The 226,917-nt window shown below is 69.2% G+C and carries 210 protein-coding genes, 5 tRNA genes and 5 pseudogenes (1 of these 220 only partly in view); 136 read left to right on the top strand and 84 right to left on the bottom strand.

Annotation, left to right across the window (positions count from 1 at the left end):
- Positions 1 to 1,791: the 5' portion of a polyphosphate kinase 1 gene (gene ppk1, locus HS104_01100; GenBank protein MBE7478574.1), read on the bottom strand. Its footprint begins 459 nt before the window's first position; 1,791 of the gene's 2,250 nt are visible here — the first part of the coding sequence; its start codon is at positions 1,789 to 1,791; the stop codon falls past the left edge of the window.
- Between the two features lie 66 nt (positions 1,792 to 1,857).
- Here ppk1 and HS104_01095 point away from each other — a divergent pair, with 66 nt between their 5' ends.
- Positions 1,858 to 3,111 carry a hypothetical protein gene (locus HS104_01095; GenBank protein MBE7478573.1) on the top strand — a complete coding sequence of 418 codons (1,254 nt, stop codon included), beginning with the start codon at positions 1,858 to 1,860 and terminating at the stop codon, positions 3,109 to 3,111.
- A gap of 69 nt (positions 3,112 to 3,180) precedes the next feature.
- Positions 3,181 to 5,280, top strand: coding sequence for a serine protein kinase (locus HS104_01090; GenBank protein ID MBE7478572.1), 2,100 nt, complete (start codon positions 3,181 to 3,183; stop codon positions 5,278 to 5,280).
- Position 5,281: 1 nt separating this feature from the next.
- Here HS104_01090 and HS104_01085 read toward each other — a convergent pair whose 3' ends face one another.
- From HS104_01085 to HS104_01075, 3 genes are read right to left on the bottom strand one after another with little or no spacing between them, the layout of a single operon-like run.
- Positions 5,282 to 6,454 (bottom strand): PAS domain-containing protein, encoded by a 1,173-nt coding sequence (locus HS104_01085; GenBank protein MBE7478571.1) that lies wholly within the window; start codon positions 6,452 to 6,454, stop codon positions 5,282 to 5,284.
- Positions 6,451 to 9,636: an efflux RND transporter permease subunit gene (locus tag HS104_01080; GenBank protein MBE7478570.1), complete on the bottom strand. Its 3,186-nt coding sequence runs from the start codon at positions 9,634 to 9,636 to the stop codon at positions 6,451 to 6,453. The genes HS104_01085 and HS104_01080 overlap by 4 nt, the downstream gene beginning before the upstream one ends.
- Positions 9,637 to 9,649: 13 nt before the next feature.
- Complete coding sequence (locus tag HS104_01075; protein ID MBE7478569.1) at positions 9,650 to 10,711, bottom strand: efflux RND transporter periplasmic adaptor subunit; 1,062 nt, start codon at positions 10,709 to 10,711, stop codon at positions 9,650 to 9,652.
- Between the two features lie 218 nt (positions 10,712 to 10,929).
- On the opposite strand from HS104_01075, the gene HS104_01070 reads away from it, so the two are divergent.
- From HS104_01070 to HS104_01060, 3 genes are all read left to right on the top strand, one after another.
- Positions 10,930 to 12,330 (top strand): sigma-54-dependent Fis family transcriptional regulator, encoded by a 1,401-nt coding sequence (locus tag HS104_01070; GenBank protein ID MBE7478568.1) that lies wholly within the window; start codon positions 10,930 to 10,932, stop codon positions 12,328 to 12,330.
- Positions 12,331 to 12,429: 99 nt separating this feature from the next.
- Positions 12,430 to 14,067: an FAD-dependent oxidoreductase gene (locus HS104_01065; protein MBE7478567.1), complete on the top strand. Its 1,638-nt coding sequence runs from the start codon at positions 12,430 to 12,432 to the stop codon at positions 14,065 to 14,067.
- Positions 14,068 to 14,346: 279 nt separating this feature from the next.
- On the top strand, positions 14,347 to 15,180 hold the full coding sequence (locus HS104_01060) for a hypothetical protein (GenBank protein MBE7478566.1): 834 nt from the start codon (positions 14,347 to 14,349) through the stop codon (positions 15,178 to 15,180).
- 6 nt (positions 15,181 to 15,186) lie between these two features.
- On the opposite strand, the gene msrB is transcribed toward HS104_01060, so the two are convergent.
- On the bottom strand, positions 15,187 to 15,582 hold the full coding sequence (msrB, locus tag HS104_01055) for a peptide-methionine (R)-S-oxide reductase MsrB (protein ID MBE7478565.1): 396 nt from the start codon (positions 15,580 to 15,582) through the stop codon (positions 15,187 to 15,189).
- Positions 15,583 to 15,623: 41 nt separating this feature from the next.
- On the bottom strand, positions 15,624 to 16,094 hold the full coding sequence (locus HS104_01050) for a hypothetical protein (protein ID MBE7478564.1): 471 nt from the start codon (positions 16,092 to 16,094) through the stop codon (positions 15,624 to 15,626).
- A gap of 99 nt (positions 16,095 to 16,193) precedes the next feature.
- Here HS104_01050 and HS104_01045 point away from each other — a divergent pair, with 99 nt between their 5' ends.
- Positions 16,194 to 16,466, top strand: a complete 273-nt coding sequence (locus tag HS104_01045) for a hypothetical protein (protein ID MBE7478563.1) — start codon at positions 16,194 to 16,196, stop codon at positions 16,464 to 16,466.
- Here HS104_01045 and HS104_01040 read toward each other — a convergent pair.
- Positions 16,460 to 17,557 (bottom strand): alpha/beta hydrolase, encoded by a 1,098-nt coding sequence (locus tag HS104_01040; GenBank protein ID MBE7478562.1) that lies wholly within the window; start codon positions 17,555 to 17,557, stop codon positions 16,460 to 16,462. The genes HS104_01045 and HS104_01040 overlap by 7 nt on opposite strands.
- 175 nt (positions 17,558 to 17,732) lie before the next feature.
- Here HS104_01040 and HS104_01035 point away from each other — a divergent pair, with 175 nt between their 5' ends.
- From HS104_01035 to HS104_01015, 5 genes are read left to right on the top strand one after another with little or no spacing between them, the layout of a single operon-like run.
- Positions 17,733 to 18,638, top strand: a complete 906-nt coding sequence (locus HS104_01035) for a hypothetical protein (GenBank protein ID MBE7478561.1) — start codon at positions 17,733 to 17,735, stop codon at positions 18,636 to 18,638.
- A gap of 6 nt (positions 18,639 to 18,644) precedes the next feature.
- Positions 18,645 to 23,087 carry a sigma 54-interacting transcriptional regulator gene (locus HS104_01030; GenBank protein MBE7478560.1) on the top strand — a complete coding sequence of 1,481 codons (4,443 nt, stop codon included), beginning with the start codon at positions 18,645 to 18,647 and terminating at the stop codon, positions 23,085 to 23,087.
- 41 nt (positions 23,088 to 23,128) lie between these two features.
- Entirely contained in the window at positions 23,129 to 23,680 is a 552-nt protein-coding gene (locus tag HS104_01025; protein ID MBE7478559.1) for a peroxiredoxin, read from the top strand.
- A 16-nt stretch (positions 23,681 to 23,696) separates the two neighbouring features.
- Positions 23,697 to 24,230, top strand: a complete 534-nt coding sequence (locus tag HS104_01020) for a hypothetical protein (GenBank protein MBE7478558.1) — start codon at positions 23,697 to 23,699, stop codon at positions 24,228 to 24,230.
- Positions 24,227 to 25,792, top strand: a complete 1,566-nt coding sequence (locus HS104_01015; GenBank protein ID MBE7478557.1) for a GMC family oxidoreductase — start codon at positions 24,227 to 24,229, stop codon at positions 25,790 to 25,792. The genes HS104_01020 and HS104_01015 overlap by 4 nt, the downstream gene beginning before the upstream one ends.
- On the opposite strand, the gene HS104_01010 is transcribed toward HS104_01015, so the two are convergent.
- The 11 genes from HS104_01010 to HS104_00960 all read right to left on the bottom strand — a co-directional run bounded on the left by HS104_01010 (position 25,753) and on the right by HS104_00960 (position 37,819).
- On the bottom strand, positions 25,753 to 26,343 hold the full coding sequence (locus HS104_01010) for a thioredoxin domain-containing protein (GenBank protein ID MBE7478556.1): 591 nt from the start codon (positions 26,341 to 26,343) through the stop codon (positions 25,753 to 25,755). The genes HS104_01015 and HS104_01010 overlap by 40 nt on opposite strands.
- Positions 26,343 to 26,711, bottom strand: coding sequence for a hypothetical protein (locus HS104_01005; GenBank protein MBE7478555.1), 369 nt, complete (start codon positions 26,709 to 26,711; stop codon positions 26,343 to 26,345). The genes HS104_01010 and HS104_01005 overlap by 1 nt, the downstream gene beginning before the upstream one ends.
- 16 nt (positions 26,712 to 26,727) lie before the next feature.
- Positions 26,728 to 28,683 carry a sigma 54-interacting transcriptional regulator gene (locus tag HS104_01000; protein ID MBE7478554.1) on the bottom strand — a complete coding sequence of 652 codons (1,956 nt, stop codon included), beginning with the start codon at positions 28,681 to 28,683 and terminating at the stop codon, positions 26,728 to 26,730.
- A gap of 47 nt (positions 28,684 to 28,730) precedes the next feature.
- The gene (locus tag HS104_00995) at positions 28,731 to 30,518 is read right to left on the bottom strand and encodes a hypothetical protein (GenBank protein MBE7478553.1); all 1,788 of its coding nucleotides are present in this window, start codon (positions 30,516 to 30,518) and stop codon (positions 28,731 to 28,733) included.
- Between the two features lie 174 nt (positions 30,519 to 30,692).
- Positions 30,693 to 31,841 (bottom strand): FAD-binding oxidoreductase, encoded by a 1,149-nt coding sequence (locus HS104_00990; protein MBE7478552.1) that lies wholly within the window; start codon positions 31,839 to 31,841, stop codon positions 30,693 to 30,695.
- Between the two features lie 2 nt (positions 31,842 to 31,843).
- Positions 31,844 to 32,662 carry a 3'(2'),5'-bisphosphate nucleotidase CysQ gene (locus tag HS104_00985; protein ID MBE7478551.1) on the bottom strand — a complete coding sequence of 273 codons (819 nt, stop codon included), beginning with the start codon at positions 32,660 to 32,662 and terminating at the stop codon, positions 31,844 to 31,846.
- The gene (locus HS104_00980) at positions 32,659 to 33,603 is read right to left on the bottom strand and encodes an aldo/keto reductase (GenBank protein MBE7478550.1); all 945 of its coding nucleotides are present in this window, start codon (positions 33,601 to 33,603) and stop codon (positions 32,659 to 32,661) included. The genes HS104_00985 and HS104_00980 overlap by 4 nt, the downstream gene beginning before the upstream one ends.
- 10 nt (positions 33,604 to 33,613) lie before the next feature.
- Entirely contained in the window at positions 33,614 to 34,348 is a 735-nt protein-coding gene (locus tag HS104_00975) for an ABC transporter ATP-binding protein (GenBank protein ID MBE7478549.1), read from the bottom strand.
- Entirely contained in the window at positions 34,345 to 34,983 is a 639-nt protein-coding gene (locus tag HS104_00970) for a hypothetical protein (protein MBE7478548.1), read from the bottom strand. The genes HS104_00975 and HS104_00970 overlap by 4 nt, the downstream gene beginning before the upstream one ends.
- Positions 34,980 to 35,810, bottom strand: coding sequence for an energy-coupling factor ABC transporter permease (locus HS104_00965; GenBank protein ID MBE7478547.1), 831 nt, complete (start codon positions 35,808 to 35,810; stop codon positions 34,980 to 34,982). The genes HS104_00970 and HS104_00965 overlap by 4 nt, the downstream gene beginning before the upstream one ends.
- Positions 35,811 to 35,827: 17 nt before the next feature.
- Positions 35,828 to 37,819: a hypothetical protein gene (locus tag HS104_00960; GenBank protein MBE7478546.1), complete on the bottom strand. Its 1,992-nt coding sequence runs from the start codon at positions 37,817 to 37,819 to the stop codon at positions 35,828 to 35,830.
- A gap of 30 nt (positions 37,820 to 37,849) precedes the next feature.
- On the opposite strand from HS104_00960, the gene HS104_00955 reads away from it, so the two are divergent.
- Together HS104_00955 and HS104_00950 are read left to right on the top strand one after the other, a co-directional pair.
- Positions 37,850 to 38,482, top strand: a complete 633-nt coding sequence (locus tag HS104_00955; protein MBE7478545.1) for a tRNA (guanine-N7)-methyltransferase — start codon at positions 37,850 to 37,852, stop codon at positions 38,480 to 38,482.
- Between the two features lie 33 nt (positions 38,483 to 38,515).
- The gene (locus HS104_00950) at positions 38,516 to 39,028 is read left to right on the top strand and encodes a hypothetical protein (protein ID MBE7478544.1); all 513 of its coding nucleotides are present in this window, start codon (positions 38,516 to 38,518) and stop codon (positions 39,026 to 39,028) included.
- 68 nt (positions 39,029 to 39,096) lie between these two features.
- Here the strand turns inward: HS104_00950 and HS104_00945 are convergent, their stop codons facing one another.
- On the bottom strand, positions 39,097 to 39,285 hold the full coding sequence (locus HS104_00945) for a YdcH family protein (GenBank protein MBE7478543.1): 189 nt from the start codon (positions 39,283 to 39,285) through the stop codon (positions 39,097 to 39,099).
- A gap of 186 nt (positions 39,286 to 39,471) precedes the next feature.
- Here HS104_00945 and HS104_00940 point away from each other — a divergent pair, with 186 nt between their 5' ends.
- The gene (locus HS104_00940; GenBank protein MBE7478542.1) at positions 39,472 to 40,650 is read left to right on the top strand and encodes a hypothetical protein; all 1,179 of its coding nucleotides are present in this window, start codon (positions 39,472 to 39,474) and stop codon (positions 40,648 to 40,650) included.
- 8 nt (positions 40,651 to 40,658) lie between these two features.
- Here the strand turns inward: HS104_00940 and HS104_00935 are convergent, their stop codons facing one another.
- Both HS104_00935 and HS104_00930 read right to left on the bottom strand, forming a co-directional pair.
- On the bottom strand, positions 40,659 to 41,246 hold the full coding sequence (locus HS104_00935) for a hypothetical protein (protein MBE7478541.1): 588 nt from the start codon (positions 41,244 to 41,246) through the stop codon (positions 40,659 to 40,661).
- A gap of 81 nt (positions 41,247 to 41,327) precedes the next feature.
- The gene (locus tag HS104_00930; protein ID MBE7478540.1) at positions 41,328 to 42,179 is read right to left on the bottom strand and encodes a hypothetical protein; all 852 of its coding nucleotides are present in this window, start codon (positions 42,177 to 42,179) and stop codon (positions 41,328 to 41,330) included.
- Positions 42,180 to 42,428: 249 nt separating this feature from the next.
- Here HS104_00930 and HS104_00925 point away from each other — a divergent pair, with 249 nt between their 5' ends.
- The 5 genes from HS104_00925 to HS104_00905 all read left to right on the top strand — a co-directional run bounded on the left by HS104_00925 (position 42,429) and on the right by HS104_00905 (position 47,391).
- A complete protein-coding gene (locus HS104_00925) occupies positions 42,429 to 43,190 on the top strand; it encodes a hypothetical protein (protein ID MBE7478539.1) in 762 nt (253 codons plus the stop codon).
- A gap of 157 nt (positions 43,191 to 43,347) precedes the next feature.
- Positions 43,348 to 45,273 carry a hypothetical protein gene (locus HS104_00920; GenBank protein MBE7478538.1) on the top strand — a complete coding sequence of 642 codons (1,926 nt, stop codon included), beginning with the start codon at positions 43,348 to 43,350 and terminating at the stop codon, positions 45,271 to 45,273.
- 101 nt (positions 45,274 to 45,374) lie between these two features.
- Positions 45,375 to 46,838: a hypothetical protein gene (locus HS104_00915; protein MBE7478537.1), complete on the top strand. Its 1,464-nt coding sequence runs from the start codon at positions 45,375 to 45,377 to the stop codon at positions 46,836 to 46,838.
- Between the two features lie 8 nt (positions 46,839 to 46,846).
- On the top strand, positions 46,847 to 47,080 hold the full coding sequence (locus HS104_00910; protein MBE7478536.1) for a ribbon-helix-helix protein, CopG family: 234 nt from the start codon (positions 46,847 to 46,849) through the stop codon (positions 47,078 to 47,080).
- Entirely contained in the window at positions 47,065 to 47,391 is a 327-nt protein-coding gene (locus HS104_00905) for a type II toxin-antitoxin system PemK/MazF family toxin (protein ID MBE7478535.1), read from the top strand. The genes HS104_00910 and HS104_00905 overlap by 16 nt, the downstream gene beginning before the upstream one ends.
- A 33-nt stretch (positions 47,392 to 47,424) precedes the next feature.
- Here the strand turns inward: HS104_00905 and HS104_00900 are convergent, their stop codons facing one another.
- Together HS104_00900 and HS104_00895 are read right to left on the bottom strand one after the other, a co-directional pair.
- On the bottom strand, positions 47,425 to 47,808 hold the full coding sequence (locus tag HS104_00900) for a type II toxin-antitoxin system VapC family toxin (GenBank protein ID MBE7478534.1): 384 nt from the start codon (positions 47,806 to 47,808) through the stop codon (positions 47,425 to 47,427).
- On the bottom strand, positions 47,805 to 48,047 hold the full coding sequence (locus HS104_00895; GenBank protein MBE7478533.1) for a hypothetical protein: 243 nt from the start codon (positions 48,045 to 48,047) through the stop codon (positions 47,805 to 47,807). Before HS104_00895 ends, HS104_00900 begins: the two co-directional genes overlap by 4 nt.
- A gap of 381 nt (positions 48,048 to 48,428) precedes the next feature.
- Here HS104_00895 and HS104_00890 point away from each other — a divergent pair.
- From HS104_00890 to rpoC, 15 genes are all read left to right on the top strand, one after another.
- A tRNA-Thr gene (locus tag HS104_00890) sits at positions 48,429 to 48,501 on the top strand.
- A gap of 39 nt (positions 48,502 to 48,540) precedes the next feature.
- Positions 48,541 to 48,623: transfer RNA gene (locus tag HS104_00885), tRNA-Tyr, on the top strand.
- A 38-nt stretch (positions 48,624 to 48,661) separates the two neighbouring features.
- Positions 48,662 to 48,734: transfer RNA gene (locus tag HS104_00880), tRNA-Gly, on the top strand.
- Positions 48,735 to 48,759: 25 nt separating this feature from the next.
- A tRNA-Thr gene (locus HS104_00875) sits at positions 48,760 to 48,832 on the top strand.
- 49 nt (positions 48,833 to 48,881) lie between these two features.
- The gene (gene tuf, locus HS104_00870; GenBank protein MBE7478532.1) at positions 48,882 to 50,072 is read left to right on the top strand and encodes an elongation factor Tu; all 1,191 of its coding nucleotides are present in this window, start codon (positions 48,882 to 48,884) and stop codon (positions 50,070 to 50,072) included.
- A 10-nt stretch (positions 50,073 to 50,082) separates the two neighbouring features.
- Positions 50,083 to 50,262 carry a 50S ribosomal protein L33 gene (gene rpmG / locus HS104_00865; protein ID MBE7478531.1) on the top strand — a complete coding sequence of 60 codons (180 nt, stop codon included), beginning with the start codon at positions 50,083 to 50,085 and terminating at the stop codon, positions 50,260 to 50,262.
- A 50-nt stretch (positions 50,263 to 50,312) separates the two neighbouring features.
- Positions 50,313 to 50,388 (top strand) — tRNA-Trp (locus HS104_00860).
- A gap of 73 nt (positions 50,389 to 50,461) precedes the next feature.
- Positions 50,462 to 51,124, top strand: a complete 663-nt coding sequence (secE, locus tag HS104_00855) for a preprotein translocase subunit SecE (protein MBE7478530.1) — start codon at positions 50,462 to 50,464, stop codon at positions 51,122 to 51,124.
- A 20-nt stretch (positions 51,125 to 51,144) separates the two neighbouring features.
- Positions 51,145 to 51,717 (top strand): transcription termination/antitermination protein NusG, encoded by a 573-nt coding sequence (gene nusG / locus HS104_00850; protein ID MBE7478529.1) that lies wholly within the window; start codon positions 51,145 to 51,147, stop codon positions 51,715 to 51,717.
- A 6-nt stretch (positions 51,718 to 51,723) separates the two neighbouring features.
- A complete protein-coding gene (gene rplK / locus HS104_00845) occupies positions 51,724 to 52,176 on the top strand; it encodes a 50S ribosomal protein L11 (protein ID MBE7478528.1) in 453 nt (150 codons plus the stop codon).
- 89 nt (positions 52,177 to 52,265) lie between these two features.
- Positions 52,266 to 52,979 carry a 50S ribosomal protein L1 gene (locus HS104_00840; GenBank protein MBE7478527.1) on the top strand — a complete coding sequence of 238 codons (714 nt, stop codon included), beginning with the start codon at positions 52,266 to 52,268 and terminating at the stop codon, positions 52,977 to 52,979.
- Position 52,980: 1 nt separating this feature from the next.
- On the top strand, positions 52,981 to 53,505 hold the full coding sequence (locus tag HS104_00835) for a 50S ribosomal protein L10 (GenBank protein ID MBE7478526.1): 525 nt from the start codon (positions 52,981 to 52,983) through the stop codon (positions 53,503 to 53,505).
- A 103-nt stretch (positions 53,506 to 53,608) separates the two neighbouring features.
- Positions 53,609 to 53,992: a 50S ribosomal protein L7/L12 gene (gene rplL, locus HS104_00830; GenBank protein MBE7478525.1), complete on the top strand. Its 384-nt coding sequence runs from the start codon at positions 53,609 to 53,611 to the stop codon at positions 53,990 to 53,992.
- Positions 53,993 to 54,276: 284 nt separating this feature from the next.
- A complete protein-coding gene (rpoB, locus tag HS104_00825) occupies positions 54,277 to 58,416 on the top strand; it encodes a DNA-directed RNA polymerase subunit beta (protein ID MBE7478524.1) in 4,140 nt (1,379 codons plus the stop codon).
- Positions 58,417 to 58,431: 15 nt separating this feature from the next.
- Positions 58,432 to 62,694, top strand: a complete 4,263-nt coding sequence (gene rpoC, locus HS104_00820) for a DNA-directed RNA polymerase subunit beta' (GenBank protein ID MBE7478523.1) — start codon at positions 58,432 to 58,434, stop codon at positions 62,692 to 62,694.
- 745 nt (positions 62,695 to 63,439) lie between these two features.
- Here rpoC and HS104_00815 read toward each other — a convergent pair.
- Both HS104_00815 and HS104_00810 read right to left on the bottom strand, forming a co-directional pair.
- A pseudogene (locus HS104_00815) lies at positions 63,440 to 63,577 on the bottom strand (FmdB family transcriptional regulator).
- Positions 63,578 to 63,843: 266 nt separating this feature from the next.
- Positions 63,844 to 65,511, bottom strand: a complete 1,668-nt coding sequence (locus tag HS104_00810) for a protein kinase (protein ID MBE7478522.1) — start codon at positions 65,509 to 65,511, stop codon at positions 63,844 to 63,846.
- 156 nt (positions 65,512 to 65,667) lie between these two features.
- Between HS104_00810 and HS104_00805 the strand changes: the two genes are divergently transcribed.
- Complete coding sequence (locus tag HS104_00805; GenBank protein ID MBE7478521.1) at positions 65,668 to 66,150, top strand: hypothetical protein; 483 nt, start codon at positions 65,668 to 65,670, stop codon at positions 66,148 to 66,150.
- 16 nt (positions 66,151 to 66,166) lie between these two features.
- On the opposite strand, the gene HS104_00800 is transcribed toward HS104_00805, so the two are convergent.
- A complete protein-coding gene (locus HS104_00800; protein ID MBE7478520.1) occupies positions 66,167 to 67,468 on the bottom strand; it encodes an HlyC/CorC family transporter in 1,302 nt (433 codons plus the stop codon).
- Positions 67,469 to 67,713: 245 nt separating this feature from the next.
- Between HS104_00800 and HS104_00795 the strand changes: the two genes are divergently transcribed.
- From HS104_00795 to HS104_00640, 32 genes are all read left to right on the top strand, one after another.
- Positions 67,714 to 67,875, top strand: a complete 162-nt coding sequence (locus tag HS104_00795) for a hypothetical protein (protein MBE7478519.1) — start codon at positions 67,714 to 67,716, stop codon at positions 67,873 to 67,875.
- Positions 67,876 to 67,923: 48 nt separating this feature from the next.
- Complete coding sequence (locus tag HS104_00790) at positions 67,924 to 69,066, top strand: carboxypeptidase regulatory-like domain-containing protein (protein MBE7478518.1); 1,143 nt, start codon at positions 67,924 to 67,926, stop codon at positions 69,064 to 69,066.
- A 50-nt stretch (positions 69,067 to 69,116) separates the two neighbouring features.
- Positions 69,117 to 69,980: a CAP domain-containing protein gene (locus HS104_00785; protein ID MBE7478517.1), complete on the top strand. Its 864-nt coding sequence runs from the start codon at positions 69,117 to 69,119 to the stop codon at positions 69,978 to 69,980.
- 30 nt (positions 69,981 to 70,010) lie between these two features.
- Positions 70,011 to 71,855 (top strand): long-chain-acyl-CoA synthetase, encoded by a 1,845-nt coding sequence (locus tag HS104_00780; GenBank protein ID MBE7478516.1) that lies wholly within the window; start codon positions 70,011 to 70,013, stop codon positions 71,853 to 71,855.
- Positions 71,852 to 72,691 carry a hypothetical protein gene (locus HS104_00775; protein ID MBE7478515.1) on the top strand — a complete coding sequence of 280 codons (840 nt, stop codon included), beginning with the start codon at positions 71,852 to 71,854 and terminating at the stop codon, positions 72,689 to 72,691. The genes HS104_00780 and HS104_00775 overlap by 4 nt, the downstream gene beginning before the upstream one ends.
- Before the next feature lie 21 nt (positions 72,692 to 72,712).
- Entirely contained in the window at positions 72,713 to 73,378 is a 666-nt protein-coding gene (locus HS104_00770; protein MBE7478514.1) for a hypothetical protein, read from the top strand.
- Positions 73,379 to 73,615: 237 nt separating this feature from the next.
- On the top strand, positions 73,616 to 73,780 hold the full coding sequence (locus HS104_00765; protein MBE7478513.1) for a hypothetical protein: 165 nt from the start codon (positions 73,616 to 73,618) through the stop codon (positions 73,778 to 73,780).
- Positions 73,781 to 73,827: 47 nt separating this feature from the next.
- The gene (locus HS104_00760) at positions 73,828 to 73,995 is read left to right on the top strand and encodes a Flp family type IVb pilin (GenBank protein ID MBE7478512.1); all 168 of its coding nucleotides are present in this window, start codon (positions 73,828 to 73,830) and stop codon (positions 73,993 to 73,995) included.
- A 60-nt stretch (positions 73,996 to 74,055) separates the two neighbouring features.
- A complete protein-coding gene (locus HS104_00755) occupies positions 74,056 to 74,601 on the top strand; it encodes a prepilin peptidase (protein MBE7478511.1) in 546 nt (181 codons plus the stop codon).
- Between the two features lie 53 nt (positions 74,602 to 74,654).
- Entirely contained in the window at positions 74,655 to 75,176 is a 522-nt protein-coding gene (locus HS104_00750) for a hypothetical protein (protein ID MBE7478510.1), read from the top strand.
- Positions 75,163 to 76,812, top strand: coding sequence for a Tad domain-containing protein (locus HS104_00745; GenBank protein ID MBE7478509.1), 1,650 nt, complete (start codon positions 75,163 to 75,165; stop codon positions 76,810 to 76,812). Before HS104_00750 ends, HS104_00745 begins: the two co-directional genes overlap by 14 nt.
- 56 nt (positions 76,813 to 76,868) lie before the next feature.
- Positions 76,869 to 77,336 carry a hypothetical protein gene (locus tag HS104_00740; GenBank protein MBE7478508.1) on the top strand — a complete coding sequence of 156 codons (468 nt, stop codon included), beginning with the start codon at positions 76,869 to 76,871 and terminating at the stop codon, positions 77,334 to 77,336.
- Between the two features lie 10 nt (positions 77,337 to 77,346).
- Positions 77,347 to 78,321, top strand: a complete 975-nt coding sequence (locus tag HS104_00735; protein MBE7478507.1) for a hypothetical protein — start codon at positions 77,347 to 77,349, stop codon at positions 78,319 to 78,321.
- 153 nt (positions 78,322 to 78,474) lie between these two features.
- Entirely contained in the window at positions 78,475 to 79,251 is a 777-nt protein-coding gene (gene cpaB, locus HS104_00730; GenBank protein ID MBE7478506.1) for a Flp pilus assembly protein CpaB, read from the top strand.
- A gap of 2 nt (positions 79,252 to 79,253) precedes the next feature.
- The gene (locus HS104_00725; GenBank protein ID MBE7478505.1) at positions 79,254 to 80,573 is read left to right on the top strand and encodes a pilus assembly protein N-terminal domain-containing protein; all 1,320 of its coding nucleotides are present in this window, start codon (positions 79,254 to 79,256) and stop codon (positions 80,571 to 80,573) included.
- Between the two features lie 54 nt (positions 80,574 to 80,627).
- Positions 80,628 to 82,502: a Flp pilus assembly complex ATPase component TadA gene (gene tadA / locus HS104_00720; protein MBE7478504.1), complete on the top strand. Its 1,875-nt coding sequence runs from the start codon at positions 80,628 to 80,630 to the stop codon at positions 82,500 to 82,502.
- On the top strand, positions 82,499 to 83,380 hold the full coding sequence (locus HS104_00715; protein ID MBE7478503.1) for a type II secretion system F family protein: 882 nt from the start codon (positions 82,499 to 82,501) through the stop codon (positions 83,378 to 83,380). Before tadA ends, HS104_00715 begins: the two co-directional genes overlap by 4 nt.
- The gene (locus HS104_00710) at positions 83,377 to 84,288 is read left to right on the top strand and encodes a type II secretion system F family protein (GenBank protein MBE7478502.1); all 912 of its coding nucleotides are present in this window, start codon (positions 83,377 to 83,379) and stop codon (positions 84,286 to 84,288) included. Before HS104_00715 ends, HS104_00710 begins: the two co-directional genes overlap by 4 nt.
- Entirely contained in the window at positions 84,288 to 85,175 is an 888-nt protein-coding gene (locus HS104_00705) for a hypothetical protein (protein ID MBE7478501.1), read from the top strand. The genes HS104_00710 and HS104_00705 overlap by 1 nt, the downstream gene beginning before the upstream one ends.
- Positions 85,172 to 85,747, top strand: coding sequence for a tetratricopeptide repeat protein (locus HS104_00700; protein MBE7478500.1), 576 nt, complete (start codon positions 85,172 to 85,174; stop codon positions 85,745 to 85,747). Before HS104_00705 ends, HS104_00700 begins: the two co-directional genes overlap by 4 nt.
- On the top strand, positions 85,744 to 86,886 hold the full coding sequence (locus HS104_00695) for a CpaF family protein (GenBank protein ID MBE7478499.1): 1,143 nt from the start codon (positions 85,744 to 85,746) through the stop codon (positions 86,884 to 86,886). The genes HS104_00700 and HS104_00695 overlap by 4 nt, the downstream gene beginning before the upstream one ends.
- Complete coding sequence (locus tag HS104_00690) at positions 86,837 to 89,104, top strand: hypothetical protein (protein ID MBE7478498.1); 2,268 nt, start codon at positions 86,837 to 86,839, stop codon at positions 89,102 to 89,104. Before HS104_00695 ends, HS104_00690 begins: the two co-directional genes overlap by 50 nt.
- 100 nt (positions 89,105 to 89,204) lie before the next feature.
- Positions 89,205 to 89,603, top strand: coding sequence for a 30S ribosomal protein S12 (locus tag HS104_00685; GenBank protein MBE7478497.1), 399 nt, complete (start codon positions 89,205 to 89,207; stop codon positions 89,601 to 89,603).
- A 15-nt stretch (positions 89,604 to 89,618) separates the two neighbouring features.
- Positions 89,619 to 90,089: a 30S ribosomal protein S7 gene (gene rpsG / locus HS104_00680; protein ID MBE7478496.1), complete on the top strand. Its 471-nt coding sequence runs from the start codon at positions 89,619 to 89,621 to the stop codon at positions 90,087 to 90,089.
- Between the two features lie 474 nt (positions 90,090 to 90,563).
- Complete coding sequence (gene fusA / locus HS104_00675; protein MBE7478495.1) at positions 90,564 to 92,684, top strand: elongation factor G; 2,121 nt, start codon at positions 90,564 to 90,566, stop codon at positions 92,682 to 92,684.
- A 9-nt stretch (positions 92,685 to 92,693) separates the two neighbouring features.
- Positions 92,694 to 93,884, top strand: a complete 1,191-nt coding sequence (gene tuf, locus HS104_00670; GenBank protein MBE7478494.1) for an elongation factor Tu — start codon at positions 92,694 to 92,696, stop codon at positions 93,882 to 93,884.
- 80 nt (positions 93,885 to 93,964) lie between these two features.
- Positions 93,965 to 94,276, top strand: a complete 312-nt coding sequence (rpsJ, locus tag HS104_00665; protein MBE7478493.1) for a 30S ribosomal protein S10 — start codon at positions 93,965 to 93,967, stop codon at positions 94,274 to 94,276.
- A gap of 14 nt (positions 94,277 to 94,290) precedes the next feature.
- Positions 94,291 to 94,926 (top strand): 50S ribosomal protein L4, encoded by a 636-nt coding sequence (gene rplD / locus HS104_00660; protein ID MBE7478492.1) that lies wholly within the window; start codon positions 94,291 to 94,293, stop codon positions 94,924 to 94,926.
- On the top strand, positions 94,923 to 95,216 hold the full coding sequence (gene rplW, locus HS104_00655; GenBank protein MBE7478491.1) for a 50S ribosomal protein L23: 294 nt from the start codon (positions 94,923 to 94,925) through the stop codon (positions 95,214 to 95,216). The genes rplD and rplW overlap by 4 nt, the downstream gene beginning before the upstream one ends.
- A gap of 3 nt (positions 95,217 to 95,219) precedes the next feature.
- Complete coding sequence (rplB, locus tag HS104_00650; protein MBE7478490.1) at positions 95,220 to 96,050, top strand: 50S ribosomal protein L2; 831 nt, start codon at positions 95,220 to 95,222, stop codon at positions 96,048 to 96,050.
- Between the two features lie 3 nt (positions 96,051 to 96,053).
- A complete protein-coding gene (gene rpsS / locus HS104_00645; GenBank protein ID MBE7478489.1) occupies positions 96,054 to 96,359 on the top strand; it encodes a 30S ribosomal protein S19 in 306 nt (101 codons plus the stop codon).
- A gap of 88 nt (positions 96,360 to 96,447) precedes the next feature.
- Positions 96,448 to 97,104: a hypothetical protein gene (locus HS104_00640; protein MBE7478488.1), complete on the top strand. Its 657-nt coding sequence runs from the start codon at positions 96,448 to 96,450 to the stop codon at positions 97,102 to 97,104.
- On the opposite strand, the gene HS104_00635 is transcribed toward HS104_00640, so the two are convergent.
- The 4 genes from HS104_00635 to HS104_00620 form a co-directional block, all read right to left on the bottom strand.
- Entirely contained in the window at positions 97,101 to 97,922 is an 822-nt protein-coding gene (locus HS104_00635) for a serine hydrolase (protein MBE7478487.1), read from the bottom strand. The two genes, HS104_00640 and HS104_00635, sit on opposite strands and share 4 nt — an antisense overlap.
- Positions 97,909 to 98,844 (bottom strand): C40 family peptidase, encoded by a 936-nt coding sequence (locus tag HS104_00630; GenBank protein ID MBE7478486.1) that lies wholly within the window; start codon positions 98,842 to 98,844, stop codon positions 97,909 to 97,911. The genes HS104_00635 and HS104_00630 overlap by 14 nt, the downstream gene beginning before the upstream one ends.
- A complete protein-coding gene (murE, locus tag HS104_00625) occupies positions 98,841 to 100,064 on the bottom strand; it encodes a UDP-N-acetylmuramyl-tripeptide synthetase (GenBank protein MBE7478485.1) in 1,224 nt (407 codons plus the stop codon). The genes HS104_00630 and murE overlap by 4 nt, the downstream gene beginning before the upstream one ends.
- Before the next feature lie 79 nt (positions 100,065 to 100,143).
- On the bottom strand, positions 100,144 to 100,875 hold the full coding sequence (locus tag HS104_00620; protein ID MBE7478484.1) for a hypothetical protein: 732 nt from the start codon (positions 100,873 to 100,875) through the stop codon (positions 100,144 to 100,146).
- Between the two features lie 384 nt (positions 100,876 to 101,259).
- On the opposite strand from HS104_00620, the gene rplV reads away from it, so the two are divergent.
- The 26 genes and pseudogenes from rplV (at position 101,260) to HS104_00490 (ending at position 114,640) form a co-directional block, all read left to right on the top strand.
- A complete protein-coding gene (gene rplV / locus HS104_00615; protein ID MBE7478483.1) occupies positions 101,260 to 101,601 on the top strand; it encodes a 50S ribosomal protein L22 in 342 nt (113 codons plus the stop codon).
- A gap of 21 nt (positions 101,602 to 101,622) precedes the next feature.
- The gene (gene rpsC / locus HS104_00610) at positions 101,623 to 102,315 is read left to right on the top strand and encodes a 30S ribosomal protein S3 (protein ID MBE7478482.1); all 693 of its coding nucleotides are present in this window, start codon (positions 101,623 to 101,625) and stop codon (positions 102,313 to 102,315) included.
- Positions 102,316 to 102,321: 6 nt separating this feature from the next.
- A complete protein-coding gene (rplP, locus tag HS104_00605) occupies positions 102,322 to 102,735 on the top strand; it encodes a 50S ribosomal protein L16 (GenBank protein ID MBE7478481.1) in 414 nt (137 codons plus the stop codon).
- Complete coding sequence (gene rpmC / locus HS104_00600) at positions 102,735 to 102,935, top strand: 50S ribosomal protein L29 (GenBank protein ID MBE7478480.1); 201 nt, start codon at positions 102,735 to 102,737, stop codon at positions 102,933 to 102,935. Before rplP ends, rpmC begins: the two co-directional genes overlap by 1 nt.
- Positions 102,936 to 102,937: 2 nt before the next feature.
- Positions 102,938 to 103,243, top strand: coding sequence for a 30S ribosomal protein S17 (gene rpsQ, locus HS104_00595; protein ID MBE7478479.1), 306 nt, complete (start codon positions 102,938 to 102,940; stop codon positions 103,241 to 103,243).
- The gene (gene rplN / locus HS104_00590; protein MBE7478478.1) at positions 103,240 to 103,608 is read left to right on the top strand and encodes a 50S ribosomal protein L14; all 369 of its coding nucleotides are present in this window, start codon (positions 103,240 to 103,242) and stop codon (positions 103,606 to 103,608) included. Before rpsQ ends, rplN begins: the two co-directional genes overlap by 4 nt.
- On the top strand, positions 103,608 to 103,925 hold the full coding sequence (gene rplX, locus HS104_00585; GenBank protein ID MBE7478477.1) for a 50S ribosomal protein L24: 318 nt from the start codon (positions 103,608 to 103,610) through the stop codon (positions 103,923 to 103,925). Before rplN ends, rplX begins: the two co-directional genes overlap by 1 nt.
- Before the next feature lie 4 nt (positions 103,926 to 103,929).
- Positions 103,930 to 104,540, top strand: a pseudogene (rplE, locus tag HS104_00580) (50S ribosomal protein L5).
- Positions 104,541 to 104,547: 7 nt separating this feature from the next.
- Complete coding sequence (locus tag HS104_00575) at positions 104,548 to 104,733, top strand: type Z 30S ribosomal protein S14 (protein ID MBE7478476.1); 186 nt, start codon at positions 104,548 to 104,550, stop codon at positions 104,731 to 104,733.
- Positions 104,734 to 104,737: 4 nt separating this feature from the next.
- Positions 104,738 to 105,142: a 30S ribosomal protein S8 gene (gene rpsH / locus HS104_00570; protein MBE7478475.1), complete on the top strand. Its 405-nt coding sequence runs from the start codon at positions 104,738 to 104,740 to the stop codon at positions 105,140 to 105,142.
- A 29-nt stretch (positions 105,143 to 105,171) separates the two neighbouring features.
- On the top strand, positions 105,172 to 105,729 hold the full coding sequence (gene rplF, locus HS104_00565) for a 50S ribosomal protein L6 (protein ID MBE7478474.1): 558 nt from the start codon (positions 105,172 to 105,174) through the stop codon (positions 105,727 to 105,729).
- A gap of 13 nt (positions 105,730 to 105,742) precedes the next feature.
- The gene (locus tag HS104_00560; GenBank protein ID MBE7478473.1) at positions 105,743 to 106,102 is read left to right on the top strand and encodes a 50S ribosomal protein L18; all 360 of its coding nucleotides are present in this window, start codon (positions 105,743 to 105,745) and stop codon (positions 106,100 to 106,102) included.
- Between the two features lie 15 nt (positions 106,103 to 106,117).
- On the top strand, positions 106,118 to 106,711 hold the full coding sequence (rpsE, locus tag HS104_00555; protein MBE7478472.1) for a 30S ribosomal protein S5: 594 nt from the start codon (positions 106,118 to 106,120) through the stop codon (positions 106,709 to 106,711).
- Positions 106,708 to 106,896, top strand: coding sequence for a 50S ribosomal protein L30 (gene rpmD, locus HS104_00550; GenBank protein MBE7478471.1), 189 nt, complete (start codon positions 106,708 to 106,710; stop codon positions 106,894 to 106,896). The genes rpsE and rpmD overlap by 4 nt, the downstream gene beginning before the upstream one ends.
- Complete coding sequence (gene rplO, locus HS104_00545; protein ID MBE7478470.1) at positions 106,893 to 107,372, top strand: 50S ribosomal protein L15; 480 nt, start codon at positions 106,893 to 106,895, stop codon at positions 107,370 to 107,372. Before rpmD ends, rplO begins: the two co-directional genes overlap by 4 nt.
- 86 nt (positions 107,373 to 107,458) lie before the next feature.
- On the top strand, positions 107,459 to 108,790 hold the full coding sequence (gene secY / locus HS104_00540; protein ID MBE7478469.1) for a preprotein translocase subunit SecY: 1,332 nt from the start codon (positions 107,459 to 107,461) through the stop codon (positions 108,788 to 108,790).
- Positions 108,791 to 108,804: 14 nt separating this feature from the next.
- Positions 108,805 to 109,428: an adenylate kinase gene (locus tag HS104_00535; GenBank protein MBE7478468.1), complete on the top strand. Its 624-nt coding sequence runs from the start codon at positions 108,805 to 108,807 to the stop codon at positions 109,426 to 109,428.
- Between the two features lie 41 nt (positions 109,429 to 109,469).
- Positions 109,470 to 109,652, top strand: coding sequence for a translation initiation factor IF-1 (gene infA / locus HS104_00530; GenBank protein MBE7478467.1), 183 nt, complete (start codon positions 109,470 to 109,472; stop codon positions 109,650 to 109,652).
- A gap of 26 nt (positions 109,653 to 109,678) precedes the next feature.
- Positions 109,679 to 109,792: a 50S ribosomal protein L36 gene (gene rpmJ, locus HS104_00525; GenBank protein ID MBE7478466.1), complete on the top strand. Its 114-nt coding sequence runs from the start codon at positions 109,679 to 109,681 to the stop codon at positions 109,790 to 109,792.
- A 14-nt stretch (positions 109,793 to 109,806) separates the two neighbouring features.
- Entirely contained in the window at positions 109,807 to 110,181 is a 375-nt protein-coding gene (rpsM, locus tag HS104_00520; GenBank protein ID MBE7478465.1) for a 30S ribosomal protein S13, read from the top strand.
- A 17-nt stretch (positions 110,182 to 110,198) separates the two neighbouring features.
- Positions 110,199 to 110,599 (top strand): annotated as a pseudogene (gene rpsK, locus HS104_00515) (30S ribosomal protein S11).
- A gap of 7 nt (positions 110,600 to 110,606) precedes the next feature.
- Positions 110,607 to 111,236: a 30S ribosomal protein S4 gene (gene rpsD, locus HS104_00510; protein ID MBE7478464.1), complete on the top strand. Its 630-nt coding sequence runs from the start codon at positions 110,607 to 110,609 to the stop codon at positions 111,234 to 111,236.
- 114 nt (positions 111,237 to 111,350) lie between these two features.
- Positions 111,351 to 112,376: a DNA-directed RNA polymerase subunit alpha gene (locus tag HS104_00505; GenBank protein MBE7478463.1), complete on the top strand. Its 1,026-nt coding sequence runs from the start codon at positions 111,351 to 111,353 to the stop codon at positions 112,374 to 112,376.
- A gap of 12 nt (positions 112,377 to 112,388) precedes the next feature.
- Positions 112,389 to 113,030: a 50S ribosomal protein L17 gene (gene rplQ / locus HS104_00500; GenBank protein MBE7478462.1), complete on the top strand. Its 642-nt coding sequence runs from the start codon at positions 112,389 to 112,391 to the stop codon at positions 113,028 to 113,030.
- 372 nt (positions 113,031 to 113,402) lie between these two features.
- Positions 113,403 to 113,726 (top strand): four helix bundle protein, encoded by a 324-nt coding sequence (locus HS104_00495; protein MBE7478461.1) that lies wholly within the window; start codon positions 113,403 to 113,405, stop codon positions 113,724 to 113,726.
- A gap of 71 nt (positions 113,727 to 113,797) precedes the next feature.
- Complete coding sequence (locus HS104_00490) at positions 113,798 to 114,640, top strand: PhzF family phenazine biosynthesis protein (protein MBE7478460.1); 843 nt, start codon at positions 113,798 to 113,800, stop codon at positions 114,638 to 114,640.
- A gap of 6 nt (positions 114,641 to 114,646) precedes the next feature.
- Here the strand turns inward: HS104_00490 and HS104_00485 are convergent, their stop codons facing one another.
- The 3 genes from HS104_00485 to yccX all read right to left on the bottom strand — a co-directional run bounded on the left by HS104_00485 (position 114,647) and on the right by yccX (position 118,291).
- Positions 114,647 to 116,365: a cobalamin B12-binding domain-containing protein gene (locus HS104_00485; GenBank protein ID MBE7478459.1), complete on the bottom strand. Its 1,719-nt coding sequence runs from the start codon at positions 116,363 to 116,365 to the stop codon at positions 114,647 to 114,649.
- Positions 116,366 to 116,423: 58 nt separating this feature from the next.
- Positions 116,424 to 117,908 (bottom strand): hypothetical protein, encoded by a 1,485-nt coding sequence (locus HS104_00480; GenBank protein ID MBE7478458.1) that lies wholly within the window; start codon positions 117,906 to 117,908, stop codon positions 116,424 to 116,426.
- Positions 117,909 to 118,012: 104 nt separating this feature from the next.
- A complete protein-coding gene (gene yccX / locus HS104_00475; protein ID MBE7478457.1) occupies positions 118,013 to 118,291 on the bottom strand; it encodes an acylphosphatase in 279 nt (92 codons plus the stop codon).
- 113 nt (positions 118,292 to 118,404) lie between these two features.
- Here yccX and HS104_00470 point away from each other — a divergent pair, with 113 nt between their 5' ends.
- From HS104_00470 to HS104_00450, 5 genes are all read left to right on the top strand, one after another.
- Positions 118,405 to 120,273, top strand: coding sequence for a GAF domain-containing sensor histidine kinase (locus tag HS104_00470; GenBank protein ID MBE7478456.1), 1,869 nt, complete (start codon positions 118,405 to 118,407; stop codon positions 120,271 to 120,273).
- A complete protein-coding gene (locus HS104_00465; protein MBE7478455.1) occupies positions 120,270 to 121,349 on the top strand; it encodes a (Fe-S)-binding protein in 1,080 nt (359 codons plus the stop codon). Before HS104_00470 ends, HS104_00465 begins: the two co-directional genes overlap by 4 nt.
- Positions 121,342 to 122,904 carry a HAMP domain-containing protein gene (locus HS104_00460; protein MBE7478454.1) on the top strand — a complete coding sequence of 521 codons (1,563 nt, stop codon included), beginning with the start codon at positions 121,342 to 121,344 and terminating at the stop codon, positions 122,902 to 122,904. Before HS104_00465 ends, HS104_00460 begins: the two co-directional genes overlap by 8 nt.
- Before the next feature lie 101 nt (positions 122,905 to 123,005).
- A complete protein-coding gene (locus HS104_00455; GenBank protein ID MBE7478453.1) occupies positions 123,006 to 124,850 on the top strand; it encodes a GNAT family N-acetyltransferase in 1,845 nt (614 codons plus the stop codon).
- Between the two features lies 1 nt (position 124,851).
- Positions 124,852 to 125,943, top strand: a complete 1,092-nt coding sequence (locus HS104_00450) for a GNAT family N-acetyltransferase (GenBank protein MBE7478452.1) — start codon at positions 124,852 to 124,854, stop codon at positions 125,941 to 125,943.
- Positions 125,944 to 125,993: 50 nt separating this feature from the next.
- On the opposite strand, the gene HS104_00445 is transcribed toward HS104_00450, so the two are convergent.
- Entirely contained in the window at positions 125,994 to 126,293 is a 300-nt protein-coding gene (locus tag HS104_00445) for an STAS domain-containing protein (protein ID MBE7478451.1), read from the bottom strand.
- 91 nt (positions 126,294 to 126,384) lie between these two features.
- On the opposite strand from HS104_00445, the gene HS104_00440 reads away from it, so the two are divergent.
- Positions 126,385 to 127,404 (top strand): polysaccharide deacetylase family protein, encoded by a 1,020-nt coding sequence (locus tag HS104_00440; GenBank protein ID MBE7478450.1) that lies wholly within the window; start codon positions 126,385 to 126,387, stop codon positions 127,402 to 127,404.
- Here the strand turns inward: HS104_00440 and HS104_00435 are convergent.
- The 9 genes from HS104_00435 to HS104_00395 are packed head-to-tail and all read right to left on the bottom strand — an operon-like array spanning position 127,375 to position 136,877.
- Entirely contained in the window at positions 127,375 to 128,691 is a 1,317-nt protein-coding gene (locus HS104_00435) for a hypothetical protein (protein ID MBE7478449.1), read from the bottom strand. The genes HS104_00440 and HS104_00435 overlap by 30 nt on opposite strands.
- Entirely contained in the window at positions 128,688 to 130,061 is a 1,374-nt protein-coding gene (locus HS104_00430) for a phenylacetate--CoA ligase family protein (protein MBE7478448.1), read from the bottom strand. The genes HS104_00435 and HS104_00430 overlap by 4 nt, the downstream gene beginning before the upstream one ends.
- Positions 130,058 to 131,164 carry a hypothetical protein gene (locus HS104_00425; protein ID MBE7478447.1) on the bottom strand — a complete coding sequence of 369 codons (1,107 nt, stop codon included), beginning with the start codon at positions 131,162 to 131,164 and terminating at the stop codon, positions 130,058 to 130,060. The genes HS104_00430 and HS104_00425 overlap by 4 nt, the downstream gene beginning before the upstream one ends.
- Positions 131,165 to 131,172: 8 nt before the next feature.
- On the bottom strand, positions 131,173 to 131,880 hold the full coding sequence (locus HS104_00420; protein MBE7478446.1) for a hypothetical protein: 708 nt from the start codon (positions 131,878 to 131,880) through the stop codon (positions 131,173 to 131,175).
- Positions 131,873 to 133,348: a hypothetical protein gene (locus HS104_00415; GenBank protein MBE7478445.1), complete on the bottom strand. Its 1,476-nt coding sequence runs from the start codon at positions 133,346 to 133,348 to the stop codon at positions 131,873 to 131,875. The genes HS104_00420 and HS104_00415 overlap by 8 nt, the downstream gene beginning before the upstream one ends.
- Complete coding sequence (locus HS104_00410) at positions 133,345 to 134,325, bottom strand: hypothetical protein (GenBank protein ID MBE7478444.1); 981 nt, start codon at positions 134,323 to 134,325, stop codon at positions 133,345 to 133,347. Before HS104_00410 ends, HS104_00415 begins: the two co-directional genes overlap by 4 nt.
- Entirely contained in the window at positions 134,288 to 134,965 is a 678-nt protein-coding gene (locus HS104_00405) for a polysaccharide deacetylase family protein (GenBank protein MBE7478443.1), read from the bottom strand. The genes HS104_00410 and HS104_00405 overlap by 38 nt, the downstream gene beginning before the upstream one ends.
- Entirely contained in the window at positions 134,962 to 136,146 is a 1,185-nt protein-coding gene (locus tag HS104_00400; GenBank protein ID MBE7478442.1) for a glycosyltransferase family 4 protein, read from the bottom strand. The genes HS104_00405 and HS104_00400 overlap by 4 nt, the downstream gene beginning before the upstream one ends.
- A 2-nt stretch (positions 136,147 to 136,148) precedes the next feature.
- A complete protein-coding gene (locus HS104_00395; GenBank protein MBE7478441.1) occupies positions 136,149 to 136,877 on the bottom strand; it encodes a serine/threonine-protein phosphatase in 729 nt (242 codons plus the stop codon).
- 278 nt (positions 136,878 to 137,155) lie between these two features.
- Here HS104_00395 and HS104_00390 point away from each other — a divergent pair, with 278 nt between their 5' ends.
- Positions 137,156 to 138,118 (top strand): SUMF1/EgtB/PvdO family nonheme iron enzyme, encoded by a 963-nt coding sequence (locus HS104_00390; protein MBE7478440.1) that lies wholly within the window; start codon positions 137,156 to 137,158, stop codon positions 138,116 to 138,118.
- Positions 138,119 to 138,122: 4 nt separating this feature from the next.
- Here HS104_00390 and HS104_00385 read toward each other — a convergent pair whose 3' ends face one another.
- Together HS104_00385 and HS104_00380 are read right to left on the bottom strand one after the other, a co-directional pair.
- Entirely contained in the window at positions 138,123 to 139,592 is a 1,470-nt protein-coding gene (locus tag HS104_00385; protein ID MBE7478439.1) for an oligosaccharide flippase family protein, read from the bottom strand.
- A 15-nt stretch (positions 139,593 to 139,607) separates the two neighbouring features.
- Positions 139,608 to 140,219 (bottom strand): polysaccharide biosynthesis/export family protein, encoded by a 612-nt coding sequence (locus tag HS104_00380; GenBank protein MBE7478438.1) that lies wholly within the window; start codon positions 140,217 to 140,219, stop codon positions 139,608 to 139,610.
- 39 nt (positions 140,220 to 140,258) lie between these two features.
- Here HS104_00380 and HS104_00375 point away from each other — a divergent pair, with 39 nt between their 5' ends.
- The 3 genes from HS104_00375 to HS104_00365 are packed head-to-tail and all read left to right on the top strand — an operon-like array spanning position 140,259 to position 145,292.
- Positions 140,259 to 141,659, top strand: coding sequence for an O-antigen ligase family protein (locus tag HS104_00375; GenBank protein ID MBE7478437.1), 1,401 nt, complete (start codon positions 140,259 to 140,261; stop codon positions 141,657 to 141,659).
- Between the two features lie 31 nt (positions 141,660 to 141,690).
- Positions 141,691 to 143,898, top strand: coding sequence for a heparinase II/III family protein (locus tag HS104_00370; GenBank protein MBE7478436.1), 2,208 nt, complete (start codon positions 141,691 to 141,693; stop codon positions 143,896 to 143,898).
- 5 nt (positions 143,899 to 143,903) lie between these two features.
- Complete coding sequence (locus HS104_00365; protein MBE7478435.1) at positions 143,904 to 145,292, top strand: glycosyltransferase; 1,389 nt, start codon at positions 143,904 to 143,906, stop codon at positions 145,290 to 145,292.
- 16 nt (positions 145,293 to 145,308) lie between these two features.
- Here HS104_00365 and HS104_00360 read toward each other — a convergent pair whose 3' ends face one another.
- The gene (locus HS104_00360) at positions 145,309 to 145,701 is read right to left on the bottom strand and encodes an ATP-binding protein (protein MBE7478434.1); all 393 of its coding nucleotides are present in this window, start codon (positions 145,699 to 145,701) and stop codon (positions 145,309 to 145,311) included.
- A 43-nt stretch (positions 145,702 to 145,744) separates the two neighbouring features.
- Here HS104_00360 and HS104_00355 point away from each other — a divergent pair, with 43 nt between their 5' ends.
- From HS104_00355 to rdgB, 4 genes are read left to right on the top strand one after another with little or no spacing between them, the layout of a single operon-like run.
- Positions 145,745 to 146,545: a sugar transferase gene (locus tag HS104_00355; protein ID MBE7478433.1), complete on the top strand. Its 801-nt coding sequence runs from the start codon at positions 145,745 to 145,747 to the stop codon at positions 146,543 to 146,545.
- Between the two features lie 13 nt (positions 146,546 to 146,558).
- Complete coding sequence (locus HS104_00350; GenBank protein MBE7478432.1) at positions 146,559 to 147,683, top strand: glycosyltransferase; 1,125 nt, start codon at positions 146,559 to 146,561, stop codon at positions 147,681 to 147,683.
- Between the two features lie 17 nt (positions 147,684 to 147,700).
- On the top strand, positions 147,701 to 148,798 hold the full coding sequence (locus HS104_00345; protein ID MBE7478431.1) for a glycosyltransferase family 2 protein: 1,098 nt from the start codon (positions 147,701 to 147,703) through the stop codon (positions 148,796 to 148,798).
- A gap of 45 nt (positions 148,799 to 148,843) precedes the next feature.
- Entirely contained in the window at positions 148,844 to 149,497 is a 654-nt protein-coding gene (rdgB, locus tag HS104_00340; protein ID MBE7478430.1) for an RdgB/HAM1 family non-canonical purine NTP pyrophosphatase, read from the top strand.
- Positions 149,498 to 149,500: 3 nt separating this feature from the next.
- On the opposite strand, the gene HS104_00335 is transcribed toward rdgB, so the two are convergent.
- The 3 genes and pseudogenes from HS104_00335 to HS104_00325 all read right to left on the bottom strand — a co-directional run bounded on the left by HS104_00335 (position 149,501) and on the right by HS104_00325 (position 152,570).
- Positions 149,501 to 150,601 carry a metallophosphoesterase gene (locus HS104_00335; protein MBE7478429.1) on the bottom strand — a complete coding sequence of 367 codons (1,101 nt, stop codon included), beginning with the start codon at positions 150,599 to 150,601 and terminating at the stop codon, positions 149,501 to 149,503.
- Positions 150,598 to 151,755 (bottom strand): hypothetical protein, encoded by a 1,158-nt coding sequence (locus HS104_00330; protein MBE7478428.1) that lies wholly within the window; start codon positions 151,753 to 151,755, stop codon positions 150,598 to 150,600. The genes HS104_00335 and HS104_00330 overlap by 4 nt, the downstream gene beginning before the upstream one ends.
- Before the next feature lie 719 nt (positions 151,756 to 152,474).
- Positions 152,475 to 152,570, bottom strand: a pseudogene (locus HS104_00325) (DUF4190 domain-containing protein).
- A gap of 299 nt (positions 152,571 to 152,869) precedes the next feature.
- Between HS104_00325 and HS104_00320 the strand changes: the two are divergent.
- The 4 genes from HS104_00320 (at position 152,870) to HS104_00305 (ending at position 154,678) form a co-directional block, all read left to right on the top strand.
- Complete coding sequence (locus HS104_00320) at positions 152,870 to 153,142, top strand: AtpZ/AtpI family protein (GenBank protein MBE7478427.1); 273 nt, start codon at positions 152,870 to 152,872, stop codon at positions 153,140 to 153,142.
- On the top strand, positions 153,117 to 153,509 hold the full coding sequence (locus HS104_00315) for a hypothetical protein (GenBank protein MBE7478426.1): 393 nt from the start codon (positions 153,117 to 153,119) through the stop codon (positions 153,507 to 153,509). Before HS104_00320 ends, HS104_00315 begins: the two co-directional genes overlap by 26 nt.
- A gap of 4 nt (positions 153,510 to 153,513) precedes the next feature.
- Positions 153,514 to 154,284, top strand: a complete 771-nt coding sequence (gene atpB / locus HS104_00310) for a F0F1 ATP synthase subunit A (protein MBE7478425.1) — start codon at positions 153,514 to 153,516, stop codon at positions 154,282 to 154,284.
- 64 nt (positions 154,285 to 154,348) lie between these two features.
- Entirely contained in the window at positions 154,349 to 154,678 is a 330-nt protein-coding gene (locus tag HS104_00305) for an ATP synthase F0 subunit C (protein ID MBE7478424.1), read from the top strand.
- Positions 154,679 to 154,901: 223 nt separating this feature from the next.
- On the opposite strand, the gene HS104_00300 is transcribed toward HS104_00305, so the two are convergent.
- The 6 genes from HS104_00300 to HS104_00275 all read right to left on the bottom strand — a co-directional run bounded on the left by HS104_00300 (position 154,902) and on the right by HS104_00275 (position 161,740).
- Positions 154,902 to 156,596: a hypothetical protein gene (locus tag HS104_00300; GenBank protein ID MBE7478423.1), complete on the bottom strand. Its 1,695-nt coding sequence runs from the start codon at positions 156,594 to 156,596 to the stop codon at positions 154,902 to 154,904.
- Positions 156,597 to 156,598: 2 nt separating this feature from the next.
- Entirely contained in the window at positions 156,599 to 157,054 is a 456-nt protein-coding gene (locus HS104_00295) for a TerB family tellurite resistance protein (GenBank protein MBE7478422.1), read from the bottom strand.
- Between the two features lie 28 nt (positions 157,055 to 157,082).
- On the bottom strand, positions 157,083 to 158,327 hold the full coding sequence (locus HS104_00290) for a L,D-transpeptidase (GenBank protein ID MBE7478421.1): 1,245 nt from the start codon (positions 158,325 to 158,327) through the stop codon (positions 157,083 to 157,085).
- 43 nt (positions 158,328 to 158,370) lie between these two features.
- Positions 158,371 to 159,273, bottom strand: a complete 903-nt coding sequence (locus HS104_00285) for an NAD(P)-binding domain-containing protein (protein MBE7478420.1) — start codon at positions 159,271 to 159,273, stop codon at positions 158,371 to 158,373.
- A 14-nt stretch (positions 159,274 to 159,287) separates the two neighbouring features.
- Positions 159,288 to 159,698, bottom strand: a complete 411-nt coding sequence (locus HS104_00280; protein ID MBE7478419.1) for an FHA domain-containing protein — start codon at positions 159,696 to 159,698, stop codon at positions 159,288 to 159,290.
- A 503-nt stretch (positions 159,699 to 160,201) separates the two neighbouring features.
- Entirely contained in the window at positions 160,202 to 161,740 is a 1,539-nt protein-coding gene (locus HS104_00275; GenBank protein MBE7478418.1) for a hypothetical protein, read from the bottom strand.
- Between the two features lie 257 nt (positions 161,741 to 161,997).
- Between HS104_00275 and HS104_00270 the strand changes: the two genes are divergently transcribed.
- Together HS104_00270 and HS104_00265 are read left to right on the top strand one after the other, a co-directional pair.
- A complete protein-coding gene (locus HS104_00270) occupies positions 161,998 to 164,607 on the top strand; it encodes a DNA translocase FtsK (GenBank protein ID MBE7478417.1) in 2,610 nt (869 codons plus the stop codon).
- 56 nt (positions 164,608 to 164,663) lie between these two features.
- The gene (locus HS104_00265; GenBank protein ID MBE7478416.1) at positions 164,664 to 166,235 is read left to right on the top strand and encodes a hypothetical protein; all 1,572 of its coding nucleotides are present in this window, start codon (positions 164,664 to 164,666) and stop codon (positions 166,233 to 166,235) included.
- Here HS104_00265 and HS104_00260 read toward each other — a convergent pair.
- The 4 genes from HS104_00260 to HS104_00245 form a co-directional block, all read right to left on the bottom strand.
- Positions 166,198 to 166,914 carry a hypothetical protein gene (locus HS104_00260; protein MBE7478415.1) on the bottom strand — a complete coding sequence of 239 codons (717 nt, stop codon included), beginning with the start codon at positions 166,912 to 166,914 and terminating at the stop codon, positions 166,198 to 166,200. The two genes, HS104_00265 and HS104_00260, sit on opposite strands and share 38 nt — an antisense overlap.
- 38 nt (positions 166,915 to 166,952) lie before the next feature.
- Positions 166,953 to 167,756, bottom strand: a complete 804-nt coding sequence (locus HS104_00255; GenBank protein ID MBE7478414.1) for a UDP-3-O-acyl-N-acetylglucosamine deacetylase — start codon at positions 167,754 to 167,756, stop codon at positions 166,953 to 166,955.
- Entirely contained in the window at positions 167,753 to 168,727 is a 975-nt protein-coding gene (locus HS104_00250; protein MBE7478413.1) for a site-2 protease family protein, read from the bottom strand. Before HS104_00250 ends, HS104_00255 begins: the two co-directional genes overlap by 4 nt.
- Positions 168,728 to 168,846: 119 nt before the next feature.
- Complete coding sequence (locus tag HS104_00245) at positions 168,847 to 169,362, bottom strand: hypothetical protein (protein ID MBE7478412.1); 516 nt, start codon at positions 169,360 to 169,362, stop codon at positions 168,847 to 168,849.
- A 155-nt stretch (positions 169,363 to 169,517) separates the two neighbouring features.
- Between HS104_00245 and HS104_00240 the strand changes: the two genes are divergently transcribed.
- The 5 genes from HS104_00240 to HS104_00220 all read left to right on the top strand — a co-directional run bounded on the left by HS104_00240 (position 169,518) and on the right by HS104_00220 (position 175,105).
- Positions 169,518 to 170,660 carry a hypothetical protein gene (locus HS104_00240; GenBank protein MBE7478411.1) on the top strand — a complete coding sequence of 381 codons (1,143 nt, stop codon included), beginning with the start codon at positions 169,518 to 169,520 and terminating at the stop codon, positions 170,658 to 170,660.
- Positions 170,661 to 170,741: 81 nt separating this feature from the next.
- Entirely contained in the window at positions 170,742 to 172,061 is a 1,320-nt protein-coding gene (locus HS104_00235; GenBank protein ID MBE7478410.1) for a protein kinase, read from the top strand.
- A 58-nt stretch (positions 172,062 to 172,119) separates the two neighbouring features.
- A complete protein-coding gene (locus HS104_00230) occupies positions 172,120 to 172,578 on the top strand; it encodes a hypothetical protein (protein ID MBE7478409.1) in 459 nt (152 codons plus the stop codon).
- 196 nt (positions 172,579 to 172,774) lie between these two features.
- Complete coding sequence (recA, locus tag HS104_00225) at positions 172,775 to 173,926, top strand: recombinase RecA (GenBank protein MBE7478408.1); 1,152 nt, start codon at positions 172,775 to 172,777, stop codon at positions 173,924 to 173,926.
- Positions 173,927 to 174,331: 405 nt separating this feature from the next.
- Complete coding sequence (locus HS104_00220) at positions 174,332 to 175,105, top strand: hypothetical protein (GenBank protein MBE7478407.1); 774 nt, start codon at positions 174,332 to 174,334, stop codon at positions 175,103 to 175,105.
- Positions 175,106 to 175,130: 25 nt separating this feature from the next.
- Here the strand turns inward: HS104_00220 and HS104_00215 are convergent, their stop codons facing one another.
- Complete coding sequence (locus HS104_00215; protein MBE7478406.1) at positions 175,131 to 175,892, bottom strand: hypothetical protein; 762 nt, start codon at positions 175,890 to 175,892, stop codon at positions 175,131 to 175,133.
- Positions 175,889 to 177,106, bottom strand: a complete 1,218-nt coding sequence (locus HS104_00210) for a hypothetical protein (GenBank protein ID MBE7478405.1) — start codon at positions 177,104 to 177,106, stop codon at positions 175,889 to 175,891. Before HS104_00210 ends, HS104_00215 begins: the two co-directional genes overlap by 4 nt.
- A gap of 148 nt (positions 177,107 to 177,254) precedes the next feature.
- Between HS104_00210 and HS104_00205 the strand changes: the two genes are divergently transcribed.
- Together HS104_00205 and HS104_00200 are read left to right on the top strand one after the other, a co-directional pair.
- Positions 177,255 to 179,726, top strand: coding sequence for a thioredoxin domain-containing protein (locus HS104_00205; GenBank protein ID MBE7478404.1), 2,472 nt, complete (start codon positions 177,255 to 177,257; stop codon positions 179,724 to 179,726).
- Positions 179,727 to 179,735: 9 nt separating this feature from the next.
- Positions 179,736 to 181,424, top strand: coding sequence for a serine/threonine protein kinase (locus tag HS104_00200; GenBank protein MBE7478403.1), 1,689 nt, complete (start codon positions 179,736 to 179,738; stop codon positions 181,422 to 181,424).
- A gap of 1 nt (position 181,425) precedes the next feature.
- Here HS104_00200 and HS104_00195 read toward each other — a convergent pair whose 3' ends face one another.
- The 13 genes from HS104_00195 to HS104_00135 form a co-directional block, all read right to left on the bottom strand.
- Positions 181,426 to 182,403: a peptidylprolyl isomerase gene (locus tag HS104_00195; protein MBE7478402.1), complete on the bottom strand. Its 978-nt coding sequence runs from the start codon at positions 182,401 to 182,403 to the stop codon at positions 181,426 to 181,428.
- A 257-nt stretch (positions 182,404 to 182,660) separates the two neighbouring features.
- Positions 182,661 to 183,281, bottom strand: a complete 621-nt coding sequence (locus tag HS104_00190) for a hypothetical protein (GenBank protein ID MBE7478401.1) — start codon at positions 183,279 to 183,281, stop codon at positions 182,661 to 182,663.
- Between the two features lie 236 nt (positions 183,282 to 183,517).
- Positions 183,518 to 184,669, bottom strand: coding sequence for an HNH endonuclease (locus HS104_00185; protein MBE7478400.1), 1,152 nt, complete (start codon positions 184,667 to 184,669; stop codon positions 183,518 to 183,520).
- Positions 184,670 to 185,530: 861 nt separating this feature from the next.
- On the bottom strand, positions 185,531 to 186,070 hold the full coding sequence (locus HS104_00180; GenBank protein ID MBE7478399.1) for a hypothetical protein: 540 nt from the start codon (positions 186,068 to 186,070) through the stop codon (positions 185,531 to 185,533).
- A 34-nt stretch (positions 186,071 to 186,104) separates the two neighbouring features.
- Positions 186,105 to 188,153 (bottom strand): VWA domain-containing protein, encoded by a 2,049-nt coding sequence (locus tag HS104_00175; GenBank protein MBE7478398.1) that lies wholly within the window; start codon positions 188,151 to 188,153, stop codon positions 186,105 to 186,107.
- Positions 188,150 to 189,049 (bottom strand): DUF58 domain-containing protein, encoded by a 900-nt coding sequence (locus HS104_00170; GenBank protein MBE7478397.1) that lies wholly within the window; start codon positions 189,047 to 189,049, stop codon positions 188,150 to 188,152. Before HS104_00170 ends, HS104_00175 begins: the two co-directional genes overlap by 4 nt.
- Before the next feature lie 13 nt (positions 189,050 to 189,062).
- The gene (locus tag HS104_00165) at positions 189,063 to 191,663 is read right to left on the bottom strand and encodes a hypothetical protein (protein ID MBE7478396.1); all 2,601 of its coding nucleotides are present in this window, start codon (positions 191,661 to 191,663) and stop codon (positions 189,063 to 189,065) included.
- On the bottom strand, positions 191,663 to 192,601 hold the full coding sequence (locus HS104_00160; protein MBE7478395.1) for a hypothetical protein: 939 nt from the start codon (positions 192,599 to 192,601) through the stop codon (positions 191,663 to 191,665). The genes HS104_00165 and HS104_00160 overlap by 1 nt, the downstream gene beginning before the upstream one ends.
- 28 nt (positions 192,602 to 192,629) lie before the next feature.
- Positions 192,630 to 194,132 carry a serine/threonine protein kinase gene (locus tag HS104_00155; protein MBE7478394.1) on the bottom strand — a complete coding sequence of 501 codons (1,503 nt, stop codon included), beginning with the start codon at positions 194,130 to 194,132 and terminating at the stop codon, positions 192,630 to 192,632.
- Positions 194,133 to 194,167: 35 nt separating this feature from the next.
- The gene (locus tag HS104_00150; protein ID MBE7478393.1) at positions 194,168 to 195,313 is read right to left on the bottom strand and encodes a serine/threonine protein kinase; all 1,146 of its coding nucleotides are present in this window, start codon (positions 195,311 to 195,313) and stop codon (positions 194,168 to 194,170) included.
- A 9-nt stretch (positions 195,314 to 195,322) separates the two neighbouring features.
- Positions 195,323 to 196,237: a LysM peptidoglycan-binding domain-containing protein gene (locus tag HS104_00145; protein ID MBE7478392.1), complete on the bottom strand. Its 915-nt coding sequence runs from the start codon at positions 196,235 to 196,237 to the stop codon at positions 195,323 to 195,325.
- 71 nt (positions 196,238 to 196,308) lie between these two features.
- Complete coding sequence (locus tag HS104_00140) at positions 196,309 to 198,024, bottom strand: serine/threonine protein kinase (GenBank protein MBE7478391.1); 1,716 nt, start codon at positions 198,022 to 198,024, stop codon at positions 196,309 to 196,311.
- A gap of 21 nt (positions 198,025 to 198,045) precedes the next feature.
- The gene (locus tag HS104_00135) at positions 198,046 to 198,579 is read right to left on the bottom strand and encodes a hypothetical protein (GenBank protein ID MBE7478390.1); all 534 of its coding nucleotides are present in this window, start codon (positions 198,577 to 198,579) and stop codon (positions 198,046 to 198,048) included.
- A gap of 163 nt (positions 198,580 to 198,742) precedes the next feature.
- Between HS104_00135 and HS104_00130 the strand changes: the two genes are divergently transcribed.
- The gene (locus tag HS104_00130) at positions 198,743 to 201,619 is read left to right on the top strand and encodes a D-alanyl-D-alanine carboxypeptidase family protein (GenBank protein MBE7478389.1); all 2,877 of its coding nucleotides are present in this window, start codon (positions 198,743 to 198,745) and stop codon (positions 201,617 to 201,619) included.
- Positions 201,620 to 201,690: 71 nt separating this feature from the next.
- Here the strand turns inward: HS104_00130 and HS104_00125 are convergent, their stop codons facing one another.
- The 4 genes from HS104_00125 to HS104_00110 form a co-directional block, all read right to left on the bottom strand.
- Complete coding sequence (locus tag HS104_00125) at positions 201,691 to 202,719, bottom strand: hypothetical protein (protein ID MBE7478388.1); 1,029 nt, start codon at positions 202,717 to 202,719, stop codon at positions 201,691 to 201,693.
- Positions 202,704 to 203,126 (bottom strand): hypothetical protein, encoded by a 423-nt coding sequence (locus HS104_00120; GenBank protein ID MBE7478387.1) that lies wholly within the window; start codon positions 203,124 to 203,126, stop codon positions 202,704 to 202,706. Before HS104_00120 ends, HS104_00125 begins: the two co-directional genes overlap by 16 nt.
- A gap of 5 nt (positions 203,127 to 203,131) precedes the next feature.
- Entirely contained in the window at positions 203,132 to 203,476 is a 345-nt protein-coding gene (locus HS104_00115) for a hypothetical protein (protein ID MBE7478386.1), read from the bottom strand.
- 372 nt (positions 203,477 to 203,848) lie between these two features.
- On the bottom strand, positions 203,849 to 206,134 hold the full coding sequence (locus tag HS104_00110) for a hypothetical protein (protein MBE7478385.1): 2,286 nt from the start codon (positions 206,132 to 206,134) through the stop codon (positions 203,849 to 203,851).
- 164 nt (positions 206,135 to 206,298) lie between these two features.
- Here HS104_00110 and HS104_00105 point away from each other — a divergent pair, with 164 nt between their 5' ends.
- The 3 genes from HS104_00105 to HS104_00095 are packed head-to-tail and all read left to right on the top strand — an operon-like array spanning position 206,299 to position 211,261.
- On the top strand, positions 206,299 to 208,260 hold the full coding sequence (locus tag HS104_00105) for a hypothetical protein (GenBank protein MBE7478384.1): 1,962 nt from the start codon (positions 206,299 to 206,301) through the stop codon (positions 208,258 to 208,260).
- Positions 208,261 to 208,296: 36 nt separating this feature from the next.
- Entirely contained in the window at positions 208,297 to 209,793 is a 1,497-nt protein-coding gene (locus tag HS104_00100; protein MBE7478383.1) for a hypothetical protein, read from the top strand.
- A gap of 22 nt (positions 209,794 to 209,815) precedes the next feature.
- Positions 209,816 to 211,261, top strand: a complete 1,446-nt coding sequence (locus HS104_00095) for an FHA domain-containing protein (protein ID MBE7478382.1) — start codon at positions 209,816 to 209,818, stop codon at positions 211,259 to 211,261.
- Between the two features lie 59 nt (positions 211,262 to 211,320).
- On the opposite strand, the gene HS104_00090 is transcribed toward HS104_00095, so the two are convergent.
- The gene (locus tag HS104_00090) at positions 211,321 to 211,536 is read right to left on the bottom strand and encodes a hypothetical protein (GenBank protein MBE7478381.1); all 216 of its coding nucleotides are present in this window, start codon (positions 211,534 to 211,536) and stop codon (positions 211,321 to 211,323) included.
- A gap of 216 nt (positions 211,537 to 211,752) precedes the next feature.
- Here HS104_00090 and HS104_00085 point away from each other — a divergent pair, with 216 nt between their 5' ends.
- From HS104_00085 to HS104_00075, 3 genes are all read left to right on the top strand, one after another.
- Positions 211,753 to 212,400, top strand: coding sequence for a sigma-70 family RNA polymerase sigma factor (locus HS104_00085; protein ID MBE7478380.1), 648 nt, complete (start codon positions 211,753 to 211,755; stop codon positions 212,398 to 212,400).
- Entirely contained in the window at positions 212,397 to 213,416 is a 1,020-nt protein-coding gene (locus HS104_00080; GenBank protein MBE7478379.1) for a tetratricopeptide repeat protein, read from the top strand. The genes HS104_00085 and HS104_00080 overlap by 4 nt, the downstream gene beginning before the upstream one ends.
- Before the next feature lie 64 nt (positions 213,417 to 213,480).
- Positions 213,481 to 214,383 carry a hypothetical protein gene (locus HS104_00075; GenBank protein MBE7478378.1) on the top strand — a complete coding sequence of 301 codons (903 nt, stop codon included), beginning with the start codon at positions 213,481 to 213,483 and terminating at the stop codon, positions 214,381 to 214,383.
- Between the two features lie 24 nt (positions 214,384 to 214,407).
- Here HS104_00075 and HS104_00070 read toward each other — a convergent pair whose 3' ends face one another.
- Positions 214,408 to 215,595 (bottom strand): VWA domain-containing protein, encoded by a 1,188-nt coding sequence (locus tag HS104_00070; protein ID MBE7478377.1) that lies wholly within the window; start codon positions 215,593 to 215,595, stop codon positions 214,408 to 214,410.
- Positions 215,596 to 215,772: 177 nt separating this feature from the next.
- On the opposite strand from HS104_00070, the gene HS104_00065 reads away from it, so the two are divergent.
- Positions 215,773 to 216,834 (top strand): hypothetical protein, encoded by a 1,062-nt coding sequence (locus tag HS104_00065; protein MBE7478376.1) that lies wholly within the window; start codon positions 215,773 to 215,775, stop codon positions 216,832 to 216,834.
- Here HS104_00065 and HS104_00060 read toward each other — a convergent pair.
- From HS104_00060 to smpB, 3 genes are read right to left on the bottom strand one after another with little or no spacing between them, the layout of a single operon-like run.
- On the bottom strand, positions 216,831 to 217,994 hold the full coding sequence (locus HS104_00060) for a pyridoxal phosphate-dependent aminotransferase (GenBank protein MBE7478375.1): 1,164 nt from the start codon (positions 217,992 to 217,994) through the stop codon (positions 216,831 to 216,833). The genes HS104_00065 and HS104_00060 overlap by 4 nt on opposite strands.
- Before the next feature lie 12 nt (positions 217,995 to 218,006).
- A complete protein-coding gene (locus HS104_00055; protein ID MBE7478374.1) occupies positions 218,007 to 218,258 on the bottom strand; it encodes a hypothetical protein in 252 nt (83 codons plus the stop codon).
- Complete coding sequence (gene smpB / locus HS104_00050; protein MBE7478373.1) at positions 218,258 to 218,743, bottom strand: SsrA-binding protein SmpB; 486 nt, start codon at positions 218,741 to 218,743, stop codon at positions 218,258 to 218,260. Before smpB ends, HS104_00055 begins: the two co-directional genes overlap by 1 nt.
- 62 nt (positions 218,744 to 218,805) lie before the next feature.
- Here smpB and HS104_00045 point away from each other — a divergent pair, with 62 nt between their 5' ends.
- From HS104_00045 to HS104_00030, 4 genes and pseudogenes are all read left to right on the top strand, one after another.
- Positions 218,806 to 220,662: an IgGFc-binding protein gene (locus tag HS104_00045; protein MBE7478372.1), complete on the top strand. Its 1,857-nt coding sequence runs from the start codon at positions 218,806 to 218,808 to the stop codon at positions 220,660 to 220,662.
- A 60-nt stretch (positions 220,663 to 220,722) separates the two neighbouring features.
- Positions 220,723 to 222,360: pseudogene (locus HS104_00040) on the top strand (excinuclease ABC subunit A).
- Positions 222,329 to 222,712 carry a metallophosphoesterase family protein gene (locus HS104_00035; GenBank protein ID MBE7478371.1) on the top strand — a complete coding sequence of 128 codons (384 nt, stop codon included), beginning with the start codon at positions 222,329 to 222,331 and terminating at the stop codon, positions 222,710 to 222,712. Before HS104_00040 ends, HS104_00035 begins: the two are co-directional and overlap by 32 nt.
- A gap of 448 nt (positions 222,713 to 223,160) precedes the next feature.
- Positions 223,161 to 223,298, top strand: coding sequence for a hypothetical protein (locus HS104_00030; GenBank protein ID MBE7478370.1), 138 nt, complete (start codon positions 223,161 to 223,163; stop codon positions 223,296 to 223,298).
- Between the two features lie 113 nt (positions 223,299 to 223,411).
- On the opposite strand, the gene HS104_00025 is transcribed toward HS104_00030, so the two are convergent.
- Positions 223,412 to 223,768 carry a hypothetical protein gene (locus HS104_00025; protein MBE7478369.1) on the bottom strand — a complete coding sequence of 119 codons (357 nt, stop codon included), beginning with the start codon at positions 223,766 to 223,768 and terminating at the stop codon, positions 223,412 to 223,414.
- A 438-nt stretch (positions 223,769 to 224,206) separates the two neighbouring features.
- Between HS104_00025 and HS104_00020 the strand changes: the two genes are divergently transcribed.
- The 4 genes from HS104_00020 to tnpB all read left to right on the top strand — a co-directional run bounded on the left by HS104_00020 (position 224,207) and on the right by tnpB (position 226,615).
- Positions 224,207 to 224,833, top strand: a complete 627-nt coding sequence (locus HS104_00020) for a hypothetical protein (protein MBE7478368.1) — start codon at positions 224,207 to 224,209, stop codon at positions 224,831 to 224,833.
- 25 nt (positions 224,834 to 224,858) lie between these two features.
- Complete coding sequence (locus tag HS104_00015; protein MBE7478367.1) at positions 224,859 to 225,506, top strand: hypothetical protein; 648 nt, start codon at positions 224,859 to 224,861, stop codon at positions 225,504 to 225,506.
- 402 nt (positions 225,507 to 225,908) lie between these two features.
- Complete coding sequence (locus tag HS104_00010; protein ID MBE7478366.1) at positions 225,909 to 226,250, top strand: hypothetical protein; 342 nt, start codon at positions 225,909 to 225,911, stop codon at positions 226,248 to 226,250.
- Complete coding sequence (gene tnpB / locus HS104_00005; protein MBE7478365.1) at positions 226,244 to 226,615, top strand: IS66 family insertion sequence element accessory protein TnpB; 372 nt, start codon at positions 226,244 to 226,246, stop codon at positions 226,613 to 226,615. Before HS104_00010 ends, tnpB begins: the two co-directional genes overlap by 7 nt.
- Positions 226,616 to 226,917 lie beyond the last annotated feature (302 nt).

Genomic DNA, 226,917 nt, shown 5'->3' with positions numbered 1-226,917 from the left:
GTTCTCGCTGGCGCCCTTCACGCCGGGACGCAGGCAGCAGATGCCGCGCACCAGGAGATCGACCTCGACGCCCGCCTGAGAGGCCGAGTAGAGGGCGGCGATCACGTCGGCGTCCACCAGCGAGTTCATCTTCGCGGTGATCTTGGCCGGCCGTCCCGAGCGCGCGTGCTCGGTCTCCCGGGCGATGAGCCCCAGCACGGCCTCGTGCAGGCCGAGCGGCGCGACGATCATGCGATTCCAGCGCGGCGGCGCGCTGTAGCCGGTGAGCAGGTTGAACAGCGCGCTGGCGTCTTCGCCGATCTCCTCGTTGGCGGTGAAGAGCGACAGATCGGTGTAGAGGCGGGCCGTCTGCTGGTTGTAGTTGCCCGTGGCCAGGTGCACGTAGCGCCGGATCCCGGTGCGCTCGCGGCGCACCACGAGCAACACCTTGGCGTGGGTCTTCATGCCCATCAGGCCGTACATCACGTTGACGCCCGAGCGCTCCAGCGCTCGCGCCCACTGCATGTTGCTGGCCTCGTCGAAGCGCGCCTTCAGCTCGACCACGGCGGTGACCTGCTTGCCGAGCTCGGCGGCGCGCTGCAACGCGCGGACCACCGGCGACTCGCCGCCGGTGCGGTACAGCGTCTGCTTGATGGCGAGCACCTGCGGGTCCTCGGCGGCCTGCGACACGAAATCGACGACCGCCTCGAAGGTCTCGTAGGGATGGTGCAGGAGCACGTCCCGCTCGCGGATGGTCTCGAACAGGTCGTCGCTGTCCCGGAGCGGCGGCACGTAGACGGGCGAGTAGGGCTCGTCGCGCAGGTCGCGCCGGTCGTCGCCGGCGGTCATCTCCATCATGTCCGCCAGGTAGAGCGGACCTCTGGCCTTGAAGACGTCGCGCTCGACGTCCAGGTCGAGCGAGCGACACAGGAACGCCTGCGAGTCCGGCGGCACCGAGCCGCTCACGCTCAGGCGCACGGCGTGCCCGCGCTCCCGGCGGCGGAGCTCGGCCTGAAGGGTGAGCAACAGGTCCTCGGCCTCGTCTTCGTCCAGCTCGATGTCGAAGTTGCGCGTCACGCGGAACGCGAAGCGACCCACGACCTTCATCTGCGGGAAGAGCATCGAGGCCTGGCGCAGGATCAGATCCTCGAGCAGCACGTAGGCGCGCCGGAGGCCCTCACGCGGCACGCGGATCATTCGGCCCAGCGGCATCGGTACCTGCACCACGCCGAAGCTCGGCTCGTCGCCCCGCACCGGTGCGTCGAACAGGAACCCCACGTTGATGCTCTTGTTGCGTACGTGGGGGAAGGGGTGCGCGGGATCGACGACGATGGGCGTCAGCACCGGAAAGATGTCCTTGCGGAAGTGCTCGTCCAAGAGCGCCTGGTCCTCCGCCGCGAGCTCGTCGGGGGAGATCAGCGCGATGCCGATCTCGCGCAGCTTGGGCTGCACGGTCTCCTCCCAGATGCGATAGCTCTCGTCCACCAGCTCGTGGGCGCGCACGCTGATGGCGGTGAGCTGCTCCACCGGCGTCAGGCCGTCTGGCGGCACCTCGTCGATCTCGCCCGAGAGCTGGGCCTGGAGCCCGGCCACCCGCACCATGAAGAACTCGTCGAGGTTGTTGGCGAAGATGGACAAGAACTTGAGCCGCTCGTAGAGCGGCACTCGCTCGTCGGCGGCCTCCGCCAGCACCCGCGCGTTGAACTCGAGCCAGGCGAGCTCGCGGTTGATGAACAAGCCGGGGTCGTCGAACCGCTTCTGGGCTCGCACGGACGCCGCGGGTCGGCTCGGGGCAGGGAGGTCCAAGCTCATGTGCGAAGGGGGCCAATCCTACCCCACGCCGCGTGACTTCCGTGAACAGTGGTAGTCTTCGCGACGATGGCTGCCCGAATCGGGAAGCTCCGCGCGCTCGCCGCCTCGGTGGCGGTCGTGCTCGCGCTGGGCTCGGCCTGCTCCGACGGCGGAAATCCCGAGGTCCAGAAGCCGAACGGCGACGCGGGCGGCAGCGGAGGTGGCGGCGGCGTCGGCGGGAAGCCGGACTCCGGCAGCGAAGACGGTCCGCCCGACGCGGGCAGCGACGCCGACGCCACGGACGCGCCGCCGTCACCGCTTCGTCTCGGGATCATCCCCGTCCCGCCATCGAAGGGGGACGCCGGACCGTCGGCGGCGGACGACAAGCTCGCGGAGCTCGACGTGCTCGCGCTCGGCTCCCGCGGCGTGAGCCACGTCGTCCGCTGGGACGCGTTGTTCTCGAGCCCGAGCGTCCCGTCGCCGACGGCGTGGCAGAAGCTCCAGGGCTCCGCCCAGCTCTACCAGAGCTCCGCGCGGGCGTTCCTCCTGTCCGTCGCCCTGGTGGATCGGACCCTGGACGCGAGGCCGAGCGGCTCCCCGGCGGGCTGGAACAGCGTCGCGACCCGCACCGCCCTCGACGCGCTGATCGACAAGGTGTTCGACAGCTTCGGCGACGAGCTCTACGCGCTCTCGTTCGGCAACGATCTCGACCGCTATCTCGCCGGCCAGAGCGCCACCACCGCCGACGATCTGACCGCCCTGGTCGAGCACGGTCTCGACTACGCCAAGCAGCACCCGTCGCGTCCGGCCGCGCTCCTGGTCGGCGCCACCTTCAGCTCCGACGCGCTGGCCAAGGGCCCCACGGCGTCGATGGCGAAGATCCTGATGAAGTCCGACGTGGTCGTCGCCAATTACTACGCGCTCGACGAGCAGTTCCAGGCGCGGCCGACCACCCAGGTCGCGCAGGATCTGGACGCGCTCTCTTCGGGCGGGACTGCCGACGCCGGCGAGGCAGGCGCCGCGCGTCCGGTGCTCTTGCAGGAGGTCGGCTACCCCAGCGCGGCGGAGAACGGCAGCTCGCCGGAGCAGCAACGGGCCTTCTACCAGGGTTTGTTCCAAGCGCTGACCACGCGCCGCGAACGCTTCCCCTTCGTGAGCGTGAACGGGCTCCACGACCCGCCACCTGCCCGTTGCGCGACCGAGGCCGCCGCGTTCGGCGCCGCGGCGAACGGCGCCGCCGTCGCGGCGCGCTGCTCGCTCGGACTGCGCGCCGCGGACCAGACCGCGAAGCCGGCGCTGTCGAGCGTGCTCGAGGCGCTCGCGGCTTTCGCGAATCCCTGACGATTCGGCCGAATCCTGCGGCGGGACGCGGACTGACGGAGGCCGCTTTTGGGGCTATGCTGCCTCACCATGAGCGATTCCGGTTACACCGCGAGCGACAAGGGCGCGAAGGGCGAGGCGAAGAGCATGGTCGCGGCCATCGCGGCCATGCAGGACTACGATCGCTACCGCGATCTCTCCTGGGACGGCAGCTTCGAGGAGTACCTCGCCATCATCCGCGAGCGGCCCCAGGTCACGCGCAACGCCTTCCAGCGCGTCTACGACATGGTCATCTCGCACGGCACGGAAGAGTACATCGACAACAAGAAGCGGCTCATTCGCTACAACTTCTTCCGCGACGAGGTGGACGGCGGGCGTGACGCGATCTTCGGCTTGGACATCCCGGTGATGCGCTTGATGAGCGTGCTCAAGGCCGCCGCCGAGAACTACGGCCCCGAGAAGCGCGTGATCTTGCTGCACGGGCCGGTGGGCTCCAGCAAGAGCACCATCGCGCGGCTGCTCAAGAAGGGCTTGGAGCGTTACTGCGCGAGCCCGGAGGGCGCGCTCTACACCTTCAGCTGGGTGAACCTCTCGGACACGGGCCTGGGCAGCGGCGGTGCCGACGTCTTCGACTCGCCCATGCACGAGGAGCCGCTCAAGCTCATCCCGCTCGAGTGGCGCGACAAGGCCATCGAGCGGCTTCACCTCTCGAACGAGAAGTACAAGGTCCGCGTCGAAGGCGAGCTCGATCCCGCGAGCCGCTTCATCTTCAAGGGCTTGCTCGAGAAGTACCACGGCGACTGGGGCAAGGTCGTCGAGAACCACGTGCGCGTGCGCCGGTTGGTGCTCTCCGAGAAGGACCGCATCGGCATCGGTACCTTCCAGCCCAAGGACGAGAAGAACCAGGACTCGACCGAGCTGACCGGCGACATCAACTACCGGAGGATCGCCGAATACGGCTCGGACAGTGACCCTCGCGCCTTCAACTTCGACGGCGAGTTCAACATCGCCAACCGCGGCATCGTCGAGTTCGTCGAGGTCTTGAAGCTGGACGTGGCGTTCCTCTACGACCTGCTCGGAGCGTCGCAGGAGCACCGCATCAAGCCCAAGAAGTTCGCGCAGACGGACATCGACGAGGTGATCGTCGGTCACACCAACGAGGCCGAGTACAAGCGCCTGTTGAACAACGAGTTCATGGAGGCCTTGCGCGACCGCACCATCAAGATCGACATCCCGTACATCACCAAGCTCTCCGACGAGATCAAGATCTACGAGAAAGACTTCTCGCAGGACCGCGTGCGAGGGAAACACGTGGCGCCGCACACGCTGGAGGTGGCGGCGATGTGGGCCGTGCTCACCCGGTTGGAGGAGCCGAAGAAGCACAACCTGCAGCTGATCCAGAAGATGAAGCTCTACGACGGCAAGGTGCTGCCGGGCTACACGCAGGACACGGTCAAGGAGCTGCGCAAGGAGAGCAAGCGCGAGGGCATGGAGGGCATCAGCCCGCGTTACGTGCAGGACAAGATCTCCAACGCGTTGGTGAGCGAGGCCGGCGAGGGCACCATCAACCCGTTCATGGTGCTGAACGAGCTGGAGAAGGGCCTGACCCACCACTCGCTGATCACCAACGAGGAACAGCGCAAGCGCTACCGTGAGACCATCGGTATCGTGAAGCGAGAGTACGAGGAGATCGTCAAGAACGAGGTGCAGCGTGCCATCAGCGCCGACGAAGAGGCGATCAGCAAGCTGGCGGCGAACTACATCGACAACATCAAGGCCTACGCGCTCAAAGAGAAGGTCAAGAACAAGTACACCGGCCAGGACGAGGAGCCCGACGAGCGCCTGATGCGGTCCATCGAGGAGAAGATCGAGGTCCCGGACAACCGCAAGGACGACTTCCGCCGCGAGATCATGAACTACATCGGCGCCCGGGCCGTGGAGGGCAAGAAGTTCGACTGGCAGTCGAACGACCGCCTGCGCCGGGCGCTGGAGCTCAAGCTGTTCGAGGACCAGAAGGACAGCATCAAGCTCAAGACCTTGGTCTCCGCCGTGGTGGACAAGGAGACGCAGGAGAAGATCGACATCATCAAGAGCCGGCTCATGCGCTACTTCGGCTACAACGAGGTCAGCGCCACCGACGTCTTGAACTACGTCGCGAGCATCTTCGCCCGCGGCGACGCGAAGAGCTGAGTCAGGTACGGGAGAGCGTGAGCCGGGTCCGCGACCTCTGCGTCGCGGCGTCCGGCTTCTTCTTCCCCGGCAGGAGCAACGTCACCACCGCGCCGCCGCCCTCGCGGTTGGCGAGGCTCAGGCTTCCGCCGTGGGCGTCCACGATCTCGCGGCAGATGGTCAGCCCGATGCCGGAGCCCTTCTCCTTGGTGGTGTAGAGCGGCAGGAGCGCGCTCTCCAGCGCCTCGCTCGAGAGGCCTCGCCCGCGGTCGGCCACCTCGAAGCGGGTGGTGCCGGAGGCGTCCACGCCGAGCGAGACCTCGATCGACTCGGCCGAGCTGCCCGCTTCGACGGCGTTCTTCACCACGTTGATGAGCACCTGCTCGATCTGGGCGGCGTCGAAGTACCCCGACTTCTCCGGAGCCTCCGGCCAGCGCACGCCGGGGTAGAGCGAGCGCAGGTGCTCGAGCAGCGGGCCGAAGCTCACGGCCGACGGGCGCGGCAGCGGCAGCCGCGCCAGCCCCGCGTAGCCCTCGAGGAAGCTCTGAAGGTGGCGCGCCCGCTCCTCGATGGTGTCCAAGGCGCTGCCGAGCTTCGGCAGGTGCTCGGGCCTGTCCAGCATCAGGCGCGCGGAGCTGACCAGTGAGGTGATGGGCGCCAGCGAGTTGTTCACCTCGTGGCTCACCACGCGCACGACGTTCTTCAGCGTGTCCACCTCGCGCCGCGACACCTCCTTGGTCAGGAGCTTCACGATCAGCATGGTGTGGGGCTCGCCTCGCATGGCGACGGGGCAACGGCACACATGGTAGGTCTCGCGCTGTCCCTCCAGGTCCACCGTGAACAGGCGCTCGGTCTCGCCGGAGAGCGCCTCGCGCAGCGGCTCCGGCGCCGAGGCGAGCAGGCGCAGAAAGTTCTTCCCCTCCGGCGCTTCGCCCTCGAAGAACAGCTCGCGGGCGGAGGGGTTCGCATAGAGGATGCCGCCGAGCTCGTCGAACAGCACCACTGCGTCCGGGTTGGCGTCGGCCGCGCGCTTCGCGATCTCCTCGTGCTCGGCGACGCCGGCGCGGAGCTGCGCGAGCTCGCTCTCCAGCGCTCGCTCGCGCACACGGGCGCGACGCGCGACGCCGAGCGCGGCCACGGCGCCGAGCACGGCTGTCACGACCGCGGGTAGAATCATCGTCAACGGCTCGCTCATGGCGTGGGGGAGGATAGGACGGGGGCGGTGCCGGTTTCCATCTCGCGCTCGAGCTCGGCGAGCTCGCGTTCGCGCTCCGCGCGCTCCGGCGAGGCGGCGAAGCGCCGGCGCAGCCAGGCCGAGAGGTCGTCCAGGAGCGAGTAGGCGACCGGCGTGGCGAGCAGCGTAAGCAGGAGCGAGAGCACCTGGCCGCCCACGATCACGCCGGCGGTCGCGCGGTTCATGCCGGCGCCGATGCCGGTCGAGAAGGCCAGAGGCAACATGCCCGCGACGAAGGCCAGGGTGGTCATCAGGATGGGCCTGAGGCGGTCGCGGTTGGCGACCAGGATGGCTTCGAGCCGATCTTTCCCCTCCCTGCGCAGCTGGTTCGTGTGGTCGATCTGGAGGATCGAGTTCTTCTTCACCACGCCGAACAGCACCAAGAGCCCCAACATCGAGTAGATGTCGAGGGCTTGCCGGAAGAGCAGGAGCGACACCAGCGCGAAGGGCAAGGTGAGCGGCAGCGCCAGGAGGATGGTGATGGGGTGGAGCCAGGACTCGAACTGTGCCGCCAACACCAGGTACATGAAGACGAACGAGAGCAGGAAGGCCACCAGGAAGCCCTGTGCCGTGCGCTGCATCTCGCGGGACTGACCCACCGCGGCGACCTTGTACTCGGGCGGCAGGTCGAGCGCAGCGATCTCGGCCTCCACGCCCGCCATCACCTCGCTCTGCGCGGCGCCCGGGGCCAGGTTCGCCAGGAACATCACCTGACGCTTGCGGTTCAGGCGCGTGATCGAGGCGGGGCCGGCGCCGTCGCTGCTCTCCACCACGTCGAGGAGCGGCACGTTGCCGAGCTTCGAGGAGGGCACGCCGAGCTGCGACAGCCCATCGAGGTCGGCACGCTGGATCGGGACGCCGCGCACGAAGACGCCGTAGGTCTGGCCATCCTCCTCGTAGCTGGAGACCTCCTGCCCGCCGACGAATAGCCGCAGCGTCGCGGCGACGTCCGCCACCGACACGCCCAGGTCCGCCGCCTTGCTGCGGTCCACGCGAAGCGCGAGCTCCGGCTTGCCGGTGACGTGGGTGCTGGTCACGTCCACCGCTCCAGGGACCTTCTTCACGCGTGCCACGATCTGCGCGCTCAGGCGCTCGAGCTCCGCCAGGTCCGGCCCGCTGATCTCGTACTGGATGGCTGCCCAAGCGCCGCCGCCGGCGAACATCGGCACGTCGGAGACGTCGATGCGCAGGTCCTTCGGCTGGTTCGGCACGATCTCGCGGCGGGCCATCGCCATCAGCTCGTCCTGCGACAGCTCGCGGGTCTCCGGGTCGGTCAGCTTGACGAAGACCTTGGCCAGGTTCGGAGTCTTGTCGTTGGAGTCGCCGATCGTCACCACAGTGGAGGTCACGTGGGGCAGCTCGCGCACCTGTCGCGCGATGCGCTCCGCGGTGAGAGCGGTGGCCTCCAGGCTCTGACCCTCGGGCGCGCGGACGTTCACCTCGAACTGTGCGTCGTCGCTGCGCGGCAAGAAGCCCTTCGGCACCTTGGCCAACAGCGGTACGGTGCTCGCGAGCGTCACGAGCGACGCTGCCACCACCACCCAGCGCCGGCGCATGACCCAGGACAAGAGCCGCACGTAGGCCCGCTCGACGGGAGCGTAGAGCGTGTCGACGATCCGCTCGAGCACGGGCTGCTTCGCCCCTCGGCCGGCGGCGTGGGGCCGCGCGCGGCCGAGCCAGCGCGACGACAGCATGGGCGTGAGCGTGAAGCTCACCAGCATGCTGACCATGATGGAGAAGGCCATGGTCAGGCCGAAGCTCTTCAGGAACCGCCCGACGATGCCGCTCATGAACGCCACCGGCAGGAAGACGGCGACCAGCGAGAGCGTGGTCGCCAGCACGGCCAGGCCGATCTCCTTGGTGGCGACCACCGCCGCCTTCACCGGCGAGAGCTGCTTCTCCTGGATGTGGCGGTGGATGTTCTCGAGCACGACGATGGCGTCGTCGATCACGATGCCCACCGCCAGGGCCAGCGCCAGGAGCGTGATGGTGTCCAGCGAGAAGCCCTGCCACCACATCAGCGCGAAGGTGCCGACGATGGACACCGGGATCGCCACCGCGGCGATCAGGGTGCTTCGCACGCTGCCCAGGAAGATCAACACCACCGCGCCGGCGAACAGCGCGCCGAGCAGGAGGTGCTCCTTGACCGCGCCGACGCTGGCCCGGATGGTGGCGGTGTTGTCGCGGATGACCTCCAGGCCGTAGCCGGCGGGCAGACCCGGGCGGATCTCGTCCAGCCGCGCGCGCACCTCGTCCGCCATCGCCACGCTGTTCTCGCCCGACTGCTTGCGGATCGACAGCAAGACGGCGGGCTTGCCGTCGCGGAGCGCCGCGGTCTCCGCGCTCTCGACGCCGTCCTCGACCTTGGCGACGTCACCGACCGTGACGCGCTGACCGCCTTGGTCGCGCAGCACCAGCTCAGCGACCTCCGCCGGGCTCTGCACTCGGCCGCGGACGCGCAGCACCTTCTGGTCCGGGCCGGCCTCGATGCGGCCGCCGGGCACGGTCAGGTTGCCGCCGGAGATGGCGCGTTGCACGTCGATTGCGGTGAGGCCGTGGGCGCGCAGCCGTTCGGCGTCCAGCACCACGTTGACCTGTCGCTTGGTGCCGCCGAGCACGTTCACCTGGCCCACGCCCCGTACGCTCTCGATGCGGCGGCGCACGGTCTTGTCAGCGACCTCGGTGATCTCGCCGAGCGGCGCCGGCGCGTTGACTGCGACGTAGAGCACGGGGGTCGCGTCGGCGTCGAACTTCATCACCACCGGGGCCTCGGTGCCGCTGGGCAGGTTCCCGAGCGCGGTGTTAACGCGCTCGCGGACCTCCTGCGCGGCGACGTCCACGTCCTTCTCCAGCACGAAGGTCACGATGACCTGCGAGACCCCTTCGCTCGAGATCGAGCGCAGCTCGTCGATGCCGCTGATGGTGTTCACGGCCTCTTCGAGCTTGTCGCTGACCTCGGTCTCGATCTCCGCGGGCGCCGCGCCGGGCAGGCGCGTCACCACCACCACCGTCGGGAAATCCACCTTGGGGAAGCGGTCCACGCCGAGCTGGAAGTAACCGGCGGTGCCCAGCACCGCGATCACCAATACCAGCACGGTGGCGAACACCGGGCGCCGCACGCTGACGTTCGAGAGCCACTGCATCGCGTCCTCCTCCTCACTCGACCCGCGTGCCGTCCGCCAGGCCCGGGACCGGCGCCGCCACGATGCGCTCGCCCCGCGCGAGGCCCTTCAGCACTGCCACCCGATCCCCGTCGCGCTCCCCGAGTTGCACCAAGCGTTCCTGGAGCTTCCCGTTCTGCACCACGAACACCCGGGGGCTTTCGCTCCTGCCGGTCACCGCCGTGGCCGGGATGCTCGCCCAGCGCTGCTCGCCCACCGGCAAGCGCGCCGTGGCGAACATGCCGGGCAAGAGCCGCGCGTCATCGCTCTCGACGAGGGCCTCGACGATCAGGTTTCGGCTCTTCTGATCGAGGACGGGGCCCACGTAGCGCACCTCGGCTCGAAAGCGCTCGGCCGGAAGCGGCGCGACGCTGAACCAGACGGCCTGTCCCTTTCCGATCTTGGTCACCGCGGCCTCCGGCACCGCCAGCTCCACCCGCAGCGGATCGCGCTGCACCAGCACGGCGATGCGCCTGCCGGGGACCACGAGCTCGCCGGCCGCGACCGAGCGCTCCACGACGATGCCGGCGAACGGCGCCCGGATGCTGGAGTCGCCCACCTCCTTTCCGGCGCGCGCGGCCCGCGCCTTGGCGGCCCGCGTGGCCGCCGCGCTCGAGTCGCAACTGGCTTTCTGCCGATCGTATTCGGCCCGGCTGATCACCTTCTGCGCCAGGAGCTTCTCGGAGCGCTGACACTCGAGCTTCTGGTGCTGCTCTTGGGTGAGGGCGGCCTCGGCGGCGGCGCTGGCCTCCGCCGCGTGCATCGCGTTCTCGCGCGAGTCGAGCCTGGCGAGCAGCGCACCCTTGGCCACGACGTCGCCGCGCTCGACGTAGGTCTTCAGCACCTTGCCCGCGGTATCGGCGGCGATCTCGGCGCGCTGGTTCGCGAGCAGCGAGCCAGACAGGAGCGTGGTCTTGGCGAAGCTCTGCTCGGTCACCAGGGTGGTGGTGACGGCCACGGCCTCTGGGCTCTCCCCGGCGGAGGGGGCCGCCTCGGCCCGGGCGCAGGCCACGGCGCTGAGCAAGAGGGCCAGGGCGATGGGACGTTCTCTCGTCATGCCGCGCGTAATTGCACGGGTTGGGCCAGCGCTGATTCAGCCAAAAACACCGCGTGTCCGCGCCACTCTCGCGGACGCTCGTCCGGCTCGCGGACACCTGTCCGGGGCGCCGCGCGGCGATCCCGCGGACTCTCGCTTGGCACGCCGCGTGTAGGTGCGTCGAGTATGCGCTTCGGCCTCGACGAGAAAGAAAGCGAGCCATGCTAGAAAGGACGCGGATGAAGGTCCTCGTCGTCGACGACCAGGAGCCAGTTCGCATCGCGCTCTCGCTCCTGTTCGAGCTCCACGGGCTCGGCGTGATCGCCGTGGCGTCAGCCGCGGACGCGCTCCGTGCGGTGCGCGAGGCGGACGTGGGAGTGGTCGTTCAGGACATGAACTTCTCGCTGAACACCACCAGCGGCGACGAGGGCATCGCGCTGTTCCGGGAGATCCACGCTCTCGACGCGGATCTGCCCGTCGTGCTGATGACGGCGTGGACCTCGCTGGAGACCGCCGTGAAGCTGGTCAAGGAGGGCGCTGCCGACTACGTCGCCAAGCCTTGGGACGACACCAAGCTGGTCGTGACCGTTCAGAACCTGCTTCGGCTGCGCGCCGCGCGGCAGGAGAACACCAGGCTCAGGCACCAGGCCGATCGACAGCGTACCGCGCTCTCGCAGCGCTACGACCTGTGCGGGCTCGTGTACCAGAGCGCGGGCATGCAGACGGCCGTCTCGCTCGCGACTCAGGTCGCGCGCGCCGACGTGCCGGTGCTGATCACCGGACCCAACGGCTCCGGCAAGGAGAAGCTCGCCGAGATCGTCCACGCCAACTCGTCCCGCCGCGGGCAGCCGCTCCTGAAGGTCAACGTCGGCGCGCTGCCTGACACGCTGCTCGAGGCCGAGCTGTTCGGCGCGGAAGCGGGCGCCTACACCGGTGCCCAGAAGGCGCGCACGGGCGTGTTCGAGGCGGCGCACGGCGGCACGCTGTTCCTGGACGAGATCGGCACGCTCTCGCTGGCCGGGCAAGCCAAGCTGCTCCGGGTGCTCCAGAACGGCGAGCTCCAGCGTCTGGGCAGCAGCACCACTCGCAAGGTGGACGTGCGCGTGATCAGCGCCACCAACACCGACATGGTCCGCGCCATCGCAGCCGGCAGCTTCCGCGAGGATCTGTACTTTCGCCTGAACGTAATCGAGGTGAGAGTGCCGCCGCTGTGCGAGCGCAGCGAGGACATCCGCCTGCTCGCGGAGCACTTCGTGCGGCTGCACCACGATGCCAAGGACGGACGCCCGCTGCCGGTGCTGAGCGAAGACGCTCTCGCGGCGCTGGAGGCCCACGATTTTCCCGGCAACGTCCGGGAGCTGGAGAATCGCGTGAAGCGCGCGCTCCTGGTGCGTAGCTCCGACCTGCTCCGCGCCGTGGATCTGGACCTCGGCGGTGGCAGGAGCAGCGAAACCCCGGCGCCCCCGAGCGCCGAGCGCGATCCGCTCTCCGAGGCGGAGCGTCAGGTCATCGAAACGGCGCTCGTGGCCGCCAGGGGCGTGGTCTCCAAGGCAGCGGCCGAGCTCGGGCTCAGCCGGCAGGCGCTCTACCGGCGCATGGAGCGACTGGGCATCGAGCTGGAGCGAAAGCCGAGAGCCTAGGGACACGCCCGCCTCACGGCGAGATCGGGCATGGCCGCCCTGACCGCCGTCACCTCCGACATGACAAGCGCCCCCGGCCGGGCTACGCCTGCGCCCGCCATGTCCCAGAGACGCATCCTGATCGTGGGGGGAGTGGCAGCGGGCGCGTCGTGCGCCGCGCGCGCGCGACGCCTGGACGAGTCCGCAGAGATCGTCGTGTTCGAGAAGGGGCCACACGTGTCCTTCGCGAACTGCGGGCTGCCCTACCACGTCGGCGACGTCATCCGCGACGAGAGCGCGCTGCTCTTGGTGACGCCGGAGCGTTTCAAGCAGCGCTTCGACATCGACGTGCGTGTGTTCAACGAGGTCGTGGCCATCGACGCGGCGGAGCGCACGCTCACCGTGCGTCACACGCGGACCGGGGAGGAGTACGTCGAGCGCTACGACGCGCTCGTGCTGGCGCCGGGCGCCAGGCCGCTCCGGCCGAACATCACCGGCATCGACCTGCCCGGCGTGTTCACGCTGCGCACCGTGCCGGACACGCGGCGCCTGCGCGAGTGGATCGACGAGCATCGGGCCCGCCGTGCGGTGGTGGTCGGCGCTGGCTTCGTCGGGCTCGAGGTGGCGGAGAACTTGGCGAAACGCGGGCTCGAGGTCGAGGTCGTCGAGCGCGACGAGCAGGTCTTGCCGCCGCTGGATCCCGAGATGGCGCGGCCGGTGGAGGACCACCTGCGCGAGAGCGGAGTGGGGCTGCTCCTCGGCCAGGCGCTCGAGCGCATCGAACAACGGGCAGACGGCCTGTGCGTGGTGACCTCCAGCGGCCAGGAGCTCTCGGCCGATCTGGTGATCCTGGGCCTGGGCGTGCGACCGGAGACGGACCTGGCGTCGCGCGCGGGTGTCGCGCTCGGAGCGCTCGGCGGCATCGCCGTGGACGCGCATATGCGCACCAACGTGCCCGGGATCTGGGCGGCGGGCGACGCGGTGGAGGACACCTGCTTCGTCACCCAGCGGCCGCGCCTGATCCCGCTGGCAGGTCCCGCCAATCGCCAAGGGCGCATCGCCGCCGACGACGTGTGCGGCCGCGAGGCTCGGTTTCGCGGCGTGCAGGGCACCGTGGTCTGCGGGCTGTTCGGTCTCACCGTGGCCGCGACGGGAGCCAGCGAGAAGTGGCTGGCGGGGCGCGAGGACACCGAGGTGGTGTGGCTCCATCCGAACAACCACGTCGCGTATTACCCCGGGGCCGAGCCCATCCACCTGAAGCTGGTGTTCTCTCGCAAAGAAGGGCGGGTGCTCGGCGCGCAGGCCGTCGGCAAGCGCGACGTGGAGAAGCGCATCGACGTGATCGCCATGGCGCTCCAGCTCGGTGCGAGCGTGTTCGATCTGGAAGAGGCGGAGCTCTGCTACGCGCCGCAGTTCGGCGCCGCGAAGGATCCGGTGAACCTGGCCGGGATGATCGCGGCCAACGTGCTCCGAGGCGACGTCGCGATGGCGCGCTGGAGCGACGTGGGTCGCGCGGACGTGACGTTGCTCGATGTGCGCGAGCCGGACGAGGTGGCGCGAGGGGCGGTGCCCGGCTCGGTCAACATCCCGCTCTCGGAGCTGCGCGGGCGCTTGGGCGAGATCCCGACGGAGCGCGAGCTGTGGGTGTATTGCCAGAGCGGCAAGCGCTCCTACGACGCCGCCCGCGCGCTGCTCCAGCGGGGCTATGTGGTCCGGAACCTCCCGGGCGGCTACGAGAGCTACCGGCACCAGGTCTGACTCGACTTCCGCTGTCTTGGCACGAGCAGACGACCGAAGGAAGCACCCTTGGGTGTCGCGATCCGCCACTGACACCAAGACCCACGAGAACACCGGCGAGGCCGGCGCACTCCCCCCGTCAGGAGGGGACTCTCGCGTGGCGCTCCCAGAGTGCGTCTCGACAACAACCTCGACGAAGGCGGGGCGTGGCGGAAAATCACGGGGCGCGAAAGGAAGAGACCCGAGTCTGAACTCCTGGCACGGAGGCTGCTAGTCTGGGGAGGCTAGGAGGAATTCGTCATGCGATCTCGCGCGCTCGTGGGCCTGGTGTTGACGGTGGTTCTCAGCGGCTGCCCCAAGAAGAAGGACGACGGGGAGAGCCTGACCCTGGCCGAGGCCCAGCAGGCGGTCGAGGAGTCCACGCTGTCTTCGCAGGCCGAGAGCCTTCAGGCGGCCTCCGTGGAGATCACGACGAGCTTCACCATCGGCCAGGCGGTGCAGAGCGCGGCCCAGGAAATCCGGGATTTCGTCGCTTCGCAGCTGCCCTGCGCCGAGATCACGCTGGCGGACGCCACCCTGACCGTCAGCTACGGTGCCAAGGCCGGCAGCTGCACCTACAAGGGCCACACCTTCAGCGGCTCGCACAGCATCCGCGTGGACAAGAACGAGCAGGCCCAGGTGCTGGTGCACCACGAGTGGACGGACCTGTCGAACGGCCGCGTGAAGCTCAACGGCACCGCCGACGTGACCTGGGACTTCCAGGCCAAGAGCCGCCAGGTCGTTCACAGCGTACAGTGGACCAGAGTTCTCGATGGCTTCACGGTGACGGGTGAAGGGGACCGCACCCAGACCCCCCTCGCCGGCGGCGTGCTCGAGGGTATCCAGGTGGACGGAACCCGCTCTTGGACGAGCCCCCGCGGAGCGTGGGACCTGACCATCGACGGCGTCCAGATGCGCTGGATCGATCCGGTGCCCCAGGCCGGCAGCTACACCCTGCTCACCCCCAAGAACAAGCAGCTGAAGCTCTCGTTCCAGCGGGTGGACGAGGACACGATCAAGGTGATCGTCGAGAACGGCAAGCGCGCGTTCGCCTTCGACGTCAGCAAGATCGGCAGCGTGCAGCCGGAGAGCTGAGGAGAATCACTTCTTCTCGAGCCGGAGCGACGCGCTGTTGATGCAGTAGCGCAGGCCCGTGGGCGCCGGGCCGTCCTCGAAGACGTGACCCAGGTGCGCGTCGCAGCGCGCGCACTTCACCTCGACGCGGCGCATGCCGTAGGAGGTGTCGCTCTCCTGGTCGATCGCGCCGTCGGTCGCGGGTCGCCAGAAGCTCGGCCAGCCGCTGCCCGAGTCGTACTTCGTCTCCGACGAGAACAGCTCCGCGCCGCAGCAGACGCACTTGTACGTGCCGGCTTCCTTGCAGTCGTAGTACTCACCCGTGAACGCGCGCTCGGTGCCCTTCTCGCGCGCGATCCGGTACTGCTCCTCGCTCAGCGCCGCGCGCCACTCCGCCTCGGACTTCCGCAGCTTGTCGGACATCGGCGGACTCATGGGGCAGCGGCCCGGATTCGGGAACCCCCTCAGCGCGGGACCAGCGTCCGCTCGTTCGCCGGCGGCACCGCGCGATCGGTAGGCGGAGGCGCCGGGTGCTCCGGGTGCCGGTGCGCCAGAGCGGTGTCGGTCCCCCGCGGGGTCGCCTCTAATTCGGCACGTTGCCGCTGGCCGAGCTCGAACCAACCGCGGTCCAGGAGGGCGCGCCGATCCGAGCGCAGCGCTCCAGGCGCCACGCGCTCGACCTCGTAGGCATAGGTCATCCAGCGGCGCGCGTTCTGAAGATCGCCGAGCACCAACAGCGTCATCCCACGGTAGACGCCGTATTCGGCGCGCTCCCGCGGCGTGTAGGCGGTCAGGCGGTACTCGGTGCGCTCGAACACCTCTGCCGCCTCGACGTAGCGACCGTCAGCGTAGAGTGTGGTGCCTCGACGCACGTGGGTCTCGCAGCCCGCGAGGAGCGGCACGGCCAGGGCCAGGGCGAGGGCGATCCGGCGCACGAGAGCAGAATACCCGCCTTCCATCGCGGGCGCCAAGGCCTCCGCAGCCAGCGCCAAATTCGGCCGCCAACCCACGCTCAGAAACGCTAGAACCGCCCCATGAGCATCAAGGACGAGGTCAAGAAACGGGGGCTCGCCCTCCTCGGCGATCCGCGCATGGCGAAGCTCATGCAAAACGAGCAGTTCATGCGCGCGATGATGACGGTGATCCAGGTGCCTGGAAAGGTGGAGCACTTCACCTCCGAGCAGACCGAGCGTTTCGCCAAGATGATGCGCGTCGCCACCGCCGACGAGGTCAAGGACCTGAAGCGCCAGGTCAAGACCTTGGAGTCCGAGGTCGCGAAGCTGAAGAAGAAGCTGGACGCTCAGTAGCTGGCGGCGGCCCGCGCTCGGTCGCGCACGCGCTTGGTGAGCCAGGACTCGAGCAGCGGCCAGGTGAGCTGCGGCGCTTCGCGGCCGATGAGCAGGTCCACGTGCCCGAAGGGCAGCTCGCGATAGGTGCGATCGCTCGAGCCGGAGTGTGACCAGGCGGGCTTCACCGACTCGGGGGCGGCGAGGTCGTCGTAGATGCCGGCGATCACCAAGAGCGGCAGGTCCAGCGACTCGAAGCGCTTGGCGTAGCCGAACAGGCCGTCGTCGCCGGCCTTGCGCTCGCGGGCCTCCTGGGCCCAGCTGAACATGGCGCGCATGGTGGCGACGCTGCCGCGGTCCATGGCCAGCGCCATGTGTTGCTCGAGCACCTCGGGCTCGATGGCGCCCCGATGAAATCCGCGGAACGGCAGCGGGTAGAACGGGCTGTCCACTACCCGCCGCGCGGTGCGCACGAACTTGCCGTAGGCCCGAGCCGGGACCGCGAAGTTCGGCAGGTTCATGCGCTGGTCGAGCGCCAGGAACGCGCTGGTGAGGCTCGTGAGCCAGCGCGAGCCCGCCGTGAAGTGGTACGGCGAGCCCAGCGTGGCCACGCCGGCGATGCGCGAGCGGTGATCGACCGCGACGCAGTAGCTGACCACGCCGCCGAGGGAGTGCCCGACCAGGAACACGGGTCGATCGCCGGAGAGCGCGCGGATCTCGTCGAGCGCCGCCGGTACGTCCTCATGGATGAACTCGAGCACCGAGCGGGGCCGGCGCGCGCCGAAGTGGCCGCTGCGGCCGCGCCCGCGCAGATCCACGTTGAACACGTCGAAGCCCGCCCGGGCCAGGTGGTTGGCCATGCTCCGGAGAGGCAGGTGAAAGGCGTAGCGGTTCTGCCCGTAGCCGTGGATCAGGAGCACCGGAGCGAGCGTCTCAGCGGCCGCGTCTTCCGGCGCGCCGCTCGCGAGCGGGCCTCCTTCGCGGGCGCGGAGCGCGCGCTTGCGGACCATCGCGATCGGCATCACGCCGCGGGCGAGCACCAGCTCCTTGACGAAGGGGAGACGCTCGTCGATGTCGACGGCCTGCTCGACGACCAGACTGTGGAGGATCATGCGAGCGCGCCGCCCGAGGCGGCGGAGCACCAATAGCATGGCCCCAGCGGTCGGGGAGCGCCGCGCACCCCCAGAATTCCTCGGCGAAACCAGGCTTTGCGATCTGGCACAGTGCCATGGCACAATCCGCGCCGCAGTGGCACGGGGCGTGCCAAGGCACACGGAGGGCTGGAACATGTTGGGTTGGCGGAAGTGGAGTTTGAGCAGCGCGCTCGGGGTGGTCGTGTTGGCTGCGGCGCCTGCCGTCGTGGCACAGGGTGAGGCAGAGGCGGAGGCCAAGCCGGCGGAGGGCGAAGCCGACGCGCCGCCGGTCGAGGCGAAACCCGCGGAGGGCGCGAAGCCCGCGGAGGCAGAGGGGGCGAAGCCCGCGGCCGGCGATCCGGCAGCGGACTCGCCGGCGGGTGACTCGCCGGTGGAGCTGCCCGGCCAGACCTATCGCTTCGTGGGCCTGCGCTACCGCGGCATCGTGATCCCGAAGTTCATGGTCAACCTGTTCGGCGACGGCGGCGACACGGTGCTCGTGCACGGCGTCGGGCCCGAGTTCGCGATCCGCAAGGACGGCTTCGAGTACATCTTCAGCCTCTGGTGGGCGGGCTACTACATGGACGAGACGCCCTTCAAGGCGAGTGACGATCCGGCCAGCGCCTGGGAAGTGGTCAAGAGCGATCTCAACGTCATCTACCTGACCGCCGACTTCCTTTGGAGCCAGGAGCTCGGACCGCAGTTCGCCGTCAACTACGGCATGGGCGCCGGCTTCGGCCTGGTGTTCGGCGATCTCTTCCGGACCCAGGCGTATCCGGAGAGCGGCAACCCGAACGAAGATCCGTACAAGTGGAAGAAGTGCACCGGCCCCAACGACCCAGCGGGAACCGGCGCGTTCTGCGGCAGCGACAACGACCACTACGGCGGCTACACGGAGCCGAGCTGGGCCGACGGTGGCAGCAAGCCCATCATCTTCCCCTGGCTCGTGCTTCAGACCGGCTTCCGCTACAAGCCCAGCAAGAGCTTCGTGGGGCGCCTGGATCTGGGCTTCGGCACCAGCGGCTTCTTCTTCGGGCTGGGAGCCGACTACGGGCTCTAGGCGGTCGTGGCCCGGCTCGAGCTGCCCAAGCGTTACCTCCCCGTCAACCGCCTCGGCAAGGGCGGCGGCGGGGAGGTGTGGTCGGTCCGTGACCGCCACAGCGGGCAGAGCCTCGCGCTGAAGGTGCTGGCCGAAGGCGCCAGCGAGCGCGAGATGGCGGCGCTGGTGCGCGAGGCCGTGGCGCTCTCCGGTCTCGAGGGCCTGGGCGTCCCGCGGGTGGTGCGCTTCGGTCGCCTGCCGGGCAGCCTGCGGCCGTTCATGGTGCGCGAGCTCGTCGAGGGAGACAGCTTGCAGGATCTGATCGAGCGCGGGCTCGAGACCCAGCGCACGCTCGACGCGCTGGCGCGCGCGGCAGAGCAGCTCACGCTGGTGCACCGCGCTGGGCTCCTGCACGGTGACATCAAGCCCGCGAACATCATCGTCGAGCGCGGTGGGCGCGCGACCTTGGTGGACCTTGGCCTGGCCGCTCCGTGGCGCGAGAAAGGCACCGCCGCCGAAGGGCTCACGCCGCGCTACGCCGCGCCGGAGCTCTTGGCGGGGGGACCGCTCACCGTGCGCGCGGAGGTGTACGCGCTCGGCGTAGCGCTGATGGAAGCGGTGGAGCAGGCGAAGAGCCTGCCGGCCGACGTCGCCCAGCGGCTGAACCAGGTGGCGGAGCGAGCAACCGGCGACGAGCCGAGCGAACGCTATCCCTCGGCCGACGAGTTCGCGAGCGCGTTGCGCCACGCGGCGGCGCTGCCCGCGCCCGAGCCGAGCGGCAGCGCGGTGGCGATCTGGCCCGTCGTGGGCATCGATGGCGTGGCGAACAAGCTTCTGGACGCCGTCAACGCGCTGCCCGCCGGCGGGCTGCTACGCCTGGCTGGGCCCGCCGGCTCGGGGCGCACTGCGTTGCTCAGGCGCGTCGCTTGGTCGCTCGGCGTACAGGGCGCGCCGGTCGCGTTGGTGGACTCGGGCTCCTTCGCCGCGGTGGAGGCCGAGCTCTCCGATCAGGCGGCGGAGCGGCTGATCGTGCTGATCGACGACGCCGATCGTCTGGACGAGCAGAGCCTGGGCGCGCTGAAGCGCGCGCAGGCCGCGGGCGCCCGCCTGGTGGTGGTCGGCGGCTCGGCGCTCGGCGCCGACGCTCCCGAGTGCGTGGTGCCGCCCCTGGACAAACCCGCGGCCATGGACCTGGTGCGGCGCGCCGTGCCGTCGCTCACGGACTCGATGATCGAGCGCATCGTGAGCGCCTGCGGCTGCCGCCCGGGCGAGCTGCGCCGGGTGGTGCGCGCAATCGCCTCGGAGGCGGTGGCTTCCGCGTCCGACATCGAGCGCGTGCTCTCCGAAGATCCAGCCAGCGCGGCGGCACTGCCCGCGGATGCCCTGGAGCGCGCGCAGCACTTCCTGGAGAAGGGGCGCTACGACGACGCTCGCACCGCCCTGGACGCGGTGCGCGACGCCGACCCGCTGACCATGGCGATCGCCCGGGCGCGCCTCGCGGTGGGTCTGGGCGAAGCCACGAGCGCGCTCGAGCAGCTGGAGTCGGTGCGCGCGCTGGCAGAAGAGCAGCTCGCGTCGCCCGCCGGCAAGGCCTGGCTCTTGTACCTGACGCGCGCCTACGTTGGCCTCGCGGACTACGCCAAGGCGCTGGAGACGGTCGCGCCCATCACTGACGAGCCGTCCGCGCTCGGCGTCGAAGCGCTGGCCTTCAAGGGCTCGTCGCTGTCCTTCCTGGGCCGCCACGACGAGGCTCGCGAGCTCTTGACGCGCGCCGTGATGCGCGCGCGCGAGCTCGACTCGCCCCGCGCCGAGTCCGTCGCGCTCACCTGCCTGGGCTTCGCGCTGCAGCGCCACGACCGCATGGACGAGGCGCGCAAGTTCTACGAAGAAGGGCTGGTCGCCGGGGAGAAGGCGGGGGACGCGGGCATGCTCGCCACGCTGCGGCTGAACCTGGCCGGCCTCTTGAAGATGCGTGGCGACATCGCGGGGGCCATTCAGCACTTCGAGGGCGCGGTGGACATGGGCAAGCGCTCCGGCCGTCGCTCGACGACGCGGCAGGCGCTCTTGAACCTCGCCAACACCGACCTCTACCTGGGCCGGCTGGCCCGCGCGCGCGCCAGCATCGCCGCGCTGGAAGAGCAGCGCGCGCAGCTGCCGCCGGTGATGCGCGCGCAGCTCTACGGGCTCCAGGCCGAGCTCCACGCGCTGTCCGGGCAAACGGCCGAGAGCGTGCGGGCCTACGAGGCGTGCGCCGCGGCGTACGAGGCGCTCGGACGCGGCATCGACGCGGCCGAGGCGCTGCTCGAGGCCGTGCTGATCGCGACGCGCTCGGGAACGGAGGACGTCTCGGAGCTCCGGGGTTGGCTCGATCGAGCGGAGCGCGAGATCGGGGACAGCCCCGCGCACCGCCCGCTGCGCAAGCTGGCCGAGGGCCGCGTGGCGATGCTGGCGGACGACGAGGGCGGCGCGCGCCAGGCCCTGGACGACGCGCTCGCTGCCTCGCGCGAGGCTGGGCAGCGCGAGTGGTCGTGGCGCGCGCTCGCCGCTCGCGCCGAGCTGGAGGAGGCGTCCGGGCAGAGCATGAACGCCCGGCGCGATCGCGAGGAGGCGCTCGCCCTGCTCGAGGACATCGGCGCGCGCTTGCCCCGGGACCTGCGCGAGGTCTACTGGAACGATCCGCGGCGCCGCGAGCTCAGATCCCTGGTGCAGCGCGAGATGGCCGTGGCCGTGACCGCGCACGCCGCGACCAAGCTCACTCCCCGCATCAGCCAGATCTCGCAGCTCTCGCCCATCTCGTCCCACGCGTCGACGCCGCTGGAGCAGCGCCTGGCGCGCATCCTCGAGGTGAACGCCGAGCTGGTGGGCGAGCTCGATCTCGAGCGGCTCACCTCGCGCGTGGTGAGCCACGCCGTGGAGCTCACCCGCGCCGAGCGCGGCTACGTGATCCTGCGCGAGCCGGACGGCACCCTCAGCGTGTTCAGCTCTCGCTCGCGCCTGGGCGACGAGCCCCACGCAGAGTTCTCGCGCTCCATCGCCGAGAGCGTGATCGCAAAGGGCGAGCCCATGGTCAGCGTGAGCGCCGGCGACGACAAGCGGTTGAAGAGCTTCTCGTCGGTGCACCAGATGCACCTGCAGTCGGTGGCCTGCGTGCCGATCCTGGCGCCTTCCGGCCGCCCCATCGGCGCCCTGTACGTGGAGACCCGCGTCCGTGCCGCCTCGCACTTCGAGGACGAGCTGCCGACGCTGCGCGCCTTCGCCGACCAGGTGGCCATCGCCATCGAGACGGCGCGTCTGGTCAACGAGAACCGCGAGCGCGCGGACGAGCTGGGCCGCACGAACCGGGAGCTCGAGGACGCTCAGGGGCGGCTGCGGGAGCTGCTCGGGGAGCGCACCCACAAGCTGAAGGAGGCCCGGAAGAAGCTCAGAGACGCGCGCGACACGCTGTACTCGCACTTCGGCTACCACGGCCTGGTCGGTACCTCGAGCGCCATGCGCCGCGTGTACGCGCTGATCGACCGCATCCGCGACACCGACGTGCCCGTGCTCATCACCGGTGAGAGTGGCACCGGTAAAGAGATGGTGGCCCGCGCGGTGCACGAGGCGTCGCCGCGTGGGAAGGCGAAGTTCCTGGGCGTCAACTGCGGCGCCATTCCCGAGCACCTGCTCGAGAGCGAGCTGTTCGGCAACGTGAAGGGCGCCTACACGGGGGCCGATCGAGATCGCAAGGGTCTGTTCCGCGAGGCCGAGGGCGGCAGCGTGCTGCTCGACGAGATCGGCGAGATGCCCGACAAGATGCAGGCGGGCCTCTTGCGCGTGCTCCAGGAGCGCAAGGTACGCCCGGTGGGCGGCGCAACCGAAGAACCGGTGGACGTGCGCCTGGTCTTCGCGACGAACAAAGAGCTGGAGGCGATGGTCAAGGACGGTCGCTTCCGGGAGGACCTCTACTACCGCATCCACGTCGTCGAGCTGCGGCTGCCGTCGCTGCGCGAACGCTCGGAGGACATCCCGCAGCTGGTCGATCACTTCCTGGGTCTGTTCTCCGCGCGCTACAAGCGCGACAAGGGCACGCTCTCGCGGGACGCCATGCGCCGGCTGATGGCCTACGACTGGCCGGGTAACGTGCGACAGCTCGAGCACGTGCTCCTGAACGCCTGGGTGCTCTCGGATCGGAGTGAGCTTCAGGTGGACGACCTCGACGTGCCGGACGGCCGGGTCTTCACCCCGCGCACGGACTCGTCGCACCACGGGCCCGCCACCGAGTCGCGCTCGACCACGACGACCAATCGGCCGCCCCGCTCCAGTCAGCGCCGGCCGCCCAAGAGCACCATCAGCCAGCACCGCTCGGACGAGCGGGAGAAGATCCTGAAGGCCCTCCAGGCCTGCAACTGGAACCGGGTCAAGGCCGCAGAGCTGTCCGGCATCCCGCGGCGCACCTTCTATCGCCGCCTGCGCGAGTACGGCATCCAGTGAGCCCTTGCGCTCGGTGCGCTTCTTCCCCAAACAAGAGCGTCATGAAGCTCCTCCTCGCGATCGGGCTCGGCCTCGCGCTGGTTGCCTGCAAGCAAGCCGAGCCCGCGCCCACCGCGTCGAGCTCGAGCCCCGCACCGCGCACCGGCCTGCTCGCGGTCGGCGATCCGGCGCCGGACGTCGCAGCAACGGCCCACAACGGCCAGACGGTGCGCCTGCGCGACTTCGGCGGCAAACCGGTGGTCGTCTACTTCTACCCGAAGGACGACACGCCCGGCTGTACGGTGGAGGCCCAGGGCCTCCGGGACGAGTGGGGCGCGCTGTCTGCCGCGGGCGCGGTCGTGATCGGCGTCTCCACCGACGACAACGAGTCGCACAAGGCGTTCGCGGAGAAACACGCGCTGCCGTTCCTGCTCTGGCCGGACGAGAAGGGCAGCATCGCCGCTGCCTTCGGCGTGCCGGTGAGCATGGGCCACGCCAAGCGCGTGACCTTCGTCATCGGCAAGGACGGCAAGATCAGCAAGGTGTTCCCGGAGGTGAAGCCCAAGGAGCACGCCCAGGAAGTTTTGGCAGCGATCCGCGCGACGGCGAGCTGAAGTACACTCCCGCCCGATGGCGGAGAGCTTCCGGTTCCTGACGCGGCGTCGCGTGCTGGCGCTCGGGCTCGCCGGGGCGTCGGTCCTGGTCGTGGGCGGCGGGGTGAGCTCGCTGCTCGGCGGCGCGCCACCCGTCGCGGGCCTCCGGGTGCTGAGCGCCCGCGAGTACCGCACGCTGGACGCGCTGGCCAAGACGCTCCTGCCGAGCGGCGGGGCCTTCGAGATCGGCGCGGAGCGCTTCGACCTCGGGCGGGCGTTCGACGCTTACCTGGCCGGGGAGCCGGCGGACAACGTGAAGAAACTCCAGCGCGCGCTGCTCTTGTTCGAGCTCGGGCCGCTGCTCTTCGAGCGCCGTTGGTCGAGCTTCTCGCGCCTCTCGGACGCCGAACGCCTCAGCCACTACGAGGCCTGGACCACCAGCGACAGGCTGGTGCGCCGCCAGGTCGCCACCGCGTTCCGGAAGTTCATGGCGCTGGTGTTCTACGACAACCCGGAGGTCTGGCCGCACATCGGCTATCCGGGGCCTTCGCTCGCGAGGTTCTCGAAATGAGCGGCAGCATCCGCGATCTGTCCAAAGAGCCGCCGCCCGCGGGGCTGACCTGTGAGGTGCTGGTCATCGGCTCGGGCCCCGGCGGCGCCACGGCCGCCCGCGTCCTCGCCGAGGCCGGTCGCGAGGTCGTGGTGCTCGAGGAGGGCGGCGACCGCACCGGAACCGACCTCACCCAGCGCGACGGTGCCATGTACGACCAGCTCTACATGGACCGCGGCGGGCGCGTCACCGAGGACCTGTCGGTGAGCGTGCTGCAAGGCCGCGCCCTGGGCGGCGGCGGGGTGATCAACGTCTCCGACGTCGTTCCCATCCCGGACGGCGTGCTCAGGCACTGGCAAAAGAAGCACGGGCTCAGCGACTTCTCGCCCGAGACTCTGGCGCCGTTCAAGGCCAAGGCGCTGGAAGATCTGTCCGCGAACCGCATCCCCGAGGCGGCGCTGAACGAGGCCAACCGCCGGTTGCGAGCGGGGGCGGAGAAGCTCGGCAAACGCGGCGAGGTCATGCTCCACAACCGCGTCGGCTGCGCGGGCCTCGGCACCTGTCTGCTCGGCTGCCCGCTCAACGCCAAGCGGAACCCGCGCTTCGTGTCCATCCCCAAGGCCATGGACAAGGGCGCGCGCTTCTTCTTGCGCGCGCGCGCGTTGCGCATCCACGACTTCCGCTCCGAGGTCAAACGGATCAGCGTGGCCACGCTCGACGAGCACGGCTATCACACCAAGGGCAACTTCGACATCCGGGCACGGGTGGTGATCGTGGCGGCGAACGCCATCGGCAGCGCGGAGCTGCTCCTTCGCTCGGAGATCGGCACACAACATGTCGGCAAGCACCTGACGCTGCAACCGCAGCTGCCCATCACCGCGCTGTTCGACGAGCGCATCCGGGCCTTCGACGGCATCCCGCAGGCCTACGCGGTCACCGAGTTCGAGAAGGACGACGATCCCGAGCACGGGCTCTGGGGCTTCCGCATCGAGGCAGTGATGGGCACCCCGGGCAACGTCGCCTCGCTCCTTCCGCTGGTCGGTCGAGCCGGCAAGGAGCTGATGGCCAACTACGACCGCATCGCCGCCTCACTGCTGCTGGTCCCAGACGGGCCCTCCGGCACGGTGCGCTTGGGCGCGAGCGCCGGTCACCCCATCGTCTTCTATCGCCAGGCCGAGAACCACAAGGCGCGCCTCCGGGAGGCCATCAAGGAGGCCGCGCGCATCTACTTCGCCGCCGGCGCACGCCGCGTGCTCGTGCCGACGATCCCGCCCTTGCTCTTCGACTCGGAGGCTGACATCGGCAAGGCGGACTCGTTGCCGTTTGCGCCCGCAACGGCGCCGCTGATCTCCGCTCACCAGCAAGGCAGCGTGCGCTTCGCGGGCTCGCCGGACCAAGGCGGCGCCGACCCCGACGGCCAGGTCTTCGGCACCCGCGGCGTGTACGTGTTCGACTCGTCGGGATTTCCCAGCAGCGCGTCGAGCCACACCATGACGCCGATCTTGACGGTGGCGCACTACCTGTCGGCGAAGCTGGCGCAGGATCAGAGCGCGTTCTCGACCAAACCCGCCAGCTCTTCGTAGCTGTAGTTGCCCACGAACAGGTCCGCGCCGATGATGAACGCCGGCGTGCCGAACCCGGGGAGCTTCAGCGCGTCGATCTCGCGCTTGTCGGACAGCACGCCGTCGCGGTGGATGCCGAGCTCGAGCGCCCGGCGCAAGCGCGTGCGATCGATGGCGAACGCCTCCGCGAAGCGCAACAGGTCCGCCGGCGCGAGGGTGCTCTGGTTCCTGAACAACACGTCGTGGTATTGCCAGAAGCCCTCGTCGCCGAGCTGGGCCTTTGCCTCCCGCGCGGCCTCGGCGGCGCCCATCGCGTGCTCGTGGCGCGCGATGGGGTAGTCACGCCAGACCAGCGCGACGCGCTCTCCGTAGGTCTGCATCACGCGCTTCACCGCCGGCTGGACCGCGGCGCAGAACGGGCACTGGTAATCGCCGATCTCCTGCACGACCAGCTCGGGCTTGTCGGCGCCCCGCCGCGGCAGCTGGGGCGGCACCGAAGCGGTCGCGACCGGAACGCAGGCACCCAGGGCGAGGGCGCCCACGCCGCCCAGGAGCTCGCGCCGGCTCGGCATCAGTCGCCCCGGCACACCGCCACGTCACCCGGCGCGTTGCGGCGACTGCGGTCGCGGCAGGCCCAGCCCGGACCGAAGCCGTCGCAGTCCGAGTTGCCACCGCAGAGCGCCGCGCAGATGCCGCCGGAGTCGTCGATGCACGCGGAGCCCGACGGGCAGTCGTGGTCGCTCCCGCACGAGACCGTGCACATACCCCCCGGGTAGTCTTTGCCTTCGACGCAGCGCTCCTTGCAGTCCGCGTGGTCGTTGCAGGCGCCACCGACCAGCCTGCTACCGGGGCCCACTCCCCCGCGGTCGTCGTCGTCGTCCCCGCAAGCCGAGAAGCTCAGCGCAAATCCCAGCAACACCAACGAACAGAGCGCGCGCATCCTTTTCTCCTCGTGCTCAGCCAATCCCCAGCTGCTTGAGCTTCTTGTGCAACCCCTCTCGGGTGATGCCCAGCGTCTTGGCCGCGCTGGTCTTGTTGTTGCCGTGCTCGCGCAGCGTCTCCAGGATGAAGTACTTCTCCACCCGCTCGACCATGTCCTTGAGGGAGCCCTTGACCGCGCCGGCCTGGGCGATCACGCCCTCCATCTGCCGCACGCGGGGGCTCAAGAGATCCGGCGTGATGAAGCCGTCCGGCTCGGCCTGGATCACCAGGCGCTGGATCTCGTTCTCCAGCTCGCGCACGTTGCCGGGCCAGTCGTACGCCATCAACAGCTCCATGGACCCCTGCGAGAATCCCGCTACGGGTTTGCCGACCTCCTTGGTGTAGCGCTCCAGGAAGTGGCCTGCCAGGAGCGGCACGTCGTCGCGCCGTTCGCGCAGCGGCGGAACGCGGATCGGGAACACCTTGAGCCGGTAGTACAGGTCCTCGCGGAAGCGCCCGGCCTGCACCTCCTTCTCCAGGTTCCGGTTGCAGGCGGCGACGATGCGCACGTCCACGATCTTGGTGTGGGTGGCGCCCACGGGACGAATCTCCCCCTCCTGGAGCACCCGGAGCAGCTTGGCCTGGAGCGCGAGGGGCATCTCGGTCACCTCGTCCAGGAACAAGGTGCCGCCGTCGGCCACGTCGAACAGGCCGCGCTTCTCCTCCGTGGCCCCGGTGAACGACCCGCGTTTGTGACCGAAGAGCTCGCTCTCCAGCAGGTTCTCCGGCAGGGCCGCGCAGTTCTGTGCGACGAAGAGCTTGGCGCGGCGACGTGAGCGGTAGTGCACCGCCGACGCGATCAGCTCCTTGCCCGTCCCGGTCTCGCCCTCGACCAGCACGGTGACGCGGGTGTCCACGACCTTGTCGAGCTGCTTCATCAGCTCGCGGATCGCCCGGCTCTGCCCGATGATCTCCACGGCGCCGCTGGTCTTGGCGCGCTCGCGGCTCTTGAGGAACGAGTTCTCCTTCTGGAGCTGCTCCTCGGCCGCCAAGAGGCGCCGCACCAGGCGCGCGTTGGCGACGGCCAGAGAGGCGCTCGCCGCCAGCACGCCCAGCGCCTCGAGGTCGGCCGAGTCGAACATCCCCGGCGAGGCGCGGTTGTCCACCTGCACCACGCCCAGGATCTCCTCGCCCTTCCACAGCGGCACGCCGATGGTGCTGCGGATGCTGGCCCCGAGCAACGACTCGGAGCTGAAAGACTCGGCCGGAGCGTCGGCGGCCAGGACCGCCGCGCGCTCGCGCACCACCTTGCGGAACACGCTGCGCGTCACCGCCACGGCGCCGCCCGGCGCCTCGCCCCGACCTTCGGCGCCGCGCACCCGGGTCAGCACGGGGACGTAGCCGGCGTCGCCGCGCTCCGCCTCGGTCTCGATGTCGTCGCGCAGGACCAGCGTGGCGTGGGTCGCGGCCGGCACCAGCTCGAGCGCGGCGTCCGCCACGGCTACCAGCACCGAGTCCAGGTCGGCTGCCCCGCCAATGGCCTTCTCGACTCGGTACAGCGTGGCGAGCACGCCGGTGTTCCGCTCGCTCGACGCGGTGAAACCCGGGAGCTCGCCGATGGGCCGGACGCTCACCACGTGGGAGGGCTCGCGCTCGGCGCCGAGCTCGACGCGCACGCCGGTGCTCTCTTCCGCCGCGCCGCCCAGCTCGACAACGTCACCGGACTCGAGCACCGTGCGGAGCGAGCTGGCCTCGCCGAGCAGAATGCGCTGCGTGCCGCGGAGGATGGCCGTCCCGTTCGTGCTGCGCAGATCCTCCAAGGTCACGCGCTCGGCGCCGATCACCAGCCGGGCGTGCTCGCCGGAGACGTGCGTCTCCTCGAGCTGCAGCTCGTTCGTGGCAGCGCGCCCGATGCGCACGACGTCCCCGTCGGGCTCGAGGACCCGGCCTTTTGCGCTGCCGTTCAGTACCTCGAGCCTGACGCTGGCCATCTCCTGGCTCTTCTCTCTGCCGCCCGGGCCGGCCGAGCGCCGCGCGCTCAGTCCGCGCGCGCTTCGATGCGGTACATCACCTGCTTGACGGGCGCGTCGCCGGCGATCTTGTCGCGGTCGCCGCTCTCCGCGTTCTTGTCGATGACCTTGCGCAGCTTGGCGGCGGCTTCCTTCGAGCCCTTGGGCGAGAGGTGGTCGATGGTCTGCGCTGCCACGAAGCGCACCGCCGCGTTCTCGAACGAGTCGATGCGAGTCACGAGCTCGTCGCGCTGCGCGTCGCCGCCCAGGATGGCGCCCATGTAGCCCGCCTTGATGGCGACGAACTGCGTGGCCTGCTCCTGGTTCGAGCTCTTCTCCATTTCGCCCAGGTAGCAGTCGGGCTTGTCGCCGCAGGTCTTCACCAGCTTCTCGGCCTGCGCGTACAGGTCCTTCTCGAGCTTGGTGCCGTATTTGTCCACCGCGGCCTTCACCTTGTCGAGCTGGCTGGCCTTGGCGAGCTTGATGGTGGTGACGAGGATCGCGCCTTGCAGGGCCTTCAGGTCCTCGCCGCTGCCCTTGGTCTTCTCGGCGCGCTCGAGCAGCCAGTCCACGAACTCGTCGGCGTTGTAGAACTGACCGGCGGCCTCCGCGAGCATCTGAAGCGCGTTCATGCCCGGTGGCACGTTGGCCTCGATCGAAATCTTCTCGAAGGTCTCCTTGAAGGCCTTCATCGTGTCCGGTGACTCCGGTAGCTTCACCAGCTCGCGCGCGATCAGCGCCCGAGTCACGTCCTTCTCGGCCTTCTGAAGCGCGTCGAGCATGGGCGCGACGCCCTCGCCGCGCCCGATGGTGCCCACCATGATGGCCGCCGTCTGCACGTGCGGCGCATCCTGGGGCTTCTCCTTCATCTTCTTCTCGTCTTCTTCCTTGATCTGCTTGAGCTCCTTCAGGCGCCGGTAGTGGAAGGCGATCATCTTCTCGTCTTCGCCCTTGAGCAGCTTGACGGCCGCTTCGGCGGCGGGCTTGCCGATCTTGACCATGGCCAGGATGGCCGTGGCTTGGCAGTCCACCTTGGACGGGTCGAGCATGATCTTGACCATGGGCTCCACGGCCTCGGGCGCGGCGAGCTCGCCGAGCACCTGCGCCGCCGTGGTCTGCCAGAACAGCTGGTCCCGGTAGGGATCGATCTTGTCCTTGTCCTTGTCGCCCGCGGGGCGCTCGATGGGGGCCTCCAGCGCCGAGATCAACGGGCCCGTCCAGCTCTTCGCCTTGATCTGCACCATGGCGTCGTTGAAGTCCTTGTAGGCGATGCCGCCGAGCATGGTGCTGGCGCGAAGCTTCAAGAACGCCTGCACCAACGGGTCGTTCAGCGACTCGATCTTCAGGTCGGACGAGGCGCGCACGGCCCACTTGATGTCGGCGTCGTCCTTGCTGGTGGCCGGCTTCTTGGCGAACTCCTCGAAGGCCTTCTTCAGCGCCGGCTCGGTGCGCTTGTCCCGGAACGAGGCCAGGAGCTTGATCAGCGCGACCCGGGTCTTGGTGTCCATCTCGCTGTACTTGTCCACGTAGGTCTTGGTCAGCGGATCGACGATCTTGTTGAGCAGGTTCTGGACCTCGGGGGCGTTGTTGTCCCCCTTGGCCTTGCTGCTGGCGTCTTCGAAGAACTGCCCCAGGCGGGTGACCGACCGAGCCCGCCAGGACGGGTCGTCCAGCTTCGAGACCCAGTAGTCGGGCTGACTCTCGTCCTTGCAGCCGACCAGAAGGACGCTGGACGCCGTGACCGCGAACGCGGTGGTGGCGGTGCCGAGGAGCAGGGAGCGGATGAGCGACGCACAAGCGCGCGAGGAGCGGAACATCTCGTAGTGCCTCCGGAGTCTGTCTGGATCGGGTTCGTTCGGGGGCCGGGGAGCCGTGAAGGGCGCGAAAGCCCCAGGGATCCGGCGGTCCAAAACCCCGCCGGACCGTACGTCGGCCTCAAAGCCCCTGTCAACGAAGGGTGGAGCGTGACGCGCTGCGTCAGCTCGGCGAGATCAGCCGATGATCATGCCCTCGCTGAGCAACGCACCCTGCTCGAAGCGGCGCAGGTTCCAGCGTTCGAAGACCTCCGGGACCGCGCCGCCGGCGACGACCTCGGCCATCAGCTTGCCGATCACGGGCGCCATCATGAAGCCGTGCCCCATGAACCCGCAGGCGAGGAAGAAGCCCGAGAGCTCGTCGATCTCGCCCACGATCGGGTTCGAGTCGGGGGTGATGTCGTAGAGACCGGCCCACTGCCTCAGGATCTTCACGGAGCCGAGGATGGGGCAGGCTCGGAGCAGCGAGCGCGAGTAGAGCGCCAGGAACCGGTACGAGGAGCCCTGGTCGGCGCCGTGCGGCACCTTCTCGTTGCTGATGCCGCCGACGATCTCGCCGCGAGTGGACTGCGAGAAGTAGAGGCCGTCGCTGAGATCCGCCACCAGCGGCTCGAGCCAGGGCTTGAGCGGCTCGCTCGAGCAGATCTCGTGGCGATGGGGCCGGTTCGGCAGCGTGATGCCGGCGAGCCGCGCCACCTCCGGGCTGAGCGCGCCTGCGGCGTTCACCACGCGGCTCGTCTTGATCGTGCCTTTGTCGGTCACGACCGCGCTCACGCGCTTGCCCGTCGTCTCGATGCCGGTGACGCGGGTGAAGGTCTCGACCTCCACGCCCCGGGTCCGCGCCCCGTCGGCGTAGCCCCAGACGAACGGCCAGGGAAAGACCACGGCGTCGTCGGGGTTGTAGCAGGCGGCGACCACGCCGTCGGTGGACAGCTCCGGCACGACCCCGCGGGCCTGCTTCGGCTCGAGCAGCCGCGTGGTCAGGCCGCACTCGTTCTGAAGCTTCACGCTCTCGGCCAGCGCCTTGGCCTTGGCGTCGCTCCGCACCAGGAAGAGGTACCCGCCCTGTCTGAACCAGGTGTTGATGCGGTGCTCGCGGGCGAAGTCCCGGCAGATGCGCAGCGACTCCTGCATCAGGCGCACGTTGGCCTCGCTGGACCACTGCGCCCGCACGCCGCCGCCGTTGCGCCCGCTGGCACCGCCGCACAGATACGACTGGTCCAGCACCACGATGTCGCGCAAGCCCTGGTGCTTTGCCAGGTTGTACGCGATGGCCAGGCCCATGATGCCCGCGCCGACGATCACGACTTCGGCTTCCTGTCGCATGCTCAGCCCTTCGCGCGAGCGTCCGCCAGACGCGCCAGGATCTCGGCGTGCAGACGGCCGTTGCTCGCGACGATTCCGCGCTCGTTCACCAAGCTCTCGCTCAGGTAGTCGATGGGCTCGCCGAAGGCGTCGGTGAACCGCCCGCCCGCCGCGTGGATGATGGCCTCGCCGGCGCACACGTCCCAGCGGCTGCCCGCGCGGGCCGGTGCCACGTAGGCGTCGGCCGTGCCGGCGGCGACCTCCGCGCACTTCAGCCCGGCGCTGCCCAGCGCGTCGAGTCGGCGGACTCCCAAGGCGGCCAGTGCTGCTTCGAGCGCCGGGCTCCGGTGCGACCGGGTCGAGAGCACCCGCGCCTCGGAGAGCCTCGCAGTGGCGCTGACGCCGAGCGGTCGTCGCGTCCCATCGACTTGGACGACCTCCGCGCCTTCACCCACGCGCCCTTGCCAGGTCGTGCCCGTGGCCGGCGCATGGACCAGCCCGCACACGGGGCGGCCGGCCTCGAGCAGGCCGATCATCACCACGAACTCGCCGTTCTTCTTCACGAACTCCCGCGTGCCGTCCAGCGGATCCACGAAGAACACGCGCTCCGCCCCGCGGTAACCCGCGAAGCTCTCGGGATCGCTCTCTTCGGCGACCACGGGCACGCCGGGAAACGCCGCGGCGAGGCGCCGGCAGATCAGCTCGTTGGCGCGGCGATCGGCCTCGGTCACCGGGTCCCGCGGCGCCTTGTAGTCCACGTCGAAGGGCTGCGAGTAGACCTCGTTGATGATGAGCGCCGCCTGCTCGGCGATCTCGCGCAGCGTGTTCAAAACAGCGCTCACGCGTCGACTCCCACGTCGCGCAGGCGGTTTCGGAGCGCGACCAGCACCCAGTCCTCCAGGTACGGCGGACCCTTGCCCGCCTCGCGCACCAGCTGATCGAGCTGGAGCGAGCTCTTGGGACCGAGCACGACCGCGCTCACTTTGCGGTTCTGGAGCGCGAAGCGCAGGGCCGCGGCGCGCATCGTCAGGATCGGGCCGCCGACCGTGGGCCTGAGCGCGTCGAGCTGGCGCACGCGGGTCCTGAGCTCGTCCGGCGTCCAGCGCTCGGCGCGGTGATCGCCCTCCGGGAACACCTTGTCGCCGCTCCAGTGCCCGCACAGGAGCCCGTAGGAGAGCGCGGAGTGGGCCAAGACGCCCACGTCGTTCTGCTCGATGTCCGAGATCAACGCGCCCAGGTCGCTGGTCGCGAACACGTTGTACGCGAGCGAGATCACGCCGGCCCCCTTGGCGACGCCTGCCCGCGCCACCTCGGCGTTACCCGCGCTGACACCCCACGCGCGGAGCTTGCCGGCGCTCACGAGCTCGGCCAAGAGCTCGCACGCCTCGCCCTTGGCGATGGCCTCGGTGGAAGGGTTGTGGAGCAGCACGACGTCCACGACCTCGCGCCCGAGCCGCTCCCGGGAGCGCTCGAAGGCCTCCTTCAAGTACGCGGCGTCGAAGCGCTTGCGCGGGACCGAGGCGTCGCGGTCCGTGCCGAGCTTGGTGACCACGCGCGCGCTCTCGTCGCCCTTCAGGCGCTCGCCCAGGCGTCGCTCCATGGCGCCGCCCGCGTAGCTGTCGGCGGTCTCGAACAGCGTGATGCCCAGGGCTCGGGCCCGGTCGATGACCTTGTCCTGCTCGCTCTCCGGCACCGGGCCGTAGCCGTCGCCCGACAGTCCCCAGGTGCCGAGCGCGAGCTCGCTCACGGAGAGGCCGGTCTTGCCGAGGGGTCTCCGGCGCATGGGCGTCTCCCTATGCCAGGCTGGCGGGCACGTCCAGGTTTGCTGCGTCCAGGAGCTCCGCGTCCGCGAGCACCTCGCGCGCCGGTCCGTGGCCGACCAGACGCCCGGCACCGATGACCAGGACGTCGGCGTCGAGCTCGAGCGCGGCCTCCAGATCGTGGGTGGCGAAGAGCGTGGTGGCTCTGGTGTCGCGAACGGCGCCGAGGACCGCCCGCCGCGCACGCGCGTCGAGGCTGGCCGTGGGCTCGTCCAGGAGCAGCACACCGGGCTCGGCGGACAGCACCGTCGCCAGCGCGAGCCGGCGCTGCTCGCCCAGGCTCAGCGACGAGGGAGCGCGCGCCTCCATCTCGGCGAGGCCCACCCGCCCGAGCGCCGCGCGCGCGAGCGAGAGCGGCTCCGGCAACGACCGCCGCTTGGGGGCGAAGGCCGCCTCCTCCAGCACGCTGGGCAAGAACAGCTGGTCCGCCGGCTCGGCGAACACGAAACCGATTCGGGCGCGGAACGCCGCCAGCGTCTTCTTCTCGAGCGAGAGGTCGTCCACCGCGATGCGACCCGAGAAGCGTACCGCGCCGACCAGCGCCAGGAGCAGCGAAGTCTTGCCAGCGCCGTTCGCGCCGACCAGAGCCACTCGCCGCCCCGCCTCGATGGTCGCGCTGATGCCGTGTACGACCTCTCTGGGCTCGCCGCCCAGACCGTCCTCTCGCCAGACGTGCAGGTCTTCGATGGCGACACGAGCGGCGATCACTGCACGCTCCAGTCGGAGAGGTGGAGCGCGAACGCGAGCGCGAGCGCGAGCGCGGTCACGGCCAGCCCGTCGAGGCCGAAGCGCGAGCGCTCGGCGCCGAACGCACCTCTGAGCCGCATCGCCAGATCGACGCGTTCGGCGCGCGCGGTGGTCCGTACCAGGAGCTGCGCCAAGACCTCGGGGCCGAAGCGTCTGGCGCCCCGGAGCTGCCGGGCCAGGACCAGGCGACGTCCCTCGCTGCCGACGTGCTCGAGCTGCCAGAGCAAGGTGTGTACGGTGCTGGCCAAGCTGCGGGGCACGCCGAGCGTGGCGAGCGCCGAGCCCAGCTCGGCGAGCGGGATGGTGCTGGCGATCGACGTCGCGACGAGCGCGGCGCCCAGCGCGCGCGCCAGGATCTCGGGCGCGCGCGCGCCGCCGCCGCCGACGAGGAGCGGCAGGAGCAGCGCGCCGAGGCCGAGCAGCACCGGCACGAGCCGGACCGCGAGCCAGCGCGGGCTCGGTCGAGTGACGAGCAGCACGCCGGCGAGGATCGCGGCCAGAAGAGCGCGACTCGTCGTGCCGGCGAGGGGCGCCGTGGCGATACCCGCCGCCAGCACGATCAAACCCGCGAGCCGCGCAGCGGGTCCGGGCGTCACGGCGACGGGCGCGCGTGCTCGACCACGCGCCCGAGGGCGTCGGGAGTCTCGGTGGCGAGCGGCAAGAGCGCGCAAGCGATGCCCACCGCCAGCGCGGCCCAGACGAAGCCCATGCGCCGGGAGCGCACCGGAACGCTGGGGCCCTCGAGCAGCGGAGGGAGCGCGCTCGCGCTCGGGCGGGTCGCCGCGAGCAGCCCCGGCGCCAACTTCACCAGGTGTCCGAGCGCGAGCGCGGTGAGCACTCCTTCGACGCAACCCGCCAGCGCCTGGATGCCGACCAGCCAACCGAACGCCAGACCGGCTGGCACGCCCGTGGCGGCGACCAAAGTGAAGGCGAGACTCACCGCGGAGAGCACGTTGCCGAGCAGCGTGCCCAGCACCGCCGAGAGCCCGAGTCGTCCGGGCCCGAGCAGACGGTGCACGCCGTGCACCGCGAGCACCGGCAGGACGGCGATGTTCAGCACGTTGATGCCCAGCGCCGTGATGCCGCCGTCGGCCAGGAGCAGGGCCTGCACCACCAGCACCGCCACGAGCGCGAGCACCGCGCGCGCGGGGCCGACCGCGAGCGTGAGCAGCCCGGCACCGATCACGTGCGCGCTGGCGCCGGGCACGAGCGGCACGTTGATCGCCTGCGCGGCCAGCACGAACGCCGCCAGAGTGCCGGTGAACGCCAGCCCCCGCTCGCCCCCGTCGCGCAAGTGCCGGCCGACCAGCACGGCGGCGGCCCCGCCCGCGGTGTTGACGCCGATGAGCCAGCCGGGGCTGGTGACGATGCCGTCTGCCAGGTGCACGCTCGGAACGTAGAGCCGGCCCCAGAGGCGTGCCACCTTTATTTCAGGTCGTGCTACCTGGGAACCACCGAGAAATAGTGGAGGCTGGTGAAGCTCTGGCTCTTCGGCGCCGCGAGCTCGAGCTTCACCGGGCCGGTTGGGACGTTCGCCGGCAGCTCCACGGCGACCTCCTGCCACTCGGCCTCGGGCTCGAGCGCCAGGCTGCCGGCTTTCGCGCCGCCCACGAACAGCTCGAGCTGCATGGCGCTGTCGGTCAGGAGGCGCGCGACCAGCTTGGCACCAGGACGGACGCTCAGCGAGAAGCGCTCCAGCGTGCGCCCGGCGCGTCCGCCGTCCGCGCGGCGGCGCTCCGACACCCAAGCCTCGTGGACTCGGTTCTCGACCTGGGTGGCCCAGAACAGGGAGTAGTCGTGCTCCGCCTCGCTCTCCAGATCGGCGACGTCGAGCCGGTCCAAGATCTCGCCGCGCACCTCACCGAGCGGCTCCTCGGCGGAGCCGAGCGTCTCGTAGTCGGCGACGTGGGCGACCATGGTCTTGCCGCCCAGGATGGTGGCGCTCACCGTGCGCGAGGTGAGCTCTGCGCCCATCAGCGGCGGAACCGCCATCCACTCCGGGTAGACGATGAAGTGGGTCGGCAGCGCGCTCCGCGGCAGACGCTCGTAGTGCTCGAAGCGCGAACCGGCGCCGGCGGCCCAGTAGCGCGGCTCGCTCTTGGTGGTGAGCCCGACCACGTCGAAGGTGCGCCGCTCGGAGAAGTACGCGATGGCTCCGGTGTCGTTCACGCCGATCAGCGCGTCGGCAGGCAGCGCGTCCCGTGCCCAGCGCCCCAGGCTGGTCTGCTGGCGCCGGATGGCGTCGGAGCTCTCCGCCAGATCGTCGATGGACCGCGACAGCTCGGAGGCGAACGCGCCCACCAGGCCGGCGGCCAGCGCCACCCCCACGTGGCGGGTGAAGCGCGCCAGCACCAGCCCCGCGCCCTCCGCCAAGGCCGCGAGCGCGATGAACCAGCCCGGCGCGAACGGCCACAGGTAGCGCAGCCGGTTGCACAGCATGCAGTCGAAGCTCGCGGGGATCAGCATGCCCAGCGCGACGGCCAGCACGAATGCTCCGCGAAAGCCCCGTTTCTCGCGCCAGGCCAAGGCGACCAGCGCCGGCAGCGCGAGCCAGGCGAGCCAGCGCCCGCCGGCGGGAATGAAGATGGCGCTCCAGATCTGACCGTCGAAGAGCGTGCCGAAGAGCAGCTCGACGTTGGCGCCGATCGCGCTCCAGAGTCGTTCGTCCTGGTGGTAGGGGTTGAGCGGCAGCCACTTGGCGAGCGCGGTCGTGCTGGTGGACTGGCCGGTGAGCGCGCGGTTCAGGAGCGCGGGCAGCGCGAGACCGCCGAGCGGGAGCAGCGCCCAACCCCGGCTCGTTCCGCGGGGCCTGAGCGCCAGACTGGCGCACGCACAGAGCAGCGCGATGGCGCCTTCGGGTCGCATCAGCTGCGCGGCGCACGCGGCCGCTACGAGCTCGACGCGCCGGGCCGGCTCGCTCCCCTCCGCGTGCTCGGCGGCCAGTCGCGCGGCGCGCACCAGGAGCCAGGCGAACGGTACGACCTCCATGCCGCTGCCCGCGCACCAGACCAGTCCGCCGAACGCCGGCACCATGGCGCCGGCCGCGATGGCGACGGGGCGGCTGGTCAGGCCCAGCGCCAACCGGTAGGTGTCCAGGGCGAGCAGCGACAGGCTGAGCCAGCCGAAGACCCAGGCCACCCAGATCACGCGCAGGCCGCCCAGGCCCAGCGCGTGGAACGGGCCGAGCAACAGCGGCCAGAGCAAGCTGGTCGCGCCGGGGGTGGGCGCCGAGCCCGGCGTGTAGACCAGCGGCTGGCCGCTCGCGAAGCTCTTGGCGTACTGGAAGTGGATGTAGCTGTCGTCGAGAGGCACCGCCGGTTCGCCGCCCGTCGCGGCGAGGATGCCGCGCGTCGCCACGACTCCCAAGACGAGGCAAACGAATCCCCAGGGCAGCCAGGGCTTGGCTCGCGCGACGAAGCTCGGGGCTGCCATCTCGGACCGCCGGCATGATATCCGGCGCCCATGCGGATCGACCCCTATGCCGACGCGCCGCGCCTGCCTGAGCGCGACACGGTCGATCCGCGCCTGCTGGTCGGGGCGGGCAGCGAGCCCATCGAGCTCGAGATCGGCCCTGGCCGGGGCTGGTTCCTGATCGAGCGCCTCGAGGCCGAGCCGAACGCTCGGATGATCGGGCTGGAGATCCGGCGCAAATGGGCGACCCTGGTCGATCGCCGGCTCGCCGCCCGGGGCTTCGGCGAGCGCGCGAGGGTCTTCGCCGAGGACGCCCGCGGCGCCTTGCCGCGTTTTCCGGCCGCGTGCGTGAGCATCGCGTACCTGCACTTCCCCGATCCCTGGTGGAAGAAGCGCCACCAGAAGCGGCTGGTGCTGACGCCCGAGCTCGCCCGCGAGCTCGGCCGGGTGATCGTAGCGGGTGGCGAGCTGTTCGTGCAGACCGACGTGGTCGAGCGCGCCCTGGCCTACGAGCAGGTGGTCGGCCTCGAGCCCGCCTTCGAGCCCTGGCCCGGCGGCCCGCGTCTCGAAGAGAACCCCTACGGCGCGCGGAGCCCGCGAGAACGCCGGGCGATCGAGGACCGGCTGCCGGTGGTCCGAATGCGCTGGCGGCGCCGATCCACGGCCGAAACGCCGCCGCCTTGATCCGGCCGGACCGGTAGGGCTAGGCTGCCGAGCGTGATTCGCACCTGGCTCGCCCTGGCCGCGCTGGCGCTTTCCGTCGTGGGTTGCGCCACCTACCGCGAAGATCTGAACCGCGGGCAGCGCTTCTACGAGGAGAACGAGTACGAGCGCTCACTGGCGATCTTCCGCGTGCTCGAGCCCGACATGGACTCCCTCGAGCTGTCGGATCAGGCGCGCTACGCCTACCTGCGTGGCATGACGGACTACCGCTTGGGCTTCCGCGCGGACGCGCGCCACTGGCTCGCCGTGGCGAAGGCCGTCGAGCAGGAGCACCCCGGTGGCCTCAGCCCGCAGTGGAAGCAGCGCCTCGAAGAAGCGCTGAACGATCTGAACCAAGAGGTGTACGGAGGCGGCGAGCGCTTCGACAAGAGCCGCTCCACCGCGACCGAGACCACCAAGGGTCCCGGCGAGCGCCCCGCCGCGCCGCTCGCACCCGGCAAGTGCAACGCCAACAAGGACTGCCCCGAAGGGCAGACCTGTCAGGCCAACGAGTGCGTCACGCTCTGAGCTGACGAAACACGAAGGAGCGCGGGGCTCTCGCCGGCGCTCCTCCGATTCACGTCGTCAGCTCTCTCTCAGACCTCGCGCTTCAGCGCGGCGATCTGATCCTTCGCCGCCAGCTTCTGCTTCTTCAGCTCCGTCATGTGGTGTTGCTCGGTGGGCGTCAGGAAGGCGCGCCGCTCGAGGCGTCGGACCATACCCTTCAGTTCGTGGTGCTCCTGCTCCAGGCTCGAGAGGCGGTTCTGTGCCGTGCTTTCACCCATGTGCTCTGACCTCCGGTTCCGATCGATGCAACACACGACAGCGCGACTTCATGCCCCCTCTGACGCGATCGACGCGCTGCTGCGGTCTCGACCACGGATCAAACTTAGGAGCCTCCCCCTCGAGGTCAACGGCTAATTCTCGGCCGCTCGGGAACTCCACCCCGGCCCTGGTACACTAGCCCGAGCATGCGTTTTGCACTGCCGCTCGCCGCCGTCCTGAGCCTCGCGTGCGCTCCCGCCGCCCGTCCCGGCGCCGCCGCCCCCAAGCCCGTGGATTCGCAGGGATCGGCTCCTCAGGGACCGATCGTCGTGCCCCGGACCGTGATCACGCCGGGCAGCGAGGCGGACCTGGACGAGCTCTACGCCCAGGCCGAGCGCCAGCTCTCGGCGGGTGCGGCTACCGACGCGGCCAAGGGGTTCGATCGGGTCTACCGGCTAGAGCCCGACGGTCCCCGGGCCGCCGAGTCCCTGTATCGGGGCGCGCTCAGTCACGAGCAGGCCGGTGATCGCGAGACCAGCCTGCAACGCTTCGAGCAGCTCGCGAGCCGCTTCCCCACTCACGCCCTCGCACGCGACGCGCTGCTCCGCGCCATCCGTCTGCTCTGCTTCATGGAGCGCTGGAAGCGCTGCGGCGAAGCCTCCGATCTGTTCATGTCGCGCTACCCCCAGCGCGACTACGGCGAGGACATCGTCGCCTTCGGCGGCAAGGCGCTGTGGCGCGTGTCCGAGGGCGACGTCGAAGGCGCCACGTATTACATCGAGAAGGCGCGCACCCTGGTCGAGGAGCACCGGCTCGACGCCGCCGGCAAGATCCCCCGCGACGTGGCGCAGCTCTACTTCGCGCTCGGCGAGGTGCGCCGCCTCCGCGCCGAGAAGATCCGCTTCAATCCGCTGCCGGCGAATTTCCCCGTCGTGCTCGAGGAGCGCTGCCAGCTCTTGCTCGACTCGCAGAGCGCCTACTCGGACTCGATGCGCGCCCAAGACGCGCATTGGTCGGCGATGGCGGGCTTCCGAGTCGGCGAGCTGTATCACAAGCTGCACGAGGATCTGATGGACATCCCGCAGCCCAAGGCGGACACCGACAAGAAAAAGCAGCTCTTCGAGGGCGCGATGCGCCTGCGCTACAGCATCTTGCTCGACAAAGCGCTGACCATGATGGAACACACGCTCAGCATGTCGGCGCGCACGGGTGAGAAGAGCGCCTGGGTGGGCAAGGCCGAAGACGCCAAGCAGAAGCTCCAGAAGGCGCAGAAGGCCGAGAAGGAGGCCATCGACAAGCTGCCCTACACGCGCGAGCAGTTGCAGGCGGCCCTCGACGACGTGGCAAAGAAGGCCGAGGAGAAGGCGAAGAAGCCGCGGAAGTGAGCCGGCCGTCAGCTCGCCTCCCCCTCCACGAACACCAGCGGCCCGCAGTACGAGCCGATCTCGTCGATGGCGTCGTTGACGGTGCCAGTGGCGCGCAAGGACTCCTCGTCCGAGGTCGCTGGATCGGTGATCACCTCCTTGGTGCGGGTCGCTCGGGTCGAGAGGGTCACGACTCGCAGCCGGAGCGCGTGGTGCAGCTTGGGGTGTTGCTCGTCGAGCACCGCGAGCTCGTCCAGGTAGGTCAGGGCCGCGCGGCCCTGCGCTGCGTCCGATGCGCCGTCGACGCGCGCCACCAAGAGCTGCCGCGACCTGATGATGTGGTCCAAGATGTCCGCGCACTCCACGGTGGCTGCGTCGACGGGCTGCGCCGCGTTCGCGGGCTCGGCGGCGGCCTTCGCCGCAGGAGCCGGTGCCGGCGAGCTCACCGGTGTCGCCACCATGCCATGTACGGCGCGGGGGTGGGTCATCCGGGCGTTCGGGGCGCTGGCCGCAGGCGGCTTCGATGCGACCTCGGCTGAGCGAAACACGATGCCGGGCTGTGAGCCCGCGCAACCGACCACGAACAATGCCACTGCTCCGAAAACGACGCGGGTCATGGGGTCCTCCGATGCTGGGCCCCTACTCGGGCGCGCGGTGCTGGCAGTTGCGCGCTTTCTTGGCCCCGTGCTCTGACGCCGTCACCTGCAGCGTTCGGCGAGCCCGGTCACGCGCTTCAGCAAGTAGTAGTCAGAGTCGCCGATGCGCTCGCCGAGGGCCAGGAGCGCGGGCGCGAGGCCTCGGGCACCCTCGCGAAGGTTCGACGCGGCGTGGAGCGCCGCCTGCACGTCGGACGAGTGGGGCGCGCCGTCGAGCATCGCGGCGAGCGCGCCCAAGATGGCCGGGCTCGTGGGTCTCTCGTCGGCGATCAGCCGTGCGCCGACCACACGGCGCTGCTCGTCGCTGGAGGAGAGGAGCTCCGCGACCTCCGCCTCGAAGCGCGGCCGGCGCGCGAGCAGCGCGCGGGCGAAGGCCGAAGCCCAGCCCTGGCCCATGGCGGCGACCAGCTCGTCGAAGGACGTGCTCTCGTCCAGTTGGACCCCGTCCCAGGCCTCTCCGAAGTGGCGGAGCTCTGGCGGGAGCTCGCGCGGCGCCGGAACGCGGGGAAGACCGGCGCGCAGGAAACGCTCGCGCAGCGTGAGGGTCGACTGGAGCTCCAGCTCCGCGCGTTCGAGCGCGGTGAGCTCGCCGGCGTTCGCGCAGCGTGCGGCTGGCGACAGCAACACCAGGCTCCCCGGCAGGTGCGAGCCCGAGGCGACGCGAGGAAAGCCCGCGAGCCACGCGCGGGCGGGATCGGGCAGCGCGAGCGGCACGTTGCCGACGCAGCGGACGTCGTGGGGGCGCGGCTCTTCCGCGATGGACTCCGTCACGCTCACCGTGCCGCAGGCCAAGCACGCGGTGACGCGCAGGTTTCGCCCCGTGGAGTCGAAGCCCACCGGGCGTTGGAGTGCCAGCTCACACCCGCACTCGACCTCGCGCCCCGGGGGCAACATGAGCGCAGAAGCCTAGCGACGCAGCGAGTCTGACACCATCCGAAGCATGGATCGCGTGGGCGCCCTCGCCCTCGCGTCCGCCGTGGTGGGGTTGGTGGTCGGAGTCGCTGGCTGACCGCGTCGAGACGGTCCGACCCAAGGCGCGACGAGGCTGTCCGGAGGCGTGCCACGACGCGATCTGGCACAGCGGTCGAAGGCGGAGAACTGCGCAGATCCTCGCGGGCACGGAGCTTGCGATGCGGTCCGGGCATGCGGCTGCTCGGACCTTGCTTGGTGATGTTCGTCTTCGGCTCGGCTTGCGGCGGCCAATCCTCCAGCGACGGGACCGGCGGGGCCGCGGGCGCGAGCGGCGGCGCGCCCGGAGGTGGCGGTACTTCGGCCAGCGGAGGCAGCGGCGCCATCGCAGGCACGGGTGGCGCGGGCGCCGTCGCGGGAACGGGCGCGACCGCGGGCAGCGGCGGGATGGGAGCCAGCGCGGGAGCGGGTGGACTCTCGGGCGGCGCCATCGGCGAGTGCAACACCGACGCAGACTGCGAGATGGTGGCGAGCTGTTGCGACTGCGTCGCCGGCAAGAAGGGAACGACCGTCGGACCACCTTGCGACCTGGCCCTGTGCGAGAGCGACATGTGCACGGTGCTCGGCGTGAAGGAGGCACGCTGCATCGCGGGCCAGTGCTCGATCGCGGCGAGCTGCGACCAGAAGCAGGTGTTCTGCAACGCGCTCCCGCCGACCTGTGCGGTGGGGCTCACCCCCTCGGTGGTCAGCGGCTGCTGGGGACCCTGCATCCCGCACCAGGAGTGCTCGGAGGTCGAGAGCTGCTTCGTGTGTCCCAAAGAGACGATCTGCGTGGTCAACGACGCCTGGGGCTCGAGCCACCACTGCGTGAATCCCGCGCCCGGCTGCTCGAGTGGATGCGGGTGCTTGAAGTCACTGGTTTGTATCGGCGGATACAGCGAGTGCGGCGAGTTCGACGACGGCTCGGCCGCGCACTGCTCCTGCCCGACGTGCTGAGTCTTCGCTCTCGCCATGGGCGGCGCTCGTCTGCGCTGCCCGGCGTTCCCTGCCGTGCGACACGGATCGAGCGTTTCACGGGTTCCCGGTCCAAGCCGCGTCGAAACACGGAGTTCACATGGCGCTCCCGCGCGCCACCTGTGCCATTGTGCCGGCGATGTTCCGAGCCCGTACACGAATCGTCCGCAGTGCAGTCTCCGCGCTACTGCTGCTGCTCGCGCTGCTCTCCTGCAAGAACATCAATCGTCTGCTGGGACGCGACAAGCTGCGCGCTCCGGAGGTCCCCGCGGCGCCTCCTGCCCTGGCCATGCCCAGCGGCGAGCCTCGCGAGCAGGCACGAAAGCTCGCCGACGCGCTCGAAGATCCCAAGCAGCGCTTGGCGGCCTGGCTGCGGATCTACGAGGCACTGGACGTGCCCGTATACGGTGTGACGGGTGAAGGCCTCGGCAAGACGGCTGCCGACACGCCAGGACCGTACTTCTGGACCGTGTGGCTGATGAGCGGTCTGGAGAAGAAGGCGACCGGCGTACGCCTCTCCGACGCGGGAGGCATCCTGACCCTCGGGCTTCCCGGCGCGGACTCTCAGGCGGTGGGTAAGGCGCTCCTGGAGGACATTCGTGCCAACGCGAAGCGCTCGGGAGCGCCGGCTCAGCTGCTCGCCGAGCTGGTGCGTGAGCGCGTGCGGCGCGGCCGCTCGCGCGTCGATCTCTTGGATGAGAAGGTCGGAACTGAGTTGGTGATCGATTTGCCGACCGTCCACCTGCTGAGCTGGCTCTCGTTTCGCGGCGCGCTCGCCCGCTCCCATGCCGACGGCAAGACTGGCTCGCTCGGGCCGGGCGATGCTCGGGCTCCCAACGAGAGCATCTGGGCTCGGGTGTCGCCGGCCGAGCTCACTCTGATCCCCGAGGCGCATGCCGCCGCGGGTGGATTCAACTGCAGCGAGCTCTTGGGCGACAAGGAAACGACCGGTTGGGTCAAGGGTGTCCTCAAGCTCGCGGGCGGCGGCGGGAGCCTCGCGTTCGAGGACGGTGCGAAGGCGGGCCTACCCAAGACGAGCGAGCTCGTCGCGAAGGCGTTGGGTGCAAGCGGAGATGGCGCCAAGAAGATCGGGTCGGCCACCAGCTATGCCAATACCGTGACGTCGGCGCTCAGCACCTACCTCGCCATCCACTTCATGGCGCTGAGGATCGACTCCGATCCGCCGCAGCTGGAGCGCACGAAGAAGACCACGGACGGCAAGGAGCAGAAGCACCGAATCCAGATCATCACCGACTCCGAAGGGTTTCCCGACGGCAAGAACCTGGAGGCGTGCCTGACCAGCTTCGGCCTCAACGCCTTCGGCGTGTCGTTCAAGCTGCCCGAGGACGGCAAGGGCTTGTCGGGAGTCGGGGTGCAGTTCAAGGAAGGCACGGGCTTCGACCGCGTCTTGTGGGGGAACTACAAGCACCTCAAGCAACTCGCGGACGACAAGGGGTTCGTCGATCTGACCATCCTGGGTCGCGCTCAGAAGCGGGACCTGCCCGACTCCGCAAAGTCCTGGGAGACCGAGTATTCGTTCTTCGTCGAGGCCCAGCCCGAGAAAGAGGACCTCGGCTCCATCGTCAACATGTTCTGGAGCAGCCTCAAGGCAGCGGGGGGGGCGAAGGCGAGCGGTCTTGCAGGCCCCATTCTGCAGCTGGCCAAGGTGACGCACTGGAGCCTCGGCGAGCAGGCCTTCGTCGTGATCGACTGGAAACCCCCGGGATGGAAGGTCAGTGGCAAGAAGGACGAAGCCGTCTTCTCCGGTCAGGTGTGCGATCTGGAGAAGGAGTTTCGGATCCAGCTCGGAGGAGGGCTCAGCGGTCACGCCACCTATCATCCGGACAAGCACTATCCCGCTTCGGGTGGACGCTACGACTACTCCGGCTCCTTTCCCGGCGGAACCGCGTTCGGCAACGGCACCTATGCGTTCTCGGGTGACCCGTGGACTTCGTTGAAGCTGACCCAGACCGGAGCCGGGTGCGTGACCCATCCGATGGGCAAGAACTGCGCGGACGGGACCGAGATACTGACGCTCACTGCGACCCAGGAGTGTTCGCGTTGAGCAACGGCTGGCTACACCTTCGAGGAGAGCGACCTCGGCGAAGAGCACGTCGCAGGCCGGCTGGCGCAGCGTGACGCCAACCAGATACAATCTCCCGTCCCATGCGCTTCCTCCTCGCCGCGCTCCTCTGCTCCGCCACGGCCTCGGCCGCCACGACCTCGGAGAACGCCGCCAAGTACCAGGCCCTGCGTTCCCGGTTGAGCAGCGAGTTCATCGTCGTCGGCGACGCGCCCGGCATGAGCCAACCGGCCGACGAGCGCATCGAGCCGCAGGGGATCATCCGTTGGTCCGACAGCACCATCGGCCTCGGCTGGTACATCGGCGCGCTCGCGACGGAGCACTACATCCTGGCGCACCCGGCGCAGTTCCCCGGCGCGCCGGGCACGCTCGCGACGACCGCCGACGAGCTCTACTTCGCGCTGCGCGCGATGGAGCGGCTGGATCTGGTCGCGGACGCGTCGTTCCCGCCGCCGTGCACGCAGGAGCCGAAGCTCAACGGCTTCTTCCTGCGCGACGACGTGCCGGATGGCTTCTACTCGAACTTCCCGCCGATGACGGCGATGACGTCCGACTTCATCGATCCGGAGCTCACCAACAAGGAGATGAGCCAAGATCAGGTCTATCACGTGCTCCTCGGCCTCGCGCTCGTGAAGGCCCTGGTGCCCAAGCAGACCTTCGTGAAGGCGCGTGACCTGAATGCTTGGGCGGCCGAGCAGGGCAAGCGCATCATCGAGCACGTCTCGAGCCACAACTGGGTGATCAAGAACCCGGCCTGCGGCGATCGCGACGTCAACAGAGGGCCGCTCGCCTCGGGGTTCTCGCACGGCACGCGCCTGGCGGCGGGGTTCTTCACCGACGGCGCATGGCTGCCCGCGGTGGACGACGCGCTGGCCGGGATCTGGGAGATCTCGAGCCAGCCGACCGCTCCGCAGTACATCAAGGCCGACAACCTCCACATGGCCATGTCCGTCGCGGCCGTGGGCAACGGCTGGGGCGCAGCGACGGCCGAGAACCTCGCGACCCTGAGCGAGAAGGAGGACTGGCCGGCGTACCCGCTCGCGCACCGGGTGATCCACGGCCTCGACGCCGGCTGGTGCACCGTGGGGGCCAAGGTCAGTCAGCGCGCCCGCGAGATGATCGACGAGCTTCCCGCCGGCGCCGAGCCGAAGTCGCCGCTGCCGGGCGGGCCGGCGCCTCACGGCTTCACGGTCTGGAACCGCTTCATCCGCGGCAAGAGCCAGCACTACGTCGGGTCGCCCAACAGCGAGGGCATCCGCTACAACGGCGTGGACTATCTGCTGCTCCACAACCTCTACGCCATCGCCACCCCGGCGACCTGGGAGGGCGGCAACGGTCCGGGAATCCCGGAGTGTCCGCCCGACGTGCCCGACGCCGGGACCGGCGGCGGTGGCAACGCCGCCGCGTCCGGCGAGGACTCCGGCTGCGGCTGTCGGGTCAGCCAGGTCCGCGCGGGGAGCTTCGCGTGGCTCGGGCTGGCGCTCGCCCTGGCGGCGCGCCGTCGCTCGCGGCGTCAGGCTGGACCCAACATTCACCATCGACAATAATCATCCACATGAGAGCGATTCAGTTCACCATCGACGAGGAGCTCTTGCGCCAGGTCGACCGTGACCCAGAGACCAAGCGCTCGGGGCGCTCTGCCTTCTTGCGCCAGGCCATCCGGGACTACCTGGCGCGCCGCCGCGACCGTTCCATCAAGGCGGCCTATCGCAAGGGCTACGGCGACAAGCCGGTCACCCGCGACGAGTTCGGGCCGCTGATGGAGGCTCAGGCTTGGCCCGAGGACTGAACCGAGGGGATGTCTGGCTCCACCGGTTCTCCGCGCCGGACAAGCGGCGGCCTGTCCTGGTGCTCAGCCGCCCTGACGCGCTCGAAGTGATGCAGTCCGTCATCGTCGCGGGCATCACTTCGACCATCCGCGGTCTCCCCACCGAGGTGCCCCTCGGCCCGGATCACGGAATGAAGGCCGCCTGCGTGGTCAACTTGGATCACGTCTTCACCCTCCGGAAGGCCGACCTGCAGCGATACGTGACGACACTCGATGCCACCACGATGCGGATGGTCTGTCGCGCTCTCGGTGTCGCGACCGGCTGCGTGTGAGCAGCACTGTGAGGCCGTCTGCGCGGGCCGGGCTCACACGCGAGCTAGCTGAGGAAGGCGGTCGAAATGAGCATCCCGGCTGCACAGCGCCGCGTCGTGCTGGAGGACCAAGGCCGCGATCCACAGGTCGTTCGTGGGGATGGGGGTGCCTTGGCGGCGGAGCTGCGCATACACCCGCGCGTAGTGGTGAGTGGTCTGGTCGTCGGCGAAGAGCACCTCGACTCCGTCCTTCATCAGGAACCGGCGGAGCAGCTGCTCGTTGTCGGCCGGCTGGCTGCCGAAGGCGAAGCCGGCTCGAAGCTCGGCGAGGACGACATACGGAACCAGGACCGCGTCTGCCAGCTCGAGGAGCTGGGCGACGGCTTCGTCCCCTGAAATCAGATCGACGTAGCGGTTCGTGTCGAGGGCGACTCTCACCGCCAGAGCTCCGGATCGACGCGCCGCTGGTCGTCGAGCGCCTGCTCCAGGGCTGGATCTCTCGGTCTCGCCCCCACCAGGTCGCGCAGATCGCGGCGCCGCGCCTGCGGAGCTTCGAGCCCGAGGCCCTGGGCCAAGGTCTCGATGACCACCTGGTTGAGCGTCTTCTTCTCGCGCCGCGCGCGCTGCCGGAGCGCCTGGTCCAGGGTCCTGGGGATGTTGCGCAGGGTGTACTGCATGCTGAGTTGCAGTCTAGCATTCAGCGTTGCAGGCGCGACCGCTCCGGGAGGTGGTCGCGGTGTGGAACCCCGTGAAATCCGCCAGCCCAAGCGCCCGAAACCACAGCTGCATTTCTGAGCAGTGGGTCCGGCCAGCGGGCGGTACGAATTGTGCTTGACTCGCTACAGGCCTGGCGCTACCACGCGCCGGTCGTCCACGGGTCCTCACCCGTCCGCCATTGGTGTCGCCAAAAAGGAGCGCTGCCGGTGGCGTCGGTGGGGCTTCCTATCTCGCACACGAACACGGTTCTGGCCAGCCGAAACCGTGAACGGTGCAGTCGCCTCTCGGAACAAGGAGTCTCTTCCGGTCGCATCGGGAACAAAACGCTCGCAGCGCACCTCGCTGGCGTAGCTCAACCGGTAGAGCACCTGTTTTGTAAACAGGCGGTTAGGGGTTCGAGTCCCCTCGCTAGCTCGAAGCAGAAGATCGCACGAAGCACATACGAAAACTTGCGGAGGGTTGCCCGAGTGGCCAAAGGGAGCGGGCTGTAAACCCGCCGGCTTACGCCTGCATTGGTTCGAATCCAATACCCTCCACTCAGTCAGACGGAAACGAAGGAAAGAGGAGAACGAACGCGGGAGTAGCTCAGTTGGTAGAGCGTCAGCCTTCCAAGCTGAACGTCGAGGGTTCGAATCCCTTCTCCCGCTCCGCAGGTTCCCGAGAGATCAGTCGGCCCACATAGCTCAGATGGTAGAGCGCGTCCTTGGTAAGGACGAGGTCAGCAGTTCAATCCTGCTTGTGGGCTCGAAGGTGAAGAGACCCTCTTAAATTGCATCAAAGAAGGTAGTGAAGCGATGGCCAAGGAGAAGTTCGTACGTTCGAAGCCCCACGTGAACGTGGGCACGATCGGTCACATCGACCACGGCAAGACGACGCTGACTGCGGCGCTGGTGAAGGTGCAGAGCAAGAAGAATCTCGCGAAGGAGATCCGCTACGCCGACATCGCGAAGGGTGGCATCGTCCGTGACGACACGAAGACGGTGACCATCGCGGTTTCGCACGTGGAGTACGAGACGGCTGGGCGGCACTACGCGCACGTCGATTGCCCGGGCCACGCGGACTACATCAAGAACATGATCACGGGCGCGGCGCAGATGGACGGCGCGATCCTGGTGGTGAGCGCGCTGGACAGCGTGATGCCGCAGACGCGGGAGCACGTGCTGCTCGCGCGTCAGGTGGGCCTGAACCACATCGTGGTGTTCCTGAACAAGTGCGACGCGGTGGAAGACCCGGAGATGCTCGAGCTGGTCGAGATGGAAGTCCGGGAGCTCTTGAACAAGTACAAGTTCAACGGCGACAACGCGAAGATCGTGCAGGGCGCGGCGCTGCCGGCGCTGCAGGGCGACGCGAAGTGGGAGGCGAAGATCGACGAGCTGCTCGGGGCTCTGGACTCGGAGATCCCGCAGCCGCAGCGCGAGGTGGACAAGCCCTTCCTGATGGCGGTCGAGGACGTGTTCTCGATCAAGGGCCGCGGCACGGTGGCCACGGGCCGCATCGAGCGCGGCAAGGTCCACGTCAACGACGAGGTCGAGATCATCGGCTTCGACCGCGACAAGAAGACGGTCGTGACCGGCGTTGAGATGTTCCGCAAGTCGATGGACGAGGGTCAGGCCGGCGACAACGTCGGTTGCCTGCTGCGCGGCATCGACAAGGACCAGATCGAGCGCGGCCAGATCCTGGCGGCGCCCGGCAGCATCAAGCCGCACAAGAAGTTCATGGGCGAGGTGTACGTGCTGAAGAAGGAGGAGGGTGGCCGTCACACGCCGTTCTTCACCAACTACAAGCCGCAGTTCTACATCCGCACGATGGACGTGACCGGGAGCGTGACCCTGCCCGAGGGCATCAAGATGGTGATGCCGGGTGACAACGTGACCGTGGAAGTGGAGCTCATCACCAACGTGGCGCTGGAGGAGCAGATGCGCTTCGCCATCCGCGAAGGCGGCAAGACCGTCGGCGCGGGCGTCGTCACCAAGATCATCGAGTGAGAAGAGGAGAGTGGCTGCGAGCGACGTTACCAGCCGGCCAGGGCGACTCCGCGTCGCCCTCGCTTGTGAGGTCTGCGGCGAGCGCAACTACAAGACGACAATCGCGCGCCGCGAAGGCTCGCAGCCACTGTGCCTCAAGAAGTTCTGCAAGACCTGTGAGCGCCACACGGTGCACAAGGAGAGCAAGTAGAGAGAAGCCCCCGAAAATCCAGCGAAAGACGCGAGTTTTTGGGAAACCACAGGGGTTTAGCTCAGTTGGTAGAGCAGCGGATTCCAAATCCGCAGGTCGTGGGTTCGAGTCCCTCAGCCCCTGCCACGGGAGCGGTTCGGCCCCCTCGGGGGCGTGACGAAGGCACGTGGCGGCAGAGCCCGACGCGAGGAAGCAGAAGATGGCACGCAAGGACGAAGAGAAAGACGACGAGCTGAACGAGGACGAAGAGTCCGCGAGCGGCGACGCGTCTGCCGAGGAGCGCGACGACGACGAGCGCTCCGAGGACGAGTCCGACGCCGGCGCCGAGGACGAGGCCGAGGAGTCTCCCGAGGCTCACGAGCGCGAGCGCGCCGAGCACGAGAGCGCCGACCTGGCGCTGGAGGCGAAGGCCCTCGCCCACGAGTCCACGGAGACGGCGGCCGAGCAGCTGGGTGCCTCGGCCCGCTACGTCCACGCAGCGTTCTTCATCGGCGGCATCCTGCTCGCATTCATCAGCTCGAAGATCATCGGGGTCGCCTGGGGCGCCCTCGCCGACTGGCCCGCGGCGACCCGCGCGGTGCCGCTGCTCCTGCGCTTCGCCGAAGACGAGCGCGGCAGCTACGCGCTCGGTATCGGCGCGCTCATCGGCATTCTGACGATCGTCCAGGTCTACCGCAAAGAGCACGTGCGGCGCTGGGCGGACGAAGTGGCGCTCGAGCTCACCAAGGTCACTTGGCCGAGCCGCGAGACGGTCACCAACGGCACCATCGTCGTGATCGTGGCGAGCATGATCGCCACGGTCTACGTGGCGTTGCTCGACCGGTTCTGGGGATTCCTCACTCACCTGGTGTACGGCGCATGACTGAGCCTGAAACGAACGAGATGCTTGCTGCTCCGGCGGAGACTCCCGGCGAGGAGACCTCCTCCGCCAAGAAGTGGTACGTCGTCACCACCTACTCCGGCTACGAGAACAAGGTGAAGGCCGCGCTCCAGGAGCGCATCCGCCAGTTCAAGATGGAGGAGAAGTTCGGCGAGGTCCTGATCCCGTCGGAGACGGTCACGGAGTCGGCCAAGGACGGCAAGCAGCGCGTCAAGACCAAGACCAGCTTCCCCGGATACGTCTTCGTCGAGATGGAGATGAGCGAGCACGCCTGGCACCTGGTCAAAGACACGCCGAAGGTCACGGGTTTCATCGGCAACCAGCGCCCGCAAGAGGTGAAGCCGCCGCACATCGAGGATCTCCGCAAGGGCATCGTCGAGGGCGCCGTCAAGCCCAAGCCCCGTCATCAGTTCCAGGAAGGCGACGAGGTTCGCGTCGTGGTCGGCGCGTTCGCCAACTTCTCGGGCACGGTCCAGGAAGTCAAACCCGACAAGCAGAAGCTCAAGGTCATGGTCAGCATCTTCGGGCGTCCCACGCCGGTGGAGCTGGATTTCTCGCATGTAGAGAAACGGTAGAGAAAAATGGCAGCCGCAAAGAAAAAGATCAGCGCGTTCATCAAGCTCCAGCTCCCGGCGGGCAAGGCGAACCCGTCGCCGCCGGTCGGCCCCGCGCTCGGCCAGCACGGCGTCAACATCATGGGGTTCTGCAAGGACTTCAACAGCAAGTCCGCGCCCCTGGGTGACACCATCATCCCGGTCGTCATCACCGTGTACGCGGACCGCTCGTACTCGTTCGTGATGAAGTCGCCGCCGGCCAGCGTGCTGATCAAGAAGGCCTGCGGCCTGCCGAGCTCCAAGAAGCCCGGCTCCGGCTCCAAGGAGCCGAACAAGACCAAGGTCGGCAAGCTCACCTGGGCGGAGGTCAAGGAGATCGCCAAGACCAAGATCCAGGACATGAACACCACCGACCTCGAGTCGGCGGCCAACAGCATCGCGGGCACCGCCCGCAGCATGGGTGTGGACGTCCACAAGTAAGCCCACCCCGCGACCAAGCGTACTGGAACGGAGGCTCGACCCCGTCGGCGCCGAGTACCCCGCTCTCCAGGAGTCGAAAGACGAAAACCATGGCAAAAAAAGACAGCAAGAAGAGAACCAAAGCGCTGGCGGCGTTCGACCGCGAGAAGCGCTACTCGGTCGAGCAGGCCGCAGGGTTCGTCAAGCAGGCCGCCTACGCGAAGTTCGACGAGAGCGTCGACGTCGCGGTGCGCCTGGGCGTGAACCCCAAGCATGCCGATCAAATGGTGCGTGGAGCCATCATCCTCCCGCACGGAACCGGCAAGAGCGTGCGCGTGCTCGTGTTCGCGAAGGGCGAGAAGGAGAAGGAAGCGCTCGCCGCGGGCGCTGACTTCGCCGGCTCGGACGAGCTGGTGGCGAAGGTCACCGAGGGCTTCATGGACTTCGACCGCGTCATCGCCACCCCGGACATGATGGGCGCGGTCGGCAAGCTCGGCCGCGTGCTCGGTCCGCGCGGCCTGATGCCGAATCCCAAGGTCGGCACCGTCACCCCGGACGTGGCCAAGGCCGTGCGCGAGGCGAAGGCCGGCAAGGTGGAGTATCGCGTCGACAAGGCGGGGGTCGTCCACTGCCGCATCGGGCGGGCCTCGTTCGACCAGACCAAGCTGGCCGAGAACACCCACGCGCTGATCCGCGAGCTCATCGCGAAGAAGCCGTCGACTGCCAAGGGCGTCTACCTCAAGAGCCTCACGCTCTCGAGCACCATGGGCCCCGGTGTCCGCATCGACCCGGCCACGCTGGTCGCCGGGGAAGAGGAGCACTGAGATGCTACGCACGGAAAAAGAAGAAGCGATCCAGGTCCTCAAGGATCGATTCTCGAAGATGACCTCCGCGGTGTTCCTCGACTTCACGGGGATGACCGTCGAGGAGGTGAGCAAGCTTCGCGACGCCTTCCGCGCCAAAGGCGTGGAGTACAAGGTCGTCAAGAACACGCTGGTCAAGCAGGCGCTCAAGAGCGAGACCTGGAGCGGCGGCCTGGCCAAGGCCCTGAAGGGCATGACCGGCGTCGCCTGGAGCTACGAAGAGCCGAACGCCGCCGCCAAGGTGGTCAAGGACTTCAAGCGCGAGAACGAGAAGCTCCAGATCAAGGCCGGCGTGCTCGAGGGCCAGGTCCTCGACGGCAAGAGCGTCGAGGACACTCTGGCGACCATGCCCGGCAAGGACGAAGCCAGGGCGATGCTGCTCGCGCAGATGATCGCGCCGGCACAGCGCTTCGTGATGCTGCTCAACGCTCCGGCCCGTGAAATGGTCGGCGTGCTGGCGGCGAAGCAGCGCAAAGACGAGGGCTGACAGGCCCCGTCACCCAAACACTTCCAGAAGAAACCAAGAAACCAAGAACCCAAGATTCCGGCGCCGCGACACCCAAGTTTCGGGGCCTTGATGGAGCAAGAAAATGGCTGAGATTACTCGTGAGCAGGTCGTTGATTACCTTTCCAACCTCCCGGTCATCCAGATCGCGGAGCTCGTGAAGGAGCTCGAGACCAAGTGGGGCGTTTCCGCAGCGCCGGTCGCGGTTGCTGGTGCGGTCGCCGCCGGTGGTGGTGGCGCCGCCGCCGCCGAGGAGAAGACGGAGTTCGACGTCATCCTCGCCGACGCGGGTCCGAGCAAGATCAACGTCATCAAGATCGTCCGCGAGCTCACCGGCCTTGGCCTCAAAGAGGCGAAGGACCTGGTCGAGGGCGCGCCGAAGGCCCTCAAGGAGGGCATCGGCAAGGACGAGGCGGCCGACATCAAGAAGAAGCTCGAAGAAGCCGGCGCAAAGGTCGAGGTCAAGTGAGGCCCTCGGGGTGCTGGGGCCGAGCCAGAAGGCTTGGCCCCAAAGCCCCAGAGCATTGTCGCTTGACCCCGCTCCGAACGCTTCCGTTTCCCCAGCGCGTGGCCACCACGTGAACGTCGTGGTGTGCCGCCGCGCCGGCGTTTTGTCGGCACGGCAGCGCGCAGCGATTTCCCGACTCCATCGATCCCGCTTTGGGCCCCTCGGCCCTGTTTCGGGCCCGGCTCTCGGCCCCCCCCACCGCGCAATCTGCGCGGTCCCGTGACTCCCCATCGGAGGAACCGCGAATGGCATCCAAGGTCCAGTCGAACTTCCGGCACCGCAAGAACCTCGGTCAGATCGACTCCGTCGTCGACATCCCCAATCTGATCGACATCCAGAAGTCCAGCTACGACAAGTTCCTCCAGTCCGAGCTCGGTCCGCGCGATCGGCGCGAGATCGGTCTCGAAGAGGTCTTTCGCAGCGTCTTCCCCATCAAGGACTTCGACGGGACCAGCGAGCTCGTCTACGTGTCGTACAACCTCGAGAAGCCGAAGTACGACGTCGACGAGTGCCGGCAGCGCGGCATGACCTTCGCCGCACCCATCAAGGTGACGACGCAGCTCATGGTCTACGACACCCGCGAGGGTGGCGAGCGCATCGTCCGCGACATCAAGGAGCAGGAGGTCTACTTCGGCGAGATCCCGCTGATGACGGAGACCGGCACCTTCATCATCAACGGCACCGAGCGCGTGGTCGTCAGCCAGCTCCACAGGAGCCCCGGCGTGTTCTTCGACCACGACAAGGGCAAGACCCACTCCAGTGGCAAGCTGCTCTACTCGGCCCGCGTCATCCCCTACTCGGGCTCGTGGCTCGACTTCGAGTTCGACCACAAGGACATCATCTACGTGCGCATCGACCGCCGCCGGAAGATGCACGCGACGGTGCTGCTGCGCGCGCTCGGCTACAGCTCGCAGGACCTCTTGAACTACTTCTACTCGACGGAGACCATCTTCCTCGAGAAGGGTGGGAAGTTCGGCAAGAGCATCGAGTTCGATCTGCTCCCAGGGCAGCGCTCGACCCGCGACATCAAGGTCGGCTCCGAGGTCGTGGTGCGCAAGAACACCAAGTTCACCCGCGCCGCCATCAAGAAGCTCAAGGAAGCCAAGATCGATCGGCTGCCCATCGAGGTCGTCGAGCTGGTGGGCAAGGTCAGCGCCCAGGACGTCATCGACAAGGAGACCGGCGAGGTCCTGCTCGAGTGCAACGAGGAGGTCACCGAGGTCACCCTGGAGCGCCTGCGCGAAGCCGGCGTCGACCACTTCAAGGTGCTGTTCATCGACGGCCTGAACGTGGGGCCCTACCTGCGCGACACGCTGATCGCCGACAAGGTGAAGACCACCGAGGACGCGATCATGGAGATCTACCGGCGCCTGCGCCCCGGTGATCCGCCGACGCTGGAGACGGCCAAGCAGCTGTTCAACAACCTGTTCTTCAACATGGAGCGCTACGACCTGTCGGCGGTCGGCCGGTTGAAGCTCAACTACAAGTTCTACCGGGACCTGCCGGAGGACCAGAAGCCGGGCCTCGACCAGACCATCCTGTCGCCGCAGGACATCCTGGAGACGGTGCGTCACCTGATCGAGCTGAAGAACGGCCGCGGCTCGGTGGACGACATCGACCACCTCGGCAACCGCCGCGTCCGCGCGGTGGGCGAGCTGATGGAGAACCAGTACCGCATCGGTCTGGTCCGCATGGCCCGCGCCATCAAGGAGCGCATGAGCGTGTCGCAGGAGATCGACACGCTGATGCCCCACGACCTGATCAACGCCAAGCCGGTGGGTGCCGTGGTCAAGGAGTACTTCGGGAGCTCGCAGCTCTCGCAGTTCATGGACCAGACCAACCCCCTCAGCGAAGTCACCCACAAGCGCCGCCTTTCGGCCCTCGGGCCCGGCGGCCTGACCCGCGAGCGTGCAGGCTTCGAGGTGCGCGACGTCCACGCCACCCACTACGGCCGCATCTGCCCGATCGAGACGCCGGAAGGTCCGAACATCGGCCTCATCGCCTCGCTCTCGACCTTCGCGCGCGTCAACGAGTACGGCTTCGTCGAGACGCCGTACCGCAAGGTGGAGCACGGCCGGCTGACCCCCGAGGTGCACTGGTTCAGCGCGCTGGAGGAAGAGCAGAAGTACATCGCTCAGGCCACCGCGGACATCGACGACAAGAACAAGTTCAAGGGCTCCCTGGTCAGCGCTCGCTTCAACGGCGAGTTCCGCATGGCGGCACCGGACCAGATCGAGTTGCAGGACGTCGCCCCGAACCAGATGGTGAGCGTCGCTGCGGCGCTGGTGCCGTTCCTGGAGCACGACGACGCCAACCGCGCGCTGATGGGCGCGAACATGCAGCGCCAGGCCGTGCCGCTAGTTCGCACCGAGGCGCCGCTGGTCGGCACCGGGATGGAAGGCCGCGTGGCCATCGACTCGGGCGTGTGCGTCATCGCCAAGCGCGACGGCGTGGTGGAGAGCGTGGACGCCGAGCGCATCGTGGTCCGCGCCACGGGCGCCGAGGGCGACGAGGTGCCGGACATCTACCAGATGACCAAGTACCAGCGCTCGAACCAGAGCACCTGCTACAACCAGAAGCCCATCATCCGTCCGGGTGAGGTGGTGAAGGCCGGCGACGTGCTCGCCGACGGCGCGGCCACCGACATGGGTGAGCTGGCGCTCGGGCAGAACGTGCTCGTCGCGTTCATGCCCTGGCAGGGCTACAACTTCGAGGACTCGATTCTCCTCAGCGAGAAGCTGGTCCGCGAGGACATCTACACCTCGGTCCACATCGAGGAGTTCGAGTGCGTCGCCCGCGACACCAAGCTCGGCAAGGAAGAGATCACCAAGGACATCCCGAACGTCGGTGAGGAAGCCCTGAAGGACCTCGACGACGCCGGCGTGGTGCGAATCGGCGCCGAGGTGAAGCCCGGTGACATCCTGGTCGGCAAGATCACTCCGAAGGGCGAGAGCCAGCTCTCTCCGGAAGAGAAGCTCTTGCGCGCCATCTTCGGCGAGAAGGCCGGCGACGTTCGCGACAGCTCGCTGAAGGTGCCCCCGGGCGTCAGCGGCATCGTGATCAACGCCCGCATCTTCAGCCGCAAGGGCACCGACAAGGACGAGCGCGCCAAGGCCATCGAGGACCAGGAGCGCGCCAAGCTCGAGCGCACCCGCGACGAGGAAGTGAAGATCTTCCGCGACAGCTTCTTCCGCAAGATCAAGAGGGTGCTCACGGGCAAGGTCACCACCGGAAAGCTGGTGGACGACAAGGGCAAGGTCCTGCTCGCCAAGGGCGCCGAGCTGAACGACGAGGCCTTCGAAGGCGTGCCGCGCAAGTACTGGGGCGAGATCCCGGTCGAGACCGGGGCCGATCAGGTCGCGCAGCTCCTCACCGACCTGGAGGACATGGTGCGCGCTCGCGAGGAGCACTTCCGCGAGAAGATCGAGCGCCTGTCGCGCGGCGACGAGCTGCCGCCCGGCGTGATCAAGATGGTGAAGGTCTACGTCGCCATCAAGCGCAAGATCCAGGTCGGCGACAAGATGGCCGGCCGCCACGGCAACAAGGGCGTGGTGAGCCGCGTGCTGCCGGAAGAGGACATGCCGTACTTAGCCGACGGCACCACCGTCGACATCGTGCTGAACCCGCTCGGCGTGCCGAGCCGCATGAACGTCGGGCAGATCCTCGAGACCCACCTGGGGTGGGCGGGGCGTCAGCTCGGTCGCCAGCTCTCCGAGATGGTCGAGCAGAAGTTCAGCCCCGACAAGGTCAAGCAGAAGCTCGCGGACGTCTACTCGGGCGACGAGAAGTTCGTGAAGACCATCAAGAGCCTCTCGAACGACGAGGCCTACGATCTGGCTCGGAAGCTGCGACACGGAGTGCTGTTCGGCTCACCGGTGTTCGACGGTGCGCGCGAGTCCCAGATCAAGGAGGCGCTGGCGCTGGCGGAGCTGCCGTCGAGCGGTCAGGCCATCTTGTTCGACGGACGCAGCGGCGACCCGTTCGAGCAGGATGTCACGGTGGGCATCATGTACATGCTGAAGCTCCACCACCTGGTCGACGACAAGATCCACGCGCGGTCCATCGGGCCGTACTCGCTGGTCACGCAGCAGCCGCTGGGTGGCAAGGCGCAATTCGGCGGGCAGCGCCTGGGTGAGATGGAGGTCTGGGCCATGGAAGCCTACGGCGCCGCCTACGCGCTCCAGGAGTTCCTGACCGTGAAGAGCGACGACGTGCAGGGCCGCACACGCATGTACGAGTCGATCGTCAAGGGCGAATACGCGCTCGAGGCGGGCCTGCCGGAGAGCTTCAACGTGCTGATCAAAGAGCTGCAATCGCTCTGTTTGAACGTCGAGTTGGTCGAAGGCCCGGCCGGTCCCGGCAGCGCCGCGGCTGCGGAAGAGTGAGTAGGGAGACGAACCATGCGTGACATCTTTTCGTTTTTCGAGAAGCCCAAGGATCCCCTCTCTTTCTCCGCGATGCGGATCTCGCTCGCGAGCCCGGAGAAGATCCGCGAGTGGTCCCACGGCGAGGTGAAGAAGCCGGAGACCATCAACTACCGGACCTTCAAGCCGGAGCGGGACGGCCTGTTCTGCGCGAAGATCTTCGGGCCCGTGAAGGACTACGAGTGCATCTGCGGCAAATACAAGCGCATGAAGCACCGCGGCATCGTCTGCGAGAAGTGCGGCGTCGAGGTGATCCAGAGCAAGGTGCGGCGCGAGCGCCTGGGCCACATCAGCCTGGCCACGCCGGTCGCCCACATCTGGTTCCTGAAGAGCCTGCCCAGCCGCATCGGCAACATCCTCGACATCACGCTGAAGGATCTGGAAAAGGTCCTGTACTGCGAGGCGTACATCGTCATCGATCCGAAGGACACCGGCCTCTCGGCGGGTGAGCTCCTGACCGAGGACCGCTACACCCAGCTGCTCGACGAGTACGGCGAGGACCGCTTCAGCGCCGGCATGGGCGGCGAGGCGGTGCTCGAGATGCTGAAGCGCGTGGACGTACACAGCCTCTCGGAGTCGCTGCGCCACGACATGCGCACGAGCACCAGCGACGCGAAGCGGAAGAAGTTCGCCAAGCGGCTGAAGGTGGTCGAGGCTTTCCGTGGCTCCGGGAACCGCCCGGAGTGGATGATGCTCACGGTGATCCCGGTGCTGCCGCCGGATCTGCGGCCGCTCGTTCCCCTGGATGGCGGCCGCTTCGCCACCAGCGATCTGAACGACCTCTACCGTCGCGTCATCAACCGCAACAACCGCCTGAAGCGCCTGCTGGAGCTCAACGCGCCGGAGATCATCATCCGGAACGAGCGCCGCATGCTGCAGGAGGCGGTGGACGCGCTGTTCGACAACGGTCGTCGCGGCAAGACCATCACCGGCCCGAACAAGCGCCCGCTCAAGAGCCTGTCCGACATGCTCAAGGGCAAGCAGGGTCGCTTCCGCCAGAACCTGCTCGGCAAGCGCGTCGACTACTCGGGCCGCTCGGTCATCGTGGTCGGCCCGGCGCTCAAGCTGCACCAGTGCGGCCTGCCGAAGAAGATGGCGCTCGAGCTGTTCAAGCCCTTCATCTACAACAAGCTGGAGGAGCGCGGCTTCGTCAACACCATCAAGAGCGCCAAGAAGATGGTGGAGAAGGAGCGTCCCGAGGTCTGGGACATCCTGGAAGAGGTGATCACCGAGCACCCGGTGATGCTGAACCGCGCGCCGACCTTGCACCGCCTCGGTATCCAGGCCTTCGAGCCCGTGCTGATCGAGGGCAAGGCCATCCAGCTCCACCCGCTGGTCTGCGCCGCCTTCAACGCCGACTTCGACGGCGACCAGATGGCGGTGCACGTGCCGCTCAGCATCGAGGCGCAGATGGAAGCGCGCGTGCTCATGATGAGCACGAACAACATCCTCTCGCCGGCGAACGGTCGCCCGATCATCAACCCGACCCAGGACATCGTGCTCGGGCTCTACTACGCGACCCGCATGCGCCGCTTCGCGCCGGGCTCCTTCCGCGAAGGCTCCTTCAAGGTCGACGAGAAGAAGGGCGAGCTCCAGGGCTACCTGCGCGGTGTCTTCTCTTCTCCGGCCGAGGTGCGCATGGCCTACGACAACGGCGTCGTGGACCTGCACGCCGGCATCAAGGTCCGGGTCACCGACCGGGACGAAGAAGGCAAGCCGCGTACGCGCATGCTCGAGAGCACCGTCGGTCGCGTGCTCATCAGCGAGATCCTGCCGGAGAGCATCCCGTTCGACTACGCGAACAAGGTGCTCAACAAGAAGGCGCTCTCGGCGCTGATCGACGTCTGCTACCGCAAGCACCGCAACAAAGAGACCGTGCTCCTGGCGGACCGCCTGCGCACGCTGGGCTTCAACTTCGCGACTCAGGGTGGCGTGTCGATCTGCATGGACGACATGATCATCCCGCCCAAGAAGAAGGTCCTGATCGACGAGGCGCAGGCCGAGCTCGAGAAGGTGGTGGACCAGTACCAGGAAGGCCTGATCACCGACGGCGAGCGCTACAACAAGGTGGTCGACATCTGGGCCGGCGTCGCCGACCGCGTCACCGAGGAGATGATGAACGTGATCGGCCGCGAGACCGTGGTCGATCCGGAGACGGGTGAGAAGGTCGAAGAGGCCAGCTTCAACCCCGTCTACATCATGGCCGACTCCGGCGCGCGTGGTTCGACCCAGCAGATGCGCCAGCTGGCCGCCATGCGTGGCCTGATGGCCAAGCCCTCCGGCGAAATCATCGAGACGCCGATCACCGCGAACTTCCGCGAAGGCCTCACCGTGCTGCAGTACTTCGTCAGCACGCACGGCGCGCGCAAGGGCCTGGCCGACACCGCGCTCAAGACCGCGAACTCCGGCTACCTCACCCGCCGCCTCGTGGACGTGGCGCAGGACGCCGTCGTCGCCGAGTTCGACTGCGGCACTCTCGACGGTATCCGCGTCACCAAGCTGGAGGAGGCCGGCGAGGTCATCCAGCCGCTGGGCGACCGCATCCTGGGCCGCGTGGTGCTCGAAGACGTCGTCGATCCGCTCACCGGCGAGGTGCTGGTCGAGAGCAACACCGAGCTCGACGAGGCGCTGGTCCGCAAGATCGAGGACGCCGGCATCGAAGAGGTCGTCATCCGCTCCGTGCTCACCTGCCAGACGCGCCGCGGCGTGTGCGGCATGTGCTACGGCCGCGACCTGGCGCGTGGCTACCGCGTCAACATGGGCGAGGCCATCGGCATCATCGCTGCCCAGAGCATCGGCGAGCCGGGCACCCAGCTCACCATGCGGACGTTCCACATCGGTGGCGCGGCGGCGCGCGGCAAGATCGAGCAGAGCTCGCTCGAGACGCGCACCGAGGGCACGATTCGCCTGCGCAACACCCAGATGGCGCTCAAGCAGGACGGCACCATCGCCGTCATGAACCGCCACGGCGAGCTCGTGATCATGGACGACACGGGTCGCGAGCGCGAGCACCACCGCCTGGTCTACGGCGCCATCCTCAAGTACAAGGAGGGCGATCGCGTGCCGGCCGGCACCATCGTGGCCGAGTGGGATCCCTTCGCGAGCCCGATCCTCACCGAGGTCGGCGGCATCGTGAAGTTCGGCGACCTGGTCGAGGGCGTCACCGTCATCGAGAAGGTCGACGAGGTCACCGGCCTCAGCCGCAAGATCGTGATCGAGAGCCGCGCCGCGGATCTGCGTCCGCGCATCACCATCACCGACCCCCAGACGGGCGAGGCGATGAAGCTGCCGGGCACCGAGCTCGACGCGCGCTACCTCTTGCCGGTCGGCGCCAACATCGTGGCGCTCGAGGGCGAGGAGATCAATCCGGGCGAGGCCATCGCCAAGATCCCGCGCGACACCACCAAGGTGCAGGACATCACCGGCGGTCTGCCCCGCGTGGCCGAGCTGTTCGAGGCCCGCAAGCCCAAGGATCACGCCATCATCAGCGAGATCGACGGCGAGGTCTCCTTCGGCAAGGACACCAAGGGCAAGCGCAAGCTCATGATCACGCCGTTCGCCACGGACGGCGCCCCGCTGCCGGATCAGGCGCGCGAGTACCTGATCCCGAAGGGCAAGCACATCCAGGTGCAGCCGGGCGACCACGTGCGCGCCGGCGATCCGCTCCAGGACGGCCCCGCCAACCCGCACGACATCTTGAAGGTGAAGGGCGAGAAGGAGCTGGCGGCTTGGCTCGTGAACGAAATCCAGCAGGTCTACCGCCTGCAGGGCGTCGGCATCAACGACAAGCACATCGAGGTCATCGTGCGCCAGATGCTGCGTCGCGTGCGCATCAAGGAGGTGGGTGACACCAACTTCCTGGTCGACGAGCAGGTCGAGAAGTACCTGTTCGAGAAGGAGAACACGCGCGTGATGGAGCGCGGCGGCCAGCCCGCCGTCGCCGAGGCGATGCTGCTCGGCATCACCAAGGCGTCGCTCTCGACGGAGAGCTTCATCAGCGCCTCGTCCTTCCAGGAGACGACCAAGGTGCTCACCGAGGCGGCCATCTGCGGCAAGACGGACGATCTGCGCGGCATCAAGGAGAACGTCATCATGGGCCGGCTCATCCCCGCCGGCACGGGCCTGCCGCCCTACAAGCGGCTGAACCTGGTGGTGGACGACTCCGGCGAGCGCTACGCGCCCATCGCCATCCAGCGCGCCACGCCCGCCGAGATCGCCGCGGCCGTCGGCGAAGAGTGAGCTAGGCCTGCGCTAGCGAAAGACGCGAGGCGTTCGATCGCAAGGTCGGGCGGCTCGTGTGTTTTGTGCAAGAGAAGTGGGCGACGACGACCCTTGGAAGTCCCGACGGGCTCACGATTGCTCACAACTCTGCCGGTGCGGCCACGGATCGGGAGAGAACCGCCAAGACGCCAGAAAGAACGCCAAGTTCGCCAAGAAGAAAATTCACACCTTCAGAGACTCGAAGATTGAGAAGTCTCTGACTTGGCGAACTTGGCGCTCTTGGCGCTCTTGGCGCCTTGGCGGTTTTCTGAGGGTCGAGGCGGCCGTCAGGTCAGTCCGTCGTCGAGTCGCCCGTGGCGTCGCCGGTCGGGGCGTCGCCCGCGGCGTCGCCGGTCGGGGCGTCGCTCGAGGCGTCGCTGCCGCCGTCCGTGGTGCCGCCGTCGCCGGCGCCCTTGAGCGTGGCGCAGTACGCGGCCGTGTCGCACGCGGCGCCGCAGTAGTTGCAGTACATGCAGTCTTCCATCGCCAGGTAGTTGGCCTTGCCGTTCGGATGCAGAGCGATGCACTGCTTCACGCAATCGGCGCTCGTGGCGTCGAACGCCGTCGGACATGCGGCGACGCCGGCGTCGGGCTCTCCGTCGACGACGCAGTCCCAGATGGCGCTGCACTCGTCGTCCGCGAGGCAGGCGGTGATCTCGGCGTCGCACGCGCACTCGACGTGGTCTTGGTCTTGACAGACGTCGCAGGCGTCCGTGCTGTTGGGATCCGGCGCTGCCGGGCATCCAGCGCTGCCGCCGCTGCCACCAGTGCTGCCGCCGCTGCCGCCGGTGCTGCCGCCGCTGCCGCCAGTGCTGCCGCCGCTGCCGCCGGTGCTGCCGCCGCTGCCGCCCGTGCTACCGCCGCTGCCGCCGCCGCTGTCGTCGCTTCCGCAGCCGCTCCCGAGCGCACCCGCCAGCAAGAGAGTCGTTCCGAGCGCCAAGACCCCACGCAAAGTCGATCGCATGCGCAAGAGAATACACGACGCGATCGCCGGCTCGGCGCGAAAGTGCGAGGCTTGGGCGCATGTGCGCTCTCGCTGTCCATCCCTTCGGGGTGCTCCGGCCACGGCCCCGAGCCGTCTGATTGCTGAAGAATTACGCGCGGGTTAATCGCCGCGCGGCGGAGGCCTCAAGGACCCGACGGCGCCATGCCGCGCTCGGTGGTCACCTTGTCCCAGGCCAGGTAGGCGCCGTAGCCGAGCACCAGCAGCGCGGCAGCGAAACCGACGAAGATCAGCGGCCCACGGCGGCGCGTGCCGAACTTCGAGGTGTCCGGGATGGATTGGAACTGGCGCGGCGACGTCGCGTCCTGTACCTCCGTGATCACGGTCGGCGGCGGAAGGACGATCTTGGGTGCGGTCTTCGCCTGACGTGAAGGGCCCGACTCGGAATCGACGGGCGCCTCGCGCGGGATGGGTGGGAGCGGAGCGTCGGTCCCCGTCGCCGCGGGTGGCGGTCGGTCCGAAGCTGGCGGTCTCGGAATCGGGGGCAATGGGCCGGGCGCCTTGGCGACACTGGCGGGCATCGGGATGTCCGGCAGGTTCGTGGGTGGCTTCTTCAACGTCGGTGCGTCCGAGAACGCCGGGGACTCGGTGTCGGCGGCAGGGATCTCGAGCGGTGCCGGTGCCTGCGCTCGCGGTGCGTTCTCGTCACCGATCAGCGCGTCGATCTCCGCATCCGAGGAGGCCTCCGAGCGCGTGAAGCCCTGAAGGGACGACGGAGTCTTGAGCTCCAGCGCGGCGTACATGCTGCTGCTCGACTGTTCGATGGCGGACTCGAACTCGTGCGCGAGCTGCTTGCGCTGCTCCGCCGCCTCGAGCGCCCGCTGGATCGTGCGTCTGCGCCGCGCGACGCGCTCCGACATCTTGGAGTTCACGTACGTGGCGACGTCCGACTGCGTGGTCGGTCCGCAGCACTTGACCAGGGCCGCTTCGACCGCGCGCTGCATCTCGTCAGCCGTGGCATAACGGCCGTCGGCGGCGTATGAAAGCGCGGTGTAGGCGATCTCCGCGACCTCTGGCGGGATGCCCTTGATGGGCTCCGGAGGCAGGCCCTGCACGACCTGGTGCAGGGTCTGGATCTGGTTGTCGCCCTCGTAAGGCGTCCGTCCCGCCAGGAGGTGGTAGAGCATGATGCCGGCCGACCAGATGTCCGCGCGCCGATCCACCGCCTTGCCCAGCGCCTGCTCGGGCGACATGTAAGCCACCTTGCCCTTGATGACGCCGGCGGCCGTCTCTGGCGCGATGCGGTCCACTGCCTTCGCCACGCCGAAGTCGATGAGCTTCACCTCGCCGCTGACGCTGAGCAGGACGTTCGACGGTGACACGTCACGGTGCACGACGTTGAGCGGTTCGCCGCGCTCGTTCTTGAGCTCGTGAGCCGCGTGCAGCCCCGCGCACGCGTCGGCGACGACCCTGAGCACCACGTTCAGCGGCATCTTCTCGCCCTTGCTGTGCACGGCACGGCGCAGAGCAGCAGCAGACTCGCCCTCGATCCACTCGAGGACGAGGAAGATCACGCTGCCCTGGTGACCCAGATCCAGGATCTGAGCGACGTTCGGGTGTCGGATGCGCGCGATGATGTTCGCCTCGTCGAGGAACATCTTCTCGAACTTGTCGTCGTGGGCGTGCTCGGCGATCATGGTCTTGATCGCCACGAGCTTCTCGAAGCCGAGCTTTCCCTGCAGGCGCGCGACCCAGACCTGCGCCATGCCGCCCTGGGCCACGGGGCAGAGCAACTCGTACCGGTCGAGCAGCTGGCCGGGCACGAGCGTGGGCGGCGGGGGGGTCGAGCCCATGCGGGATCTGGTTTTCGGCTGTCTTGGCCCGCGTTTCAAGTCGAGAGATGGCGCCCGCGCCGACTTCACAGGTCGGCTGCGGGGAAACGGCACAGTCGGCGCTCCGCGCGAGAGACCGTTCTCGACAGCAGGGCGTCCGGTGTAGTCTCCGTCTCGATGGCGACGAACCCCATCCTCGGGCTCGACGTTTACATTGCGCTGGCCGCCGTGGGCTGGGCGGACGGCGAGCTGACGCGGCAGGCTGCCGACGCGATCTTGCGCACCGCTGCGGAAGAAGGCCTCGACATCGAGGCGTTGCAGAAGCTCGAGGAAGCAGTCAAGAACCGCGTGGACATGGGCGTGGTCGATCGCATGAACATGTCCAAGGCCGATCGCCTGTTCGTGTACGCGGTGGCCTCCTGGATCGCGACGCTCGACGGCGAAGCCTCGGTCAGGACGAAGGAGGCCCTGACGCAGCTGGCCGCCGCGCTCGGGGTGCCGGAGGCGCCCCGCCAGCACGCCGACGAGATCCTCCGGGAGATCGCCGGCGAGGACGACCGGCCAGAGCGCTTCGATCTGCGCTTCCTGCGCGAGACCTTGGATCAGCGCCTGGACGCCGCGCGCGCGGCGCGGCTGGCGCAGGCGGGCGAGGGCGGCTGAGGTCGGGTCGGCCGCGTCAGGCGCTCCGCGCCTGGGCGTGTCGCACCGTGACCCGGAGCGAGCCAATGCGACGGCGGCTGGTCTCGAGGACCTCGAAGCGGACCTCCCCGACCTCGACGACGTCGCCGACCTTCGGCTGACGCCCGAGCTCGGAGAGCACGACCCCCCCCACCGTGTCCTCGTCCCGTTCGCTGAACTCGACGTCGAGCGCGTCCTCGAGGTCCATCACCAGCAGCGCACCCGAGACCCGGAACACGTTGCCCGACTCCCGAACCATGTCCGGCTTCTCCTGATCGAACTCGTCCTGGATCTGCCCGACGATCTCCTCGATCACGTCTTCCAGCGTGACGATTCCGCTCACGCCGCCGTATTCGTCCACCACGGCCACCATGTGCTCCTTCTCCTTGCGCATGCGCCGGAGCAGTCGGTCCAGGGTCAGCGTCTCGGGGACGAAGTGGATCTCCCGCCTCACGGCTTCGAGCGACTTCGGCAGTTCGGCGGCCCTGAACAGGTCCTTGATGTGGACGATGCCGATCGCCTGGTCGAGGTCCTCCTTGCACAGCGGGAAGCGGGTGAACTCGGTCTGGCGCGCGATGTCGAGGTTCTCTTCCAGCGAGCGGTGCAGCGACAGGTAGGTGACGTCGGCACGCGGGACCATGACCTGGCGCGCCGTGCGGTGGGACAGCTCGAAAACGTTGTCGAGCAGCTCGCGCTTCTGCTTCGAGAGCCGCCCCGTCGGACCCGAGGACAAGAGCAGACGCAGCTCCTCCTCGCTGTGGTCCGCGTGCCCGCTCCCGGTGGCCTCGACGCCAACCAGCTTCAGCACTGCGTTGGTGGTCAGGTTCAAGAGCCAGGTCAGCGGGAAGGTGAGCTTGTGGAACAGGAACATGGGCACCGAGACCCACAAGCTGACGGCCACGGCGTTCTTCAGGCCGAGCCATTTGGGAGCCTGCTCGCCCAGCACGATGTGCAGCGCCGTGATGGTGAAGAAGGCGGCGGTGATGCCCACGGTCTGTTGGACGGCTGGGCTGAGCCCGGGGAACTGGGCGAACAGCGGGCGCAGGATCCAGGCGAAGGCTGGCTCTCCGATCCAGCCCAGCGCGAGGCTGGCCAGCGTGATGCCCAGCTGCGCCGCGGACAGGTACGAGTCCATCCTGCCGAGCACGTGCTGCGTCATGCGCGCTCGGAACTCGCCCTTGTCGGCTCGCGGCTGGATCTGAGTGGGACGCACCTTGACCAGCGCGAACTCGGCGGCCACGAAGAAGCCGTTCAGGGCGACCAGCAGGAGCCCCAGCGAGAGCCCCAACCACGGAGACATGCTCGGGGTCGCTGTCGCTCCCTCCGCTAGGTTCGTGCTCAAGTCCCGGTCCTCGACCCCGCGCGCACGATCCGGCGCGCCAATCCGCCTCGACCTATAGCGCAACGCGACCCCGGGGAGAAAACCAGCGCATTTGTCGGCCATTTCCGGCTTCGGGGCGCGCGTCGCCGCGGCGCGTTCCGGACGAAATCTTGGCCCGCGTGCGCGGATCCCGATACGCGCCTAGGGAAGGGAGGCCTGACTTCATGCTCGGAGCGAGTGAGCTCGACGCCGCTTTCATCGGGATCGTGCTCTTGGAGGGTGCGTTCGTCTCTTGGCTCATGGCGCGGTCGCGGCGGGAGCGGGACCCCGGGCTGGTCCACGACGCGGTGCGCCTCGGCCTCCGCGCGAGCCGTCGCCGGGCCTGATCCGGAGGGGGATCGACTTCGCTGGTGCTACACCGCACCGGGCGAGGCATGAACCGGCGAAGCATCCTCTGGGGCGTCGTCGCCGCCGTCGTGGCGGTGGGGGTCGGCCTGTCGCTGCGCGCGCCGCGCGAAGCCGCGCCGCTGCCGCCGCGGGGCCCAGCGCCGGTCGCGCCGCCGTCCCGAGCGGCGCTGGTGGTCACGGTCACGAGCGCCGGAGCGCCGGTGGCTCGGGCCAAGGTGGCGCTCGCCTTCGGCGACGACCTGGTCGCGTCCGGAGAGAGCGACGAGGCGGGCGAGGTGTCCCTCGGCGATCTCGCGCCTGGACGGCTGCGGCTGATCGTCGGCCACAGCCGCCACATGCGTCAGGAGCGCCAGGTGGACCTCCCGGTGGGCTCGACCCGAGTCAGCGTCGAGCTGCCGGCCGCGGCGGCGCTCGTCACCAGGGTCGAGGACCCACTGGGGCGGCCGCTGCCTGGTGCGACCGTCCGCGTGGTGGCCGCTGGCGAGCGCGAGCGGGGTCGCTGCGAGACGCCACCCGACGGCCGCTGCGAGGTCGGCGAGCTCGAGCCCGGGGCCTACGTCGTGCACGCCTTCACCGGGCGACACCGGCCGGGCCGGGGCGAGGTCCGGCTGGAGGCGGCCGGCACGCTCACCGAACACACGGTTCGGCTCGAGGCCGGCCGCGTGCTCTCGGGACGCGTCGTGGACGAAACCGGCGCCGTCGTGCCCGGCGCCCGCGTCGGCAGCTCCGACGAGGGCGGCGCGATTGTCACGGCGGACGAGCAAGGGCGCTTCGAGCTGACCGGGCTAGGCGACGCGCCCGTCAACGTCTTCGCGACCGCGGAGGGTTTCGCGCCTCGACACCTGCGCGCCCTCCGTCCCGGCTCCGCGAACGTCGAGCTCCGCCTACAGAAGCCGGCGAGCGTGGAGGCCCGCGTGACGTTGGCGAGTGAGGCGAAGTCGTTGATGGTGAGTGTGTGTGAGTACGATTCGCATTTTTCGCAGGAAGTCTGCGTGGCGCGCCGGCTGTACGAGCCGCCGGAGGGCGAGGTCGTCGTGGAAGGCCTGCCCTCCGGCACCTACGAGCTGGTGCTCGAAGCGAGTGGCCACCACCAGGAGCGGGTTCGAATCCAACTCTCGCCCGACCGACGCACGGACGCGGGCGAGCTCAGCTTGCGCGCGGCGCGCTGAAACACGGGTTCAGGGTTGTCAGGTCGCGACTTCGAAGCGACACTCGAGTGATGCGGCATCGGACCGGGTGGATCCTGCCCGTGCTCCTGGGGCTCGCGCCCGGGTGTGCGAACGTGCTCGGCTACGACGACGTGACGTTCGAAGAGGGCACGGGCGGCGGGTACGGGCAAGGTGGAACCAGCGCCGGTGGTGGCGGCGCTGGCGGCTCCGGTGGAGACGGTGGGGCAGCGGGCATGGCCGGAGCGCCGAGCGGCGGTGGAGCGCCGAGCGGCGGCGGAGCGCCCAGCGGTGGCGGAGCGCCGAGCGGCGGCGGAGCGCCGAGCGGTGGCGGAGCGCCGAGCGGCGGCGGAGCGCCGAGCGGCGGCGGAGCGCCGAGCGGCGGTGGAGCGCCCAGCGGTGGTGGAGCGCCGAGCGGCGGCGGAGCGCCGAGCGGCGGTGGAACCGGCGGCTCGCCGACGGGGCACTACGAGACCAAGACCGATCCGGGCGGCACCGGCAGCGAGGCCGGCAAGCTCATTCCGGTCTGCTGCGTGCCCAGCGCGACGGAGAAGACGCGCATCACCGAGGGGTTCAACCTCCTGAATCAGCATCGCGTCGCGAACGGTCGGAGCGCGCTGGCCTACGACACCAAGCTCGAGGCGACCATCGAGGGGCACTGCCACCACATGGCCGTGCACACCTTCTTCTCCCACACCGCGCCGGAGGCGTCGGTGAGCAGCCCCTGGACCCGCGCGAACCTGTGCGGGACCAGCGCGAACGGCGAGAACATCTTCTACGGCTCCAGCAGCGCCCAGTCGGCGATGACGGCCTGGATCAACAGCCCCGGCCACAACGCCAACATGCTCAGCACCAGCTTCAAGCGCGTCGGGATCGGCAACTACAACACCCAGTGGGGCCAGATTTTCGGCAACTGACCCGAGAACCTCAGTACCCTCTCGGGGCGCATGCCCACTCTGCTCGGGTCCAGCCTGGCCGAAGCGCTGGGCGCATTGCGAGGAACTGTAGGCGACATCGTCCGGCGCAGGGACGATCCGCTGTGGCGCGAGACCATCCTCTCCGCGCTGCACACCACGCCGATCGCCGTCACCAAGACCCTGCCCTGGCTGGTGCGGGCGCGCGAAGGCCGCGACGAGAGCCTGGAGCGGATGCTCGCCGAGCACGCGCGCCTCGATCCCGACGCCTTGGCCTTGGAGATGGGCGACGAGCAGCTCACCTGGGCCGAGCTCGACGAGCGGGTGTCGCGTGTCGCCGCCGTGCTCCACGACGACGGCGTGCGGCCGGGCGACGTCGTCGTGCTGTTGGGAGACAACTCGCCGAGCTACCTGACCGTGTTGTTCGGTGCCTCCCGGCTCGGGGCGACCGTCTCCTTGATCAACAACCACCTGGAGGGCATCCCGCTCCAGCACGCCATCCGCTCGTCGAAGGCGAAGCTCGGCGTGGTGCAGGAGCGCTTCGTCCCGCGCGTGTCGGAGCTCGACGATCTCGGGCTCCAGAAGCTCGTCAGCTTCGACTCCGGAGAGCTGGAGCAGCGCGTGGACAAAGCCGTGGCGCCGCGTTCCCGCGCCAGCGTGGATGCTACCAGCGACTTCGTCTACATCTTCACCTCGGGGACGACCGGGCTGCCCAAGCCCTGCAAGGTGACGCACGCGCGCGCGGTGCTCGCCGGTGCGGCCTTCGGACCGCTCCTGTTCGAGTTCCAGCCCGGCGACAAGCTGTACTCCGTGCTGCCGCTGTATCACTCGAGCGCGCTCCTGATCGGCGTCGGGTCCTGCGTGATGACGCGGACTCCTCTGGCGCTGCGTCGCAGCTTCAGCGCCAAGGCCTTCTGGCCCGACGTCCAGCGCTACCGGGCGACGGCCATGCTCTACATCGGCGAGCTGTGCCGCTACCTGGTGAACAGCCCCCCCTCCGAGCTCGAGCGCAACAATCCCATCCGCGTCGCGGTGGGGAACGGGCTTCGGGCGGACGTGTGGGAAGAGTTCGCGCGTCGCTTCCAGATCGCGTCGATTCGGGAGTTCTACAGCGCGACGGAGGCGCCGGGATTGATCGCGAACCTGACCGGCAAGGTCGGCTCCATCGGCCACGTGCCCTTCCGCCGCCTCGGGGCGATGAAGCTCGCTCGCTACGACGTCGAGCGCGACGACCTGGTGCGGGACGCGAGCGGCTTCTGCCTGGAGTGCCAGCCCGGGGAGATCGGCGAGCTGGTGATCAAGCTCAAGGACGTCCCGCGGACGGCGCTCGGTGATTTCCGCGGCTACACCGACGAGGCCGCCACCGAGAAGAAGATCCTGAAGGATGTTTTCAAGGCCGGAGATCGCTACTTTCGCTCCGGCGACTTGATGCGCTTCGACGACAACGACTACTTCTACTTCGTAGATCGCATCGGGGACACCTTCCGCTGGAAGGGCGAGAACGTGTCCACCGCCGAGGTCGCCGAGGTCATCAGCCTGGCGCCCGGCGTGCTCGGCGCCACCGTCTCCAGCGTGCACGTCCCCGGTATGGAGGGACAGGCCGGGCTGGCGGCGCTGGAGATCGCGGACCGCTTCGACGTCGACGGCTTCTGGCAAACGGTGCAGGGCCTGCCGAGCTACGCGCAGCCGCGCTTCGTCCGGGTGCTCGAGCGCCTCAGCACGACCGGCACCTTCAAGATCCAGAAGATGCAGCTTCGCTCGGAGGGTGTCGATCCGAATCGCGTCTCCGACCCGTTGTACGTCCGCACGGACGAGGGCTACGTAGCGCTCACGCGGGAGCGCTGGACCGACGTCGTCGAAGGACGGCTGCGCCTGTGAGCGACGAGCGCATCCGCCAGCGCGCGATCGTGGCGCTCGCGCTGGTGGCGCTGGGCGCGTCGCTCGTGGGGCTGACGCGTTGGACGCGGAGGGTGCGTCCGCCTCCGGCGAGCTCGGCGAGCTCGGCGCCTGCGAAGCCCGAGCTTCCGCCGTTGGCTTCGGAGAGCTGGTTGGTCGAGCTTCCGGTGCCGGGCTTCCCGAGCTCGTTCGCCGCTGTACCGGTCGGCGCGCGCGAGCCGCGCCCGGTTCTGATCGCGCTGCACGGCGGCGCCGATCGCCCGGAGTGGGCCTGTGGTACGTGGACGGGCATCAGCCGCGGGCGGCCGTTCGTGCTCTGCCCGCGTGGCAAGCACCGAGACGATCTGAGCGGCGAGCCGCGCTTCGGCTGGGGCAGCCAAGCGGAGGTGGAAGGCGAGCTCCGCGCCGCGCTGAAGGCGCTCAAAGCGCGCTTCGGCCAGCACGTCGCGAGCGGTCCGGTGGTGATGGCCGCATTTGCAGCAGGAGTGAAACACGCCCTGGAGATCTCGCGCCACGAGCCGGCCTTCTTCACGCGGCTGATCCTGGTCGGCGCCGAGCCCGACACCTGGTCCGCGGGCAAAGCCGCCGTGTACGCCAAGTCCGGCGGTAAGCGCCTGCTGTTCGCGGTCTCCGACGCCGAGAGTCGCGCCGCGGCGAGCACCTACTGGCTGTTCGCGCGGGGCGCCGGGCTGGAGACCAAGCTGCTCGACCTGGGCGAGGGCGGCCTGCGCCTGGACGACGAGGTCGCCCGCGCCGTGGCGGGCGAGCTGCCCTGGCTCGTGGGAAGCGATCCGCTGTACCCCGCGGCGCCCGAGTGAGCGTCGTGGTATTCTGACGCCATGTGCGCGCGCGCCTGGGTCACCGCATTGGCTGCTCTGTCCTTGTTCGGCTGCGACATGCTCAAGCCGCCGCCGCCCAAGCCCTTCGAGGCGCGGGTGAAGGTGTTCGGCGATCCGGGTCAGCCGCTGAAGGGCGCCGAGGTCTGGTACAAGCAGAAGAAGATCGGCGTCACCGACGACTCCGGCGTGGTGAACTTCCGTCTCAAGGGCGCAGAGGGCGAGGTCTACGACCTGACGCTGAAGTGTCCGACCGGGTTCCAGAGCCCCGCGAAGCCCGTGAGCGTGACCCTGCGCAAAACTTCCGATCCCTCGCAGCGGCCCGAGTATCAGGTGGATTGCCCGAAGTCGTCGCGCTCGGTCGTGGTTGCAGTACGAGCGGATTCCGGCCCGAACCTGCCCGTGATGTACCTGGGCCGCGAGGTCGCGCGCACCGACGTCTCCGGCGCCGCTCACGTGTTCCTCGAGATGCCGCCAAATCAGATGTTCCAGCTCTCACTCTCGACCGACGGCGACGGCGCGAAGGAGCTCCGGCCGCAGAATCCCGCGGCAACCTTCGAGGTGAAGCAGTCCGACGACGTCTTCGTCTTCGACCAGAAGTTCAAGCTCGAGAAGAAGAAGTTCAAGGGTGGCGGCAAGGCGAAGCCCAAGGGGCCGACCCCGATCTGAGCGGCCTCGCGGGAACTTTCCGAGGCCATCGCACGACCCCGCAAGCCGGCTGGAATTTTTCGGCGAGGACGGCAAAAAACCCAAAAAAATCGCGAGCTTCGCGTCGATTTTCTGTTGCGGACTGGGAAGCCCTCCTGCTACGGTTCGTAAGTAGAGGTCAGGAGTGCCGGAGAGCCTTTGGAACGGCACCCCTCGCGAAACCCGATGACGACCCCGACCCCCCGTTGCCGACGCCGCATGCGGTCCCTGGCCAGCGATGGCCGGGGGGCGATCATGACGGAGTACGTGGTGCTCCTGGGGACGGTCTGCATCGGCTTCGCGGCGGCGATCCTCGGGCTCGGCCCGAGCCTGGTGGCCAACTACGAGCGCTCCCAGGCCATCATCCTCTCACCTTTCCCTTGAGCCAAGACCCTAACCGGCGACCCCCGACAGGACACGAGGTAATCAACATGGACAAGATTCGTCGTCTGATTCAAGACAAGCGTGGCGCGAACATGGTCGAGTACATCATCGTCGTGGCCGTCATCGCGCTGATCGCCATCGCGGCGTTCCGCACGTTCGGCAACAACCTGAACAGCAAGACCAACGAAAAGGCTGGCGAGATCAACTCGCTCTGATCCAGGTCGCCGGAGGCGCGCCGAGACTCGTGACTCGGCGCGCCGCAACGGACCCCGAGGATGTACGGCGAGCAATACTTTCTACTTGCCGCAGTTCTCGTGACAGGCCTCTCGGCCTGGTTCGACTGGCGAACGGGCGAGATCCCCAACTGGTTGACGCTCGGGCCTTTGGCCCTGGCACCAGTCGCTCACGCGGGCTTCGGCTTCGCGAGGGAAGGCTGGAGTGCGGCCGGACAGGGCTTCGCATTTTCGATCGTGGGAATCATCACATGCGGGGTGATACCGATTTTCCTGTATCGCTCCGGAGCAATCGGTGGAGGTGACGTCAAGCTACTCGGGGCCATGGGAGCGATGCTCAGGCCGATGATCGGCATCGAAACGGAGATGTACTCCTTCATCGTTGCCGCGCTCTACGCCCCGGTGAGGTTGGCATACGAAGGCAAGCTGCTCAAAACCCTCGGGAACAGCCTCTTGCTGGTTCGAAACGTGTTCGTCCCGAAGGAAAAGCGGCGCGAGCTGACGACGGAGATGATGTCGGAGCTCAGATTCGGACCTTCGATTTTCGTAGCGACCCTCATTGCGATTTTGCTGCACTGGAGGGTCTGACCAAAAGAGCTTCAGCGGCGAGTAGAGAGAACGAAGTGGAAGGAGAACCCAACGTGAGCCGTCCCAGCCCAGAGCCGCAGCGCGGCCTCCGAAAGGACAAGCGGGGCGCCGTCTACGTGGAGTTCCTCGGCGCGTTCTTCCCGATCTTCTTCGGGTTCTGGTGCCTGATGCAGTCCGTCGGGATCTACTCCGGCAAGCTCGTCACCATGCACTCTGCCTACTTGGGCGCTCGAGCTGCAGCCGTCGTGCTGCCGGACGACCCCAAGGGCTACAGCAACGCCGGCGTCGGCGCCGCCACGGGCAAGCGCAAGGACGCCATCCAGCGCGCGGTCCAAATGGGGCTCGGCGGCAACCGCAGCCTGCTCTGGCCGCTGGCGCAGGTCACCATCCGCGGCGCCGACGGCAAGGAAAAGTCGAGCTTCAAGCGCGACGAGATCGTGACGGTTCGCGTTCAGGTCCCCTACCGCTGCCGGTTGCCGGTGGCCGACAAGGTGATCTGCGGGTTTGCAGGTCTGACCACCATCAACGCCGAGGCCAAGATGGTCGTTCACGGAGCGGACTATGAATATCCTTGACCGCTTCCTCCTCTGGGTCGGCCGTCCCGAGCAGCGTATGCAGCGCTGCGGGGCGGATCGCGGCGATCTGAAGAGCGACCAGAGCGGCGCCATCATGATCGCCGGCGTGTTCATGGCCTCGCTCCTGGCGGCCGGGGTCTTCTACCTGATCGGCATGGGCAACGCGATCGTGTATCGCGAGCGCCTCCAGGATGCCGCCGACGCGGTGGCGTACACCTCAGCCGGTGTCCACGCGCGCGGCATGAACATCATCGTGCTCATCAACTTGGTCATGGCAGCGCTGCTCGCCGTCTTGATCATGATGCGCATGCTGATTCTGATGCTGGGGATCACCATCGTCGCCTGCGGCATCTGCATCGCTGCGACGGTCTTCTGCCCGCTCTCCGGCGTGTGTGCGGCGGCGATGCCGAAGATGATCAAGATCGAGCAGGGCTTGATCAAGGGCGCCAACAAGTACGAGAAGGTGCTCGACAAGGTGCTGCCGGCCCTGAGCATCTTCGAGAAGGTCGTGGCCATGACCACCCCGTACGTCGGCGCGTACAAGGGGAACAAGGTCTCGAAGCAGTACAAACCTCTGGTCACCACCGGCATGGCGCTCAGCCCGTCGATGGTGCCGTTCGTTCCGTCGTCCAAGAAGCTCGGTCTCCCGGTCCAGGAGATGGAGTGGGACAAGTTCTGCAAGAAGAGCGCGGAGCTCGCCATCGAGCACGGCTTCGGCTGGCTCCCCGATCCAGTCGGCTGGATCCTCAAGAAGATCGCCGGCGCGATCGCCGGGACCTTCAGCGGTTATTTCTGTGGCGGCGCGGGTGCCAGCAACATCCAAGACGTCATGGACAACAAGATCAAGGAGCAGGTCAACGAAGGCTGCAAGAACCAGAAGGACGACTGCTCGGACAAGGTGAAGAGCGGCAACAGTTACCCGACGTGTACCGGCGACCAGGCGCAGGACAAAAACACCAACTGCATGTCCAAGTACTGCACCGATCTGGGCGGCGGTCTGGCCGAGTTCAACACGGCGAACTGCAAGAAGGACGGCAACCAGGCCGCCAAGGACCAGATGCAGAAGACCGGCTTCGACCCGGCCGGCGGCGGAATGGGCAACACGAAGAACAAGACGCCCAAGGAGATCTGGGAGGGCGCGGAGATCGGCTCGATCTGGTTCCAGACCTTCGGCTTCACCGGCGGCGACGAGCAGTGGCCGCGCAAGCTGGACAAGGGCCTGGCGATCGCGACCAAGACCGGTCAGATGCCCAAGGTGCAGGCCAGCTGGGGTAACTGGCGCTTCGGTCAGGCGGAGTTCTACTTCGACGACAAGGGCAAGTGGTCGGACCTCAAGGAAGACTGCATGTGGAAGATGTACTGGCGCGCGCGCCTGCGGCGCTTCGCGGTCACGGGCATCAACCTGGGGCAGCTGGGCCTGGGCAAGCTCTTCGACGTGATGAAGAAGTACGTCGACACCAAGTGGATCGACGGCGCGGTCAACGGCGGGACCAGCATCATCCTGGGCGGTCTGGGCAAGGACACCTACGACAAGCTCGCGGACAAGCTGAAGGACACCGTGGTGGGCGCGCTCGGCAAGGGCGTGGACTCGGCCATCGACGGGTGGGTGATGCCATCTTGGGAGGTCATCCATTGAACACTCGAGACGTGCTCCAGCGGGTTCGGGCTCGGCGCCGCCGGCGCGGCGCGGCCATGACCGAATCGGCCATCATCGCGGCCTTCATGGTCATCCAGTTCGCCTGCATCTGGGCGGCGGTGAGCTTCCAGAAGGCCAAGATCGGCGTGATGGACGAGGCGCGCCTGGCGGGTTGGCAGACGGCCATCCAGTACTGCAGCGGCGGCGGTGACGTCGCGTCCGACCTCGACCAGAACGTCGGCGACTCCGGCGGCGGAGCGGTGCCGGACATCAGCGGCGCCTCCGAGCAGGGCGGCGGCAGCTTCGGTCTGGGCAACGACGTGTTCAAGGACTCCGGCTACCCGACCATCAGCAAGCAGCGGGAAACGAAGTTCCCGGGCGTGATCGGCGGCTCCAGCTACACGATGTACGGCAAGATGCACATGCGGTGCAACGAGCCCAAGAAGAACGACAACGGCAAGACGTACTTCTTGATCATCCTGGGCGCCGGCGCGATCGGCGCGCTGATCATGAGCCTGATCTGACGAGGACGCCATGGCCCGTTCCTACGAAGAAAGACGAGTCGGCAAGTCCTGGTGGGACATGCCGCGCCGCCTGCTCTCGGTGGCGTTCACTCCGCGCGTGCGTGGGGTCTTCCGCGTCGGGGCTTACCTGTCCGTGGTCTCGATGGTCGGCGCCGGACTGGCGGCGCGCTCCGCGTACGGCAGCGTCTCCGAACAGGCCCTGGCAACGGGGCGGCAGCTGGCGAAGCTCGGTGAGTTCACCAAGGACGCGGAGCGTCTCATGCTCAATGGGCAGGCGCTGAACATGTCGAGCGCCACCACCGATCTCTCCATGGGCCAGGTGCTCGACCGCTTCGAGGCGCTGTGCAAGGAGGAAGGTGCGGTGCCCCGCGATCTGCGCGAGGTGCAGGGCATGCTCGACGATCCGGCGTTGGCGAAGCAGGCCGAGCGCCTGAACTTCGGCGTGCTCCGCCAGCAGTCGAAGGACGACGGCGTCATCGCCTGCGCGGTGAAGAACCCCGCCAACGGTCAGCGCCGATTCTGGGACGGCATGGCCGCGTTCGCCGAGAGCTGGGATTTGGCCGATGTCGGCCACCTTCGCTACGCCTACGTGCGCAAGCTCGAGAGCGGACGGACCCATGTGCTCACCGCTTGGACCGACGGCTCGTTCAAGGTCGACGCCATGGTCCCGCCGACCGAAGGCGCGGACGCGCCGGGTGCAGACTCGCCCATCGTGGCGCGGCCGCCGAGCTCGGTGCGCTACCTGTCCGCCTCTGCCGAGGGGCGCCCCCACGCCATCCGGGTGTACGAGTCCAAGGTGCCGGCGAAGGAAGTCCTCGCGGGGTACGAGAAGGACATGGCGGCCAAGGGCTTCGAGCAGGTCTTCATCGGGGAGGACGCGCCCGAGGCGCGGTACTTCAGCAAGGGTGGCGTCGACATCGTGGTGGTCGCCGACCAAAACGGTGACCGCAGCCTGGTGTCGGCCTTCGAAACGCGCGGGTTCTGATCTTTCCTGCCAACCCGTGCAGTAGGCCCTACTGCGCCCGGGACCGACACGGTCCCCGGAATTCGGCCTGCGAGCCGTGCTAGACCTGTCGCCCATGAAGGTCGGCTGGAGGATTTCATCTCTGGCAGAACGAGGCGATACTGAGGTCCGCGCATGAACAAGAGGGCGTTGCTCATTTCGCTCGTCGTCGGCGTGGTCGGTGCACTTCTGCTTCTGCTGTACCTGTCACGATTCGAGCAGGAAGCCTCAGGCGGTGAACGCGTCCGGCTGCTGATGGCGGTCAAGGCCATCGAGCCGGGGACCTCGATTCAGGAGGACGCGCTGACCATCCGTGAGGTCCCTCTGGCCTACGTCGAGGACCGCGCGGTCAAGGCCGTCGAGAAGGCCAAGGTAGTGGGCCTCCGGATCGGGACCAAGGTCGAGGCCAACCAGACCCTGATGTGGACCGATCTGGCCATCGCCGCGGACGAGCGCCGGGACCTGAGCTCGTTGGTGCAGCCCGGAGCCCGCGCGGTGTCGATCAAGGCGGAGAGCGGCGACAAGAGCTTCTCGCTGATCCAGCCCGGGGACTACGTGGACGTGATCGCGAGCATGCCCGCCGCCGAGGCAGACAAGCGCAACGCCGTCGTGCTCCTCCAGAAGGTGCTGGCGCTCGCGGTGGGTCTCGAGACGGCGCCCGAGAAGATCACGGACAGCAAGGACGAGCGCCGCGAGATGGTGCTCACGCTGAGCGTGAGCCTTCAGGAGGCGCAGCTCCTGTCGCTGGCGGCCGAGCGCGGCAAGCTCCTGGTCGCGCTGCGCAATCCCGACGACCAGACGCTGCTGGAAGGGATCCCAGACATGCCGTCCTCGGCCCTCGAGGACAAGGTCATCCGAAGTAACATCCAGGGAGCTCGCAAGACGGGTCCCGTCGAGCTGAAGGCCAAGTGATGATGAAGCGAATCGCTCTGCTCGTTGCGGCAAGTCTGATGTCGTTTGCGGCTCCCGCCCTCGCCCAGGAAGAGGCCGGCGAGCCCGCTGCTGCCGGCGAGGGGCAAAACGAGCTCAACATGGTGGTCGGCGAGAACAAGACCATCAACGCGACCGGAGTGAAGAACTACTCCGAGGGCGTCAAGGGCATCGTCGACGTGAAGCTCACGACGGACAACACCAAGTTCGTCGTCGCCGGCAGGAAGCCGGGCACCACCACGCTCCTGCTCATCAACAAGGACGACTCGACCACCACCTGGGTGATCAACGTCTTCTCGCGCTCCCCGGACGCCGTTCGGCGCGAGCTGTCGCAGCTGCTCGGTGAGATGCCCGGCGTGCGCGTGCGCCGGGTCGGCTCCCGGTTCTTCATCGAAGGCGGCGTCGCCAGCGAGGGCGACGTGAAGCGCATCGAGAAGATCGCGGCCCTGTATCCCGGCCAGGTCGAGTCGCTGGTGGTGGCTGGCGGCGGCGGCGCGGTCGGCGACCGCAAGGTCAACATCCGGCTGGATTTCTTCTTCATCCGTTACGACAAGACCTCCGGCTACGCCGTGGGTGTGGACTGGCCGAGCCGGATCGGCGGCCCGGACGTGGTCCAGAGCGAGTTCAGGTACGATTTCCTCGCCGGCACGACCACCACCGCGGAGGCCTCGGTGGTGAACCAACCCCTGCCGGCGCTCGACGTCGCGTCGCGCCGCGGCTGGGCCAAGGTGCTCAAGCAGTCGACCGTGATCACGGTGAACGGCACCAAGGCGACCTGGGAGTCCGGCGGTGAGCAGAACTTCCCCATCGCATCCGGCCTCGCCGCCAACATCAAGGAGATCACCTTCGGGACCAAGGTCGACGTCTTGCCGCGGCTCGACGAGCAGACCGGCGAGCTCGAGGTCCAGGTCGAGGCCGACGTCTCGGATCTGACCCCGCCCGTCGAGTCCACGAACCTGCCGGGGCGCAACATCTCGAAGCTCAAGACGCTGGTGCGGCTGAAGCTCGGGCAGTCGCTGGTGCTCTCGGGCATTCGCACGTCGAACCGACGTCACGACATCCGCGGCTTGCCGATTCTGAGCGAGATCCCCGTGATTGGCGTGCTGTTCGGCTCGCACCGCGACTCGGCGGAGGACGTGGAGGGCGCGCTCTTCATCATCCCCACCGCGGTCGAGTCGGTGCCCAAGCCAGCGATCGAGATCGTCAATGGCGCGCTCAGTCAGTTCGAGGAATACTCCGGGGATATCGAGGCGGTGAACGCCTACAACAAGCGCCCGCAGCAGTGGCGCAAGGTGAACAAGTAGCCTCGGGCCGTCCCGGGGCGAGGCCCCGGCGCCGTCCCCGGCACGCATCGGATCATGAACGTCCTGGTCGTCATCGAGTCGCAATCTGGAGGCAAACGCACGATCCAGCTGCGCGCGAACGGCCTGCTCTCCATCGGTCGCGATCCCGAGTGCGGCCTGCGCATCAAGAGCGATCTGATCTCCCGGCAGCACGCGGTGGTGGAATTCAGCGGCCAAGCGGTGCGGGTCGAGGACCGCTCGACGAACGGGACCTTGGCAGGCGATCAGCTCCTCAGGAAGTCGAGCGTCTGGGTGCCGTTCGGCACGCCCATCGTGGTCGGTGACCACACCCTCACGTTCCAGTCCGCGGGCCCACCGGTCCGGGACGACCTGCGCGACCCGACGGTGCGCGGCGGACACGGGCTGCCGCCCATGCCGGCGCCGCCTCCGCCGATGCAGCAGCAGCAGTACGCGCCGCCTCCCCCGCAGCAGAGCTCGCCGCACCACCCCATGCCTGCTCCGCCGGGCGGCGGGACGCTCGACCTCCGGCGGGGGCCTCCACAACACTCGCAACCTCCGCCGGCTCCGCAACCGGTCGAGGCCGCGCAGCGTCCCGGGCCATCGACCACCGGCCAGGGTGGCGCGACCGTCACCGGGGGCCGCCGGAAGCGCACACCGGAGCAGGACGCGGTCAACGAGCTCAGGCGCGACATCCACCGGCAGCTGATCGAGAACCTCGACCTGGCCGCGCTGAAGGCCAAGCTCATGGACGATCCGTCGATGCGCCCGAAGGTCATCGGCGCGCTCAGGCGCATCGTCGAGCTGATGGGTCCGCGCATCCCCGCCAGCGTGGAGCGCGATCGACTGGTCGGCGAGCTGGCCGACGAGGCGCTCGGTCTGGGACCGCTGGAGCACCTTCTGGCCGATCCGAGCGTCACTGAAATCATGGTGGTGGATCCGGACACCATCTACATCGAACGCGCCGGCAAGATCGTGCTGTCCGACCAGCGCTTCACCGACGACGAGCGCGTTCGCGCCGTGATCGAGCGCATCGTGACGCCGCTCGGGCGTCGCATCGACGAGTCGTCGCCGCTGGTGGACGCCCGTCTGAAGGACGGCTCGCGCGTGAACGCCGTCATCAAGCCCATCGCGCTGCGCGGCTCGGCCATCACCATCCGCAAGTTCTCGAAAGTCCCGCTCACGCTCGAGAAGCTCTACGGCTACAACGCGCTCAGCCCGCAGATGGGCCGGTTCCTCACCCGTGCCGTGGTGGCCAAAAAGAACATCATCATCTCCGGCGGCACTGGCAGCGGGAAGACCACGCTGCTCAACATCCTGTCCGCGGCCATTCCGGACGACGAGCGCATCGTCACCATCGAGGACGCGGCGGAGCTCCAACTCGCGCAGCCGCACGTCGTGTCACTGGAGACGCGCCCGGCCAACATGGAGGGCAAGGGCGAGTATTCGATCCGCGACCTGCTCAAGAACGCCATGCGCATGCGCCCGGACCGAGTCGTCGTCGGCGAGTGCCGCGGTGGCGAGGCGCTGGACATGCTGCAGGCGATGAACACCGGTCACGACGGCTCGCTGACCACCACCCACGCCAACTCGCCCCCCGAAGCGCTGAAGCGCATCGAGACGCTGTGCCTGATGGCCGGAGTGGACTTGCCGTCGCGCGCGGTGCGCGAGCAGATCGCCGGCAGCATCCACCTGGTGGTGCAGCAGTCGCGCTTCTCGGACGGTACCCGCAAGGTGTCCAACATCGCCGAGCTGGTCGGGCTCGACGAAGAGATGAACTTCGAAATCATCCCCATCTACCAGTTCGTGCGCTCCGGCACTGGTCCCAAGGGAGAGGTGCTCGGCGGCTACAAAGCGACGGGTTATCTGCCCAGCTTCCTCAACGAGTTCATTCTGAAGGGGCTCATTCCCCCGGGAGGACCCTACCTGTGAGCAAAGCGCTCAGTCCCGAGCTGATGATCAGCCTGCTGAAGTGGTCCGGGCTGCTGCTGGTGTTCGTCGGTCTGATGATCGGCGCCTGGGGGGCCATCGCCGACAGCCAGGGGCCGGTCATGCGCTACTGGCAACGCTACTGCGCCTCGCTCGAGCGCAAGCTGCGCTTGATGTTCATCTGGACTCCGGGCCAGCAGATCGCCATCGGCCAGATCGTGGCCGCGGTCGTGGTGCTGGCGTTGCACGTGGGGATCGGGCTCGACCCCTATTGGTGGATCCTGATCCTGATCATCATCGTCGCCCCCTCGAAGTACATCGAGCGCATGCGCCAACAGCGAGTCTTGCAGCTCGAGGACCAGATTGACGGCTTTCTGACCTCGCTGGCCAACGCGCTCAAGGCCACCCCGAGCGTCGCGAACTCGTTCATCGGCATCCAGCCACTCCTGCCCACGCCGATTCGCGAGGAAGTGGAGCTGTGCGTCAAGGAGATGAAGGTCGGCAGCACGCTGGATCAGGCGTTGCTCAACATGGGCGGCCGCATCAACAGCCGGCAGCTCGACACCGCGCTCTCCGCCATCCTGATCGGTCGCCAGCTGGGCGGTGACTTGCCACGCATCCTCGACACCACGGCCAACACCATGCGCGAGATGATCCGCCTGGAGGGAGTGGTGAAGACCAAGACGGCGGAGGGCAAGGCGCAGCTCTGGGTGCTCGGCGCCTTCCCGTTCATCTTCGCCGTCGTGCTCAACATGATGGAGCCGGGCTTCTACGACCCGCTCAAGAAGCCGGTTGCAGGCTGGGCCATCGCGGGCTTCGCGGGCGTGTCCTGGCTGGTGTCCATCCTCCTGGCCCGCAAGGTCCTGTCGGTCGAGATATGAGGATCAGCTACGTCGAGATCCGGTACGTGGTCGTCGCCGCGCTGGCGATGGCGGTGGCATTTGCGCTCTACGCGGTGGCCAGCGCGCCGTCGCGGGTGGCCAGCCGACTGGGCATGCGCGGCCTCCGGCGCCTGAACGCCCTGGAGAAGAGCGACCAGTGGCGCCAGATCGAGCCGCTGGTGCGCTGGCTGGGCGTGCGAGTCAGCGGCATCTTGACCGAGGAGCAGCGCGCCAAGCTGGACAAGCAGCTGGCCCTGGCCGGGGACTTCCTGGGCATCACGCCCGAGGAATACGTGGGGCTCAGCATCCTGTCGTTCATCGGCGGCGCGGCGTTCGGCGTGATCGCGGGCTGGATGACCGGGATGGGCATCGTGATGCTGATCATCGTCGCGCCGCTGGGCGCCGCGATGCCTTACCTGCAGGTGTCGAGCGCCGCGACGCTGCGCATGAAGCAGATCAACCGCGGCCTGCCCTACGCGGTGGACCTCTTGGCGCTGGCCATGAGCGCCGGCAAGGACTTCCCCGGTGCCATGCGCCAGGTCGTGGAGAAGTCCAGCGACCCCGACGACGCCCTGATCGAGGAGTTCGGCCGCATGCTGCAGGAGCTGGGCATCGGTCGCACGCGCAAGCAGGCGCTCTTGGGCTTCGCCGAACGCGTCCCCATCGAGTCGGTTCAAGAGTTCGTGAACTCGGTGGTCCAAGCCGAAGAGAAGGGCAACCCGTTGGCGGACGTCTTGCAGATCCAGGCTGGCATGTCGCGCATGCGGCGCTCCGTGCGCGCCGAGCAGCAAGCCGCAAAGGCCGGCGTGCAGATGATCGGGCCGCTGGCGCTGCTGCTGCTCTGCATCATCGCCCTGATCCTGGGGCCCATGTTCCTGAAGCTCGGCGAACAGGGCGGTGACACCTGATGCAAGCGCTCAAGTTCGACATTCGCCACCCCGACGGGCGCATCGAAGAGCTGCGGCTCGACACCGACCGCGCCATGATCGGCAGCGGCGCCCACTGCGAGATCCGACTGGGGCTCGATCAGGCCGGCGTCGAGCACATCGCCATTCAGCTGACCCCCGCGGGCATCTTCGCCGACGCGCGTTCGTTCCAGCCCCCGCCGCTGATCAACGGCAGCCCGTTCACGCGCACGCAGATCGTCCCGGGCTCGGTGCTGGGGGTGGGCAACACCCAGATCGTGGCCAGCGTGGTCGAGGTCGTCGGCGGCGACGGCCAAGCCCAGAAGAAGGAGCAGAAGACCAGCCCGCTGACGCTGCTCATGGCGCTGATCGTCATGCCGCTGGCGCTGTACATCATCTTCCAGGACGCCCCGGGGGACTCGGTCGGCAAGGCGCCGCGCGAGATCCCGGAGCTCTGGGGGCCGCCGGCCACCGCTTGCCCGCAGGCGTCCCGCGAGGCCGCGATGGCCATCGGCTTCCAGCAGTTCACCAAGGCGGCGTCCAAGCAGGAGCGCCGCCCCTTCTACGTTCCGGACGGCGTGCAGGCGGTCCCGGCCTACGAAGAGGCCGCGGCCTGCTTCCAGGTCGCGGGGGACACCGAGCGCGCGAAGCGAGCCGCCGCGCTGGCGGCGAAGCTGCGCGCCGACGTGGCGGAGGACTTCCGGACTCACCGCGTTCGACTGGAGCACGCGCTCGCGACCCAGCGCTACGAGACCGCGCAGAAAGAAGTGCGGGTCCTGTTGGCCTTCTTGCAGGGGAAAGAGGGCGAATACGTCGAGTACCTGTCGTTGCTCGAGCGCAAGCTGCGCATCAAGTACGGCGATCAGACCCGTCAGAAGAAGCCGAAATGAAGTGCCGAGCCGAAGTCGTCGCGATGGGTCTCGCGCTGGCTTTGCCGGCGTGCGCGGCGTCGCGCGGCGAGAAGATGCGCGACGCCGAGAAGACCGTTCGAGCCGAGCAGACCAAGGACAAGCTGCTCGAGCGCGGGAAGCTCTTCGCCCGCGTCGGCGACTACACGCGCGCCTCGCAGTACCTGAGCGCGGCGCTCGACGCCGGGGCGAGCCCGGAGGAGGTGCTGCCGCTGTTGATGCGCGTGTTCGTGGTCAGCGGGCGCTTCCGTACGGCCATCCAGCTCGGCGAGCAGGAGCTGACCAAGCGTCCCGAGCAGCACGCGCTCAGGTTCCTGGTCGGAACGCTCCACGCCGCGGTGGGTCGCTCGGATCTGGCGCGCGAGCACCTGGAGCGGGTGGTGGCCGCGCAGCCCAAGCACGCCGAAGCGCACTACGCGCTCGCCGTGCTCCTCAGGGACGGGGAGAACGACCCGGTCGGTGCCGACCAGCATTTCCGCGAATACCTGAAGCTCGAGCCCAAGGGGCCTCATGCCGAGGAGGCACGCGGCTCTTTGCTCAAGGAAATCCCGTGATCCCCCAAGAGATCTTCGAAGAAGCGCTGCTCGAGTTCTTCGCGCCCGTGCGTCCGTTCCTCGACGACCCGAAGGTCAGCGAGGTGATGATCAACGGCCCCAACCAGGTCTTCATCGAAAAGGGCGGCAAGCTGGAGCTGACCGGGGTGCGCTTCGAGAGCACCGACGCCTTGGTGTCTGCGCTGCGCACCGCGGCGCAGTTCGCCGGCAAGTTCCTCGACGAGTCGCGACCGATCCTGGAGGGCCGCATGCCCGACGGCTCGCGCCTGCAGGCGATCATCCCGCCGGCGGCGCCCGGCGGACCGTTCATCGCCATCCGCCGCTTCTTCAAGGAGACCTTGACCGTCGAGAGGTTGATCCGCTTCGGCTCGATGGGCCAAGACGCCGCGGACTCGTTGAAGGCCTTCGTCGAGGCCAAGCTCAACGTGATCATCGCGGGCGGCACCGGCAGCGGCAAGACCAGCATGCTGAACGCGCTGTCGTCGTACATCCCCGACGGCGAGCGCATCGTGGTGATCGAGGACTCCAAGGAGGTGCAGCTACAGAAGACCCACGTAGTGCAGCTCGAAGCGCGCGCCCCGGACCCGAAGGGCAAGGGTGGCGTGAGCATTCGCGATCTGTTCAAGGCCACGCTGCGCATGCGACCGGATCGCGTGGTCATCGGCGAGATCCGCGGCGGTGAGGCCCTGGACATCGTGCAGGCCATGACCAGCGGTCACGGCGGCTGCATGGGCACCTGCCACGCCACCTACCCGCGCGATACAATGACCCGTCTCGAGACGATGTGCATGATGAGCGACATCGACATGCCGCTCGCCGCGATGCGGGCTCAGCTCGGCTCCGGCATCAACCTGATCGTCCAGGTCTCGCGCTTGCAGGACGGCTCGCGCAGGACGACTCACATCACCGAGGTGCTGGGCTACGACGCCGACACCGGGAAGTACCTGATGCAGGACATCTTCGCGCGGCAGTATCACGGCGTCGGTCAGAACGGCGAGATCATCAGCGAGTTCGGACCCACGGGGAACATCCCGCGCTGCGAAGAGCAGCTGCGGGAGCACGGTGTGGAGCTTCCAGCCGTGATATACGATGCTGCGCGGCGGCGCGGAGTCGATCCAGAGCATCGTGGGCACGGGTAATCTCAGCATCAAGCTCCAGGGCGGCTCGAGCGATCGAGCCCAGGTAGAGCTCAAGGCCGGTACGCCAGTCGAAGCGTTCAGTGTCGGTGCGGACGGGGGATGGCGCGTGAGCGCCGCCGGCATCGCGCCGGTTCACGCCTACCTCTACTTCGACGGCACGCACCTGTTCGTGGCCTGCGCCCCCGGCGCCATCGTGCAGCTCGGCGCCGCCACCGTGGGCACGGACTGGAAGCCCGTGGCCGCGCCGGCGGTGATCAAGCTGGGCCAGGTCTCGCTCTCGGTGGAGGAGAGCGGGACGCAGCCCAAGCCGGCCGCTCCGGCGCGCGCCGGGCCAGGCCCTGTCGCGCGTCCGCAGCCGAGCGCGGCGCCAGTCGCGCGCCCGCAGGCGGCGCGCCCGCAGCCGAGCGCCGCGCCCGTCGCGCGTCCGCAGCCGAGCGCCGCGCCAAGCCGGCAGGGACCTCCCGTGGCGGGGACGCCGCGTGCTGCGCCAGCACCCGCGGCCCGACCGGCGCGTCCCGGGCCGCCGCCACTCGCTCCGCGTGCGACGGGACCGACGCCTCGCCCACAGCCGACCGCACCCCGCGCCGGGCCCAAGCCCGTGCGCCCTCCCGGTGAAGTGATGGCGGCGGCGCCCAAGGCGGCGCCACAGCCCGGGGCCAGCGACTACGACGACTCGGAGTCGCCGACCCAGTACCAGCCGATGCCGGATGGCTTCAGCGAGAAGACCTTGCCACCGCAAGAGTCGCCGGTGGGGTCGCCTTCGGAGCCGCCCACGCGCATCCATGCGCCGGCTTCGACTGGTCTGGACGAGGAGGTCTTGAGCGAGGAGGCGACGCGAGTGATCCCGGCACCCTCCGAGACGCCAGCGGTGGCGCCAGCCCAGCCGACGGGTGGTGTGCCCAAGCGCACGATGCTCGGCATGGCCCCCCCGCCGCCCACCTCGGCGGAGCTTGCGCGGGGCGCCGCTCAGTACGCGACGCCGGTCGCGGCGCCGGAACCGCCGAAGCCCGAGCGACCCAAGCCGCCCTCGCAGCCGCCGGCCGGCGAGAGCGCGACCGTCGTCAAGCCGCTCGAGCAGTTCCTGGCGGAAGCCGGCGGTCGGAGCCTGCCGGGCGACTCGCCCGACACGGCCAAGCAGCCGCTGATGGCGCCCGCTACGGCGCAACCGCCGGGTGCAGTCGCGCCACCGTGGGGCAGCGATCCGTACGCGCAGACGCAGCCGCCGTTCGGACAGCAGCAACCCGCACACGCAGCGACAGCGGGGGCTTACCCGGGTGCTCGAGGCGAGCCGCCAGGCTACCCCGCAGCGGATGCAAACGCGTACGGGGCGCAGCAAGCCGCCTACGCCCAGCACCAACCTGGAGCCTACGGCGCGCAGCAGCCTGGAGCCTACGGCGCGCAGCAACCTGGAGCCTACGGCGCGCAGCAACCTGGAGCCTACGGCGCGCAGCAACCTGGAGCCTACGGCGCGCAGCAACCTGGAGCCTACGGCGCGCAGGGGGCGTACGCAGAGCAACAAGCTGGCGCGTTCGGCGCGCAGCAAGCCGGCGCGTACGGCGCGCCTGGGGGCGCGGGAGCGTCGGGCCAATACCCGCAACAACAATACCCCGGAGCGTCGGGCACGTTCGGCCAGTCAGGAGCGGGCTACCCGCAGCAGCAAGCTTGGGGCCAGCAGCCCGTGCAGGTGCAGCCCGGGAAGGGTCCGCTCGCCGCGTGGAAGGCGATGCCGTTCCCGCGCAAGCTGATGTTCTTGATGCTGCCGTTCGGATTGATCGCGTTCGTGATCGTGTTCACCGATCCGCCGCAGCCTCCGCCTCGCACCAAGGGGAGCGCCGGCGCCTCTGCGAAGCCAGCTCCCTCGGCGGCACCGTCGGCGCAGCCGGCGGGCAGCGCAGCGCTCGCGCCAACCGGAGCACTGCCGCCCTCCGCCGAACCCACGGCGCAACCGCCCGAGCCCACCGCCGCAAAACCGGAGCCGAGCGCAGCGCCGCCGGAGCCGACCGCGGCACCTCCCGAGGCCCCTCCCCAGCCCACCGCGTCGGCGGAGCCGCCGCTGCCGAAGGGTGAGGTCTCGCTGGCGCGCAAGGCCGCCGACGCGGTCGCCAACAACGAGTTCGCCAAGGCAGCGGACCTCTACGATCAGCTCGCCAAGCAGCACCCGGACAACCCGACCTACGCGCGGGCCGCCGAGATCCTGCGCAAGAAGGCGAAGAAGTAGCCTACCCGCGTGTTCAGGGCGGTCGAAAGCCTTGACACCCGGAGCGCCGCGGCTACCCTCCCGTTCCCCCGAAAGCCGGGCCCCTCGGATTACCCAGAAAATGCCGACGATTCAGCAGCTCATTCGCAAAGGCCGCGACCTGGTGAAGGTCAAGACGGCATCACCGGCGTTGCGCTCCTGCCCGCAGAAGCGTGGCGTGTGCACGCGCGTCTACACCACCACGCCGAAGAAGCCGAACTCCGCGCTGCGCAAGGTGTGCCGCGTCCGGCTCACGAACGGCATGGAAGTGACGAGCTACATTCCGGGTGAGGGGCACAACCTTCAGGAGCACAGCGTGGTGCTCATCCGCGGCGGTCGTGTGAAGGACCTGCCGGGTGTTCGCTATCACGTGGTGCGCGGCACGCTCGACGCCTCGGGCGCCGTGGGTCCGAGCAGCACCAACAAGGCCAACCGCAACCGCAAGCGCTCCAAGTACGGCGTCAAGCGCCCGAAGAGCTGAGTAGAGGATACAGCCATGCCCCGCAGGCGCGACGTCCCCAAGCGCAAGATCACGCCCGACCCGAAGTACAAGGACAAGCTGGTCGCCAAGTTCACCAACTCCATCATGGAGGGCGGCAAGAAGTCCGTGGCCGAGGGCATCGTCTACGGTGCGTTCGACATCATCCAGGCGCGCTTCAAGGAGGACCCGCTGGAGGTCTTCCGCAAGGCGCTCGACAACGTGAAGCCGAAGCTCGAGGTCAAGAGCCGCCGCGTCGGCGGTGCGACCTACCAGGTGCCGGTCGAGGTTCGGCCGGAGCGCCGCGTCTCGCTCGCCATGCGCTGGATCGTGCAGTACTCCCGCAGCCGCGGCGAGAAGAGCATGCGCGAGCGCCTGGCTGCCGAGCTGGTCGATGCCGCGCAGATGCGTGGCAACACCATCAAGAAGAAGGACGACACCCACAAGATGGCGGAGGCCAACAAGGCCTTCGCGCACTATAGGTGGTGAGGGAGATCCAAGGGTGAGCGTCGGCTCGCAGTTCCGACCTGCTGAAGTCAGGACAGAAGATTCTCACCGCTCCTCCGAATCACCGCCCCGCGACTCTTGCCGACTGATACGAGTCGGCGCCGGCCTCGCCGGAATTCACGTGAAGATGACCCCTCCCTTGCCGATCGTGATCTGATCCTGCCAAGACCGATGAAGTGGTTCCTTTCGGCGCTGGCGCGCCGGGCAGAACGACCCGACAGGCAAAGTCCCAGACGAAGACACCCAAGAAGAGCTAGATACGACGAGATGAAGACCCCGACATAAGGATCGGGTTGCCCGAAAGACGGCTCGCGAAGCCGTCCCGCAGAGCGCGGCAGATTGGCGCACCCCGATACCCCTTCCGGCACGACAAGGGCCCCTCGAACGGCGAGGGGACGAGGTGGCCGGGAGGGGTTTCGTCCGTCAAGTGACCTGAAAGAGAACCAAGAGACGACAATGGCCCGCGAAATTGCAATCGAGCGCACGCGCAACATCGGGATCATGGCCCACATCGATGCGGGCAAGACCACCTGCACGGAGCGCATCCTCTACTACACGGGCATCACCCACAAGATCGGCGAGGTGCACGACGGCGCTGCGACCATGGACTGGATGGTCCAGGAGCAGGAGCGCGGCATCACCATCACCAGCGCGGCGACCAACTGCTTCTGGACGCCGGAGGCTGGCCCGTTCGAAGGCAAGAAGCACCGCATCAACATCATCGACACGCCGGGACACGTGGACTTCACCATCGAGGTGGAGCGCAGCCTGCGCGTGCTCGACGGCGCCGTCGCCGTGTTCGACGGCGGCAACGGTGTGGAGCCCCAGAGCGAGACGGTTTGGCGCCAGGCGGATCGCTACAACGTCCCGCGCATCGCCTTCATCAACAAGCTCGACAAGACCGGCGCCGACTTCCAGATGAACCTGGACAGTATGAAGGAGCGCCTGGGCTGCAGGCCGGTGCCGCTTCAGTGGCCGGTGGGTCACGAGGACCAGCACAAGGGCGTGGTCGACCTGATCCGCATGAAGGCGGCCATCTTCCGCGACGACACGCTGGGCTCGAAGTACAGCTGGGAGCCGATCCCGGCGGACCTCGAAGAGAAGTGCAAGGCGCTGCGCGAGCAGCTGATCGAGGCCTGCGCCGACGTCGACGAAGGCATCATGGAGAAGTTCCTGGACGGCAAGGTCGACCAGGTGACGGACGAGGAGATCCACGCGGCCATTCGCAAGGCCACCGTGACCTTCGCGTTCGTGCCGGTGATGTGCGGCTCGGCGTTCAAGAACAAGGGCGTCCAGCTCCTCTTGGACGCGGTGGTCAACTACCTGCCGTCGCCCCTCGACATCCCGCCGGTCGTGGGCATCCACCCGGACCACGAGGACCGCAAGGAGGAGCGACCTGCCGACGACTCCGCGCCGTTCTCCGCCCTGGCGTTCAAGATCATGAACGACCCGTTCGTGGGGAACCTGACCTTCTTCCGCGTCTACTCCGGCACGCTGGAGAGCGGCACCACGCTGCTCAACTCCACGCGCAAGCAGAAGGAGCGCATCGGCCGCATCCTGCGCATGCACGCCAACAAGCGCGAGGAGCTCAAGGAGTGCCACGCGGGCAACATCTACGCGGCAGTGGGCCTGCGCGACACGCGCACCGGTGACACGCTGTGCGACGACAAGTCGCCCATCGTGCTCGAGCGCATGACCTTCCCCGAACCGGTCATCTCCATCGCCATCGAGCCCAAGACCCAGGCCGACCTCGACAAGCTCGGCATGTCGATGCAGAAGCTGGCGCAGGAAGACCCCTCGTTCCGCACCTTCACCAACGAGGAGACGGGGCAGACCATCATCGCCGGCATGGGCGAGCTGCACCTCGAGATCATCGTCGACCGGCTGAAGCGCGAGTTCAAGGTCGAGGCCAACGTGGGCAAGCCCGAGGTGGCCTACCGCGAGTGCATCACCCGAGCCGTCGAGGCCGAGCACAAATACGCGCGGCAGACCGGCGGTCGCGGCCAATACGGCCACGTCTGCATCCGTCTCAAGCCGGCGGAGCGTGGCGCTGGCTTCGTCTTCGTGGACTCGGTCACCGGTGGCGCCATCCCGCGTGAGTTCATCCCCTCGGTCGAGAAGGGCATCCGCGATGCCCTCGGCCGTGGCGTGCTCGCCGGCTACCCGATGGTGGACGTCGAGGCCGAGCTCTACGACGGCACGTACCACGACGTGGACTCCTCGACGCACGCCTTCGAGATCGCGGGCTCGCTCGCGTTCCAGGACGGCGCCAAGCGCGCGGGCATGCAGCTGCTCGAGCCGATGATGAGCGTCGAGGTCGTCACGCCTGCCGACAACATGGGCGACGTGATCGGAGATCTGAACTCGCGCCGCGGGCGCGTGCTCGGGATGAACCAGCGCGGCGCGACCACTCAGGTCATCGCCGCGGAGGTGCCGCTCGCGACCATGTTCGGGTACGCGACGGACTTGCGCAGCAAGACTCAAGGTCGGGCGACGTACACGATGCAGTTCTCGCATTACGAGCCCGTTCCGAACTCGGTGCAGGAAGAAATCGTGGCGAAGGTCCGCGGGAAGTGAGGCAGGGAAATGGCCAAAGAGAAATTCGTTCGCTCCAAGCCCCACGTGAACGTGGGCACGATCGGTCACATCGACCACGGCAAGACGACGCTGACTGCGGCGCTGGTGAAGGTGCAGAGCAAGAAGAATCTCGCGAAGGAGATCCGCTACGCCGACATCGCGAAGGGTGGCATCGTCCGTGACGACACGAAGACGGTGACCATCGCGGTTTCGCACGTGGAGTACGAGACGGCTGGGCGGCACTACGCGCACGTCGATTGCCCGGGCCACGCGGACTACATCAAGAACATGATCACGGGCGCGGCGCAGATGGACGGCGCGATCCTGGTGGTGAGCGCGCTGGACAGCGTGATGCCGCAGACGCGGGAGCACGTGCTGCTGGCGCGTCAGGTGGGCCTGAACCACATCGTGGTGTTCCTGAACAAGTGCGACGCGGTGGAAGACCCGGAGATGCTCGAGCTGGTCGAGATGGAAGTCCGGGAGCTCCTGAACAAGTACAAGTTCAACGGCGACAACGCGAAGATCGTGCAGGGCGCGGCGCTGCCGGCGCTTCAGGGCGACGCGAAGTGGGAGGCGAAGATCGACGAGCTGCTCGGGGCTCTGGACTCGGAGATCCCGCAGCCGCAGCGCGAGGTGGACAAGCCCTTCCTGATGGCGGTCGAGGACGTGTTCTCGATCAAGGGCCGCGGCACGGTGGCCACGGGCCGCATCGAGCGCGGCAAGGTCCACGTCAACGACGAGGTCGAGATCATCGGCTTCGACCGCGACAAGAAGACGGTCGTGACCGGCGTTGAGATGTTCCGCAAGTCGATGGACGAGGGTCAGGCCGGCGACAACGTCGGATGCCTGCTCCGCGGCATCGACAAGGACCAGATCGAGCGCGGCCAGATCCTGGCGGCGCCCGGCAGCATCAAGCCGCACAAGAAGTTCATGGGCGAGGTGTACGTGCTGAAGAAGGAGGAGGGTGGCCGTCACACGCCGTTCTTCACCAACTACAAGCCGCAGTTCTACATCCGCACGATGGACGTGACCGGGAGTGTGACCCTGCCCGAGGGCATCAAGATGGTGATGCCGGGTGACAACGTGACCGTGGAAGTGGAGCTCATCACCAACGTGGCGCTGGAGGAGCAGATGCGCTTCGCCATCCGCGAAGGCGGCAAGACCGTCGGCGCGGGCGTCGTCACCAAGATCATCGAGTGAGGGGGAACGGGCCCAAGCGGCGTCGAGGTGCTATCGCTTCGCCGCCGCAGGGGTCCGCTGCTGAGCGAAAGACGTGAAACATGGCTGACGCGACCAAAATCAGAATCAGGCTCAAGGCCTTCGATCACCAGCTGCTCGACAAGTCCACCACGGACATCGTCGAGACGGCGCGGCGCACGGGTGCGCGGGTAGCGGGGCCCATTCCGCTGCCGACCAGCATCCGGCGGTACACCGTGCTCCGTGGACCGCACATCGACAAGAAGTCGCGTGAGCAGTTCGAGGTTCGCACTCACAAGCGGCTGATCGACATCCTCGAGCCGACCCCGCAAACCCTCGACGCGTTGATGAAGCTGGACCTCTCGGCCGGCGTCGACGTCGAGATCAAGAGCTAGGACCGGAGACTCCGATGGCCAAGCTGGACGTCTACAATTTGAAGCGCGAGAAGGTCGGGGAGCTCGAGCTCGCCGACGAAGTCTTCGCCGCAGAGGTCAAGGAGCACCTGCTCCACGAGGTCGTCACCGCGCAGCTCGCGAGCGCTCGCGCCGGGACGCGCGCTGCCAAGGAGCGCTCCGCGGTCCGTGGCGCCAAGAAGAAGCTCTACAAGCAGAAGGGCACCGGTCAGGCCCGACACGGCGGCAAGCGGGCCCCCATCTTCGTGGGTGGCGGCCGGGCTCACCCGCCGATGCCGCAGGACTGGACGATTCGGCCGCCGCGCCGCGTCCGCTCCGGCGCGCTGAAGAGCGCGCTCAGCCTGCTGGTCAAGGAAGGCCGGCTCACCGTCGTCGAGAACATCGACCTGGGCGAGGTCAAGACCAAGAAGCTCGAGGGCGTGCTCGACACGCTCAAGACGCCGGCGAAGACCCTGGTCGTCGACGACAAGGGCAACGACCAGCTGCGGCTCTCGATCCGCAACATGAAGAACCGCCAGTTCTTGCCGCCGGAGGGCGTGAACGTGTACGACCTCCTGCGTCACGACCACCTGGTGGTGTCCAAGGGCGCGGCCAAGGCCCTCGAGGCTCGCTGCCTGGGGAGCAAGTCATGACACCGGAACAGATCATCAAGCGCCCGATCGCGTTGACCGAGAAGGCCGCCGACATGAAGGGCGAGAACAAGGTCGCCTTCGAGGTGGCCCGCAGCGCCAACAAGATCGAGATCAAGACGGCGGTCGAAGCGCTCTTCGACGTGAAGGTCGCCGACGTGAACACCCAGCAGTACCGCGGCAAGCCCAAGAAGATCGGGCGCATGCCAGCCAAGCGGGTCAACTGGAAGAAAGCCATCGTCACGCTTCGTCCGGGCTCGAGCATCGAGTTCTTCGACGAGTCCAAGGAGTGAGCCATGGGCATCCGAGCATTCAAGCCGACGTCCGCGGGACGCCGCTTTTACACGGTGAGCGACTTCAAGGAGCTCACGACCGACAGGCCGCTCAAGAAGCTGTGCGAGCCCAAGAGCCGCACCGGAGCCCGCAACAACTCCGGGCGCATCACCAGCCGCTTCCGTGGCGGCGGGCACAAGCAGCAGTACCGAGTCATCGACTGGAAGCGCGCCAAGATCGGCGTGCCGGCCAAGGTCGCCCACATCGAGTACGACCCGAACCGCACGGCGCGCATCGCCCTGCTCCACTACGTGGACGGCGACAAGCGCTACATCTTGGCGCCGGACGGGCTCAAGCAGGGTGACAGCGTGGTGTCGAGCAGGAACGCGGACATTCGTCCCGGTAACTGCCTGCCCCTCGGCGTCATCCCGGCGGGAACGACCATCCACAACATCGAGATGCGGAAGGGCAAGGGCGGCCAGCTCGTGCGCTCCGCCGGCGTCGCCGCGCAGCTCATGGGAAAGGACGGCTCCTACGCCCAGGTGAAGCTGCCGAGCGGCGAGGTGCGCAAGATCCACGTCGAGTGCCGCGCCACGGTGGGTCAGGTCTCGAACCTGGATCACCAGAACGTGAAGCTCGGCAAGGCCGGCCGCACGCGCTGGCTGGGCAAGCGCCCGCACAACCGCGGCGTGACCATGAACCCCGTCGATCACCCGATGGGCGGCGGCGAAGGTCGCACCAGCGGTGGTCGTCACCCGTGCTCGCCCTGGGGACAGCTGTCCAAGGGACTCAAGACGCGCAACAACAAGCGTACGGACAACATGATCGTGAAGCGCCGGAAGGCAAAGGGCTGATAGATGGCACGCAGCATCAAGAAGGGTCCGTTCTGTGACGGCCACCTGCTGAAGAAGATCCAGGAGGCGGCCGCCTCCGGTGGCAAGAAGGTCATCAAGACCTGGTCGCGCCGCTCCACCATCTACCCCGAGGCCATCGGGCTCACCTTCGCCGTCCACAACGGTCGCAAGTTCGTGCCCGTCTTCGTCACCGAGAACATGGTCGGTCACAAGTACGGCGAGTTCGCGCCGACTCGGACCTTCCACGGTCACGCCGGCGACAAGAAGGGCGGAGCCAAGAAGACGAATCCGCGCACCGGCAAGGCCTGATCGGGCCGGCCGACCGCGAACGCGAGCCTCCCTCTCGGGGGACGGCTCGCGTTTCGCGTTTGTGCCCCGGCGGGCGTACCCTGTCGGCATGACTCGCGCGGCACTCGGGCTCGTCGGCTTGCTACTTCTGGCCTGCTCCGGCTCGAGCAGCGGCGACGGCGGGGGTGGCAGCAACTACGCGTCCAAGCGCTCCTCGACCTGTTCCGCCTGGCAGGACTCGATGTGCGACTTCGTCGCCGACAAGTGCCAGGCTCAGGCCCGCGCGGACTGCGACGAGCTCTACCAGAGCCTGTTCTGCAAGGACGACGCCACGATGCAGACCTGCATCGGCACGCTGAGCGCGGCCACCTGCCCGACGCCGTTCACGGTGCCGGAGGAGTGCAAGCAGATCAACGATCCGGCGCCGGTCGGCGCGTACTGCCAGGAATTCGCGCGCGCGGTGTGCAAGTTCGGCGTGCGCTGCAAGGAGACGAGCGACCAGGCGGGCTGCGAGGCTCAGGTGGCCGTGGAGCTGGCCTCGACCTGCAACGCGGGTGTGGGGCTCTCGCCGACGGCCGACCAGTGCCTCGCGGATCTCGGCACGCTCGCCTGCGGCCAGCAGGCCCCGCCGAGCTGCAGCGGCGTGATCAAGGTGCTGTCGAGCTCGCCGTCTGCGGACGTGGTCGTGCCCTGGGGAACGTTCACGCTCGCCGAGCCGAGGCTCGTGCCGTCTCCGGCCGCGTTCGAGTTGCCACCGCGGCGCTAACCCCAAGCGTCGTACACCGCCCGGCTCACCTCGGCGATCAAGCGCAGCGCCTCGTTGTCGCTGGTGACGCGGGTGTCGCGCACGTCTCTGGTCATCACGGCGATGGACCACTCGGCCTTCGGCGTGTGAACGAGGCCTGCCTCCGAGCGCACGCCGGACAGGCTGCCGGTCTTGCTCGCGACCCAGACCGGCTCGGGCTCGCCGAACTCCCGCGCGTAGGGATCAGCGGGCAGCTGGCGCCGGAGCGGCTCGATGTACTTCTGGATGCGCATCACGTCGAGGAGGCGCTCGGCCCAGGGCGAGCCGAGCAGCTCGCCCTTGCGCAATCGCGCGAAGTAGCGCGCGAGGTCGGCCGGCGTGGAGACGCCGAGGGCGGTCTTGTCGGACGACAGCCGCGAAAAGTCGATGCGACCGCGGAGCGACGTGTGGCCGAGGCCAGCCGCGCGGATCTGCGCGTTGATCGCCGCCACGCCGAGCTCGTCGATGAGCAGGTTGGTCGCCAGGTTGTCGGAGACCATCATCATCAGCGTGGCCAGGTCGCCCAGGCTGGGCGCGAGGCCGGGGCCCAGGTGCAGGAGCACGCCGGAGCCGAGGGTGCGCTCGCTCGGCAGCGTCCTGCGCTCTTCCAGCGAGAGCTCGCCGGCGGCGGCCTTCGCGAACAGCGTGTGCAGCACGAACACCTTGATGGCGCTCGCGGTCGGGAAAGACTCTTCCGCGCGGATCCCGAGGCTCTCGCCGCTGTCCAGGTGCAGTGCGGCGAAACCGGCCACGCCGGCGAACCTCCGGCACAGCTCTTCGAGCCGCTCAGTCAGCGTCAACTTCCGCCTCCTCGCTCGGCAGCTCGAGGCTCGAGCGACCGACGTTCTTCGCGTGGTAGTCGAGCACCCGGCCGAGGGTCGCGGCCTCGCTGCGCTCGGCCCCCCAGAGGAAGCGATCGAGGGTGTCCTCGACCACGCGCTTTCGGCTGAGGGAGGCGTGGATCACCGTCATCGGGCTGCCCTCGACGACCACGCCGACGTGGCACGGTCCCTCGCGCTCCGTCCAGGCGAACACGAGATCTCCGGTCTGCTCTGGCGCGTGTCCCAGCGACACGGTGGCCACGAGCTGATCCGTCGAGTGGCGCGGCAAGCGCACGCCAAAGCCGCGGGCGAACGCCCGGGACAACAGCGCTGAACAGTCGATGCCCGCGCTGGTGGCGCCGCCCAGGCGATAGGGCACGTCGAGGAAGACCCGCGCCGCCGCGACCACGGCGTCGGCGGTGCCGCGGGCGGCATCGATGCGCGGTGCCGGGACGTGGCCCGTCGGCTCGCGCTCGATCCAGCCGACGCTGCCGTCCATGCAGCGCACCAGGCTCGCGTCCTGGTGCTTCGCGAGCAGCTCCACGGGGCCGTCCTCCAGCAGGAGCTCGGTCGAGAGCGCGCGCCCGCGGGAGGGATGCCTCTGCCAGAGGGGAGTGACCTCGTCGCCCATGCCGTGCCAGTCCCCGGTCTCGAGCGGAAGCACGCCGCTCGTGTCCACCGCCCAGCCCTCCGGCACGGCGTCGAGGAGCGCTGCGCGCAGCCGGCGCGCCACGCGCGGCACGACCACGGTGCCCCGGGCGATCAGGCCAGTCTCGTGGGACCCGAGCGCGAGCTGGACCTCCAGCCGAGTCCAGCCGTAGGCGCGCTCCAGCTCGCGGCGGAGCTCGCCGACCGCGCGCTCTGCGGCGACGAGCGCCTTCTCCGGCGCGCGACTGCTCATCCGAGGGCCTTCCCGGCTTCCTCGACGTCCGAGAACGGCAGCGTCTCGTCGCCGATGACCTGACCCTGCTCGTGACCCTTGCCGGCGATCACCACCACGTCGCCGGGCTTGGCGCGCTCCAGGGCCTGACGGATCGCGGCGCGCCGGTCCAGCTCCGTGACGACGTAGGCTCGGCCGCCGCGCTGCGCGCCCCGCACCAAGGCCTTGGCGATCAGCTTGGGATCTTCCCGGCGCGGGTTGTCCGTCGTCACGATGGCGACGTCGGCGCGTTCGCCCACTGCGCGCCCCATCGGCTCTCGCTTCTCGGGGTCCGCCCCGCCGCCCGCGCCGAACACGACGATCACCCGAGCCTTGCCGGCGAGCGCTCGCGCCGTGTCCGCGGTGCGCCCGAGCGCATCCGGTGTGTGGGCGTAGTCCACGGCGACCACGACTGGCTCACGAGCGACCAGCTCGAAGCGCCCGGGTACTCCCGGGCAGTCGGCGATGCCGCGCGCCACCGCCGCGGCGTCCACGCCGGCAGCCAGCGCGCCCGCCGCGGCAGCCAGGGCGTTCTCCGCGAAGACCTGGCCGATGAGCTGGGTGTGCAGGTTTCCGCCGAGCGCTTCCGCGAGCGACGATGGCTCGAGCTCGACGCGCGTCCCGGCCGCGGAGATGCTGACGTCCCGCGCGACGAGGTCAGCGTCTCGGAGCAGCGGGCCGCGGGACGGCACCGCGTACCAGAGCCGCTTCACGTCCGGCGGCGTGACCTGGTCCACCAAGAGCGCGCTCTCGTCCGCGGCGTTCAGCACCGCGCTGCGTCCCGGCGCCAGGTGCACGAAGAGCTGGGCCTTGCTCGCCAAGTAGTGCTCCCAGGAGCCGTGCTGCGACAGGTGATCGCGCGACAGGTTGGTGAACACGCCCAGATCGAAGCGCCAGCGTTTGGCGTAGCCCTGCGCCAAGGCCTGACTGGTCACCTCGATGGCGGCGTCCCGGCAGCCCTCTCGCGAGGCCTGCTCGAACGCCCGGAGGTACCCCTCGAGCGTGCGCGGGACCTCCAGCGGGCGGCCGCTGAGCGTGTAGCCCAGGGTGGTCTCGACCAGGATCGGGCGCCCCGTCGCAGCGAGCGCCGCGCCGAGCAGGAGCGTGGTCGAGGTCTTGCCGTTGGTGCCGGTCACGCCCAGCGTGAAGAAGGGGTCTGCCCACGGGAACGGCGCCGGGGTTGGGCGGACCAGCTCGGTCATCGATGGAGACGGTACCACCACGAAGCGAAACGGGCCCCCGTAGAGGAGGCCCGTTTGGCGCGTCACGCTAGTCGGTTCGTTACGGTAGCCCCACACACTGCCAGAAGTCGTCCGCGCAGGCGCCGGAGCCAGCTTCGTAGCAGTTCCAGATGGCGTCGGCCGCGCCAGCGCTCGTCGCGTTGATCACGGCGGCGCACTCGGCCTCCGTGACACCGGTGGAGCCCGTACACGACGCCGCAACGCTCTTGCACAGGTCGTAGGTTCCGCCGTCGCCGTCCGGCAGCGGGCCCAGCTCGCAGGCCTTGGGCGCGAGGTCATCGAGACACTTCTGGGCCGTGGCGTCGTCGCAGGCGTTTGCGGTCGTGATCGCGTTGAGGCAGTCCCACATGGGCTGCTGGAGCCCCAGCTTGCCGTAGCCCCGCGTCCACACGCACAGCTCGTAGCCCAGTGGGCTGAGCCCGCCCTCCGCGCCAGCGTCCCCGCAGGTCGTGGCTGCGTAGGGGAGCTGCGTGCAGTCCGCGATCTCGGTCCCGGTGTCGCCAAGACATGCTTCGGCGTCGCCGCCGTCCGAGCCCGCGGTGCCGCCGCCGCCGGCCGCACCAGCCACGCCGCCGCCGCCCGCCGCTCCGGCCACGCCGCCGCTCCCGGCCGCCCCGGCCGCTCCACCGGTCGAGCCGCCCGCTCCGCCGCCGCCGGCGATGCCCGCGTCGGTATTGGTCTCGGTGTCTTCCGTTACGCAGCCGACGCTCATCACCGAGCCCGCCGCGAGCAAGGCCGTCAAGGCCAGGAACTTCTCGACCTGGATCCGCATTATTCAAGCCTCCATATGGGCCCCCCGAAAGCCCGAGGGGGCAGACTCATCGTTTGACGTGATTGTACGTCAGGCCCTACACGGCCATCCCCAAGTATTTCCGCGGGGGACCCTGAGCTTTCATTCAGTATCCGCCCGAAATCACGGGGCTTGCGCAGGGGGGACCGCTCTGCTACTTAGCGCCTCCCCTTTTTCGGGCCACTCGGCTCGACGTTCGTCCTTATCCAGTGGGCCACCCAACACCCACGCGAAGGTGCCGAACGGGGGGCGCTCCCCGCGCTCCCGGAAGGCTAGCAGCTTCTTCATCCCCGCACCGTGGGGTGCGCTGGAGAAGCTCCCTCTCGTGAGCTGCCCCCGACCGGGGGGCTGTCAGGAGTCGAGTCGATGATCAGCCGAGCAAGTGCCAACTACCAGCGAATCAGCGTGCGCAAGGCGCGCGTGATCATCAACTTGGTGCGCGGTCGCGACGCCGCGGAAGCGCTCCAGTTGCTCGACTTCGTGCCCAAGGCCGCGTCCCCCGTGGTCAAGAAGCTGCTCGCGAGCGCCATCGCCAACGCGAAGGTCAAGCGCCCCGACGTGGACGTGGACGCGCTCTACGTGAGCCACGCCAGCGCCGACAAGGCCTCGACCGGCCACATGCGCCGCTGGCGTCCCCGCGCGATGGGCCGCGCGACCCGCATCGAAAAAGGCGTGAGCCACATCCGCATCGAGCTCGACGCGCGCTGAACCACCAGGACGAGAACCAGCATGGGACAAAAGACTCATCCGTATGGCTTCCGGCTCGGGGTCATCAAGACCTGGACGAGCAAGTGGTACGAGGACGGCCAGTACCAGAAGTGGCTGCACGAAGATCTGCGCATCAAGCGCGCGGTCAAGGACTACCTCTACAACGCCAACGTGGCGAGCGTGGAGGTCGAGCGTGCGGCCAACAAGGCGAAGGTCATCGTCTACACCGCGCGTCCCGGCATGGTGATCGGCAAGGGCGGCAAGGGCATCGAGATCCTGAAGAGCGGCAACATGGACTCTGCCGTCAAGGGTGAGACGAAGTTCCCCGGCGTGCAGTCGTTCACCGACAACGAGGTCTTCATCGACGTGCAGGAGGTGCGCAAGGCGGAGACCAACGCGCAGCTCGTCGCCGAGAACGTCGCGACCCAGCTCGAACGCCGCATCGCCTTCCGTCGCGCCATGAAGAAGGCGCTGACCACCGCGATGAAGTTCGGCGCCAAGGGCGTGCGCATCCGCTGTGCGGGTCGCCTGGGCGGCGCCGAGATGGGTCGCGTCGAGACCTACCGCGAGGGCCGCGTCCCGCTGCACACGCTGCGCGCGGACGTGGACTTCGGTCTGGCCGAGGCGCGCACCACTTACGGCGTAATCGGCGTGAAGGTCTGGATCTTCAAGGGCGAGGTCTTGCAGCGCAAGGCCCGCCGCATTCCGGAGTGACGAGTCATGCTCCAACCCAAGCGAACCAAGTTCCGCAAGCAGCAGAAGGGTCGTAACCGCGGCGTCGCCTGGCGCGGCAGCGACGTCTCCTTCGGTGACTTCGCGCTCCAGTCCATGGACAACGCCTGGATCACGGGCCGCCAGATCGAGGCGGGCCGCATGGCCATCCAGCGCCACGTGAAGCGCGCCGGCAAGCTCTGGATCCGCGTCTTCCCGGACAAGCCCATCACCAAGAAGCCCCTCGAGGTCCGCATGGGTAGCGGCAAGGGCGGCGTCGAGGGCTGGGTCGCGGTGGTCAAGCCCGGCCGGGTGCTGTTCGAGATCTCCGGCGTCACCGAGAAGGAGGCCCGCGACGCGTTCGCCTTGGCCTCGGCCAAGCTCCCCATCGAAACGCGCGTGCTCGTGCGAGGAGACCTGTGATGAAGGCGAAAGAGCTCACGGAGCGCACCACGGAGGACCTGTCCGAGCTGATGAAACAGCTCAAGAAGGATCTCTTCGGGAGCCGCATGAAGAACTACGTGAACCAGCTCGAGGACACGAGCGTTCTCCGCAAGACGCGGAAGGACATCGCCCGCATCGAGCAGATCCTGCACGCGCGCCAGAGCGCCAAGGACAACTGATCATGACCGCCACCACGGAATCCAAGGCCCTGAGCAAGCGCCGCCGCCTGATCGGGCGCGTCTCCAGCGACAAGATGGACAAGACGGTCGTCGTCGAGGTCGTCCGTCACAAGATGGACTCGATGTACAAGAAGTACGTCCGCGTGCGCGCCAAGTACAAGGCGCACGACGAGAAGAACTTCTACAAGACCGGCGATCGCGTCGAGATCATCGAGCACCGCGCCCTGTCCCGTGACAAGCGCTGGAAGGTCGTCCGCCTGGTGGAGCGCCCCGCAGTGGAGCTCACCCAGAAGGAGCCGGTCACATGATCCAGATGCAGTCGTTCCTCGACGTCGCGGACAACTCCGGCGCGAAGCTCGTCCAGTGCATCAAGGTGCTGGGTGGCTCGCGGCGGCGTTACGCGGCGCTCGGCGACGTGATCGTGGTCAGCATCAAGGAAGCCCTGCCGGGCTCCAAGGTGAAGAAGGGCGAGACCGCCCGCGCCGTGGTGGTCCGCACCAAGCGCGAGTACCGCCGTCAGGACGGCAGCTACATCAAGTTCGACGACAACAGCGCCGTCTTGATCAACGCGCAGCAGGAGCCGGTCGGTACCCGCATCTTCGGGCCCGTCGCCCGCGAGCTCCGTGGCAAACGCTTCATGAAGATCATCTCGCTCGCGCCGGAGGTGCTGTGATGAATCGCATCAGGGTTGGCGACGTGGTCGCCGTGATCAGCGGTGACGACAAAGGCAAGCGCGGCAAGGTGATGCGGATCTTGACGGACAAGAACCGTGTCGTCGTCGAGGGCGTCAATCAGGTGAAGCGGCACGTGCGCGCCACCCAGACCAGCCCCGGCGGCATCCTCGAGGTCGAGGCGCCCATCGCGCTCTCCAAGGTCATGCCCATCGATCCCGAGACGGACAAGCCGACGCGGGTTCGGTTCAAGGAAGAAAACGGCAAGAAGCAGCGCGTCGCCAAGAGCGGCGCCGCCCTGCCCACTCCGCAGGAATGAAGCCATGAGCAAGAAAGCCGCCCCCGAGAACGCGCCTGCGCCCGCCGCGCCCGCCGCGCCCGCGGTACCCGCCCCCCCGCCCCGTCTGCGGGACAAGTACAAGTCCGAGACTGTCCCGGCCTTGATGAAGCGGTTCGCCTACAAGAACCCGAATCAGGTGCCGCGGCTTCGGAAGATCGTCATCAACATGGGCCTCGGCGAGGCCGTGGCGAACCCGAAGATCATCGACTCCGCGGTGGTGGAGATGACCGCCATCGCCGGCCAAAAGCCGGTGGTCACCCGCTCCAAGAAGTCCATCGCGAACTTCAAGCTGCGCCAGGGCTTGCCCATCGGCGTCATGGTCACCCTGCGCGCCGAGCGCATGTGGGAGTTCCTGGACCGCTTGGTCACCTGAGCTTGCCCCGCGTGCGCGACTTCCGCGGCACCAGCGCCAAGGCCTTCGACGGCGCCGGCAACTACACGCTGGGCCTCAAGGAACAAATCGTCTTCCCCGAGATCGACTTCGACAAGGTCGACAAGGTCAAGGGAATGAACATCACCATCGTCACCACCGCCGAGACCAACGAGGAAGCCAAGGAGCTCCTCGGTCAGCTCGGCATGCCGTTCAGGAGCTGACAGGAACATGGCTCGTGCATCTCAGTGGGCGAAGGTGAATCGCCCGTCCAAGTTCTCCACCCGCGTCGTCAAGCGCTGCAAGGTCTGCGGTCGCTCGCGCGCGGTCTACCGCGATTTCCACCTGTGCCGCCTCTGCATGCGCCAACTGGCGCTGCGCGGAGAGCTGCCGGGCGTCACGAAGGCGAGCTGGTGAAGCCATGATGACCGATCCGATTGGTGATCTTCTGACCCGCATCCGCAACGCGGCGGGCTCGCGCCACGAAGTGGCCCGGGTTCCCTGCAGCAAGGTCAAGAAGGCGATCGCCGAGATCTTGAAGGCCGAGGGCTACGTCGCCGACGTGCGCACCGAAAAGTGGGGCGACGGGGGCACCAAGGAGACCCTGACCGTGGTGCTCAAGTACGGGCGCGAGCGTGACTCGGCGTTCCAAGGCATCCGCCGCATCTCGCGGCCGGGGCGGCGTGTTTACGTCGGCCACGGCAACATCCCCCGCGTCCTCTCGGGCCTGGGCACGGCCATTCTCAGCACGTCCCATGGGCTGATGACGGACAAGGAAGCACGCCGGCAGAAGCTCGGCGGCGAGCTCTTGTGTGAGGTCTGGTGATGGCCGAGGCGCAGGTTCAGACGAAGAAGCTGTCACGGATCGGCAAGCGACCCGTGCCGGTTCCGAAGGGCGTCACGGTCAACGTGGCGGGCTCCAAGGTCGACGTTCAGGGACCGAAGGGCAAGCTCAGCCAGACCTTGCACCCCTTGATCAAGATCACCAAGGAAGGTGACGCGATCAAGGTCGAGGCCGACGCTACGGGTCGCGACGCCGCACGGCTGCAGGGCCTGGGGCGCGCGCTCATCGCCAACATGGTGAAGGGCGCTGCCGAGGGCTACGACCAGACGCTCGATCTGGTGGGCACCGGCTACCGCACCGAGCTCAAGGGCAAGACCTTGCACTTTCAGCTCGGGCTCTCTCACCCGGTGGCGATCGACCTTCCCCCGCAGATGACCGCGAACATCCCCGCCGATTCCAAGGGCGCAGTGCTGATGCTCTCGTGCCCCGACAAGGCCCTGCTCGGGCAGTTCTCGGCGAAAATCCGCTCATTCCGTCCGCCAGAGCCCTATGGCGGCAAGGGCATCCGCTACCGCAACGAGAAGATCCGTCGCAAGGCGGGCAAGGCCGGCAAGGGCAAAGCGAAGTGACGGGAGGCTACTCATGGCAATGAAGCTACAAGGCCGCGAGCGCCGCAAGCTCCGCATCCGCACCAAGATCTCCGGCACCGACGAGCGTCCGCGTCTCTCGGTGTTCCGGAGCGCGAAGCACATCTACGCCCAGGTCGTCGACGACGCCTCGGGCAAGACCCTGGCGAGCGCCTCCACGCTCTCGCGAGATCTCAAGACCACGCTCGGCGAGGACACCAAGACCGACGCCGCGAAGAAGGTGGGCTCCTTGCTCGCCAAGATGTGCCTCGAGAAGAAGATCGAGAAGGTCGTGTTCGACCGCAACGGATACCTCTACCACGGCCGCATCAAGGCCCTAGCGGACGCCGCGCGCGAAGCGGGCCTTCAGTTCTGAGCTCGGAGAAATCAGATGTCGTTCGATCACATTGACGATGAAAAGCTGAAAGAGCGGGTGATTCACATCAACCGCGTCGCCAAGGTCGTGAAGGGCGGGCGTCGCTTCAGCTTCTCCGCGCTCGTGGTGGTGGGTGACGAGTCGGGCCACGTCGGCGTCGGGCTCGGCAAGGCCAACGAGGTCCCCGAGGCGATCCGCAAGGGCAACGACCAGGCCCGCAAGAACATGTTCAAGGTGCCGATGGTCGGCGCGACCATCCCCCACGACATCGTCGGCCAGTTCGGCGCCGGCCGCGTCCTGCTCCGCCCGGCCGCTCCGGGCACGGGCGTGATCGCCGGCGGCGCGGTGCGCGCCGTCGTCGAGTCCGCAGGCATCCAGGACATCCTCTCGAAGTGTCTGGGCACCACCAACAAGCACAACGTGGTCAACGCCACGGTCGACGCCTTGAGCCGCCTGCGCCGCGTGGAGAACGTGGCCAACGCGCGCAGCAAGGAGATCGACGACGTCGGGCACGACTACCCGGTGCAGAAGATGAGCGCTTCCTCCGCAGCGGCGAGCTCCATCGTCGCGTCGACGGGTGGCGGCTCGGCGGGAGGCGCGGCGTCATGACCACGAAGCTCGAAGTTCGCCAGCGCGTCGGGGTCTCGAATCGCCCGCATCAGGTCCGCGCCGTGATCAAGGGCCTCGGGCTGCGGGGTCCGGGCTCCAGCGTCGTCGTGGACAACACGCCGTCATTCCGCGGCATGATCAAGAAAGTGCTGCACCTCGTCGAGGTGCAGGAGAAGAAGTCATGAGCGACATCCTTTCTCGCCTGGCGCCGCCCCCGGGCGCGCGCACCAAGGAAAAGCGCCTCGGTCGCGGCGTCGGCACGGGCCTCGGCAAGACCGCGGGTCGTGGCCAGAAGGGCCAGAAGGCCCGGCACGGCGGCGACTTCGGCAAGACCCACTTCCAGGGCGGCCAGACCCCGATCCAGCGCCGCCTGCCCAAGCGCGGCTTCCGCGTGCCCTTCCCGGTCCAGACCGTCGCCATCAACGTCGCCGCGCTCGATCGCTTCGAGAAGGGTCAGGCAGTGGACGAGGCCCTCTTGCGCCAGGCACGCCTGGTCCAGGGCCGCGACGTCCGCATCAAGATCCTGGGCGAGGGCAACCTGGACAAGGCGCTGACCGTCAGCGCTCACGCCTTCAGCAAGTCGGCCCAAGAGAAGATCGAGAAGGCCGGCGGCAAGGTCGTGCTTCTCCCGTATTCGGTCCCCCAAGCCGCCGAAAGCTGAGGGCGCTCTAGCCCTCCTCCCGGACGATGCTTATGACTCCCGCTCACAGCGCCGCCTCCCGCGGCGCTCGAAGGTGAAGCCTCGGTATGGCCGTCGTTCGCGGATTCTCGAACATCACGAAGGTGCCGGAGCTTCGCCGGCGCCTGCTCTTCACGCTGATGATCATCGCGATCTACCGCGTGGGCGTGTTCATCACGACCCCCGGTGTCGATCGAGCGGTGATGAAGAGCATCGTCAGCGGCCAGGGCGGCCTGCTCGGGCTCTTCAACCTGTTCAGCGGCGGCGCCCTCGAGAACCTGTCGATCTTCGCGCTGGGCATCATGCCCTACATCTCGGCCAGCATCATCATGCAGCTCCTCGGCATGGTGAGTAAGCAGGTCGAGGAAATGCGCAAGGAGGGCGAGAGCGGCCGGCGCAAGCTGGAGCAGTACACCCGCTACGGCACCATCGTGCTGTCGGGCTTCCAGTCCTTCGGCGTGGCGCTCTACCTGGAGGGGCTGAACGACGCGGACGTCGGCGGCGGTCGCTTCGGCGACGTCGTGGCGAACCCGGGCTGGGGCTTCCGTCTCCTGACGATGGTCACGCTCACGACCGGCACGGCGCTCATCATGTGGCTCGGCGAGCAGGCCACCGAGCGCGGCATCGGCAACGGCATCTCGATGATCATCTTCGCCAGCATCGTCAGCGGCGTGCCCTCGGCGCTCTCTGGCTACTGGCAGGCCAACGCCGGCGACATCCAGCCGCTGACCGTGGCCATGCTCTTGGCGGTGATGCTGGTCAGCGTCTCCGTGGTCGTGTTCTTCGAGCGCGCCCAGCGCAAGATCCCGATCCAATACGCCCGCAGACAGGTCGGAAGACGCATCTACGGCGGCCAGAGCGCGCACCTGCCGCTCAAGGTGAACATGGCGAGCATGATCCCGCCGATCTTCGCCTCGAGCCTCTTGCTCTTCCCGACCACCCTCGCGAACTTCAACGTGCCGGGCATGGCGTGGTTCTCCGCGCACCTGAACCGCGGCGACTGGATGTTCAACACGCTGTTCGGCGCGCTGATCATCTTCTTCTGCTTCTTCTACACGGCCGTCACCTTCCAGCCGGTGGACGTGGCGGACAACCTGAAGAAGCAGCAAGCCAACATCCCGGGCATCCGCCCAGGCAAGCAGACCGCAGAGTTCCTGGATCGCGTGCTCACGCGGCTCACCGTGGGTGGCGCCATCTACGTCGCAGCCATCTGCGTCGTGCCCAGCGTGATCGCGCAGTCGCTCCGGGTGCCGTTCCAGTTTGGCGGTACCAGCCTGATGATCGTGGTGGGCGTTGCGCTCGAGACGGTGAACCAGATCGAGGCGCACCTCATCACCCGCAGCTACGAGGGGCTGACTGGGCCCCAGACCACGCGGCTCAGCGGCCGCCGGGCTACCTGAACGGGGAGGTAGGGATGCGACTGGTGCTGGTAGGGCCGCCGGCGAGCGGCAAAGGGACTCAGGCTGATAGGCTCACGGTCCGCTTCGGCGTACCCAAGATCTCGACCGGCGACATGCTGCGGGCCGCCCGCGCGGCCGGCACGCGGCTGGGCAAAGAGGCCGAGACCTACATGAACGCGGGCAAGCTCGTGCCGGACGAGGTCGTGATCGGCCTGGTGGACGAGCGCCTGGACCAAGACGACGCCCGTGAGGGCTTCATCTTGGACGGCTTTCCCCGGACGGTGCCCCAAGCGGAGGCGCTGGGAGGGCTCCTGGCCAAACGCGGAACACCCCTTCAGTGTGTGCTCCAGATCGACGTTTCCCGCGACCTTCTGCTGGAGCGGGCCACGCTGCGCCGCATCGACAAGCGGTCTGGACAAATTTACCACCTGAAGTATAACCCCCCGCCCCCGGATGCCGAGCTCGAGCACCGAGCCGACGACCAGGAGGAAACCGTCAAGCGGCGACTCGACGAGTACGACGCGATGACGGCGGCACTGTTGCCGTTCTACGAAAAACTGGGGCTCCTTCGCCGAATCGACGGTGTCGGTACTCCAGACGAAGTGACCGCTCGCATCGAGAGAGCTCTCGAGCGGTGACGGAGGAAAGCCCGAAGCGAAGAGACACGGAAGCCAATGGAGTGATCGAGGAGGTCCTACCGAACGCCATGTTGCGCGTTCACCTCGACGACGGCAGGACGGTGCGAGCCAGCATCTCCGCCTCGGCGAGGCACTCGACGGTCCGGCTCATCGCCGGGTGTCGGGTGGCAGTGAGGCTCTCCAGCCAGGACCCAAGTCGGGGTCAGGTCACCCGGAAGCTCTGACTCGAAAGAACGAGCAGGTAAGCGCCATGAAAGTTCGTCCCAGCGTCAAGAAAGTTTGCGACAAGTGCAAGATTGTCCGCCGCAAGGGTGTGGTTCGGGTGATCTGCGAAAACCCCCGCCACAAGCAGCGTCAAGGCTGAACAGGTAACCGAACATGGCACGTATCGCCGGAGTCGACCTCCCCCGCCGCAAGCAAATCGCGTTCGCCCTGCCGTACATCTTCGGCATCGGCCACAAGAACGCGGTCGAAATCTGCCAGAAGGCCGGCATCCCCGCCGAGAAGAAGGTGGACGAGCTCTCCGAGGCGGAGGTCAAGGCCATCCGCGACACGATCGAGGCCGGCTACAAGGTCGAAGGCGATCTGCGCCGTGACATCCAGCAGAACATCAAGCGCCTGATGGACCTCGGTTGCTACCGCGGCCTCCGCCACCGCAAGGGCTTGCCGGTCAACGGCCAGCGCACCCACACCAACGCCCGCACCCGCAAGGGTCCGCGCAAGGGCGCCGCCGCGCGCCGTCCCACCACCTGAGCTGAAAGAGTCACGTCATGAGCACGGCAGCAAGCGGCAAGAAGCGCGTCCAGAAGAAGGTGGTGAAGAAGAACATCGCCACCGGCATCGCGCACATCAAGTCCACCTTCAACAACACCATCGTCTCCATCACCGACGTGAACGGAAACGTGGTGTCTTGGGCCAGCTCCGGCTCGCGCGGCTTCAAGGGCTCGCGCAAGAGCACGCCGTTCGCGGCGCAGCTCGCCGCCGAGGAAGCGGCGCGTCGCGCGGCGGAGCACGGCATGCGCTCCATCGCGGTGTTCGTGAAGGGCCCGGGCGCCGGCCGCGAGAGCGCGCTCCGCGCGTTCCAGAGCGCGGGCTTCAAGGTGTCGCTGATCCGCGACGTCACCCCGGTCCCCACAACGGTTGTCGCCCCCCGAAGCGCCGGAGGGTGTGAGGAAGTCATGGCACGTTACCTTGGTCCCGTTTGCAAGCTCTGCCGCCGCGAGAGCATGAAGCTCTACCTGAAGGGCGATCGCTGCTTCACCGAGAAGTGTGCGGTCACCCGTCGCCCCTATCCGCCCGGGCAGCACGGGCAGGGGCGCATCAAGCTCAGCGAGTACGGTCTGCGTCTGCGCGAGAAGCAGAAGATGCGCCGCATCTACGGCCTGCTGGAGCGCCAGTTCTCCCGCTACTACGCCCAGGCCAGCAGCATGAAGGGCCGCACCGGCGAGGAGATGCTCGGACTCATCGAGCGCCGCCTCGACAACGTCGTGCACCGCATGGGCTTCGCGGTCAGCCGGCGCCAAGGTCGCCAGCTCGTGCGCCACAGCCACATCCTGGTGAACGGCAAGCACGTCAACATCCCCAGCTACACCGTCAAGCCCAACGACAAGATCGAGATCCACGAGAAGAGCCGCAAGATCGCCTACGTGGCGGCTGCGCTGGCCGCTGCAGAGAACAAGCAGCGCCCGAGCTGGGTCGAGGTCGACAAGGAGAACTTCTCCGGTGTGTTCAAGAGCATGCCGGTGCGCGACGACCTGAACGAGCCGATGGTTCGTGAGCAGTACGTCGTGGAGTACTATTCGCGCTGATTTCTTTTTGGATTGAGATACCCGAAGCGGGCAGGCTGCGGGGTTGGACGAGGAAGCGGTTTTCCTCCCCGACCTGGGACAGCCGCGCTGGACCCGAGCAAATAGGAGGCACGCATGGTTACCCAAATGATGAGCCGCAACTGGCGCGATCTGATCCGCCCCAAGGCGATCCACATCGAGACCGACAGCTCGTCGGAGTTCTACGGCAAGTTCACCTGCGAGCCTCTGGAGCGCGGGTTCGGCATCACCATCGGCAACAGCCTGCGCCGGGTGCTCCTGGCGTCGCTGCAAGGCGCGGCCATCACGGCCATCCGCATCGACGGCGCGCTGCACGAGTTCACCACCATCCCCGACGTCGTCGAGGACGTCACGGACATCATCCTCAACCTCAAAGAGGTGGTGTTCAAGGCGGAGTCGCCCCGGACCTACACCGTGCGCCTCGAGAAGGAGGGCCCCGGTCTGGTCACCGCCGGTGACATCGCCCTGGTGGACGGCCTGTCCATCCTGAACCCGGACCACCCCATCGCGACCTTGGACAAGAAGGGCCCGCTGTCGATGGAGCTCACCGTGGCCGTGGGCCGCGGCTACGTGTCGGCGGAGCGCAACAAGACCCCGACCATGAGCATCGGGACGATCCCGATCGACGCGCTGTTCTCCCCCATCCGCAAGGTGAACTACACCGTGCAGAACGCCCGCGTCGGGCAGCAGACCGACTACGACAAGCTCGTGATCGAGGTCTGGACGAACGGCGCCGTGAAGCCCTCCGACGCCGTGGCCTTCGCCGCGAAGATCCTGAAGGAGCAGCTCTCCATCTGGATCAACTTCGAGGAGAGCGAAGAGACCACCTACCACGCGCCGGGCAGCGACGAGGAGCCGCTGAACGAGAACCTGTTCCGCTCCGTGGACGAGCTCGAGCTCTCCGTGCGGTCCGCCAACTGCCTCCAGAACGCCAACATCACGCTGATCGGCGAGCTGGTGCAGAAGACCGAGCAGGACATGCTCAAGACCAAGAACTTCGGCCGCAAGTCGCTCAAGGAGATCAAGGAGATCCTCTCCACCATGGGCCTCGGTCTCGGCATGAAGTTCGAGAGCTGGCCCTCGATGGTCGAGCGCTGGAAGCAGCAGCAGGCCCAGAACTGAGACGGTAAGAGCATGCGTCACCGCAAAGCAGGGCGGCAATTCAGCCGCAATACCTCCCACCGTCGCGCGATGTTCCGCGCGCTGGCGGCGAACCTCGTCGCTCACGAGAGCATCGAGACCACCGACGCCAAGGCCAAGGAGCTTCGCCGCGTCGCCGAGCGGCTCATCACGCGCGCCAAGCGCCTGGGTGCCGTCGCCTACACGCCGAACGACCAGCTGAGCGACAAGGATCGCGCGCGCCGCTTCGCGGCGCAGCAGCAGGTCGGCCAGTTCCTGCGCCGTTTCGCCACGGTTCAGAAGAACGGCGACTCCGAGAAGGTCGATCTGGTCGAGAAGGTGTTCGTGGACCTCGCCAAGCGCTTCGAGAAGCGCCCCGGCGGCTACACGCGCATCATCAAGCTGGGACACCGCCGCGGAGACCACGCCCCGATGTCGCTGATCGAGTTCGTGGAGCGCACCGCCGCTTCGCAGAAGCCCGAGAAGGGCGCGAAGGGCGACAAACCCGCCAAGGCGCCCAAGGCCAAGGCGGCGGCGAGCGATCTCGACGCGAAGAGCCTCGACGAGCTGAAGGAGCTCGCGGCGGCTGCCAAGCTCGAGGGTCGGAGCAAGATGAACAAGACTCAGCTAGTCGAGGCGCTGAAGGCCAAGGGCTGAGCTCGAGTCGTCGAGCGTCGAGCGGGCGTTCTGGGAGACCGGGGCGCCCGTTCCGCATTTGGGGCCGCGGGCTCGGGGTCAGTTTCAGGGCCAGGTTCAGGGTTCAGGGCCAGGGGCCAGGTTCAGGACCGGGTTCAGGGCCAGGTTCAGGGCCAGGTTCAGCGCCAGGTTCGGGAATCTCTCCTCGTCGCTTCCCCATTCTCGCGCCGTGCTCACGCGCCTCAAGGGTTCGCGCGGCTGACGCCGCACCTCGGGCTCGCTGCGCTCGCCCTCGCCCTTGACCCGCGCTCTCCCCCTCCGGGGATTCCCAAGGGGCTCGCGCGGCGCCGCGGGACTGTCGCCCTCGAGGAGAGGGCAGAACAGGAGGCCCAAATGAGGATTCTGGATTCGTTGGAAGACATGGTGAAGAACGTGCATCAGCTCGCTGACCGGGTTGCGCGGCACGACCGCGACCTCTCATCGCAGTTGAAGAGCGCCAGCAACAGCGCGGCACTCAACGGCAGCGAAGGCGTGTGGGCCAAGGCGGGAAAGCGGAGGTCGCGGCTCGAAGACTCACTCAACTCGGCGCGAGAGACCCTGATGGCGCTGCGCATCGCCCGAGCGTGCAGCTACCTGCCGGCCGCCGAGGCGGAGCGCGAGATCCAAGCGCTGGACGGCATCATCGCCGTGTTGTGGGTCCTCGCCTACCGAAGGTGAAGGGGGGCTTCCGTCGGCCCGGCCCGGCTCCGTTGACGGCGCTGGGTCGGGCCCTTCTACTTGGCCGTAGCATGAAGACCCTGCGCTACGTGGTGTGCGACGTGTTCACCGACCGGCCGCTGGCGGGCAACCAGCTGGCCGTGTTCACCGACGCGGGCTCGCTGGGCGCGGAGACGATGCAGGCGCTGGCGCGGGAGATGGGCTTCTCCGAGAGCGTCTTCCTGTGCCGGCCCGAGCAGGGCGGGCACGCCAAGCTGCGCATCTTCACCCCGACGCGCGAGGTCCCGTTCGCCGGGCATCCCGTGCTGGGCACCGCGTTCGTCGTGGCGGGGCCGATCACCACGGAGCAGGTGCGGCTCGAGACGGGCATGGGCACCGTGCTCGTGCAGCTCACCCGGGAAGGCGGCCGGGTCGTGTTCGGCTGGATGCAGCAGCCATTGCCGACGGTCAAGGCCTTCGAGCGGAGCGAGGAGCTGCTCGCCGCGCTGGGAGTCACGCACGCGACGAGCCCGATCGAGACCTACGACAACGGCATCGCCCACACCTACGTCGAGCTCGCGTCGCGAGAGCAGGTGGCAGCGCTCGAGCCGGACTTCGCCAAGTTGGCCAAGCTGCCGACGCTCGGGGTGAGCGCCTTCGCGGGCACGGGGTTCGAGTACAAGACTCGCATGTTCGCGCCCGCAGGCGGGGTGAACGAAGACCCGGCGACGGGGTCCGCTGCCGGCCCCCTTGCTCTGCACCTGGCGCGCCATGGCCGCACGCTCTTCGGTGACGAGATCCGCATCGAGCAAGGGGCCGAGCTCGGGCGGCCGAGCGTGCTCTTCGCGCGGGCGACCGGCCACAAAGAGCGAGTGGAGACGGTCGAGGTCGGCGGGTCGGCGGTGATCGTGGCGCGGGGCGAGTTTCGGATCTAGTCGGGCTCAGCCGACCAGATCCAAGGGGTGCGGGCCGCAGTAGAGCCCCTGGTCCACGCGCGCTCGTGCCACGATCTGCGCGCCGGCTCCCACGCGGATCTCCGCCGCGTCGAGCACCAGCGCGATCTCGAGGGTCACCGGCGCGACGGCAGCGGGGAGCGCCAGCGCGAGCAGCCCCTCGCGCGAAAGCGCGGCCAGCCACTGCGCATCGACCCGACCTGCCTCGTCGCCCGGAACGACGGCCAGCGCGTCGCCGCGGTGTTCGCCCAGCGAGGCGGTGAGCGTGAGCCCACGCGCGCTGGGCGAGAGTCGGAGCTGCACCGCCGCGCTCGGATCGGCGCGCTCGGCGCGGATCAAGGCGCAGCCGCCGCGCCGACCCAGCACGGCTGCGCCCCGCGTCGGCAACGCGTAGAACGAGAGCCCGGGGAGCACGGGCAAGCGGTGCGCTCGCCAGCTCTCCCACCAGGACGCGGCGACGCGGGCGAGGCGTGGGTGGAGGTCCGGCGGAGGCTCGGGCTCCGCGGACAGCTCGTCGAGGAACCCGAAGGGCGCGAGCAAGCGCGCCAGCGTCGGAGAGAGCGCCCGTGCCGCGCCGAAGGTCCAGACCTGTCGCATCACTTGCGCGACCGCGTCGAAGTCCGAGCCGCGCTCGCGGGCCAGGGGCCGCCTGAGGTCCCAAGCGCCGGTCCAGCTCACACGCACGTTCTTTGCCCCGAGCTCGCGCCTGAGCGCGGCCACGCGCTGCCGATCGCCGGACCACAGCACGAGCTCGAGCCGCTCGGACGCTGCCACGACCTTCGCTGCCAGCCGAAACGCCTCGAGCTCCCGGCGGAGCTTGTCCGCCGAGAGACGTGGCTCATGCTCCGCGGGGTCCAGCGCCGAGAGGCCCACCCGACACGGGAAGGCCGTCGAGAGCGCGTGGAGCGTGCGCGGGTCGGGGGCGCGACAGCAGAAGATACCGACGTGCTCTTCGACGGGCCAGGGACCGCCGCCCGCGAGCGCGTGCGCGTGATCGGCGAGCACCCGCTGGCCCGGCTTGCCCATGAGCAGGACGAGGTGCCGCACCCGGCCCGAGGAAGTGAGGTGGCTGCTCACGGAGCTCGGCGAGCGCACCTGCACGCCGGCGGCGGCGTGCGACCCTTGGCAACCCTCGCAGCGCATTGCACAGCCGCGCAAGACCGGCAGTACGCGATCGTGCGAGAGCGCGCGAGCGGTGACCGCCTGCAAGCGTTCGTAACTAGGGAACCAGCTCGCCGCGAGCGTCTGCGTGGCGTCGTGCTCCGCGTCCGTCGCAGGGCGCGACGTGCCGGCGGGACACCGGGCCGACATCACGTTGGGCAGCGTTCCCGGATCGCGTCCTGCGACCAGCGCGCTCACGAGACGCGCGAATCCGGGCTCGGCGTCACCGCATACGACGTGGTCTGCGAGACCATCGCGGAGCAGTCGCTCCGCCCACAGGCTGGCACTGATCCCTCCCAGGACGATCGCGGCGCGCGGGTTCACTCGCCGGACGTGCGAGACGATGGCTTCCACACCGGGCAATCCGAGCGCCCAGTGCAGATCCAGAGCGACCACCCGGGCCTCCGCGATCTCGGCGTCCCCGAGCTCGAACGCGTAGCGGCCGAGCTTGTGCTCCTGCACGGTGCTCATCGCCCCCAATGCGCCCGCAGGCACGACCAAGTCGTTCAGGTGGCCCCACGGATGTACGTACAGAACCGGATGCATCACGCAGCGCTTCGCGTCGGTTCGTTCGCGAGGTCGGAGTGGGGCTGGCTCGGCATCCTCAGTCGTCCTTGGCAGGCCCGGCCCCATCCTGGTCCTGACCATCGTCCTGGTCCTGACCCTGCTCCTCGTCCGTCTCGGGCTCCGCTTCGCGCGCGGGCTCCGGCTCCGGCCTCCCGCGGCGGAGCGCGATCGCCAGCATCGCCAGGAGCGCGCCGAGCCCGATGGCGATCGCGGCTGCCCAGCGGCCGAGCTTGCTCTTCTTCTGGGTCTCGCCGCGGGCCAGGCGTCCGAGGGCCTCCCTGGCGCGGCCGTTGTCCGGGTCGAGCTCGAGGGCGCGGTTGAAGAGTACCTGATCGGCGATGCCCTTCTCCGCCAGCGCTTCGCCTTCCAGGGTGAGGGCCAGGCTCTGGATGCGCTTCTTGTCTTCGGCGTTCTTGGTCAATCGCTCGGCGCGCTGCAGGGCGGCGAGCGCGGTCGGGCGATCGTCGTCGAGCTTCTTCTTGGCGAGCTCCAGGTAGCCCTCCGCCATCTCGTCGCGATGCTCGAAGCTCGGGTTCCGTGCCAGCACCTTGTCGTAGGCCTCGCGCATGGCGTCGAGCTTGCCCTCCTGCCGCGCCCGCGTGCCCTCGTCGAACAGCGTGTAGACCTGCGCCAGGCGCTGGCGGTCGAGCTCGCCGAAGAGCTCGCGCGCGGTGCGGTCCCAGGTCCAATCTCGTGGCGGCTTCTTGCCGAGGAGATCCTCGTAGCTGTCGCGCAGCTGCCAGCCCGCGACGTCGCCCATCATCGCCACGGCCTGGCGCGCGGCCTCGCGGACCTGAGCGCGCTCGGTGTTGGCGAACGAGATCACGATCCGGGCGGCGTCCGGATCACGCACGCGGCCGTACGCTCGCAGCACGTCGGCCAACACCTGGTGATCCTCGGTCTGCACGGCCTCGCTGGGGATGGCCTTGCCCATGCTGTCCAGGTGGCGCGCGGCCCACTTGGCGATCTTCTCCGCTTTGTGCTTCTTCGCCTCGATCAGCGCGGCCACGGCCTTGTCGCCCATTTTGCTGAGCTGCAGCTGGACGTCCACCCGCAGAAACTCCCCGAAGCGCGTGTGGACGTCGATCAGCTCGCGGGCTGCTTCGACGGTGCCGATGGTGGCGAGCATCCGGCTCATGGCGGCCACCGAGACCATGTCTTGCCAGGCCTTGGACTTCGGTTCGGCGTTTGCGACCAAGATGGCGAGGTAGTCCGGCGTCTCGATCTTGCCGCGCTTGCCCTCGGCCTCGAGCTTCTTACGCTCGGCGGTGCGTGCCTTGGTGCGGGCGCTCTCCAGCACCCGACGCATGTCGTCACGGTTCGCCTTGTCGGCGATGGCGTTCACGCGGCGGTCGATGGCCGACACCCAGCTCGGCTTGGCCTCCAGCACCTCCGTGGCGGCGGACTCGCGCGTGGTGGCGTCGTCCGAGAGCAAGCGCGAGAGCATGGCGTCGAGGTCTTCGAGATCGGACGCCGTCGGCTCGGCGAGCACGATCTTCGGGACCTCGGGCAGGGCGGCCAACGCGCGCTCCTTCCTCGGGCTGGCCGAGGCGAGCGCGCTGGGCGCCGACGCGCGCGCGGCGGGCAGGGCGATCGCGAGGCAGAGCGCGCCGGCAGCGGCGACGCTCAGTCCACGATGCGGAAATCGGGGAAGTCGCCGCTGAAGCTGCGCCATCGCGTGTCCACCCGATCTACGCGGGCCGCGCTCGGTCCCTTCTGCGCCCAACCGTAGAGCTCTCGAATGCTGGTCTCCTCGCCCTCGGCCAGGATCTCCACCGAGCCGTCGCTGCGGTTCTTCACCCAACCCGTCAGGCCGAGTCGCTTCGCCTCGCGCTGGGCCGACGCGCGGAAGTAGACGCCCTGGACTCGCCCCCGAATCACCAGGTTCAGCTGCTTGAGCGCCATGGCGGCCCAGTTAGAGCATCTTTCGACCCGATGGAACAGCCCGCGCGGACCGATCTGAACGTACGGTCAGCTCTGGTGGATTTGTCCTCCCCGTCCGTGATGTCATCTCGGAGGTGGCCTTCGAGGCTGACGCAGAGCCCGGGCAACGCAGCCCGGCCGAGCTGACCGCCGCGCTGTCCCGCGAGCAGCGCGTCAGCGCGGCGCTGCGCGAAGTGGGGGTGGCCATCGGCACCACGCTGGAGCTCGACGAGCTCCTGGAGCTGATCCTCGACCGAGTGACCGAGCTGGTCGAGGCCGACCGAGCGACGCTCTACCTGCTCGACGAGGCCAAGAACGAGCTGGTCAGTCGCTTCGTGGTCGGCCAGAACGTGCGTTCGATCCGCCTGAAGGTCGGCCACGGCATCGCGGGGACCGTGGCGCAGACCGGCAAGCCGTTCCGCATCAACGACGCCTACGCGGACGCGCGCTTCGAGCGGCAGTGGGACCAGCTCACCGGCTACCGCACCACGACCATGCTGGCCACACCGCTCAAGAACCACCTGGGCCGCACCATCGGCGTGATCCAGGTGTTGAACAAGAAACGCGGCGAGGACTTCACCAACGAGGACGAGGCCTTGCTGGCCGCGCTCTCGACGCAGGCGGCAGTCGCCATCGACAACTCGCGGCTGTTTCTCTCGCTGATCCAGAAGAACAAGCAGCTGCTCGACACCAAGGATCAGCTCGAGCGCAAGCTGCGTGATCTGGAGCTGCTGTTCGACTTGGAGCGCGCCACCGCCGGAGCGCAGTCGCTCGAGGCGCTCTTGACCGCGACGCTCGGTCGGCTCGCCGCGGCCTGTGGTGCGCGAGGCGCGGCGGCGCTCTTGGCGGAGGAAGACAGCGGTGATCTGATCGAGTACGCGTTCGACCCGCGGCTCACGGAGCCGCTGAGCCGGCGCGGCGTGAAGGCCGGCGAGGGTGTGCTCGCGGCGGCCATGGATCAGGCGGAGCCGATCCGCTTGGTTTCGGCTCGGGACGACCCGCGCTGGAGCACCTCGGGCGCGCCCGGGTTCTCCTTCGAGGTAGAACCGGTCCTGGCGCTGCACCTCGAGGGCGATGGTTCCCCCCTCGGGGCGGTGGGGCTGTTCGGTGAGGTCGGCTCGCCGCCCTTCACCGACGAGGACCTGGCGCTGGTGCGCATGGTCAGCGCGAACGTTTCGACTGCCGTGCGCCTGTTCCGCGCGAACCGGGCCCGCGAGGTCGGCGAGCGCCTGACCACCATCGGCAAGCTGCTGTCCCAGGTCATCCACGACTTCAAGACCCCGATGACGGTGATCAGCGGCTACACGCAGCTGATGGCCGAGTCGGACGACGCCGAGCAACGCGCGGAGTACGCCGAAGAGATCCTGAAGCAGTTCGACATCTTGACGGCGATGCAGCGCGAGGTGCTGGAGTTCGCGCGCGGCGAGCGCACCATTTTCATCCGGCGCGTGTTCCTCAAGAAGTTCTTCGCCGACATCACCCGGCAGCTCGGGCACGAGGTGGACGGCCGCGCCATCGAGCTCACGCTCGACGTGGACACCAAGGTCGTGGCGCGCTTCGACGAGAACCGCGTGGCGCGGGCGATTCACAACCTGGCCCGCAACGCCGTCGAGGCCATGGCGGAGCACGGCGGCTCGCTGACCATCAGCGCCGGCATGGAGGCCGGCGATCTGGTGATCGCGGTGCGCGACACCGGACCGGGCATCCCCAAGCAGATCGAGGGGCGTCTGTTCCAGTCTTTCGTGACCGCGGGCAAGGAGGGGGGCACCGGCCTCGGTCTCGCCATCGTCAAGAAGATCGCCGAGGAGCACGGTGGCAGCGTGAGCGTGAAGAGCTCGAGCCGCGGAACGGAGTTCGTGCTCCGGCTCCCTCAGGACGAAGGCAAAGACTCGAACCCACCCTCGCCGAACAAGTCGAAGGCCAGCGCGCCCGCGCGCGGCGGCGCACAGAAGACCAACGGATGAAGCGATCGCTCTCCCTGCTCGACGAGCGCCGCGCGGCGCTCGAGACCTGCGGCTACTGTCCGAAGCTGTGCCGAGCCGCTTGCCCCGTCTCTGAGGCCGAGCCGCGGGACTCGCTGACGCCGTGGGGGAAGATGAGCCTGGCGTGGTTCGCCGCCCGCGGCGACGTCGAGCCGGATCGCGACCACGCGGCGACGGCCTGGGCGTGCACCGGCTGCTACTCCTGTCGAGAGCACTGCGATCACCGGAACGAGGTCGCGCACACGCTCGGCGCGGCACGAGCGGAGTATCGCGCGCTGGGGCTCGCGCCCGCCGCGTCCGAGGCGGTGGTGGCCGGTTTCGAGCAGCGCCGGCGCGAGGTGTCGCGGGCGCTGTCGGAGCTCGCGCGCGAGCCCGGCGTGAGCGAGACGGCCGAGACGGCCCTGCTCCTCGGCTGCGACTACGTGCGGAAGCACGCGGCAGTGGCTCGAGCAGCCGTGGCGGTGGCCGCGCGCCTGTTCGGCGGCGTGCGGCTGGTGGACGGATGCTGCGGCCTGCCGCTGCTCATGGCCGGCGACCGCGCGGGCTTCGCCGAGAGCCTGGCTCGGCTCAGAGCGCAGGTCAGCGGCGCGCCGTCCCTGGTGGTGCTCGATCCCGGCTGCGCGGTGGTGCTGGAGGAGCTCGGCGCCAAGACCTTGGTCGAGCTCGCGGCAGCGCGTCTGGAGCGGTTCGATCGGGTGCCGCGCCTGGCGGCGGCGCCCAGCGTGCGCTGGCAGGACCCGTGCAAGCTCGGGCGCGGCCTCGGGATTTACGACGCGCCCCGACAGCTCTTGTCGCGGGCGCTCGGCCGCGCGCCCGAGGAGTTCGCGCGCTCGCGGGGCGAGGCGCTCTGCTCCGGCGGCGGCGGCCTTCTGCCCCAGACCATGCCGGAGACGTCGGCTCAGATCGCCGCGCGCCGGCTGGCCGAGCACGCCGAGTTGGGCGGCGGCCTGGTGGTCACCGCGTGCGCTTCGAGCCTTGCGCGCTTTCAGAAGAGCGGGGCCGACGTGATTGACCTGATCAGCATCCTCGACGAGAGCTCGCGGCCGAGCGATGGCTGAGGTGACGCGAAGCTCCCGCCGCCGGACCGTCGCCACCCGCGTGCTGCTCTCCTACGCGCTGGTCACCGCGGCGTTCGCGCTGTCCGCGGGGTGGGGCGTGTTCGCGCAGCGCAGCGCCGCGACCGAAGCGGACCTGATGCGCTCCGGGTACCTGCCGTTGTCGCTGGCGCTCCGCGACCTGGTGGCGAACCAGGACACCTGGAACACGCAGCTGAACCACATCACCACGGCGCGCAACCCCGCCGACAAGCGGGTCTGGTTCGAGACCTCGCTCAGGATCGGCCGCCCGAAGACCTTCGGCGAGGTGCGAGCCGCCATCTCCCGGGCCTTCGCGAGCTCGGGCGACGAGGCGGTGCGGGTGGTAGGGCAAGATCTGCTGCGCGAGGCTTCTTCGATCGAGGAGTTCCTGGCGCAAGACCGCGAGCTCCTGGGCAAGCTGTTCGAAGCGCTGGACCGAGGCGAGGCCAACCGCGCCGACAGCCTGCGCGACGAGCTGGTGACCCGGGGCGCGCAGGGCAAGAAGCGCATGAGCCAGCTGGAGCAGCGGGTCGGCCAGAACGTGGACCTCTTGCTCGACCGCGCGCGGGCGCGCGAGCGGCTGGCGATCCGGCTGCTCCTGGCGCTCTCGGGCTTCACGCTCCTGGTCGGCGTGGCGATGGCGTTCTACGCGCGGCGGGTGCTCAAGCCGCTGGCAGCGGTGACGGATAGGGCCAAGGCAGTGGCGCACGGCGACCTCACCCCGCACCCCGTGGTGGCGTCGCCCGACGAGATCGGCGAGCTGGCGACCACCTTCGAAGGGATGGTCGCCGCCATCGCGCGGGCGAACGAGCAGCTCCTCAGCTCGGAGCGCTTGGCGACCATCGGCAAGATGGCCGCCCACGTCACCCACGAGGTCCGTAACCCTCTCTCGAGCATCGCGCTCAACGTGGAGATGCTCGAGGAGGACCTCGGCGGGCGGGAAGACGCCAAGGAGGCCGCGGCGCTGCTCCGCGCCATCAAGGCGGAGGTGGAGCGCCTGACTCAGCTCACGGAGCAATACTTGTCGGTAGCGCGACGCCGGCCACTGCGCTTGGAGGAAGAGCAGATCGCCGAGGTCGTGAACGAGGCCTGCGTGTTCATGAGCGGCGATCTGCGGCGCCACGGCGTCGAGCTGGTCGTCGAGACGGAGGACGATCTGCCCGTGGTTCGCCTCGACGAGGCGCAGCTCAAGCAGTCGCTCTTCAACCTCTTGCGCAACGCGCGGGAGGCGATGCCGAACGGCGGCAAGATCCTGGTCGCGGTGCGCAAGGCTTCTGGCGGTGGCGTGGACGTGATCGTGGACGACGAGGGCGGCGGCATCGACGAGGCGACGCGCGCGCGGCTGTTCGAGCCGTTCTTCACCACCAAGGGTCACGGCACGGGACTGGGTCTGGCCATCACGCGGCAGATCATCGAGGACCACGGCGGTAGCATCGCCTGCGAGGCCCGGCCGGGTGGTGGCACGCGCTTCTGGATCCACCTGTCCACGCGCGACCAAGGGCCAGCGGCGGAGCGAGACGAGCAGGCGGCGGAGTAGCCGCAAAGGGTGCGCGCCGACGCAAACTCGGCGCACGCGAGCGGGGAGGCACGACGAAAGGGCCTGGTTTCTCGGGCCCGCCCTTTGCTTGGCGAAAGGGCATGGACGCTTCTCCATTACCCGTCTTCGCAAAGGTCCTCTCACTCGATGAGGTCCGGTCGAGCCACGATTGGGTCGCCTGGCACGAGCTCGCGCGCAACGCTCCACCGTTCCTGGCGCCGGACTTCTTCGCGCTGACCGAGCCCCTGGCAGGCCCCGGCGATCGCCTGGTGGCGGAGGCTTGGCAGGCAGGCGACCTGGTGGGGGCGCTGCCGCTCTTGCTCGAGCACAAGAACCTCCACGCGCTGCGCAGCGACCACACCCCGAGCTTCGACTACTGGGGTGTGCCGGCTGGCATCGACGCCACCTGGCGCGCCCTGATCGCCGATCGGCGCTGGGACGTGATGACCCTCAAGAACGTTCCCGCGCGCTCCGCTCTGGCCAAGCGGCTGCCGGAGCTCGGCGACCGGGATGGGTGTCCGGTCGTGGTACGACCCGGAGCGAACCACTACTACTTCGACCTGCCGGGCTTCGAGTCGCGGCTCAGCCCCAAGTTCCTGGCCAACCTGCGCCGCGTCGCGCGGAAGGCGGGACAACCCGAGCTCGAGCGACTCACGCGTCTGACGCGCTCCGACTTCGAAGACGCGCTGGCCATCGAAGCGATGGCCTGGAAGGGGCGCGCCGGGACCAGTATCGGCTCCGACCCCCGAGTGCTGCACCTGTACGCGGCGCTCGCACGCCTCTTCGGACCACGCGGGCGCGCGGCGCTCTCCTTCCTGCGGGTGCAGGGCAAGCGGGTGGCGATGCTCTTGTCGGTCGAGGACGAGCGAACGCTGTACGCCTTGAAGATCGGCTACGACCCGAGCCTGGCCGCGTCGAGCCCGGGACACTTGATGGTCTGGCAGGTGGCGCGGGACGCCGAGCAGCGCGGGCTTGGTCAGCTCGACTTCGTGGGGCGCGAGGACGAGTGGAAGCGGAAGTGGACCGACAAGTTCCGCGAGCACGTCTCGCTGGTCTTGTACCGCCGGTCGCCGCGCGGGCTCGCGCTGTACGCGTTGCGCGAGCAGGTCAAGCCGCGCTTGCCGGAGCGCTTCCAGGAGCTCGACGGCGTGCTCCGCCACGGTTGCCAACGCGGGGACATCGTGGGAGTCCACTCCCTGGTCGAGCGGGCGCGGGGCCGCCTGGATCGGGGCTTGGGCATCAAGAGCGGGCTGCGCCGGGCGCTGAGCAAGCCGGCGCCGAAGCGCGAGCCGCTGGGCAAGGCGTCGGAGCACCCGGTGGGCTCGTGGGTGCGCGTGCGGGACGCCGAGCAGGTCCGGGCGTCGCTCGGGCCGGACTCGCGCCTGAGAGGCCTCGCGTTCGTGCCGGGGCAGTGGCAGACGTGCGGCGGGGTGTACCGCGTCGCGCGGCACGTGCGGCGCATCCGAGACGACCACGGTCGCTTCCGGCCGGTGAGCGGCACCGTGCTGCTCGAGGGCGTCACCTGCGCGGGCTCCGGTCCCGAACCGGCGGGCTGCGGCCGGCATTGTCCACTCTGGTTCCGCGACGAGTGGCTGGAGCGGGTGGAGGCGCCGCGCCGGGAGCCGCCCGTCGCGTCCAGGTTGCGTCACGTCCGAGTGCGCAGCGTGGAGGAGATCCAGGCCGGGCTCGACGCGTTCGGGCGCCGGGACGGCCTGACGTTCATGCCGGAGATGGCCGAGCACGCCGAGAAGCGTTTCCACGCCGTGCAGCAACTCGGTGACGTGTTCGAATACGACGCTTGGACCCCCACGCGCGCGCCGATCTGGATCCTGGAAGGGCTGAGCTGCAGCGGCCGCGCCGCGGGCAGTCGGGGCCCCTGCGACCGGGCCTGCGCCCTGCTCTGGCACGAGGACTGGCTGGTCTTCGAGGCGGCGCCGGGGGGCTGAGGTGGCGACGCTCGGGCTCTGCCAGATCGAGTCGGGCTCGTCGCGCGCCCGGGAGCTCTGGTGCGGGCTCACACCGCGCGCCCAGCCCCAGTACTTCACGAGCTGGCCCTTCGTCGAGACGTGGCTCGACGCCTTGCCGGCGGCAGTCAGGCCGCCGCTCTACGCGCTCCTCCGCGGGGACCAGACCGTGGCGCTGTTCTTCCTGGGCGCGCGCCGAGTCGTGCGCCACCGACTGCTGCCGAGCCGGGCGCGCTACCTGAACACGACGGGGGACCCGCGCTACGACGAGCTCACGCTCGAGCACAACGCGCTCCTGTGCGAGCCGGGCGCGGAGCTGGGCCTCCGCGAGTGGATCGAGCTTTTGCCGGGCGCCTGGGACGAGCTGTTCCTGCCAGCGCTCTCCCGCGACGGATTCCCGGGCCGCGCGCTGGACGAGCCGCTGGGTGCCGGTCGCGTCGTGATCGAGCGACGCGTCGAATCACCCTACGTCGATCTGGGGAGGGTACGCGCGGCGGCGGGCGGCTACCTGGCGTTGCTCGGATCGAGCACCCGCGCGCAGATCCGTCGGGCAGAGCGGGGCTACGGTGAGATCGAGGTGAACGTCGCAGAGAGCGCGGCAGCGGCTCGCGAGGTATTCGCCGAGCTCGTGGAGCTGCACCAGCGAGCTTGGAACGCTCGGGGTCAGCCCGGCGCCTTCTCCGATCCGTGGTTCCTCGGTTTCCACCGCGAGCTGATCGAGCGCCGCCTGCCGCACGGCGAGATCCAGCTGATGCGGGTGCGGAGCGCACGGGCCACGATCGGCTGTCTCTACAACTTCGTCTGGCAGGGGCGCGTGCTCTTCTATCAGAGCGGCCTGGCGAGCGAAGAGGATCCGCGCAAGAAGCCCGGCTACGTGTGCCATGCCCGCGCGGTGAGCTTCAATGCCCGAGCAGGGCACGACGTGTACGACTTCCTGGGTGGGGATGCGCGCTACAAGCAGAACCTGGCTACCGGCAGCACCACCCTGATCTGGGCCCGGGTCCAGCGGCCGCTGATGCGTTTCGCCCTCGAACAGCGCTTGCGCGACCTCCACCGGGCCCTCCGGGCGCACTGACGCGGTGCGAAACGGCTTCGCTGAGGCGGTCCGACAGCGATCGATTTGCGTCAGAGGCCGAAGACCAAGTCCAGCCGGAGCAGCTTGAAGATCGCGAGGGGCTGGTCGGTGACGCCGTCGAAGCGGACGCTGCCGCCATTTTCGCGCACGCGCTTGTACAGTGAAACGAGCGCGCCGACGCCGGAGCTGTCGATCAGCCGCAAGGCCGACAGGTCCACGACGACGTCGCGGCCGTTCTGCGCCGAGAGCTCGTCCAGGGTCGGGCGCAGATCGCTGGCCGTGAGCGCGTCCAGCTCTCCGCTCAGGTGCAGTCGGATGGTCTTTCCGTCGTCTTCCACAGAATGCTTCATGGGCACCACCAAGCCATGCAAGCCGCGATCCGAGGGTGACTATACCCCTGAACCGCCCCGGGGCATGTCGCTTGCAACGACCCCCGATGTCATGGTTCGGCGACGCCTCGCACGCCTGCTCGACGCATCCGGGGTCGTCGAGCTCTTGCTGCGCGTGGGTTCGCCGGGGTCTGGCTGGGTGCCAGCGCTGAACTACCACAGAATCCACCCCGATCCCGAGTCGCAGCCGTTCGACCGGGGCGTGATCGACGCGACCCCCGAGGAGCTCGATCAGCAGATGGCGATGCTGGTCCGCTACTTCACGCCCATCACCGTGAACGAGCTCGCCGATCACGCGAACCAGGGCAAGCGCCTGCCGGAGCGACCGGCGCTCGTCACTTTCGACGACGGATATCGCGAGTGCCTGACGCGCGCCTTGCCCATCCTGTTGGCGCACCGCGTGCGTGCGTCGTTCTTCGTCCCCACCACGATGGTCGGGGAGCGTCGCGCCTTCTGGTGGGATCGCCTGAGCTTCGTCGTGCGCTCGGCTCGAGTCAGCCGGCTCTCGATTCGCTACCCCGTCCCCCTCCAGCTCGACCTCTCCCCTGGGGCGGAGGCCGCGGTGCGGCGCCTACTCGCGGTCTTCAAGCAGAGCTACGATCTCGACGTCGAGCGGTTCCTGAACGAGGTGAACGAGGCGGCGGGGGTGCCCTGGAACCGGGAGATCGAGCGCAGGATTGCCGACGAGCTCGTGCTCGACTGGGAGGGAGTCCGAGCGCTGGTGCGCGCGGGGATGGAGGTTCACTCGCACACCCGCACGCACCGCATTCTGCAAAACCTCCGCAGGGAAGAAGTGGACGCCGAGCTCGCCGGGTCGCGCCATGACATCCAAGAAGCTCTTGGCGAGGCGCCCCGCGCGATCTCCTACCCAGTGGGGCACCCGATCGTGGGCCGCCCATGGCTCGTGGACAGCGTGCGCGCGGCCGGCTACGAGCTCGGCTTCTCGGTCGGCGTCGGCGGCGACTCGGGTCGAGCGCACCCGTTCGACGTCGGGCGCATCTCGCTGGACGTCGGCACGCAGCTCGGCGAGTTCCGCGCGATGTTAGTCCACCCGGCGCTCATGGTCGCCTGAGCGACGGCCCCGAACGTCGTCGGCCCGGTCCACCCGCAACGGCTGCCGGAGCGGTCGCCGGAGCTCGGTCTCCGGAGGGAACCGCAGGCTCACGCCGGCGAGCACGCTGTTTCTCCTGAAGCTCAGCGGGTCGGGGGGAGCGGTGCCGTCAGCGAGCTGCCGGGTGTGCTGGTAGCGCAGCCCCAGCGCCGCGGATGGGGCCAGTTGCCAGGCGAGCCCCAGATCGGCCAGCGTGACCTCCAGGCGCGCGCCGCGCGAGGCGTCCTCCTCGATCACTCGCCCGCGCTGATAGCCCGCCGAGCCTGCCACCACCAGCGTGCGCTCGCCGAGGAGCGGCACCGCACCAGAGAGCAGGACTTCGTCCACCAGCAGTGTTTGTCCGAGGGTGACGCTCGTGGTGGCGCGGTGCGAGTAGCTGAGCGCCGCCCCGCCCCAGTCGTCGGTGTAAGCGAGTGCCGCCAGAGCGCTCGGGTGCCAGAAATGGCGACCCGAGCTCGGACGGTCCACGCGCATCGCGCCGGCCTCGAGCCGGCTGGTGAAGTAGCGGCCAAAGTCGTGACGGTGGATGGCGACCGCCGTGCTGGTGAGCTGACGCACGCTCGGCCTGGCGGCGCTCGAGCTCACCGTGCCGTACTCTCCGCGAAGCTCGAGGCCGACAGCGTCCAGGCGAAAGCTCCGCTCGAGCCCGAGGCTCGCCTGCGTGTCCGTGCTTCGAGGCTGAGCGGAGTCGTCCAAGGACCGGCCGTAGGCGAAGCGCGCGCCCTGCCAGCCCCGCAGGCTCCGCGTCAGGTCGTGGGAGAGCGTCTCGTCCGCGCCCAGCGTGAGCGTAGTGCCGGTTCCCTGGAGCGTACCGCTGAGCTCACCCGCGCCTGCCGGTGTGACGATGGTCGCGGTCCAGGCTCGCGTCGTGCTGGCGCTCGTGCCGACCAAGAGCGAAGTGCGCGGATCGAGATCGAACAGGCCCTGGTATTCCGCGCGATTCGACCAGGTGTCGGCGTCCCGCTCGTGCCAGTGCAGCGTGACGCTGGTGGTCACGCCGAGCCGCTGGAGCGCGCCTCGAGTGCCCCGCGTCAGCCCGAGGCCGGGGCTGAGCACGGCGAAGGCATCAGCCTTCTTCTCCGGTACGCCCGGCACCGGCTCGTCGGGGGAAGACTGGGCGTTGTCGGTCCAGCCGAGCTGCGCCTCTCCGACCAAGGCGACCTCGGTGTCGGCTCCCCGCGCCGCTCCGCTCGCCAGCATCAGCGCGACGAGCAGGCCGAGCGATCGGTGCGGAGAGCGGCGAGTCACGTCTCGACTTTCACGACGCGGCGCTTGCCGCTCTGGTCGGCGGCGATCTCGGGCACCACTGCGACACGCAGCTCGACACCGGGAAGGAACTTGCCCGCGCCCTCGCGAACGCGCTCGAGCACGCTCTGGTCGAAGCCCTGCGCCGGCACCAGCCCGAGGTCGATGCTGCCGTCGCGGCGCTGGATGACCTGGAACTCTCGCACCCGATCCGCCATCACCGAAAACAACACGTTGAACAAGAGACCGCTGACCGGACGCCCGCGAGCGTCGCGCAGCGTGTCGGTCACGCGCCCTTCCACGCTGGCGAGGCGGTCGAGCCCGCGGCCACAGGCGCAGCGGCCGGGCGGCAACGCCGTGGCGACGTCCCCGGTGACGTAGCGAATGAACGGCGCCCCGAAGTTGTGCAAGTCCGTGAGCACCACCTCGCCCGGCTCACCGGGGGCGGCAGGGCGCGTCCCGCGCTCGTCTCGGACCAGCAGCTCGACGACCAGGTTCTCCATCGAGGTGTGGAGCCCCTGGTGCGCGTCGCACTCCGCCGCGATCAACATGACCTCTCGGCTGCCGTAGGTCTCGAACACGTGGGGGCCGAACGCTCGCACCATCACCTCGCGATCCGCAGGGTACAGCCGCTCGGCGGCGCAAATCACGGACATGCCGGGCTCGACCTGGCTCTTCGACTCGAGCAGGTAGCGCCCGAGGGCCGCGCCAGCCTGCGAGTAGCACACGAGCACGCTGGGGCGGACTTCTTGGAGCAGGTGCACGACCCGCGCGAGTGCTTGCTCCGACCGGTCGGTGCAGTCCACGAAGTGCTCGCGGCGGAGCAGGTGGTCCACCGCGATCTTCGCGCGCTTGGCCGCCGGGATCGGGTGGAACGCGGCGAGGCTGCCCCAGAAGTGCACGCTCCTGTCGCCGGGCTGGTAGTGGGCCCAGCCGTAGCCTCGGAGCTTCACCGCGTTGCGCCAGTGGTCCGAGTCGCGGTCGTAGGCGAACGCCAGCGGGGTGCCGCTGGTGCCGCTCGTCATCTTGTGGACCTCGGGGAACGGCGCGCGGGTGGACGAGCGATCGGAGAGGGTCTCCCGGGCTGCCTCGCGGGTGAGCAGCGGGAGCTTCTGCAGGTCCTCGACGTTCTTCACGTCACCCGCGTCGACCCCAGCGCGTTCGAAGGCACGACGGTAGTAAGGCACGTTCGCCTGCGCGTGGCGGAGCAAGCGCCCGAGCGAGCGGCTCTGAAGCTCGATCAGCTCGTCGTGCGACAGCCACTGGCTTCGGTCGAGCTCGCGGAGGTGCGCGAGCGTGGGGCGGCGCCGAACGCCGCTCTCCCAGGTCGGGTGGAGAATCTCACGGAACAACACGCCGTAGGCATCGCTCATGACATCACCGGGGGGGCGGAGATTTCGTAGCTCAGGTAGCCGGCGGGATCGCCGGAGCGACCGTGCATGGCTGCCAGAGCGACGTTGAACATCTCTCGGGCAGTCACGTAGTGGAGGAGGAAGCGCGAACCGTCGGTGCACAGCGCACCGAGCGCCTGGTGCAGCGCGCGACCGCCGTCCCCCAAGAGCGAGTCCGCTTGGGGCTCCGGGGCGCCGTGGGTGTGCAGCTTGACGAAGATCCAGTCCGACCGGCCCTCGACGTGGATGGCCTGAGCGAGCCAGCTCTTCGCCCGCCGGGGTGTGGCGGGGTCGCGCGCCGACAGCGCGCCGTTCTCGATGCGCAGGCCGAAGCGTCCACCCGGGCAGAGGGCGAGCGGTCCTTGGATGCAGAGCACGCGATCGTCGCGGGCGCTCCCGACGCGAGCGCGCTCGCCGTGTTCGTGGGCGCGCGCCCGACTGGGATCACCGGCGGGCCAGTAGATGCGATCCACGATACCTGGCTGTGTCTCGTCCGGCGCCGAAGGGAAGGTGAAGTCCGCGTAACAACCCGTCGCGAACAGGAGCTCGAGCTCGTTGTCCACGCCGCACCAGCGGCCGTCCCGGCGCGAGTTGGCCAGGCACCAGTTGCCGTGGATGAAACCGTAGCGGATGCGATCCGCCCGGTCGCGGCCCAAGAGCCCGTGCCGCGAGAAGCTCTGCACGCCCTTCTGCAGCGTGTGCTCGAGGTTCTCGGCCGTGTCGGCGTCGTGGTGCAGGTGCAGCTCCACCTCGGCCAGTCCGTCGCGGGTCAGGCTGGCCAGCATCTCGAGGTACTCCGGCCGGTACTGCTCGAGCGGGAAGAAGAAGCTGTGACGCGGCGGCCGCCCGTCGCTGTCGCGGAAGGCTCGGGCGAGCTCGGGGTAGCCGCGGAGCCAACGCTCCACGCGCTGGCTCCCTGTCGCGTCGCTCGCGCCGCCCCAGAGCGGCTCGAAGTGGTCGCACAGGGCGACCAGGACATGGCGTGGGCCAACCGGCTCGGCTTCCGCGGCCCGCTCGAGCAGCGCCCGCGCGTAGCCGAGGATCCAGCGGTGCAGGTTCTTGCCGGGGAGCGCCAGACCGAGCATCGCGCCCCCTAGCCGTCGAGCACCACGGCCCCGGCCAACGGCACGGGAGCGAGCCCGTCGATGGCGCGGCGCAGGCTGCGCCGTTCGGTCACGCCGCGCCTCACCGCGAAGAGCACGCCGTCCACCAGCTCGGCGATCCAGTGGACGAGCATGCCGTCGAGCGCCGCGCCGGCGTCGATGATCACGTAGTCGAATGAGAGCCGGAGGTCCGTCAGCGCCACGCGCAGCGCATCGCGCTCGGCCTGGGAGATGGGTACGACCTGACCGAGCGCGAGCCCGACGCACAGCCCGGTGTCCGCGACCCGCTGGAGCGCGTACCGGTGGGAGCTGGCTGCCGGGAGCAGATCGAGATCGGTGCGGAGCCCGAACATCTCGGCGAGCGCCGGGCGGGTACGGTGAGCGTCCACCAGCAGCACCGACGGACCCCGCTCCTCGGCGATGGCCAGCGCCAGGTTGGCGGCGAGGGTGGTCTTGCCGTCGCCGGTTGCCACGCTGGTCACGGCCACGAGGCGCGGGTCCTTGCGCTGCTCCAGCCGATGACGGGCGAGCCTGAAGGCGTCGGCGCGCGGCGTGCTGGGCTCCGCGAGCAGCACCAAGCGCGGGTCCAGCGGCGTGGGGAGCTCGGCGTCGATGAAGACGAGTTGGGTGTCCGCAGCGCGCTGGCGCACACTTCCCACTGAGACGATGGGGCGAACCGATGAGCCTCCGTCAGACATGGGCCCTCCTCTGCCGTCGCATCGCCGGGACCTCCGCCAGCACGTCGATCAGATCATCGGCGCCCTCTCTGTCGTAGATGCGATCGTCGAGGGCCGCGCGCCCGAGCGCGGCGCCGATGCCCGCCAGCACCGAGGCCGCGAAGAACAAGAGCGCGATCGTGCGTGGACCCGGTGGAATCGGTCGCTGGGGCAGGTACGCCGGATCGATCATCGTGGTCTGGGTGCCCTGCCCGCCGCTCGCCGAGCTCTCGGCCATGTCGGCCTTGAACAGCGCGGCCTCGACCTGATCGTGGCGCTGGCGGGCCTCGGTGACCCCGCGGATCAGTCGTGCCCAGTCGGTCTCCAGGGCGACCAGATCTTCGGTCTTCGTCTCGGCGGCGTTACCCGTCTTCTCTGCGGGCGTGCGCGGGACCGTGACGTAGCGCGGAGCGGCCTTCTTCGTGTCCTCGCCGGCGGGTGCTGGGACCGCCGCCGGCGCTGGCGGCGGCGTGGCGATCGACAGCTTCGCGCGCGCGGAGAGGAGGCGGCCCTCGGCCCGCGCCAGCGCGTCGCGCGCCGCGCGGACGTCGGGGTGCGCGTCCGTGTAGCGCTCGCGCTTCTCGGCCACGCTCTGCCGCGCGGCCTCCACCGCCGCGCCGGCGCGGGCGGCCTCCTCGGCGGCCTCACGCGCCGCGCGCTCGTCGGCGGGTGACGGCACCGCGGGCGCGGGGGGTGCCACGCTCGTTTCCTTCTCAGCTTTCGCGGCCGGCAGGGCGACGACTCGAGGCCGGCTCGGGGTCGTGGTCCCCGGCCTGGCGACGCTCGCCCGGATGGCCGCACCAGTGGCGAGCGGCATGGCATCCAGCGCGAAGCTCGGGTGTGCGGCCATGAAGCCCGCCAGGTCTTGCTCGGCGTTCTTCAAGCGCTCGGCTGCGCGCTTCTTCTCCTCGGCCAGGAAGTCGCGGGCCGCCACGGTCTGCTTCTTGCGGAGATCGGCGTCCTGCGTGACCACCAGCTCGGCGAGCCGAGCGGTCACGTCCCTGGCCTGCTCCGGAGAGGTGCCTTGGAACGCAATGCTGAAGGTGTCCCCGCCCGGCGCACGAAATTCGATGTGCTTGCGCAGTTCGTCGACGGCGTCGAAGGTTCCATAGGTCTTGCGCACGTCGGGATACAGATCGAACTGCTCGACCACCCCGCTGAGCTCCCGGCGCGAATTGAGCAGCTCCTGCATCCGCGCGGCGACGCTCTTCGGAGCCATCGAGGGCTCTCCCGTCTCCGCGCTGCGCACCGTCTCGGTGTAGAGCAGCACGGTCTGCGAGCGGTAGAGGGGCTGCCTGAGCAGCAAGAACGCCAGGCAGCCGAGCTCCCCGATCAGGACCAGCGCGAGCGCGGTTCGCCAGAAACGCGAGGCCCGACCCAGAAACGCCAGCAGCCGGTCCAGCTCGGCGCGCGGCTCGACGCGGGTGGAATCGATCTTGGAGCGGTTCACGGGTCACCTCGTTTCGGAGCGAAGGCTCCCACCAGAGCCGCCGCGAACGGCAGGCCGCCCACGAACGCGGCGAGCCCGCCCAGGCAGAGTCGGAGCGGGCTGAGCTCGGCGGACTTCCGGACAGCGCCTTCGTCCGCGATCTGGAAGGAGAGCCCCATGCTGTGCGTCTCCCGCATCGAGCCCAGCTCCAGCGCGGCCTTGCGCGCCTGGCTCTTCTCGAGCTCCTGCTCTCGCCACTCCAGCGAGCCGATCAGGCTCACCAGCTGCACCTCCGTGAGCGGGTCCAGCTGGGTGGCTTCGCGCAGGCGCGCGCGTTTGCGAGAGATCTCCGCGAGCCGCTGTCCCAGGGCGCGGTTCGCGCGCTCCAGCGTGACCTCGGCGCTGACCAGGCTGGCCTGGGCCTGCTGCTTGCGCGCGTTCTGCTCGCGTTCCACGACCAGCCGTCCGAGCTCACGCGTCACTGCCAGCGCGAGCGCGGGCTCCTTGGCGCGGAAGCTCAGCACCAGCCGGGCCGAGCGCGGCGCGTCGGCCACGGTGCGCTCCTCCAGGAAATAGTTCTGGTGGACTTCGATGTCGATGTCCTCGCGGAAGGACTCGATGGCCGCCGGTGGGTTGCTCCGGCGCAGCGTCGGGTAGACGTCGTGCCGCTCCATGACGCCGAGCAGCGCCTCGCTGGTCAGAATGCCCTCGCGCACGTACTCCGCCAGCTGGCGCCGGGCGCGAGGCAAGGTGGTGGGATCGGCGTTCGGCTCCACGACGCGCAGCACGAAGCGCGGCGCGTGGTCCGGGCGCAAGAGCGCGATCGCGGCGACGACGACCAGGGCGAAGAGCAGGCTGGTGAGCAGGCTGACTAGCGGGCGCTCCCGCCCCGCGAGCAGCAAAGCTCTCGCGAAGGCCCCGAGGTCGCGGAGGCCAGGCTCCTGATCCGTCCACCAGGAGCTAGCCCGAGAGGAGCTCGCCGACGGTGACCAGCTCATAGCCGCTCCTTTCCAGCTCTGGGACGATTTCACCGAGCGCGTCGAGGGTCCAACGCTGACCCTCGTGCAAGAGCACGATCGAGCCCGGCTCGACCGTGTGAGGTGAGACCCGCGCTACGACGTCTCGCGGGCTCTGCGTACGCCAGTCCTCCGAATCCAAGGACCAGAGCACGAGCGTGAGCCCGGCACGAGCGCAGCTGATCAGCGTGCCGAGCGACAGGGCACCGTAGGGCGGACGCACCCAGCGATGGTTGCCCGCGCTGCCCGGCAAGAGCGCCGAGCTCGAGGCGAGCTCTGCGTCGAGCTCTCGCCTGGCCGACAGCTCCGGAAAGCGCTCGTGGCTGTGCCCGTGGCTGCCCAGCTCGTGGCCGCGCCGCGCCATTTCGCGCACCAGGTCGGGTCGCCGTTCGCACTCGGCGCCGACCAGGAAGAACGTCGCGCGTGCGGCGTGCCGCTCCAGAAGCTCGAGGTACTCCAAGGAGAGCTCGCTCGGGCCGTCGTCGAAGGTCAGCGCGACTCGCCGCCGCGTGGCGGGCCCGCGCACGACCAACAACGAAGACGGCAGGACGGCCTCCGCCACCGCGCGCAAGGCGCGCCGGCTCTTGGGCATCGCCCGAGCAGCGGCGAACTCGCCGATCATGCCGCCGCCCTTCTCCGGACGAGCCCGGTGACCTCGAGCAGCACCTGGTAGAGGTGACGCGCGCTCTCTTGCCAGCTGGGGATGGCCGCGACGCGGGCCACGTACTCCGGGTCGTGGGGCCAGCTCACGGCGACGCCGAGCGCCCGGCCCAGCGCCGCCGGATCTCGCGGCGGCACGAGCTCGCCCAAGACGTCGCTGGTCACCAGGTCGGGGATGCCGCCCACGTTGCTCGCCACCACGCGCCGGCCCGAGGCCAGCGCTTCGCTCACCACGTTCGGCGAGCCCTCGGCGACGCTCGGCAGGGCGAGCACGTCCGAGGCCGCCAGGTACTCGGGGATCTCCCGGTGCGGGCGCTCTCCGAGCAGTACCAGGCGCACTCCCAGCTCGCCGGCGAGCCGCTGGCAGTCGTCGGTAGCCGGCCCACTGCCGACCAGCCAGAGCTCGGCGTTGCGCAGGGTGGGATGCTGGAAGGCTCGCACCAGGTCCAGCACGCCCTTGTCGGGGTCCAGCCGTCCGACGTAGAGCACGGCCGGCGCTCTCCCGAGGCCCAGCTTCGCCCGCGCTGCTCGCTGGTCGCGAGGGAAGAATAGCGCGGGATCGACGCCGTTCTGTACGACGGTGACGCGCGCCGGATCCACCCCGAGCGCCGCCACCCGCGCCGCCAGGGGCCGGCTCACCGCGACGACGCGTGCGGCCTGCGCGAGCGCCCAGCCGAGCCGGTGACGCGCCGCCGGATCGTTCGCGAGCACGTTGACGTCGGAGCCGTGCACCTTCACCACGGCGGGAACGCCCAGGAGGCGCGCCAGCACCACCGCCGCGTAGCCGTCCGGATACGCCCACGAGCCGAGCAGCACGTCGGCGCCGCCGCGGAACTGCAGCACGTGGGGTGCCAAGGACGCCACGTAGAGCGGGCCGGCGACGGCGCTGCCGATCTTCGGCAGGTAGGCGTAGCGAGGATGAAACACGCTCAAGTTGTCGATGCGCTCCAGCGCGGGCACGCGCCGGAGGCGACCTGCTCGGGACCAGCGCGAGAAGCCGCCCGAGCCAGGGAACCACGGGATGGTCGCCAGGACGTCCACGTCGCACCAGCGCGACAGCGCTGCGAACTGCTGGCGGTTGAACGGCGACGAGTGCGGCTCGATCCGGTTCGGGAAGATCTTGGTCAGGACCAGCACCCGCATGGTCAGCTCGCGCGCTCGAGGTGCGTCGAGCGTCCATGTGCGGCGCGGGTCATCTCCACGGTGACCAACGTCACATCGTCCAGGCGGCGTCCTCGCAGGCGCCGGTCCAGTGCGGCCAAAATGGCGTGATTCAGCCCGCGGGCGTGGGCCGGTGCGTGCGCGACCAGCGCGCGCAGCTTGTCCATTCCCAGGAGGTCAACCTCGATCGCTTCGAGCACGCCGTCGGTCATCAGCACGACGCTGTCGCCGTCTCGGAACGGGAAGACCTCCTCCGTGAAGGTCGCGTTGGCGACGACGCCGAGCGGCGGGCCTGCCACGCGACCGAGCACCCGTACGTTGCTGAACGCACTGCGTGCGAGGGCGGGGACGTGGCCGGCGTTCGACACCGTGAGCGTGCACAGCTCCCGGTCGAACTCGAGGGCCGCAGCGGTCACGAAGCGATCGATGGGCAGGGCGGCGGCGGCCGTGCGGTTCAGCTCGGTGAGCAGGTGTGCAGGGCTCGCGCTCGAGGCCGCGAGCTGGCGCGCGCGGGGCACGATGCCGGGCAAGAGCGCGGCACCGTCTCGCCCGCGACCGCAGGCGTCGCCAATCACCACCATCAAGCGACCCGAGCCGCGAGCGGTGACGAGGTAGAAGTCACCCGCCAGCTCGTCGGCGGGCCGGCACTCCGCCGCCACCCGGAAGCCGTCGGAGCTCCAGGGAAGCGAAGTGATGCGGCTCTTGATGCCCATGCGTCAGGATTGCGGTGCATGCTGCGTGCCACTGGCTTCTCGGCTGGGGCTCGTGCAGAACCGAGCAACTTCTGCGTGTCGACGCGGTCGGTACGCCGCCTGTGCGCAGCCGCTTCCACCCGAGGGACGACCAGACGCCCGAAGTGGTGAATTGGTCAGCATGGTGCTCGCGCAAAGGTCGCGATGTCGCGCCGGAAATTGCGCGGTTTTGCGCAGCGACTCCCTCCGACGCGGTCGTGGCACGCGTGTTGCCGTTCCCCGGCTCGAGGAGTGAAGCCATGGATCGCGCGACCGTATCGAATCGAGTAGCGCTCGCAGCATTCGCGTTGGCACTCGGCGGCTGTGGGGAAGCGAACGTTCCGGAGAGTGGGACGGGCGGTTCGGCCGGTGCCGGTGGCTTCGCCGGCTCGACCGCCGGTGGCGGTAGCGCAGGCACGCCAGACGGTGGCAACGGTGGCAACGGTGCCAGCAGTGGCAGCGGTGGTGCCAGCGGTGGTGCCGGCGGTGGTGGCGGTGGCAGCGGTGGCAGCGCAGGCGCGCCGCCCTTCGCCTGCACGAGCAGCGGCGACTCGATGAAGATGGTCGCGGTCCCCGCGGGGGACTTCATCATGGGCTGCAACGCCGCGCTCGACCAGGACTGTTCCGACGACGAGAAGCCGATGCGCACGGTCAAGCTCGCCGCGTTCGAGATCGACGAGACCGAGGTCACTCAAGACATGTACGCGGCGTGCGTCATCGCGGGCGCCTGCGACCCGCCGAGCTGTGCTTGGGACTGCAACAAGAAGGACTACGCAGCGAGCTGCATCGACTGGGGCCGCGCCAAGATGTACTGCGCGTTCGCCAAGAAGCGCCTGCCCACGGAGGCAGAGTGGGAGAAGGCCGCGCGCGGCACCGACGGACGCAAGTACCCCTGGGGCAACTCGGAGCCCAGCTGCGAGCAGGCGAACATGTCGGGCTGCGGCGAGAAGGCCAAGCCGGCGGGGTCCCTGCCCAAGGGCGCGAGCCCCTACGGCGCCCTCGACATGTCGGGCAACATGGTGGAGATGCTGGCCGACTGGTACGACAAGGCCTACTACCAGACCGCGCCGAACGTGGATCCGAAGGGCCCGCTCAAGGGCACGACCTACGTGGGACGCGGAGGCGGCTACAAGAGCACCGCGGTGTGGATGCGCGCGTCGTCGCGCGACTGGTACGACACCTACGACCTGGGCGACCGGCTCGGATTCCGCTGTGCCAAGTGAAGCGTCAGTCTTCCGCCGGCTCTCGCGACAGCGCCTCGCGGAGCCGCGCCAGGAGGTCGCGAGCGCTGCTCCGAGCGACGAACCACGCGGCCATCACGTAGGCGAACGCGCCGGCGGCGATCTCGAGCAGGAGCGAGACGAGCGGTGGAACGCCACCCGTCGTCCCGAGTACCCGGCGCACGCCCAGCGTGGCGACCACCAGGGGAACGCAGGCCAGGAGCGCCGGCACCAAGCTGGCGAGCGAGCTCCCGAGCGGGACGCCGTCCAGCTTTCGGACCAGCGCGAGCGAAGCCAGGGCGTGCAGCCCGAAGACGATTCCGACGGAGGTACAGGCCCAGAGCGGGCTCTGGCGTCCGATGCTGGCAAGGGCACCCACCAGCAGCGCGAGCTTGGCGAGCTCGAGCCACATCAGAGGCAGCGGGCGGCCGAGCGCCTGCACGTAGGAGGAGATGACCCAGCCCACGGGACGCATGACGCTGAGCAGCGAGAGGATCAAGAGCATCGGCGCCACGGGCTGCCAGCGTGCGTCGAAGATCGTCCCCACCAGCGTCGGCGCGATCACGCCGAGGCCCACGGCCAGGGGGAACACCAAGAGCGCGAGCAGACCCAACGCGCGGACCAGGGCCGCGGGCCGGCGCGCGGGATCCAGCCGGGCGAACGAGGGAAGGAGCACGTCCCCGATCTGCTCGCCGACGTGGATCGCCGGGACGTCCGCCAGGTTGTACGCGAGGTTGTACATGCCTGTCACCGACGGGCCGAAGAAGCGCGACACCAACAGGTTGTCCCAGCGCCGCGTCGCGAACGACGCCAGTGCCCCGACGGCGACCGGCACCCCAAAGGCGAAGAGCTCTCTCAGCATCGCCAGCGACAGTCGATGCGGCGCCAGCCAGGCGCGCCAGCCCATGGCGCCGGCCGCCAGCACGAGGCGCAGCGCCGAACGCACGATGTTCCCCCACACCAGCGCCGCAGCGCCGAAACCCGCCATCGCCAACCAGATGCAGGTGCTCGTGTGCGCGATCTCGGACACGGTGCGCAGCGCGCCGATGGTTCCGAAGCGCAGGTCCCGAGCCAAGAGGCGCTCCGGAACGAAGCTTGCGCGGTCGAGCAGACCAGCGACGCACAGGCCGGTCAGGAAACGGGTCATCCCTGGTGCGTCCAGGCCGGGACCGATACGCGAGCCCGTCGCGAGCAGCACGGCCAGCGCGAGCACGCCGAGCCCCACGTGCACCAGGTTGGCGTGGAACGCGGCGCTCTGCGGCGCGTCGGGCTTGGCGACCAGGTACTGCCCCAGACCGAGCGTGGAGAGCTGGTTCGCCGTCATCACCAGCACGGCGGCGACGGTGACCTCGCCGTAGTCCCCCGGGCTGACGTAGTGGGTGACGACCAGCGTGCCGATCAGGCCGAACGCGCGGGAGCCCACGCCCGCCAGGATGGTCCAGAGCGCGCCGCGCACGGTGTCTCGGACCAGAGTCACTTCACCTCCGTGGGTCTAGGGGACGAGCACGGTGTCACCCGGGCGGATGACGATGTCGGCCTCGGGCCGCTCGCCGGTCAGGATGCGGTCGTAGTCGATGGGGATGCGCACGGGAGGTGCGCCCAGGCGGGGGCGGATCACCACCGTCTCGTCGGTCGAACCGAAACGATTGGGCCCGCCCGCGAGGGCGATGGCCTCGGAGACCGTCACGTAGTAGCGGGGCGTGAACATCCCGGGGCGCTCCACGTTGCCGGCCACCGTGAAGCGATAGCTGTTCACCTCGACCACCGCCACCGTCACGATTGCGTCCTTCACGAAGGCTGCCAGACGCCGTACCAGTTGCTCCTGCACCTCGGCCGCCGTGCGACCGCCAGCTTCCAGCTCGCCGATCAGCGGCACGGTGATCTTCCCGTCGGGTCGCACGGTGGTGTCCGTGGAGAGCGAAGGGTCTTTCCAGACGGTGACGCGAATCACGTCCGACACGCCGATGCGATAGGCACCCTGGCGCGGATCGTTGACCGACCACGCGGCGTAGTCGACTCTGGCTTCACGCGCCCCGCACGCCGACGTGCCGGCGACGCACAGGATCACGAGCCCTATCTTTGCCAGCCAAACGAGCGGATCCATCTGACGCGTCTCCGCTCGCCACCCTAAGTCCGTTCCGCCATGTTCGCCATCCCAGGCATCGTCTTGCTCGTCGCCGCCATCTACGCGCGGCCGCAGGAAGTGTTCACGTCGCTTGCCAACGTGCCGCTCCTGTACGTGGCGTTCGGCCTGGCGGTGTTCGGGCTGGTGCTGGATTTGCGCTTGGGGATCACCCGCCTCCGCTGGTCGCCGCTCGACCCGTGGGTGTTCGGGTTCCTGCTCTGGGCGACCTTCACGGCGCTGATCCGCTCGCCCGGCAGCGTCCCTGCGCAGGCCCTCGAGCTGTCGGTCTGCGCCGCGCTCTACCTCTTGATCGCGCACGGAGTGCAGACTTTTCGCGGTCTCGGGATCGTCGCCGGCAGCGTGCTGGCGATGGTGGTCCTGGTGTCCGTCGTGGCCGTCGAGCAGAAGCTCGAGCCAACCGGCTGCATTCAGATCGACGAGACGGTGCCCGGCGACACCACCACCGGCACACACGACGGCCGCTGGTGCAACGTCGCCCGCGACTGCTACCTGGGCGACGCAGAGCCGGGGGCCCAGTACATGTGCGAGCACGTCGGCTGGTTCGGCACGACGACGGTCGGCAAGGGGCGCATTCGCTATCGCGGCGTGCTCCAGGATCCCAACGAGCTGGCGCTCGCTGCCGGCGTGGGTCTGCCGCTGGCGTTCGCGCTGGGCTTCGCCCGGCGCCGTACGCTCGGGGGCCGTGCGCTGCTCGCCGCGGTCTTCGTCCTGGTCTTGGTGTGCGCCATGCTCACGCGCTCGCGCGGCGGGCAGCTGGTGTTCGTGGCCGTGTTGGCCGTGCCGTTCGCGCGTCGCTTCGGCGTCCGCGGGCTGGTGCTCGGCGCGCTGCTGGCGACACCGCTGCTGTTCCTCGGCGGGCGCGCCGGGGGCGAGGCTCAGACCTCCAGCGTGGAGCGCGCCGATTGCTGGGCGGAGGCGCTGTCGATCTGGCGGGCGCACCCGCTGCTCGGCGCGGGGCTCGGGCAGTTCGGGCGCTACCACTACCTGACCGCCCACAACTCGTACCTGCTCGCCCTCGCCGAGCTCGGCTTCCCCGGCATGCTGCTGTTCAGCGGCCTGGTCTACACGAGCGCCAAGATCCCTTACCGAGCGTGGCGGCACACGGAGGACGCAGAGAGCGCGCAGGCGGCCGACGGCGCGGTTCAGCTCGTGCGGCCCTGGTCGATGGCGCTGCTCGCCGCCTTCGCCGGCCTGTCGGTGGGGATCTTCTTCCTGTCGTTCGCCTACCATTACGTGTTCTGGATCTTCGTCGGGCTCTCTGGAGCGTTCGCCGCGGCGATCCGCCGGCACGATCCCGATGAGTCTCATCACTTTGGCTGGCGCGACCTCGGGATCGTCGTCGCGGGGAGCGTGGCGATGATCGGGACAGTCTGGCTGTACACGCGTAGCGTGTTGTGAGCGTGGCACGGCTGATGCTTCGGGAGTCGGCATGCTCCGGCGCTCCTGGCGCATGCTGGCGCTTCTTCTGGCGCTGCTCCCGACCCCTTCGTGCAAGCGCTGCGCGGCGGACCGTGCGACGGCGCCGGATCCCGCCGAGCTGAAGGGGCCGCCGGTGGCGCTGGCCGCGCCGAAGCTCTCGGCAGCCAGCGGTACCAAAGGCCCCGGGCGCATCGTGCTCGACGCTGCGGCGCTCGAGCGCCTGCGCCAGGCGGCGAAGAGCAAGAGCGCGGCTTGGGTTCGAGTCGAGGCGCGCTGCGACGAGGCCGTGCGCGAGAAGCTGCGCTCCGGCTACCAGGGGTTCGAGTGGGCCGACGCGGTGGCGAACCTGTCCTTGTGCTGGCACGCGAGCCAGGACGATCGCCACGGCGAGGCGGCGGTGCGCTACGTCCGCACGCTGCTCGACGATCGCTACGAGGTCGGGGATGGCAAGGGTGGCGAAGGCGTGGTGCGACACGACTCGGGCTACGGGATCCGGACCTTCGGCACCTACACGGCGCTCGGCTCCGACTGGCTGCGCGGCGCGCCGGGCATGGACGCCGCGCTGCGCGCGCGCATCGTCGAGCGGCTCTCGCAGTGGCTCGACTGGTACGCGCGCGACGGGTACCTGAACGACCACCCCTTCGCGAACTACTACTGGGGCTACTTGTCGGCCCTCTCCTTCGCGGGGCTCGCGCTGGCGGGCGAGGCGAGCGTCGCCGACAAGTGGCTGGAGAAGGCCCGCTCGGAGCTGGCGGACAAGGTGCTGCCGCGCTTCCGCGACCAGCTGTCGGGCGGCGGGTATCCGGAGGGCTGGCAATACGGCGAGTACACCAGCGTCGAGATCGCGCTGGTGGCTCTGGCGTTCCGCACCGGCGCAGGTATCGACGTGCCTGCCGCGATGCCGTGGCTCGCGGACGTCGTGCCACATCACGTGCACGCGCTCCTGCCCGACGAGCGCTCGGTCTACGACGGCGGGACCTGGGGCGAGCACCCAGCGGCTCCTTCTGCGCTCGCGCTCTCGGCGGTGAGCCTCGCGCTCCAGGGTACGAACGACACACGGGCCGCCGAAGCCCGCTGGCTGGTCGACCACGTCCTGCCACCGCTCACGCGCGAGCAAGCCTGGCTGGGCCTGCTCGCGAGCCGCCCGGACGCACCAGCACGCGACCCGCGCCAAGGCCTTCCGACCAGCCATCACCTGCCCGGACAAGGACTCAGCTTCGCGCGCAGCGACTGGTCGAAGTCCGCGGTCTGGGCGTCGTTCCAGGCCGGGCCGTTCCTCTCGCCGGACCACCAGGACAAGGACCAGGGGCACTTCGAGCTCTGGCGCGGCAGCGACGCGCTGCTCGTGGACGGCGGCGATTCCGAAGGCGCCGCCACCATCAACCACAACACCCTGCTGATCGACGACGGCGGTCGGGCCATGAACTACCCGCCGAACCAGGGGGTGTGGGGCCGAGCGGTGAAGACCAGCCGCTTCTTCGACGACGGACGGGTGGTGCTCGCCGTGGGAGAGATCGGCGACGCTTACCTACCCAAGTGCGTCACGGAGGGCTGCAAGAAGCGCTCGGTGGAGCGCCTGACGCGCTCCTTCGTCTACGTGCGTCCCGCGCTACTGGTCATCGACGATCGCCTGGAGCTCGAGCGGCCGAGCATCGGTGCCGCCTGGGCCGCCCACGTCACGCGGAGCCCGAGCATCGCCGGCGAGCTGATCAGCGCGACGGTCGGTGAGTCGCGGGTGGACATCCGCATGCTGGAGCCGGAGGTGGCCGAGCGCGTGGCGCTGAAAGAGCCCACGGCCAGCAAGGACGGCCCTCACGAGAAGAGCTCGCCTTGGGGGCCGATGTGGCGCATCGAGGTCCGGAGCGAGAAGCTCGAGCGCGAGCGCGGCTTTTTGGCGTTCATCACCGCGGATCGCAAGGACGCCGCGCCGCCTCCGGCGCGCCGGGTGCGCGGCGACAAGCTGCGGGGCGCGCTCGGGCAGAGCGCCGGGGAGCGCGTCGCGGTGCTCTTCGCCGAGGCCGGATCGGCATCGGCGGATCTCGGTGCACCTGCCGATCTGGTGGTGATCGCCGGGCTCGAACCGGGGCGGCGCTATCGGATCGCGGAGGAGCGCAAGGCGGGCTGCGCGCTCTCGCTCAGGCTGTCCGAGGACCCGTCCGGTAGGGCGGCGGGAGCCGGGGGCTTCGTGCGGCTCGAGACCGCTCCGTGCAAGGAGTGACGGAGATGCGTGCGCTGCTCGTCTCGTACGCCTTCCCTCCAGTGGGTGGCGCCGGCGTCCAGCGCATGTTGAAGCTCGCGAAGTACCTGCCGGAGCACGGCGTCACGCCGACGGTGCTCACGGTGAAGAACCCGTCGGTTCCGCTGCTCGATCCATCCCTGCTCAGCGAGCTGCCGGCCGGGCTCGAGGTGGAGCGCGCGCGGACTCTGGAGCCGGCGTACGCGGCGAAGGCCCTGGCGTGGAAGGCTCAGGCGGCAATCGAGCCGAGCCTCTCCTCGCGCTCGACCACGCGGGCCGCGCGGGCGGTCAAGTCGCTGCTGGTGCCGGACCCGCAGGTCTTGTGGTTGCCCGGAGCGGGCCTCGCAGTCGCAGCTCACCTCTTGCCGCGGCGCTCGCTGGACGTGGTGCTGGTCAGCGGTCCGCCATTCTCGTCGCACCTGCTCGGTCTGCTCGCTCGGCTCCGGCCGGGTGTGGGCGTGGTGCTCGACTATCGCGACGAGTGGACGACCACCCGGCGCGTGTACGAGATGGCGGGCTCGGCGGCCTTCGACGCAGTCCTGGAGCGGGCCTGCCTGCACGCCGCGCACCGGGTCACGACCGCTACCGAGGCCTTCCGCCGAGAGCTGCTCGAGCGCTTCGGGTTTCTCGCGCCCGAGAACGTCGTCACCATCGAGAACGGCTACGATCCGGCGGACCTCGAGCTCGAGCCGCCCGCCCGAGGCAGCGAACGCCTGGTCTTGACCTACACCGGGACGGTCTTCCGGCTGACCAGCGCCGAGGGTTTCATCGAGGGCGTGCGCCGCCTCCACCAGACGGAGCCGGAGCTCGCGCGGCTGTTCGACATCCGCTTCGTCGGCCGCATCGTGGACACCGAGCAGCGCCACTTCGAAGGCAGCGAAGCGCTCGGTATCCAGCGGCTCGGGTACGTTCCGCACGCGCGCGCCGTCGAGGAGCTGGCCCGTTGCCACGTCGCGCTCTGCCTGCTCGACGCCTGCGAAGGCGCCGAGCGGATCTACCCCGCGAAGATCTTCGAGATCCTCGGGCTCCGGCGTCCGTGCTTGGCGCTCTGTCCCGAAGGCGCGTTGGCGGAGCTGGTGCGAAGCCAGCAGCTAGGCGAGGTCGTGCCTCCGCGCGACGCCGAGCGCATCGCGTCGGCGCTTGCCGGGCTCGCACGGAGATTCCGAGCCGGAGAGCTGCCTTCGGAGAGCGAGCCGCTCGAGCCGGAGCGTTTCGACCGCCGCCGCCAGGCGGGGCGATTTGCCCGCGTCCTGGAGAGCGCAGCGGTTGCCGGACGCTCGAGTCGGCACGCAGCGGTAGCAGACTCGCGTGGACTTGGGCAGTCTTGGCACAACCAGATCGCGATCGGCAGGAGTGGCCAAGACCCACGGGAATGAAAGTGCGAAATCCGAGCTAGTACCGCTTGGTCAGCGTGAGCACGTTCGGCTTGCCCGAGCCGTTCCCGACTTCGTAGCGCACCTCGTCCATGAAAGAGCGCACGATGAACAGCCCCATGTGGGATTCCGGCAGGTTGGGCAGCGTGGCCGCCGTGTCCGCCAGGAGGTCGAAAGATTTGCCGGTGTCCGCCAGACGCAGGACCAGGCCGCTTTCCTCGATCTGGATCTCGATCTCGACGTTCCCCGCCACGCCGCCGGCGTACCCGTGGATGGCGATGTTGTTGAACACTTCACCAACCGCAGACACGACCTCGTTGTCGAAGTCATGATGCTCGGAACGGCCCGTTTCTTGCGTCTTTGCCCGCTGTGAGCGCAGCAGCTTGCAGCTCGAAGCGACGACCCGGAGCACGAGGTCTCGATGCGGCAGCGTTCCGGGAACTGAGAGCCGAATCATGACGACCTGGTCATCGGAGCTATCTCGACCCCAACCATCGGCACGAGCACCCCGGACGAGCGCTCGTCACCGCAGCATTCCGCTTTCGGTCCGGGTCGTCAAGCGCAGCATCGACGTCGCGTTCGGGCTCTCGGGCATGCTGCTGATGGTGCCCATCGCGCCGCTGATCGCGCTCGCCATTCGGCTCGAGTCACCGGGACCCGTGCTCTACCGCCAGAAGCGCGTCGTCGCGGTGACCCGCCGGGATCCCCACGGACACTTGACGTTCAGGCAGTTCGACATGCTCAAGTTCCGCACCATGCGCGTGGACGCCGAGTCGGCCACCGGCGCCGTGCTCGCCCAGGAGAACGACCCGCGCGTCACCCGCATCGGCAAGTTCCTGCGCAAGACCCGGCTCGACGAGCTCCCGCAGCTCTGGCACGTGCTCCGGGGTGACATGAGCCTGGTGGGTCCACGCCCGGAGCGCCCGGAGCTCCTGGAGAACCTGGCCCTGGCGATCCCGTTCTTCGAGGAGCGGCTGCACGACACCAAGCCCGGCCTGACCGGATTCGCCCAGGTATCGCTCGGATACGCCGGCAGCATCCCAACCGACAGCCCGCTTTCACCCTGGGCGCAGACCCTCGTGGATCCGTTCCACCTCCACCTGTCGCAGCTCTCGCTGGCGGACGACATGCGGGTCAAGCTCCTCTACGACGTCGCGTACGCGACGGCGCTCGAGAGGTTCTGGACGTACCTGAGGCTCGAGCTCTGGATCATCGTCAAGACCCCCCTGGTCATGCTGAGGGGCGTGGGGCGCTGAGCGAGGTGCCCTGATGCGCGTCGCCCACGTCCTCTCCTCGTTCGAGCTCGGCGGGCAGGAACGCGTCGCGCTCGATCTGTGCAGGGCTCAACGCGCGGCGGGACACGTGGTGCTGGCCGTGTCGCTGGCGCCGGCGGAGGGCGGCGCGCTGGTGAGCGCCTTCCGCGCCTCGGGCGTCGAGCTCGAGCACGTCGGTCGGCGCGACGGCTTCGATCTCGGGCTGGTCCCGCGCCTGGCGCGGCTGCTCCGGCAGAGGCGCGTTGACGTGGTCCACACCCACAACCCACGGGCGCTGGTCTACGGCGCGCCGGCGGGGAAGCTGGCGGGCGCAGTGGTGATCCACAGCAAACACGGCGTGAACCCGGATCCGCCGCGCCGTCGCCTGCTGCGCCGGGCTGCCGCGCACTGGGTCGACGCCTACGTGGCCGTGGTGGAGTCCTTGGCACGCATCGCGGAAGAAGAGCGCGAGTGCGACCCCGAACGCTTGCACGTCGTGGCGAACGGCATCGACCTGTCTCGGTTCGCGCCGGACCCAGCGGCGCGTCGCGCGATCCGCGCCGAGCTCGGTATCGCCGACTCGGCCTGGGTGATCGGCACAGTGGGGCGGCTGGCTCCGGAGAAGGACCACACCTTACTCGTCCAAGCGACGGAGGCGCTCCGCAGCACGGACGTCCAGGTGGTGATCGTCGGCGACGGGCCCGAGCGCGCGCGGCTCGAGGGCGCTCGCTTCGTACACCTGCCGGGCTCGAAGAGCGACGTCCCGCGCTGGCTCGCCGCGTTCGACGTGTTCGCGCTCTCTTCGAGGTCGGAGGGTCTGCCGCTCGCGCTGATCGAGGCCATGGCCACGGAGTTGCCCGTCGTCGCCACGCGCGTGGGCGGCGTGGCCGATCTGGTCGAGGACACGGTCTCCGGCTGGCTCGTTCCGGCGGGTGACGCCGCCGCGTTCGCGTCTGCGCTCCGGGCGTTGTCGGACGATCGCCCTCGGGCACGCGGCATGGGCCGTGCGGGTCGCGCGCGCGTGCTAGAGCGGCACTCCGCCGAGCGCATGGCGCGCCAGTACGACGGGCTCTACCGGATGTGTATCGCGCGGCGCAGGCTGCGACACGCCCGCGTGCGCGGAGGAGGGCTGGTAACGTGAACGCCACGCTGCTCTCGCTGCTGGGTGTCGCCCTGATCGCGATCATCGCCTACACCTACCTGGGCTATCCGCTCGGGGTGGCGCTCTGGGCTCGGTTGTTCCCCCGGGTCGTGCTCCGGCGGGAGGGATATCAGCCGAGCGTGAGCATCCTGCTCTCGGTGGCGAACGGCGCCGAGCACTTGCCGGACAAGCTCGCCAGCTTGAGCGCCCTCGACTACCCGGCTGAGCTCTTGGAGATCCTGATCTGCTCCGACGGGTCGAGTGACGCGACCAGCGCCATCGTCCGGGCAGCCGCGGACCGGGATCCGCGGATCCAGCTCTTGGAGAACCCCACGCGGCTCGGCAAGCCGTCGGCGCTCAATCGTCTGCGCGAGGCCTCTCGGCACGAGGTGCTGGTGCTGACCGACGTTCGTCAGCCGATCTCGTCGAACGCCGTGCGCGAGCTGGTCGCTCCGCTCGGAGACCCGAGCGTCGGCTGCGTGTCCGGCAACCTGGTGCTGGACGGCGCGACCGGCGCCGGGGCGTACTGGCGCTACGAGCGCTTCATCCGCGGCTCGGAGGGACGCCTGGGCAGGATGGTCGGCGTGAGCGGTGCGCTCTACGCCGTCCGCCGCGCGGACTTCCCGAGCCTGCCCCCCGACGTCATCCTCGACGACGTCTTCGTCCCGCTCAGCGTGGCCTTGAAGGGCAAGGGCGTGATCTTCGTGGACTCGGCCCAGGCCTTCGACCGAGCCCTCGACGACGAGCACGAGTTCTCGCGCAAGGTGCGCACGCTGGCGGGCAACTTCCAGCTGGTCGCGTTGATGCCGGCGCTCTTGTGGCCGGCGAGCCAGCCTTGGTTCACGCTGCTGTCGCACAAGCTGCTCCGGCTCTTCTGCCCGTGGGCGCTCGTGCTCCTGTTCTTCACGTCGCTGGCGCTCACGCTCGGCCCGGCGCGGGCGCCGGCCGTCTGGCCCGCGCTACTGCTCTTTCAGATCGCGTTCTACCTGCTCGCCGCCCTCGGCGGCCGGGCTGGCCGCGTCGGCTCCCTGGCGCGCACGTTCGTGGTGCTGAACGTCGCTGCCGTCGTCGGCCTGTGGCGATTCGCGCGAGGACGCCAAGCCGTCACCTGGTGAAGGGTTCCCTCCGGTCGCAAAAGGCTCTAATCCATGGGCACCCCCATGTTGCCCGCGGTCACCATCGTCCTCGCGACCTCGAACGAGGGCAAAGCCTCGGAGCTCCGGTCCCTGCTCGCCGACCTGCCGGTGCAGCTGGTGACCACCGCCGAGGTGCTGGGTGAGAAGCTCTCCTTGCCGGAGGACGGCGACACCTTCGAGGCCAACGCGATCCAGAAGGCCAAGGCCATCTGCACGGCCACGCGCATGATTGCCCTGGCGGACGACAGCGGTCTGGAGGTGGACGCGCTCGGCGGGCGCCCGGGCGTGCGCTCCGCCCGCTTCGCGCACGATCGTGCCACCGACGCGGAGAACAACGCGGCGCTGCTCCGGGCCCTCGAGGAGGCGGAGCGTGACGAAGAACGAAGCGCGCGCTTTCGCTGTGTGCTCGCGCTGGCCAGCCCTTGGCTGGGCGACGAGGTCAAGACCTCGGAAGGGCGAGTCGAGGGCGTCATCGCCCGGGACCCACGCGGCAGCGGCGGCTTCGGCTACGACCCGCTCTTCCTCGCGACCGAAGCGGAGGGCCGGGCCATGGCCGAGCTCAGCGAAGAAGAGAAGAACCGCATCAGTCATCGCGCCCGCGCCGTACGCGCGCTGCGACCCGTGCTGATCGCGGTGATGAACGCCCAGCTCGACGAGGCCGAGCGCATTGCTGGCTGAGCCTCAGTCCACCTCCACCATCTGAACCCGATCGATCCCCTGCTCGGGATCGACGTCCACGACCAGGAAGTGCCGGCCCACCTTGTCGAAGCGCTCCGGGATCGCGCCGCCGCCGCCGGAGATGTAGGCCGGGATGCCGGCGTTGTCGAAGGAGTAGTAGCTGTGGATGTGACCGTACAGGGTCAGGTCCACGCTGCCCTTGGCCAGCCGCGTCAAGAGCTTGGCCGCCTCGTTGCGGCTGGCAAACGAGCCGTTGCGCACACCCACCGGATCGACCGGCGGGATGTGCATGGCGACGATGTGTACGGAGCTCTTGCCCTTGCTCAGCCAGTCGTCGAGCCAGTCGAAGACCAGCGGGTCGATGCTGGCGCTGGCGGAGTCCAGCATGGAGAAGCGCACGCCCCTGAAGACGAAGCTGAAGCTCGCGCGCCCGTACCAGTCCTGGTAAGCCGGCCCGTCGTCGCCGAGCTCGTGGTTGCCGAGCGTCGTGTAGTAGGGCACGTCGAGCGACGCGAGCTCGGTCTTGAAGCGGTCCAGCTCTTCGGGGCTGCCTTGCTGAGTGAGGTCCCCGGCGCCGAGCAAGAAGCGCACTTCCGGCACCTGGTTCACCTTCTGGTAGAGGTCATGGACGTCGTCGATGGCCTCCTGCACGTCGCTCATCACGGCGAAGCGCCACTTCGCGCGGTCGTCCCGATCCGGCGAGGCCAGCGTGAGCTGAGTGCGAGCGCCAGCCGGGAGGCTCACCCGATACATCTTGCGAGTCGGGAGCTTCTGCTCGAGCAACACGACCTGCGCCCCCGGACCGCTGAGCTCGACGTCGGGCAGCACGTTCTCCAGGCTGACGGTCCAGTCGGTGGGCGCGCTCGGCTCGGTGTCCAGCGTGAGCTGCCAGGCTGGGGCGCTGCTCCAGAGCACGAGCTCTCCGGCGTCGAGCCGGCGCACCGCCGCGAGCCCGTCCGAGACCTCGAGCCGGAGGCCGTGGCCCTCGGCCTTGCCGACCTCGAGGTCGCGCTCGGCTCGCTCCTCCGTGGGTCGCACGCAGCCGCCCGCCAGGGAGAGCCCGACCGAGAGCGCGAAGGCGATGTGTTTGGTCAGTGTGTTCATCTCACTCCTTGTCGGAACAGAAACGAGGCGCCCCCCACCCAGGCCGAGCCCACCTGGCCCTCGGCGCGGAGGCCCCAATGCCCCCAGAACCAGCGGGCGTCGAAGCCCAGGTGCCCGGCCACTCCGCTGCCCAGACCCGGCAGCTTGAGCCCAGCGGCGTAGTCGTCGTGGCGGTGGTCGTAGAAGAGCTGCGCTTCCCCGGAGCTCTCCCCGCGCCCCAGATAGAAGCCGAAGGCGAAGCGTGCCAGCAAGAGATCGTTGATGTCCGGCTCGATCTCCATGCCGGGCACGCGGTACTCGAAGCGCTGCAACCCGAGGCCGAAGCCGCCCTCGACGAAGGAGCCGGTCAGCGCGGCGTCCCACCTGGCGAGGTCGCGCCGCGCGTTCAGGGACACCTCGCCGGTCGTCACCCGGAAGCCGTCCGAGTCGAAGCGGTGCTGCGTCAGCGCGGCCTCCAGGTCCACGAAGCTACCGTCCGCCGCGGCCTCTGTGGGCCGCGGTCCCGAGAGGCGATAGCCGCCCAGGACGCGCACCCGTGCGTGCTCGTCGTCCAGGGCGAACCATCCACTTGCGGCGAGGCGGAAGGCGGAGAGCCGCAGGTCCACGCTCTCGACCAGGAAGTGGCGGTAGCGAAACTGCGGGTCGTACACGTAGCGGTGCCCGAGCTCGCTGACCAAGAGCGGCGCGTAGCGGGGCGCCGCGCCGCTGCCCTCCGGGTAGGCCACCGTGCCGTAGACGTCCGCGGCCCAGGGCAAGAAGAAGAGCCCGCCGCCCGCGATGACGGCGAGCGCCAGGGGGCCGACCAGGTAGCGGCTCGCCCCGGTCACGGCGAGCCCGGCGAGCCCGCCGACCATGGTGCCGAGGCCCGCGGCCTGAGTCAGGGCCAGGCGCCGGCCGGTGTCGCTGCGGCCCGCGGCCACGTGTCCGGCGCCGTGCACCAGCGCGCCGGGGCCCACGGCGACCGCGGTGTCCAGCGCGCGGCGCGCCGGATCGAGGGAGCTCTCGTCCCGCGGCTCGGGCGCGGCCTCGCTAGCGGGCTCGACGTTGCTGGAGCCCGGTTGCCACTCGGCCTCGGCGAGCCCCGGATCGGCGCGGCTCCCGCTCGCCAGGCACAGCACGAAGGTCGCGGCCGCGAGCGGTCGGCTCCCAATCACTCGCGGGAACCTAGGGCACGGGGCGCGAAATGGCGATGGGTCAGCGCTTGCGATGAAATGGCGAGTCAGCCTTCGCCGGGCGGGATGTCGAAGTGCCCGCCCAGATGGAAGGTCAGCCACCCGTGCCCGGCGGCTTCGTCGCCGGGCAGGAACGGGTCGCTCTTCTGACCGTTCGCGCGCTCCAGCTCGCCGCCGCCGAACGCGCCGGCACCGAGGCTGACCATGGGTGAGAGCGAGAAGAACGTGGTGACGCGGATGTCGGCGCCGAGCCCGATGCGGAACTCGAGCGGAGCCTCGTACATCCGGAGCTGCGTCCCGTCCTCCCACTCCGCGTTGAAGCGACGCCAGCCCAGGTTGATCTCGGTCAGGAAGCCGACCTTGTCGGCGTTGGAGGAGAAGCGCAGTCCGATGGCGTAGTAGTCCGTGCTGGCCGAGGTCTGCTCGCTGGTGACGGCCCAGGCGTTGCTGGCCGCGTCGGCGTCGCCCGTGCCCAGGCTGGCGTGCTCCCAGGTGAAGAACACGTTGTAGTGGCGGCTGAAGCGGGCGCCGATGTCGAGCTCGAACAGCGGGCCGCTCGAGGCGTACTCGCTCCACTTCACCTCGTCGTAGCTCTGCGGAGCGACGCGCCGCGCGAGCAGGTTGCCGAAGGGCACGAAGTAGCCGACGCGTCCACCCAGCCAGAACGCCGTCTTGGGCGCGCGGTGCCTGGGCTTGGGCGGTGGCGGCGGTTCCCAGACCGGGGCGGGCCCGTAGTAATAGCCGCCGGGTGGGGGCGGCTCGTAGGTGCCGGGCGGCGGGGCGCCCTGGCCGGGCGGACCCGCGGGCTCGGTGTAGTACTGTGGGGGCGGGCCCCCCGGCGGTGGACCACTCGGGGCCGGCGGCGGCTCCTGTCCCTGAGCCCCGGCGAAACCGGGCGCAAAAATCGCGGCAAGCAGCAGAGCGAAGGCACTCCGTCTCATTGGGCGGAGGATAGCATCAGCCTTTCGGCGCGGCGCGTCGAGGCGGCGTTGACCCCCGCTGCCGCTGCGTGTTAATCGACCGCCGCTCCCGGTGATTCGGGGGTGTTTTCTTCGCTCCGCCTCGGGTGGAGCGGCCCTCCTGAAGGGGGGCTTTGGTGAAGCAAAACTGGAAAGGTCTCGGTACCTACGGGACGGTCGGGCTCGAGCTGGCGCTCAGCGTGCTGCTCGGCCTCTTCGTAGGGAGTTGGCTGGATCGGAAGCTCGGCACTCGCTGGTTCGCTCTGGTGGGTTTCGGCTTCGGTCTCGCCGCCGGTGTCCGAACGCTCTGGCGAGCCCTGCGCCAGGCCAACGAGGAGGCCGACCGCTTGGACCGCGAGGAGCGCGAAGCCAGGAAGAAGTTCGATGACGACGACCCTGACCCACACTGAGAAAGACGGCAGCATGGCGCGCGCCATGTGGGCCGTGGCGTTGGTTGGCGTCGCGACCACGGTCGCCGCCGCGTTCTTGGGTGGAGCGCTCGCGGCGCGCAGCGTCGCGCTAGGCGCCGCGGTCGCCGCTGCGAACCTCTGGGTCATCACCGTGGTCGTCCGCGGCATGCTCGGCGGCAAGCAGAGCCGCGTGCCCTGGCCGCTCGTCGCGGTGCTCAAGATGGGTGCCTTGTTCGGGGGGCTGTATCTGATGCTCGAGGGCGGCTGGGTCGATCTGCTCCCGCTGCTCGCCGGCTACGGAGCCCTGCCGCTCGGCATCGTCGCCGGGCAGGCTGGCGCTCCCCGCCCCGTCGAAGAGGAAGGCTGAACCCATGCCCGAACACGCCTCCTGGCTCACGCTGCTCCTGGCTCACGTCAAGGACACGCTCTCGCACAACGCGGGCGCCATCGGCGATTCCTTCGTCGGCAACCACCACCCGACCTGGCAGAGCTTCGAGCCCATCACCGCCTCGTTGATCGTCGCGGTCCTGGTGGTGCTCGTGGCCGCCAACGTGAAGGCGCGGCTGGCGAACGCGAACGAAGCCGTCATCCCCGACGACAGCCTGACCCTGCGCACCTTCATGGAAGCCTTCCTCGGCTACTTCTACGACCTCGCCAAGAGCGTCATGGATGCCGAGCGCGCCAAGAAGTACTTCCCCATCATCGGCACCGCGGCGACCTTCGTGTTCTTCTCGAACATCATGGCGCTGATCCCCGGGCTGCCGGTGGCTACCAGCAGCCTGAACGTCACGCTCGGTTGCGCGCTGGTGGTGTTCATCTACTTCAACATGGTCGGCATCCAGTCGAACGGCATGGGCTACATCAAGCACCTGATGGGCCCGAAGTGGTGGCTCGCGCCGCTGATCCTGCCCATCGAGCTGATCTCGCTGTGCGTGCGCCCGGTCACGCTCGCCGTCCGCCTCATGCTGAACATGGCGGTGGACCACTTGATCCTCGGCATCTTCCTGGCGCTGGTGGCCGTGTTCGTCCCGCTGCCGGTCATGGCCCTGGGCATCGTCGTGGTCATCGTCCAGACCCTCGTCTTCACCCTGCTCACGAGCATCTACATCGGGCTCGCGACGGAGCACGAAGAGCACCACTGATTTGCTGGATTTCCGGAAAGATTCGGCTTAGAGCCGCCCCGCCCCCAAAAAGGAGACTCGAGTAATGTCCAAGAAGAAGCTGGCGCTGGTCGTCGCGTCGCTCGTCACCCTGTTCGCTTCGAGCGCGTTCGCCCAGGACGGCGGCGCCGCCGCCAACAAGTTCTCGGCGCAGTCGATGGCCGCCCTCGCGGCCGGTCTCGCGATCGGTCTCGCCGTGCTCGGTGGCGCCTTGGGCCAGGGCCGCGCCGCGGCCGCCGCGCTCGAGGGCATCAGCCGCAACCCCGGCGCCGCGGCCCGCATCCAGACCCCGATGATCTTGGGTCTGGCGCTGATCGAGTCGCTGGTGCTGTTCGCCTTCGCCATCGCGTTCTTGCTCCAGGGCAAGGTCATCTGAAGGTTCCCCGACACCGCTGGCGGAGTAGTGGCGGCGCGGGGTTGGGGACCCCGCGCGGGGTGTGGGGAGTGAGCCCCACGGCGAATGCCGGCGAGACCGGCGCGTGCCGTTCACCGGTCTCGACTGTCGCGGGGCGCTGTCGGTTGGTGCGAAAAAGAGTGATCAGGCAGGCTTTCTCGCCGGTGCGATCGCGAGGTCGCGCCGGCGAGCGTTTCTCGTCGCCTCACTTCTTCAGCCGAAACGCGCGACCCGCGTCGAGCAGCATGTGTCCGCCGAGCAGCAACGCTGCCAGGGCGATGAGCACGTAGCCGACGATTTCGCGCCCGGAAGCGGCGAGCCAGGCGCCGCCGAGCACCAGCGCCGAGCCGATCAGCGCGGCGAAGAGCCGGCGTCCCAGCCGATCCGCCGCCTTGCCGGTGCCCGGATCCAGGGTGTGGATCTTGAGCCGGCCCAGGCGCAGGTCGTCCAGCACCTCCTGGAGCTGCTGCGGCATGTTGTAGGTCGCGCCGGACAGCTTCTCCAGGCGGCGCAGGAGCTCGTTGCCCAGGCGCTCCGGCGAGTAGCGCTTGCGCAGGATCTCGACGAACAGGGGCTTGGCTTCCTCGAACACGTCCAGCTCGGGGTCGATCTCCTTGCCGACACCCTCGACGGTCATCAGCGCCTTGCCGACCAGCATGAAGTCGGAGGGGATCTCCAGGCCGTACTTGGTGGCGCCCTGCACCAGGTCGCGGATCATGGCCGAGAGCTCGATGTCCTTGAGCTGCTTGCCCAGGTACTTCTCGCTCAGCATGCCCACCTCCGCGCGGTAGGCGTTCATGTCGATCTTCTTGGTGGGCGTGCCGATGGCGTACATCGCGTCGGCGATGGCCTCGTAGTCGCGGCGCACCGCGCCCACCATCACGTCCACGGTCAGGTCGCGCATGCGCGGTGACAGGCGCCCGACCATACCGAGATCGATCATCACCAAGATCGGGTCGTCGTCGTGGCCGAGCACCATCACGTTGCCCGGGTGCGGGTCGGCGTGGAAGAAGCCGTCCTCGAAGATCTGCTTCACGATCACGTCGAGGGAGATGCGCGCGAGCTTCTTCCGGTTGTAGCCGGCCTCGAGCGCGTCGTAGACCTTCTTGCCCGGGATGAACTCCAGCGTGAGCACGTGCTTGCTCGACGCCTGCTTGTAGACCAGAGGGAAGCGGACGTTGCGAAAGCCCTCGAAGTTCTGCGCGAAACGCACCGCGTTGTCGGCCTCCGTGGCGAAGTCCAGCTCCGCAGTGATGGCCTTGTCGAACTGCTGCACCAGCCCCACCGGGTTGTAGATCTTGCTCTCGGGGATCGTGCGCTCCACCAGCGCCGCGAACGTGTGCAAGAGGTCCAGGTCGCTGGCGATGGTCTCGGCGATGCCGGGCCGCTGCACCTTGACCACCACGTCGCGCACGCCGTCGTCGGTGCGGAGCACGGCGCGGTGAACTTGCGCGATGCTGGCTGCCGCCAGGGGCTTCTCGTCGAAGCTCTCGAACACGTCGCCGAGCTCCGCCCCCAGCGAGCGCTCGACCTGCTCCTTGATCTGGTCGAACGGGACCTCCGGCACCGAGTCCTGGAGCTTCTTCAGCTCCGAGAGCAGGTCCGGCGGCAGGACGTCGGCGCGGGTCGAGGCGATTTGCCCCAGCTTCACGAACGAAGGCCCGAGATCTTCGAGCACGCGCCGGGCGCGCACCGCCGTCGAGGTCTCCTGCCGCTCCTTCTGCCCGCGCGCCTCGTCCTCGGCGCTGATCTCGTCGTCGGGCGGGACGCTGTCCTTGGCCTTCTTCGGCCGCCCGAAGCCGATACGCCGCGCGATCTCGCCGAAGCCGTGGCGGACCAGCACCAGGGAGATCTGACGGACCCGCGCGATGTCTCGGGCGGCGTGGACGATGGAGACCATCTTCAGTCGTCGCCGATTTGGCTGAGCCCGGCCGAGAGCTGAGACTTCAAGGCGACCAGGTCGAAGCCACCCGGGCGGTTCGACGGCGGGCCGCTGCGCAGGCCGAGCGCGACGCCCTTGGCGCGATCCCTCGCGATCTGCGACAGGCCCAGGCGATCGCCGAGGAGCGCCAGCGTCTTCTCCTCGTCCGCGGTAGTGGCTCCGTCCAGCGTCGCGATCCAGACGGCCGCCGCGTAGGTGAACAGCCGAGTGTGGCGGTTCATGCGCAGGGTCTCCACCTCGTCCAGGGAGTACTGACGCCCGAGCGCCGCCTCCATCACCTTGGTGTCGTCGGCGTTCAGAGCGAGCTGCTGCGCCGCTCCGCGGATGCCGGCAGCTTCGGCGGGATCGACCTTGCCGTCGGCCCACGCCATCGCCACCAGTGCGAGCACCGTGTCGCGGCCGATGTCGAAGCTCATGGGGCGAATAGTAATGCCAAACTACCGCTCAGCGCACCCGAATCAGGGTGCCCCGGTCGTACGCCGTGGGCAGCGCCGCGGTCCAGCCGGCGGGCAGGTGCGGTCCCGTCCAGTTGAACAGACGCTGTGCGTCCAGTGGGGTCAGGTTCACGCAGCCGTGGCTGCGCACCCGCCCGAAGGAGCGGTGCCAGAAGGTGCCGTGCAGGCCGTAGCCCTTGTCGAAATACATCACCCAGGGCACGTCCTGGATGGCGTAGTAGCGGCTCGCCTCCTCGTCCTCCAGGTTGTCCATGTCGCTGGAGAGGAGCTTCACCCAGATGCGGTGGGTGCCGAGCGGCGTGGCCTGGACGCTCTTGCCACGGCCTTTGCCGGTCGAGACGAGGGTGGCGAACACCGGACGCTCGCCCTCGTAGGCGGTCAGGACCTGGTTCGGGATGTCCACGTCGATCCAGCGCTCGCCGGGCGCGGCTTCACCGGGCAGGGGCGCGGGCGTCGGCGCCCGCACGTCGCGATCGCTGACCCAGCGCCGCTCGCCGATGCGGAACCAACGGCGGTCCTTCTTCACGACCGTCTCGAGCAGCGCGAGCTGCTCCCACTGCGGGCGCACTTCCGACGAGAGGCGCGTGCCGCCGGGCTTGTCGTAGACGTCGGCGTGGTCCTCGAAGACCCAGGCCACGTTCAGCGACCCGTCCGTGAGCTCTGCACCACGCAGCGGCAGCGCGCGCGCGGGACCCAGATCGCGCATCGGGATCCAGAGGTTCTTGCTGGTGAAGCCGAACGGATCGCCGCCGCGCTTCGCGACGCTGAGCACCGCCACGGAGAAGCCCGGCTCGAGCTCGGCGTCCGGCTCGCTCTCCTCGGCCACCGAGAGCGTGCGGTAGCCGAGCGCGCCGTTCCGGCCGACGAAGTGGTAGCGATAGGGCAGCCCCTCGGGCATCGAGATGGGATCGCGCCGCGCTGCCACCGGAGCGTCGCTCGAGAGCCGGACGCGATCCTGACACACCCAGGCCAGGGGCCCGACCATGAGCCAGAAGCCGCGACAGCCCGCGCCGCGCTTGGCGGCGAAGAGCGGCAGCCTCGCGCCCATCTCCGCGGAGCCGCGCCGCGCTGCCTGGGGGCCGGCGCGCACGAAGAGCGGCTCGTCCTTCTCGGGGATCTCCACGCTGGCCACGGCGGTGGCGATGGGCACGCCGCCCTCGATCCACGGCAGCGGCTCGGCCCGCGCCGGGCACGCGAAGGTCGCTGCAAAGAGCACGGGCGCGAGTCGGCGCATGTCTGCCTCGAGTCTAGCGCCGGCCGACGGCCGGCAAGAAGTTTCAGCCCAAGAGCCGCTCGAGGCTCGGCAGCGGAACGCCCTCGCGGCGGCCGAGCTCCAGGATTTCAGCCCCCAGTACGCGGTGCTGCTCGCCGAGCTTGTCGCCGAAGTGCGAGTCCACGAACTCGGTCGCTTGGGGCAGCACCTTGCCGAGCAGCGCGAACGCGGCGCGCAGCGTGCGCGGGGTGACCGCGCGGAGCACCAGGCCCAGGGGGGCGTCGATGCTGCCGATGCGCCGCGCGAGCACGAACGCCTCGCGGGCCGCGCGAGCGCCCAGCTCGGCGAGGGCTTCGTCGCGAAGGAGCTGCTCGACCCCGCCGGCACGGCTCACCGCCACCGAGATGGGGAAGAAGGCCAGGGTCGTCGCCGGGTTCTTCTGCCGCACGTCCCGCGAGAGGCGGGCGGGCAAGCCCGAGCGCCGGAGCGCCGCGACCAACGCGGCGGTCTCCGGCGCGCCTGCCTCGAACAGGCTGGGCGAGGCGCGGAACGCCCAGTACTCGGCGGTGCCGTCGGGAAGCGCGCTCGCCGCCAACGTCGGCATGGCGACCCAGACGCGGCCGTCCACCCAGCCGCTCACCCGCGCGAGCGTCAGCGGCAGGAGCGGCGTGAGCGAGATCAGCGGGACCCGAGGCCCCGCGCGGAGCAGGCGCTCGATGCTCGCGTCCAGCTGATCCACCCGCACCGCCAGGAGCACGACGTCCGCGTCCGTGGGTATCTCGGCGCGACGCTCCGGCGCCGAAACCCGCCGCCGCCGCCGGTCGCCGTTGCGGCGTTCGATCACGAACGCGCCGGTCTCGCTCGTGCGCGCGGCACGCACGACGAAGCTCACGCGCTCGCCGGCGTCGGCCAGGTGGACGCCGTACACGCGCCCCAGTGCGCCGGCGCCGATGATCGCGACGTGCACGCGCCGCCCTTCCGTCAGGCGTAGCTGAAGCGGAGCTCGTGGTCGCAGACCTTGAACTGGTCGCCGTCGTTGATCACTTTGCGCTGCACGCGCTGGCCGTTGTACTCGACGCCGTTGGTCGAGCCCATGTCCACGATGTAGTACTGGCCGTTCAAGTACTCGACCATCGCGTGCTGGCGCGACACGTTCGGGTCCTTGATGGTGAGATCGCTCGACTGCTTGCCGCGACCGATGATGAAGCGGTCCTTGGTGATCGGGAAACGTTCACCCGCGTAGTAGATGTTGAGCGTGCCGTAGGACTGCGCGGCCGGCGGTGCCGGGGGCGGCGGCGGCGCCGAGCGCGGCATGGGCGGCGGCGGCGGCGGCGCGGCGCCTCGGCCCATCGAAGGCGGGCCGGGCGGCGGCGGGGGGCGGCGGCGGTCCACCGCGGAAGTGTTGCTGCGGTGGACCGGGCGGCGGCGGCGGCGGGCCGGGCGGCATCGGGGGCGGTCCTGGCGGCGGCGGCGGTCCCGGCGCACGGCGGGCCACCGAGCCGCTGGTTGGCGGAGGAGGAGGCGGCGGCGCGCCCGCCGTGGAGGGGAACGCTCCGCGCGGCGGGGGAGGCGGCGGCGGGACAGAGGCGCGAGCCTGGGGGGGAACCGGCGGCGGGGGCGGCGGCGTCGGCGCGACCGAGGGGCGCGCCGATTGCCCGCCGGGTAGGGGGGGACCGCCAGCGGGCGGGGTGGCGGAGGCGGGGGCGGGGCGCCCATCGTCGCCGGGACCGCGGTGCTGCTGTAGCCGCGCTGCCGCGCGTACTGCTTCATCGCGTCGTTGATCAGGTAGTCCACCGAGCACTCGAGCTCGCGGGCCATTTGTTCGAACTTCTGCCAGAGCGACTCCCGACACTGAAACGTGCGCGGAGCCTTCTTGTTCGGGTCCGACGATTCCATCACTTGCCCTTGGTCTCGTCCTTCTTGCCCACCGGGCGCTTCTCCATCGCCGGCTTCACGCAGTACTGGACGAACTCCCCGACGGTCTTGACGTCCTTGATTTCCTGGCTCTTGCCTTCGCCCACGGCGCACTGCCACTCGCAGTCGGCGGCGCCTTCCTTGCAGCCTGGCACCTTGTCCCGGTCGCCGATGAGCCCTTCGACCTTGCCGAGGTCGGGCTTGCCGCCCCACTCGTAGTAGTAGCCCAGGGCGCTGAGGCGCACCGGAGTGGCCTGGTTGCGCTCCATGTACTTGGCGACCAGGCTCTCGGGCTTGTCCTTCCCCTTCATCTCGCCGATCAACGCGCCGTAGCGCAGCGGCTCGGTGATGGCCATGTGGCGCACGGCTCCGAGCTTGCCCATGAACTCGCCGAGCTGGGACGTCTCGCTCATCTTGAGCACCAGCTCCGCGGCGACCCAGCGGATCTTCCAGTTGTCGTTGGAGAAGAGCCCGTACAGCCGATCGACCACCAGCTTGCGCGGCAGCTCGCCCACGCGCTTGAGCGCCAGGTCCCGCACCGTGTCCGGGGTGTCGGTTCCCGCGGCGATGTCGAGGATGGTCGCGACGTGGTTCGGCTTGTTCTTGTCCAGGTTGCCTTCGAGGGCCGCCAGGGCTGCCGCGCGACGCTTCTCGTTCTTGTCGGTCTTGGCGAAGTCGAGCAGGAAGTCCACCGCCGGCGCCTGCCCGACCTTCTTCATGGAGGCGAAGACGCGGAGCAGCTCCTCCTCCTGGTACTGGTCCAGCTGCGCCTTGAACTGCTCCGGCGTGGGGTTCAGCTTGCTGGCTTTGTTCGCCGCGTCGACCAGGGGCTCTTTCTGCTTGATCCAGTGGTCGGAGGCGATGTCCTTGGCCACCACCACGAGCGCCTGGCTCGCTGCCTCTTTCGTCTTCGTGTCGCCGATCTCAGAGACCAGATCGGCCATGCGATCGAGCTTCTTCGCGCCGGGCACCATCTGCTCCGGCAGGCGCACGACGCCTTCCGCGCCCAGCTCGCGCAGCACCTGCTCGACGCCGTAGAGCTGCGACGACTCCTCGAGCCGCTCGGCGAAGTTGGTCATCGACCATTCGGCCAACGCCGCGCGCAGGCGCTTCTTGTTCTCGTCGTTCTGCATCAACACGCCCTCGTTGTGCGTGAGCAGAGCGAACGCAGCGTCCTTGAACTCGAAGCTCGGATCGGCGGGCGCCGGCTGTCCGGCTTGTGCCTTGGGCGGCGCCTTCTTCATCTCCTCTTCGAGCTTCGGCACCATCCGAGTCACGATCTTCTCGCGACTCGCCGGCGGCAGAGACTCGAGCGCGCCGACCAAGCCCGGCTGGTCGTCTTGCCCCAAGATGCCGATGCGGCGGCCACCGCGCGCCTTCATGCGCACCATGCCCATCGCGGCCTCGACGCGAAGCTCGGTGGGGTACTTGTCGTGCGTGAGCACCGCGACGAGCTTTCGCGGACCCTGCGCCGTGGTCGTCCATCGGTCGATGTCGTCGTTCGTGGTTCGGCACCCCACCGAGGCCGAGCCAATCCCGATCGTCACGCCGAGGGTCGCCGCCCGGAAGAACCTTTTCGTTTTCGCGTACCTTGCCATTCGAGGGCCCGCCCGCATCGCTGCCGAACGAAGAGCGAGGATAGTACAGGGTCGCCGCCGAATGTCTCAAGCGAGCCGCTGCTTTCGCTCAGGCCAGCCGACCTGAACGGAAGCTCCGTGCTGGCCCCCTCGCAGCTTTTTTTCCCAGCCCGGGAAGCTGATGTAGGTCATTAGCGCACATGGGCGCCAGACCCTTTTCGCCGCGCCGGCAGGTGGCGGCCGAGCCCGCCCAGGCGCTGCCCGCGCCCGCGAGCGGCGAGATCCGCGCCGAGGGCCGCGGCCGCGAGGCCGCCGCGTTGCTCCTGTTCGCGGTGTCGTGCTTCCTGTGCCTGGCGCTCGGCAGCTTCCGCCTCGACCCGTCGGACCCCACGGTCACCGGACCCGACTGGGTCGGGCCGGTCGGAGCCCTCGTGGCCAGCGTCCTGGTGCGGGCCTTCGGCATCGTGGCGTGGCTGGTGCCCCTCGAGATCGCCCTCATCGGCCTCCCGCTCCTTCGACGGAAGGACATCGGGTCCGCCAGCCTCCGGGTGGCCGGAGACCTCGTGCTCGCGATCGTGCTGGCGTCGCTCACCCGGGTCGCCGCGCCGGAGCTGTTGGTGTTCGGGCGAGTGCCCTCGGGCGGCAACGTCGGCTTGGTCTTCGGCGAGCTCGGCCGCGGGCTGTTCTCCGGCGTCGGCTCCTTCCTCGTCGGGGGGACCATCGTCGGCCTGATCCTGATCGGGCGCAGCAGCTTCTCGTTCATCGCGCTGGTCCAGCGCGTGATGGAGCTGCTCTCCAAAGCGGTGGGCCGCGCGCAGGGTGTCTCGATGCGCTTGAGCCGGGCCTGGGTCGAGGCGCACGAGCTACGCAAGGAAGAGCGCGCGCAGCAGCGCGAGGCCGCGGCACCGCAGATCACCTCGCACGAGACCGACGAGGCGATCATCGCGCAGCTCGCCGACGACGACGCGTTCCTGCCGCCGGAGACCACCGGGACTCCACCGATCGCGGTGTCCACCGCGCTGCGCCGCGGGTCCGTCGGGGGCCCCGCGGAGGCCCTGCTCGCACCGGTGGAAGAGCCGATGTCGGCGCCACCGGCTCCGCCTCCGCCGGCCACGCCCACTCCGGAGCTCGCGTCGCTGGCCTTCGAGGCGGCGGAGCCCGAGCCGGCGGCGGAGTCGCTGCCGCCTCCGCCCGTGGAGAAGCGGCCGAAGAAGAAGGTCCCCGAGCTGCGCATCGTCGAGACCAAGCAGGCGCAGGTCGTCAAGCGTGGGGACGGTCCGGCGCCGGCGAGCGTGCACGGCTACGCGTTCCCGTCGCCGGAGCTCCTCGCGCCGTCGTCTCACGTGCAGAGCGACGTCGATCGCGAGCACATTCGCCAGAACGCAGCGCTGCTCGAGAAGACGCTGGCGGACTACGGGGTCTCGGCGCGCGTCGAGGAGGTCCACCCGGGGCCGACGGTGACCATGTACGAGGTGGCGCCCGAGGCCGGAACGAAGGTGAGCAAGGTCGCGAGCCTGGCCGACGACCTGGCGCTCGGTTTGTCGCGGACCGTGCGCATCGTGGCGCCCATCCCCGGCAAGAACCGCATCGGCTTCGAGATCCCCAACGACGAGCGCATCCCCGTCAACCTGCGGGAGCTGATCGAGGACAAGCACTTCGCCAAGCTGGCAGAGAAGGCCCCGCTGCCCGTCGTTCTGGGCCGCGACATCGTCGGCGTGCCCTTCTACGCGGACCTGGCCTCGATGCCCCACGTGATCGTCGCCGGCGCGACGGGCGCCGGAAAGAGCGTCGGCCTGAACGTGATGCTGTCGAGCCTGCTCTTCTGCCGCACCCCGGAGGAGCTGCGCTTCCTGATGGTGGATCCGAAGGTGGTGGAGCTGGCGCCCTTCGACGGCATCCCGCACATGCTCTTGCCCGTGGTCACCGACATGAAGAAGGCGGCGACCGCACTGAAGTGGGCGGTGGACGAGATGGAGCGCCGCTACCAGCTCTTCGCCAACGCCGGCACCAAGAACATCGCGACCTACAACGCCTGGGTGAAGCGCGTCGTGTCCGGCGAGGTGCCCGCGCCCGCTCCGGAGGTCGTCGAGGCGCTGGCGCCGGACGGCTCGATGGTCAGCGTGCCCACGGCCAAGGACGGCTCCGACGGCAAGCAGCTGCCCCACGCGCTGCCGTACATCGTGATCGTGGTGGACGAGTTCGCCGATCTGATGATGCAGCAGGGCAAGGAGGTCGAGGTGAGCGTCGCGCGCCTGGCGCAGAAGGCGCGCGCCGCCGGCATGCACGTGGTGCTGGCGACGCAGCGCCCGAGCGTGGACGTCATCACCGGCATGATCAAGGCGAACTTCCCCTCGAGGATAGGCTTCCGGGTCGCGCAAAAAGTGGACAGCCGCACCATTCTCGACGAGCAGGGCGCGGAGCTCCTGCTCGGCAAGGGCGACATGCTGGTCAAGCTCAACGGCTCGACGGAGACGCGACGCGTGCAGTGCCCGTTCGTGAGCGAGGAGGAGGTCGCGGCGCTCACCGACTTCGTGCGCAAGCAGGGCACGCCGAACTACCATGAAGAGATCCTCGCGGCTGCCGACGAACCGGACGAGGTCGCCGACGCCGACGAGCAGCTCGATTCGCGCTTCGACGAAGCAGTGAGCATCGTGCAAGAGACGCGCCGCTGCTCGACCTCCTGGCTTCAGCGCAAGATGACCATCGGCTACAACCGGGCGGCGAAGATGGTGGAGATGATGGAGCGCCGCGGGCTGGTTGGGCCGCCGAACGGGGCGAAGGATCGCGAGATCCTGATGCCTCCGCCCTGAAATTGCCCGGGTTTTGCCGGCGGCGGCGCGCTCGGCCTATGATTCCGAGCCAATAGATGTCCGCGCCGGACGACGTCATCCCGCTGCCGCTCGAAAACGACGACGACGACGTCGCGTGGGCGCTCCAAACGGCTGCTGTGCAGTGGCGCCGGGGGGCCAAGCCCGACGCGGTGCTGTGGCTGCGCCGCGCGGTGGAGTCCGCCATGGAGGTTGGTCACGTCCCCCGGGCGATGGAGCTCAACGCGCTGATCGCCGGTGTCGAGGAGCGCATCGTCGCGGACGTGTTCTCGTCGCCGCCGCCGCCAGTCGACGACTCCGGCGCCGTCGACGATCTGCTCGACACCACGGTGCAGACCGGACGCCAGAGCATCGACATCGAGTTCGACGACGAGAACGAGAGCACCGACATCGTGTCGCCGGCCAACCTGCTGCCGCCCGCCACGCCGCCGCCGCCGCCGCCGGTGGCGCTCCCGACCACGCCGGCCGAGCCGAAGAAGCGCCGGGTGAGGCCGCCGCCGCCGCCTTCGTCGTTGCCCAAAGCGACCTCCGCACCTCCGCCGCCGAACCTGCCGGGTCCACCGGGTGCCGCGCGCCTCGACGTGCCGGCGCAGGTGTTCGAGGCGCAGACGGTCGTGCCCGCCCCCCACGAGCCCGAGGTCGTGCCGGACTCCATGCCGACGGTGTCGGCGACCGAAGCAGACATCATCGGCGACCTGTCGCACCTGGACGCGGCGCCTTCGGTGCCAGCGCCGCCGCCGTTCTCGGAGCTTCCGCCGGAGGGCGGCGAGCCGGACATCGCGGCGCTCCTGGCGGCCGCTGCGGGTCCCACCGCGCCGGCGGAGCTCGCGCCCGCCACCACCGAGCCCGCTGGCCCGGAGGACGAGCCCCGCATCGGCGGCGTGAAGCTCGCAGACGTGGCGGGCCTACAGGACTTGCCCCCCGAGGGGCAGGCCGAGCTCGTGCGGACCGCGCGCGTCGAAACTCTGGACGTGGACGAAGAGGTGAGCGCGTTCGCGGTCGCCCTGGTCATCGAAGGTTGGGCGAGCATCATGCCCTCGATCGCCGACGTGGCCTGCGCCTTCGCTCAGGTCGGCGAGGTCGTGTTCACGCACGGCACGCTCGAGGACAGCGTCTCGCTGCGCGTGGTGGCCGGTGAGACCGACACGCGCATCGCGGTCTGGGACCGGGCAGCGCTCGAGCACGCGACCTCCGCCTGCCCCTGGGTCGCGGACGAGCTCAGGCTGGTCGCCGATCGGTTTCAGGCCTTGGCCGGCGCCAGCATGGGGCCGCTCGGCGAGCGGCTCGACGACACGCTGCGGCAGATGGTCACGAGCCGCTGCGACGTGCGGACCGTGATGAGCGGCGAGCAGATCGTGGAGGCGCAGAAGCCGGTGCCCGGCATGTTCATCGTCGGCGGTGGCACGGTCGAGCTGACCAGCGGCGAGGACGTGGTCGGCGAGCTCGGGCCCGGCGAGTTTCTGTTCGCGACCAGCGTGATGGCCGCGTCCAAAGCGCCGATGGGCGCGCGGGCGGGTGCCGGCGGCGCGCTGCTCCTGTTCGCGGAGCGCCACGCGGCGCACGAGCTGATGCTCAGTGTACCGCCGCTGCTCGAGATCCTCGCTGGCTGACCGCCCGCTCGGAGCCCCCTTCGATCTCCCAGACCAGCGCCTGGTTGCCTTGCGCACCGGCGAAGCGCAGGCCGATCCAGCGCGCGCTCGGCGAGATCGTCGAGCGCCCGTCCGAGCGCGCTCGGGGGAAGCGGATGCGATACGCGCTGCGCCAGGGGGTGGTGTAGGGGAAGTAGGTGCGCTCGATGGCGCCCGGCTTCTTGATCGCTTCGATCTCGATGGGCGCCGTCTCGCTGCCTTGGTCGTCGATCAGTCGCACGATCCACGCCGGGCTGTCCGCCTTCAAGTCGCCCCACTTGTGCCGCTGAGCGTAGAGCGCGACGTAGAACGTGTGCGAGGAGCGGCTCTCGGCCAGCGAGCGCTCCAGCAGCGCTCGCCGCTGGTCCACCGTCAGGCGGTAGTCGTCCGCGTAGCGAACTACGTAGGCCCAGCGGAAGTCCCACGACTCCCAGGTCGCGGTGACGTTGAGCACGTTGTCCATCTCGGTGACGGTCACCAGCTCTTCGCTGCGCGTCCAGCGGTCGAGCACGATCTCGTAGTCAGTCGGCGCGTACTCGCGGGGCCCCTCGGCGAGCGGCACCTTCGGCTGCGAGCACGCAACGAGCGCGCAGGCGACGAGACAGAGGGCAAGAGCGCGCCGCGCCATGGTCCAGCGATCGTAGCGCCTCGTCGGGGTCATTTGTAGTTTGCGGCTCAGACCGGGCAGTCTTGGCGGGATCAGACTCGCGCCAGAACGCCGGACCCGAGCGCCGCCGCGACGACGCGGTGGGTGGCCGCGTGCCCGGGGCGCTCGGCGCGCACCCGCCCGCGAGGCGGCCCGCCGTACAGGTAGAGGTCGCCCATCAGATCGAGCAGCTTGTGCCGCGCGAGCTCGTCTTTGCCGAGCGGGGCCGCCGGCGGCAGCACGCGCCCCTCGGCGTCCAGCACCGCGACCGCGGCAGGATCGACGTGGCGCGCGCGCCCGTGGCTCCGCAACACCTCGCCGTCGCTCTCGAAGCCGAAGGTGCGGGCCGGAGCGATCTCGGTCAGATACCGCTCGGCGCTCGCGCCGTGCTCCGCGCGCTGGAGAAGGCCTGCGCCGAAGTCGACGACGACCTCGAGCGCCGGTGTGTCCCCCGGCTCGAACCGGTAGCGGCTGGCCCCGTCGCTGAGCTCGGCGTCCCGCGCGACCGCGAGCCGGGGCGGCCTGCGCTGGAGGCCGAGCGTCGCCAGCGCTCGCCCGAGCTCGAGCGCCCCACCGTCGAGCAGCGGCACCTCCGGTCCGGGCAAGCTGACCACCAGGCCGCTGCGGATCGACAGGCCCGCCAAAGCCGAGAGCAGGTGCTCGCAGAGATCCACGCAGTGCTCGCCGTGGTCGCTCCGAAGGCACACGCCATGATCGGCGCGGACCAGCACCAGCTCCTCGAGACTGGCCTCGTCGAGTCCGAGACGGAAGAGCAGTGGCCCGGGTCGCGCGTCGAAGCGTACGCTCGTGCGGGCGCCCGTGTGCAAGCCCCGCCCGTGGAGCTCGACGTAGCTCACTTGCCACGTATGTCGAAGACGCTGACCACCGCGATCAGCGCCAGCAGCATCAAGAGGCCAACCGCGTGGACGTGTGCCTCGATCTTCGCGTTCGGCCGCCGCCGCGTCACGGCCTCGTACGAGAGGAACATGAGCCGGCCGCCGTCGAGGGCCGGGAAAGGCAGGAGGTTGAAGCCGCCGAGATAGGCGCTGAGCAGGCCGAGCAAGAACAGGTACTCCGCGGGCCCCTGCTCCGCCGCCCGACTCGTCTCTTTGACGATGCCGACCGGGCCGGACACCTCGGGCTTTTCGCGTCCGGTGATCATGCGCCCGAGCCCGACCACCAGGGCCTCCACCACCTTCGCCGGGTGGACGATCGACTCCACGGCCGCCTCCTTCACGCCCAGGGCAGGGACCGCGGAGACGGGCCGCACGCCGATCTGCCCGCCGCCACCCTTGGCCTTGGGCTCGGGCACGACCTCGATGGTCTTCTGCTCGGCGCCGCGCTGGACGACGATGCTCATCTTCTTGTTCGCGCGGGGCAGCACCATCTCCGGGATCTGCTCCCAGCGTTCGATCTTGGTGCCGTCGATGCTGAGCACCTTGTCTCCGTTCGCGAGTCCGGCGCGCTCGGCGGCTCCGTCCTTCATCACCTGCACCTTCGTAGCCTCGCCGCCGATCAGGAACGCGACGAAGAAGAACACCGAGGCGAACAGGTAGTTGGCGAGCGGACCGGCTACGATGGCCGAGATGCGTCCGACCAACGAGGCGTTGGCGTAGCTGCCCTTGTCGTCGGGATCGACCTCCTCCAGCGGGTTCATCCCCGCGATCTGCACGTAGGCCAAGAACGGGATCAGCGCGACCTGGTAGACCGTGTCGCTGCCTTTGGGCTGGTGCCGCCAGAGCGCCGGTCCGAAGCCGATGCTGAAGCGGATGACGCGCATCCCGAACGCGCGTGCAGCGAGGAGGTGGCCGCCTTCGTGGATCACCATCAGGAGGGCGAGGCCGAGAATGCTGACGAGGATGGTCACCTAGGCTTTTCTATAGCCTCCCCGGCCTCGGCCTGCCATGTGGGACTCGGGGCGCTCGGGGATTTCTCCAGCGGGGAGGCTCAGAACGCGAAGGACGCTCCCAGGCTCAAGGCAGGGAAACCGACGCGCGCGGTCAGCGCGATCTTGTCGCTGAAGTGGAAGCGCGCGCCCCCGTACATCGCCGGCCGGACGCCCTTGGCGTTGCCCAGCCAAAGCCCGCCGCCTGGCTCGCCGAACACGCTCCAGCTACGGCTCAGCCAGAAGTTCCACTGCATGACGATGGGCACCCAGACCGCTTGGTGCTTGCTCTCGAACGCGATCCAGTCGAAGCCGAAGCCGAGGCCGACGGTGTTGTTGATCTTCTTGATGAAGCCGTTGTCGACGAGCTCGATGGTGCCGCGGAAGCCTGGACCATAGCCCTTGCCGGCCTTCGCCCCGGGCGGGTCGAAGCCGAAGAAGACGTGGGGCTCGGCCTCGAAGCTGTAGTCCGGGTGGCGGCCCGGCTGCTTGATCACCATCTCGTCGGCGTGCGCCGGTCTCGCGACCGCAGAGAGCGTCGTTGCCAGAGCGCAGGTGAAGACGGCCGTTTTCCGCATCCCGAACCTGGTTCTTACCGGACCCGGCGGCGATGTCGAGCCCCGTTGCCCGGCACGGCGCCCACTGCTAGCTTCCGCCCCCCCGAACCGGGGAGCCTGCCGGCGTTTGCCGCGGCTCGGCTCGCGCGCGCGCGGGCCCCCAAAGAGGTGTTTCCATGACTCAGCCCAATCTGCCCGGCGGCGGCGAACAACCCACCAACCTGCAGCTCCAAGGCGGCGCTGCCATCGTCGCGCCGGTGAGCGCGTTCCCCGGCGGCGTGCCGGGCAACGCCTTGATCGTGCTGCCTCTGTCCAAGCCGACGGACGAGCTGGTCGAGTCGATCAAGAAGGGCCCCGTTGCCATGGAGCTCGAGCAGATGTGGAAGCTGCTCGGCTTCAACGGCCCGGCCGTTCAGGTGCAGGACGCGGAAGGTCGCCCCATCGCCATCGGGCTCGAGGATCTGCTCTCGGGGCTCGAGAAGCACTGGAGCGAGAACAAGGACGACCTGAACCGCGGACGGCTGCTGGCGCAGGAGCTGATGAAGTACAACCGCTTCGATCGCGCCGAGAAGGTGCTCGCGAAGGTCGTCGCCTCCGGGGGCACCGGGGAGGACTGGCTCGGGCTCGGCGTCGCGCAGATGCAGCAGGAGAAGTGGGACAAGGCCGAGGGCACGCTGAAGGGCGCGCAGAACCTGGCGGCCGACAACCCTTACCCGGCGTTGCACCTGGCCAAGGTGATGAAGGGCAAAGGCGACAAGGCCGCCGAGCGCGAGTGGATCGAGCGCGCCATCACCGTGGACAGCGGCTGCGTGGACGCCTGGGCGTACCTGTTCGCGCACGTGCGCGAGAACGAGAACGAGGACGCGGCGCTCGAGGCCGTGACCAAGCTGGCGGACGCCGAGACGCACAAGCGTTCGGCGGCGCCCTACGTCGCGCTACAGGGCTTCTACTCGGGTGAAGAGAGCACGCGCGACAAGGCGCTCGAGCTGGCCAAGAAGGCCGTCGCGCGCAACGAGAAGGACTCTCTCGCGCTGATCTCGCTCTCCGCGCTGTACGGCCAGGCGGGCAAGCTGGACGAGGTGATCGGCCTGCTCTCGAAGCACGAGAACTCGATGATGGGCGACGTACGCCTCGCCAACAACTACTTCGAGGCCCTGTTCCAGGCCCGCCAGCTCGACAAGGTGACGAAGCTCTTGAACGCGCTGGCCGGCTCCTCCAACCGCGAGGTGAAGCAGTTCGCCATCGAGCGCTCGCGGGCCGTCGCGCAGTACCTCCAGCAGCAGCAGCAGCAGCTGGCCGGCGCGGTGAAGAAGGGCTGACTCCGCCGTCGTGGGCTCGGCGCACCTGCGCCCGCACGGAGATGTTGGCCGCGAGGCGTCCGCTCCGATGAAATTCGGGGCGTGAAGCCAGGAGACCTGGTCGCAGGTAAGTACCGCCTCGTTCGCCGCTTGGGGACCGGGGGCATGGCGGAGGTGTGGGCGGCGACCAACGTGCTCACGCAGCGCGACTTCGCCGTGAAGTTCATCCTGCCGGCGCTCGCCGACAACGGAGAGGCGATGGACCGCTTCTTCCAGGAGGCCAAGGCCGCCAGTCGGGTGCGGCACCCGAGCATCGTGGACGTGTTCGACGTGGGACACGCCCCCGACGGGCAGCCGTTCCTGGTCATGGAGCTCTTGGCCGGAGAGAGCCTGGAGTCGCGTCTGGCGCGCGAGGGTCGCCTCGACGCCCTGACCACCTGCGTGCTGTTGTCGCAGATCGCCCGGGCGCTGGAGCTGGCCCACCGCGCGGGCGTGGTGCACCGCGACCTGTCCACGGCCAACGTCTTCTTGACCACCGACGCCGAGGGTGGCGAGCCGCTGCCCAAGATCTTGGACTTCGGCGTGAGCAAGATCCTGACGCCGGGGCTCGGGGGTCGGGTCAAGACCGGCAACGGCGCCGTGCTCGGCTCGCCCGCGTACATGAGCCCGGAGCAGGCGCGCGGGGCCGAGAGCGTGGACGCTCGCACCGACGTGTGGACGCTGGGGGTGTTGCTCTACGAGTGCTCGAGCGGACGTCCGCCGTTTCGCGCGGCGAACTACAACGCGCTGATGCTGGCCATCGTCAGCGTCCCGCACGCGCCGCTCGGGCAGAAGGTGCCGCGGCTCGACGCGGAGCTCGCCGAGCTGGCGGAGAGCTGCCTGGTGAAGGACCGCGAGGCACGGACGCAGTCGGCGCTGGAGGTCGCCGAGCGGCTGGAGAGCGTGGCTCGAAGGCTCTCGCACCCGAGCCGCGTCGGCGGACAGAAGCGCCGCGCCACCGACCGGCTGTCGCTCAGCGCGCCGCGCGTCGTGGCCGGCAGCGTACCTTCCGGCGCGCGCCTGCCGGCCGGCGCGTTCCCCATGGGCGTGCGCTGCTGGCAGTTCATCACCCGTCGCGCACCACCGGCAGGGCTCATGGCAGGTGGCGCCATCGGTGGCACGGCCGTGGGTCTCGCCATCGGCGTGGCGCTGGCGACCAGCAAACCGCCCGAGGCGCGCCGACACGAGCCGCAGCCGAGCATCGCGGCGGCGCAACCGGCGCGGCAGCCGGAGCGCGCGCCGGAGCCTGGCGAGCCCGCTCGCGGGGCGACCCCCGGCGAAGAAGACCTGGTGAGCGCCACCGCCCGAGCGCTGGGCGTCAAGCAGGCTCGCGGTCATGCGACTCCGAAGCTCGCCACGCTGCCGCGCAAGAACCCTTACTGACGTCCCGCCCAATGGGCAGCTCCTGACGCGCCGTTGACAAGGTGCGAGGCGTCGCCCCATGCTCCGCGGGATGCGGCTCTGGATGGTGGCGGCTCTCGCGGGGTTCGCCGCGTGCGCCGAGCACGATCCGGAGATCGACCGGGTGGGGCCAGGGCCGATCCCCGACGCCGGGTCGAGCTGCAACCTGGAGCCCGACCCGAGCGCGGAGCTGCCCTGCGGGATCGAGAAGATCCTCGCGGCCCGCTGCCAGCGCTGCCACCAGACGCCGCAGAAGAACGGCGCGCCCTTCCCGCTATTGACCTGGAACGACTTGCTCCGCGACTACGGAGGACCGCTCTACGAGACGGCGTACAAGGCCGTGAAGAGCGACTTCATGCCGTATTGCGCTGCGGGTGGCACGTTCTGCGGAAACCTCGAGGGCGGGCCGGTGGAGCCGCTCTCGGCGGAGCAAAAGGCGACGCTGCTCGCCTACCTGAAGTGCCCCGAGCCAGCCTACGGGCAGAGCTGCTCGCCCTGAATTTCTGCGAATTTCGCGCCGCGGGACAGGCAACGTCCGACCGAGCGCGCCGATCAGTTGACATCTGAACAGCCGCACAGTATCTGTCGGACATCGATGCTCGGCGCGGTGCCGAGACCACCCGTCGGTGGGAGTCTTCAGGCTCCCAACCGCACGGAGTCGTGTTCGAAGAGACCAGGTTTCGGGAGGCGTGATGATGGACCAGAAAGAGAAGAGCAAGGCGCTCGAGCTCGCAATTGCCGGCGTCGAGAAGGAGTTCGGCAAGGGCGCCATCATGCGTCTGAAGGAAGGCGAGACCATCGGCGGCGACGTCACCGTGATCCCGACGGGCTCGCTGGGTCTCGACGTGGCGCTCGGCATCGGCGGCTATCCGCGCGGCCGCATCGTGGAGATCTTCGGGCCGGAGTCGAGCGGCAAGACGACCCTCACCCTGCATGCCATCGCCAACGTGCAGCGCGCGGGTGGTGTCGCGGCCTTCATCGACGCCGAGCACGCCCTCGACATCAACTACGCCAAGAAGCTCGGCGTGAAGACCGACGAGCTGCTCGTGAGCCAGCCCGACTACGGCGAGCAGGCGTTGGAGATCGGGGAGATGCTGGTGCGCTCCGGCGCGGTCGACCTGGTGGTGGTGGACTCGGTGGCGGCCCTGGTGCCCAAGGCCGAGATCGAAGGCGACATGGGCGACTCCCACGTCGGACTGCAGGCGCGGCTGATGAGCCAGGCGTTGCGCAAGCTGACCGGCTCGGTGTCGCGCTCGAACTGCATGTTCTTCTTCACCAACCAGATCCGCATGAAAATCGGGGTCATGTTCGGCAGCCCCGAGACGACCACGGGCGGCAACGCGCTCAAGTTCTACGCCTCGGTGCGGCTCGACGTGCGCCGCATCGGCGCCATCAAGGAAGCCTCGACCCAGCCCGGCAAGGACATGCAGGTGGTCGGCAACCGCACCCGCGTGAAGGTCGTGAAGAACAAGATGGCGGCGCCGTTCCGCGAGTGCGAGTTCGACATCCTGTACGGTCAGGGCGTGTCGCGCTCCGGGGAGGTGCTCGACATGGCCACGGACGCCAACATCGTGCAGAAGAGCGGCTCCTGGTTCGCGCTCGACGGCGAGCGCATCGGGCAGGGGCGCGACACGGCGCGGACCTACCTGGAGCAGCACCCGGAGCTCTTGACCAAGGTCGAGTCCAAGGTGCTCGAGCTGCACGGGGTCAAGCGCCGGCTCATTGGCGACGCACCGGCCGCGGCCGGCGGCGACACCCAGGGCGACGAGAAGGCGGGAGCCAACGGCAGCTCCAAGGCGGCCCCCGGCCCCGCGCAGAAGCGCCCGGTCGCGCAGCGCCCCAGCTGAGAGCTCTCCAGAGTCCCCGCCGGCGGTGGCGCGACGGTACGGGCCGCGCCGCCGCCGGGCTTCATCCCCGGCTGTCCCGCGGGACCGCGTGCGTCCACAGGCTGTGGATAACCCGTTGAAAAGGTCCGGACGACCCGGGGACGGCTCGACGCGAATCCGGGCCGAGTTGACCGCTCGGCAGACCGGATCCCGAAGCCCGGCGCGTACTTAGGACGACTCTGCAATCGGGGTCCGTCGCCCCGTGCAATTGCTCGAAATCAAAGACCAAACTTCCGTTCCTTGACGCATCGGATCGCGACCCTTACCGAGTGATCTGTGGCTGCCCGTCGTGCCCTGAGCTTTCCGTGGATCGTCGCTCCGGCGCGACTCGCGAAGGGCCGTCCGGCGGTCGGGCACGCGCCGCGCATGGCTCCCTCGGCGGTGCGCATCCCACACCCGCAGCAAGTCGAGCTGCCGCTGCGCTTCAGCGGAACCGGACCGCAGATCTTCGTCCACGAGGGGGCGCGCCAGGCCCTCGAGCGGCGCCTGAACCTGGCCTTCGGCGGCCTGGTTCAGCTCTCGGTCACCGACAACCGGCGCCGGATGGTGACCCGCACTCAGGTCAACGGCGTGCTCAAGGTCCGGGTTCACATGATGTTCCTGGACGCCTCCGAGCGGGTAGTGGACGCCCTGGTTCGCTACGTGGTGGACGGTGACCGCGACGCCTCCGAGATCGTGGGCTCGTTCATCGAGTCGAACGCCCATCGCATCCGAGCCGTGCAGGCGGCGCGGGGGCCGCTCCGGCCCCGCGGTCGCGTCCACGACCTCTACGCGATCCTGACCGAGGTCAGCCAGCGCTACCTGGGCTCGTCGGCCCCGCCGGACGTGCTCATCACCTGGGGCAAGCACACGCACCCGGCGGGTGGGCCACGAAAGACGATCAAGCTCGGCAGCTACAGCGCGACGGAGCGCTTGATCCGGGTCCACCCCGCCATCGACAAGGACTGGGTGCCCCGCTACTTCGTCTCGTACATCGTCTACCACGAGCTCTTGCACCACGTGGTCCCGAGCGTGAAGGAAGGCGGCCGCGCGCTCCTGCACTCCGCCGAGTTCACGCGGCGCGAGCGCGAGTTCCGGCACTACGAGCGCGCGATGGATTGGGAGCGCCGGCACATCCACCGGCTGTTGAAGACGCGCTGAGGGTTTCGCTGTCTTCGCGCGGCGTTCAAATCTCGAGCGCCAACCCCAGCATCCAGGTGTTGGTCCCGACGTTCATCTGGTCGCCGCTCGCGCCGAGCTGGCTGCGGTACCATTCCATGAAGAAATAGCTGTTGTTCACGCCGGTGGTGGAGTCCATCTCAACCGCGCTGGTCTGATCGATGACGTCCAGGAGCAGCATGCCGCCCAGCGCCCACTGGATGCCGTAGGAAGCGCCGCGCCCGGCCGTGCCGTCGTCGCCGTGCGCCGTGCCGTCGCCGTCGCTCGACCACCACAGGGCGTAGCCGAAGCCCGCCTTCGCGTAGGGCACCAGCGGCACGAAGGTCTCCTTGGCGAGGACATCCACGCGCAGCACGCCGACCAGGTACATGGGCATGACGTTGAGCGTGGTCGTCTGCGCGGAGCGGTTGCCGCTGCCGTCGGCCAACAGGGCGTCGGCGCTGGAGCGGGTGTAGCCCCAGCCGAAGCCCGGACCGAAGCTGCCGAAGTGCGGCACGCGCAGCGCTTGCCAATCCACCTCGAGGCCGATCAGGTAGCGGTTGTCTCCGCCGAAGGTGTCGTCGAAGGGCTTGGCGCCGCCGAACTCGGAGTCCACCTCCGGGCGGTATGGCCCGAAGCGCAGCTCGAACGCAGCGTTTTGCGGCGACTCGAACTGGTGGCGCCGATCGAGCCCGCCGTAGGGGCCGAGCTCGTCGGTGCCTTGCGCGGTGGCGGTCGCGCTCCAGGCGAAGGCGGCGAGCACGAGCGCCGCGGACGATCCGAGCTTCATCCCTGGCGCCTCCGCCGGCGAACGAGCCACGCGCCGAGCGCGAGCCCGGCGAGGGCGAGGCTCGCGGGGCTGGGATCGGCGCCGATGGCGCAGAAGCCCCCGCCGCCCTTGCCGCCGGCGCGCCGGTACAGCTCGAAGAAGTCGTCCACGGGCTGAGGGCTGCCGCAGGCGACGGAGGAGAGCGGGCCGGAATTGCCGACGCGATCGAAGCCGGCCACCGCGACCGCGTAGTTGACACCGTTCAGAAGCCCTTTGGCCTCGGTGCTGGTATCGGTCTTGCTGGTCACCGAGCCGCACTGGTAGGCCGAGTCGGGGCGCTCACCCGGGACGAGGGCGGCGGACGGGCAGTTCGGGTTCCCGCCTCCGCCGCCGCTGCCTCCGCTGCCGCTGGCGCCTCCGCTCCCTGCGGCGTCGCTGGTCGCGTCCGCGGCGGCGTCGCCGCTGGTGCCGCCGCTGGCAGCGTCCGTCGCGGCGTCCGTCGCCGTGGCGCCGGCGAGGCCTGCGTCGGCCATCGGCGAATTCGCCGGGGCCTGCGCGCCCGGCTTCGGATCGCAGTAGACCCGGTAGCCGATCAAATCCGAGGCCGTGGAGGCGCTCCAGCTCACGACGAGCAGGTCCTCGCCGATGCCCGCGCTGACGTTGCCCGGCGCCGGGGGACCGACCAGATCGTAGGTGGTCTGACGCGTGGCGGGTGCGCCCACGGTCACCGGCTGACCCGTGCCGTCCACGAGCAGGAAGTAGAAAGTGACCGCCTGGCCGTCGCTGGGGGCTCCGCTGTCGTCGCAGTCCGCGAGCGTGCCCGAGCCCTGACCCCAGGTCCCGTCGGTGGACTTGTTCTGCGCGATCACGTCTTGCGCGCGGATCGTCACCTTCTGCGTCTCGAGCTGCGCGCTGGTCTTGAAGACCTGCCAGCAGGTCGGCGAGCTGCCGAGCCGCGCCTCGTAGGCAGTGCAGTCCGCGCTCGAGCCGACCCAGACCTCGAGCGAGTAGCCGACCGCCTTGACCAGCGTGGTTTCGAAGTAGAGCTCGTCGTCACCCGTGCAGTCCGAGTAGCTGATCCAGTTGGGCTCCTTGTCGCTGGTGCGAAAGCCGAGCTTGCGCGTATAGGCTTCCTTGACCGTCACCGTCTGCGCGAGCGCGGTCGAGCTGGCCGCGAGCAGCAGCGCGGCCGAGACCAGGCACTTCTGCATAGAGCGGTGTCGCCTGAGAGCCATGTCGGTGCCCCTTTGAGCACACAGCGTGCCACGCTGCAAACCGAACGCCACGCGGGTTTTTCCGTAGATGCTCGGGGAAGCTGCCGGACAGGCTGTCTCGGCCTCCGGCGGGGCTGCCAAACTGGCAGGCGGTGATACCGTGTGCGGCGTGTCGCCCTCCGTCGGTCAGCGCCTGCTCGGTCGATACCGCGTCGAGTCGGTTCGCGATCTCGGGACGGGGGTCGAGGTCGGCGCGGCCCTGGATGAGGCCGGCGCGAGCCTGAGCTTCCTGGCCGTGGCCGTTCCCGGCGCGACCCCGCGCGACGTGAAGCAGCTCCTGGCGGATCAGGATCGCTACCGCATCGGGGCTCAGGGCATCGCGCGTCCCGTGGACGTCGGGTTGGAGCAGGATCTGCTGGTTCTTGTCTACGAGCGCCGATACGGGGAGACCCTCAGCGACTGGATCGCGCGGGGCCCGAGCAGCGCGGCGTCCGCCGGCAACGCGTTGACCAGCATCGCCGCGGCGCTCGGTCCGCTCCACGATCAGGGCATCGCGTTCGGATTGCTCGCGGCCGATCTGGCGCGCATCGGGCCGGAGGGTGTCAGCATCGAGGGTTTCGCGCTCGACGCGCTGGTGCGCACGCTGGCCGGCGACCGCGCAGCGGTGTCGATGTCGCCCGAGGCCGCGCGCGCGCCGGAGCAGGCGAGCTCGACGCCGGGGCCGGCGAGCCCCGCAGCCGACGTGTATGCGCTCGGCGCGCTCGCGACCCAGCTCGTGATCGGCAGAGCGCTCTCACCGGCTGACGCGCGGCCGACCCCGCGCGCCTGTGGCGTGGACGTGAGCGACGACGTCGAGGCGTTGATCTCGAAGGCCGTGGCGCGCTCGCCGGTGGCGCGGCCCGGCGACGTGGTGCGCTGGGCCCAGGAGCTCGCCGAAGCGCTCCTGCGTCCGCACGTGCCGCTCGCGCCAGCTCCGGTGGCGGCGGAAGCCCCAGCGCCCGATGCGCCGCCGCCGTGGGCCGCGCCGCCCGAGCCCGCGCCGCAGGTGGCGGTAGCGCCCGAGCCCCCGGCGGGGCAGCCGCCGGTGACGCGCCCTCCGCCACCGCCAGCCCCGCGGGACTCGATGCCGCCCTCCAAGCGGAAGGGCGAGAGCGCGCTCTGGATCGTCGCGCTGGTGGGCGGGGTGTTGCTGATGCTCGCCGGCGTGGGCGGGCTGTTCGCGTATTCGCTGTGGCGGGGCACACCGACGGGCACGACGTCGCCCGCGCCCAGCGCCACCACGCCGCCCGTCGTCCCGCCGCTGCCCGAGCCAGCGCCGGCCACCCCGGATGCCGGTGCCGATGAGGACGCTGGGCTCGCCGCAGCAGAGCCGGACGCGGCGGTGCCGCTGCCCGCCGTGGGCACCCGCGTCGCGAGCGCCTCCGATTTGGACTCGCCGCTGCCCTTGCCGGCGGACGTGCCGGTGTGGGGCAGCGAGAAGGCGTTGGTGACGCTGGTCCTGTTCGGCGATCTGGAGTGCCCGCACACGCGCCGGGCCTACCGCGCCATCGAGTCGATCCTGCGCGCTTTTCCCGACGAGGTGCGCGTCGCGTTTCGCCACCGCCCGCTCAGCATCCACTCCCGGGCCAAGGACGCAGCGCGGGTGGCCGTGGGCATGCGCCGCGAGCACGGCGACGCCGGCTTCTGGCGCTTCGTCGCCCAGGCCGCGAGCACCACCGACGACGCGAACCGCATCCTGCTCGCCAGATGGGTGAAGGCCGCAGGTGGCCAGGAGAGTCGCATCGAGACCTGGCTCGAGCAGAGCGAGACCGAGAACGAGGTCGGGCGCGATCTGCTCCTGGCCGGCCTGTTCGACGTGCGCGAGACGCCCACGCTGTTCGTCAACGGCGCGCGCGTCGAGGGCTTCACGACCTACGACGACTTGAAGCGCACCATCGAGCGAGAGCTCGGGACCGCGCGCAGCGTGCTCGCCCTGGGGACCTCCCTCTCCGAGCTCTACGCCACGCGCGTGCGCAAGAACCTGATCGGGCTCGGCAAGGACGTCGCGGAGCGGACCTGCCCGCCGATCGCCGGCTCGCCCGTCCGCGGTGCGGCGGACGCCCTGGTCACCGTGGTCGAGTTCTCCGACTTCGAGTGCCCGTTCTGCCGGCGCGTCCAGCCGGCCCTGGACACGCTGCTGGCCCGCCACGGCGGCGACCTGCGCATCGTGTGGAAGAACTTCCCGCTCGACCACCACCGGCGCGCACGGCCCGCCGCGGCGTTCGCCCTGGAGGTGTACGAGAAGGGTGGTCCGACCAAGTTCTGGAAGGCCCACGACCAGCTCTTCGGGAGCCAGAACGATCTCGGCGACTCGGGCCTCTCCGCCATCGCCGGGGTGCTGGGCATGCCCGCCGAGCCGCTCCTCGAGGCCTCGCGGCAGCGGGCGCGCGACCCGAAGATCGACGCCGACGCTCGCCTGGGCCAGAAGCTCGGCGTGCGCGGCACGCCGGCGTTCTTCGTGAACGGCCGCCTGCTGAGCGGCGCGCAGCCGCTGGAGCGCTTCGAGTCCCTGGTCAAGGAAGAGCTGGAGAGCGCCCGGAACCTGGTCGCGGGGGGAACGCCTCGAAGTCGGGTCTACGACGCGCTCTGCGGCGTCCGCTGAGACGCGCCCGTGTTAGGAGAGAAGGCTCCGGAGTCGAGCTTGGCGGAGGGAGCGGCAGCGGGTGAGGTGATGCAGCGGGCGTCGGTGCCGCCGCCGCGCGCGTCGGTGCCGCCGGGCGCGCGCTCCCTCAGGTCCATCGACGTCCTGATGCAGAGCGAGGAGGCCGCGCGTGCCCGCGTGTTCTTCCGCAGCCTCGCGGTCATCATGGTCGTGCTGGAGGCCGCCCTGCCCATTCTGCCCGGGGCCGACTGGTTGCGCGCCACGACCGCCGTGCTCGCGGGCGCCGTGCTTCTGGTCTCGCTGGTCACCCTCTACGTGCTCCGCCACGACGCGCGCTGGACCCCACGCTTGATGGCGACCGTCGGCATCGTGGACGCCGTCTTGGGGGTCGGGGTCATCTACTACTTGGGAACCTTCTCGGCCGCCGCCGCGGTGTTCACCGTCGGGCTCTACTTCTTCGGGCTCTCGAGCAGCAGAAACGCTGCGATCGCGGTCTACGTCGCCGGGTCCGGGCTCTACCTCGGGGTCTCCGCGGGCATCGCTGCCGGCGTTTTCCCGGACGAGAGCCTCTTCTCCGCGAGTCACGCCGACTCGATGTCGCGTTGGTATCGCGTCTTGATGATGCAGCTCGTCTTCGGCATGACGTTCTACCTGGCGCGCAGCAGCCGGCGTGCCACCGAGGCCGCGATGGAGGGCGCGCAGCAGATGCGCCGTACGCTGAAGCAGCGCGACGCCCAGCTGACCGAGGCACGGAACGAGCTCGACTGGGCGCTGCGCACCGGCGAGGGCTACATGTCCGGCCAGGGCATGGGCAACTACCAGATCGACGAGCTGATCGGCCGCGGGGGCATGGGCGAGGTCTACGCCGCCCGCCATCTGGAGACCGGGCGGAGGGTCGCGCTGAAGCTCTTGCACCCGAACATGGTCGAGAACCAGGAGTACGTGCAGCGCTTCATGCGCGAGGCCCAGGCCGCGGCCGCGGTGCCCAGCGAGCACGTGGCGGAGGTCTACGAGCTCGGGTTCACGCCCTACGGCGGGCCTTTCATCGCGATGGAGCTGCTCGACGGGCACGACCTAGCCTGGTACTTGCGCCGCACGCCAGCCCTACCGCTGGAGACCGTGGTCACCATGGTCGAGCACGCGGCGCGGGCCCTCGCCGCGGTGCGCGAGGCGGGCGTGGTCCACCGCGACCTGAAGCCGGCGAACCTGTTCCTGGTGGACTCGCTGCCGCAGAAGTGGAAGGTGCTCGACTTCGGCCTCTCCAAGATCCAGGGCGGAGTCGCGCTCACGCGAGAGGTCGCCGTCGGGACGCCGCAGTACATGCCGCCGGAGCAAGCCCAGGGCCTGCCGGTGGACCACCGCGCGGATCTGTACGCCCTCGCCGCCATCGCCTACCGCGGCATCACCGGGCAGCCCCCCTTCGTGGGCGAAGACATCGGGCCGCTCCTGCTCGACGTGATCTACACCCAGCCGCAGCAGCCCGGGCTCTACACCAAGATCCCGGTGGAGGTGGAGCTGGTGCTGGCCATCGCGCTCGCCAAGAAGCCGGACGACCGCTTTCCGAACGTCGAGAGCTTCGCGGCGGCGCTGCGCGCCGCTTCGACCGGGGACCTGGACGAGGCCACGCGCTCCAGAGGCTGGCAGCTGGTGAAGCTCTTCCCCTGGGGCTCGACGCGGCGGCGCGCGGGCCGCGGCTGACTCACATGCGGATTTCGACGTGGGTCTGCCGGCGCAGGCCCTCGATCCAGGTGCGGCGGGCCTTGCCCATCTTCTCCAGGTAGACCCGCTCGCCGAGCTCGTTCTTTGCTTCCTCGAAGCTCGGCAGCTCGGTCTCGTCGCGTTCGATCAGCTTGACCACGAAGAACGAGTCGCCGACGCGCACGGCGCCCGAGACCTGACCCGGCTCCAGGTTGATCAGCGCCGCATCCAGGGCAGGCGCGAGGCGGCCGGGCTGAAGCCGCCCGAGCTCGCCGCCGCGGTCGCGCGTGCCGGCGTCGTCGGACTTTTCCCGGGCCAGCGCGGCGAAATTCGAGCCAGAGCGCGCCTGAGCCGCCAGCGACTCCGCGAGCGCGCGCTTCTCCTTGGCGGTGGCCTTGTCCCCGGCGGGTGCGTCGATGCGGATCCACGCGGCGCGGAAGCCGAGCTTCCGGCGCTCGTCCATGGTCAGCCGCCGGTACATGGTGCGAACGTCCTCTTCGCTGACGCGGATTCGCCCCTGCACGCGCAGGTTGAGCAGCTTGGCCTCCAGCACCTGACGGCGGATCTCGCCGCGATAGGCCTTCTCGTCGAGGCCCGACTTGGCGGCCTCGGCGATCAGCTTGTCCACGCTCAAGCCGTTCTGCGCCGCGACGCGGCCGATGGCGTCGTCCACCTCTTTGGCGTCCACCACGATCTTCGAGCGATTGGCGGCGCGGAACTGAAGCTCCTCGTCCACCATGCGCTCGAGCACGTTCTTGTAGGTCTGCGAGATGGCCGCGTTGCGCTGGGCGCCGGGGGGGACCTCGGCGTGGATCTTGAGCATGAAGGGCTTGGCCCGGTCGCGCACGTCGCTGAGCAGGATGGCGCGCTCGCCGACCACGGCGACGACCTTCTCGACCACCGTGGCCCGAGCCGGGCGCGCGCTCACGCCGAGCGCGAGGGCGCAGGCGAGCAGGGTGGGGGCGAGGCGGAGGCGCATGGGGAGCGAGTCGTTTATCACAGGCACCTGGGGGAGCAAGACTTCGCGACCGCCGTCCAGTCTCGATCGGTTCTCCGCGAGTCGAGCTGGGTCGCCACCACCGGCGGGGAAGTGGTGACCCGGGGACGGGGCGGTGGAGAGGTACTGGGCCGCACAGGAGCAAGTGCCATCGAGCCTCTACGGGGGCAGGAGCCCGAGGGCGGTGATCGACGCGGAGTCTGTCAAAGAGCAGGTCGGCGCGAAGGCCTCGGCACGGGTCACGCAGGCGCCGGCGGGAGCCGGCGGTCACTCGAGTTTCGAGGGGTCTCTGCGGTGGCCTTGACTGTGCAGAGCCAGATGTCGCGCATCAGGTCGCGCCAGGGCCGCCTACGCTGTTCGTCGCTGCGCAAAGTCACCCCGCGCCAGAGCGCGAGCAGCGTGTATGCGATGCGCCGCAGCACCATCACGACGACCGTGGCTCGCGGGTTCTGTTCGATCCACGGATGATGGTCCTCGGCGAAGGCGCCATCGAGAAGCTGATGGGCAGTCTCGACGCCCCAGTGGCGCCGTACGACGAGCAGCCACTCGGCATCGGTGAGACGAGAGCGTGGCAAGCTGGAGACGAAGTAGCGGTTGTCGTTCGCGACCCGGACGCCATTGGAGTCGAGGGTCTCGACCTCGACGCGGAGCACGGTCCTGAGATGCTCCCAACCTTCCGGCGCGGCAAGGGCTTCACCGAGGTAGATGCGCCGCACGACGGAGCGACTGTGGTCGAGATCCGTGCTGGTGGCGGCGGCCTGGTCAGGCTCCAGGCCACCCATCCAGCGCACGGCCTCGGTGTGGAGGGAGGGTTGGGTGCTCTTGACGGCAAACAGGTAGTGAAGTCCGAGGTCGCGCACCGCCCGAGCGCCAGCGACGCCCGCGTGGGTTGCGCGGGTCGCGGACCTCGTCGAGGCGCGCGTCGCCGAAGCGTTTGACGAGCATGCCGATGACTCTGCGTTGAGTGCGACCTGTTCGAGGCACAGATGAGCTCCTTTCCTTCGTCCGCATGCGTGCCCACGGCGCTGCCGCTGACAATGACCACCAAGGGCAATCCGTGCACACCCCATTCGACGTGGGGTGTGCCCGAACCGTCTCACGGTGTGAGAATGGCGAGCGTCGCGCGAAGCATCGGCTCGAGCAGCGGCTCCACCTCGCAGAGGCGCGCTTGCTCGACGGCTCGCCGCGCGTCCGCTCGCTTGAACCCCATCCGAACCAGCGCTCCGAGCACCTTTTCGGACACGCCGCCCTCGGGCGCGGGCGTCGGCGCTGGTGGCGCCGGTGGCGTGCTCTGTCTTCGCCTCGCTCGCGCCTCCGAGATCTCGTTCTGGATGTGGTCCTCACCGAAGACCTGGCGCGCTCGGTGGGCGTTGTGAGGTCTGCAAAGCAAGCAGCAGTTGTCCACCGTCGTGGGCCCGCCCTTCGCGAACGGGTCGATGTGCTCGATGGTCAAGAAGCGCGTCGCCGAACACCGCCGCCCTTCGGCGTCGGTGAAGGTGCACTGGTCGCCGTCCCGCTCCCTGACCGCTCGCTGGACTTCCACCGGAACGTGCCGCGAGCCCGGCTTCGTCTCGCGGCGCTTGCGGGGCTTGCCCGCGCCGGCGCGGCGCTTCGTCTCCCGCTCGATGAGCAGGTCCAGCGCGCGCTCGAGGATCGTCGCGAGGTCGCCGCTGGGCACCGTGTGGCTGAGCAGCGCCCGGGCCTGCTCGAGCTTGTCGCGGAACGCAGCGTGGGCGCTGAATTCCACGCGAACGCTCTCCGGCGAGAGCGGCTCGACGCGAGGGCGAGGCGCCTGGGCCGGCGGGGCCGGGGTACCTGCCCCGGACCATGTGGACAACTGCCCTTGTACCGGCTCGGGCGTGACCGGGGTGATGGTCGGCGGCACGGCCGGCCGCGGGAACCAGCGGGCGAGCAGCTCCTCGAGCTGTCGCTTGGACTTCCCTCGCGCCTCGGCGAGGAGCTGCTCGGCGTTGTCGTCCGTCAGGTGGCCGGAGAGCAGGAACAGCCCCGTCAGGTGGAGCTCGCCGCTGGCGAGGTCATCGAGCACCTGGGGGAACTGCTGGGCCAGGCGGGCCACACGCACACGCTTGGTCGCGCTGTCCTCGGAATAGCCGAGGCGCTCGGTGCAGTAGGCGAAGAGGGAGGAACACGCATCGAAATAGACAGTCCGGCCGAGCCGGAGGAACTCGCTTCCGGTCTGCCGCAGTCGCGGAATCGCTGTCGGTGGTGTGGCGTGGAACGGGAACAACACAGCCTGCGGCGGTCGAGCTCTGCCAGGTGGAAGATGACGTTGGCGCACGCCGACCGCTCCGAGCTCACGGCGGCCGAAAGTCGCTCGCGGAGCTCGTGGTCGGAGACCGAAGAGAGAGCGTTCATGCTTTCTGGCATATCACGCGATTTTTCGAGCTCGCTGCTGACACGCTGAGCGCGTTTCGGGCATCTGAACGCGTCGCGCGTCGTCGCGCGCACGAACGCGCACGAGCGCGTCACCACGCGCGAGCGAGAGGCCCTCACCCGCGTGGTCGTCGAACGCGAACGCGCGTCGCTCGAGAATGCGTCAAGAGAAATCGACGTCTCGATGCTCTTTCCTTCAGGTCACCGTACGCTGAAACGCTGCTCGCACGCCCGCAAACAAACGGGCGTGCACGGGATGCCCTTGGTGGTCTTTGTCAGCGGCAGCGCCGTGGGTCCGGAAGCTGCGCGTCGAGCTCGAGTCCGATGGCGCTCCCTCCAGGCAGCTGCACGCAGTGCCGCACTCGCGGTCATCGAGCTCTGCGTCGTGCGCTCGACCGCTGCGCCGACGCCGCCAGCGCTTCACCAACGCCCGGCGCCGCCCGAGAGCCACGCCCCGACCTCCAGCGCCGGCCCGTCCTGTCGAGTGCGAATTTGCGCCTGCTCGCGCGCCGTGCCCGTGACCGTCCTCAACTCTTCGAGAACGCGTCGCTTCTCAACCTCTGTCCGGCCCAACTACCGAAGGGGCTCGAACGCACCATAGTCTTGCCGACCTCGGTGCCGACCGACCGCCGAAGCCTACCCGATGCCACCCGGTTTCATCCAACGGGGTCCGCGGCCCGCGGATGGAGAACTACCGAGCGGGACTGGACCGCCGTCACCGGCGCATGTGGGCGCGATCTGCGGTCGTCACGTAGAAGTCCCGCGGCCAGTGGCGCAGGTACTTGACGCTGACGACCTGCGCGCCGTCGTCGGGGTCCACGCCGTCGGTCAGTGTCCCCACCACCCGCACCAGCGAGCCGGCGCTGACGCTCTTCTGGCCGATGTCGTCCTCGCCGGAGAGCTTGGCCAGGGCGTGCACGACGGCGTGCTCGCGATCGCCGACGGTCACGCGGCAGCTGTCTTCGTCTGCGGTGTCGCAGAGGTTCCGGGGCTCGAGCGTGCGCACGCTGAGCGTCAGGTCGGCGTTGCCCCCGGGGCCCGGATGGCGCGCCTTCACCACGCCGAACAGCGTGACGGTCTTGCCCTTCCACTCGTCGGGAGCGCGTTGCGCCATCACCGGGTCGTACTCCCTCGCGCCCTTGGTCGCGGCTTCTTCGTCGCCGAGCGGGGCGTATACGCGGCTGTGCCCGTACATGCCGGGAGAGTGACAGCTCGCGAGAGCGAGAGACGAGAGCAAGAGAAGACGGCCGAACATGGCGCCTGGCAGTATCACGCCGTGCGCGAGGGAGCTACCCACCCGAAGAGGGCGCGGCGCGCGCGGGCAGATCGCCGCGGCGGCGCCTGCGCTTGGGCTCGAAGCGCCGGAACGCGCGCAGCCCGAGCTCGAGCGCCAGGAGCACCAAGAGAAGCAGCGCGACGTCCGACGACACGTCGACTTCGTTCTGGACGCCGCCGGTGACCACCCGCTCGTCGGCCTGGTCCGGCTCGCGGGGCGCGTCGGTGATCTCGCTCGCCTCCAGCGTGACGACGCGTCGCTCGGCGGCGCCGTCCAGGCTCACGCGGTAGCGGCCGACGAGCTCCGGAGTGAAGGTGCGCTGGGCCTCCGAGCCGCCACCGGAGGTCTCGGACTCGAGCTTTCCTCCCGGCCCCTCGATCTCGACCCGGGCTGCTGCCGGGAAGCTCCACGTCGTGCCGGCCACGCTGCGCCGCGGTCCCGCGCGGCGCTCGGCCTGCTCCACGACGTGCTCGAGCAGCGCCAAGAACCCCGGCCGGAGCGCCAGATCGCTCTGGTCGGGAGAGGTGGGCAACGCCACCGCGAGGGCGAGCCCGCGACCGAGCTTCTGCTCCGCCAGGAAGGGCTGCCCATCGTCCCAACGGGCCAGTACGGCGGCACCCGTCGGCAGCGCGCTGTCGAGGCGCGCGCGGCCTCTCGGCGCCAAGCTGGAGAGGCTCGCACCTGGGGCACCGAGCCAGGCGATGCTGGCGGCGTCCACGCCCTTGGCTTTGGTGAGCTCCCATGACAGCGCGCCGCGCGCGAAGGGCTCGAGCGTGGTTCCGAGCTGCACGCTCTCGGCGCGCGGTCCGAGCCACGCGACGGCCACGCCCCCGCGCTCCAGCCACTCGACCAGGGCGGCGCGGGCCTCCGGTGCGAGACCCGACGGGTCGTCGAGCAAGAGGGCCGCCAGGCCGCTCAGCTCCCTCGCCTCTTCGGGCAAGGTGGTGAGCGGGCGCACGCTCACGTCGTGCGCCAGCGCTTCCAGCGCTTGCTCGACGACCGTCGCGCCTCCGGTGGTGGCGCTGGCGGTCGCCAGGTCGGAGAGCACGCCGACGCCCAAGCTCCGAGACTCCGGCGCCACCGGCGCCTGGTCGTCGTGCGCGATGGCGTCCTTGCCGGACAGCCGCGCGTCTAGGCCCACGCTCAGGATGGACGGCTCGAGCGAGACGTTCTGCTCACCCGCTCGCGCGTCGAGCTTCGCGCTCGCGACGAGCTCGCCGGCCTTGGCCTTGGGTGCGTCCGTGCCCGCGTCCGTGTCGCTTCGCGCCGGCTCCCCGTCGCCGACCACCAGCTCCAGGGAGCGCCCGCGGGCGGCCTGCGCCGAGGAACAGGCGATCGTCACGCTGACGCGCCGCCCGCGGCTCTCCGCCGAGACCACGGCGCAGTCGTCGGCGGGCTTGCGGATCTCCGAGAGCGGAGCCCACACCGGCGGTTCGCCACTTGGCAGCGGACCCCCGGCGAAGTCGCTCAGCAGCACCACCTTGCGATCCACGTGGGGCAGCGCCTTCACCGACGAGCGTCCCAGCTGCACCGCGGACGACAGATCCGTGGGGCGGTCCGTGACCCGCAGCTGGGAGAGCGTGCGCTTGGCCGCGGAGAGATCCGTGGTAGCCGAGAGCGCCAGGCGCGCCGGAGCACCGCCGAGGACGATGGCCACGGCGTCGCCCTCCCGGGCCGCAGCCAGGAGGTCCCGGGCGCCGCGGAGCGCGAGCTCGAAGCGCGTGGCTCCCGACGCCGTCGCTGCGCGCATGCTGAGCGAGTCGTCCACGATGATGGCCAGGGCGACCGAGCCGCCGCTCTCGCGGGCGATGGACAACCGCGAGCAGCGCACCAGCGGCGTGGCTCCGAGGACCGCCAGCGCCAGCACCATCAGCGCCCGGACCGCGAGCAGCAAGCGGTCTTCGAGCCGACTGCGCTGGCGCGCGACCGGCTCCGCCACCGGCACCAGGTGGGCCGGCGGGAACTCGCGCTCCTCCGCCCGCGAGCGGCGCAGCAAGTGCGCGACGAAGGGCACCACGACCAGCGCGCCGATGGCGAGGGCGAGGCCCACCACGAAGCTCATCGCTCGCCTCCGCGGGCACCGAGCACGATCTCGCGGACGGCGGTCACCGGGTCGTCCGAGGTCACGCACTTGATCAAGCGCCCGCCGCTCGCCGCCAGTCGGTCGTCCCAGCTCTGGGCGATGCTCTCCAGTCGGGCCAGGTACCCGTCACGCACCAGGCTGGCGTCGGTCTCGACGTGGACCTCGCCTTCGCTCGCGTACAGACGCACCGGTCCCTCCATGGAGAAGGTCGCCTCGAGGGGGTCGAGCACGCGTACCGCGATCAGCGTGCGACCCATGGACGAGAGCGCCGCGAACCGGTCGAGGGTGTGCTCGGGCAGATCGACGAGGTCGCTCAGCAGCACCACCACCGCGCCTCGGCGCGCGTGGCGGGCGACCGCGGCGAACGCCCGCTCCACCGCTGCCGCGTCGAGCCTCACGTCACCGCCGGGCTGGACGGTCTCCAGCGCCGCGATCACTCGCTCGAAGGCCTCGCGCCCTCCGAGCGCGGGCAGCGGCTCCCGGGCCTCGCCGCCGATCCAGTCGAGCGCCACTGGATCGCCGCCGGAGATGGCGATGCGCGCCAAGGCCGCCGCGACCACGGCCGCAAAGGCCAGCTTGGCGCCGGGCGCTCCTTTGCTGCGGAAGGCCATGGACGCGCTCGCGTCGACCACGATGCGGAGCGCCCGATCGGTCTCGGTCTCGAACTGGCGCACCAGGAGGCGACCGTGGCGCATCAGCGCGTGCCGATCGATGAAGCGCAGGTCGTCGCCCGGGGTGTAGGCGCGGTGTCCGCCGAACTCCACGCCCGCGCCCCGGCGCTGACTGCGGTGGCCCCCGGCGTAGACCCCGTCGGCGGCGTGGCGCGCGCTGATGCGCAGCGGCGCGAGCTCGCCCCAGTCGAGCCGTCGCTCGATGCTTCGCCGAGACTCAGGGCCGGAAGCGTTCACCGGTCGCCGTCGCTGCCGAGCCGTGAAGCCCGCCGAAGATCACCAGCTCACCACCGGCAAATGCGTAAACGGCCCACTGGTGGTCCTCGCCCGATGGCCAGGCCGGCACAGCAGTCCAGGCGTTCGTACCGGAGCGATAGATGGCACCGTCCTTGAGCGCAGCGCCTGCCGCGGAGAAGCCGCCCACCATCAACGTGGCGCCGTTGGCGATGCGCGCGCTGAAGCCAACCTGACGGTGCAGGGCATAGCGCGCGCCAGGCGCGCCCGCCGTGGGGAGATTCGTCCAGGCGCTCCCGTCGAAGCGCCTGCCGTCGTCGTACGTCGCGGGGGCACCGCCGGTCTCCTTGCGCCCGCCCCAGGCGATCAGGTTGCTGCCGTCCCAGGTACCGAAGGCGCCGAAGCGCTGCGTGGGGCCGTTGGGGAGCGGGGCCCATGCATCGGTCGCAGGGCGATAGCGGTGGGTCTGGTTGAAGTTCGAGTTCGCCTGCTTGCCTCCGTAGACGATGAAGTCGGTGCCGGACCAACCGGTGGTGGAGTGAGCGCGCTGCGACGGCTCGCCGTTGCCGTTCGCCACCGTCCAAACGTCGGTCGTCGGGTTGTAGCGGAAGGCGCCGGTGAGCGGCGCACCCGCCGCGTCCACGCCGCCCCAGAGCAGCACCTCCGAGCCGGTCCAGGAGAGGTACGGCGCGCGGCGGGCGCTCGGCTTGTTCGAGCTGGACACGGTCTTCCAGCTCTTGGCGACCGGGTCGTACAACGCGCCGTTGTCGAAGTCGGAAGATCCGCTGCCACCGCCCCAGACGAAGACGCGATCGCCGGTCCAGACCGCCGACGCCAGCACGCGCGGTGAAGGAGTGTTCGCGTCCTTGTTCACGGGCGTCCAGGTGTTCGTGGCGACGTCGTAGATGGCGCCGTCGTCGAGCGCCACGGCGGCGGCGTTCAGCCCACCCCAGATGAAGACCTGGCCCAGGCCGGACAAGGGCGCGTATGCCGCGCGACTGCGGCCCGCCGGCGCGCCCACGCTGTTCAGAGGCACCCAGGCCGGCGAGCAGACTCCGGCCGCGCAGCTCCGCCCTACGCCGCAGTCGATGCCGCAGCCTCCACAGTGTTTCGGGTCCGTGTTCGGGTTCACGCAGCCGCCGCCGCACAAGAGCTGCGGGCTGGTGCAGGTCGGGGCGACGCAGGTGTTTCCGCTGCACACCTTGCCGCCGCTGCAATCGGTGTCCACACAGCACTCGAAGCAACCGGTCGAGCAGCACAACGTGCCGCTGGCGCAGGCCGAAGAGACGCACTTCCCGCTGCCGTCGCAGCTGTTCGTCGTGCACGGATCGGAGTCCGCGCAGTGCGCGGCGGAGCAGCACTCGCGGCACTCGCTGCCGCAGTCGTTGGGGGTCGAGGTCGCGCACTGGCAGCTCGAGCCGGAGCAAACCGCGCCGGGCTTGCAGGCCGAGCTGCAGGCGCCGCAGTGCAGCGGGTCCTTGGTCAGGTCCACCTCGCAGCCGTCGGCAGGCTGGCTGTTGCAGTTGGCGAACCCGCTCAGACAGGAGGGCTGCCCATTGAAGCACTGCTGGTTGGTGCCCACGGGCTGGTTGCAGCCGCCGCAGTGCAGCGGATCGCTGGCGGTGTTCACGCAGGAATTTCCGCACTTGGTCTCGCCGCTGCCGCAAGAGAGCACGCAGGACGTTCCGTCGCAGATCGGCGCGGAGGAGTTGCACACCGTGGTGCACGAGCCGCAGTGCTTCGGGTCGGTGAGAGCTGCCTCGCAGCCGGGGCTCGAGTCGCAGTCCTGGAAGCCCGCCAGACACCCGCACTTCCCCGCGGTGCAGGAGCCGTTCACGCCGCAGCTTCCTGCGCACGCCCCGCAATTCTTCGCGTCGGTGGCAAGGACCGCTTCGCAGCCGTCGTTCTTGTCGGCGTTGCAGTCGCCGTAACCGGTCGCGCACTCGCACTTACCGGCTACGCACGCCTGGTTCGCGCCGCAGGCCGCGCCGCAGGAGCCGCAGTTGGCCTTGTCCGTCCCGAGGTTTGCCTCGCAGCCGTTGGACGTCTGCCCGTCGCAGCTCGCCGTCCCGCTCGGGCAGGTACACTTCCCCTGCTCGCAGGTCTGGTCGAAGCTGCACTCGGCGCCGCAGCTGCCGCAGTTCGCCGGATCCACCGCCGAGTCCACCTCGCAGCCGGTGACGGCGTTCTTGTCGCAATCCAGGTGGCCGAGGGCGCAGGTGCCGGTGCACTGCCCGCTGGCGCAGGTGGTGCCAGGACACGCCTGCCCGCAGCCGCCGCAGTGCGCCTGTGCCTTGCTGGTGTCGACGCAGGCGTCGTCGCAGCAGGTCTCGCCGGTCTTGCACGCGCTGCACGGACCTCCGTCCCCCGCGCTGCCGCCGCTGCCGGAGACGCCGCCGCTGGCGGAGACGCCGCCGCTGCCGCCACCACCCCCCAGGCTCGAGTCGCCGCTCTCACCGCCCGAGCCAGCGGCACCGCCGCTCGCCGGCACCGTAGAGAAGCCGTCGTCCAGGAGCTGCGGGCAGCCGGCCGCGGACAGACCGACGAGCGTCACCGCGAGCGAGCGCCGGAGCCAGGGGAGCATCAGAACCTCCCCCGGATGCCGGCGCTCTGGGGTCCGAGCCAAGCTCCGACCCGAGCTTGCTCCGTGCGCTCGGGCGAGGTGAGCCAGAGCGTGACGCCTGCGCCCACCCCCACGACGGCCACCACGTAGCCGATGGTGGAGACGGTGCGCAGGCTACGGAACGCCTCGGCGTCGTCGGCCCCGCTCGAGCCCGCGGCGCACTGCCCGTTCGGGCAGGCGTCTTCGGCGCTCTGGTGCTTGCTGGTCGCCATCAGCCCCGTGGTGACGCCGACCCCGAGCCCCACCGCTCCGGCGCCGAGCGCGACGAAGGCCCAGGTCTTCTGGGAGGACTTGGCGGTCGATCCCTGCGCGCTCGGCTCGCCGGGCTCGGCATCGGGGGCGGTGCCTTCTGGCGCCGGGGGCAGCACGAGCTCGACCGACTTCTCCTCCTTCTCTTGGATCTCCAGCGTCGCGTGCGCCTCGCGACCATCGCTGGTCTTGGCAACGAGCTCGTGCTTGCCGGGATCGAAGGGCGCGGGCACACCGAGCAACGCTGCCGCGAGCGGCCTGCCGTCCACGCTCACGGCGAGCGCCTTCGACTTCGGGTCGATGCCCTTGACCACGACGACCGCCCTGGGAACCCGCGGCCGGAGCTCGGCGAGCTCGGTCTGGGCCTGCTCGACGGCCTCCCGGAAGGCGGGCGGCGAGCTCGCGTCCAAGCGCGTGCGGGTGGTGCGCACGTAGGCCTCCAGGGCTTCGACCCAGCGCCCTCCCTTGGCCAGCGCTCGGGCGTGCCGGAGCGAGAGCGTCGGCGCGGGCACGAGGGCGTAGGCCCGCTGGTAGAGGTCTTGGGCCTTGGCCCAGTCCTCGGCCTCCATCGCCTTGGCTGCCTGCTCGGCCAGCTCGCGCGCCGCGTTCCGATTGGCGTCGTCCTCCTGCGCGAGCGCGGCGGAGGTCAACGTGAGCGCGAGAGCGCAGGCAACGAGCTCAGAACCCCAGATCCTCCGCATAGCCACCTTTGGGTTTAGCTGGTGTCGGGGCCGCGGTGGGGGAAGATTTCGCGCTGGCTTCCGGCGTTGGGGGAGCTGCAGCCGGCAACGCCTTCTTTTTCCCGCGCGCGCTCCCGGGCGCCGCGGCCTGGGCGGGTTCCGCCCCCGCGGGCTCCGGCGGGGCTGAGGCGGCCGGCGTCGGCGCTGCGGTAGCCGGAGGAGCAGCCTGCGGCGCGCCGTGCGCGCCTTCGTCGGGGCCGGCCGCTACCGGTGGCGTCGTCCCCCCGACGCTGGCGCGCACCGCGAAGAACCCGGCCAGCGCCATCGCGACGACCACCACCATCGCGATCAGCGCGACGCGGCGCTTCGGTGAAGGCGCGGGCAGCGGGGGCGCGGGCGCGCTCTCCACGATGGGCGGTGGCGGGACGGTGGCGATCTCGACCTGGGGGGTCTGGCGCGCGGGGAAGAGTGCGGGCGGCGGCGTGGACGCGCGAGCGGTCGCCAGCGAAACCAGCGAGATGCGCCCCGTCGGCATCGGCTCGACCCAGGTGGCGCGGAGCGAGTGCCCGCTCACGTCCTCCGACACACCACGCGCCATCAGCCACGCCGCCAGGGCTTCGCCCAGCTCGCGCATGCTCTGGTAGCGCTTCTCGCGGTCCTTCTCGAAGCCCTTCTGCATCACGGCCCAGAGCTCCGCGTCGCCGGCGCCGAACTCGAGAATGGGACGGATCTCGTCCTCGATGATGTGACGGAGCAGCGCGTTGTAGTTCGCGTCCTCGAAGGGCACGCGTCCGGTCACGCACTCGTACAGGAGCACGCAGAGCTCCCAGATGTCCGCCCGGTGATCGATGTCCTCCATCCCCCGCGCCTGCTCCGGCGCCATGTAGTCCGGGCTGCCCACGACGGTCCCCGCCTGGGTGATGCGGTGGTCGCTGACGTTGCTGGCGGCGAGCTTGGCGATGCCGAAGTCGAGGATCTTGGGCTGCAGCCTGCCGTCGGTGTCGGCCAGGTAGATGTTGTCCGGCTTCAGGTCCCGATGCACGACGCCGCGCGCGTGGGCCGAGCCCAGCGCATCGGCGATGGGTAGCAAGATCTGCACGGCCTGCACGGCGGGCAGCTGGCGCTCGCGGTCGAGGACCTCACCCAGGGTCTCGCCCTGCATGAGCTCCATCACCATGAACGGTTCGTCGTGCCGGGTGCGCCCGAAGTCGAAGACCCGGCAGATGGCGGGGTGTTTCAGCCGCGCTGCCGCCCGGGCCTCGGTGAGGAAGCGGTCCTCCGTGGCCTTGGTGGCCATGTCGCCGCGGATCAGCTTGAGCGCGACCTGGGCGTCGAGCGCCAGGTTCTTCGCCACCCACACCGAGCCCATTCCGCCCTCCCCGAGCAGGCTGATGAGCTTGTACTTGTCCGCGACGATCTCGCCCACCACGTAGCGCGAGGGTGCGTCCGGGAGAACGCTCTCCTCTGGGCTCACTTGGCCAGCGCGGACGATTTGCGACACGACAGCGCAATTCTGCCAAGGTCGCGAGGCGAGCGCTAGCTACCGGTCAAGCTGAGCACGACTCCCGCTGCAATTCCGAGCAGGGCCGCCACCACGGCGATCAGCCAGAACCAGCTCATTGGGGGGCTTCTGAGCTCGGCGTGAGTCGTTTTGTCCGGCGACGGCGCTGGTTCGCCGACGGAGAGCTCGGTGTCGCGGCTGCCCAAGTCTTGCTCGGGTGGCGGCGGGGCCGTGGAGGCGACGTCGCGAGGCCGGCGCACTGCCGTGGCCAGCACCGTGGCCAGCGCCGCGGCGGAGGGGTAGCGCTCGTCGGGCGTCTTGGCCAGCGCGTGGCCGACCACGGCGTCGAGCGCGGGCGTGATGCCCGCGTCCGGAGCGCGCTCGGATGGCAGCACCACCGTGTCCGTCAGGTGTGCGGTCATGATCGCAATGGGGTTCTTGCCGTCGAAGGGCACGCTCCCGGTCAAGAGCTCGTAAAGAATGATGCCCGCCGCGTAGATGTCGCTGCGCGAGTCCACCTCGTCGCCGCGAGCGGCCTCCGGCGCCATGTACTCCGGGGTGCCGAACACCATGTTCTGCTGAGTCAGCGCGGTCAGTGACTGGCTAGCGTCGCCGCGCAGCACCTTGGCCAAACCGAAATCCAGCACTCGAGCCGTCTCCGTGCCGCTCTCGGCGTCCCGCTCGACGACGACGTTTCCAGGCTTCAAATCCCGGTGCACCACGCCTTCCGCGTGCGCGACGTCCAAGGCGCAGCAGATCTGTCGGACCAGCTCCACCGCCCGCGCCGGCTCGACCTTCTCGGTCTTGAGCAGCACGTCGAGGGGGGTTCCCTGCACGTGCTCCAGCGCCATGAACAGGAGCCCCTCTTCCGTCTCCCCGAAGTCGAGCAGCGGCACCAGGTTCGGCCCGCGCAGCTTGCGCAGGATGCGCGCCTCACGGTGGAAGCGCCGGCTGATCTGGTGATCGCGCGCCAGGTGGCGGTGGATCACCTTGAGCGCGACGCGCTGTCCTACCTGAACGGCCGACGACTCTCCCGACTCGCGCGCCTCGACGCACTCCGCCCGATACACGACCCCGCTCGCGCCGTCGCCGAGCACGGTCTCGATGCGGTAGCGTCCGCCCACCAGTGAACCCGGCCCGACTGGTCCAGAGCTGGGGCTGAAGCTGCTAGTCTGGCTCATGCTCTGCTCTCACGGGCTGGCATCCGCGCAGGCTTCCAGGAGCTTCGGGCTCATCGTCACCGGGTCGAGGGCCGCCTTGGTGTCGAGCTTGCGCCACTCCGCGCAAGCCGCGCGCGCCAGGCCCGGGGCTTCCAGCGCGGCGTAGGCCTCGAGCAGCTGGCGGTGCACCCCCGCGAGCTGCTCCGTGGTGAGCTGCGAGCTGACCGAGAGAAAGCGGTTGCCGCGACCAACCGCGTCGACGTAGCGCCCGCTCTTCACGTCCGCCGTGAGCGCCGGCAGCTCGGCCTGCACCTTGCGCTGCTTGTCGCGGGTCTCGCCCGCAGCCTGCGAGCAGAGCAGGGGGTTGGCCTCTGCGACGGACTTCTTGCCGTCCTCCGTCAAGGGGAGCTCGGTCAGGGGGACGAGCACGATGTCGCCCGGAACGAGCTTCTTTCCCTTCAGGCCGTTGTAGTGGTCGAGGACCCAAGCCTTGTTGGGGTCGCCCATGTACTTCTGTGCGATGCTCACGATGCTGTCGGCATTCGTGACCATCACCGGAAGGTTGTACGGGATCAGGATTTCAGCGCCATCCGCCGGGGGCAGCCAGGGGCTCGAGCCGTTTGCCATGCTGAGCACGTCCGCCCGATGCGGGGCGCCCAGGTGCACGGTGGCGAGCTCCGCCCAGGTGTCGCCCTTCTTGATGCGACGGTGGGACAGGGCCGGGACCTCCAGGCGCATCCCGAGCACGATGGGCGCGCCGCCTCGCGCGTCCAGCCCATTGGCGGCCACCAAGAGCTTCTCGTGCTGGATCAGCCCGTAGTAGCGCTCGGCGATGGCGGCCAGGGTGTCGCCCTTCTGGACGACGTGGGTGAACCCGCGGGCGTCTGCGGAGAGCGAGAGCAGCAGGGCGCTGCCGAGCAGCATCAGGAGCTTGGGCGCGCGCATGGCTGAGAGGGTACCGAGCTTAGCCCGGCCTCGCGCGAGCGGCAGCATTGGGCCCTCGCGAGGGCTTTTCTCTACGGCTTTGCGCGCGCGCGCACGGCGCCGAGCGCGGCTTGCAGTCGGCGCTCCAGCTCGCGGGCGCTCGCGGGTCGGTCCGCCGGGCGCTTTTCCAGGCAGGCGAGCACCGCCTGATCGAGGCGCTCGGGCAGACCCAGGTCGGGGCGACGGGCCCGCAGGGGCGCGGGGTGCTCGCGCTGGTGGAGCTCGAGCAGCGCGCGGCGCTTCGACACGTTGAAAGGCAAGCTGCCGGTCAGCGCCTCGTACATCACCACACCGACGGAGTACAGGTCCGCGCGACCGTCGAGCTCCGCCCCGATGCACTGCTCTGGCGACATGTACTCTGGCGTACCCAGTGTGAAGCCCTGCTGGGTGATCGACTCGGCCTGGGCGAGCTTGCTCATGCCGAAATCGAGCACCTTCACCGTGCCGTCGTCGCACAGGAAGATGTTCCCTGGCTTCATGTCGCGGTGGACGATGCCGAAGGTGTGAGCGGCGTCGAGCGCGCGACAAACCTGGCTGAACACCTCGACGGCCTCTTCGGGTGCGAGGGGGCCCACGGTCTTGACCCTGCGGGCCAGCGTCATGCCCTGCAAGAGCTCCATCACCACGTAGATGGACCCGTCGGGCATCTGGTCCAGGTCGAGGACCTGGACGATGTTGGGGTGCTCGACGAAGACCTGCACCCGCGCCTCGCGGCGGAGGCGCGCGACCTCCGCGGCGTCTTCGGCAGCGGCGCCGCGCAGCACCTTGATCGCGACGTGTGAGCCCAGCGTGACGTGCTCCGCGGAGTAGACGGTGCCGATGCCGCCGGCGGCGATGCGCTGGCGGATGCGATACTTGCCGCCCAGCACCACGCCGACCAGGTCGCCGGGAATGCTGCCGATGGCGCCCTTCAGCTCGAGCCCGCGCTCCAGCGCGGCGATGCGGTGCTTCTCGAGCACCCGCGCGGCGCGCTCCTTGGCGACGCGGTTCTGCAAGAACCCCACCGCCGCTCCGAGCACGCCTCCGAGCGAGCCGGCGATGCCGGAGGCCAAGGCGCTCCCGGAGAACGCCACCCCACCGGCGCAGGCGAGCGCGCCCAGGCCGGCGGCGATGGGCACGGCGCGGCGGCGCGCGACGGGCTTCCAGCTCACGACGTAGCTGCAACTCGCCTCGCCGCGGGCGAGGCAGGCCACGTCGGCCACGCTGGCGTCCGCCTGTCCCCAGAGCCGCGGCAGCGCTCCGAGCTCGGAACGGCGCAGAGTGCACAAGAGCGGGTCGCGCTCCTCGTCGCCGCTCTCCTCGCGCGGGCGGTAGGTGATCGAGACCTGGGAGCGGGAAGCCCTATCGAGCGTGTAGCTGCCGACGCGAGTGCTCTCGCTCGAGTGAGCGCACAGGTACTGGTATGCGTCGGGCAACGACGACGCGACGCGGAGCATGCGCACGTAGGCGCCCAGCGCCTCGGGGTGGGTGGCCCACTCGCCTCGCTGAGCGATGGCGCTCTCGCCCAACGCGGTGCCGAGCGCGGAGAGCGCGCGCGTGGCTGCGCCCACCGACAGCCAGGCCGAATCGTCGTCGAGGACGTGCTCGGTGAGGCCGAGCGTTGCGACCAGGCTGCGGCACGCCGACTCGCCTCGCTCCGCGCGCAGCCTCAAGAAATACGGCCGCAACAGCGTGGCGCGCAGCTCTTCCTTGCCGCCCCCTGGGGGAGGCAGGCTGCCGAACGACCTTCCGCTCGAGCCCGCCTCCATCGCTCGGAGGGTAGCAGAGCCTCAGTCGGGGAAGACCGCGCCCTTCGCCTTCTCGAGCGGCCCGCGCACGCGGGCCAGCGTCGGAAAGCGCACCCCGATGAGCACCCAGGAGGCCACGAAGAACGGCAAGAACACCACGGGGGGGTGCCCCAGGAAGCCGAGCATGAAGCCGAAGATCGCGATCGCCTCCGAGAGCGCGCAGCCGAGGATCAGGGACGTCTGGTAGTTGACGAAGGCGGTGTTCTCGGCGGCCTTCGGGTCGGCGAACACCCGTCGCTTGGGGGCGTCACGGTAAGGGATGACTCCGGACGCGTTCGGGTCGGGGGCCTCGGTGATCTCGACCTTGGCCTGCTGGAGCACGGTCCGCTGTTGTTGCATCGGCAGCACGAAGCTGAAGATGGCGAGCCCGATCGCCACTGCGCCGAGCGCTGGCGCCAGGATCGGCGTCGCAATCGAGGGCGGGTGGGGCTGCACGAACAGCACCACCAGGAACAGGACCGTGGACGCGAGGAGCGCGCCCCAAAGGATGCGCGGAGTCAGGAGGCGGGGGTGCATGCGGCACCCAGGCTATCGCTGACGGTGTTCTGGAACAGTCCTGTCCCGCCAAACTCTCGTAATCATGGCGCTTGCCCCAGCGCCCCTGTTCCTCGGCGGGTGAGGCGTGGGGCCCATTTCGCGCACTTGGGCGCTGGTGCGCGGGTTGCAGTGCAGGACCCACATGCGACCTCTGGCGTGGCTGGGCCTGCTCGGAATCCTGCTCTCCCTGCTGACCGCGTGCGGCGCGCCGCCCGAAGCGGGCGAAGAGCTGGGCGAGGTCGAGCAGGCGGTGGTGTCGGCGCCGCTCCCGAGCGCTCACTGCCAGATCAACGTCATCGGCAAGGGCGTCAAGGCACTCGAGGACGACTACCTGCCCCACGTCATCACCTGCGAGAACGGCGGCGCCAGCTTGGAAGCGCTGAAGGCGCAGGCGATCGCGGCGCGCTCCGTCGCCTACTACAACATCGCGACCCAGGGCTCGATCTGCGACGGGCAGGGTTGCCAGGTCTACTCCTGCGGAGCCGCACCTCAGGCCAAGCACTTCCAAGCCGTGAAGGAGACGGCGGGTATGTACCTCTCCTTCGCCGGCGCGCTCACCTACGGCTTCTACGTCGCGGGCGACACCAACACCGGTGGCTCGGGCTGCGTCGGCTCGAGCGGCAGCACCGAGAAGTACGTCACCTACAACTGGGGCAAGACCGGCGGCGCCGTGAAGCAGACCTCGCTCGGCTACATCGGCCCGCCCGGCTTCGGTCAGAACCGCGGCTGTATGGGTCAGTGGGGCGCGCGCTGCCTGGAGAGCAAGGGCTGGGGCCACATGGACATCCTGCGCTTCTACTACGGCAGCGACATCCAAGTGCTGAAGGCATCGGGTCCCTGCGTGCAGAGCTGCAAGGCGCACTGCGAAGGCAGCACCATCGTCGGCGCCGACTGCGGCAAGGGCGACTGCGCTGCCTACGGCGCGACCTGCGTGGACGATTCGAAGGGCGTGCGCTGCGCCAGCGTGTTCTGCCCGGCACAGGGCCAGAAGAAGGTGTGCATCGACGACAAGCTCATCGGCGACTGCAACGACGGCGCGATCTCGTCCGGTGACTGCTCGGTGTACGGCGCGAAGTGCGTGGACGACGCCAAGGGCGCGCGCTGCGTCAGCGTGTTCTGCCCGGCGCAGGGCCAGAAGAAGGTGTGCATCGACGACAAGATCATCGGCGACTGCGACGACGGCGGGATCTCCACGGGAGACTGCTCGGTCTACGCGGCCAAATGCGTGGACGACGCGAAGGGCGCGCGCTGCGCCAGCTTGTTCTGCGACGGCGCACCCGGCAAGGCGCACGACGTGTGCCTGCCCAACGGGCAGCTCGGGCACTGCACCGACGCCGGCGGCCTCTCCGCGGAGGACTGCCCGGCCGACGAGCCCTGCACCGACACGGCCGCCGGGGCGCAGTGTGGCGAGACGCCGCCCACGACGTCGAGCGGGGGCACGGGCGGCAGCGCGCCGACCTCGGGTGGCGCGAGCGGTGCGGGAGGCGCAGCGCCCAGCCCGATCAGCCCCGACGCGGGGGTGGTCGCCGACGACTCCGGCTGCTCGGTGGGCGGACCTGGGCGCGGAGCGATGCCGGCGCTGGTGCTGCTGGTGCTCGGTGCCTGTGCCGCGGTCCGTCGCAAGCAGGCCCGGCTCGCCGCGCTCGCAGTCCTGTTGCTCGGCGCCGCGGGCTGCTCGGCGGGAAACCCGGAGGGCGGCGATGCCGACGAAGAGCAGTGCGAGGCGCCGACGCTGGCCCAGAGCGCCGAGGCCCTCTCCAGCATCGACTGCGGCGAGCACGGCGACACCGGCTACTCGAGCGGCAGCCCCTTCCCGATCACCGTCGTGACCGTGGACGGCAAGCCCGTCGAGAAGGCCACGGCGAACGCCTACTACGTGATGGCGCAGGCGGCGGCGGCGGCGGGCGTGAACCTGAAGATCGTCAGCGGCTTCCGCACCATGGCGGAGCAGCAGTACTTCTACGGCTGCTACGTCAACTGCAACTGCAACAACTGCAACCTGGCCGCCAAGCCCGGCTACAGCAACCACCAGAGTGGGCATGCGCTGGACCTGAACACCTCGAGCGCGGGCGTGTACGCCTGGCTCGAGGCGCACGCCGGTGCCTACGGCTTCAAGCGCACCGTGCCCAGCGAGAACTGGCACTGGGAGTGGTGGGGCGGTGGGCCCGGCGGCGGGCCCTGCGGCAGCTGCAAGCCGCACTGCGACGGCAGCAAGATCGTCGGCGCGGACTGCGGCAAGGGCGACTGCGCCGCCTACGGCGCCACCTGCGTGGACGACGCCAAGGGCGTGCGCTGCGCCAGCGTGTTCTGCCCGGCGCAGGGACAGAAGAAGGTGTGCATCAACGACAAGCTGATCGGCGACTGCAACGACGGCGCGATCTCGTCCGGCGACTGCTCGGCGTACGGCGCGAAGTGCGTGGACGACGCCAAGGGCGCGCGCTGCGTCAGCGTCTTCTGCCCGGCCCTCGGTCAGAAGAAGGTGTGCCTGGACGACAAGCTGATCGGCGACTGCAACGACGGCGCCATCTCCGCGGGAGACTGCTCGATCTACGCGGCCAAATGCGTGGACGACGCGAAGGGCGCGCGCTGCGCCAGCCTGTTCTGCGACGACGCACCTGGCAAGGCGCATGACGTGTGTCTGCCGAACGGGCAGCTCGGTCACTGCACCGACGCCGGCGGCCTCTCCGCGGAGGACTGCCCCGCCGGCGAGCCCTGCACCGACACCGCCGCCGGGGCGCAGTGCGGCGAGACGCCCGCGCCCGCTCCGAGCGGCGGCTCCGGGGGCTCGGGCGCGGGAGGCTCGGGCTCCGGCTGGACCGGCGGCGCCGGCGGTGGCAGCAGCGGCGGAAAGCCAGGGGCTTCGCCGAGCAGCGGCGGCAAGCCCGGCTCGAGCGCCGAGGACGTCGAAGCGGGCTGCAGCTGCTCCATGCCGGGCGAGAGCGCGCCGCGCTCGCTGCCGGCGCACTTGGCCCTCGCTGCGCTGGCGTTGCTCGGCGCGCGGCGTCGCGCAGCCCTCTGATGCGACCGTGATGCGAGTTGCCAGACTGGGGCGTGCCGCGGCTGAAGGTCGAGTGAAGGCGGGGGCCGGGCTCACTCCACGTAGCGCACGTCGCAGTCCGAGGAGAGCTCGAAGGTGCCCTGCTTGACGTAGAAGTGGCCCGTCTCGGAGTGCTCCGCGCCGGTGCACGCGAGCTCGAATTTGCCGGGATTGTCCGCGATGCTGAAGGTGCACGAAGTGCCGGCGATCGGATGCACGTCCATCAGACGTTCCGGCGAGCTCGCGCAGTTGCCCAGCCAGTACACGGTGGGGGCTGTCAGGTGGAAGTCGGGGAGGTACGCCGGGCCGTCACCGACCTGCGCGATGGGCTTAGACGTCAACGGCCCGTAGCTGCCGGGTCCGCTCACGTTGGGCGCCATGAAGACGAAGCCGGCGGAGGGCGGCACCGCGGGACCACAGCGGTCGCGGAAGCGGGCGATGTTCACGCCGTTCAGGATCGCGAGCTGGACGTCGACGCGCACGGCCGACGTCTTCTTGTCGATCAGCACGCGGCACTCGTTCGCGCGCGAATTCGTCGCGTTGGCCGCGAAGCCGTCAGGCCCCATGAAGCTCAGCCGCTTGTCGAGCGCGTTCAGACCCGAGGTCTGGTACGGACAATCCGCGTTCGCGACGTAGTCACAGAAGCTGATGGGTCCGCTGAGCTTCACCTCCTCGCCGGTAGAGGACTCGACACCAACCAGGTCGTAGGTGCCGGTGGCCGAGCCGGGCTCCCACTGGCTGAACGAGATGCTGCCCCCGCGGGAGACCCAGGTCTTCTTGGCGAAGTTGATGACCAGCGCGGCGGTGTTGGCGTTGCCCCAGTTCGCGCCGCTCTGCTCGAGCAGTTGCACGTTCTGGGGGTCGTACACCGTGTCCGAGACCAAAAGCTGGCAGCGCCCGCCGTAGTCCGACTCCAGCATGAAGTACCCGCCCAGCGGGTGGCGCATCGACATGCCGATGCACTCGACCTCGAGCTTGGTGCCGCTGGTGGCCTCCTCTTCGCCCTTGCAGCCCGTGTTCGCGAGCGCGGCCGCCATCAACATCGGCAACACCAGGCGGAGCTGGCTCAGCAGGGCGCGCACAGCGCACCTCCGCAGTCGATCCCCGTCTCGTCGTCGTTCATTGCGCCGTCCGTGCAGTGGGCGGCCGCCGCCCAGCTGAAGTCGACCTCGTTGTCTTTGGGGATGTTCGTGTAGCCTTCGAGCGGCTCGCAGCTGTACTCGACCTTCCCGCTGCCGTCGTCCTTGATCAACGGCAGGTTGGGGTAGGTGCAGGGCAGAATGGGCTCGCACGCGGTCTCGCACTCCGAGGAGACGACGACCGCCGCGTCGCCGGCGACGACTTTGTCGTACGACGTGCGACGCGAGCCCTCCGGGCACTCGTTCGAGCACTCGAGCGGCGTCGCGTCGTCGCCCCCACCGCCGCCACCGCTGCACGCCACCGCACCCAGGAGGATCGACGCGAGAGCCCGACGAGCCCAGCGCTTCACTCTCTTCAGTTCGGACAAGACGGTTGCCCCAGCGTGTTGTCCGACAGCACCGCGACGCACGTGAAGCACTTCTCGGTGATGTACGGGAAGGTAGGGGGATTCTCCGGGCAGGCCTGCATCACGGCGCACACGTACTCGCACGACCCGGACCCCATGGTCTTGTAGGCGCCCTCGGCCTTGTAGGTCGCGGGGTCGTATCCGCCGCTGATGTCGTAGCTGCCGTTGAACGACTTCTTTTCGTGGAAGAGCGTGCCCACCGGGCACTTCTGTTGGCCGCAGGACTGGGCGACTTCCTTGGCATCCTCGCTCGGATCGCTGCAGCCCGTAGGGACCAGGAACCCCAGCAGCAAGGCCGCGCCGCACCAACGCCACCACCGATTGCGGTTACAGAACTCCATCGTTCATCAATAGCATGCCCCCCGCCACACCTGGCAAGGCCCTTCCAGTCTCGATCGGTTCTCCCCGAGTCGAGCTGGGTCGCCACCACCGGCGGGGAAGTGGTGACCCGGGGACGGGGCGGTGGAGAGGAGCATGGGCCGCACAGGAGCAAGCGCCATCGAGCCCCCACGGGGGCAGGAGCCCGAGGGCAATGATCGAGACGGAGTCTGTCAAGGAGCAGGTCGGCGCGAAGGCCTTGGCACCGCTCACGCAGGCGCCGGCGGAGCCGGCGGTCTCTGGAGCTCGAGCCGCATGGGACCTGTGCCGTGGCTCTCGCCACGGCCTCAGGGACAGATGCTCCAGCACTTGCCGAAGGAGCAGATGCCCGAACCCGAACACTCGTTGTAGGGATCCGAGCACTCCCCCACGTTGTCACACGACCCGTTGGTCCCGCTGTCGCTGTAGGCGCCGTTGCAGGTCTTGCACACGCCGGTGCAGGACGAGTTGCAGCAGTAGCCGTCTACGCAGAACCCGCTGGCGCACTGGGCGGGGGACGTGCACGCCGTGCCGTTGGGTGCCGCACCGGCCTGGCAGGTAGTCCCGTTGCAGTAGTAACCCGAGGCGCAGTCGGTGCTGCTGGCGCAGCTGGTCTTGCAGGCGTTGGCCGTGCAGACGTACGGGCTGCAATTGACGCTGCCGTTGTCGACGCAGGTGCCGCTGCCGTTGCAGGTGTCCGCGGCCGTGAGCGTGGTGTTGCCCGAGCAGCTCGGCGCCACGCACTGCGTGCCCGCGGCGTGGAGCGCGCAGGCCCCGCTGCCGTTGCAGGCGCCGCTGGTGCCGCAGGTGGAGGCGGCCTGCGCCGCGCACTCGCTCTGCGGGTCTTGCCCGTTTGGGACGTTGGCGCAGGTGCCGTTGGCGGCGCCGGTGAGCGCGCTCGAGCACGCTTGGCAGAGGCCGGTGCAGGCCGTGCTGCAACAGAAGCCGTCCACGCAGTAGTTGCTGGAGCACTCGCTGCCGGCGCTGCAGGTCGAGCCGTTGCCCTTCTTGCCGCCGCACAGGCCGCTCTGACAGAAGTTCCCGCTCGTGCACTGCGTGTCCGTGCCGCAGCTGGTGCCGCAGTTGGCTCCGCTGCACATGTAGGCGCCGCAGCTCGAGGTGCCGCCCGCGCTGCACGTGCCCGTGCCGTTGCAGGTGCTGGGGTTGGTCTTGGTCGAGCCGCTGCACGAGCCGGTCGCGCACTGCGTGCCCGAGGCGTACAGGGCACAGGCTCCGGAGCCGTTGCAGGCGCCGTTGGTGCCGCAGCTCGCGGCGCCCTGATCCGCGCAGTCGTTGTCCGGATCGAGCCCGTTGCCCACGTTGCCGCAGGTCCCGTCCGCACCGGAGCCCTTCTTCGCGGTGGAGCACGCCTTGCAGGCGCCGGTGCAGGCGCTCTCGCAGCACAAGCCGTCCACGCAGAAGCCGCTCGTGCACTGGTTGCCGCTGCTGCAAGGCTGGCCGTTGGGCTTCTTGGCGCCGCACGTTCCGCTGGTGGTGTCGCATGCGTTGCCGGACACGCACTGCGCGTCGTTCGAGCAGGTGGTGCCGCAGGTGGTGGAGCTGCCGCACAGGTAGGGCGTACACGCGGTGCTGCCGTTCGGCTGGCACTGCCCGGTCGTGCTGCAAGTGCTCGGGTTGGTCAGCGTGGAGCCCGCGCACGAACCGAGCTTGCACACCGTGCCGACGGCGTACTTGCGGCAGGCACCGGCACCGTCGCAGACCCCGTCCGTGCCGCAGCTGCTCGAGCCTTGGTCCGCGCACTCGCCGTCGGGGTCCGTGCCGGTCGCGACGGGCGCGCAGGTCCCGTCTGTGCCGCCGGTGAAGGCCGCCTTGCAGCTCTGGCACGCGCCCGTGCACGCTGCGTCGCAGCACACGCCGTCCACGCACTGCCCGCTCGCGCACTGGTTCGCCTTGCTCGGCTGGCAGGCCGCGCCGTTCGCGAGCTTCGCCGTGCAGTCGCCGCTGGCGATGTCGCAGAACTCGCCCGGCTGGCACTCGTTGTCGCCGGCGCAGTCGCCGGTGCACACGACGCCGTTGCAAGAAGCCGGCTGGCACGGCTGCGAGCCGTTGTCCTGGCAGGCGCCGCTGCCGTCGCAGGTCTTCGCGAACGACTTCACGCCGCCGGTGCAGGTCTGCGCGGCGCACTCGAGCCCGGCGGCGTACTTGCGGCACGCGCCCTTGCCGTCGCAGCGGCCGTCGTTGCCGCAGCTCGCGACGCCGTCGTCGGTGCAATCCTCGCGCGGGTCGGTGCCTGCCTGCGAGGGCCCGCACTCTCCGTCCACGCCCCCTCCCTTCAGCGCCGAGGTGCAGGCCATGCAGTCGCTGTCGCAGGCGGTGTTGCAGCACACGCCGTCCACGCAGTGCGCCGACTGGCACTCGCCATTGGTCCCGCACGCGGAGCCGTCCGCGGCGGTGCCGCCACCGGTGTTGCCGGTCGCTGCCGAGCCGTCCCCGGCCTGCCCATCGCCTGCGTTGCCGCCGCTGCCTCCGCCGCCGTCGGGACCCCCCTTCAGGTCGTCCAACGAGCTCGTGAGCGAGCACGCCACGAACAGCACGACAGTGAGCGACGACAGGAGCCAGCGCAGCCCGGACACTGGTCGGAAGACTAGCCCGTAACGCCAAGCGCGTCCCACCCTGTGCCAGGAAACGCCGCGGGCTTCTTGGCACACGTCGGCCGCATCAGCGGATAATCAGCCCCACGGGAGATGATCGCGTGGTCTTCGCACTGGCCTGGCTCTTGCTTCGAAGGACTGACGCCATGGCAAAAGTGAGCTCTTGGGTGGTTCGTACCGCGCTCGCGGTGTCCGTCTTCTGGGGCCTCGGCGGCTGTAGTCGCTCCGACGTCGGCGCCGACGGCACTGGCGGCACCGGCGGTACTGGTCAGGTGTGCGGCAACGGAGTGTGCGACTCGAGCGAGAGCCCGAGTTCGTGCCCCGCGGACTGCGGCGGGTACTGCGGCGACGGCATCTGCGGGGCGAGCGAAAACCCCGGAACGTGCCCGAACGACTGCGCCTCGTCGTGCGGCAACGGCGTGTGCGATCCCGGCGAGAGCGGGGCCTGCCCCAAGGACTGCCCGACCCTGTGCGGCAACGGCTACTGCGAGCCGGGCGAGACGCTCGAGAGCTGCCCGAACGACTGCGGCTATTACTGCGGCGACGGCGTGTGCGATCCGATGGAGAGCTCTCAGAGCTGCCCGCAGGACTGCGGCTCCTGCGGCGACGGCGTGTGCAGCTATCCCGAGAGCCCGAACACCTGCCCGCAGGATTGTGGCGCAGGCTATTGCGGCGACGGCTGGTGCGGCCCGGGCGAGGACGGCTACGTCTGCCCGCAGGATTGCGGCTACCAGTACTGCGGCAACGGCCTGTGCGAGCCCGGCGAAGACCCCTACACCTGCCCCAACGACTGCGGCTACTGCGGCAACTACCAGTGCGAGCCCTGGGAAGATCAGTACAACTGCCCCTCGGACTGCGGCTCGACCGGCTGGTGCGGCGACGGCAAGTGCGTGCCACCGGAGAACCAGAACAACTGCCCCTACGACTGCGGCTCGACCGGCTGGTGCGGCGACGGCAAGTGCGTGCCACCGGAGAACCAGAGCAACTGCCCGTACGACTGCGGCTCGACCGGCTGGTGCGGCGACGGCAAGTGCGTGCCACCCGAGAACCAGAACAACTGCGCGGTGGACTGCGGTCAGCCGGTGTACTGCGGCAACGGGATCTGCGAGCCGGGCGAGAACCAGTACAGCTGCCCGAAGGACTGCGGGCAGCCGGTGGTGTGCGGCAACGGCACTTGCGAGGCCGGCGAGGATCAGTGGAGCTGCCCCAAGGACTGTCCCGGTAAGTGCGGCGACAGCGTCTGTGGCGTCAACGAGAACCCCAAGACTTGCCCCTCCGACTGCCCAGGGACCTGTGGGGACGGCATCTGCGCTCCAGAAGACCCGAAGGTCTGCCCCAAGGACTGCCCGAGCTACTGCGGCAACTACATCTGCGACCCGGGAGAGACGCAGTACACCTGCCCGATGGACTGCGGCTACCCGAGCTATTGCGGCAACTACATCTGCGACCCGGGAGAGACGCAGTACACCTGCCCGACGGACTGCGGTTACCCGATGTACTGCGGCAACTACGTGTGCGAGCCGGGAGAGACGCAATACACCTGCCCGACGGACTGCGGTTACCCGATGTACTGCGGCAACTACGTGTGCGAGCCGGGAGAGACGCAGTACAACTGCCCGACGGACTGCGGCTACCCGAGCTACTGCGGTGACGGTTGGTGCGGTCCCGGCGAGAACCAGTACAACTGCCCCTACGACTGCGGGTCCATGGGCTACTGCGGGGACGGCTGGTGCGGCCCGAACGAGACTCCGTACACTTGCTCGTACGACTGCGGCTACCCGAGCTACTGCGGCGACGGCTGGTGTGGTCCTGGCGAAAACCCGTACACCTGTCCCTACGACTGCGGCTACTCCGGCTACTGCGGCGACGGCTGGTGCGGTCCTGGCGAGAGCTCGTACACCTGCCCCTACGACTGCGGGTACACGAGCTACTGCGGGGACGGCTGGTGCGGTCCCGGCGAGACCACCTACAACTGCCCCTACGACTGCGGCTCCATGAGCGTGTGCGGCAACGGCCTCTGCGAAGGCAACGAATGGCAGACCTGCCCGTGGGACTGCGGCTCGGGTGGCGCGGGTGGGGGCGGACCACCGCCGCCGAAGCCCAACTGATTGCTCGGGCGCGCTCTGGGTGATAGACCGAGGGGCTTGCTGCGCCGGCTGACACCCCTGCTGCTGTGCGTCGGCTGCGCGTCGGAGGATGGCGCCGGTGGAGCCGGTCCGACATCCGAGCTCGTCTCCGGTCTGGGCGTGTCAGCGGTGTCGCTCAACCAAGCGGTGCAGGTGCCGCTGATGGTCGGCGGCCAAGCCGTCACCGGAACGGCGCCCATCGTCGCTGGCCGGTCCGGCTTGTTGCGCGTGTCGGTTCAGCCCGAGGCCGGGTTTCAGCCCCGGGAGGTCGTGGCCCGACTCGAGCTCGGGACGGCGGCGGGTGAGCTGCCTCCGATGGAGCAGAAGCTGCTGGTCGCTGGGCCCTCGAGCGACGCGGATCTCGCCACCACTTTCAACTTCGAGCTGGCGGGGGAGGCGCTCACCCCGGATCTCCAGTTCGCCGTCTCGCTGCGCGAGGCCTCGGGAAAGGCCCAGGGCGCGCCGTCGCCGGCGGCCAGCTATCCGGCGAGCGGTCGCGCTGCGATTTCGGCCCAGAGCACCAGCGGGCCGCTGCGCTTGGTGCTGGTGCCGCTCCAATACGACGCCGACGGCTCGGGTCGGCTCCCGGCACTCGACGAGGCGCAGGTGACGCGGTACCGCGACACGCTGCTCGGCCTCTATCCGACCGGGAGCGTCGAGATCCGCATCCGCGATCCCATCCCCTACGACGGTGTGATCTCCCCGAACGGGGACGGCTGGGGCGAGGTGCTGCAGTTCCTGCTGATGCGTCGGAATCAGGACCGCATCACCAACGAGGCGCTGCCGAACGAGTATTACTACGGACTCTTCATGCCCAAGGCCAGCTTCGCGCTGTACTGCTCGGGCAGTCCGGTGTGCGTGCTCGGCCTCTCCACCGCGCTGCCCGACCCGACCAAGGAGTTCGCTCGCGGTAGCGTGGGCATCGGCTTCGTCGGCGATCAGGCCGCAAGCACCCTGGCGCACGAGACGGGTCACGCGCACGGCCGCCTGCACGCGCCCTGCGCGCCGATGGGCTTCATCCAGAACACCGACCCGGCCTTTCCGTACCCGGATGGAGGCATCGGGGTCTGGGGACTCGACCTCGGGGAGAAGTCTCTCTTCGATCCACAGGGGCCGGCGCGAGACTTCATGGGCTACTGCGATCCGACCTGGGTCAGTGACTACACGTGGGGGGCGTTGTTCGATCGCATCACCTTCGTCAACGCCAGCGCGGCGGCCGGCGGCGGGGGCGGTGGGCAGCCCATGTGGATGGTCTCGGTGGACGGCGCGGGTCGGGCGAAGCTGGGCCAGCGGGTCACGCTGACGGAGGAGCCGAGCGGCGAGCTGCGCATGCTGGACGTGCTCGACCACCAGGGCGCCCTGCGTAGGCGCGATTCAGCGCGGTTCTACCCCTACAGCGACTTGCCCGGGGGATTCTTGCTGGTTCCAGAGCCGAAGCCTGGCGATCGCTCGCTGAGAATCGGCGAGAGCAGCGTTCACTGGGGCGGCAGGGGAAACCCCTTGCCTTCCCGCTAGGCTCGTACCGATTATTGGGGTGATGAGCAACGTCGCCGAGACCCGCGCCGCCGCGTCGCGCGTGGCCAAGTGGCTCGTCGACAAGGGGCGCCCCGACGAAGCCGTGTCGGTGCTCGCCGCGTGGGCAGCAGCGGGGCCCAACGACAGCGAAGGACAGCAGCTGCTCGCCGAGGCGCTGCGGGTGGATCCGAGCGCGCGCGTCGCGCAGCAGGCCTTCGAGCGCATGGAGGGAGTGCCCGGGGACCACGCCGATCTGGACGCGGTCATCGAGCGCTACAACGCGCAGGAGGTCGCGCGCCTCGACGCCGAGACGCGGCGCCCGAGCTTTCGCCGCGCGCAGATGGGGTTCAACAACAACATCAAGTTCATGGACCAGGTCTTCCACGTGCAGACGGAGGACTCGGGCCTGGACGCCCCGCACATCATCACGCACCTGTTCGCCGACGGCGGGCGCGTCATCAAGAGCCACAAACGTGACTATCACGAGCACGTGAACCGCGGCGATGTCGCCGACTTCGTCAAAGGGCTGATGAAGGCCCAGCACCTCGAGATGGTGCTGATGCTGCGCGAGGGGCGCTTCGAGCCGATCATCGCCGGGCGCGAGATCGGCGGCATGTCGCTCCTGACGGAGCCGCCGAACGTCGAGAACGTCAAGAAGCTCGCGAGCAAGAAGGAGGCTCGAGCCGAGGCGGGACAGGCCGCGGTCCCGGAGGCGCGACCCGAGCCCGTGGCGCAGCCGGCGGCGGTCGAGCCGCCGCCTCCGACCCAGCCCTCGGCGCGGCCGCCGGTGCCGCGTCCCGCGCCGCCGCCAGCGTCCAGGCAGTATTTCCGCCTGCACGTGCTGCGCAGCTTGTGGGGTGGCCCCGAGCGCTTCGAGCCCTTCGGCAGCGAGGCGCTGATCGGTCGCGAGGGCGAGATCGCGTTGAGCGGGGAGGTCTTCTGCCACCCGCGCGAGGCGATGCTCATCTACAAGGACAACCGCCTCTGGCTGCAGGACCTGGGTCGAGGCAACGGCGTGTTCCTGCGCATCCGGACCCCCATCGAGCTGGAGTTCGGCGACGAGTTCGTGATCGGCGATCAGCTGCTCAGGATCGAGAAGAACCCCGTGGCGGACGACGGCCCCGATCCGGATCCGACCTACTTCTACTCGTCGCCCAAGTGGCCATCGTCGTTCCGCGTGCTTCAGGTGTTCGTCGGCGGGCTCGTCGGAGCCTGCGTGGTCTCGCGCGGCAATACCTTGCAGGTCGGCTCCGCCATCGGCGACCTAGTGTTCCCCGACGACCCGCTGGTGGGCCCTCAGCACTGCCTGATCGAGGAGCAGGCGGGCAGCGTCTACCTCACCGATCTCAGCTCGCGCACCGGGGTGTTCGTGCGCATCCGCGGTCAGCAAGAGCTCGAGCACGGCGACGAGCTGCTCGTGGGCCGTACTCGGCTGGTCGTGGACCTGAGCCCCGCGGCCAACAGCTGACAAAAGCAAAAGGGACGGCGAGCGCCGTCCCTTTCACGAAGCGTCTGCGATTCAGCAGCTCACTTCTTCTCTTCGGCGGCGCCCTCCGCCGGCTTCTCCTCGCCCGCGGGAGCCTCGGGGGTCTCGGGGGCCTCGGGGGTCTCGGGCGCCTTCGCCTCGGGAGTCGCCGGGCCTTCCGGCGCCTTCGCCTCGGGAACCTCGCCGCCGCCGCAAGCGACGGAGAGCGAAGCCAGGGCCGCGATGGTGACGAGAGCGAGAGTCTTGGAGATGGTCATGTTCGGATCCTTCCTGTTGGGGTCCGCACGAAGCCATGCTCTGCCCGGACCGGAGGGATCGATGCCCGAGATCGGCGGAGCGGCTCAAGCAAAAACGACCCCATACTGAACGGACGACCGTTCCACGTGCTTTTTCCCGGTGTTCTTGCCAGTCCAGGACGACGTGAGCCGAAAACGCCTGGCGCTGCGTCATGATCTGTACGGAGATCCACCTGGATGGCCACCCAGCACAACGCGCGGCTCCGCCTCGTCGGTGGGACGGACGCGGCGAGCAAGAAGCCCCGGCGCGAGCCCGCGCCGAGCTCCGAGCTGGATGACGCGCAGCTGGTGTCGCTTGCGCGGGAAGGCCACCTGACTGCCTTCGAGACCTTGTACCGACGCCATGCGTCGTTCGCCCTCAACGTCGCGGTGCGCATACAAGGCAACGCGGTGGACGTCGAGGACGTCGTCCACGACGCCTACCTGCGCGCGCACCAGCGGCTGACCGAGCTGCGCGAGCCGGCGCTGTTCCGCCCCTGGTTGGGCTCCATCGTCGTGCGCCTGGTTCGTTCGCGCATGCGCCGGCGACGCCTGCTCGCGGCGCTCGGCATGGCGTCGGTGGAGCCGGTGGATCTCGACGCCATCGCTGCGACCGACGCGAGCCCGGAGGTCCGAGCCCAGCTCGCTCAGATCTACGCTCTGCTCCGCACCATTCCTTCGGACGAGCGCATCGCCTGGACGCTTCGCTACATCGAGCGGCACCGGCTCGAGGTCGTGGCGGAGCTCGTCGGTTGCTCGCTGGCCACCGTCAAGCGGCGCATCTCCCGGGCGCAAGCCTTCCTCACCGCACACTTCGTCCCTCCGTTCGCGGAGGAATCGACATGAACACCAACAAGCATCTCCCCGAGGTTCCGTCGTCCGCTCTCCGCGATCACGGCACCGACGAACGTCTGGAGCGCGGCTGGCAGCGCCTCGAAGGCGAGCTCGACTCCGCGCGCCCGCGCGTCCGTCAGGCCTGGCTCTGGGCCCCGGCGGCCCTGGTCATCGTGTTCGGGTCCGGCGTGTTCGTCGGCGCGCGCTGGTTCCGTCCGGCGCCGGTCGCGGCTCCGCTCCAGGCGGAGCCGCCGGCGGTCGGCGACGAGGCGCTGCGGCCCGGTCAGGCGCCGGTAGCGCAGGAGCCCGACAAGCTCGACGAGCCCCAGCAGGAAAAGGACAAGAAGCCGGTGGCGCCGCCGGGCGTGTTGCTCGAGCCCGGCGAGCCTTCGGTGCCGTCCGGGGAGCAACCGACTCCGCCCACGGCGAGCTTGCCTCCGGTAGTGGCGGCGCCGGAGTGGCAGGTCCTGGCGGATCGCGACGACTACCCGGCGGCCTGGAAGGCCGTCGAGGGTCAGGGGGGCTTCGCCGTCGTCTTGGGCAAGGCGCAGAGCGCGGCTCAGCTCATGAGCCTCGTGGACGTCGCTCGCGCGAACGGTCAACGCGCCGCTGCCGTGCAGGCGCTGCGCGCGGTGGTCGAGAAGCACTCGGGCGATCCGCGCGCGCCCCTCGCCGCGTACACGCTGGCCGACATGCTGGAAAAGGCCGGGGACCGCGCGGGCGCCGCCAAGGCCCTCGCGGCGTATCGCTCCTTGTCTCCGAAGGGTGACTTCGCGGAAGATGCCTTGGTCCGTCAGCTCGACGCCGCCATCGCCCAGGGCAACGTCGATCAAGCCAAGCAGCTCGCCGAGCAGTATGCGAAGGAATTCCCCAACGGTCGCCGCCTCGGCGAGATCCGTGCGCGGATCGGCAAGCTCGCCGGAGAAGACGCGGGCGCCGTCGCAGCGGATGCCGCCGCTGGCGAGGACGATACGCCGTTCGACGAGATCGACGACGAAGCGCAGCCCAAGGCGAAGCCGGGCAAGTAGCGCCCTCCTCGGTCTTCTTCTGCTGCTGGTCTCGGGGGGCGCCGGGGCCGATGTCCGCCCGCGCGTGATCGTCGAGATCAGCGCGAAGGCAGAGCGCTACGTCGACTCGCGCCTGACGCGCCGCCTGGTCGAGATCGAGCTCTCCGACGCGGACGTGCCGCCCCGAGCGGGCGACGACAGCGAGCGGCGCCCCACCGTCTACTTCCGCGTGCTCGCGACGTCGCCGGACACGCTGCGCATCGAGCTCTGGGACAAGGGTGGCTTCTACGGCGCCCGCCGCCTCGACTCGCGTGACGTGAAGGAGCTCCTCGCGCGGCGCATCGCGCTGGCCGCCGCCGCGTTGGTGCGGGATCTCAAGCAACGCCGTCTGCTCGAGGCCAAGGCCTTCGAAGCGGAGAAGGCGGCGCGGGAGCGCGAGCAAGCGCGCATCGCCGAGCTCCTGCGCTGGCCCGCGGTGCTGTTCGAGCCGCGCATCTCGGCGGCCGCCGTCGGCCCTGGGCAGCTCTGGCTCGCCGGGCCGGGCCTCGCGATGGAGGCCCGCGTGAGGGGTGGCAGCCGAATGGCGCTGGGCGCGAGCTGGCTGTTCGGCGGCGCTCCCGAGCTGGGCGGCTCACCCAGCGTGCGCTGGCTCGAGCTCGGCGTCGCTCCCGAGCACGCCTTCGCGCTGGGCCAAGGGCTGGACCTCGCGGTCGGCCTGTCCGCCAGCGCAGCGGCCGTTCACTTCGCCGGCGTCTCGGCGGTGGACGGCGAGCCTGGAGGCCACGACACCTGGTCGGCGCGCGCGGTCGGCCGCGTGCGCTTCGAGCCACACCTCGGCAAGCACACTCGGCTCAGCGTCGGGCCGGAGCTCGGAGCCGTGCTGCGGCGGATGCCGGTGCACGACGCCGCGGGCGAGCGCCACCGGCTCGGAGGCGCGTGGCTCGGCGTGACGCTGGGCCTCACGCTCGACCCTTGGGGGCGGCTGTAGAGTGTCGCTGCTTTCGAGCCCGGCTCAAGCTGGCGGCTTGAACACGCTCTCGCAGCCGAACTTCACGTCGATCTTCGCCGCCGGGTCGGACTGCACCGCGGCGCAGGTCTGCGGGCAGAGCAGGATCTTGGACGGGGCCGCGTTGTTGTCGAAGTACCAGCCGCCCAGGCTCGGTCCCGAGGAGCAGCCGGCCAGATCGTTGACGCGCGGGATCGGGTTCGCAGGCGGCTGCCCGCCGGGCAGGTAGTCGACGTTGACCTTGTTCGGGTCGAGCGTCTGGCCGGCGCCGGGCTGCGGGATCTCGTACTCGCAGGAGACCTTGGAGTTGATGATCACGGCGGTGGTGATGGCGTTGAACACCGGCGTCCAGTCGCCCAGGCAGATCTCGCCTTGCGCGCCGCCGGTCTGCTTGACGAGGTCTTCGTAGACCTTGCCGAAGGCGGCTCCCGTGCCGAAGGCGCCGATGCAGCCCACGAAGGGGATGGTGCCGAAGGCGTAGATCGAGTGGAAGATCCACTTGGCGAACATGCCGGTCGGCTGGAGCGTGGCGAGCTTGTTGGTGAACGCCGCGGCCGAGTTCATCGGCGAGTCCGTCGCGTTGTCGTCCGTGACCACGACGAAGTGCTTGGTCGCGCTCAGGCGCAAGAAGTCGGAGTACTTGGCGTAGTGGTCGATGATCTTGTTGAGCGCGTCGTTGCTGTCCACTCCAACGTTGACCAGGCGGAAGCGCGGGCCATCGCCACAGCTCCCGTTCGAGAGCGGCGCTGGTACGCAGATGGAGTTGCCGCCGCTCGTCGAGGCGATCATCACCACGTGGTAGTCGATGTTGCTGTTGCCGATGGCCTTGGCAAAATCATTGATCTTGCTCTGAACGTACGCGGTCTCCTGGTTCATGCTGCCGGACTGATCGACGGCCCAGATGATGTCCGCGGGCGCCGTGGTCGGATCGGCCGCCTTGCTCCCGGTGGTCGCGCAGGCATCCCCGGCGAAGCCTCCGCCGCCGCCGCTGCCGCCTTGACCCGAGTCGATGTTGAGACCACCGCCGCTGCCGGAGCTACCGCCGATGGAAATTCCTCCTCCGCCGCCGGTCGCGCCGTTACCGGCTTGTCCGCCGCCGCCGCCCGACGAGTCGTCGCCGCCGCTGCTGGCGCTGCACGCGCCGGCAATTCCTGCGAGCACCAACAGACATCCCACTGCCCTCGACTTCGCCATTCCCTCTGCCTCCCCGGACGACCGGCCCGCTGGCCGAACCTTGAGGGTTTCCCCAGCCTGAGTCAAGGGTGCAGGCGGCCCTCACCGAATGCACGGGATTTCTGCGTCGCTTGACGACTCTGTCGGGACGTGGGATTAGAGACCGGCCCGCGGGCCGAATTTCCTGAGGAGGGCCAGATGAAGCTCGGACTACTGAAGTTGGGACTCTTGGTGGGGCTTTGCGGGGGCTGTTCCGGGGAGGACGGTCGCTCCCCGGAGCCGGCGCGGGAGGCGGCCTTCGCCTCCGCCTGGGCGGAGTTCCTGCCGCCGGAGCAGATCGAGGCCGCGTTCCCGTTGCTCGGGCGCCACCAGGTGGCGGTCAACCTGGCCTGGCCCGTCGCGCAGCTGTCCGACCCGGCGCTGACCACGCTGGTGAAGCGCGCGAGCGCCGCGGGTGTCGAGATCCGACCCTGGCTCCTCCTGAGCGAAGCGGACGGCTACTGGCCAGGCAGCACCAACGCGCCGGTGTTCGCGTCAGCCGCCCGGAGCTTGATGGACGTCTGGGAGAAGAACGGGCTCGCGCCCACGACCTTCGTCGTGGACATGGAGATGAGCAAGGACCGCGTCGATCAGCTCGACGCGCTCTGGAAGAAGGACGACGTGCTCGGGGTGGTCGAGCTGATGAAGTCGGGCGTCGATCCGGCGCGCTACGCCAGCGCGACCGAGCAGTATGCAACGCTGGTCGAGGAGGCGCAGAGCCGAGGCTGGAGGGTTCACCTGACCACGTTGCCGCAGGTGCTCGACGACTACGCCGACGGCGACGACGGGCTGCGGCAGGCGCTGGGCATCCCGGTAGAAGGCATCGGGTGGGACGTCGTCACGTTCCAGGCGTACCGTACCCTGTTCGGCGACATGCTGGGCGGCGACACCCCCCCCACCGCCTACTTCGTCCACTCGTACGGCAAGGACGCCAGGAAGCTGTTCGGCGACAAGGCCGGGCTGGACGTCGGGATGGTGGGTGAGGGAGTGACCCCCGCCAGCACCTACGCGAGCGGCTCCGAGCTCGCGGCGGATCTCGCGGCGGCGGCAGCGGCAGGGATCCCGCGCGCTCTCTTGAACGTGTACAACCTCGACGGAGTGCTCGCGCGCACGCCGGTGGAGCAGTGGCTCGGCGAGCCCACCGAGCTCGGTGCGCCCGACCAGGACGCCGCGACCGTGAGCATCCGGAAGAACGCGACCATTCTGGACGGGTTGCTCTAGCCCAGGAGCGGCGCGAGCCGACCGAGCGCGTCTTCGAGCTCCGCGGGCGGAATCGCGGTGAAGCACAGGCGCGCCCAGCTCTCGTAGTCCTTGCCCGAAGCGGCGCCGGGCGTGAGCAGGACGCCCGCGTCCAGGCAGCGCCGCAGGAACGCCTGGATGTCCTCGCCGGCGCGGAAGTAGCGGCTCGCGTCGAAGAAGAAGAACGTGCCGCCTTCGGGCGGCGGCAGCCCGAGCGCGCTCGCGGCGCGGCGTCCGGTCTCGGCATACAGGCGGCGCGTGCTCTCGACCCAAGCGTCGCCCTCGGCCAGGGCGCGCGCCCCCCCGAACTGCAGCGGGCGCGGCGCGCAGTACGTCAAGAAGGTCTGCGCGCCGCGGATGGCGGGCATCACGCTGGCGGGGCCGTGGGTGTAGCCGATGCGAGCGCCGGCGAGCGCGTGGCTCTTGGAGAGCGTGTGGCAAGCGATCGCGCGCTCGCCGAGGTCGTCTCGCGCCCACAGCGCCTTCGGGCGCGTGGCGCCGTACCACAGCTCCTCGTAGGCCTCGTCGCACCAGAGCCAGAGGTTCCTGCGGGTCACCACTCGAGCGATGGCGTCGGCGACCTCCGGTGCGAGCACGCGACCGGTGGGGTTGTTGGGGGTGTTCACGTAGACGGCCACCGTGCGCGGCGTGATGGCGGACTCGAGCAGTGCCTCCGCGTCGAAGCCTGGCTCGCCGAGCCGCGTGTAGAACGGGAGCTCCACGGCCCGCGCCGAGCGCGACTCGACGATGCCGCGGATCAGGGGCCAGAACGGCGAGAGCAGCAGCACCTCGTCGCCGGGCTCGAGCAGCGCCGTCGCCACCACGGTGAACCCGCCTGTGGCGCCGGACATCACCTGCAGGTTCGGGCGCTCGAGAGCCACGCCGTGCACGCGCTCCACGCGCTCCTGGATGGCGTCGAGCAGCGCGGGCTCGCCCTGAACCGGGGCGTAGTTGTGCAGGCGCGGGTGCTCCGCCGCGAGCTGGGCCTCCGCGCGCGCAGCGGGCAGCGGCTCCAGGTAGGTGTCGCCGACGTTGAGCAGGTGCACCGGGCCGGGACGGCGCTTGGCTTCGTCGAGCAGCGCGCCGTACACGCGATCGGACAGGCTGGAGGTCGCGGCGGAGGTCTGGGGCGGGCGGGGCATGCGCCGGCGAGCTTAGCTCACCCGGAGCACACGCTCGCGCTGCTCGCGCGTCAGGTTCTGGAAGCGGCCTTCGATGCGGAAGGCCAGCTCCGGATCCTCCCCGCTCCTCTTGCACGAGCGCACCTTGACTCGGTAGGTGGAGCCCTCGAAGTCGCCTTCCAGGGGCGTGCCCGGCGGCCAGGCCGAGCTGGAGAGCAGCGTGACGAGGTCGCCGTTCGTCGTCAGGAGGCGCGCGCTGCCCCCACCGGCCCACGTGAAGAGCATCAGCGGCGGCCCCGGCGCATGGCGGCTTCCGCCTCGCGCGAAGCGTCTCGCTCGCGGATGCTCTGCCGCTTGTCGTGCCTCTTCTTGCCGCGCGCCAGCGCGATCTCGAGCTTGGCGTGGTTGTTCTTGAAGTAGCACTTGGTCACGATCAGGGTCATGCCCTCGCGCTCGCTGGCGCCGCGCAGGTGCTCGATCTGCTCGCGGTGGAGCAAGAGCTTGCGCTGCCGCTTCTCTTCGTGGCCGAAGGCGGCGTGGGGCAAGACGGGCACGCGCATGCCCTTGACCCAGGCCTCGTCGCGTTGGATGTCCACCCAGGCGTCGCTCAGGTCGCAGCCCTGCACGCGGAGGGCGCGCACCTCGCTGCCGATCAGCACCAGGCCCGCCTCCAGCGTGTCGGACACCTCGTAGTCGAAGAACGCCCGGCGGTTCTTGCTGACCAGCCGGTCGCCGCCGAGGTCCTTCTTGTCCGAGCCGCCCTTGGCCATCGAGCGCGCCAAATTGGACGCTCGCGCGACAAAGCGCAACAGGTTCTGGCACCATCATCGCGATGCGCTGGATCGCGTGGGGCGGTGTTGCCTGGGTGCTGGCGCTGGCCTGCACCGAGACCGACGTCGTCGCGCGCGGTAGCGGCGCCGCAGGGGGCGGCAGCGGAGGGCTCGGCGGCAGCGGAGGCTCGCTGGTGATCGACGGCGGGGGTGGCGCATCCGGCTGCAAGCCGTGCTCGGACGACTTCACGCAGGTGCTCGACTGCGACGGCAACGTGAAGGAGACCTGCCCGGGCTCGCTCCTGTGCGGCGCCGGCACCTGCATGGCGCCGTGTGACGCGGCGACCGTGAATCGCTCCACGGTGGGCTGCGACTACTACGCCGTCACGCTCAACGCGATGGAGGCCGGCTTCGGCGGCTGCTTCGTCGCGTTCATCGCCAACACCTTCAAGGAAGCGGCGCGCGTGCAGGCGAGCTGGGGCGGCACCGCCATCAGCATGGCGCAGCACGCCAAGCTCCCCAAGGGCACGGGCCCGTCCATCAGCTACGCGCCCTACGACCCCGCCGTCGGCATCCCGCCCGGTGAGGTCGCGATTTTGTTCCTGGCCAACGACCCGGTGTGGCACGGGAGCTGGAAGCCGCCGGCCGCGTGCCCGGTGCCGGCGGCCATCGGGCTCGACGCCCACGTGCACTGGGGGGTGAACCTGAGCACCGGTCGCGGCAAGGCGTTCCACATCACCACCGATCGACCCGTGGTCGCCTACCAGATGTTGCCCTACCGGGCGGCTTACGCGGCGACGACCGGCGCGACCTTGCTCCTGCCCACCAGCGCCTGGGACACGAACTACATCGCGGTCGAGGCCTGGACCGCCGGAGACTACCAGGGGTTGCCCATCCCACCCTCGCTCGCCCTGGTGGCGAAGAGCGACGCGACCACGGTCAAGATCCTGCCGAAGCACGCCATCAAGGACGGCTACGACGTCAAGGGCTCACCGGCCAACAGCGTCGCGACCTACACCCTGGACGCGGGTCAGACCATCGAGATCATCCAGGCCGAGGACTTCACCGGCAGCCCCATCGAGTCGGACAAACCCATCGGCGTGTTCGCCGGGCACCTGGGCCTGCGCATCCCGAACGACGTCGACTGGAGCGATCACGCGGAGCAGCAGATCCCCCCGGTGCGCGCCCTCGGTAGCGAATACGCGGTAGTGAGCTACCGCGACCGCGTGCCGGGCTACGAGGAGAAGCGCAAGCACCGGCTCGTAGGCGCCGTGGACGGGACGAAGCTCAGCTTCGATCCTCTGCTGCCGAACGCTCCGGCGAGCCTCGAGCTCGGTAGCGTGGTCGAGTTGGAGACCGATTTGCCCTTCGTGGTGAAGAGCCAGGACGCCGATCACCCCTTCATGGTCTTCACCTACATGTCCGGCTCGGGCCAGATCGCGAACCAGGGCGGTCCGGCGGGCTACGGCGACCCCGACTTCGTGCGCATCGTGCCCGGCCTTCAGTACATGAAGCGCTACGTGTTCTTCACGGACCCGACCTATCCGGAGACGAACCTGGTCGTAGTGCGGCGGAAGGGCAAGACGGGGTTCGCCGACGTCACGCTCGGCTGCGCCGGAGTGCTCGGCGGCTGGCAAGCGGTGGGCAAGGGCGACAGCTACGAGTACACGCGCGTCGATCTGTCGCGGCACAACTTCGAGCCGCAGGGAAACTGCGACAACGGCCGGCACGAGATGACCTCGGCGGAGAGCTTCGGGCTCTGGGTCTGGGGCTGGGGCTCGCCGGAGACGCGCCCGGGCAAGCCGGATCCCTGCAACACGAACGAGCCGGACAACTCCTGCGACGTCAGCTACGCGTACCCGGCCGGCGAGAGCGTGGCGCCCATCAACACGGTGTACGTGCCGCCGATCCCGAAGTGAGGCACATTACGCTGCGGCCGCTGGCGCCCGCACCCCACTCGCCTTAGACCTCCGGGCCCGATGCTCGAGACGAAGCTCCGCGGCGCGCGCACGCACAACTTGGCCGGCGTCGATCTGGACCTCGAGCCCGGCCAGGTCGTGGTGCTGACCGGAGTGTCGGGGGCCGGCAAGAGCAGCCTGGCGATGGACACGCTCTACGCCGAGGGACAGCGGCGCTTCGTCGAGAGCTTCAGCCCCTACGCGCGCCAGTTCCTGGAGCGCCTGGAGCGCCCGCCCATCGACTCGCTGGAGCCGGTCCCCGCCGGCATCGCGGTCGACCGCCGCGCGCCGGTCAAGAGCTCGCGCTCCACCGTCGCCACCATGGCGGATCTGGAGCCCTACCTGGCGGCGCTGTTCGTGCGTGAAGCTGAGCCCATCTGTCCGGAGCACCGCTTGCCCGCGCGGGCGCTCGACGCCGAGTCGGCAGCCCGCGGCGTGCTCGGTGAGCTCGCGGGGCGGCGCGCGCTCCTGACCTATCCGGTCCGCGTCCACGGCGGCGTCGAGGGCTACCTGGAGGTGCGCGACACGCTCGCCCGAGAGGGTTACCGGCGCCTGGTGGTGGCGGGCCAAGCCGAGGATCTCGATCGCGTGAAGCCTTCGAGCGTGATGGGCGCCGGCGGCTGGGTGGACGTCGTCGTCGATCGCGTCGTGCTCTCGCCGCGCGACGAGAAGCGCGTGGCGTCGGCGCTCGAAGAGGCCTGGCGGCGCGGCGACGGCGTGGCGCGCCTGTTCGCGGACGAAGAACGGCGTACGCTGCGTCGTAGGCTCAGCTGTCCCGAGTGCGCGCGACCGCTCGAGCCGGCGCGGCCCGGGCTGTTCTCTTACGAATCCCCCATCGGCGCCTGCGCGGAGTGCCGCGGCTTCGGCCGCACCATCGGCATCGATCTGGACAAGGTGATCCCCGATCCGCGCCGCACGCTGAAGCAGCGCGCCATCCGCCCCTGGGCCGGCAAGTCCACCACCTGGGAACGCTCCGAGCTCGCGAAGCTGTGCCGGCGACACGGCATTCCCCTGGACGTGCCCTGGGGTGAGCTCGCCGCCGAGCAACGCCAGCTCGTCATCGGGGGCGACGGTAGCTGGGACGATGGGTATTTCCCCGGCGTGCTCGGCTGGTTCCGCTGGCTCGAGACGCGCACCTACAAGATGCACGTGCGCGTGCTGCTCTCCCGCTACCGCTCCTACGACGTGTGCCGCCGCTGCAGCGGGCGGCGCCTGAGCGACACCGCGCTCGCCTACCACGTGGGGGGGCGCGACATCGCGGAGCTCCACGCCATGGAGATCCGGCAGGCGCGGCAGATCCTGGCGGAGCTCGAGACGCACACCGGGCAAGGCGAGCTCGCGCGGCGCGAGCTCGAGAGCCGGCTCGGGTACCTGGAGCGAGTGGGGCTCGGCTACCTGACCTTCGATCGCCAGGCGCGCACCCTGTCCGGCGGCGAAGCCCAGCGCGTCACGCTGACCGCCGCGCTGGGTACCTCGCTCCACAACGCGTTGTTCGTGCTCGACGAGCCCACCGTGGGCCTGCACCCGAGCGACGTCGAGAGCCTGACCAGCATCTTCCGCGAGCTGGCGCTGCGCCACAACACGGTGCTGGTGGTCGAGCACGACCCGGCGCTGATCCGCGCGGCCGATCGCGTGGTCGAGCTGGGCCCCGGTGCCGGCCTGGTCGGCCACGATCGAGGGCGTGCGCGTCGCCGCGCACCACGCCAGGCCAGGCAGCGACATGAACGGCGTCATGCCCGACGCGACCGCGGCCGAGGTGGACGAGGTGCTGAAGGCGGCGGAGGCCGACATTCTCGTCGTCGGCCACACGCACCGCGCGATGGCGCTCCGCCTCGGCGACAAGCTCGTGCTCAACCCGGGTGCTCTGCTCCGCGACCCGGCCGACAGCTGGGAGCGCGAACTCCCGACTCCGGGCACGTTCGCCGTGCTCGAGCTGCCGGCGAGGCGCTGGACGGTGATCAGGGCGCAGACGGGGAAGCCGGTCGAGATCGTGAGGGCGTGGCGGAGTTAGTCGCAGGCAGACGAAGTCGGGTCCGGGCTCCGCTGACGTCGCATGGGCCGAAGCACACCGCGCTTGCGCCTCCGCCCACGGGTGCCCAATAGCAGGGCAGCTCGCGAGCGCGCTGAAGCGGGTAGCTTCAAACCACCGACGTGCCCGCACCCGGGTTCCGCTGATCTCCTTGGGAGCGCGGTAGCAACGTCGGCGATGACGGCCATTGGAGTGGGGGGCGCACCTGTTGTTGGCGACCACGTTTTTGGGCGCGGCCCGCGGGGTTGCGTGTCTCGGGCGCACTTTCTGCAAGTGGCCCACCGAGACTTGAAGCCGGGCAACTTCCGTTTGCGTCTTGTCGAGCTGGCCCGTGGTCGCGTCCCAGACCGGCGTGTAGCCCTTGTTCGCCTGAGCCCAGTCTACCAGGGTCAGGCGCCGATCGAGGTCGTAGCCGTAGTCCACGCTGCCGGTGCCCGTGCCGCCGACCGTGGGAGGGTCGTACTGCTCGAGCAGGTTCGTGCCGAGGTGCGGCAGCGAGTGCGTGCGGAAGGTGGACGGGCTCCCGGTGGGGATCTGCACGCTGGTCGTGTTGCTGTTGCCGTCGTGACCGAGCTTGAACTGGGTGCCGTCGGAGGAGGTATTGCGGAATGCGAAAGATCGGTTGAGTGACCCGACCGGTCACGTGCTTGGTGATCAGCAGATCGGGAACTGCGCCCGAACCTAACGCGAGGTCCGTCTTGCCCTGCCTCGAGACAAGCGTCCGGCTTCGCGCGCCACGCGCTTTCCAGCGAGCAACACGCGGCAGCGTTCAGCCAGTAGCAGGTGCTCGAACAACTCCAAGAAATCCGGATCGTCATCCGGAACGATTCTTGGAATACCGATATGTCCCGGGTCACCGAGCCAGGTGAGTTCGCGCAGGTCATCCTTGAGAGCGTGGCGCGCCGCAGCGAACGCGTTCACCAACGCTTGCAACGCATCAACGCCGCGGCCGGCGATTTCGATCGCCGGCCTGGAAGCGCGGGTGATTTCGACGCGGCACGCCCATTCACGTTTGTGCTCCTTCGATCGCTCCGGCATGAAGAATGCAACGTCCACCCAACCCCTGCCGCGGACCGACCGCAGTCTCCGAGATGCGATGAGCGAGGCGCTCGGCAGCGGACTACTATGGCTTCGCGGCATGTTGACGTCTACGTTCTAAAATGCATCGTAACACCAGTTACGGCATTCCTGTTCGGGCTCGTGGACCTTTGACCAGCACTGTGCCGCTTTCTGCTTGTTCCTGATCGTTCGGCAGAACGCTTCAATAACCACGGGGCCTGCGGCGCACGCATCCAAGCAGCGACTCCTGGTTGGCGGTGGACCGCTCATCGTCAGCGGCTGGTCGCGATCCAGTGGCGTGTCTGGAGACGATCGTCGGTTTGCGCCGCGCTTTGATCACTTTCGCCGAACCAGGAACCCCATGGAACTGCTCAGGTACAGTCGAGCCCGGTTGCGATCAGAGGGCCGCGCTTTCGCGTGATCGTCTCCACCGTGGGCAAGGCAGCCGCGGCGAAGATTCTCGACGGCTTGGTTTCGGGGGGAGTCGTTGACGCCACCGATTTCAATTTGGACACAGCACGTGTCTCACCGAAGCTGGCCGCAACCGGGCGGTCCGACCAAGCCCTCCCTCCCCTGGAACTCGTCGGGCGGCAGTTTGTGCTTCTCCGCCTGGTCAACGGAATACCCTTCTACAACACGCGGCTGACCATCACGGTTCGCCGCGATGGGCGTGTCGAGAGCGTGTTTCTGTTCGGGCCTTCGCTGCTTAGTGTGAAGACCTCGGAGGGCGAGTCTCCGACCACACCAGGGCCCGCGCTTCATCGGGCGGTCTCTGATGAGGTCATTGCGGCTCGCCATGCGAAGATCTCACCTCCGGATCGCATGCACGAAACGACAGCGATCATGTACTTCATGCCGCTTGACCAGCAAAAAGGAGTAGTGGAACCGCTCCGCATCTACACCTACGCCGCCAGGCATACCGACGGAGCCTCCACTTCAATTGCGCGTCGCCAGACCGTGGGGTATTCCCTCAGAGAGGCAAGTGAACCGCCTGTGCTTGCGACCGAGGAGGCTCCCAACGCCACCGGCGATGTCCGCCAGTAGCACTCTGAGACACGCTAGCGTTCTCGTGGGCTACGCCGCACTCGTTGCGGCCTGCTCCAATCCGACTGAAACGCACGAAAAGCCGAAGTGCGAGGTGCAACGCGTCGACCTCGCCTTCGGCGAGCCTTCCGCCTTGGGGTTCTCAGGCGCGGACAGATTCGCCCCGGTGGCCGGACAGCGGACGTGCACCTGGAACTGGAACGACCCGGGGTCGGCCGGAAGCATGACGCCTTCGCCTGGGGAAGTGAAAGCCGAAATGTCCCTCTCGTACGATGGAGGCCCGGTCTACTTACTTGACTCCCAACGCGTTGGCGGCAGCCCCGATGTAGGGTTGTACTGCGGTTCCTCTTTGGAAGTTGTCGGCAAACTCCAGATCGTCACGAGCGACACTGCCCTCCAGCTCGTGCTGGACGCGCCAGTCCAGTTCCAGGCCGAAGTTCTTGACGGCTCGGTTTCCATGCAACTCTCGGACGACGAAATCAGCGGCACCTACGCGTATGGCTGGACCCAAACCTGGGCCCTCAGTAACCGAGTTCTCAAGACGCAGTTCAAGCACGAGAAACAGGCGTATGGAGAGCTATTGGAAGAGGGACACAATACCAACGCCGACTCCGGCCCGATCGTGATCGAAGGCGCCGTTTTTCGGTCCGCGGATTGGGCTTGCACTCCGTAGGCGTGGGCACCGCGCTCACTGCGCGCTCCGCGAGAAGTAGTCGAATCCGACCAGTGCTTGCCCGAATCCGACCAGGTCCGAGTTTCGCAGTGGAAACTATTGGTGGGAGAGACCACAGATGCCAGTACCCACGGCACCGCGTAGTACCCCGCGAACGCGCCCTCCACCAAATCCCACGGGCCGTTAGGGATAGTCCTCGGGGCCAAATCGATCGAGCAAGTTGGCGACCAGGCTCAGGGACGCTCGGTACCAAGCGAGACGCTCGGGTGGCCGGAGCCGCACCGCGACTGCCGCCGCTTCGTAACCGCCCGAGCAGGTGCACCGTCGATTTCCGGCTGACTTCCGCGGATCCTGGTCGCGGAGCCGACAATGGCGCGAAGGTCGGCAGCGGAATGGGCGAGCGTGTTGCGGCAGTGGGAGCGGAGCGGTGCGAAGCTGCCCGAGTTCGCGGTTCGGGTGGGCGTCCCGCTCTCCACGCTGATGTGGTGGCGCTGGCGGCTGTCGAAGGCTCAGCGATCACGCTCCAAGGGTAAGCGAGCGGCGCGCCCGGTGTCCAAGAAGAAGACCGGGCTCGTGCCGGTTCGAGTCGTGCAGTTGGTGCCCGCGGCTGGCGTCGCCAGCGCGGAGTCCGCCATCGAGATCGTGACGGCCGCCGCGGCAGTGCGCGTTCGCAGTGGGTTCGACAGCGACACGCTCGAGCGCGTGCTCGTGGTCCTCGACCGACGCGAGGACGAGCGGTGCTGACGCTGCCGTCGACCGTTCGCGTGTACGTGGCAGCGCAGCCGACAGATCTGAGGAAGAGCTTCGACGGCCTTTCGATCGCGGTCGGCAGCGTGTTGCGCCTCGATCCGACGAGCGGGCATCTGTTCTGTTTCTTCAATCGGCGCGCGAATCAGGTGCGTGTTTTGTTCTGGGATCGTACGGGGTGGTGCATCGTGGCGAAGCGCTTGGCCCGGGGGCGATTCCGCCTCGCGAGCATCTTGCGCGAGGACCGCGCTTGCGTGCAGATCGACGCGGCGGAGCTCGCGCTCATTCTCGAGGGCATCGACCTGTCGACCGCCAAGCGCCACAAGCGCTTCCGGCTCGACTCGGCACACGCGCCTCTGTGACCCACGGGCTGGCGCGGATCGCACCTCGTAGTGAAAGGTGCGATCAAAATTTCACGATGGTCTTGCGCCCGTGATCGTGGTGGCTATACCGATGTCGCGTGGCTGGGCAGAAGCAGAGTGCTGACCTCGAAGACGTTCGCGTCAAGCTCAGCGAGCTCGCCGCTGCCGGTCGCTCCGATGAGCTCATCGCGCTCGTACTCGACCTGCTCGTGCGGGTGCGAGACGACAACACCGCGTTGCAGGTGAGGCTGCGCGCGGAGGTGAGACAAAGGGGGGGTAGTTGCTGATGAACGACTACCGCG

This window comes from Polyangiaceae bacterium (genome assembly GCA_015075635.1).
Lineage (GTDB): Bacteria > Myxococcota_A > Polyangia > Polyangiales > Polyangiaceae > JADJKB01.
This window is presented reverse-complemented; position numbering and strand designations above follow the sequence as displayed.

Excerpts from the sequence above, each read along its gene's own strand:
- HS104_01095 (MBE7478573.1), top strand. The coding sequence starts at position 1,858 with ATGGCTGCCCGAATCGGGAAGCTCCGCGCGCTCGCCGCCTCGGTGGCG.
- HS104_01090 (MBE7478572.1), top strand. The coding sequence starts at position 3,181 with ATGAGCGATTCCGGTTACACCGCGAGCGACAAGGGCGCGAAGGGCGAG.
- HS104_01085 (MBE7478571.1), bottom strand. The coding sequence starts at position 6,454 with ATGAGCGAGCCGTTGACGATGATTCTACCCGCGGTCGTGACAGCCGTG.
- HS104_01080 (MBE7478570.1), bottom strand. The coding sequence starts at position 9,636 with ATGCAGTGGCTCTCGAACGTCAGCGTGCGGCGCCCGGTGTTCGCCACC.
- HS104_01075 (MBE7478569.1), bottom strand. The coding sequence starts at position 10,711 with ATGACGAGAGAACGTCCCATCGCCCTGGCCCTCTTGCTCAGCGCCGTG.
- HS104_01070 (MBE7478568.1), top strand. The coding sequence starts at position 10,930 with ATGAAGGTCCTCGTCGTCGACGACCAGGAGCCAGTTCGCATCGCGCTC.
- HS104_01065 (MBE7478567.1), top strand. The coding sequence starts at position 12,430 with ATGTCCCAGAGACGCATCCTGATCGTGGGGGGAGTGGCAGCGGGCGCG.
- HS104_01060 (MBE7478566.1), top strand. The coding sequence starts at position 14,347 with ATGCGATCTCGCGCGCTCGTGGGCCTGGTGTTGACGGTGGTTCTCAGC.
- msrB (MBE7478565.1), bottom strand. The coding sequence starts at position 15,582 with ATGTCCGACAAGCTGCGGAAGTCCGAGGCGGAGTGGCGCGCGGCGCTG.
- HS104_01045 (MBE7478563.1), top strand. The coding sequence starts at position 16,194 with ATGAGCATCAAGGACGAGGTCAAGAAACGGGGGCTCGCCCTCCTCGGC.
- HS104_01040 (MBE7478562.1), bottom strand. The coding sequence starts at position 17,557 with ATGATCCTCCACAGTCTGGTCGTCGAGCAGGCCGTCGACATCGACGAG.
- HS104_01035 (MBE7478561.1), top strand. The coding sequence starts at position 17,733 with ATGTTGGGTTGGCGGAAGTGGAGTTTGAGCAGCGCGCTCGGGGTGGTC.
- HS104_01025 (MBE7478559.1), top strand. The coding sequence starts at position 23,129 with ATGAAGCTCCTCCTCGCGATCGGGCTCGGCCTCGCGCTGGTTGCCTGC.
- HS104_01020 (MBE7478558.1), top strand. The coding sequence starts at position 23,697 with ATGGCGGAGAGCTTCCGGTTCCTGACGCGGCGTCGCGTGCTGGCGCTC.
- HS104_01015 (MBE7478557.1), top strand. The coding sequence starts at position 24,227 with ATGAGCGGCAGCATCCGCGATCTGTCCAAAGAGCCGCCGCCCGCGGGG.
- HS104_01010 (MBE7478556.1), bottom strand. The coding sequence starts at position 26,343 with ATGCCGAGCCGGCGCGAGCTCCTGGGCGGCGTGGGCGCCCTCGCCCTG.
- HS104_01005 (MBE7478555.1), bottom strand. The coding sequence starts at position 26,711 with ATGCGCGCGCTCTGTTCGTTGGTGTTGCTGGGATTTGCGCTGAGCTTC.
- HS104_01000 (MBE7478554.1), bottom strand. The coding sequence starts at position 28,683 with ATGGCCAGCGTCAGGCTCGAGGTACTGAACGGCAGCGCAAAAGGCCGG.
- HS104_00995 (MBE7478553.1), bottom strand. The coding sequence starts at position 30,518 with ATGTTCCGCTCCTCGCGCGCTTGTGCGTCGCTCATCCGCTCCCTGCTC.
- HS104_00990 (MBE7478552.1), bottom strand. The coding sequence starts at position 31,841 with ATGCGACAGGAAGCCGAAGTCGTGATCGTCGGCGCGGGCATCATGGGC.
- HS104_00980 (MBE7478550.1), bottom strand. The coding sequence starts at position 33,603 with ATGCGCCGGAGACCCCTCGGCAAGACCGGCCTCTCCGTGAGCGAGCTC.
- HS104_00960 (MBE7478546.1), bottom strand. The coding sequence starts at position 37,819 with ATGGCAGCCCCGAGCTTCGTCGCGCGAGCCAAGCCCTGGCTGCCCTGG.
- HS104_00955 (MBE7478545.1), top strand. The coding sequence starts at position 37,850 with ATGCGGATCGACCCCTATGCCGACGCGCCGCGCCTGCCTGAGCGCGAC.
- HS104_00945 (MBE7478543.1), bottom strand. The coding sequence starts at position 39,285 with ATGGGTGAAAGCACGGCACAGAACCGCCTCTCGAGCCTGGAGCAGGAG.
- HS104_00940 (MBE7478542.1), top strand. The coding sequence starts at position 39,472 with ATGCGTTTTGCACTGCCGCTCGCCGCCGTCCTGAGCCTCGCGTGCGCT.
- HS104_00935 (MBE7478541.1), bottom strand. The coding sequence starts at position 41,246 with ATGACCCGCGTCGTTTTCGGAGCAGTGGCATTGTTCGTGGTCGGTTGC.
- HS104_00930 (MBE7478540.1), bottom strand. The coding sequence starts at position 42,179 with ATGTTGCCCCCGGGGCGCGAGGTCGAGTGCGGGTGTGAGCTGGCACTC.
- HS104_00925 (MBE7478539.1), top strand. The coding sequence starts at position 42,429 with ATGCGGCTGCTCGGACCTTGCTTGGTGATGTTCGTCTTCGGCTCGGCT.
- HS104_00920 (MBE7478538.1), top strand. The coding sequence starts at position 43,348 with ATGTTCCGAGCCCGTACACGAATCGTCCGCAGTGCAGTCTCCGCGCTA.
- HS104_00915 (MBE7478537.1), top strand. The coding sequence starts at position 45,375 with ATGCGCTTCCTCCTCGCCGCGCTCCTCTGCTCCGCCACGGCCTCGGCC.
- HS104_00910 (MBE7478536.1), top strand. The coding sequence starts at position 46,847 with ATGAGAGCGATTCAGTTCACCATCGACGAGGAGCTCTTGCGCCAGGTC.
- HS104_00895 (MBE7478533.1), bottom strand. The coding sequence starts at position 48,047 with ATGCAGTACACCCTGCGCAACATCCCCAGGACCCTGGACCAGGCGCTC.
- tuf (MBE7478532.1), top strand. The coding sequence starts at position 48,882 with ATGGCCAAGGAGAAGTTCGTACGTTCGAAGCCCCACGTGAACGTGGGC.
- secE (MBE7478530.1), top strand. The coding sequence starts at position 50,462 with ATGGCACGCAAGGACGAAGAGAAAGACGACGAGCTGAACGAGGACGAA.
- nusG (MBE7478529.1), top strand. The coding sequence starts at position 51,145 with ATGCTTGCTGCTCCGGCGGAGACTCCCGGCGAGGAGACCTCCTCCGCC.
- rplK (MBE7478528.1), top strand. The coding sequence starts at position 51,724 with ATGGCAGCCGCAAAGAAAAAGATCAGCGCGTTCATCAAGCTCCAGCTC.
- HS104_00840 (MBE7478527.1), top strand. The coding sequence starts at position 52,266 with ATGGCAAAAAAAGACAGCAAGAAGAGAACCAAAGCGCTGGCGGCGTTC.
- HS104_00835 (MBE7478526.1), top strand. The coding sequence starts at position 52,981 with ATGCTACGCACGGAAAAAGAAGAAGCGATCCAGGTCCTCAAGGATCGA.
- rplL (MBE7478525.1), top strand. The coding sequence starts at position 53,609 with ATGGCTGAGATTACTCGTGAGCAGGTCGTTGATTACCTTTCCAACCTC.
- rpoB (MBE7478524.1), top strand. The coding sequence starts at position 54,277 with ATGGCATCCAAGGTCCAGTCGAACTTCCGGCACCGCAAGAACCTCGGT.
- rpoC (MBE7478523.1), top strand. The coding sequence starts at position 58,432 with ATGCGTGACATCTTTTCGTTTTTCGAGAAGCCCAAGGATCCCCTCTCT.
- HS104_00810 (MBE7478522.1), bottom strand. The coding sequence starts at position 65,511 with ATGGGCTCGACCCCCCCGCCGCCCACGCTCGTGCCCGGCCAGCTGCTC.
- HS104_00805 (MBE7478521.1), top strand. The coding sequence starts at position 65,668 with ATGGCGACGAACCCCATCCTCGGGCTCGACGTTTACATTGCGCTGGCC.
- HS104_00800 (MBE7478520.1), bottom strand. The coding sequence starts at position 67,468 with ATGTCTCCGTGGTTGGGGCTCTCGCTGGGGCTCCTGCTGGTCGCCCTG.
- HS104_00795 (MBE7478519.1), top strand. The coding sequence starts at position 67,714 with ATGCTCGGAGCGAGTGAGCTCGACGCCGCTTTCATCGGGATCGTGCTC.
- HS104_00790 (MBE7478518.1), top strand. The coding sequence starts at position 67,924 with ATGAACCGGCGAAGCATCCTCTGGGGCGTCGTCGCCGCCGTCGTGGCG.
- HS104_00785 (MBE7478517.1), top strand. The coding sequence starts at position 69,117 with ATGCGGCATCGGACCGGGTGGATCCTGCCCGTGCTCCTGGGGCTCGCG.
- HS104_00780 (MBE7478516.1), top strand. The coding sequence starts at position 70,011 with ATGCCCACTCTGCTCGGGTCCAGCCTGGCCGAAGCGCTGGGCGCATTG.
- HS104_00770 (MBE7478514.1), top strand. The coding sequence starts at position 72,713 with ATGTGCGCGCGCGCCTGGGTCACCGCATTGGCTGCTCTGTCCTTGTTC.
- HS104_00765 (MBE7478513.1), top strand. The coding sequence starts at position 73,616 with ATGCGGTCCCTGGCCAGCGATGGCCGGGGGGCGATCATGACGGAGTAC.
- HS104_00760 (MBE7478512.1), top strand. The coding sequence starts at position 73,828 with ATGGACAAGATTCGTCGTCTGATTCAAGACAAGCGTGGCGCGAACATG.
- HS104_00755 (MBE7478511.1), top strand. The coding sequence starts at position 74,056 with ATGTACGGCGAGCAATACTTTCTACTTGCCGCAGTTCTCGTGACAGGC.
- HS104_00745 (MBE7478509.1), top strand. The coding sequence starts at position 75,163 with ATGAATATCCTTGACCGCTTCCTCCTCTGGGTCGGCCGTCCCGAGCAG.
- HS104_00740 (MBE7478508.1), top strand. The coding sequence starts at position 76,869 with ATGACCGAATCGGCCATCATCGCGGCCTTCATGGTCATCCAGTTCGCC.
- HS104_00735 (MBE7478507.1), top strand. The coding sequence starts at position 77,347 with ATGGCCCGTTCCTACGAAGAAAGACGAGTCGGCAAGTCCTGGTGGGAC.
- cpaB (MBE7478506.1), top strand. The coding sequence starts at position 78,475 with ATGAACAAGAGGGCGTTGCTCATTTCGCTCGTCGTCGGCGTGGTCGGT.
- HS104_00725 (MBE7478505.1), top strand. The coding sequence starts at position 79,254 with ATGAAGCGAATCGCTCTGCTCGTTGCGGCAAGTCTGATGTCGTTTGCG.
- tadA (MBE7478504.1), top strand. The coding sequence starts at position 80,628 with ATGAACGTCCTGGTCGTCATCGAGTCGCAATCTGGAGGCAAACGCACG.
- HS104_00710 (MBE7478502.1), top strand. The coding sequence starts at position 83,377 with ATGAGGATCAGCTACGTCGAGATCCGGTACGTGGTCGTCGCCGCGCTG.
- HS104_00705 (MBE7478501.1), top strand. The coding sequence starts at position 84,288 with ATGCAAGCGCTCAAGTTCGACATTCGCCACCCCGACGGGCGCATCGAA.
- HS104_00700 (MBE7478500.1), top strand. The coding sequence starts at position 85,172 with ATGAAGTGCCGAGCCGAAGTCGTCGCGATGGGTCTCGCGCTGGCTTTG.
- HS104_00690 (MBE7478498.1), top strand. The coding sequence starts at position 86,837 with ATGCTGCGCGGCGGCGCGGAGTCGATCCAGAGCATCGTGGGCACGGGT.
- HS104_00685 (MBE7478497.1), top strand. The coding sequence starts at position 89,205 with ATGCCGACGATTCAGCAGCTCATTCGCAAAGGCCGCGACCTGGTGAAG.
- rpsG (MBE7478496.1), top strand. The coding sequence starts at position 89,619 with ATGCCCCGCAGGCGCGACGTCCCCAAGCGCAAGATCACGCCCGACCCG.
- fusA (MBE7478495.1), top strand. The coding sequence starts at position 90,564 with ATGGCCCGCGAAATTGCAATCGAGCGCACGCGCAACATCGGGATCATG.
- tuf (MBE7478494.1), top strand. The coding sequence starts at position 92,694 with ATGGCCAAAGAGAAATTCGTTCGCTCCAAGCCCCACGTGAACGTGGGC.
- rpsJ (MBE7478493.1), top strand. The coding sequence starts at position 93,965 with ATGGCTGACGCGACCAAAATCAGAATCAGGCTCAAGGCCTTCGATCAC.
- rplD (MBE7478492.1), top strand. The coding sequence starts at position 94,291 with ATGGCCAAGCTGGACGTCTACAATTTGAAGCGCGAGAAGGTCGGGGAG.
- rplW (MBE7478491.1), top strand. The coding sequence starts at position 94,923 with ATGACACCGGAACAGATCATCAAGCGCCCGATCGCGTTGACCGAGAAG.
- rplB (MBE7478490.1), top strand. The coding sequence starts at position 95,220 with ATGGGCATCCGAGCATTCAAGCCGACGTCCGCGGGACGCCGCTTTTAC.
- rpsS (MBE7478489.1), top strand. The coding sequence starts at position 96,054 with ATGGCACGCAGCATCAAGAAGGGTCCGTTCTGTGACGGCCACCTGCTG.
- HS104_00640 (MBE7478488.1), top strand. The coding sequence starts at position 96,448 with ATGACTCGCGCGGCACTCGGGCTCGTCGGCTTGCTACTTCTGGCCTGC.
- HS104_00630 (MBE7478486.1), bottom strand. The coding sequence starts at position 98,844 with ATGAGCAGTCGCGCGCCGGAGAAGGCGCTCGTCGCCGCAGAGCGCGCG.
- murE (MBE7478485.1), bottom strand. The coding sequence starts at position 100,064 with ATGACCGAGCTGGTCCGCCCAACCCCGGCGCCGTTCCCGTGGGCAGAC.
- HS104_00620 (MBE7478484.1), bottom strand. The coding sequence starts at position 100,875 with ATGCGGATCCAGGTCGAGAAGTTCCTGGCCTTGACGGCCTTGCTCGCG.
- rplV (MBE7478483.1), top strand. The coding sequence starts at position 101,260 with ATGATCAGCCGAGCAAGTGCCAACTACCAGCGAATCAGCGTGCGCAAG.
- rpsC (MBE7478482.1), top strand. The coding sequence starts at position 101,623 with ATGGGACAAAAGACTCATCCGTATGGCTTCCGGCTCGGGGTCATCAAG.
- rplP (MBE7478481.1), top strand. The coding sequence starts at position 102,322 with ATGCTCCAACCCAAGCGAACCAAGTTCCGCAAGCAGCAGAAGGGTCGT.
- rpmC (MBE7478480.1), top strand. The coding sequence starts at position 102,735 with ATGAAGGCGAAAGAGCTCACGGAGCGCACCACGGAGGACCTGTCCGAG.
- rpsQ (MBE7478479.1), top strand. The coding sequence starts at position 102,938 with ATGACCGCCACCACGGAATCCAAGGCCCTGAGCAAGCGCCGCCGCCTG.
- rplN (MBE7478478.1), top strand. The coding sequence starts at position 103,240 with ATGATCCAGATGCAGTCGTTCCTCGACGTCGCGGACAACTCCGGCGCG.
- rplX (MBE7478477.1), top strand. The coding sequence starts at position 103,608 with ATGAATCGCATCAGGGTTGGCGACGTGGTCGCCGTGATCAGCGGTGAC.
- HS104_00575 (MBE7478476.1), top strand. The coding sequence starts at position 104,548 with ATGGCTCGTGCATCTCAGTGGGCGAAGGTGAATCGCCCGTCCAAGTTC.
- rpsH (MBE7478475.1), top strand. The coding sequence starts at position 104,738 with ATGATGACCGATCCGATTGGTGATCTTCTGACCCGCATCCGCAACGCG.
- HS104_00560 (MBE7478473.1), top strand. The coding sequence starts at position 105,743 with ATGGCAATGAAGCTACAAGGCCGCGAGCGCCGCAAGCTCCGCATCCGC.
- rpsE (MBE7478472.1), top strand. The coding sequence starts at position 106,118 with ATGTCGTTCGATCACATTGACGATGAAAAGCTGAAAGAGCGGGTGATT.
- rpmD (MBE7478471.1), top strand. The coding sequence starts at position 106,708 with ATGACCACGAAGCTCGAAGTTCGCCAGCGCGTCGGGGTCTCGAATCGC.
- rplO (MBE7478470.1), top strand. The coding sequence starts at position 106,893 with ATGAGCGACATCCTTTCTCGCCTGGCGCCGCCCCCGGGCGCGCGCACC.
- secY (MBE7478469.1), top strand. The coding sequence starts at position 107,459 with ATGGCCGTCGTTCGCGGATTCTCGAACATCACGAAGGTGCCGGAGCTT.
- HS104_00535 (MBE7478468.1), top strand. The coding sequence starts at position 108,805 with ATGCGACTGGTGCTGGTAGGGCCGCCGGCGAGCGGCAAAGGGACTCAG.
- rpmJ (MBE7478466.1), top strand. The coding sequence starts at position 109,679 with ATGAAAGTTCGTCCCAGCGTCAAGAAAGTTTGCGACAAGTGCAAGATT.
- rpsM (MBE7478465.1), top strand. The coding sequence starts at position 109,807 with ATGGCACGTATCGCCGGAGTCGACCTCCCCCGCCGCAAGCAAATCGCG.
- rpsD (MBE7478464.1), top strand. The coding sequence starts at position 110,607 with ATGGCACGTTACCTTGGTCCCGTTTGCAAGCTCTGCCGCCGCGAGAGC.
- HS104_00505 (MBE7478463.1), top strand. The coding sequence starts at position 111,351 with ATGGTTACCCAAATGATGAGCCGCAACTGGCGCGATCTGATCCGCCCC.
- rplQ (MBE7478462.1), top strand. The coding sequence starts at position 112,389 with ATGCGTCACCGCAAAGCAGGGCGGCAATTCAGCCGCAATACCTCCCAC.
- HS104_00495 (MBE7478461.1), top strand. The coding sequence starts at position 113,403 with ATGAGGATTCTGGATTCGTTGGAAGACATGGTGAAGAACGTGCATCAG.
- HS104_00490 (MBE7478460.1), top strand. The coding sequence starts at position 113,798 with ATGAAGACCCTGCGCTACGTGGTGTGCGACGTGTTCACCGACCGGCCG.
- HS104_00485 (MBE7478459.1), bottom strand. The coding sequence starts at position 116,365 with ATGCATCCGGTTCTGTACGTACATCCGTGGGGCCACCTGAACGACTTG.
- yccX (MBE7478457.1), bottom strand. The coding sequence starts at position 118,291 with ATGGCGCTCAAGCAGCTGAACCTGGTGATTCGGGGGCGAGTCCAGGGC.
- HS104_00465 (MBE7478455.1), top strand. The coding sequence starts at position 120,270 with ATGAAGCGATCGCTCTCCCTGCTCGACGAGCGCCGCGCGGCGCTCGAG.
- HS104_00460 (MBE7478454.1), top strand. The coding sequence starts at position 121,342 with ATGGCTGAGGTGACGCGAAGCTCCCGCCGCCGGACCGTCGCCACCCGC.
- HS104_00455 (MBE7478453.1), top strand. The coding sequence starts at position 123,006 with ATGGACGCTTCTCCATTACCCGTCTTCGCAAAGGTCCTCTCACTCGAT.
- HS104_00445 (MBE7478451.1), bottom strand. The coding sequence starts at position 126,293 with ATGAAGCATTCTGTGGAAGACGACGGAAAGACCATCCGACTGCACCTG.
- HS104_00440 (MBE7478450.1), top strand. The coding sequence starts at position 126,385 with ATGGTTCGGCGACGCCTCGCACGCCTGCTCGACGCATCCGGGGTCGTC.
- HS104_00430 (MBE7478448.1), bottom strand. The coding sequence starts at position 130,061 with ATGAGCGATGCCTACGGCGTGTTGTTCCGTGAGATTCTCCACCCGACC.
- HS104_00425 (MBE7478447.1), bottom strand. The coding sequence starts at position 131,164 with ATGCTCGGTCTGGCGCTCCCCGGCAAGAACCTGCACCGCTGGATCCTC.
- HS104_00420 (MBE7478446.1), bottom strand. The coding sequence starts at position 131,880 with ATGTCTGACGGAGGCTCATCGGTTCGCCCCATCGTCTCAGTGGGAAGT.
- HS104_00410 (MBE7478444.1), bottom strand. The coding sequence starts at position 134,325 with ATGAGCTGGTCACCGTCGGCGAGCTCCTCTCGGGCTAGCTCCTGGTGG.
- HS104_00405 (MBE7478443.1), bottom strand. The coding sequence starts at position 134,965 with ATGATCGGCGAGTTCGCCGCTGCTCGGGCGATGCCCAAGAGCCGGCGC.
- HS104_00400 (MBE7478442.1), bottom strand. The coding sequence starts at position 136,146 with ATGCGGGTGCTGGTCCTGACCAAGATCTTCCCGAACCGGATCGAGCCG.
- HS104_00395 (MBE7478441.1), bottom strand. The coding sequence starts at position 136,877 with ATGGGCATCAAGAGCCGCATCACTTCGCTTCCCTGGAGCTCCGACGGC.
- HS104_00390 (MBE7478440.1), top strand. The coding sequence starts at position 137,156 with ATGGATCGCGCGACCGTATCGAATCGAGTAGCGCTCGCAGCATTCGCG.
- HS104_00380 (MBE7478438.1), bottom strand. The coding sequence starts at position 140,219 with ATGGATCCGCTCGTTTGGCTGGCAAAGATAGGGCTCGTGATCCTGTGC.
- HS104_00375 (MBE7478437.1), top strand. The coding sequence starts at position 140,259 with ATGTTCGCCATCCCAGGCATCGTCTTGCTCGTCGCCGCCATCTACGCG.
- HS104_00370 (MBE7478436.1), top strand. The coding sequence starts at position 141,691 with ATGCTCCGGCGCTCCTGGCGCATGCTGGCGCTTCTTCTGGCGCTGCTC.
- HS104_00365 (MBE7478435.1), top strand. The coding sequence starts at position 143,904 with ATGCGTGCGCTGCTCGTCTCGTACGCCTTCCCTCCAGTGGGTGGCGCC.
- HS104_00355 (MBE7478433.1), top strand. The coding sequence starts at position 145,745 with ATGACGACCTGGTCATCGGAGCTATCTCGACCCCAACCATCGGCACGA.
- HS104_00350 (MBE7478432.1), top strand. The coding sequence starts at position 146,559 with ATGCGCGTCGCCCACGTCCTCTCCTCGTTCGAGCTCGGCGGGCAGGAA.
- rdgB (MBE7478430.1), top strand. The coding sequence starts at position 148,844 with ATGTTGCCCGCGGTCACCATCGTCCTCGCGACCTCGAACGAGGGCAAA.
- HS104_00335 (MBE7478429.1), bottom strand. The coding sequence starts at position 150,601 with ATGAACACACTGACCAAACACATCGCCTTCGCGCTCTCGGTCGGGCTC.
- HS104_00315 (MBE7478426.1), top strand. The coding sequence starts at position 153,117 with ATGACGACGACCCTGACCCACACTGAGAAAGACGGCAGCATGGCGCGC.
- atpB (MBE7478425.1), top strand. The coding sequence starts at position 153,514 with ATGCCCGAACACGCCTCCTGGCTCACGCTGCTCCTGGCTCACGTCAAG.
- HS104_00305 (MBE7478424.1), top strand. The coding sequence starts at position 154,349 with ATGTCCAAGAAGAAGCTGGCGCTGGTCGTCGCGTCGCTCGTCACCCTG.
- HS104_00300 (MBE7478423.1), bottom strand. The coding sequence starts at position 156,596 with ATGGTCTCCATCGTCCACGCCGCCCGAGACATCGCGCGGGTCCGTCAG.
- HS104_00295 (MBE7478422.1), bottom strand. The coding sequence starts at position 157,054 with ATGAGCTTCGACATCGGCCGCGACACGGTGCTCGCACTGGTGGCGATG.
- HS104_00290 (MBE7478421.1), bottom strand. The coding sequence starts at position 158,327 with ATGCGCCGACTCGCGCCCGTGCTCTTTGCAGCGACCTTCGCGTGCCCG.
- HS104_00270 (MBE7478417.1), top strand. The coding sequence starts at position 161,998 with ATGGGCGCCAGACCCTTTTCGCCGCGCCGGCAGGTGGCGGCCGAGCCC.
- HS104_00265 (MBE7478416.1), top strand. The coding sequence starts at position 164,664 with ATGTCCGCGCCGGACGACGTCATCCCGCTGCCGCTCGAAAACGACGAC.
- HS104_00260 (MBE7478415.1), bottom strand. The coding sequence starts at position 166,914 with ATGACCCCGACGAGGCGCTACGATCGCTGGACCATGGCGCGGCGCGCT.
- HS104_00250 (MBE7478413.1), bottom strand. The coding sequence starts at position 168,727 with ATGGTGATCCACGAAGGCGGCCACCTCCTCGCTGCACGCGCGTTCGGG.
- HS104_00245 (MBE7478412.1), bottom strand. The coding sequence starts at position 169,362 with ATGCGGAAAACGGCCGTCTTCACCTGCGCTCTGGCAACGACGCTCTCT.
- HS104_00240 (MBE7478411.1), top strand. The coding sequence starts at position 169,518 with ATGACTCAGCCCAATCTGCCCGGCGGCGGCGAACAACCCACCAACCTG.
- HS104_00230 (MBE7478409.1), top strand. The coding sequence starts at position 172,120 with ATGCTCCGCGGGATGCGGCTCTGGATGGTGGCGGCTCTCGCGGGGTTC.
- recA (MBE7478408.1), top strand. The coding sequence starts at position 172,775 with ATGGACCAGAAAGAGAAGAGCAAGGCGCTCGAGCTCGCAATTGCCGGC.
- HS104_00220 (MBE7478407.1), top strand. The coding sequence starts at position 174,332 with ATGGCTCCCTCGGCGGTGCGCATCCCACACCCGCAGCAAGTCGAGCTG.
- HS104_00215 (MBE7478406.1), bottom strand. The coding sequence starts at position 175,892 with ATGAAGCTCGGATCGTCCGCGGCGCTCGTGCTCGCCGCCTTCGCCTGG.
- HS104_00210 (MBE7478405.1), bottom strand. The coding sequence starts at position 177,106 with ATGGCTCTCAGGCGACACCGCTCTATGCAGAAGTGCCTGGTCTCGGCC.
- HS104_00195 (MBE7478402.1), bottom strand. The coding sequence starts at position 182,403 with ATGCGCCTCCGCCTCGCCCCCACCCTGCTCGCCTGCGCCCTCGCGCTC.
- HS104_00180 (MBE7478399.1), bottom strand. The coding sequence starts at position 186,070 with ATGTTCGGCCGTCTTCTCTTGCTCTCGTCTCTCGCTCTCGCGAGCTGT.
- HS104_00175 (MBE7478398.1), bottom strand. The coding sequence starts at position 188,153 with ATGAGCTTCGTGGTGGGCCTCGCCCTCGCCATCGGCGCGCTGGTCGTG.
- HS104_00165 (MBE7478396.1), bottom strand. The coding sequence starts at position 191,663 with ATGCTCCCCTGGCTCCGGCGCTCGCTCGCGGTGACGCTCGTCGGTCTG.
- HS104_00150 (MBE7478393.1), bottom strand. The coding sequence starts at position 195,313 with ATGAGCCAGACTAGCAGCTTCAGCCCCAGCTCTGGACCAGTCGGGCCG.
- HS104_00145 (MBE7478392.1), bottom strand. The coding sequence starts at position 196,237 with ATGCGCGCGCCCAAGCTCCTGATGCTGCTCGGCAGCGCCCTGCTGCTC.
- HS104_00140 (MBE7478391.1), bottom strand. The coding sequence starts at position 198,024 with ATGGAGGCGGGCTCGAGCGGAAGGTCGTTCGGCAGCCTGCCTCCCCCA.
- HS104_00135 (MBE7478390.1), bottom strand. The coding sequence starts at position 198,579 with ATGCACCCCCGCCTCCTGACTCCGCGCATCCTTTGGGGCGCGCTCCTC.
- HS104_00130 (MBE7478389.1), top strand. The coding sequence starts at position 198,743 with ATGCGACCTCTGGCGTGGCTGGGCCTGCTCGGAATCCTGCTCTCCCTG.
- HS104_00105 (MBE7478384.1), top strand. The coding sequence starts at position 206,299 with ATGGCAAAAGTGAGCTCTTGGGTGGTTCGTACCGCGCTCGCGGTGTCC.
- HS104_00095 (MBE7478382.1), top strand. The coding sequence starts at position 209,816 with ATGAGCAACGTCGCCGAGACCCGCGCCGCCGCGTCGCGCGTGGCCAAG.
- HS104_00090 (MBE7478381.1), bottom strand. The coding sequence starts at position 211,536 with ATGACCATCTCCAAGACTCTCGCTCTCGTCACCATCGCGGCCCTGGCT.
- HS104_00085 (MBE7478380.1), top strand. The coding sequence starts at position 211,753 with ATGGCCACCCAGCACAACGCGCGGCTCCGCCTCGTCGGTGGGACGGAC.
- HS104_00080 (MBE7478379.1), top strand. The coding sequence starts at position 212,397 with ATGAACACCAACAAGCATCTCCCCGAGGTTCCGTCGTCCGCTCTCCGC.
- HS104_00070 (MBE7478377.1), bottom strand. The coding sequence starts at position 215,595 with ATGGCGAAGTCGAGGGCAGTGGGATGTCTGTTGGTGCTCGCAGGAATT.
- HS104_00065 (MBE7478376.1), top strand. The coding sequence starts at position 215,773 with ATGAAGCTCGGACTACTGAAGTTGGGACTCTTGGTGGGGCTTTGCGGG.
- HS104_00060 (MBE7478375.1), bottom strand. The coding sequence starts at position 217,994 with ATGCCCCGCCCGCCCCAGACCTCCGCCGCGACCTCCAGCCTGTCCGAT.
- HS104_00055 (MBE7478374.1), bottom strand. The coding sequence starts at position 218,258 with ATGCTCTTCACGTGGGCCGGTGGGGGCAGCGCGCGCCTCCTGACGACG.
- smpB (MBE7478373.1), bottom strand. The coding sequence starts at position 218,743 with ATGGCCAAGGGCGGCTCGGACAAGAAGGACCTCGGCGGCGACCGGCTG.
- HS104_00045 (MBE7478372.1), top strand. The coding sequence starts at position 218,806 with ATGCGCTGGATCGCGTGGGGCGGTGTTGCCTGGGTGCTGGCGCTGGCC.
- HS104_00025 (MBE7478369.1), bottom strand. The coding sequence starts at position 223,768 with ATGCCGGAGCGATCGAAGGAGCACAAACGTGAATGGGCGTGCCGCGTC.